Source organism: Sphingomonas sp. DG1-23 (genome assembly GCF_030730875.1).
Taxonomy (GTDB): Bacteria; Pseudomonadota; Alphaproteobacteria; order Sphingomonadales; family Sphingomonadaceae; genus Sphingomonas.
In genome coordinates, this window is the sequence record NZ_JAVAMA010000007.1 from 54521 (window position 1) to 272623 (window position 218103).

A 218103-nucleotide genomic window follows, 5' to 3' on the forward strand; every position below is an offset into this window, starting at 1 on the left:
TGCCGCAGAGCGTCGGGATGCGACCATCGTCCATCCGCATCATGAGTCCGGCGTTGGTCGACGTGATGTCGACGACCCGGCCGGAGATATAGCCGGTATAGGGGTCGCTGGCCTGTGCGGCGGGCGCGGCGAGGACGGCGAGCAGTGCCGGTGCCAAGACGCGAAATGCCTTCATGATACAGCCCCTGTAGTGACGAAGACCGCGGCAAAGCCGCCGAGGAACAGGCCCAGGGCGAACAGCATCATCCCGGCGATGCGCAGCGCGTAGCCGGTTGCCGGCGCGTCGGGCAGGCGCAAGGCGGCGCGGGTCAGCGACGGGCGGACCAGCGTCGCCAGTCCGAGCGCTCCCGCGGCGCCGGCCAGCCCGGCCATCAAGGCGAGGCTGCGCGTCATTCGTGGTCGATCACCCGGCCGCGCGGCTCGCGGATCACCCGGTCGCGATAGACGACTTTCCGCCCGCGATTGGCGCCGACCCCGAACACCACGATGCCGAGGAAATAGCCGAAATCATACCAGCCGCCATTATTGGGCACGGCATAGACCGCGACGTCGGGCATCACGAGGCTGAGGAACCACGCCACCGGGAAGATGAAGCCGTGCCACAGCCCGAGCAGGAAGCCCGGCGCCTGCGGGCTCACGCCGCTGCTCACTTGCGTCGCGCAGGCGGCGAGCAGCATCAGCGCGGCGAGGGCGGCACTGTTACGCAAGCGGATCATTTCCAGTCTCCTGCATCGTTCGCGGCTCTGGTGCGTTGCCGAGCCGAACCAAACCAAGGAGCGACCCCATGACCGACACCAGTGCGATCAAGGAACATATGGAAGTGATCGGCGCCGACGGCGTCCATGTCGGCACCGTCGACCATGTCGAGGGCGAGCGGATCAAGCTGACCAAGAAGGATTCGGGCGCCGAGATCGAGGGCGCCGAGGGCGCGCATGCCGGGCACCACCACTATATCTCGCTCGGGCTGGTCGCCGGGGTCGAGGGCGATCAGGTCCGGCTGAGCGCCAATGCCGACGTGGCGGTGAGCTTCGAGGAAGAGGAAGCGGGCTGAATTCACTTCCCCTCTCCCTGCGGGAGAGGGGCAAGCCGCGTAGCGGCGCGGGGTGAGGGCGAGCGGGATGAATATGCCTTGCAATCACCCTCGCCCTTCCCACCCGGCTTCGCCGGGCGGGCCCCTTCCCTCTCCCGGAGGGAGAGGGAGACATGGGCGATCACGCCTTCGATATTTCCCCGCACATCATGGTTCGAGAACCGGAGCACGCGATAGCCTTCGCTTTCGAGGACGCGCGTGCGGGCGTCGTCATATCGTTCCGCCTCCGCATGCGTATCGCCATCGACTTCGATCACCAGAGCTTCCGAAAAACAGAGAATGTCGGCGTAGAACGGGCCGACCGGGGCTTGATGCCGCCATTTGAGCGTTGGAAAGGCTTCACGCAGCGCCCGTAGCAGGCGGCGTTCGGGCGGGGATGCGTCGCGGCGGAGCTGTTGCGCGCAAGAGACCGTTCCCGACGGCCGATTCCGATAGAGGCGCATCACCATCGCCCTCACCCTTCCGCCGCTGCGCGGCTCCCTCCCTCTCCCAGAGGGAGAGGGACCTTACCTCACTGGCACGCCAGACATTCGTCATAGTCCGTGCTCTCGCCGAGGTTGAACTGCGGCTTTTCGAGGGTGTTGTCGGCCTCGACGCCGCCCGCGAAGCCGGCGCGCTGGACCGACTTCGAGCGGAGATAGTAAAGCGACTTGATGCCGAGCTCCCATGCGCGGAAGTGGAGCATCAGCAGGTCCCATTTCTCGACATCGGCCGGGATGAACAGGTTCAGCGACTGGGCCTGATCGATGTACGGCGCGCGATCGCCGGCGAGCTCGAGCAGCCAGCGCTGGTCGATCTCGAAGCTGGTCTTGTAGCAGTCCTTCTCTTCCTGGCTGAGGAAGTCGAGATGCTGGACGCTGCCGCCATTCTCGAGGATCGAATTCCACACCGCGTCGGAATTCTTCGACTTCTCCCTGAGCAGTTTCTCGAGATAGGGATTCTTGACCGAGAAGCTGCCCGACAGGGTCTTGTGGGTGTAGATGTTGGCCGGAATCGGCTCGATGCACGCCGAGGTGCCGCCGCAGATGATGCTGATCGACGCGGTCGGCGCGATCGCCATCTTGCAGCTGAACCGCTCCATCACCCCCATGTCGGCGGCGTCGGGGCACGGGCCGCGCTCGACCGCGAGCTGCATCGAGGCCTCGTCGACCTGGCTCCTGATCTGCTTGAACATGCGCAGGTTCCACGATTTGGCCATCGCGCCTTCGAAGGCGATGCCGCGCGCCTGGAGGAAGGAGTGGAAGCCCATCACGCCGAGCCCGACGCTGCGCTCGCGGCTGGCCGAATACGCGGCCTTTTCCATGCCTGGCTCGGCGCGCTCGATATAATCGGTCAGGACATTGTCGAGGAAGCGCATCACGTCCTCGACGAGACCCTTCTCGTCCTTCCACTGGTCCCACGTCTCGAGGTTGAGCGACGACAGGCAGCAGACCGCGGTGCGATCGTTGCCGAGATGGTCCTTGCCGGTGGGCAGGGTGATCTCGCTGCACAGGTTCGAGGTCGACACCTTGAGCCCGAGATCGCGGTGATGCTTGGGCATGTTCGAGTTCACGTGATCGCTGAACACGATGTACGGCTCGCCGGTGGCGAGGCGGTTCTCGACCAGCTTCTGGAACAAGGCGCGGGCATCGACCTTGCCGCGCTCGGACTGGTCCTTGGGGCTGCGCAGGATCCATTCGGCACCGTCGCGGACGGCGTGCATGAACGCGTCGGGGATGAGCACGCCGTGATGGAGGTTCAATGCCTTGCGGTTGAAGTCGCCCGAGGGTTTGCGGATCTCGAGGAACTCCTCGATCTCGGGATGCGAGATGTCGAGATAGCAGGCGGCCGAGCCGCGGCGCAGCGAGCCCTGCGAGATGGCGAGGGTGAGCGAATCCATCACCCGGACGAAGGGGATGATGCCCGAAGTCTTGCCGTTGAGGCCGACCGGCTCGCCGATTCCGCGGACATTGCCCCAATAGGTGCCGATGCCGCCGCCGCGCGAGGCGAGCCAGACATTCTCGTTCCATGTGTCGACGATGCCGTTGAGGCTGTCGGGCACCGAATTGAGGAAGCAGGAGATCGGCAGGCCGCGGCCAGTTCCCCCGTTCGACAGGACCGGGGTGGCGGGCATGAACCACAGCTTCGAAATGTAATCGTAGATGCGCTGGGCGTGCGCGGCATCGTCCGAATAGGCCGAGGCGACGCGGACGAACAGGTCCTGATAAGTCTCGCCGGGGAGCAGATAACGGTCGCGCAGGGTCTCCTTGCCGAACTCGGTGAGCAGCGCGTCGCGCGAATGATCGACCTCGAGCGTGTAGAGCTGCGGCGCGACCGCGCGGGTGTCCTGGTCCTTGCGCGGCTTCGCCCTGGTCTCGGCGGGGATGGCTTCGGCGATATCGTTCACGCTGTTTTCCGTGTCCCTGAATTCCATGGCATCCGACCCTTTTCTCGACTCTGCACGCGCCTCCTTCCAGGAGGCGGGAGTGCGACTCGGGGCGGCTCGGCGATGGTAGTCATCGTCGTGGCGCAGCGCGAGAACAAAAAATGAACTCGGCGCCGGCCGCCGGGCACGACAGAGCCCGTTCCGTATATGGGTATACGGTTGGGTCTCTACCAGTGCTTGAGCATGCCCCTCAGCGTTACCACTACAGATTGTGCCAAAGCGAGTCCCGGCACAAGGGGTTAAATCACGCTTTAACCAAACGATTCGTCGCTAAAATGACTCGGCTCGCAGACGCTCGCGAAGTGCTGCGGTGCCGCGACGCATGGTCAATCCTCGCGTCCGCCAAAGGCAAGAGAACACAGCACGAACTGCAAAAATTTTCTCGGGGAGGAATCGGTGGACACTATGGGTGGTGTTCGGCGAGGGCGCGACGAGCGAGTGATCGAGGGCGATCGCAACCACGGCCGTCACCCCGGCCTTGTGCCGGGGGCCACCGCGCCGCCAGCCACTGTCGCAGCGGCTCGAGCCCCATCTCACTGCAAGGCTTGTCCAGATCCCGCCGCGCCAAGGCGGTCCACCGGCCGCGGCCGGCGCGTCGCGATGCGTGCACAACCTCGTTTTTCTGCACCACGGACCCCGGAACAAGTCCGGGGTGACGATGAGGGGGCGAGCGATGGCCGGGGTCCGGTGCAGCTAGCCTGAACCGCGCTCCGCCCCCGCCAGCTCGCGATACGCCGCCTGCAGCCGGTCGGCGACCGAGGGGCCGGGCGGGGGCGTGGCGCCGAGATGGGTGGCGCGGAGCTCGGCCATGAAGCGCTCCCACATTTCCGGGCCGCCCTCCTCGAGCAACCGGTTGCGGATCGCGAGCTCGGGGGTGACCGGCAGATGCTTGCGGCCCCAGGCGCCCATCGTCACCAGCAAGGGCAGCAGCTGGATCGCCTTTTCGGTGAGGCTGTAGAGCGTCTTCTGCTTGTGGCTGGGATCATCGGCGCGGCTGATCAGCCCCGCCGCCTCGAGCCGCTTCATCCGATCGGCGAGGATGTTCGAGGCGATCCCTTCCGTGGATTCGCGCAGCAGCACGCGGAAATGGCGGCGATTGCCGAACATCATGTCGCGGACGATCACGAGGCTCCAGCGATCGCCGAGCACCTCCAGCGCGAGATTGATCGGGCACCCCGAACGCGGCTCGTCCATGACGCTCTCCCAAAAACCGCTTGCAAGTTAGGATCAGTTTGCGTAGTTCGCAACTGGTTGCATAACGCAAGCAGTCAGGAGAAGGGAAATGACGACGGTTCGGGTGAGCGCATTCAGCATTTCGACCGATGGGTTCGGTGCCGGTGTGGAGCAGGGGCTCGACAACCCGCTCGGGCGGCGCGGCGAGGAACTGCATCATTGGGCGTTCGGGACGCGCACCTTCCGCGGAATGTTCGGCGAGGAAGGCGGATCGGACGGCGTCGACGAAAGCTATGCGGCGCGGAGCATGGCCGGACTGGGCGCGTGGATCATGGGGCGCAACATGTTCGGGCCGGTGCGCGGCGCATGGCCGGACGATAGCTGGAAGGGCTGGTGGGGCGACAACCCGCCGTATCACGTGCCGGTGTTCGTGCTGACCCACCACGCCCGGCCGCCGATCGAAATGGAAGGCGGCACGGTGTTCCACTTCGTCACCGACGGGATCGAGAGCGCGCTCGCACAGGCGCGCGCCGCGGCGGGCGAGCGCGACATCCGCATCGGCGGCGGGGTGGCGACGATCCGCGAATATCTGGCCGCGCAATTGCTCGACACGCTGCACCTGGCGGTGGCGCCGGTGCTGCTCGGGCAGGGCGAAGCGCTGTTCCACGGGCTCGACCTGAATGCGCTCGGCTATCATGTCGCCGAGCAGGTGGCCGGCGAGAATGCAGTGCATCTGACGATCGCGCGTCGCGCCTGAGGGGCGGGGGGATCGTTCCCCCCGCTGCCGCTTTATGTCGCTATGGCAACGGGCGGCACATCCGAAGACGCGTGGCAGCCCGCGCCGCACGAACGCTCGCCGATGCCCGGATCGCCGCCGACGCCGTGGCATCCGCCGGCGCGGCGCGTCGCCTATGCCGCGGTCGGCGCATTGGTGGTGATGGCGGGGGCGCTGGGCAACGGCATCGTCACGGCCAATCTGCTCAATCTGCAGGGCGCGCTGGGGCTATACCAGGCTGAGATCCAGTGGCTGCCGACGGTCTATGTGATGACCAATGTCTGCGCCAACATGCTGCTGATCAAATTCCGCCAGCAATTCGGCATCAGGCTGTTCGCGCAGATCTTCCTGATCGGGTTCGTGCTCACCACCGGGGCGCATCTGTTCGTCCACAGCTTCTGGTCGGCGGTCGCGGTGCGCGCGTTCAGCGGGATCGCGGCGGCTGCGCTGAGCACGGTGGGGCTGCTCTATTTCATCCAGGCGGTGCCCGCGAAGCACCGGCTCAAGGGGCTGGTCGCGGCGATCTCGCTGCCCCAGCTCGCGGTGCCGCTGGCGCGGCTGTTCCCCAGCGAGGCGTTCGAGCCCGACCGCTGGCAGACCCTGTATCTGTTCGAGCTGGGGCTCGCTTTGCTCTGCCTCGCCGGGGTGCGGCTGCTCGCGCTGCCGCCGGTCGAGCGGCTCAAGGTGTTCGAGCCGATGGATTTCGTGAGCTTCCCGTTGTTTGCGGGAGGCATGGCGTTGTTGTGCGCGGTGCTCGGCATGGGCCGGACCTTGTGGTGGTTCGAGGCATGGTGGATCGCGCCGGCGCTGATCGCGGCGCTGGTGCTGATCCCGATCGCAGTGGTCATCGAGCATTACCGCGCCAATCCCTTGCTCAACACACGCTGGCTGGGGAGCGGCGACATTCTTCGCTTCGCGCTGGTCGCGATCCTCGTGCGAGTCGTGCTTTCCGAACAGAGCATCGGCGCGAGCGGGCTGCTCACCGTCGTCGGCATGGGGCCGGACCAGCTGCGCGGGCTCTATCTGGTGGTGCTGCTCGCGACCGCGGCAGGCGGACTGGTCAGCGCGCTGACCATCGACCCGACCTTTCTCGGCCGGCCGATCCTGATCGCGCTGGCGCTGATCGCCTTGGGGGCGTGGCTCGATTCCGCCTCGACCAACCTCACCCGGCCGCACGACATGTATTGGAGCCAGGCGCTGCTCGGCTTCGCCGGCGCGCTGTTCATCGGCCCGGCGATGCTGGTCGGGCTGACCCGCGCGCTGCAGCAGGGGCCGACCCATTTCGTCAGCTTCTCGGCCTTGTTCGGGATCACCCAGAATCTCGGCGGGCTGTTCGGATCGGCGATGCTCGGCACCTTTCAGGTGGTGCGCGAGCGCGCGCACAGCGCCGAGATCACTGCGGGGCTCAGCCTCGCCGACCCTTTGGTCGCGCAGCGCGTGGAGCAGAATGCCGGCGCCTATGGCCGGGTGCTGAGCGATCCCGCGCTGCGCCACGCCGAGGGCGCGGCGATATTGGCGCAACAGGCGAGCCGCGAAGCCAATATCCTCGCTTATAACGACGTCTTCCTGCTGATCGCGGCGATCGCCCTCGGCACGATCGTCTGGGCGTCGTTCCACATTTTCCGCGTGCGCCGCGAGAATCTCGCGTGCATCGCGGCAGCGGCAGGAGCAGCGAATGGCCGATCGTAACCCGCCGCCGGCCGAGGCAGCGCCGGCAGCGCCAGCCTCTCCCGCCACGACCGAAGGCGCGGACCCGCCGTCCGCGCCCGAGGCACAGCGCTGGAATCCGCCGCGGCCGAAGCCGGCCGCGTTGGTGGTGCTGGCGCTGATCCTCGTCGCCGGACTGGTCGCGATCCTCGCGGCGTGGCGGATCTGGCCGTTCGCGGGGACGACCCAGTCGACCGAGAACGCCTATGTCCGCGGGCAGGTGACGATCGTCAGCCCGCAAGTGAGCGGCTATGTCACGCAGGTGCCGGTGCAGGACTTCGCCGCGGTGAAGGCGGGCGACGTGCTCGCACGGATCGACGACCGGATCTATCGCCAGCGCGTCGCGCAGGCGCGGGCGAATGTCGCCAATGCGCAGGCGTCGCTGGCGAACAATCCGCAACAGGCGGCTGCGCGTGCGGCGACCTTCGGGTCGCAACAGGCGGGGGTCGACGCCGCGCGGGCGCAACTGATCCGCGCGCAGGCGGACAATGCCCGGATCGAGGAACTGGCACGGCAGGGCTTCGTCGCCAATCGCGAGCGCGACGCCAGCCGCGCGGCGCTGCGTCAGGCGCAGGCCGATCTGCGTCAGGCCGAGGCGGCGCGGACGGTGGCGCAGGAGGATGTCCGCAGCGTCGCGGTCGGCCGGGGCGGGCTGCAGGCGAGCGTCGAGGGCGCCGCGGCGGCGCTGCGGCTGGCGGAGATCGACCTCGCCAACACCGTGATCCGCGCGCCGGTGGCCGGGGAACTGGGCGAGATCGGGGTACGGCAGGGGCAATATGTCACGGCCGGCACGCAATTGATGGCGCTGGTGCCGCATCAATTCTGGGTGATCGCCAATTTCAAGGAAGCGCAGACCGCGAAGATCCGCCCCGGCGCGGTCGCGCGGTTCAAGGTCGATGCGCTGGGCGGCGCGCGGCTGACCGGACGCGTCGAGCAATTGGCGCCGGCCGCGGGATCCGAGTTCGCAGTGATCCGGCCCGACAATGCCAGCGGCAATTTCGTCAAGGTGCCGCAACGGATCGCGGTGCGGATCCGGATCGATCCGGACCAGGAGATGGCGGCGCGGCTGCGCCCGGGGATGTCGGTCGAGGCCGAGGTCGAGCTGGCAGAGTAGGCAGGCCGCCTTCCGCACCCTATGTCACCCCGGGCTTGTGCCGGGGTCCACCGCGCCGCGCCGGCTGCCTTCCGTTGACGGTTCTTCGATTGCCGCCCGGTGGACCCCGGAACAAGTCCGGGGTGACGATGAAGGGGGCCTTGAGCCTGTCGCCTCAGCCACTTAGGCTGATGCCTCCAAGCTGGGGGATGCGAATGAAGACGGGGTTGTTGGCGGCGCTGGCGCTGGCGGCGGGCGTTCCGGCATCGGCGCAGGAGATCGTGATCCGCGAGCTGCCTTCGGCGGTGGCGGCGTTCGAGGAGAAGTCGATCGACGATCTGCAGGCGATGATGGCGCGCGGCGAGCGGTCCAGCGCGCAGATCACCGAGCTCTATATCGAGCGGATCAGGATGCTCGACCAGAGCGGTCCGACCCTGCGTTCGGTGATCGCCGTCAGTCCGAATGCGCTCGAACAGGCGCGGGCAAGCGACGCGCGGCGCAAGGCGGGCAAGCTCCGCGGACCGCTCGACGGCGTGCCGGTGCTGATCAAGGACAATATCGACACGAAGGAATTGCCCACCACCGCAGGCAGCCTCGCGCTCGCGGAGAACCGCACCGGCCGCGATGCCCCAATGGTCGCGCTGCTGCGCGCGCAGGGCGCGGTGATCCTCGGCAAGACCAATCTCAGCGAATGGGCGAACATCCGTTCGAACAATTCGATGAGCGGGTGGAGCGCGGTCGGCGGGCTGGTGAAGAACCCCTATGCGCTCGATCGCACCGCGTGCGGCTCGTCGAGCGGATCGGGCGCGGCAGTGGCGGCGAGCCTCGCGGCGGTTGCGGTGGGGACCGAGACCGACGGGTCGGTGGTGTGCCCCGCGGCGATGAACGGGCTGGTCGGATTGAAGCCGACGCTCGGGCTGGTCAGCCGCACTTATGTCGTGCCGATCAGCCATAGCCAGGACACGCCGGGGCCGATGGCGCGGACGGTCAAGGATGCGGCGATCCTGTTCTCGGCGATGGTCGGCAGCGATCCGCAGGATGCGGCGACCAAAAGCGCCGACAAATATCGCAAGGATTATGCCGCGGGATTGTCGGCGGACGCGCTGCGCGGGATGCGGCTCGGCTATTGGAAGCCCGAGATGGACCGCGAGCTCGCCGCGCGGTTCGACAAGGCGCTCGACCAGCTGCGCGCTGCCGGGGCGATCCTCGTCGAAGTGAAGATGCCCGAATTGAAGGGTCTCGGGGAGGCCGAGGGCGAAGTGCTGTACACCGAGCTCAAGGACGATCTCGCCGCCTATCTCGCGACCACGCCGGCAGCGGTGAAGGTGCGCACGCTGGCGGACGTGATCGCGTTCAACGAGGCGCACAAGGATGCGGAGATGCCGTTCTTCGGGCAGGAGAGCTTCGTCCGGGCCGAGAAGACGCGCGGCGTCAAGGACCCCGAATATCTCGGCGCGCGCGCGCGATCGGCGCGGCTCGCGGGGCCCGAGGGGATCGATGCGATGCTCAGGGCGGCGAATGCGCAGATCCTCGTCACTCCGACCTATGGCACGCCGTGGCTCAGCGATCCCGCGCACGGCGACCAGTATACCGGCCCGTCGGCGAGCCAATTGCCCGCAATCTCGGGCTATCCGCATCTGACCGTGCCGATGGGGCTGGTCGAGGGCGGGCTGCCGGCCGGCCTGTCGTTCATCGGCACGGCGTATGCCGACGAATTGCTGCTCAAGGCGGGCTATGGCTGGGAGCAGGCGACGCAGGCGCGGGTGCCGCCGCGCTATCTGCCGAGCGCGCCCGCCGAGCTGGGGCCGCGCAAGCCCTGATTACTTGCCGTCGAGCTCGAGCAATTCCTCGCGGACATGGATCGCGCCGAGCGACATGCGGACCTCGATCAGGAAATAGATCAGGCAGGTCATCAGCAGCAGCATCGAGATGACGAAGGCGACCGCGACGATCGCGCCGACATGCAGCCCGAACAGCCGCGAGACGAACATCAAGGCCACCACGAAGCAGGTGGCGAGCGCGCTGGAGACGCACAGGAAGATCGCATTGTTGATCACCGAGATGCGCTTGTCGATCAGCCGCAGCTCCCAGACATGGCGATCGTGCTCGGGCCCGGTCGAGCGCGGATGGATCTCCTCGAGGTTGCGCGCACGATCGACGATGCGGGCGAGACGGGCGACCATCACGTTGAGGATCGCGCCGATGCCGGCGAGCAGGAACACCGGCGCGATCGCGCTCTGGATCGTGTCGGCGACGGTGGAAAGATAGGGTCCTGCCATCATCGGCCCTGTATGCCGGGCTCGCGCGCCGACGGGAAGCCGCTTACGGACTTCTACCGGTTGGTAACCGATCGGGGCGTAGGAAAGCGGGATGACCAAGCCGATGCCGCTCGATGAATTCACGCGCCTGCCGCCGATGCTGTCGGTCGAATGCGTCGACGGGCTCGCGGCGGGGATCGATCAGGTCGCGGCGCACGCGGCGCCGTCGCACCGTTTCCTGCGCTACGGCTGGTTCGCCGCGGCGCTGCAGGCCTATGGCGGCGCGGCGCGGACCCTGACCGTCGCCCGCGAAGGCGAACCCGCGGCGGCATTGCCGGTCACGCGCACGGGGCCGGGCTGGCTGGGGCTGGCGAGCGTGCCGGGCTGCTATTGGCCGTTCCGCAGCTTTCCGGTGTGCGGCGATGCGGGGGTCGAGGTCGGCGAGGCGTTGCTGGCGCGACTGTCGCGCGAAGCCAATGCGCTGCGGATCGGCCCGGTCTATGACGGCGATCCGGGGCTCGAACTGCTCCGCCAGGCCGCGGCGGCGAGGGGCTGGGCGGTGCTCGACCGCTTCGTCGCCGACAGCTTCCTGCTCGACATCGCGGCGCTGCAGGGCGAGGGGACCTGGCCGCGCAATTCGACGCTGCGGAAGAACCGTTTTCATGAGAAGCATCTCGGCGGGCATGGCGAACTCGACTGGGGTTTCGTCTCGGGCTCGGACTGGGACGAGGCGAGCTTCGACGCCCTTGCCGAGATCGAGCGCAAGAGCTGGATCGCGGCGCGGACCGATGGCTCGGATGCCAAATTCACCCGCGAGGGCCATGGCGGCTTCTGGCGCGCGGCTGCCGCCGATCCGGTGGTCGCCGACATGATGTGGGCGGCGGTGCTGCGGGTCGACGGCGCGCCCGCGGCCTTTTCGTTCGATCTGAACGCCGGTGCGCTGAAATATGCGATCGCCAACAGCTACCACCCGGTTTTCGCCAAGCATTCGCCGGGGAAGCTGCTTTACTATCGCAACCTCGTCCGCGGGATCGAGGACGGCATCCGGACCGTGGATTGGGGCGCCGGCGACAGCGGCTACAAGCAAGTGATCGGCGCCGCGCGCGGCCCGGCGATCCGCGACTGGCTGTTCGTGCGGCCGGGACTGCCGGCGCTTGCCGGGAGGATGCTGCGCGGGGTTTGGCGGCGGAGTGGGCATCAGCAATCGTCCGTCACCCCGGCCGAAGGGCCGGGGTCCACTGGGCCGCACACTACAGACTAGAGGCGCTATGGTTTCGCCAGGCCGCGCGGTGGACCCCGGAACAACTCCGGGGTGACGACGTGTGGCGTCAGGCGGCGAAGGCTTCCGCATCCAGCGCGTACAGCATCTCGGCCTTCGCCATCGCCGCGGCCTTGAGCCCCATTGCTTCGGGGACGATCTGCTCGACATAGAAGCGCGCCGCGGCGGCCTTCATCTTGCGGAAGGCTGGATCGCCTTCGGAGCGCGCGGCGACCCGGCCGCTCTCCTCCATCAGCCAGCCGCACACCGCGACCGAGAGCATCGTCAGGAAGGGATAGCTCGCGGCGAGGCGGTCGTCGGCTTCCGACGAAAGCAGATGGCGGCCGACTTCGTCGCACGCGTCGATCAGCCGGATCAGCTCGCCGTGCTCGGCGTCGCCGCGCATCTCGGCCAGCAGGCCGAACAAGGTGCCGCCATTGTCCATGCCCAGCTTGCGGCCGACGAGATCCATGGCCTGGATGCCGTTGGTGCCTTCGTAGATCGGAGTGATGCGGGCGTCGCGGAAATGCTGGGCGGCGCCGGTCTCCTCGATATAGCCCATCCCGCCATGGACCTGCACGCCGAGGCTGGCGACTTCGTTGCCGAGATCGGTGCCGTGCGCCTTGGCGAGCGGGGTGAGCAATTCGACCCGGGCCTGTGCGGCCGTGTCCCCCGCGCGGGCGCGGTCGAGCTGGCCGAACGCGTAATAGACCAATGCGCGCGCCGCCTGGGTCTGCGCCTTCATGCGGAGCAGCATGCGGCGGACGTCGGGATGCTCGACGATCGCGGCGGGGGCGCCGGCGCGGACGCCCTGGACGCGTTCGCGGGCATAGGCCACGGCGCGCTGCGTGGCGCGCTCGGCGACCTGCACGCCCTGCAGGCCGACATTCAATCGGGCATTGTTCATCATCGTGAACATCGCGCGGATTCCGCCCATCTCGCCGCCGATCAGCTCGCCGATGCAATCGTCGTGATCGCCGAACGAGAGTACGCAGGTCGGCGAGGCATGGAGCCCCATTTTGTGCTCGATCGAGACCACGCGGACGTCGTTGAACGCTCCCGGATTGCCCTCGGCGTCGAGGCGGTATTTGGGGACGAGGAACAGCGACAGGCCCTTGGTGCCTGCCGGGGCATCGGGAGTGCGGGCGAGGACGAGATGGACGATATTGTCGGCCATGTCGTGATCGCCGAACGAGATGAAGATCTTGGTGCCCTTGATCCGGTACGTCCCGTCGCCGACCGGCTCGGCCTTCGACTTGAGCGCGCCGACATCGCTGCCCGCCTGCGGCTCGGTGAGGTTCATCGTCCCCGTCCATTCGCCGGTGGCCAGTTTCGGCAGGTACAGCGCCTGCTGCTCCGGGGTGCCGTGATGCGCCAGCGCCTCGATCGCGCCGACGGTGAGGATCGGGGCGAGCGCGAAGCCCATGTTCGCAGTGCCGAGCGTCTCGAGCACGGCGATCGACAGGCTGACCGGCAGGCCCTGGCCGCCGAATTCGGCCGGCGAGCCGATCGTGCCCCAGCCGCCCTCGACATAGGCCTTGTACGCTTCGGCGAAGCCGGCGGGCATCGTCACGCCCTGCTCGCTCCATTTGGGGCCGTCGGTGTCGCCGAGGCGATCGAGCGGCGCCCATTCGCCCGCGGCGAACTGGCCGGCGCCGTCGAGCACGGCGTCGGTCATTTCGGCGGCCTCGGGACTGATCTCGGCGAGGCGGACGATGGATTCGAGAACGAAGCGCTGCTCGGCAGTGGCGGGGGTGAACATGATGCCTCTCTTGTCGTCTTGTTTGCCGCGCTATAGCGCCCGTCCGGTGAGCCCGACAAATCCCCGAATCTTACCCTACGGCATGGCTGCGATCGCCGAGGCGGCGGCGCTGATTCGCGGCGGCGGATGCGTCGCGGTGCCGACCGAAACGGTCTATGGTCTCGCCGCCAACGCCTGCGATTCGCGCGCGGTGGCGGGGATTTACGAAGCCAAGGGGCGGCCGAGCTTCAATCCGCTGATCGTCCATGTGCCCGATCTCGGGGCGGCCGAGATCATCGCGCTGTTCGACGATGCGGCGCGGGCGCTGGCCCAGCGCTTCTGGCCCGGGCCGCTGACTCTGGTGCTGCCGGTGCGGCCTGAGGCGCGGATCGCGTCTCTGGTCACCGCGGGGCTCGATACGATTGCGATCCGCGTGCCCGATCACCGCGCGATGCAAGCCCTGCTCGACGCGAGCGGGGTGCCGCTGGCGGCGCCTTCGGCCAATGCCAGCGGGGGAATCTCGCCGACCCGGGCCGAGCATGTCGCGAAGAGCCTCGCGGGGCGGATCCCGCTGGTGATCGACGATGGGCCGACGAGTGCGGGGATCGAGTCGACGATCGTCATGGGGAACGTAATCTTGCGGCCGGGGCCTTTGAGTCGAGCGGACTTGTTCCCCTGCGAAGGCAGGGTCCCAGAGTTACCGAGCGTATCGTCCGGCGACTCTGGACCCCTGCCGGCGCAGGGGAACAAGGGGATCGCAGCGCCCGGCCAGCTCGACAGCCATTATGCGCCGGCCAAGCCGCTGCGGCTGGGCGCGACCGTGCGGCGCGAAGGCGAGTGGCTGATCGGCTTCGGCGCGGTGCCGGGGGACGATACGCTGTCGCTGCGCGGCGATCTGGTCGAGGCGGCGGCGAATCTGTTCGATGCGCTGCACCGGGGGGATGCGTCCGAGGCGGATGCGATCGCGGTGGCGCCGGTGCCCGAGAGCGGGATCGGGTTGGCGATCAACGACCGGCTGCGAAGGGCGGCGTTTCCGAAATAGTGAAATCCTCCCTCGCGAAGCGGGGGAGGGGGACCAGCGAAGCTGGTGGAGGGGGGCTCTCCACGAGCGACGCGCTTGCGGCCTGGCCCCTTCCGTCGCGCTGCGCGCGCCACCTCCCCCGCTTCGCGAGGGAGGATTTTTCTGGAGGCTACGCCGCCGCGCCTTCCCTGGTCCTTGCCGCGAAGCTCTTGCGCAACTTGCGCAGCTTGGGCGGGATCACCGCGAGGCAATAGGGGTTCCGCTGGCCTTCCCCCTGCCAATATTCCTGATGATAATCCTCGGCCGGATACCATTCGGTCAGCGGCTCGATCGTGGTGACGATCGGCGCGGGCCAGTCGGCGCTCGCCCGCTCGATCGCGGCCTTGGCTTCGGCTTCCTGCGCTTCCGAATGCGGGAAGATCGCCGAGCGATATTGGGTGCCGACGTCATTGCCCTGGCGGTTGAGCTGGGTGGGGTCGTGGGTGGCGAGGAAGATGTCGAGCAGATCGCCGTAGCGGATCTGATCGGCATCGAAGGTCACCCGGATCGCCTCGGCATGGCCGGTGTCGCCGCCGCACACCTGCTTGTAGGTCGGATTGGCGACGGTGCCGCCGATATAGCCGCTCTCGACCTTGGTCACGCCGATCACGTCGTTGAACACCGCCTCGGTGCACCAGAAGCATCCGCCGGCGAGCGTCGCGGTTTCGACTGTCATTTCATTCTCCTTGTCGCGCTCAAGATAGGTGGGGGTTGGCGCAGCGCAATCGCCCCTCTAGGCGAGGCGCGGCAAAGGGAGATCGTGATGCGCGACGGGTGTGTGCTGGTGACGGGCGGCGCGGGCTATATCGGCAGCCATGCGGTGCTGGCATTGCTCGACGCGGGCTGGAAGGTCGTGGTGGTCGACAACCTCGTCACCGGGTTCGACTGGGCAGTCGACAAGCGCGCGAAACTGGTCGTCGCCAATATCGACGACGAGGAGATCGTCCGTCGGACGATGCGCGACGAAGGCGTGATCGCGGTGATGCACTTCGCCGGATCGGTGGTGGTGCCGGAGTCGGTGTCCGACCCGCTCAAATATTATCGCAACAACACCGTCGCGAGCCGTTCGCTGCTCGAGAGCGCGGTCGTCTCCGGCGTGAAGCACTTCATCTTCTCGTCGACCGCGGCGACCTACGGCATTCCCGAGCAGGTGCCGGTCTCCGAAGACAGCCCCAAGGCGCCGATCAATCCTTATGGCATGTCCAAATTGATGACCGAGTTCATGCTCCGCGACGTCGCGGCGGCGCATCCGATCAATTATTGCGCATTGCGTTACTTCAACGTCGCCGGCGCCGACCCGCAGGGCCGCAGCGGGCAATCGACCGCCGGCGCGACGCATCTGATCAAGATCGCCGCCGAGGCCGCGACCGGCAAGCGCGACGCGGTCTCGGTGTTCGGCACCGATTTCGCCACCGAGGACGGCACCGGCGTGCGCGACTATATCCATGTCACCGATCTCGCCGCGGCGCATGTCGACGCGCTCGATCTGCTGATCGCGCGCCCCGGGGATAGCCACACGATGAACGCCGGCTATGGCCGCGGCTTCTCGGTGCTGCAGGTGCTCGATGCGGTCGACCGGGTGACCAACCGGAGGATCGAGCGCAAGCTGGAAGGGCGCCGCGCGGGCGACCCGGATGCGTTGGTCGCCGACAACAGCAAGATCCTCGGCACCTTGCCGTGGCGGCCGAAGCACGACGATCTCGAGGGGATCGTCAAGGACGCGCTGGCTTGGGAACGCAAGCTCGCCGAGCGCGAGGGCTGACGGAGCGGTTCGTCACCCCGGCCTTGTGCCGGGGTCTACTGTGCCTCAACGGAGAAACTAGAGGCTTCTTGATCTTCCCGCATCCTTCCGGTGGACCCCGGCACAAGGCCGGGGTGACGGGTGCGTAGCTAGCGCGTCCGAAACAGCTTCAGCTCCACGCCCCACCACAAAAGCGCCCAGCAGCTGCCAAAGGCCCAGCCGGCGAGGACGTCGCTGGGCCAGTGGACGCCAAGATAGATGCGGCTCGCCCCGATCGCGCCGACCAGCAGCATCGCCACCGCCAGCACGAAGCCGCGCATCCGCCAGCCGCGGACCAGAGGAAAGAGCAAGGTCGCGAGGGTGAGATAGACGATCGCGCTGTTGGCGGCATGGCCGCTCGGGAAGCTGTGCGAGGCTTCCTCCATCAGCCGCCCGACCAGATCGGGGCGCGACCGCGCGACCAGCGCCTTGACCAGCGTCACGGCAAGCGAGCCCAGGATCGTCGCGGCGAGCACGAGCACGGTCGAACGCCAGCGCCGCTGGAGCGCGAGAAAGCAGGCAGTGATCGCGACGACCATGGTCAACACCGTGGTGCTGCCGAGCGCAGTCACGTCGCGCACTGCCGCGGGCAGCCAATGCGGGCCGAGCGGCTGTTCGGGACGCCCGGGCACGCGCATCGCCAGCATGATCGCGCGGTCGATCTCGGCGGTATCGCCGTCCAGCACCTCGTGGCCGAACCAGACGAGGCCGAGAAGCAACACCGCCACCGCAGCGAGCGCGACGATCGGCCAGGGGATGCGACGCGAGACCGCGGCCTCGGGTTTCAGCGCGACGACGGGATCGGGGGGCGGAGTCTCCATCCGCCCCCTAATGCCGCATCGCGCCTAGAGTTGCACCCTGAGCGTCGCGCGGAGATCGCGCCCGGCGAGCGGGGCGTAATCCTTGAGCACGCTGGTGTGGCGCCGCGCCTCGACGTCGAAGATATTGTTCGCGGACAGCATCAGGCTGGTGTTCGAGCCCGCGCCGAACGGCTTCCACGCGATCGAGGCATTGACGAGGGTGAAGCCGCTGGTCGGCGTCTCGAAATCGGTGACGCGATCCTGTTCGAAGCTGTGCTCGACTTCGACCCGGCCGGTCAGCGCATCCGACTGCGCCTCGAGCCCGCCCATCACGCGCAGCGGCGGAATCCGCGGGACCGGGCCCTGATCGACCAGTTCGGCATGGACATAATCGGCGAGCGCATCGGCATTGACCGCGAAGCCGCCGAGCCGGGCGAGCCGCGCCGAGCCCTGGACCTCGAAGCCGTAATAGCGCGCATCGGCCTGGTTGTACTGGAACACCGGCAGATCGTCCTCGATCGCGCCGGTGGGGGAGTCGTAGATATAGTCGGTGAACCAGTTGTAATAGGCAGCCGCCGACAGGCTCCAGCCGTCGCCGCTGCCCTTGAGCGTGCCTTCGAGCCCCCACGCCTTTTCGGTGGTGAAATCGGGATTGCCGATCTCGAAGGCCTGGGTGCCGGCGTGCGGGCCGTTGGCGAACAATTCCTCCTGCGTCGGCGCGCGCTCGCTGCGCGAGGCGTTGACGCCGAGGCGGAGATGGTCGGCGAGCGCGTAGCTGGCGCCGAGCGAGGCCGAGACGCTGTCGAAGCCACGGTCGAGGCGCGGATTGCCGATGTCTTCGTCGGCCTGCGCGCGCAGGCTGTTATGTTCGTAGCGCAACGCCGCTTCGGCCTTGAGCTTGCCGAAATCGAGCGATTGCAGCGTGAACAGGCCGTATTGGTTGCTCTCGGTGCGCGGCAGGAACTTCTCCTCGCCGACGATGCGGGTGTTGCGAGTCGAGAATTGGCCGCCGGTCACGCCTTCCCATTCGCCATGCGTTTCCTGGACCAGTTCGACCCGGCCTTCGAAGCCCTGGCTGTAGAAGGTCGTGCCGATCTCGCCGGTATCCTCGATCTCGTCGTGCCGATAGTCGGCGGCGGCGAGGCGCATGCGGATCTGGTGGATACCCGCGGTCTCGGTGAGCACGTCGCCGCGCACGTCGAAGCGAGTCTGTTTGGCGTGGAGCCGGACACCCTCGGCATGGCCGTGATCATGCTCCTCCTCGTCGCCATGATCATGGTCGTGCTCTTCGACCGCATAGCGGATCGGCACGCCATAAAGGCTGTCGTAGCGCGCCACCGAGAAGCCGAGGCTGCCGCGCTCGTCGACGATGGCCGCGCCGCCCGCAATGTCCCAGGTGCGCGCAGCGGTGTTGGGGATCTTGCCCTTGAGGCCGGCGAGTTCCTGGATCTCGGCTTCGTCGCTCGCCGCGGCCTGCGCACGCAAGGCCGGAGTCAGCACATAGCCGCCGCTGCGCAGGTCGCCGGTTTTCGACCAGCTGCCATCGGCATGAACGACGAGCTTGCCCGCTACCGGCACGTCGACTGCGCCAGAGACCGAACGTTCGTCCGACGCGCTGCCATAAGTGGCGATGCCGTCGGCGTGGAGCGGGCTCTCGGGCAGGCGGCGCGGGATGCGGCTGTCGATGACGTTGACCACGCCGCCGATCGACGAGGGGCTGAACAGCAGGGCCGAAGGGCCGCGCAGCACTTCGATGCGGTCGGCGGTGAGCGGGTTGATGATCGCCGCATGATCGGCCGAGGTGTTCGACACGTCGATGCTGCCGATCCCGTCGATCAGCAGCCGCGCGCGATCTCCGGTGAAGCCGCGTAGCACCGGGCGCGAGGCATTGGGGCCGAACGACGTCGCCGAGACGCCGGGCTGCGAGGCGAGCGTCTCGCCGATCGTCGGGCGCATCTCGCGGGTCAGCTCCTCGGCGGCGAGCACCGCAGTGCCGCCGAGCACATCCGCGGTGGCGCGGGCGCGGGTGCCGGTGACGACGATTTCCTGATTGGGCTGGTCGTGCTCCTGCGGGTCGGCGGCGGGCGCATCGGGGCCGGAAAGGTCGGGCGACGCTCTCTCTTCGGCGTGCGCCGGCAGGGCGGTCAGCGAGACGGTGGCAAGCAACAGGGTACGCAGCATGAAAGAATCCCGAAACTATAGGACGTGCTGCGCTGCGGTAGCGGCGATGATATAAGGTATCAAGACTCTTTGGCGCGCGATACGGCCGGACGTTCGCGTTCCGATCCTCCCCCACTGCAGCGGGGGAGGATCGTTCGGTCAGAAGCGGAAGGTGGCCCAGCTGCCGAGATAGTGCGAATCGGCAAAACCGAGCTGGTCGAGGACGGCGCCGCCGTCGAAATATTCATAGCGCGCGATCAGCGAGAGCCGCGGGGTGATCTTCCAGCTCGCCTGGAGGTGGATCGTGTCGCCGACATGGCTGCCGGCGAGCAGCTGGCTGCCGGCATAGGCGGTGCCGCTGCCGCGATAGATCGCGTCGGTTTCGGTGGCGCGCCAGCTGCGCTGATATTCGGCGGTGAGGTCGAGCGTCTTGGCCGGCGAGATGGTGAGGTTCGGCGACACCTGGAACAGGTTGGTGGCGCCGAGCGCGCCCTGATAGCTATAGGCGGTCGTGCCCGCGGTGACGGTCTTGCTGGCATGCAGCGCGCCGGTGCCATAGGAACCGCCGCCGCTGCCATAATCGAAATGCACGCCGATCTTGGGTGCCAGGCCCTTGGCGCCGAGCTGCCAGGTCTGCGCGGCGAAGACGTTCCACGCGCTGATGTCGCGGCCGTTGAAGTCGCCGCCCTGATGCGCGATCGTCCAGTCGATCGTCAGATCGTCATAGCTGCCCCACAGGCGCGCGCCGTAATAGCGGCGGACCTCGCGGGCGGTGACGCTGCCCCAGCGCTGCCGCGCGTTGCGCTCGCGCCAGACGAACGGGTCGAGGAAGAGCTTGCGCGTCTTGCTGTTGGCCAGCACCACGCCGGCGGTCACGCCCGAAAAGCGGGTATCGTGATCGGTGACGTCGTCGCCCAGACCTTCCATGCCCAGTTTGACCTGCTCGAAATCGAACAGATCGACGCGCATGTTGCTGATCTGGCCCCAGGCCCGCAAACCGTCGAGCGGCGTGCGGATGGTATTGTTGTCCTTCTGCGAAACCAGCCCCGAGGGACCATCGGTGAATTCCTGACGGCCATAGCGCGCGCCGAGCGTCACCTCGCCGATCGTGCCGCCGATCTCGCCGAAGAATTGCTGGGCGAACAATGCATCGCGGAACTTGGGCGTCGGCGCGCCGTAATTATGACCCGAAAGCCCGCCATGCGCGAGCTCGCCATAGAAGCGCACCGGCCCGATATGGAGATCGGCGCCGCCGACGAGGCGAAGCTTGTCCTCGCGGCGATATTCGCCCTGGGCAAGGCCGGGATGCGAGTAATAATCGGCGCGCACGCGCACTTCGCCCGAAAGCGTGAGGTAGATGTCGCCCTCGTCGTCGATCGGGATGTACTTGAGCCGGTCGAGCGGATCGTTGCGCTTCTTCGGGTCGCGCATCAGCCGCCAGTCCTCGGCCCAGCGCGACAGATTATAGCCGCCGAGCTTGACGGCATGGCCGTCGGCCTGACGCGGATAGGCGCGGGTCGCGGGGTTGGCGGGCGCGCGCTCGGCAGTCGCCTCGCTCGGCGGAGTCGAGGGCTGGGCAGGCGGCACGTCCTGCTTCTTCGCGAGATCCGACGGGCCGTTATAGGCGGCGACGACGAGAAGCTCGTCGTTGCGCGCCGTTAGATCGGTCGAGATCGGCGTCAGGACCTGGGCGGCGGCGGGGGCGGCGGCAAGCGCCAGCAGCGAGGTGCCGAAAGCAAGGCGAGTGAGGGGACGGAGCATCGATATTTCCAGCTGTGACAAAGGGAGCCGTGCACGCCGCGTGCGGCGTATCCGGGCTTTCGCGTGAGATGAGAGCGCTCCGTCCCTGGCGGCGCGCGGCGGAAAGAGCCGGGCCGGCTAGAAGCTGGCCCATTCGGGTTCGACGCGGTTGCTCGCTGCGAAACCCGGGGTTGCCCGTTGCACCGGCGGATTCGCCTTCGCGGCGGCGGGGCGTTTGACGGCGGTGGTTCCAACGTTGAAGCGCGCCGACTGGCGGGTGAGCGCAGTGACTTCGCCGGCGAGATTGCGCGCCGCCGCGGAGGTCTGCTCGACCATCGCCGCATTCTGCTGGGTCGACTGGTCCATGACGTTTACCGCGGTGGCGATCTCGCCGATCGTCTGGGACTGGGCACGATTGTCGTTGGCCATGGTCTCGACGAACTCGTGGACCTGCTCGACGCTGCCGGTGATCTCGGCGAGCGCGGCATCGACCTTGAGCACGGCATCGACCGCCGAACGGATCTCGCTCTGGGTGGTCGAGAGCTGCTCGCGGGCGCGCTTGGCCTCTTCCTCGGCGCGCATCGCCAGCGCCGAGACGAGATCGGCGACGACCGCGAAGCCGCGACCCGCCTCGCCGGCGCGACCGGCTTCGACCGCGGCGTTCATCGCAAGGACGCGGGTCTGGAAAGCGATCTTGTCGAGACCCTCGATGACGTCGTCGATGCCCTGGGCGCTGCCCGAGACGCGATCCATCGCCGAAGTGGCTTCCTCGGCAGTGGCGCGGCCCGAGCCGACGATCCCGATCGCCTGCTGCGCGCGATCGACGGTGCGATCGGCGACTTCGGCGCTCGACTTCAGCCGGGCGTTCATCTGCGACAGCGCAGCCGAGGTCTGCTCGAGGCTGGCGGCATTGCTCTCGGTGCGGCGCGCGAGGTCATCGGACGCGGCGGCGATCTCGCTCGATCCGCTTTCGATGCTGTGCGACGCGTCGGCGAGCGCCGCGATCAGGTCGCGCAGATTGCTCAGCGCGGTGTTGAAATTGCCGCTCAGCGCCTGGTAGGTGGCGGGGACGTTGCCCGAGATGGTGCCGGTCAGATCGCCTTCCGAAAGCGCTTCGAGCTTCTCGGACAGCAGCGAAACGATCGCATGCTGATCGGCGTCGGCCTGTGCCTTGGCGGCTTCGGCCGCGGCCTTGGCGAGCGCGTTGTCGCGGAAGATCTGGAGCGCGCCGGCCATGTTGCCGATCTCGTCGCGGCGCGCGGCGCCGGGGATTTCGGCGTTGGTATCGCCGTCGGCGAGGCTGCGCATCCGTACGGTGATCTGGCCGAGCGGCACGGTGATCGAGCGGCTGATCACGAGGATCAGGGCGGCGAGGCCGAGCAGGACGAACACCACGACCACGCCGAGCCGCAGCGTCGCTTCGTTGACCGCGGCGCGGATCTCCGAATTGAACACGCCGGTCGCGACGACCCAGCCCCATGGCTTGAAGCCGTGGACATAGGAGATCTTGGGCTTCGAGCCGTTGCCGTCGGGCATCTTGTAATTGTACGCGACGAAGCCCTCGCCCTCGGCGTTCACCCGGGCGATCATCTCGCGATAATGCTGCTTGCCGTCGGCGTCGGTGTCGTTGGCGACGTTCTTGCCTTCCTTCTCCGGCTTGACCGGATGGAGGATCATGTTGTGATCGGTATCGAGGACGAAGAAATAGTCGTCCTTGCCGAAGCGCATCGAACGGATCGCGTCCTTGGCGGCGGTCTGGGCCTGCTCGCGGGTCATCCGGCCCGCCTGCTCCTCGGCCTGGAAGCGCACGAGCTGGCTATAGGCGACGTCGAGGGTCTGCCTGGTGCGATCGTTGAAGCTCTGGGTGAGCGCCGCGTCGAGGCGGCCGACCGACAAGGCCAGAACGAGCAACAGCCCCAGAAGCGAGGCGGCACCGATCGTCAAAATGCGCTTGCCGATATTCATGCGCGCAAGGAACGCCATCACTCTATCTCCAGACCTTCATCCAGAGATTATAGAGGGTTCCGCGGTGCGGCCCCGGCGCTTAGGGGATTTCCCTTACGGAGAGATGGCGATGCCGCGCGCGCCGCGCCGGGCAGGCTGACATTGACCGTCGCCGGCTTGCCGCCGGTGCGCGCGGGGCGCGGTATCGCTCTCGGGCAGCGAGCTCGAGACGATCGTGCCCCGGCGCCCGAGCGATTGCAGCCGGCCCTGCGCGACCAGTTCCTCATAGGCGGTGACGATGGTCTTGCGGTTGACTGCGAGCGCCTCGGCGAGATCGCGCGTTCCTGGCGGTAAGGTGCCGGGCGGTAGCCGTCCGCGCTGGATCTCGTGGATCATCGCATGGACGATCTGATGTAGAGCGGCGTATCGCTCTCCGGCTCGAGCCGCTGCGCCAGCACCACTTTCCACGGCCCCAGCATTGGCCCTTCCAATGACCTCTCCGGCGCCCGCCGACGGAGCCAGCGTGCACGTGGAGGGGTCGCGGCGCCAACCCACGCCGAACCCGACCTCAGCGTCAGGGTCGAACCCGGCAGCCGGCTGGAACGCGCACCGGGCTGCACCGTGCCATCGCGCCTTGGGGCAGAGTCACCACGAAGCCGGCGCGCAGCGGATCGGGGGCGCCCGGATAATAATCGGTGCTCACCGCCTGCGCGCCGCTGGCGAACGCCGCGCGCGCCTTGGCGAAATCGCGGGTGCGCGCCTCGACGGTATTGGCGTCGGTGCGGGTGCGCACGACGATCCCCTCGCCGACCCATTTGCGGATCTTGTCGCCGTCGACCAGCGGGTCCTGGACGATCTGGATCGCCGCTTCGGGCTGATCGTCGGGATACCAGCCGAACATCGCCCGCCCGGCGAGCGACGGATGTCCGGCGCGATACAGATCCGACACCGCGGCGCGCACGTCGAGCAGGATGTAGATGCGGCCGCGCGCCGCCGACAGTGCCGGCCAGCCGCGGCTGCGCACCGCGTCGCGCAGGATCGGGGCGGTCCCGCGCACCTCGTCTGGCGCGATGAGGCGCCTGCCCGGCAGCACCGAGCGGATCTCGCCGTCGAGCGCGTCGAGCAGCGCCGCGTCGTCGAGCGGCAAAGGTGCGGTGATCCCCGGGCGGCCCGAAGGCGTGTCGGCGGCGTTGATCGTGATCATGATCGGCAGATGATCGGGATGCGCGCGCGACCAGAGATCGACTTCGCGCAGACAGCCGACCAAGGTCGCACAGGTGCTCAGATAGTCGACATCGGGGATATGGAAGACCTTGAACCCCGGCTTCAGCATCGCCGCGCGATCGAAACCAGTATGCTCGCCTGCCGCCTTGGCCCAGGCCTCGCCCTTCGGGTCGGCGTAGCGGCCGCCTTGCGGATCGGCGAAGATGTCGAGCTCGAGCTGGCGGACGCCTGCGTCGAGCTGCTTCGCCAGCGACACATGATAGTAATCGAGCCCGTCGGCGAGCTTCGGCTCCATCGCGCGGAGCCTGGTCATCACCGCCGTGGGGATGCGCGCCTTGAAGCTGTTGTGCGACCCGACGGTCTGGACGTCGTTCATCGCCTGCGGGGTCGCCGCCGCGCCGGCAAGCGCCAGCGCAGCGACGGAAAGGAGCCCCTTGAGCATCAGAATTCGGTCCTTACGCCGAACAGGATGGTCCGGCCCCAATAATGGATCTCGCCGTAACGCAGCGTATCGTCGTTATAGCTGTATTGCTTCGCGCCGGCGATGTTGATCGCCTCGAGGCTCAGCGTGGTCTTGTCAGTCACGCGGAACGAGAGGTTGCCGTCGAGCGAGCCGAACGCGTCGACATAGCTCGGCGTCTGGGTGGTGCTGCCCGTGCCCGACAGATATTTGTCGCGCCACACATAGGATAGCCGCGCCGAGACCGGGCCGTAATCGTAGAAGCCGACGAGGTTGAAGCTGTTCTTCGACAGACCGATCAGCTGGTCCTCGATCGTCCGTGCGCCCGCGGTATACTCCGCTTGCACCGAAGTGTGGGTGTACGACGCCTGGATGCCGAGCCCGTCCAACGGCCTCGGCAGGAAGGTGAACACCTGGTTGTACGCTGCCTCGGCGCCATAGACCTTGGCGTCTCCGCCATTGACCTGGGTGCTCAGCAGGATCGTGCCGCGGCCGGGGATCTCGACATTGATGTTCTGCGCAGTGATGTATTTGTCCATCGCCTTGTAGAACAAAGCCGCGGTCAGCGAGCCCTTGCGGTTGAAATACCATTCGAGCGAACCGTCGAACTGGGTGGCGAGGAACGGTACCAGCTCGGGATTGCCGCCGCTCCCGGTTGGCGCGTCGGTCGACACGCTGATCTGCGGTGCGCTCTGGGTGACGTTGGGCCGGGTGAGCACGCGGCTGGCGGCGAGGCGGGCGACGAGGGTCGGGCTCAGCTCGGCGCGCAGATTGAAGCTCGGCAGCCAATTGTTGAAGGTCTTGGGAAAGCTCGCCGGAGTCGGCGCGGTGCCGATCGTCAGCGTACCGCTGGCTACCTGATCGGTGTGGACATACCGCACGCCCACATTGCCGGTGATGCTCGCCCCCAGCGCATAGTCGGCGCGGAGATAGGCGCTCGCGGTCTTCTCGGTCACTACATAGGAAGCCCGCAGATCGCCTGGGGCGAGCGGCGCGTTCTTCACTGCGTCGGTGAACAATTTGTCGTAGAATACGCTGGTGATCGGCACGATCCAGTTGCGCGGCGCATTGCCCGAGACGCCGTCGAGGAAGTCGTCGAACGGGATCGCCTCATAGCCGTTGGGCGCGAAGGCGTTCAGCGGCACCTGGCCCGGATTGACCGTGAAATCGCGACGCCAATAATCGCGCTTGCGCCAGTGATATTCGCCCCCGGCGGCGATCTTGCTCAGCAAGCCATCCATCGAATGGCCGACGTCGAGCCGGGCGTACCAGTCCCAGTCCTTGCTGTTCTTGGGCGCGATGTTGAACGGATAGAGGACGAAGTTTGCCGGGTTGGTCGGATCGACCGGGGTGGTGAAGGTCGGGATGACCTTGTAGCCGCCCGAGGCGTCATAGGTCAGCGGCGCGAAGAACTGGATGCGGCTGCGCACCGTGCCTTCGGCATAGCTCGGATGGAAGCTGTGCGCGTAGGACCAGTTGACGTTGGCCGTCACGTCCCAGCCTTCGGGCTTCCAGCTCTGCTTGAGCCCGACGCTGAGCAGATCGTGGCGGTTGAGGCTGTACTCGCGCGTGCCCATGAAGCGCACGTCGTTGATCGTCGCGGCGACGACGGTGTCGCCGTCGAGCTTGACCGAGCCGGGGACGATCACCGGGCGGTGGCCGGCGACGCTGGTATCGTCGGGATAGATGTCGAGGCCATATTCGTCATAGGCGACGTCGAGCCGGGTCCCCAGCACGTCGAGCGTGGTTTCAAGCTCGTCCGAGGGACGCCATTGCGCCGAGATGATGCCCGACATGCGCTCGCGGCTCTCGGTCTCGATCGTCGGGCGCGTGCGGGTCGGCGTGTATTTGCCGGCACCGAGCGTCGGGGCGAAGACGCTCGCGATGTTCCAGCCGGTATTGTACCAGCGATCGTTGCGGACTTCCTTGGCCCAATATTGCGCGCCGGCGAGCAGGCCGAAGGTGCCGTCCGCACTCGCATAGCTGGTCAGCGCCGTGGCGTTCGGCTTCACCTTGCCGGTCATCGTCGTCCAGGTGCCGCGCAGGTTGAGCGTGGTCCTGGTGCCGACGTCGAGCGGGCGGAAGGTCTTGACGTCGATATTGCCGCCCAGCGCGCCCTCGGTCATGTCCGCGGTCGGGGTCTTGACCACGTCGATCTGCGAGACGAACTCGGCGGGCAGCATCTCGAAGCGGAACTGGCGACCGGCGGCGCCGCCATTCTCGATCAGATCGTTGATCGCGACGCTGCGGCCGTTGAGCATCGTGCTCTGGAATTGCGGCCCGAGTCCGCGCACGCTGACATAGAGACCTTCGCCGCGCGGCCGGGTGATCGCCACGCCGGTGACGAGCTGGAGCGCCTCGGCGACGTTCTGGGTGGGGAATTTGCCGATATCGGTCGAGTTGATCGAGTCGACGCCGTACGCCGCCTGCCGCTTGGTCTCGGTCGCCGCGGCGAGGCTGCTTGCATACGAACCGGTGACGACGATGTCCTCATTGCCGTCGGCCTGTGCGTCCGCCGGGGCCTCGGCAGTCTGTGCAAAGGCGGGCTGGACCAGCGCCAAAGCGATCACGGTAAGCGGCAGCGCTGCCCGAAGCAGGCGCGAACGATGCGACATTTTGGTTTCTCCCCCTGGCCCTGATGGCCGGTTCGGGGCGCGAATAGGCCCGCGCTATTGCGGCTTCGCGGCGCGATCGTTGCGTCACCGTTTCATCTTTCGGGCGGTTCGATGACTGCACGGATGCGCATTCCTCAGACCACAGGAGGCGGCAAGGCCGTTGCCAATATGATTTTAATATTATAATACGAATAAAAATACCATCGTCCTGGGAGGGATCTGAATGACGCAGAAGAAGATTTTGCTCGTCGGAGTGGCAGCTGCCGCATTGTCGTGGACGGCTGGGGCATATGCTCAGGAGGCCGCGCCCGCCCCCGCCGCGGCAGCACCCGGCGAAGGTGCGCAGGGCGAGCAGGAGATCGTCGTCACCGGCATCCGCGCCAGCCTCCAGTCGGCGCAGGCGCGCAAGCAGAATGCCGCCCAGATCGTCGACTCGATCGTCGCCGAGGACATCGGCAAGCTGCCCGACGTCAACGTCACCGAGGCGCTCCAGCGTATCTCGGGCGTACAAGTGGCGCGCGATCGCGGCGAGGGCGGCTCGGTCGCGATTCGCGGGCTTTCGCAGGTGCTCGTCACGCTCAACGCGCGCGAGATCTTCACCGCCGGCGGCGGACGCAGCTTCAATCTGCAGGACTATCCGGCCGAATTGCTCGCCGGGCTCGACGTCTACAAGTCGCCCAGCGCCAATCTGATCGAAGGCGGGATCGGCGGCACGATCGACCTGCGCACACGCAAGCCGCTCGATTTCGACGGCTTCTTCGCCAGCGCGAGCGTGCTCGGCCGTTATTCGGACCTGATCGAGAAGGTCAAGCCGATGGTCTCGGGTCTCGTCAGCACGCGCTGGAATGCTGGCGACGGCGAGATGGGGCTGCTGCTCAGCGGCGCCTACCAGGAACGCGCCTATCGCAGCGACGTCGACGGCGTCGGCAATCCGCAGCCACGCAATTCGACCACTTTCCTGCCCTGCACGGCGACGGGGGCGACGGCGTGCACCCCCGCCGGGACCATTTCGCTGCCCAACGGCACCTATGAGCCACTGATCGCCGGCAACCGCACCCGGCTCGGTCTCGACGGGACTTTCCAGTGGCGGGTCAACCCCGAGCTCGAATTCTATGCCCAGGCGAGCTATCAGCGGTTCAAGGACCGGGCCGATCAATGGGGCCTCAACAAGAATATCGGCACCGCCGTGCCGACCCAGGTCACCCTGTTCGACGGGACCGGCGACGTCGCCACCGCGACCTTCCAGAATCTGCTAGTCCAGAGCTTCGCCGCGGCGCGCGACGTGATCGACAAGAACCAGCAATATGCGATCGGCGGTTCGTACAAGGGCGAAGGCGTCAAGCTATCGGCCGAAGTCACCTATCAGAAGTCGACCAACGACCTTTATTACACCGACCTCAGCCTGCGCACGACCGTCCCCACCGCGCAGTTCGACATCGGTGGCGACTATCCGGTGTTCGCGCTGTCGGGCAGCGACCTCACCAATGTCGCCAACTACCAGATCGGCGCCGCGACGCGGAACGAGAACCATTATGAGGGCGATCAATATGCCGCCCGCCTCGACGCCGAATTCGATATCGAGAGCGCATTCCTGTCGGGGTTCAACATCGGAGGCCGCTGGGCGCGCCGCTCGATCGACTTCCAGCCGATCCGCTTCTTCAACAGCACCCGGCAGGGGCAGGCGGCGTCGCAGACTGCGGGCCTGTTCAGCCCCGCGCGCTATTGGGGAGAGGGTTTCTACAAGCAGGATAGCCTCGCCACCGATTTCCTGACGGTGGACCTCGGCCAGCTGCGCGACCGCTTCGACGGGATGCTGACCGATCTCGGCATCACCGGGCGTCCCGCGGTCACGCCGCTCGGCATCTACGACATGAGCGAGGAAACCGGCGCCGGCTACATCATGGGCGAATTCCGCACCGAAGGCGCGATCACGCTCGACGGCAATGTCGGGCTGCGGCTCGTCCAGACCAATCTCAACGTCAACGGCAACCAGCCGGTCTATACCCAGAACCCCGGTGGCGCGTTCGTCCAGACGGGGATCGCGCCGATCAACCTCGACAACGAATATCTGAGCGTGCTGCCGAGCGCGAACGTGCGGATCGGCATCGCCGACGGGCTCCAGCTGCGGCTGGCGGCGGCGAAGACGCTGACCCGCCCCGATTTCAGCCAGCTGGCGCCGTCATTGACTCTGGTACCCGGCCAGCAGGCAGGCAGCAGCGGCAATCCCGGACTCCGCCCGCTGCGCGCGGACCAGCTCGACGCCTCGCTCGAATATTATGCCAGCCCGACCACCAACGTCTATGTCGCGGGCTTCTACCGCAAGGTGAAGGATTTCATCCTGACCCGGGCGACGCCCAATGTGGAGATCGGCGGGATCATCTACACGCTGACCCGTCCGACCAATCTCGAACAGGGCACGATCAAGGGGCTCGAGGCGGGCGGACAGACCTTCTTCGATTTCCTGCCCGCGCCGTTCGACGGCTTCGGGGTGCAGGCGAACTACACCTTCGTCGACAGCGACACGCCGAGCGCCATCGCCGGCTACCGCACCCCGCTGCCGCAGCTGTCGAAGCACAGCTTCAACGTGGTGGGGTTGTACGAGAAAGGCGGGTTCTCGGCGCGGATCGCCTATAACCACCGGTCGAAGTTCCTCACCGGCGTGTTCGCGGCGGGCACCTTCCCGGTGATGCCGACCTACCGCAAGGGCTATGGCTGGCTCGACGCGTCGATCAACTACGATCTGACCGACCAGATCACTCTGACGCTCGAAGGATCGAACCTCCAGCGCACGCCCGAGGAGATCTATTACGATGTCGAGACGCGGCCGGGGAACCAGTCGATCGACGACCGTCAATTGCTGTTCGGCATCCGCTTCAAGCTGTGAGCCTGCGGGAGCAGCCGATGCCGCGTGAGGTTTCGCGTCGTTCGCTGCTCGCCGGCGCGGGCGCGCTGGCGGGCTCCGGCCTGCTCGCCGGCTGCGCTCCGTCGCGACCGGGAGGGGCGGGCGCTCCAACGGATCTCGCGCCGTTTCGTACCCCTTACAAATTCGGCAAATTGGTGCTGGCGGCGAGCGGTGAGACGGGGGCGTTCGACGAGCGCGCGGTCGATCAGCCTTTCGTCTTCGCGCATGCCGGCAAGTTCTTCATGACCTTCGTAGGCTATGACGGCAAAGGCTATCAGACCGGCCTCGCCGAATCCGACGACCTGGTGACGTGGAAACGCGTGGCGCAGATCCTGTCGCGCGACCCCGCCGATCCGGTGACGCGCTGGAACATCGCGACTTCGTCGCTGCTGCGCGAGAACGACCTGCAATCACCGGGGCGGCTGCGCAAGGTCGACGGGCGCTATGTTTGCGCCTGGCATGCCTATCCCAACGCCGGATATGAGGAAGGTCCCGCGGTGATCGGGCTCGCGTGGAGCGACGATCTGATCCATTGGGAGCGCAGCGCGCCGATCCTGCGTCCCGATGCCGATGCCGCATGGGAAGCCGGCGGGCTCTACAAGCCGTGGCTGATGAAGCACGGGGACCTTTATTATCTATTCTACAACGCCAAGACCGGATCGGTGCCGTGGAAGGAGCAGACCGGGCTCGCGATTTCGCGCGACCTCAGGACCTGGACCCGCCATCCGGCCAATCCGCTGCTGCGCAACGGGCCGCCGGGCTCGCCCGATCACCGTTTCGCGAGCGATCCGGTGGTGCTCCGCCACGGCGAGCGCTGGGCGATGTATTATTTCGGTCTCGCGCAGGACGGCAAGGCGCGCGAGTTGCTCGCGCTCGGCGACAGCCCTGGCGATTTCACCAAGATCGGCGAGGTGATGGTCGATGTCGGGGCACCGGGCGCGGTGGACAGCGTCTATGCCCATAAGCCGGCGATCCTTCACCACGCCGGCGACCTCTATCATTATTATTGCGCGGTGAGTGGGGCGTGGCCGAACGAGACCCGGGGGATCGCAGTGGCGCGATCACGGGCCTGGGGTCAGGCGATACCCTAGCCGGAGAAGAGAGCATCCTCCAGTTCATCGCCTCGCGCACGATATCTTGCCGACCACCCCCGCCGCGGTATGCGCCATGCGGGCATAGCCCTGATCGTTGGGATGAAGATGATCGCCGATCTGGCTGTCGAGCCGCATCACCTTCGGCTTTCCCGGTTCCTGCATCGCAATGTCGAAATCGACGAGGCCGGCGAACTGCGAGCGGTTCGCCCGGATCCAGCGATTGACCGTCGCCCGTTTCACCTCGCCCTCGGCATCGGCATAGGCGGCGCCTTCATAGGGCAGCAGCGTGCCGACGATCAGCTTGACCTGCCGCGCATGCGCACGCGCGAGCAACTGGCGATAGGCGGCGATGATCTGATCGGCAGTTACCGCCTGATCGCGCTTCGCCGGATCGCTGATCTTGCCGATGTCGTTGATGCCTTCGAGCAGCAACACATGAGTGACGCCCGGCACTGCGAGCGCATCGCGATCGAACCGCGCGAGCGCGTTGGGGCCGCGGCCGTCATGGAGCAGCCGGTTGCCGCTGATCCCGGCATTGACCACCGACCAGCAATGGCTCGAAGGTCGCGCAGCGAGCAGCCGGGCGAGCTGATCGGGATAGCTCATCTGCTCGCCCGGCGACGCACCCGCGCCTTCGGTGATCGAATCGCCGAAGGCGACCAGCACGCGGCGCGGGCTGCCCGACACTTCGACTGCGGAGACCAGCCCGGGCGCGCGGGCGCGAAGGGGGGAGGCGAGTTGGGCGCGGGCGGTCTGGTCTCCCGTAACGACGTCGACCATCTGCGCATGCGCCGGCGGCGCGGCCTCGCCGGGATAATAGATGCTGACCGCCAGCCGCTCGCCGGCGCGGACGGGCAAGTCGAGCGGGTCGGTGTAGAAGGGCGCGTTCGCGGGAATGGTGGCGGACTTGCTTCCGGCGAAGGCGAGTGCGCGGACGCTGCCCGGTACCACGGCCCCGCCGGCGTCGAGCCGGGCGACGCTCGCCGCGCCGATGCGAAGCACCGTATCGGAGAGCTCGTTGGAAAGGCGCAGTCGGAGCCTGCCTCCCGAACTTGCAACGCCGACGATCTGGCGCACGGTCTCGTCCTTGAACGGCCGGCCGAGTGCGTCGCGGATCCTGGGTTCGTACGCGATCGGCGGCGCGCTCCACGCCCCGAACCATGTCGGCGCGACTTGTGCGGCGGCGGAGCTCGCCAGCAGGAACAGGGCCGCAGCCGATCGAAGTTTGCGCATCGTCTTCTCCAAGGTCAGCGCAATTTGATCAAAGCGACGCCGTGCGCCGACAGCGTTCCGCCCGCCAGATCGCCGGTGACCAGCGAAGCGCCCGCGGGCAAAGCGATCGGATGCGGTTCGGCGCCGTGGTTGATCAGGATGAGCAGCCGCTTGCCCGCGCCGCTGCGTTCGCCGACTTCGATGTCGGGGTGCAGGTCTGCGAGCACGGGGCGGATGCCTGCGCCGTCGAGCAATTGCGTAGCAATGGTGGCGAGCAGGCCGTCGTCGAGCCAGCCGCCGATATAGGTGATCCGGCCTTTGCCCACGCGGCGCGTGACGGCGGCGGGCTTGCCGTCGAGCCAGCCATGGGGGTCGGAATACGTCGCCAGCACCTCGACGTCCTTTGCGACCGGCCGGATCGCTTCGGCCCAGATGTTGGCCTTGCCCGCGCCATAGCTGCCCTGCACGCCGACCGGCGCGTCGAGGGCGTAATATTGCTCGACTTCGGCGCCCAGCAGATCGGCGAGCGGACCGGGCTGGCGCTTCGGCCAGAGGGCGTTGGCGTCGTCCTTCATCCCCGATCGCGGGCCGAGCACGAGATGCCCGCCGGCTCGGACATAAGCGACGAGGCGTTCGGCCTGCGGCGGGGTCAGGACGTGGAGGCTCGGCGCGACGACCAGCCGGTATTTGCCGAGTTCGGCATCGGGGGCGATGACGTGGATGCCCTGGGTGCGGGTGCGCAGCGGGCGGTAGAGGCTCAGGAATTGCCGGACCGGATCGAAATCCTTGTGATGGCGCTGGATGTCGATCGCCCAGCGACTGTCATAGGAAAACAGCATCGCGATCTGGGCGGCGGGTTCGGTATCGGCGAGCAAGGGCGCCGCCTGCGCGAATTCCTTGCCGGTGCGGGCCACTTCGCCGAACACCGGGACCGGGGTGCCGTCGGCACCGAGCAGCGCGCCGTGATAGGTCTCCTGCCCGTTCCGCGCAGGGCGCCATTGCCAATAGAGCAACGCATCGGCGCCGTGGCCGACTGCCTGCCACGCCATTTCGCGGACCTGTCCCGGATCGAGCGCGCGATTGACCGGAACCCAGTCGACCCGACCGGGCTGGGTCTCCATCAGCCAGAAATTGCGCTGCTTGTAGCCGCGGACGAGATCGTGATTGGCGCCGTTGGCCACCCAATCGGGGCGGCCGTCGGGGATGTAATTGTCCCACGACGCCATATCGACGACGCGGTGGAGCGCGAAATGGTCGAAACCGGCATTCCAGAACATCGTGTTGGTGGTGACGAACTGGCGTGGATCGGCGTGGGCGCGGATCGCCGCCGCCTGCGCCGCGACATAATCGGTCCAGGTCGCGGTGGTGAAATGCTTGAAGTCGAGCAACAGGCCGGGATTGTGCTGCCCGGTGGCGCGCAGCGGGACCTGATCGAAATTATTGTAATGCTGGCTCCAATATTGGGTCGCCCAGCGCCGGTTGAGTTCGTCGATCGTGCCGTAGCGCTGCTCGAGAAAATGGTGCCACGCGGCGACGGACTCGGGGTCCCATGACGGCGGGCCGATCTCGTTGTCGATCTGCCAACCGACGATCGCGGGGTTCTTTCCGTAGCGCGTCGCCATCTCGGCTGCGATGCGTGTGGCGAACTGGCGGTAGCGCGCGCTGGCGAAGGAGAAATGCCGTCGGCCGCCATGGCCGGCGCGCTTGCCGTCTTCGTCGACGCGCAGCGTGTCGGGATATTTCTGGGTGAGCCAGGCCGGCGGCGCTGCGCTGGGCGTGCCGAGCACGACCATCATGCCGTTGCGCACCGCGGCATCGATCGCACGATCGAGCCAGCCGAAGTCGAAGCGGCCCTCCTCGGGCTCCATCGTGCTCCAAGCGAATTCGGCCAGCCGCACCGTGTTGAACCCGGCGCTCCTCATCAGCTGAAGATCGGTTTGCCACCGCGCTTCGGGCCATTGCTCGGGATACCAGGCGACCCCGAAGGCGAGCGCGGGACGGTTTTCGAACTGGGTGGCCCGGGCGTGCCAGACGCGCGATTGGGCATGCGCCGGGGCGATCGCGGCGACAATCACGCCGAGCGCAGCCGCAAGCGTCGTCAAACTTCTCCGCAACCCGCCTCTCCTCTTGATTAGTATTATGATATGAGGGAAACGGTCGGCATAGCAAGCGCCGGCGACACTCCGCGATCGACCGGTTTATAGTGCGGACCGCGGGACGAGGGATGGGATGATGCAAGGTTTGGCCGACACGGTGCTCTCACGCCGCGCAGTGATTCATTGCGCCGCCTGCGCGACCGCGGGCGGCACGCTGGGCGCGGTGCCGATGGCGTGGGCGGCTGATCCCGCGGTGCTGCGCGGCAAGGAAGCGGTGCACGAATTTCCCTATGGCGCGGTGCGGCTCACCGGCGGGCGGATCAAGCAGCAATATGATCACATTCACGCCCATTATCTCGCGCTCGACAATGATCGCGTGCTCAAGGTCTTCCGCGAGAATGCCGGACTGCCGGCGCCGGGCCCGAACATGGGCGGCTGGTACGATCAGGACGGCTTCGTTCCCGGGCTGACGCTCGGTCAATATATTTCGGGCCTCGCGCGCCTCGGCGCCGCCACCGGCGACAAGGCCGCGCATGCCAAGGTCGCCGCGTTGGTCGACGGCTTCGGCAAGGCGTTCGTCAAGGCGGGCAATCCCTATGCCGGCCCCAAGGCGCAGGCGCAGTGGGCTGCCTATGTCATGGACAAATACGTCGTCGGGATGATCGACGCGTACCGGCTGAGCGGCGTCGAGCAGGCGAAGACCCTCCTCCCGATCATCATCGAGAAGTGCCGACCCTATATCTCGCCGGTCTCGCGCGACCGGATCGGCAAGGTCAATCCACCGTACGACGAGACGTACATCATGTCGGAGAACCTCTTCCACGTCGCCGACATCACCGGCGACGACAAATATCGCCGGATGGCGATCCATTATCTGCTCGACAAGGAATGGTTCGATCCGCTCGCGGCGGGGCAGGACGTGCTGCCCGAGAAGCATGCGTACAGCCACACGATCGCGTTGAGCTCGGGCGCGCAGGCCTATCTCCATCTCGGGGACGCCAAGTATCGCAAGGCACTCGAGAATGCGTGGAAGTTCATGGAGCCGCAGCGCTTCGCCAGCGGCGGCTGGGGCCCCGAGGAGCAGTTCGTCCATTTGCATCAGGGCAAGCTCGCGGCGAGCCTCAAGAGCTCGAAGGCGCATTTCGAAACGCCGTGCGGCGCCTTCGCCGACCTCAAGCTCGCGCGCTATCTGATCCGCTTCACCGGCGAGCCGCTTTATGGCGACGGTCTCGAGCGCACGCTGTACAACACCATGCTCGCGGTGCGTACCGCGGACAGCGACGGCGGCTATCCTTATTATTCGGACTACGGATCGCAGGGCGAGAAGCGCTATTATCACCAGAAATGGCCGTGTTGCTCGGGCACGCTGGTCCAGGGCGTCGCCGACTATGTGCTCAATCTCTATTTCCACGACGACGACGCACTGCTCGTCAATCTGTACGCGCCATCCGAAGTGACCTGGGATCGCCCCGGCGGCGCGGTCGAAGTGGTGCAGGAAACCAACTACCCCGAGACCGACAAGGTCCGCCTGATCGTGCGCAAGCCCGGCAATGGCCGCTTCGCGATGAAGCTGCGCATCCCCGCGTGGAGCAAGGGCGCGACGGTCTCGGTCAACGGCAAGTCGCAGCCTGCCACGGCCGGCCAGCTTGCCCTGATCGATCGCAACTGGAAGGCGGGCGACACGATCGAGCTCAACCTGCCCCAGCCGCTGCGCACGCTGGCGATCGACGATCAGAACCCTAACCTGCAGGCGCTGATGCGCGGTGCGGTGATGTATGTCGGGATCAATCCGTGGGACGGCATCGACGAGCAGGTCGTCGCTTTGCCCGGGGCGCTCGAGCCCATGCCCGGCCAGGCCGAGGCCTATCGTGCGCGGATCGATGGCCGCGACCTCGTCTTCGTGCCGTATCACAATGTCGATACCGAACGCACCGCCACCTATTTCAAGACGTCGTGATGGCCAGCACAGACCGCGTCTACGCGACCTATTGGATCGAGACTGCCTTTCCGCTGGAGCAAGCGGCGACGACGATGGCCGGCGAGCAATCGACCGGCACCTTCGTCCGCGTGCCCGGCGAGACCGATGAACTTCGCGAGGCGCATGCCGCGCGGGTCGAGGACCTGGTCGAGCTGGGCGAGGTGGCGGCGCCGTCGCTCCCCGGCTCGGGCCTGCCCAAGAGCGGCGATGCGCGCCGCCGCGCCGCGCGCGTGATCTTGTCATGGCCGATCGCCAATTTCGGTCCGTCATTGCCCAATCTGCTTGCCGCGGTGGCGGGCAATCTTTCCGAGCTCAAGGCCTTTTCGGGGTTGAAGCTGCTCGATCTCAAGCTGCCGCCGGTCTTCCTCGAACGCTATCAGGGGCCGCAATTCGGCGTTGCCGGCACGCGCCGGCTGGCCGGCGTGTACGACCGCCCGATCATCGGTACCATCATCAAGCCCAGCGTCGGTCTCTCCCCGGAAGCGACTGCCGAACAGGTGCGCGTGCTGGTCGAGGCCGGCGTCGATTTCATCAAGGACGACGAGCTGCAGTCCGACGGGCCGCATTGCCCGTTCGATGCGCGGGTCTCGGCGGTGATGCAGGTAATCCGCGACCATGCCGAGCGCACCGGCAAAAAGGTGATGTTCGCCGCCAATCTGACCGGCGACATGGACGAGATGCGCGCGCGCCACGATCATGTCCTCGCCGAAGGCGGCACGTGCATCATGGCGAGCATGAACTCGATCGGCTTGCCCGCGATGAAGATGCTGCGTGCGCATTCCCAATTGCCGATACACGGCCACCGCAACGGCTGGGGCATGCTCGGCCGCTCGCCGGCCACGGGCATGAGCTTCCTCGCCTATCAGAAGCTCTGGCGGCTGGCGGGGATCGACCACACTCATGTCAACGGCATCGACAACAAGTTCTGCGAGGAGAATGACAGCGTCATCGCCTCGGCGCGCGAATGCCTGACGCCGATGTTCGACGCGCCGCATCCCGGATGCGAGATCATGCCGGTCTTCTCCTCGGGCCAGTCGGCGCGGCAGGCGGCGCCCACTTTTGCGGCGCTGGGCAGCGCCGATCTGATGTTCGCCGCGGGCGGCGGGATCATGGCGCATCCAGGCGGCCCCGCAGCGGGCGTCCGGGCGCTGCGCCAGGCTTGGGATGCCGCGGTGGCCGGGGTGCCGATCGCCGAGGCGGCGCGAGACGCACCCGAGCTGGAGGCGGCGCTGGCGGCGTTCGGCGGGTGAGCCTGCTCTACGCCTTTTACGGCGACGACTTCACCGGCTCGACCGACGTGCTCGAGCAGCTCGCCGAAGGCGGGGTGCCGGCGGTTCTGTTTCTCCGCGCACCCGATGCGGTGCTGCGCGCGCGCTTTCCCGATGTCCGCGCGGTCGGCCTGGCCGGCGACAGTCGCAGCCGCTCGCCCGACTGGATGGATGCGCACCTGCCCGCCGCGTACGGTGCTTTGCGCGAGGCCGCGGTCGTTCATTACAAGACCTGCTCGACCTTCGACAGCAGCCCCACGATCGGCTCGATCGGTCGAGCGCTCGACATCGGCATGGCCGCGTTCGGCGGCCCCGCGGCGATCGTGGTCGCGGCACCGCATCTGGGACGCTATCTCGCCTTCGGCAATCTGTTCGCCGCGGCGGGGGCGGAGATCTTTCGTATCGACCGACACCCGACCATGGCGCGCCATCCGGTGACGCCGATGCACGAAGCGGATCTGATCCGCCACCTCGCCGCGCAGACCGGTGCCCGCATCACGCTGGTCCCGCTCGACCGGGTGCAGGCGAAGCAGGCGGGAACGGCGTTCGATGCAGCGCGGGACAGCGACGCGATATTGTTCGACGGCGTCGCCATGGACGATCTCGCCGAAACCGGCGCGGTGCTCCTGTCGCGCGGCGTGCGCCTTGCGGTCGGCAGTTCGGGCGTGACGCGGGCGCTGGTGCTGGCGTGGCGTGCGGCGGGTTTGATCGAGGGCGCAGCGGAAACCGCGCGTGCCGATGCAGTCGAGCGGCTGCTGGTGGTGAGCGGGAGCTGCTCGCCGGCCACTGCGCGCCAGATCGTGCGTGGCGTCGCGGAGGGTTATCGTCCGGTGCGTGCCGACGTCGCGGCGCTGCTGCGCGGCGAGAGCGGCGAGGAAGCGCGGTTGGCGGACGAGGCCATTGCGGCGCTGAGTGCCGGCGGGCGCTGCGTGATCCATACGGCCGAGGGCCCGATCGGCGAGGTGCCTGCCGCGGGCGACCGGCTCGGCGCGGCGCTCGGCCGGATCTCCGGCAAGGCGATCCGCGAAGCCGGCGTGCGCCGTGTATTGTTTGCCGGGGGGGACACTTCGAGCCACGGGGTCGCCGAACTCGGCATCGACGCATTGACCTGGGCCGCGCCGATCGAGCGCGGCGCACCTCTGGTCCGCGCCCACGCGGCGGACGCTGCGATCGACGGGCTCGAATTGGTGCTCAAGGGCGGCCAGATGGGCGGCGAGGGCTTTTTCGAGACGGTTCGCCGCGGTACCCCCGCCTAGATCAGGCCGCTGGCGCGAGGTCCGGCGTGGCCTTGTGGTCGAAGCCCTTGGTGCAGTCGATCACCGCGAAGATCCCCGCCGCGATCAGCACCATCGCCGCGACGCCCTGCAGCGGCAGGCTGTAATCGCCCGTCCCTGCGACGATATAGCCGATCGCCACGGTGCAGACGAAGCCGCCGAGATTGCCCGCGGTGTTCATCACGCCGCTCGCGGTGCCGCCGTAGCGCCCGCCGATCGCCATGCACATCGCCCATGCCGCGGGCAGCATCAGGTCCATCACGGCGAAGGCGGTGCTGGCGAGCAGGACGATCGCGAGCTTGCCGGTGGCGAGGCTCATCGCGACGAGCAGGCCGGCGGTGGCGGCGAGGCAAAGGCCGGTGATCAGACTATAGGCGCGGCGGATGCCGATGCGCTGCGCCAGCCGGTCGCACAGAATCCCGCCGACGAGGTTCGCGACGACGCCGAGCAGGAAGGGCAGCGAGCCGTACAGGCCCATCTCGGCGATGGTGAAGCCTGCGCCCTTGACCATCCAGGTCGGGAACCAGTTGAAGAAGAACCAGCTGCCGAACGCATAGAAGCAATAAGCCAGCGCGATCAGCCAGAGCTGGGGCAAAGCGAGCAATTTGCGCCACGGCGTGCCGAGATGGCCGCTTTCGTCGCTGCCGATCTCGGCGACTTCCTCGGGCGTGATGCCGGGTTGGTCGGCAGGCCGGTCGCGATACCAGCCTCGCCATGCCAATGCCCAGCCGAAGCCGATAAGGCCGAGCACGACGAATACTGCGCGCCAGCCCAATTGTGCCTGCAGCGGCACCAGCAGCAAGGGGGCTAGCGCGCCGCCGAACCGGCTCGCCGCCCAGATCACGCCCTGGCCGCGGGCGCGTTCGCGTGCCGGCAGCCAGCGATAGAGCACGCCGGACATGTTGGGATAGGCGCCCGCCGCGCCGAGCCCGAACAGGAAGCGCGCGCCGGTGAGCTGCCAGAAATTGCGGCACAAGGCCGTGACGGCGGTGAAGAACGACCACCAGATCGTGATCCGGGTGAGTTCCTTGCGATAGCCATGGCTGTCGCCCATCGCGCCCGAGGGGATCTCGAACACCGCATAGGCGATCACATAGGCGCCGAGCACCCAGCCCCATTGATCGGGGGTGATGGCGAGGTCCTTCTGGATCGACGGGCCGGTGACGGCGATCGCCATCCGATCGAGAAAGGTGATGACCGACAGTGCCGCGAGCAGCCCGACCACGGCATGGCGTTTCCTCACTTGGCCAGCCCGGCGAGCAGGTCGCGCGCGCGCTCGACGCCGAGCTCGGGACTCGAGAATACCGGCGCGGGGACGGCGCCCTCGGGCAGGGTCGCCAGCACCCGCGCCATCGATGCCTGGGCGAGGACGATCGCGTCCATGCCCTGCATCGCTTCGGTGAGGGCTTGTCCGACGATGCGGTCGTGCGTGGCGCCATCGCCGGCCATCACCGCTTCGAACGCGCCCGCGCAGAGATGCTCGACGATCTCGACGGGCTTGCCCTGCTCGGCTGCGACCCGGCGGACGAGATCGGCGGTGGGATCGAGCGTGGTCGAGAGCGTCGCCAGCACGCCGATCCGGACGCCGGTGGCCACGGCCTTTTCCGCCATGGGCCGGTCGACTCGCAGCACCGGCTGATCGTGAAGCTGCGCCGCGATGTCGACGGCGGGGCCGATCGACGAACAGGTCACCAGAGTCGCATCGGCGCCGGCGTCGAAGGTCGAGCCGACCAGGGCGACCAGCCGCCGCATCGTCGCCTTTTCGAGCATTCCGGCGGCGATGGTGTTCTTGATCAGGCTCTCATCGACGAAATGCAGCACGCGCACCCCCGGCAGGAGGCGCGCGGTCAGTTCGTTGAACATCGGGCTCAGCGTCGGCGAGGTGTGGAGCAAGGCGAGCGTCGGCATGGTGCTGTCCTGAATCAGAGCGTGAACCGGTATTCGCCCGCGCCGACCTCGAAATGGAGATCGCGGCCGTCGCGGCGGAGGTTGCGGATGTGCGGATGGGCTTCGAGCGAATGTGGGCCCTCGTGCCAGTCGGCGCGATCGGGCAGCGTCACTTCGGCGACGGCGTTCGCGGGCACGGCGAGCGCGAGACTGGTCATTCCGGTTTCGTCGCCGTGGACCGCGGTGGCGATCGTGCCGACGCACGATTCGTAGCGCGCCTCGACGCGGCCGATCGCCGGCAGCCAGTGCGGTCGCACCGCGATGCGGCTGAAGCCCGGCGCGGCGGGGGCAATACCGGCGAGGCGCCGGTAGAAGAAGCCGACCACCGCGCCGAAGGCATAATGGTTGTAGCTGTTCATCGCGAGATCGCCGACGTCGCCGTTCCAGCGCTCCCACATCGTCGTCGCGCCGGTCGCCGGCATATAGCCCCAGCTCGGATAGCCCGTCTGGAGCAGCAGCCCGGCGACTTCCCGCCAATGGCCGGCATCGGCGAGCACGTCGAGCAGATAGGGCGTGCCGAGAAAGCCGGTGGAGAGCTTCATCCCGCGGCGGCGGATGTCCGCGGCGAGCACCTGCGCAGCGGCGGCGCGGCGATCTTCGGGCACCAGTCCCATATGGAGCGCGAGCACCTGGCTGGTCTGGCTGCCATTGCCGGCGGTACCGTCGGTAGCGACGAATTCGGCGGCGAAGGCTTGACCGATCCGGGTGCGCAGCGCGCGGTATTGCGCGGCTGCCGCGCTGCGGCCGGTCGCTTCGGCCATGTCGGCCATCAGTTCGGCGCACCAGGCCCAATACGCTGTGGCGCACAATATCCGTGGAGTCGTCTCGTCATCGGGCTTGATCGCGTCGACCGACAGCCAGTCGCCGAGATCGAGTCCGCGATCGGCGCGCCAGACATGATCGGGATTGTGGCGCGCGACATAGGCCATCCACGCCTCCATCATCGCCCAATTCTCATCGATCACCGCAGTGTCGCCGTAGCGCTGCCAGAGCTGCCAGGGGAGGATGATGCCGGCCTCGCTCCATCCGGCGGTGACCACGTCGGGAAAGGAGAGCGGCTGGGGCACGACGATCGGCAAGGCGCCGTCGGTCTGCTGCGCCGCGCGGACCTCGCCGAGGAAGCGGCGGATGAAGGGATCGACCTCCATGTTGAACGCCGCCGCGTCGAGAAACACCTGGATGTCGCCGGTCCAGCCCATCCGCTCGTCGCGCTGGGGGCAATCGGTGGGCACGGCGAAGAAGTTCGAGCGCTGGCTCCACAGGGCGTTCTGCCAGATCCGCTGGAGCAAGGGCGCATCGGGGAAGCGAATCGTGCCGGTCTCGCGGCAGGCGCTGTGGAGGATCACGCCTTCGACATCGTCCGGTGTCGGCACGCCGGGAAAGCCCTCGATCTCGATGTAGCGGAAGCCGTGATAGGTGAAATGCGGCTCGAAGCTTTCGACCGCGCCGGTGCCGGCAAGGATGAAGCGATCGGTGGCGCGCGCGAGGCGGAGATTGGCGAGGTCGGCGGTGCCGTCGGGCGCGAGCAGCTCGGCGAAGCGCATAGTGATCGTGGTGCCGCGGGGGCCGGTCGCGCGGATGCGCGCCCAGCCCGAGAAATTCTGGCCGAAGTCGAAGACATGGCGGCCCGGAACCGGTTCGGTGACCGTGATCGCGCGCAGCCTGCCGCGCGGCGCGATCGCCGGAGAGGTCTGCGCGATCAGCCGTGCCGGTGGGGCTTCGCCGGCCTTTGCCTCGGCCCAACCCGAAGCGTCGAAGCCGGGCAAGTCCCAGCCGGGCGTCTCGGCGCGCGCGTCGAAGGTCTCGCCGTCATAGATTTCCGACGTGAGGATCGGCGAGGGAGCGATGCGCCAGTCGGTGCCGGTCGTCACCCATTCGAAGGTCCCGTCGGCATAATCGAGGCGGAGCTGGGCGCGGAAGCGGCGCGGCGCGGGACCGAAGCCATAGCGCTCGATCCGCCAGCCGAACGGACTGGCATACCAGCCGTCGCCGACGATCGCGGCGAGCGCGTTCGCGCCGGGCGCGACCAGGTCGGTCACGTCGTAGGTCTGGTAGAGGATGTGCGCATGGGCGACGCTCATCTCGGGCGCGAGCACGGCATCGGAAACGCGCGTGCCGTTGATCCGGGCTTCGTAAGCACCGAGGGCGGTGGCGTAGAGCCGCGCCGCGATCACCGGTCCGCGGGTCTCGAAATCGGTGCGCAGCTGGATCGCCGGCTCGCTCGGACGCGGATCGTTGTGGACGTTGGCGCCGCTGGTGACCGCCTGTGCCCAGCCGCCGGCGCCGAAGCCCGGCTCGGCCCAGCCCGCGGGCGGCGAGGGCATGACGCGCCATGCCGGGCCGCTGACCAGGCGCGCGACGCTGCCGTCGGCGCGGTGCAGCCGGATCAACGCCGCGAAGGCGCCGCCGTCGACCGGGAAGAAGCCGCTGGTCTCCGCCTCGACCAAGGCGCAGACGCTGTTGCGGCCGGGACGGATCTCGCCCTCATAGGGGCTGAGCGTGCCCCAGAAGGGGAGATGGGTGTCCCAGTCGAACGGCCAAGGCAATTCCGCGGGCACGCCGTTGATCCAGACCCCGCGGAGATGGTCCTTGCCGGCGAGCAGTATCTCGGCGCGTTCGAAGTCCTCCGGGGCGTCGAAATCGAGGCGGAAGGCGTGCGGGCGGGCGTCGAGCGGAGTGTCGCTCCAGATCCATGCGAGGCCCGCCTTGCGGTCGGCCTCGGCTAGCGGCTCTTCGGCCTCGATCCATGCGCCGCGCCAGTCTGCGGGAGTCGGCAGGCCGGTCTCGAACCACGCCGGCGCCGAGCGCGCGACGGTGCCGTCGCCGTCGGTGATCTCTACCGTCCACCAGACGCGCTGCATCGATGCGAGCGGTGGACCGTTCCAGGCCACGTCGAAGCTCGCGGCCGAAGCGACGGTGCCGCTGTCCCAGAGCAGCGTGTCTGGCTGCTCGGGGTTCGCGAAAGCGCGGATCCGATAGCTGGCCTGGACCGCGCCGCGTTCTGCCGCTTCGATCCGCCATGACAGGCGCGGATGCATGGCTTCGGTGCCGAGCAGGTCGACGGTGTGTTCGGCGCGCAGATCTACGACACGCGGCATCGGGTCGCTCACGGCGCGATGGCCGGTTCGGGGAAGGTCGTCGCGGCGTCGTCGAGGACGAGCACCCAGTCATTGCCCGGCGCCGTGTCGCCGGGCGGATCGAAGCGCCGCTCGCCGCGATTGGCGAAAATCCCGATTTTGGCGACGCTGCCGTCGCGCGGCGAATACCAGGAGGCGGTGACCCGCGCGCCCGAGATCGCGCCGAGGCGCATCGTGAAGGGGCGGCCGGTATAGGCATAAGCGAAGGCGTAGCGCTTGCCGCGGCTCGCCAGCACGCGTTCGTAGCGCACGCCATTGTCGCGGATCAGCGCCTGATCGGGCACGCGCTCGAGCATCGGCCGCGATTCGATCAGCCGGCGCAAGTGCCGCATCTGGTTCGCGCCCGGCGCCGCGAGCGCAGTAGACCACAGCCGCCCGGCCTCGAAGCTCGGCTTGTCGCGATCCGGCACGAACATCTGCATGACGTTGTTCTCGCCATAGGTATGCCCGAACGCCCCCGCCATCACCGCCCACCATGCGTAGCGGCGCGCATCGGCGGCCGCCCATTTCGGCTGATTGGGTTCGTGCAGTCCGTAGGGGATGTTTTCGTAGGAAGGCTCGCCGTCGATCGCCGGCTTGGCAGGCAGCCGCGCCCAATCCTCGGCGATGAACCGCCAATTATCCTCGGCGCGCGCGCTGGGGCCCTCCTGGGCATAGGATCGGTGCCCCGACTGAACCATGTTGAAATCGAGCCACGGCGCGGTGTGGAACTGCCATGACGAGGCGGTCCGCCCGATCGGGTGGAAGGTCATCAGATGCCCGGGATCATGGCGCTTGATCGTCGCGCCGAGGCTTTCCCAGACGGTGCTGCGCATCTCCGCGCGCGTGTCGCCGCCGTTGAGCCAGACGATGTTGGAATGGTCGCGATAGCGCTCGGCAAGGAAGCGGCCATAAAGCGGGGCGTTGCGGTCGTTGAGCGCACCTTCGTCGGCCAGCGATCCCCAGGCCGGCACCAGTGCGAGATAGAGGCCGAGCGCCTCGGCGCGCGCGACCAACCAGTCGAGATGGTCCCAATAATCATATTCCCCCGGCCGCGCCGGATCCTTGCCCGGAGTCACCCGCGGCCGGCCCGGGTCGCCTTCGATCAGCGCCGGCGCGTCGTAGCGATTGGTCATCTGCGGCGTGTGCAGCACCATCACCTGGATCAGATTGAAGCCCTGCCGCTTGCGCGTCGTCAGATACTGTTCGGTTTCCTCGCGGGTGAGGCGGCCGAGCAGCAGCCAGCCGGTATCGCCCATCCAGAAGAACGGGCGGCCGCCGGCCTCGAGATAATGGCCGTTCGCCGCGACCTTCAGCGGGGCGGGGGCCTGCGCGCACGCCGGCGTTGCGCTCGCCGCCAGCAACGCGGCGATGATGGTCAAGCCGACTCGCATTTTCAGAACACCCTCTCGCCGCCCCGCATTTCAGGCAGATTTATTAGATATAATAATACTAATCGCGTCAACCGGACGTGAACAGCGCCTCGCGCGCGAGCTTGAGTGCCGCCACCGCGTCGTGTCGGTCCTGCGCCGCCTGCATCGCGTCGAAATCGAGCTTGTCGAGCCCGCGCTCGATCGTCTTGAGGAAGCCGATCGCCGAATTGGCCGCACCGACGCTGTCCTCGCGGAACGGGAATTGGTCGAGCTGCCACACGCCTTCCCACTTGTTCTTGCGCAGCGTGTAGAAGAATTCGAACAATTCGATCGGGTGAACCGAGCCGGCGATCATGTCGTCGTCCCAGCCGCGCAGATTGTCGTTGACGTCCATCCCGAACAGCCGGCCGTGATCGATCGCCAGCTGCGCCGCGTCGGCGGGGGATTCGCCGCCGAACAGCGAATGGCCGAAATCGAGCAGGATCCCGACATTGGGCAGCCCGATCTTCTCGATCCCGAGCAGGGTCCGTGCGACGCTGTCATAGCTCATGTGCACTCGCGGCTCGCGCGGCTTGTATTCGATGACGAATTTGAGGTCGGGATTCTGGCTCGCCAGCTCGCCTACGCCGTCCATGCTGCGCTGCCAGAGCTTCTTGTGATCGACCTGGAAGGGATAGTCCCAGCCGTCCTGGCCCGGCCATAGCTTGACGTAGTCGGCGCCGAAGCGCCGCACGACATTGGCGGCGTCGTTGACCAGTTCGTTGGCGAGCCGGCGGATGCCCGCGTCGGGATTGGTGAATGCCCCTTGCGCGAATTGCCTCGTGTAGATTTCAGGCGTGATCCCGATCACCGAGAGCTTGTTGCGCTCGAGCGCCGCCGCGACCGTGTCGAGCGAGAGGCTGGAATCGGCGAAGGGATAATTGATGTCGACCACCGACAGGTCGTCGACCTGCCCGGCGAGGTCGATCATCTCGATCAGCGTGCGCGGCGGGCCATAGCCGTCGGTGGCGTAGCGATCGACATAGGTCGCGAAGTGCCAGATGCCGGCGCCGTATTTCTGCTCGCTCACGGTCTGTTCCTCATCCTGTGTTCGTTGGGATTTTTGCCGCTCAGGCGACGATCACCTTGACGCCCGCAGCCTCGATCGCGGCGCGATCCTCGTCGCGAATGCCCGAATCGGTGACGAGCGTGTGGACGAGGTCGAGCCCGCCCAGAGCCGAGAAGGAGCGCGCGCCGATCTTGCTCGAATCGGCGGCGAGGATCACCGTCTCCGCCGCCGCGATCATCGCGCGCTTGACGGCGATGTCGGACAGTGCGGGGTAAGTGAGCCCCGCGTCGAGATCGATCGCCGCGGTCGCCAGAAACAGCTTCCGGACGAACAGCCCGCGAAAATAGTCGGCCGAGCGCTCGCCGCTGAGCGACAGGGTCGGCGCCTTGAAATGCCCGCCGCTCATATGGACGTCGAAGCCCGGCTCGGCCCCCAGCATCAATGCGATGTTGAGCGCGTTGGTGATCACCGTCATGTCGCGGTGACCGAGGATGTTGGCGGCGATCTCGGTGGTGGTCGAACCCGAATCGAGAATGATCGTCTCGCCGTCGCTCACCAAAGCCGCGGCGGCGCGGCCGATCTTTCGCTTGGCGTCCATATTGTCGAGATGCTGGAGCGCCATCGCGCGGACCTGCTGGCGCACCGATTTGAGGAAAGCACCGCCATGCTCTCGGATGACATGGCCGTCGGTCTCCAGCTTCTCCAGGTCCTGGCGCACAGTGACTTCCGAGACCGAAAAGGCCTGCGCAAGGTCGCGCACCCGGGCGCTGCCCTCCTCGCGCAGCCATTCGAGGATCTTGCCGCGCCGGGCTTCGCCCAGCTCGCGCGAGCGGGCGGTCATCGCGCGCCGCCTGCGCCGTTCCGCACGGCATCTTTGAGCAGAACGGGCGCCTTCGCCATCGAAACCTCTCCGGGCCACGCGTCGCGACGTGGCGTTGGCCCCTGCCTAACTTGATGTTTCGGTTTTGGTCAAGTTCTAAGGGTGTTTGGCTACAAACGAAGAAATTCGAAAGCAAACCTGTTGCGATCGATTGGTGCCGGCGCTATTCCCTCCTGCCAGGAGAGGAGTTGCATGGAGAATCTCGAAGGGCTTCGGTCCGGCGACCAAGGTGGGTCACGTACGCTGGAATCGCGTGCGGCGCGCGTTCGTGCGCGCGCCAACTGGATGCGTCGCCGGCTGCTCAAGATGATCGTCGACGCCGGCCAGGGGCATCCCGGCGGCGATCTTTCGGCGACCGATGTTGTCGCGTCGCTCTATTTCGATATTCTTCGAATCGATCCGGCTAACCCGCGTGCGCCTGATCGCGACCGCTTCGTGATGAGCAAGGGGCATTGCACCGGCGCGCTTTATTCCGCGCTGGCCGGTGCCGGCTTCTTCGCCGAAGCCGAGCTCGATACCTATCTCCAGCCCAGTTCGCGGCTCAACGGCCATCCCAACCGCAACTATCTGCCCGGCGTCGAGACCAATACCGGGCCTCTCGGGCACGGACTGCCGGTGGCGACGGGGATCGCGGTGGCGGGACAGATCGACGGCGCGGACTATCGCGTGTTCGCGCTCACCGGCGACGGCGAGTTGCAGGAAGGCAGCATGTGGGAGGCGGCGATGTTCGCCGGTCATCGCGGGCTTGGCAACCTCACCGTGATCGTCGACCGCAACCGGCTGCAGCAGGGCGCGCGGACCGAAGACACCAATGCGCTCGAGCCGCTGGCCGACAAATGGCGCGCGTTCGGCTGGGAGGTGGCGGGGGTTGACGGACACGATCCCGCGGCCTTGCTCGCGGCGCTCGACGATGCCTGCCTGCCGCGCAGCAAGCCGCGCTGCATCATCGCCAGCACGATCAAGGGCAAGGGCGTCAGCTTCATGGAGGATCAGGCGGGGTGGCATCACGGCGTGCCCAATGCCGGCCAATATGCCCAGGCGCTCGCCGAACTCGACGCGGAGATGAATCGATGAGCGCACCCGAAGCCACCGGTGCGCTCCGCGATTGCCGCGACGCCTATGTCCGCGCAGTCGAGGAACTCGCGGCCGAGGATTCGCGGATCGTGGCGGTGGTCAATGATTCGGTCGGCTCGTCCAAGCTCGGCAAGTTTCGCGAACGCTTTCCGAACCGGCTGATCAATGTCGGCATCGCCGAGCAGAACATGGTGAGCGTCGGCGCGGGGCTCGCCAATGGCGGCAAAATCCCCTTCGTCAGCGGCGCGGGCTGCTTCCTCACTGCGCGGGCGATGGAGCAGATCAAGGTCGATTGCGGCTACAGCCAGGCCAATGTGAAGCTGTGCGGCATCTCAAGCGGCGTCGCCTATGGCGAACTCGGCGCGACGCACCACAGCATCGAAGACGTGGCGTGGCTGCGCGCGATCGACAAATTGACTGTGATCGTCCCTTCGGATTCATGGGAGACCGCGGCGGCGATCAAGGCGGCGGCGGCGCATGACGGGCCGGTCTATGTCCGGATCAGCCGGATGCCGGTGCCCGACATCGAGCGCACCGACATGGAATTCCGGATCGGCCGCGCGGAAGTGCTGCGGCAGGGCGGTGATCTGGCGATCATCGCCAACGGCACGCTCGTCCACCGCGCGCTCGCGGCGGCGGAAGCGGTGGCCGCCGAAGGGATTTCGGCCCGCGTCGTCAATATGTCGACGGTATCGCCGATCGACGTGGAAGCGATCGTCGCGGCCGCGGCGACCGGCGCGATCGTCACGGCCGAGGAAGGGCTGGCGCATGGCGGGCTCGGCGGCGCGGTCGCCGAATATTGCGCCGAGCATGCGCCGGTGCGGATGCGGAAGCTCGGCTTTCCAGGCTTTCTGCCCACCGGGTCGGCCAGCTGGCTGATGGAACAGTTCGGGCTCACTGCCGACGGCATCGCCGCCGCCGCGCGCGAACTGATCGCAGTGCGGAACGCCTGATGTCGGGCCCGGTCATCCTCGCGATCGATCAAGGGACGACCAATACCAAGGCGCTGCTCGTCGCCGGCGACGGATCGGTGCTGCATGCGCGGTCGCGCGCGATGCGAGTCGATTATCCGCAGCCCGGCTGGGCCTCGCAATCGGCGTCGGACATCTGGGAAGCGGTCGCGGCTTTGATCGCCGAGCTGGTCGCCGCGGCGCCGGAGGTGACGATCGCCGCGCTGGCAATCTCGAACCAGCGCGAGACGATCGTATTGTGGGATGCCGAGACCGGCCGGCCGATCGCGCCCGCGGTGATCTGGCAATGCCAGCGCTCGGCCGAACGCTGCGCCGCATTGCGCGCCGCCGGGCACGGACCGGAGATCGCCGCACGCAGCGGGCTCGGGCTCGATCCGCTATTCCCCGCCGCAAAGATCGCGTGGCTGCTCGATGCGGTGCCCGATGCGCGCGAGCGCGCGGCGCGAGGCGAGCTGCGCTGCGGCACGATCGACAGCTGGCTGTTGTGGAATCTCACCGGCGGCGCTGTCCACGCCACCGATCACAGCAATGCCTCGCGCACCCAGCTGTTCAATCTCGATACTCTGGATTGGGATCCCGAACTCGCGCGGCTGTTCGACGTGCCGCTGGAACTCCTGCCGCGGATCCTGCCGTCGAACAGCCATTTCGGCACCGTCGCGCCGGGACTCACGGCTTTGCCCGAGGGCACGCCGGTCCACGCCATGCTCGGCGACAGCCATGCGGCATTGTTCGGACATGGCGTGGATCGCCCCGGCCGAGTCAAGGCGACGATCGGCACCGGCAGCTCGCTGATGACCGCGACCGACGCCCGGGTGCGATCGACGCATGGGCTGTCGAGCACGATTGCGTGGAGCCGGGGCGGACAGGTTCAGCATGCGCTGGAGGGCAATATCTCGGTCTCGGGGCATGCCGCGGCATTCGCGACGGCGTTGCTCGGCCTCGCCGATGAGGACGCGCTGACCCGGCTGGCCGCCAGCGTCGACCATAGCGACGGGATCGTGTTCGTCCCCGCGCTCGCCGGGCTCGGCGCACCGCATTGGTGCGCCGAGGCGCGCGGCACGATCTCGGGCATGTCGCTGTCTACGCGCCCCGCGCATGTCGCGCGCGCCGCGCTCGAGGCGATCGCGTTGCAGATCGGCGACGTCCTGAATGCGATCGAGGCCGATCTGGGCGTGCGCTTGCCCGAGCTGTCGATCGACGGAGGTGCCGCGCGCAACCCGCTGCTGGTGCAATTGCTCGCCGATCTTCTCGACCGCGACATCGCACGCCCGCGCATCACCGAGGCGAGCGCGCTCGGTGCGGCGCGGCTTGCCGCCGAAGCGCTCGGTAGCGGCGATTCCGCCCCGCTGGCGGTCGACCATTTTGTCCCGGCGCTCGACCCGGAACGGCGCGAAGCGATCCGCGCCCGCTGGCGCGCCGCCATCGCAGGCGTGACGGCAGGATCGTCCCAAACATCGCTGGAGTGAACAGAGCTCGCATGAGCGAACGCGGCGCCGAATACGCGAAGACGTGGGCAACGCGTTCGAAAACCTGAAAAAATATAAGGTGGGGAGTAGGATAAATGAAAGTGTCGCAAGGCAGGAATGCCAGCAAGTCGCTACGGCCGCTGTTCATGGCCGGAGCCAGCATATTGACGCTCTTCGCACCGGCGACGGTGCACGCGCAGGATGCTGCCGAGCCCGTGCAAGTGACCGCGGCGGGGCAGGACGCCGACGAAGTCCAGAATGAGGCGATCGTCGTCACCGGCAGCCGCATCAAGAGCCCGACGCTCACCTCGCCCTCACCGCTCCAGGCGGTGACTGCCGAGGATATCGAGCGGACGGGCCGCCTCGACATCCAGGAAATCCTCCAGACCAACCCGTCCTTCGGCGTGCCTGGCCAGTCGCGCAACACGTCGAACTACGGCGCGGTCAGCGCCGGCTTGTCGACGGTCAATCTGCGCAACCTCGGCGCCAATCGCACCTTGGTATTGATCGACGGCCGCCGCGTCGTCGCCGGCGTGCCCGGCTCGGCGCAGGTCGACCTGTCGATGATCCCGAGCTCGTTCATCGAGCGTGTCGACGTGCTGACCGGCGGCGCCTCGGCAGTCTACGGCTCGGATGCCGTCGCCGGTGTGGTCAACTTCATCTACCGCAAGAATTTCGAAGGCGTGCAGCTCAATGCCCAGACGGGCATCTCCGGGCAGGGCGACGACAATCAATATTCGGCGAACCTCACCGCCGGCGGCAATTTCGCCGACGGGCGCGGCAATGTCATCGCCTATGCCGGCTGGTCGAAGCAGGGCGCGGTCTCGTCCGCCAGCCGCGCGCGCAGCCGCTCCGACCAGACCAGCATCGGCGCGCTCCAGCGCAGCAACAATCGCACCGACGCGAACCTCACCGCCGCACAGAACCTGTTCAAGGCGCAGCGCAACTTCTCCACCGTGGTCCCGGCCAGCACCTTCAATGCGGGGACCGGCAATTATATCGTCGACTCGACCGGCACGGTCCGCCCGTTCAGCAGCGCCACCGACGGCTTCGACCGGACGCCTTTCGACAATATCTCGGTGCCGATCGAGCGCCGCAACTTCGCCGCGCGGGCGAACTATGAAGTGAGCGAAGGGATCAACTTCTTCGCCGAGGGCAGCTATGCCAACACCACCTCGAAGGGCCTGCTCGAGCCTTCGCCGCTGGTGCCGACCGGTGCGCTGGGTCTCTTCCGTCAGGGCAATGGCCGCTACAATATCGAGCAGCTTGTCACCAATCCGGCCAATGCCGCGCAGTCGCAGATCGTGCGCAATCCTTTGGTGCCGCTCGGCCTCTACAATGTCGCGACCGACACCAATGGCGACGGCTTCCGCGACGTCGCGGTGTCGCGCCGCCTCGCCGAGTTCGGCCAGCGCTTCGCGATCTTCGATCGCACCACCTTGCGCATGGTCGTCGGCGCCGAGGGCAAGCTCGGCGACAAATGGAATTGGGACGTCTCGTACAATTGGGGCAAGACCACTGCCGACAGCCGGCTGACCGGACTGATCAACCAGGATCGCGCGGTCCAGGCGCTCAACGTCATCCAGGACGTCTACGACGCCAACGGCAACGGCAACACCGTCGAAGCGATCTGCGCCAGCGCCGAGGCGCGCGCGCAGGGCTGCGTGCCGTGGAACGTCTATGGTGCAGGCAATGCTTCGGCGGCGTCGATCGCCTGGCTGGGGGTCGATTCGACTCGCAACGCGGTGCAGACGCTCGACGTCGCCGCCGCCAACCTTTCCGGGTCGCTGTTCGATCTGCCGGCCGGCGCGGTGCAGGTCGCGCTGGGCGCCGAATATCGCAAGGAATCGAGCAGCGAGATCTTCGATCCGCTCTCGATCGCCGCGCGCAACGCCTATGTCCAGCAGACCAACACGTCGGGGCATTTCGACGTCAAGGAGCTGTTCGGCGAAGTCGTCGTGCCGTTGATCCACGACACGCCGTTCATCCACAGCCTGACGGTCCGGGGCGCCGGGCGCATGTCGGACTATTCCACCGTCGGCACCTTCTATGCGTACAATGCCGGCGTCGAATGGGCGCCGATCCCCGACATCCGCTTCCGTGGAGTCTATGCCCACGCGGTCCGCGCGCCCAATATCGGCGAGCTGTTCGCGGCGCCGGCGATCAGCATCTCGTCGGTCAACGATCCGTGCGCCGGCGTGACCGCGACGAGCACCGGCACGACCAGCACGACATGCCGCGCCGATGCCGGCGTCGCGGCGAACATCGCCGCCAACGGCGTGTTCACGCTCAACCAGTCCGATCTTCAGGGCGTCGGCGGGCTCAATGTCAGCAATCCGGACATTCAGGAGGAATCGGCGCGGACCTGGACGCTCGGCGCGGTGATCAATCCGATCTCGATCCACGCCCTGCGCAATCTCACGCTCACCGTCGACTATTACAATATCAAGCTGAACGACGCGATCGCGCGCACCAGCCGCGATTTCATCCTCCAGCAATGCTATCTCAACAACGATCCGGACTTCTGCGCATTGGTCTCGCGGCGCGCCATCGCGTCGGGGCCGTACAGCGCGGGTTCGATCCAGTTGGTCAATTCGCAGCTGATCAACAGCGGCGGCGCCTCGACCGAGGGCGTCGACACCACCCTTTCGTACCGCTTGCCGGTGGCGGGCGGGACCGCGAACTTCGCTGCGAGCTGGAGCCATCTGATCCGCCAGGGCAGCGTGCCCCTCGCGGGCGCGGCGTTCGATCGTTCGGACGGCGAGATCAACACCCCGAAGGACCGCGCGAGCTTCTCGGTCGGGTTCGACACCGAGACGTTCGGGATCAACTTCAACGGTCAGTATATCGGCGCGTCCTATCTCGACGACCAATATCGTGCCCGCTTCCTGCTTGCCGACGGTTCGCTGCCCGACAAGAAGTATTTCCGCGTCGACTCAGCTTTCTATGCGGACATGCAATTGCGGTTCAACGTCGACAAGGGGTTCGAATTCTTCGCCGGCGTCAACAACCTGCTGAACACCCAGCCGCCCCCCGTGATCACCGGCCTGACCGGCAGCGTCACCGGCACCGAGACCGCGGCGGGCACCTATGATCCGATCGGCCGGCGTTTCTATACCGGTTTCCGTCTGAAGCTCTGACCCGTTACCTGCGTCGGGGCGTCGCGTCCCGACGCAATAATATTATCAAGTCGAACAAGGAGAGAGCCAGGTGGCGACGATCGCGGACCCAGCCGAGCGCAACGACTGGAAGAACACGATTCTGGCCGGGCTCGCCAATTACATCGACGCCGGGTCGATCGTCGCGGGCGCGGGCGCGCTGGCACTATGGATGGAAGCGTATCGGATGAGCCCCGGGCTCGTCGGACTGATCGCTGCGCTCGGCCCCAATGCGATTTCCGCCGGATTGGGCGCGCTGATCGGCGGACGCCTGTGCGATCTGTTCGGCCGCAAGCGCATCTACCAATACGACATGCTGTTCTACGCGTTCGGGATGCTGTGGCTCGTCTTCGCCGTGAACGTGTGGATGATCGTGGTCGGCTTCTTCCTCGTCGGCCTCGCGGTCGGCGCGGACATCCCCGCCTCCTGGTCGCTGATCGCCGAGAACGCCCCCAAGGGCGGGCGCGGCAAGCATAGCGGCGTCGCGCAATTGCTCTGGTATCTCGGCCCCGTCGTCGTGCTGCTGATGCTGCTCGTGCTCACCCCGCTCGGACTGCTCGGCGCGCGGATCGTGTTCGGGCATCTCGCGGTGCTGGCGATCCTCCTCACCTTCCTGCGTTCGAACATGCACGAATCGGAGCGCTGGCTGGAGGCGCAGGACAGAGCCGAGGCGCCAGCAGCGCCCAAGGGCCGCTGGCGCGATCTGTTCACCCGCCAGCATTTCGGCGCGATGGCGTTCCTCACCGGCATGTATCTGTTCTGGAACCTGTGGGCGGGAACCAACGGCTTCTTCTTCCCCTATATCCTGCGCACCGTCGGCGACCAGAGCCAGACCACGGCGGTGGCGGTCCAGACGCTGAGCTTCGCGATCGGCATGTTCTCGATCGCCTTCGTGTTCATGCGCATCTCGGATCGGGTGAACCAGCGGCTGTTGTTCCTCGTCTCGGCGATCATCCAGGTCGTCGGCATGGCGCTGCTCGCATTGTTCCCGCTTACGTTGCCGCTGGCGATCGTCCACGTCTTCCTGATGGCGTTCGGCCAGGGATTCGGCGCGCAATGCTTCTTCCAGCTGTGGAGCGCGGAGATGTTTCCGACCCTGCTGCGCAGCACTGCGCAGGGGGTGATGTTCGCGGTGGTCCGCATCACGCTCGGCTTCTGGAGCTTCTTCGTGCCGATCCTCACCGCCACCGGTTTCAGCACCCTGGCGTGGATCCTCACCGGCTTCCTGTTCCTCAGCGGGCTGATCGGGTTCGTCTGGGCGCCGCGCAACGAAGGCAAGTCGCTCGACGAGCTCGAAGACGCGCTGCACGCCCGCGCCTGAAGGAGAAAGCGCTTTGACCGTCTCACGCCGCACGATCCTGCAAGGCGCGATCGCCGCGGGCGCCGCCGCCACCGCCCGACCGGCCTTCGCCGCGCCGCCCGCCCACGTCGAGCGCTGGGACGTCTACGAGATCGTTCTGGAGGGCCCGTCGCAGGGCAATCCGTTCGACGACGTCCGCATCGCCGCGCGTTTCGAATGCGATGGCCGGCAGGTCCGCATCCCCGGCTTCTACGACGGCGAGGGCGTCTATCGCATTCGCTTCAGTCCGCCCGAACTCGGCCGGTGGCGCTGGCGCAGCGAAAGCAATGTCGCGGCGCTCGACGGGCGCGCCGGCGGCTTCCTGGCGACCCCGCCGACGCGCGGCAATCGCGGCCCGGTGCGCGTCAGCCGCGATGGCTATCATTTCGTCTACGCCGACGGCACGCCGTTCCGCCAGATCGGCACGACCTGCTATTCCTGGGCGCTCCAGTCCGACGCAAAATGTGCCGAGACCCTCGCGACCTTGCGCGCGGCACCGTTCAACAAGATGCGGATGTGCGTGTTCCCTAACGTGCCTTCGGTGGCGACCGATCCGTTCGTCCGCACCGGCACCGCCTTGCGCGACTGGGATCCGACCCGGTTTAACCCGGCATTCTTCCGGCGCTACGAAGACCGCATCCGCCGGCTTGGCGAACTCGGCATCGAGGCCGACATCATCCTCTATCAGCCTTATGACGAGAAGCGCGGCTATTCGGACATGCAGCGCGCCGATGACGAGCGCTATTTGCGCTACGTCGCCGCGCGCTTCGGCGCGTTCCGCAACGTCTGGTGGGCGATGGCCAACGAATATGATGCGGTGAAATCGAAGACCGTCGCCGATTGGGATCATCTGTTCGAAGTGTTGCAGGCCGCCGATCCGCACGACCGGCTCCGCTCGATCCACCAGATCAACAGCTATTACGACCATCGCAAGCCGTGGATCACCCATGCCAGCATCCAGAACGGCGCCGCGGTGCTCGACGATCTCCGCGCCGAGCTGCATCGCGCCTTCGCGCAGAAGCCGGTGATCTTCGACGAGGTCTGCTACGAGGGAAATTCGGACAAGCGCTGGGGCAATCTCAAGGGCGAGGAGATGGTCGAGCGCTTCTGGTGGGGCACGATCGGCGGCACCTATGTCGGGCATAGCGAGACCACCGAGCCGAGTGGCAACCCCGATTTCTCGTGGCTGGGGCAGGGCGGCAAGCTCGCCGGCAGCAGCGCGCCGCGGCTCGCTTTCCTGCGCAAGATCCTCGAGGACGGGCCGGTGCCGGGCATCGAGCCGATCCAGCCATGGTGGAACTATCATCTCGGCGGCAAGCAGAACGAATATTATCTGCACTATTTCGGTGCGGCGCTGCCCACCGAATGGCCGGTGATCCTGCCGGGTCGCGGCGAGGAGGCGCTGCGCAGCTATCGTGCCGACATCATCGATACGTGGAACATGACCGTCACCCCGGTCGAAGGCGTGTTCCGCATGGCGCGCCGCAACGAATATGACGTGCAGGATCCGCAGCGCCCGACGATCGCATTGCCGGGCAAACCGTGGATCGCGGTGCGGCTGCTCAAGGTCTGATCGCCGCACCCGCCAGGGTCAGCCGAGCGTGATCCGCAGCGCATAGGGCATGCTGCCGCCCGGATCCCGCGGCAGCGTGATCCGCAGCCCCTTGGCGCCCTGCTCCCATTGCACCGCGCCGGAATGGCCGAGCAGCTCGACGTTGCGGATCGCGCGGTCGAGATAGGGGGTGCCGGTATAGAGCGTCTTGATCAGCACCGCGCCGTCGGCTGGCCGTTCGAGGCCCATCGCATAGAGCTTGCCGGCCTTGGTGGTGAAGCGGATGTCCGCCGCGGTCCATTTCTTGTTGGGCGCTTCCTTCTTCTCGCCGGCGACGGTCGTGGTCGGGCCCTCGCCGAAATATTTCCACGGCCGGGTGTCGTAGATCGCCTCGCCATTGATCTTTAGCCATGCGCCGATCCCGATCAGCGTGCGTTGCGCGCCTTCGGGGATGGTACCGTCGGCGCGCGGACCCACGTTGAGCAGCAGGTTGCCGTTCTTCGACACCACGTCGATCAAATCGCCGATCAGCGATTTCGGCGTGCGGAATTCGTCGTCCTGAATATAGCCCCAGCTCCTGACCGAGACCGAGGTGTCGGTCTGCCACGGCACCAGCCGCAGCGCGTCGAGCTTGCCGCGCTCGACATCGTAGACGGCCGATCCGGCGGCGAAATGCTCGCCTTTGTAGGTGATCGCCGGGCCATAGCCGCCGCGCTTGCCTTCATTGTAATAATAGGACGCCATCGTGCGCAGATAGGGCTCGAAGCCGGGCGCCATCGTCCACCAGTCGAGATAGACCATCTCGGGCTGATATTTGTCGATGATCTCGGTCGTCCGTGCCAGCCAGTCGTCGAGGAATTCCTTGCTCGGCGGGTTCCAGTTTTCGAGATGGCTCGGGTCGGGCTCGGCCTCGGGCGAGTCCGCGGGCAGATTGCGCGGCGCGGCGGGGCCGTAGAGCCCGGCATAGCGCGGATCGCCCACGTCGCCGCCATTGGCGCGTCCGACATTGTACCACCAATAATGCTCGGCGCGGTGCGACGAGAGGCCGAAATGCATGCCGCGCGCGCGCGCCGCTTTCATGATCTCGCCGGCCACGTCGCGCTTCGGGCCCATCCTCGCCGCCGACCAGTCGGTCATCGCGCTGTCGTACATCGCGAAGCCGTCGCAATGCTCGGCGACAGGAACGACGTAGCGCGCGCCGGCTTGTTCGAACAAGGCGATCCACTGCGCGGGATCGAACTTCTCGGCCTTGAACAGCGGGATGAAGTCCTTGTAGCCGAACTTCGCCTGATCGCCCCAGACGTTGCGATGATAGGTGTAGAGCGGGCTCGACGGCAGATACATGTTCCGCGAATACCATTCGGTCTGGAAGCCCGGCACCGCATAGGGGCCCCAGTGGATGAAGATCCCGAACTTGGCGTTCCGAAACCATTCCGGGACCTTGTAATCGGTCAGCGATTCCCAATCGGGCTTGAACGGTCCGCGCGCGGCGTCGCGCCTGACCTTGGCGAGCTGGCGCTCGACCGGGGCCTGCTTGAAGTCCATCGGATAGTCCTGCGCCGCCGCGGCGGTCGCGCCGCCGAGCGTGCCCGCCAGCAGCAATATCTTCAGGCCCCTCATTTTTCCGCTCCCTGTGTCTTTTTCTGGAAGACCGCGACACCCTCGGGCGCCAGCGTCACTTCGGTTTTGGATCCGCCGGCGAGCACGTCCTGCATCGCGCCGGACAGGCGGACATTGCGGGTCTCGCGGCCATGGTTGATCACGATCAGCACTTCGCGGCCCTCGCCGGTGCGGCGCATCAGCTCGACATCCGGCGGCGCCGCGAACTCGGCGGCCACGCCCGCACCGGCGAGCGCGGTTTCGAGGAAACGCTGCATCGACGCGTCGTCGATCAGCGCGCCGAGATAGGTGATCCGGCCCTTGCCGACCTTGCGGCTGATCGCAGCGGGCTTGCCGTCGAGCCAGCCATTGGCCTTGCCGTAGCGCAATACGATCTCGGCGTCGGGCGCGACGGTGGAGAGCTGCTCGGCCCAGATCCGCGCAGTGCCGCCATCCACCGCGACGGCCTCGTCGAGCGCATAATATTGCTCGACCCGCCCGCCGAGCAGTTCGGCGAGGGGCCCGGGCTGGCGCTGGGTGTGGAGCCGGTTGGCTTCGTCCTTCATTCCCGAGCGCGGGCCGAGGATCAGATGCCCGCCGCCGCGGACATAGTCGTCGAGTTGCTTCGCCAGCGCCTCGGGAATGACGTTCAGGCTAGGCGCGACGACCAATTTGTAGCGATCGAGCGGAGCCGATGCCGCGACGATGTCGACCTGGCCGAGCCGATCCTTGAGCGGCCGGTAATAATCGAGCAGCACTGCGATCTGGTCGTAATCCTTGTGGTGCAGCTGGAAGTCGATCGCCCAGCGGCTGTCATAATCCTGCAGGATCGCCACCGGGCTTTCGGGGGTGGTGCCGGCGATCACCGGCGACGCCTTGGCCATTTCGCGACCGAGCTGGCCGATCTCGTCATAAACCGGCAGCGGCTTGCCGTCGGGGCCGACGATCGATCCGTGCAGCGTCTCCTGCCCGTTGAGCGCGTTGCGCCATTGCCAATAGAGCACCGCGTCCGAACCGTGGCCGATCGCCTGCCACGCCATTGCGCGGGTCTCGCCGGGATAGAGCATGTTGCTGACCGGCGCCCAGTTCACGAAGCCGGGCTGGGTCTCCATCACCCAGAAATTCTGGCGCTTCCAGCCGCGCACCAGATCATGGGTCGCGCCCATGCGATACGGCTGGAGATGCCCGGTGCCGACATAGGCGTCCCACGAGGCGAAATCCAGGTCGCGGTTGATCGCATAGCGATCGAAACGATTGGCCCAGCCGAGCCCGCCGAGATTGGTGGTGATGAACTGCCGCGGCTCAGCCGTGGCGCGGATGACGTCGAGCTGGTTTTTCTGGAAATCGACCCAGGTCTGCGTGATGAAATGCTTGAGGTCGAGCATCCAGCCGGGATTGGCCTTGTCATTGTTGAACGGCACCTGCTCCCAGTCGGAATAGGTTTGCGACCAATATCGCGTGGTCCACGCATCGTTGAGCCGATCGAGCGTGCCGTACTTCGCCTTCAGCCATGCGTGCCATGCCGCGCGCGCGGCGGGATCGTAGCTCTCGTCGGTATATTCGTTGCCGATCTGCCACCCGATGACGTTGGGCTCGCGCCCCAGCGCCCCGGCCATCTTGCCGACGATAAGCCGACTGAACTCGCGATAGCGCGGACTTGAGATCGAGAATTGCCGACGGCCGCCATGCACCGCGCGAACGCCGTTGCCGTCGACGCGCAGGGTGTCGGGATATTTCTTGGTCAGCCATGCGGGCGGGGTGTCGGTCGGGGTGCCGATCACCACCTTGAGCCCGTGCTTCGCGGCGAGGCGGGTCGCGCGGACCAGCCAGCCCATGTCGTATTCGCCTTCGCGCGGCTCCATCCGGCTCCACGCGAATTCGCCGATCCGCACGACATTGGCGCCGTGCCGCGCCATCAGCGCGAGATCTGCGTCCCAGCTGGCCTCGGGCCATTGCTCGGGATACCAGGCCGAACCCAGCCACAGCCGCTCGAACTGGGCCTGCCCGGTAGCCGCAGGGTCAGGCCGTGCCGCCGCAGACGGAATCGCGCAGAGCGGGAGCAATGCCGCCAGCGCCAGCATCCGGCTCATACCATTCATGCTCCTCAATCCCGCGGCACCGGAGTGCCCCTGCTATGGTTGGAAAGGTAACAGGCCTCGACCAGCGCCATGGTCCGCCACGCATCCTCGACCGAGGTGCGGAGGTTGCCGTCCTCGCCCGCGACGTAGCGGTGCAGATTGGCCATCGGCCCGACAAAGGCGTCGGGGAACCAGCCGCCTTCGAGTGCGAGCTGCTCCCACGGCCCGCCTTTGGCCGCGAGCCACAATTCGTCCGGCTCGCCGCGCGGATAATCGAGCAGCAGCCCGAGCTTGGCCATCGCCGCGCCCTTCGTCCCCTCGACCCGGAACGAGGCGTCCTGAAAGCGGCGGCCGAAATTATGATGGTGGTTGATCGACAAGGTCACCCGCAGCGGCTCGCCATAATCGAGGATCGCGCTGGTGCGGGTCTGGGCCAATCGGCTCGACGGATGGCCATAACTGCGCGCGAATACCGAATCGGGGTCGCCCGCGAGCGCGCGGATCGCATCGAGATAATGGATCGAATGCGAGACGATCTCGACCCGAGGATTGGGGATCAGATGCGGAAACAGCTCCCATGGCGTGACGAGGTTGATGTGCACCTCGATCTCGACGAGCGTCCCCAGCGTGCCGCGCGCGATCGCATCGGCGATGGCGAGCATCATCGCCGAATAGCGCAGCTGGAAGTTGACGCTGGCGATCAGTCCGCGCGCGCGGCAAGTGTCGCGGATCGCGGTGGCCTCGGCAAGGTCGAGCCCCATCGGCTTCTGGAGCAGCACCGCCGAGCCGGGCGGCAATGCCTCGAGGATCGCGCGATGCGCTACCGGCGGCGCGGCGACATCGAACACCGCATCCTGCGCCGCGGCCTCTTCGAGCGACGCGTAGACGGCACCGATGCCCCATTCCGCGGCGACTCGCTCTGCCCGCGCGCGATCCACGTCGTACAGTCCCTGCACGTCGAACCCTGCTTTGCGATAGGCCGGCAGATGCGCGTCCTGCACGATGCCGCCCGTGCCGATGATCACGATCGGGCGCGGCTGGGCGGGTAGTGGCCAGCTCTGGCGCAGCGGGGTGTTCATGCTGCGCGCGCCTGCGCTTGCGCGAGCAGTTCTGCGGTCGATCGATCGGTGGTCGTGGCGGCGGTCAGCAGATCGTCGACGACATGCGAGATCGCCGCCAGCCGCGGCGTCCACGCCATTTCGCGGGCGTGGGCGTGGAGCCAGTCGAGGCGATGGTAATAAGGGATGCGGGCATTGACCGCGGGATCGGCCCAGGTCGATTTGCGCACGCCGATCGCGCCGCAGTCGGTGGTCAGCCGGTCCATGCGCGCGCCGGCGCAGTGGCGCAGAAAGTCCCATGCGAGGCCCTTGTTGCGCGATCCCGCGGCGATCGTCAGCACCCAGAACACGTTGAGCGATACGCTCGTGCCGCCCCGCCCGGCGGGCAGCGGCGCGACGTCGATCAGACCGCGCACCGGGCTATCGGGCGCGGTGTCGCCATACGCGGCGAAGCCGAACCAATTGGCCATCAGCGCAACCTTGCCTTCAGCAAACAGCATCCCCGCCTTGACGCTGTCGAGTTCGTGTGCACCCGGCGCGATCGCCGCCCGGTCGGCCGCGAGCATGCGCAGGAAATCGAGCGCGGCGTGCGCGGCGGGGCTCGTCAGATCGAGCATACCCGCGGCATCGAACACCTCGCCGCCGCGCGACCAGATCTGGATGCAGAAATCGTAGAAGCTGTTGTGCCCATCCGGGTACAGCGCGAGCACGGTGCCGTAGCGCCCCGCCTCGGGCGCATGTAGCGCGCGCGCCGCGGCGTGGAATTCCTCCCATGTCGTCGGCACTGCAATCCCTGCCGCTTCCAGCAGGTCGCGGCGATAGATCAGGCATTCGGGCCCGTCATGATAAGGCATGCCCCAAAAGCCGCCGGCGAAGCGCTGGAGACCGGTCAGCGACGGACTCCAGCCCTGCGGGAAATCCGCGATCGGCGCGCGCTCCAGATGTGGCGCGAGATCCTCGATCTGGCCCGCGGCGTGCGCTTCGGCCAGCCAGTCGGTCGCCATGAAGCCGATGTCCCACGCGCCCGCGGCCATGCCGCCGGTGCCGATCAGCGTCTCATGCAGTGGATTGAGGTCCATTGGCACTGCCTCGAGCCGCGCGGAAATGCCTGTGGTCCGCACGAAATCGTCGAACTGCGCCGCGATGGCCTGCTCGAACGGCTCGAATTTGCGTACGGCGACACGCAAGGTGGGAACGGTCATGCCGTCACCGCCGCGGTGCGGCGCCGCGCGCCGCGGGTGCGGCCGCCCACAGTGTAGATCGCCGCGGCGGCGACCACCACCGCGCCTTCGATCAGCCCCTGATAATTGGCGCCGAGGTTGAGCACGTTGAACCCGTTGGTCAGGGTGAACAGGACCAGCGCGCCGATCACCGTCTTCACGACGCTGCCTGCACCGCCGAACAGCGAGGTGCCGCCGAGGATCGCGGCGGCGATCACGGTCAGCTCGGTGCCCTGGAGTGCGGTCGGGTTGATCGCGCCGAGCCGGCTGCCGAACAGCACCCCGGCAAAGCCCGCAGCGCCGCCCGACAGCACGAACGCGCCAATCCGGTAGCCATGGACATTGATGCCCGAGAGCCGCGCTGCCTCGGGGTTGCCGCCCACCGCATAGATGCGTCGGCCGAAGACGGTGAAGCGCAATACGAACCATACTACCGCAGTGAACAGCGCGAGATAGCCGACCGGCGCCGCGAGCGTGAAACTCCGGCCCGCCAGCAGCGCCGTCAGCGCCAGCAAGGCGGCCGCGGCACCCGACAGCATGCTTCGCCGCGCGATCGAAAGCGCAATCAGCCCTGCGGCGATCAGCAATAGAGGCCAGAACGGCGTGAAGCGGCTGCTCTCGAACGCCAGCATCTGCGCGAGCGCTTCGGGCTGCTCGACCATCAGCGAGCGTCCGTCGGTGAGCACCAGCACCAGCCCGCGCACCGCGGTGAGCGTGCCGAGCGTGACGATGAAGGCGTTGATGCCGACCAGTTCGACCACGACGCCATTGAGCAGGCCGATCGCAATTGCGGTCGTCACCGCCGCCAGCGCAGCGGGCACGAAACCGATCTCGCCGGCCAGCCCGACCAATACCGCAGCGGCGAGCGCCGCCACCGATCCGACGCTCAAGTCGAATGCGCCGGTGATCAGTACCACGGTCATCGCGACGCCGATGATCCCGACCAGGGACGCTTGATAGAGGATGTTGCCCAAATTCTGCGGCGCCAGATACGGCGGCAGCCCGCGCGATCCGGCGAGCGCGGCGAGCACTGTGAGCAGGATCAGCAGCGCGTAATAGACGCCGGCCTCGCGCAGCCCGAAGATGCGGCGCCAGTCGGGATCGGTCATGCCTGGGCTCCGGCAGCGAGAGAGAGGTGAGTGCCGCCGGCGAGAAGGATCAATTCCTCTTCCGTGCAGCCGTCCGCGTCGCGTTCGGCAACCACCGCACCATCGCGCATGATGAGGATGCGGTCGCACACCGCGAGCAGTTCCTCGAATTCCGACGAGACGAGAATCGCGGACAGACCCTGATCGGCGAGGCTGCGGATCAGCCGCAAAATGTCGGTGCGCGCGCCGACGTCGATCCCCGCAGTGGGTTCGTCGAGCAGCAGCAGCCGGGTGTGCGGCGTCAGCCATTTGCCGATCACCACTTTCTGGGCGTTGCCCCCCGAAAGCTCGGTGACGCGTGCATCCGCGCCCGGCGCTCGCACCGAAAGAAGCGCGATCCGGTCCTCCGCGAAGGCGCGTTCGCAGGCGCGAGACGGGAACAGGCCAGCGCGCGCGAACTGCCGCAAATGGGGCAGGCTGATATTCTCGGCGATGGTGAATTGCGGGACATAGCCTTGCCGCGCGCGATCCTCGGGAACCAGCGCGATCCCTGCTTCGACGCTGGCCTCGGGCAGACGCTCGACCTGCCGTCCGTCGATGCTGACGCTGCCGGTCGCATGCGGGTCGGCGCCGAAGATCGCGTGGAGGAATTCGGTCCGCCCGGATCCGAGCATTCCGGCGACGCCCACCAGTTCGCCGGCCGTCAGATCGAGCGTTACCGGGGCCAGCACGCCTGGCGAGCCGACATCGCGCAGCGCCACGGTGATGCCGCCGGCCGTGTTTCGTGGCCCGGACTTCTCCAGCGCCTGCACCTCGCGTCCGACGATCGCCTGCGCGATGCTGGCCTCGTTCAGGTCGCGCGTCGGCGCGGAGAGCGCGACCATGCCGTCGCGAAGCACGGTCACTTCGTCGGTCAGCGCGACGATCTCGTCGATGAAATGCGAGACGAACAGCACCGCCTTGCCCTCGCGCGTCAGCCGGCGGATCGTGGCGTAGACGGCCTCACGTTCATGCCCGGCGAGCGAGGCGGTGGGCTCGTCCATGACGACAAGGTCCGCGCCGCCTGCGAGAGCTTGCGCGATCGCGACCATCTGCCGGGCACCGATCGGCAGCGCGCTCACCGGCGTGTCCAGGCCGAAAGGGTCGCCCAAACTCGCCACGAGCGCCGCAATATTTCGCCGCTCGACGGGCAGATGACGGCGCCATCCGCCTCTATCGAGCAGGATGTTCTCGAACGCCGAGAGCGTCGGCACCAACGGGATATGCTGGTAGATCGTCGCGACGCCGGCGGCCTTGGCGGCCTGCGGCGTCTTCCACCGGGCGGCATCGTCCTTCCAGCGGATCGTCCCGCCCGAGGGGGCAAGGGCGCCAGCGAGGATCTTGATCAAGGTCGATTTGCCCGCGCCATTGGCGCCGAGCAGGCCGTGGACGCGACCCGGCACGATCCGCAGGTCGACGCCGCGCAACGCCGCGGTGCCGTTGGGGAAGGTCTTGGCGATGCCTTCGAGCGCGAGGAGCGGCGCAGTCACCATTGCCCGACGCATTGGTCGACATTTGCGCGGGTCACTGCGGGGATCGGATAGGTGGCGAAGCGATTGGCCGGTCGCTTGCCCGACGCGGCGGCGTGAAGCGCCTCGAACGCCAGCGCGCCGAGCGCTTCGGGCTTGAAGCACACCGTGCCGTCGACGGCGCCCGCCTTGATCGACGCGATCGCCAGCTTCGACCCGCCGACCCCGATCAGCCGCGTGCGCGAACCCGCGGCGCGGACGGCACGGGCACAGCCGATCACCATATCGTCGGCTTGGTTGAAGAACAGGTCGATGCCGGCATGCGCCGCGAGGATGTTCTGGCACGCCGCCTCGCCGCCTTCGGAAGTCCAGTTGCCTGGCTGCGAGGCGAGCACGCGATAGCGCACGCCAGCGCGCGCAAGCCCCTGGCGAAAGCCGCGAGCGCGCTGTTCGACTTCGGGAAAGCCGGGTGCGCCCTCGACGATCGCGATCCGTGCCTCGCTGCCCGTGGGCAGCAGCGCTGCGGCGAGCGCCCCCGCCGCTTCGCCCGCCGCGACTTCGTCCTGGCTCGCCAGCGCTACTAGGCCGGGGAACACGTCCTTCGCCTCGCGCTCGCGCGGGTCGCCGACGATGGCGGCGACCGCGGCCACGGGGACGCCGGCGCGTCCGGCGCGGGCGACCCAGCCTTGCGCGACCACCGAATCGAGCGGCATGATCGCCATGCCCGCCACACGCTGCGCGATCAGATCGTCGACGTCGTTGGCCTGTTTCTGCACATCGGCCTGCGCGTCCAGGATCACTGCGCTCGCCCCGGCGCGGTCCGCCGCATCGGCAAAGCCTTTCGCGATCGCCGCGGCGAAGGGGAAGCTGAGTCCCACGCTGGAGAGCCCGTAGCGCGGTGCGCCCGCCGGTGCCGCTGCAGCCGGCCGTGATTCGGTGCGGCGCACCGATTGCCGCACGCCCGCCAGCGAAGCGGTCGCGACGACGGTCACCAGCGCGGCGAGCAGCAAAGGAAGGGGACGCCGGCGCATGTCGCGGGATCAGCCCGCGATCGGCGCGCGGCGCGCGACCAGATAGAGATGCTCGCAGGCGAGTACCGTCTCGTCGTGCTGGTTGCGGATATCGACTGCCTCGACCACCACGCCGTGACCGGTCCGCTTGGGATGGTCGCGCTTGTCGACGATGCGGGTGATCGTCAGGATCGTGTCGCCGATATGGACCGGGCGGATGAATCGCAGCCGATCATAGCCATAGGACATTGCGTGCGGGTTGATCGCGGTCGCGGTCAGGCCGATGCCGAGGCTGAACACGAGGGTGCCGTGGGCGATGCGCTGGCCGAATTCCTGGGTGCTGCACCACGCAGCATCCATATGGTGCGGGAAGAAGTCGCCGGTGTGCCCGGCATGGACGACGAAGTCGGTTTCGGTGATCGTACGCCCGAAGCTGCGGCGCTCCGAGTCCAGCACATAGTCCTCGAAATATTGTTCGACGATCATCGCGGCGCCTCTTCGAATTCAGCCATGATCGCATCGGTATCGGCGCCCAGCCGGGGCGCGGCGCGATCGGAGGTGAGGATCCGGCCGTCGACGCGGATCGGGCAGCGGGTGAGCGCGAGGGCGCTGCCGTCGGGCGCGCGCACCGTCTGCGTCGCCGCCAGTGCCTCGAACGCCGGCTCGACCATCAGCTCGTGCCAGCGCAGCACCGGCGCTGCCCAGATGCCTGCGGGTTCGAGGATGTCGAGCCAGTGCTTTGTGGTCGCGCCCGCCAGATGTGCGCGCAGCACCGCCTTGATGCTGTCGCGGTCGCTGAACCAGTTCTGCCGCGCGAAGGTCAGCAACGGCGGCGAATTGAGCAGCAGTCCGAGCTCGTCGATCGGCGCCATCGCAAGCGCGATGAAGCCGTCAGCGGTGGCATAAATGCCGTAAGGCGCGGCGAGATAGATATTGCCGTTCGCGACGCCCGAGCGATGCGGCATCTTGCCGCCGCTGTTGAGGAACACTGCGAGATGCTCGAACTGGAGATCGATCGCGGTCTCGATCAGGCTGACGTCGACGCGCCCGCCCTGACCGGTGACGCCGCGGCGGACCAGCAGCGCCAATATGCCTTGCGCGAGTTGGGCGCCCGCCATCATGTCGGTGATCGAGAGCCCGGCGGGGACCGGGGGCGAATCGGCATCGCCCGACAGGCAGGCGATTCCCGAAAGCGCCTGCACGAGCAGATCCTGTCCCGGCCGGTCGCGCCATGGGCCGTCGGGGCCATAGCCGCTCACCCCGGCATAAACGAGGCGCGGATTGCGCGCGCGAAGGTCCTCATGGCCGAGGCCGAGCCGCTCCATGATTCCCGGGCGAAAATTGTGGATCAGCACATCGGCGCGCGCGATCAAGGCATGGATGCGGTCGAGATCCGCAGGATCCTTCAAATTCGCGGCGTAGCTCTCCTTGCCGCGGTTGATTGCGTGGAACAGCGCGCTGTCGGCGTCGAAGCGGAGGTCGCCGAGGCAAAGCTGCCGGCTCGCGTCGCCGCCGTCCGGCCGCTCGACCTTGATCACCCGCGCGCCGAGATCGGCGAGGCGCAGCGCGCAGGAGGGGCCGGCGAGGAACTGGCTGAAATCGAGCACCAGCAATCCGGACAGCGGCAGCGCATCGGTCGAAGATGGGCGCGTCCCGCCCTGCACCGCCTCCATATCTGCCTCTCAATTAGTATGCTTATATGATTTATCCTTGCGCACGCTATGGGCACGGCTAAACCAAGTCAACCGGGCAGCGGCGGATCCGGCGGGAAAAGGAGATTGGGGTGCGCGGCATGACGTGGGACCATCCGCGGGGCTATGATCCGCTCGTCGCGGCGTCGGCCGAATGGCGCGCGCGGGGCGGCCCCGAGATCGCGTGGGACCGCCGCTCGCTGCAGGATTTCGAGAGCTATCCGGTCGAGGAGCTCGCACGCCGCTACGATCTGATCGTCATCGATCACCCGCATGTCGGCCAGCTCGCGCAACACGGGTGCATCGCCCCGATCGACACGCTCGTCGTCCCGGCCGAGCTTGCCGACATAGCGGCGCGATCGATCGGCGGTTCGTACGAAAGCTATGCCTGGCAGGGTCGACAATGGGCGCTGCCGATCGATGCTGCGGCGCAGGTCCAGGCGTGGGTGCCCGGCCGCCTGGCCGCGCCGCTGACGCGTTGGTCCGAACTCGCGCCGCTCGTGGCGCAGCGCCGCGTGCTGCTGCCGCTGCGCCCGCCGCACTCGCTGATGGCCCTGTTCACACTGAGCGGGATGTTCGGCGTCGCGCTCGACATTGCCGGCCCCGACCTGTTTCCCGCCGCAGCCGCAGCGCCGCTGGCGGCGCTCGCCGAACTTGCCGACGCGCTCGACCCGGCCTGTTTCGATATGGACCCGATCGCGGTGCTCGAGGCGATGGCCGCACCGGATGCTGCGATCGCGGTTGCCCCGCTGATCTACGGCTATGTCAGCTACGCGGTCCAGGGCTTCCGCCCGACCCGGATCGGCTTCGCGGACTTGCCCGCAGCCGGTCCGGCCGGACCGCGCGGTTCGGTGCTGGGCGGCACCGGTATCGCGGTCTCGGCGCTCGCCGCCGACCCGGAAGCCGCCGCGTGCTTTGCTGTGTGGGTCGCCGGCGCCGAAGTCCAGCAGGGTCTCTACGCCGCGAAGGGCGGCCAGCCCGCGCATGCCTGCGCGTGGGAGGCGGAAGCAGTGAACACCCCCATCGCGGACTTCTGCCGCGCCACCCGCGCCACGCTCGATCGCGCGTGGCTGCGCCCACGCCATCATGGCTATATGGCGTTCCAGGCCATCGCCTCCGAACGACTCAACCACGGCCTGTGCGCGCGCGAGGCCCCTGCCGCGATCCTCGCCGCGCTCAACGCGCTCTATCGGGACAGCCTGTGACCGGGCCTGCGAATCCCGGCCTGCTCTCGGGCTTGCTCGTCGTCGAGATCGCGCAATTCCTCGCCGGCCCGTCGGCGGCCCTACGGCTCGGCGATCTCGGCGCACGGGTGATCAAGGTCGAGCGCAAGGGCGCCGGCGACATCTGCCGCAGTCTCTATCTCAGCGACACTGCGGTCGCCGGCGATTCGACTCTGTTCCACGCGATCAACCGCAACAAGGAAAGCATCGCCGCCGACCTCAAGGATCCGGCAGACCTTGCCTTTGTCGATCGGCTGCTCGCGCGTGCCGACGTGGTGATCCACAATTTCCGTCCCGGGGTTGCGGAGCGGCTCGGGATCGGCGTCGAGGCCCTGCGCGCGCGCCATCCGCGGCTGATCGTCGGTACGATCTCGGGCTATGGCGAGGCCGGACCATGGGCGAGCCTGCCGGGCCAGGATCTCCTCGCCCAGGCGCTGTCGGGCGTGATGTGGCTCAACGGCAGCGCCGGCGACGGCCCGGTCCCGGTCGGCCTTTCGGTCGGCGACATGCTCGCCGGCCACGTCCTTGTCGAAGGCGTGCTGGCCGCCTTGGTCCGCCGCGGGATCACCGGCGAGGGCGCGCATATCGCCACCTCGCTGCTCGAGGCATTGGTCGACTTCCAGTTCGAAGTGCTCACCACCTATCTCAACGACGGCCGGCGCCCGCCGCAGCGTGCCGCAGTCGACAATGCGCACGCCTATCTCGCGGCGCCCTACGGCGTGTACCGCACCGCCGACGGCCATCTCGCGCTCGCGATGACTCCGCTCCCGCGGCTGGCCGCGTTACTCGATTTCGAACTTCCCGGCGGGGACGCCGGTTTCGCCAGTCGCGACGCGGTCAAAGAGTCGATCGCCGCGCGGCTGGCGGAGGGCACCAATGCCCGGTGGATGGAATATCTCCGTGCCGACGACATCTGGTGCGCGCCGGTGCTCGACTGGGAGAGCCTGCTGGTGACCGAAGCGTTCGACCGGCTCGACCTGCTGCAGACGATCGGCCGCCCCGGCGCGCAGCTCGAGACCACCCGATCGCCGTTACGGATCGACGGTACGCGGCCCGCCGCCGCGCGTGGCGCGCCTGCGGTCGGCGAACACGATGCGGCGATCCGCAAGGAATTTGGCGCGGCATGACCGCGATCGAGGAGACGGGAATGCTGCTCTCGACCATGAGGGGCGCGCGGCTGCGCGAAGGCGTGGCACTCGCGGCGCTCGCCCTCGCATCGCCCGCAGGCGCGCAGGAGGCGCCATTGTCGGAAGAAGGCTTTCGCAATCCGCCTGCCGAGGCGCGGCCCAACACGCTTTATTTCTGGATGAACGGCAATGTCTCGCACGAGGGGATCGAGGCCGATCTCCAGTCGATCCGCGACGCGGGGTTGGGCGGGGTGATGGCGTTCGACGGCAGCAACGACATTCCGCAGGGCCCGATCCATTATCTTGGCCGCAAGTGGCTCGATCGGATGGAGCACATGATCCGGCGCGGTGCCGAGCTTGGGCTCAGCATCGGCATGCACAACGCGCCCGGCTGGTCATCGAGCGGCGGCCCGTGGATCGCGCCGGAACAGGCGATGCAGCAGATCGTCTGGACCGAGACGACGACGGACGGCGGCCGCCGCGTCCGGCTCCAGCTCCCGATGCCCTATATCAAGCTGGGCTATTATCGTGACGCCGCGGTCGTCGCGTTCCCCGCCTCCGAGGGCGACGAGAGCTATTTCCGCGATCGCGTCGCGGCGGTGCGCGTTGGCGAGACTCCGGTCGAAGGCATGTTCGACCGCGATCTGCACAGCGCGGTCGAGATCGGCCCCGGCGCGCCGCTGGTGATTGCGATGAAGGCGCCGTTCGCGGCGCAGGCGGTGACGCTTTATGCCGACAAGCATGTTCCCGCCTTCGACGCGATGGTCGAGGCATCGATCGACGGCACGCTTTGGTATCCGATCGGCAAGGTGACCGTCGCGGTCGAGCGCGGGATCGAGGCGCCCGGCTCGCTCAATTTTCCCGCGGTGACCGCGAACTATTTCCGCGTGCGCCCGGCCAAGACGGTCAAGCTGGCCGAAGCCCTGTTCTACGCGACGCCGCGGATCGAGGATTGGGACATCAAGGCCGAGCACACCTATCGCCGCGGCACCCCGGTGAGGATTCCCGTCACCGGTACGCCCGTCGACCATGCGATCGATCCTGCAAAGGTGATCGATCTCACCGCGAAGGTCGACGCCGCGGGCAATCTCGACTGGAACGCGCCCAAGGGGCGCTGGACGATCCTGCGGCTGGGACATACCCCCACCGGCAAGATCAATGTCGCCGCCTCGCAATCTGGAAGCGGGCTCGAGGTCGACAAGTTGAGCGCTGCGGCGCTCGACCATCAATTCGCCAGCAGCACCGCCAAGGTCGTCGCCGCGGCGGGCAAGCATGCCGGCAAGGCCTTCGGCGCGATCGAAGTCGACAGCTACGAAGCCGGAATGCAGAACTGGAGCGCCGGGCTCCCCGAGGCGTTCCGCACGCGCAAGGGCTATGCGCTGCTGCCGTATCTGCCGGCGCTCGCCGGCCGGGTGGTGGGCAGCGCCGATATCTCCGACCGCTTCCTCTTCGATTTCCGGCGGACGCTCGCCGAATTGATGTCGGACAATTATTACGGCCGTCTTCGCCGCCACGTGAACGCTGCCGGCATGCGACTGCTCGTCGAAGGCTATGGCCCGGGTCCGCTCGACGAGCTCGAAGTCAGCGGCAAGGCCGATGTGCCGATGACCGAATTCTGGACGCGCACGCCGTGGACCGACAATCGCGTCGTCAAGATGGTCGCCTCCGCCGCGCACATCTACGGCAAGAAGGTGGTCGCCGCGGAGGCGTTCACCGGCGAGGCCGAGACCAGCCGCTGGATGGACTATCCCTATGCGATGAAGGCGCTGGGCGATCAGATGTTCGTCCAAGGGTTCAACCAGATCTATTTCCACCGCTACGCGCACCAGCCGAACATTCATGCGGTGCCCGGAATGACGATGGGGCCATGGGGCATCAATCTCGATCGCACCAACACCTGGTTCGCGCAGAGCCGCCCGTGGATGGAGTATCTCGCGCGCAGCCAGCATCTGCTGCGGCAGGGCAATTACGCGGCCGACATCCTGTTTTTCGTGACCGAGGAGAGTCCCAACGAGGCCGAATATGTCCGGCCCGACGCCTCGCCCGATTCGAGCCCCTTGCTCGCCAAATATATGAATCCGGCGATCCCGGCGGGATATAATTTCGACCATGTGAATGCCGAGGTGCTGCTTACCCGCGCCAAGGTGGAGGATGGCCGGATCGTTCTCCCCAACGGTGCAGCGTATCGCCTGCTCGTCCTTCCCGACACGCTCGACAGCATGACCCCCGCATTGGCCATGCGACTGCGCGAGATGGTCGAGCAGGGACTCGTGCTGCTCGGCCCCAAGCCACGGCATTCGATGACCCTGGTTGGCGGCGTGAAGGCGGAGGTCGGGTTTCGCGATGCCGTCGATGCGATCTGGGGCGACGCCGCCGCACCGCGCAAGGTCGGCCGCGGCCGCGTTTATGCGAGCGGGACGATCCAGCGAGTGCTCGACGATATCGGCCTGGCCCCCGATGCACGCTGCACCACCGCGAGCCCGGACGGGCAAGTCCGCTGGCTGCACCGCAAGCTCGACGAAGGCGACCTCTATTTCGTCGCCAATCGCCAGCGGCGGCCGGAGCAGGCGACCTGCAGCTTCCGCGTCTCGGGCAAGGCCCCGGAATTATGGGATCCCGAGACCGGCACGGTTCGCAAAGTCGCGGTCTATGCCGATACCGACGGCCGGACGACGCTGCCGATCGATCTCAGTCATGTCGGGTCGACCTTCGTGCTGTTTCGCAACGCCGCCGCGCGGCCGCCGCTCGCCTGGGCGGCGAGAGACGGCGCGCGCTTTGCCGACACCGCCGCTGCCGCGCCGGCGCGCATGGTCGCCCCTTCGGACAGTTTCACCATCTCGGCCTGGGCCAAGCCCGACACCAATTTGCGGGTGATGCCCAGGGAGGCAGTGAAGGGGCGGATAGACGAGACCGGCAAATCGTGGCTTATCCCCGCACGCTCGGGCCGCGACATGCATGGCCCGGATACCGCGGTGGCGGGGCTCGCGGTCGGCCGTAACGGCGCGTTCGTGATCGAGCGAGTCTCGCCCGAGCAAGTGGCTGCGGTGCTGGTCGCGAATATGCCCGTGTCGGGCTGGACCCATTTCGCTCTGGTCTATGACAAGGGCGTACCGAGCCTGTTCATCGACGGCAAATTGGTGCGCACCGGGCAACGCTCGGGTCGGAGAGTCTTTGCCGGGGGTGGCGATCCGCCTTCGGACCTCGGCGTCACTTATTTCTTCGAAGGCAATGAGACCGCACGCGAGACGGTGGCGCGCGCGCTCTCCGCCAGCGAGATCGCTGCGCTCGCCGCGAAAGGCCCGCCCGCACCCGCGCTGGCGGTTCCTCCCGCTGAGCTTTCGGTGACCGGGTCAGGTCTGGCCGCGCGGATATGGCAATCGGGCCGCTACGCTCTCAGCGACGGCACTGCCTTCACTGCCGAGATTGCGGCGCCGCGTACCGTCACCGGGCCTTGGCAAATCGACTTCCAGAAGGATCGCGGTGCGCCCGCCTCGATCACTTTGCCGAAGCTCGAATCGCTCAGTCGCAACGCCGATCCGCGCGTCCGCTATTTCTCGGGCACCGCAATCTATCGCCGCACGATCGAGGTGCCCGCGGCGGCATTGCGGGACGGGCGCCGCGTCTATCTCGATCTCGGTCGGGTCGAGGTGTTGTCGAGCGTCAAGGTCAACGGCACGCCGCTCGGGGTGGCGTGGAAGGAGCCGTACCGTGTCGACATCACCGATGTCGCACGTCCCGGCGCCAACCATGTCGAACTGGCGGTCACGAGTCTCTGGCCCAATCGCCTGATCGGCGACGCCAGGCTCCCCGACCCTGACAAATATGTCCCTGGCGAATGGCCGGTCGGCGATACGGTGGCAGCCGATGGAAGCCGCAAGCCCAGATTCGCCGGCAAGCTCGCCGCGCTTCCCGCTTGGTATCGTGAAGGCAAGCCGATGCCGAAAGGCGAGCGCGTCACCTTCGCGACGTGGAAATTCTTCGATGCGGACGAGCCCTTGCTCGATTCTGGACTGCTCGGGCCGGTGCGGCTGGTGTTCGCCGAAGATCGGGCGTTCGGAAAATGAGCCGGCTCGCGGGTACCGGCATTGCAATAAGTCTCGCGGCGCTCTGCGGCACGGCCAATGCCCAACCGACCACGCCGGCCGCCGGACCGGACTGGGCACCCTTCGTCGTCGATCATTTCGCGCGGACCGATTCGTCCGCCGATGTCCGCTTTCTGCTCGACGGCCCGGCGGGCAAATACGGCCATGTCCGCCCGCGCGACGGGCATCTCTATCTGCCCGACGGCCGGCGCTTTCGCTGCTGGGGCGTCAATCTGACCGGCTGGACGCCGGGCGGCGCGGAAATCCCGCCCAATCGCGAGGCGAAGATCTTTGCGGCACAACTCGCGCGGCTCGGCGTGAACTGCGTCCGCTTCCATTTCCTCGACATGCCCGACCAGTCCCGACTGCGCGAAGAGAAGGGGCCTACCGGCGATCCGGAGCCGGTGACCCACGCTCCGGTCGGCCTGATCGACAGCCGCCGCGACGACACCGCACACTTCAATCCTGAGCAGCTCGATCGGCTCGACTATTTCTTTGCCCAGCTCAAGGCCAACGGCATCTATGCCAATATCAACCTCAATGTCGGCCACACATGGAAGCCGGGAGATGGCGTGCCCGATGCCGAACTGATCGGCGTCGCCAAGGCCTATACCTATTTCGGCCCCGAGTTGATCGCGCGGCAGAAGGACTATGCCCGCCAGCTGCTGGGCCACGTCAATCGCTATACCGGGCTGCGCTATGCCGACGATCCCGCGGTGGTCATCGTCGAGATCCTCAACGAGAATTCGCTGCTCGAATTCTGGATGCGCAACTGGTTTCGTGGCGAATTGGGCGGGAGCGAACCGCGGCGCCAGCTCGATCTCACGCCGCATTATCTCGCGCTGCTGACGCGCGAATATAATGATTGGCTCGGCACGCACCGCTCGGTTTCCGAACTGGCGGCGCTGCGCAAAGAGGCAGGCGTGGCGGCCGACGGCGCGATTCCGCTCACCCGGCCGCAGCAGTTCGATGCCGCCTCGAAACTGCGCTTTTACGGCGAAGCGCAGTTCCTGATGGACCGCGAAGCCGCTTTTTTCCGCGATATGGAGGCTTTCCTGCGCGACGACCTCGGGGTGAAGGCCAATGTCGTCGCCACCGCCGACCACAGCTATTTCATTCCCGGCCAGCCCCTGCTGACGAGCACCGCGCAGCACGACATCATCGACGCGCACGTCTATTGGCAGCATCCCGCGATCTACGGCGCGCGCAACACCCCGATGGTCAATGCGCCGCTCGATTCGATCCTCCAGAAGCTGTCGCGCACCGCGATGGCGGGAAAGCCGTTCACCGTCAGCGAGGTCAACGAGCCGTTCCCGAACGAATATGATGCCGAGCTCATCCCGGTGCTCGCCGCCTATGCGTCGCTGCAGGATTGGGACGGCATCTTCTTCTACACCTTCGAGGCGCAGCTCGAGGGCGAGCGCAAGGGGCTGATCGGCGACCATTTCGACATCGCCCAGCATCCCGCCAAGCTCGCGCAATTGCCGGCGGGAGCGATGATGTTCCTGCGCGGCGACGTCGCGGCGGCGCGCCAGGTCGCGCTGCGCAGCTACTCTGCGGAGCAGATCTACGAACAGATGCGCATGCCGATATCGGCGATGCCGTCGTTCACGCCGGGCTATCCCGACGCGCTGCCGCTCGTGCACAATACGCGGATCAAGTGCCTGAAATGCGTGCCGTCATTGCCGAAACCGGTCGAGGGCCGTTCGGAGATCTTCGCGGACACCGGCGAACTCGCGTGGCGCACCCGCGACGGGCGCGACGGGCTGGTCCGCATCGATACCCCGCGGAGCCAGGCGCTGGTCGGTTTCGTCAAGGCCAATGCGGTCGGCACGCGCAACCTCGCGGCGGACATCGCCAACGACTTCGCCGCACTGACGCTGTCGTCACTCGACGGCAAGCCGGTCGACCGGTCGGATCTGATGCTGCTCACCACCAGCGCCCGCGCCGCCAATACCGGCTCTGAGTGGAATGCGCGGCGTTCGGTCTATTCCAGATGGGGCGAGGCGCCGTCGCTGATCGAGCCGGTGCGTGGCTGGATCCAGCTTCGCGATCTCAAGGGGCCGGTCGAAGTCACGGCGACGGCGCTAGACGGCGCCGCCAGGCCGCTCGCCACGATCAAGGGGCGGCTGATCGAGACCGGCTGGGAACTGCCGATCGGCAACCCCGCCACGACATCCTACCTGATCCGCGTTCACCGCTGACTATCGCCACCAGGCGCGCTTCGAAGTCTGGCCGATGCCGGGATTGAAGCCGTTGGCGGGATCGAGCGCGCGATAGAATTCCGCCAGCGCCGGCTTGGCCTTGTAGAGATGGCCGACATTGTGCTCGGCCGGATATTCGGCGCCGCGCGTATCGAGCAACTGCCACATCGCGCGTTCGATCGCGGCGGGATCCGCGCCCTTCCGGACGACATAGTCGTGGTGGAAGACGTGGCAGAAGAAATGGCCGTAATAGAGCGCGTGCACCACGTCCTCGGCGATCTCCGGGGACAGCGCCTCGACCCAGTTTCGTTCGTTGCGGGGAAGCGCGATGTCGAGCGCGATGATCCCGCCGGTCGCATCGGCGTGGATCGTCCGGTAGCGCACCGCTGCGCCTGCCGCGGCGAAGCGATGCAGGAACGCCTTCTCGCCTTCTTCCGTGGTGCAGGTGAAGAAGTCGCCGTCGGCGGTGGGGAAGATGGTGCCGAAATAGCCCGCAGCCTCTTTGATCCCCGCGCCGGCCATCCGCACGATCAGATGATGCTCGAAGCGGTCGCGGAAGTGCTTCATCCGCCGCGGCAGATGGTCGGGGAAGACGCGGCTCAGCGCCTGCAGGATCCGGTCGCTCGCGTCCCCTGCGATCCCGAGCCGCGCGGCCAACGCGTCCACCTTCGCCTTGACCGCGTAGAGCATGGGGAGGCGGTCGGTACCGAGGATCTGGACGGCGAGGAAGCTGTCCTTGCCGTAGCGTTCGGCGATGTCGAAACAGTCGCGATGCATATATTCGCCGGCGACGGGAAGGTTCTCGAAGCTTCCGAGAATATGCCGACGGATGCGGGTCAGTTCGTCGGGGTCGTTGGTGCCGATATAGAAGACGCGCGTGTCGTCGTCCTTGGGAAAAGTGTCGAGCCGCACCGCGAACAGCGCCAGTTTGCCGGCGCTGCCCGAGCCCTCGAACAGGCATTGCGGATCGGCGTTGAACCGTGCCGGCACTTCGGAATCGATCTCGCGGACGCGGCGCGCATAGTCGCGGTCCGACGCGCGTCGCGTAGGATCCATGTCGATGTCGGCTTCGTCGAAGCTGCCGCGCTCTAGTTGCTCAAGCATCTGCTCGGGAGAACCCTCGAGGTGAATCCCGAGATGATTGACCAGCCGTAGTGCGCCATCCTCGCCGCGCTGCGCGTACAGTGCCAGCTCGGTGAAGGCGGGGCCGCGGCGGATCAGCGCCCCGCCGCTATTGTTGCAGATTCCGCCGATCACCGAAGCGCCGATACAGGAGGAGCCGATCACCGAATGGGGCTCACGGCCGAGCGGCGTCAATGCCGCCTCGAGTTCGAAGAGCGTGGTTCCCGGCAGGCAGACGACCTGACGCCCCGCGTCGATCAAATGCACCCCGGAAACCGCGACCGGGCTGATGATCACGATGTCGCGATCATAATCGTCGCCCGCCGGAGTCGAGCCGCCGGTGAGGCCGGTATTCGCCGCCTGCAGGATGACGATCTTGTCCGCCGCGACGCAGGCCTCGAGCACCCGCCACATCTCCACCAGCGTGCGCGGGCGAACCACGGCGAGCGCGGCGCCCTCGCCGAAGCGATAGCCGGTGCGAAAAGGTCGGGTCTTCGCAGGATCGGTCAGGACCCGGGCTCTGCCGACGATACGGCGGAGGCCAGCGAGGAACTCGGGCCGCGAAAGCAGACTGACAGGGCTTGAAACGCTGGACGGGCTCATGACGAACGATGCCGTTGGAAAGGAATTAGGGGAGCGACCGCCAGGGTCGAAGCGAAACGGCGTCTGGATCCCGGTGTCACGCCGGAACTTGCAGACACTTCCCTTGCCAGCCCAGCCCGGCGCTGATCTCGTGCACCGTCCGGATAACTTCGGGTGCGATCTCCCGCATCCTTTGATCGTCGAGATATTGCACCGGGCTCGCGACGCTGATCGCCGCGACGATCGCGCCGGTGGCGTCGCGAACCGGTGCCGCGACCGACCGGATGCAATCGTCGCTGGTGCTGCGATGCAGCACCACGCCGGCCGTCGCATGGACGTACATCTCTTCGAATGCGACGGGCGCGTCGATTGCCTGATCCGCCTGCGCCAGCGCGAACAGCCGCCGCCAGCTCATCGGCGTGTCGTCGAGCATCAAGGCCTTGCCGAGTCCGGTGTCGGCGAGCGGACGGCGCGCGCCTGGCCGGGTGGCGACTTCGATGCGCTGCCTGCCCATCGCCCTGTGCACATGGAGCGCCATGTCGCCGTGCCGCGCACCGACGAAGACGCAAAGCCCGATGGCGTCGCACAGTGCCTCCGCGCCCGTACGCGCCACGCCGAGTACGTCGGTCTGTTCCTGCGCGAGAAAGCCGAGCTGGACGACCTTGGGGCCGAGCGCCAGCCGTCCATGCGGCAGCTTTTTCAGGAATCCGCGATCGACGAGCGCATAGGTCAATCGCTGCGTGGTGGGAAAGGTGAGGTCCAGCCGATCGGAGACTTCGGCGATGCGCAGCGGCTGGCCGCTAAGCTGGTCGAGAATGTCGAGACCTCGGGTCAGGGTCTGGCTGCCGGGACGCTCGCGGGCGGCACCCGTCGCGGGCTCAGTCATCATGGGTTTCCACGGGCACCTTCATCGGCATGATACCGCCACCTCAATCGGAGAGCGCACGCCAGTGCGCCAAATTCTTGATCACCGCCCGCATGGCGTCGGCGGCCGCCACTTCGTCCCCGGACTCGATCGCGTCGACGATCTTCTCGTGGCTGCGGACGTTGTGGGTGTGCAATTCGGGGTCGTCGATCGGCGAGCTCATCGTGAAGGACGCTACCAGCGCAGTCTCGATCACGGCGGAAATCGAGCGCATCAGCACGTTGCCCGACGCCGCGCCGATCGCCTGGTGAAACGCCAGATCGGCCTCTGCGAATTCGCGGCGCGTCTGGGTCGCGCGATCCATCGCCGCGATTGCGTCGCGAAGCTCGGCGATCGCCGCCGGATCGCGTCGCTTCGCTGCCAGCGCCGCGGCGCGCGGCTCGATCGCGAGCCGGATCTCGGTCAGATCGCCGTGAAAGGCCTCGTCCATTCCCTGCGACATTTTCCACGACAGCACGTCGGCGTCGAACAGGTTCCAGCTGGTCGGCTCGAGCACCTTGGTGCCTACCCGCGTCTTGGAGACGATCAGCCCTTTCGCGGTCAGGGTCTTGAGCACTTCGCGCAAGACCGTCCGCGAGATGCCGAAGCGCTGCAATATCTCGGCTTCGCCCGGGATCTTCGAGCCTGGCGGGTAAACGCCACTGATGATCTCGGCGCCCAGCGCACGCGCAACCTGATCATGGCTGGACAGCGTGCCTTCGCCGAATTTCTGGAAGCTACCCGACGCGCTCATTTGTTTCCCCCTGCCGAACGCGAACGCACTTACGGCGATACGCAGGCAAGGAGTGCTGCGCGCGCGTCAGTCTGTTCGTCCAAGACGCGGCATGTCATTGGCCGGGTCATGCTGGCAGAGGTGAACCCGTCGAACAATTGCCATTTTCCATTTAGAAATGCGGGCATGCCCTTGCCGGGTGCCCGATATAATCCGCAATAGTAATATTTTATACGCTCGTGTCAATCGTAGCGAGCGGGTTCGCGTTCCGGTGGAGCACGCATTCGCTGCTGCGCGCCGGACCGCACCCAGCCTTTGCACCGGCCATTCACAGGAGCTGAAGCCGGAACGCGCGCAACAGACGCGCGAGCTCCGCGCGCTGCGCCGGATCGAGGCCGGCGACCGCTTGATCGGCTTGCGCGAAATGGTGCGCGATCGCGGCGTCGACCAGTTCCACTCCTTGCGCGGTCAGATTTGCCATGAGCGATCGACGATCGGCTTCGTCCGGGCTGCGGCAAATCAGTCCCCGTTGCTCGAGGCGATTGAGGCATGCCGTCATCGCGCCCGACGTGAGCAGCACCGATTTCCTGAGCGCGGTGGGGCTCAGTCGATATGGTTCGCCCGATCGCCGCAACGTGGCCAGCACGTCGAGCTCGGTGTAGCTCAGTCCATGGACGCGCAAATGTTCGCCCGCCCGCGCCTGCATCAGCGCACCCAGATGCAGCAGGCGTCCGATCACTTCCATCGCAGACGTATCCAGGTCCGGCCGTTCGCGCGCCCAGTCCTCGATTAGCTGGTCGACGATATCCCGATTGAATGGCGGACTGGGCATTTATAATCTTCGTATGAAGTATCTTGACATGAAGTCATATCTCCACGAGGCAAGTGGCCGCAAGACTTTTCTCAGGAGTCGCCATGCGATCGTCGATCCGAAAACTGGTGTGTGTGCTGCTGCCGCTGGTCGCGCCGGTCGACGCTTCGGCAGGGCCGGGCCACGATCGGATCGCGATCGAGCAAGGCGCCGTCAAACTCCCGACCGGCGAAACGGTCGCTTATGAGATCGGCACGCTCTATGTGCCGGAAAACCGGAGCAACCCGCAGAGTCGCACGATCGCTGTCGGCTTTGCCCGGATCAAGGCGCCTCACCCCACCGGCGCGCCGCCGATATTCTGGCTGCCGGGCGGCCCCGGCTTGAGCGTACTTGGCGCCTTCACCGACACCGACGCGGTCGCGCGGGGCCGCCTGCGCTCGTGGCTGACTTTCGGCGCGGCCGGCGATCTGGTGGTGATCGAGCAGCGCGGCTACACGAAGCGTGGCGAAATGCTCGAGGAACCGGCGGATGCGTCGCCGCTCGACAAGCCGGCCTCGGTCCGCGCCGATGCCGCCGCAATGCGGGATCTGGCCCGGCGCGCGATCGCGCACAATCCGGGCAAGGATCTGTCCGGCTACACGATCGAGGCATTCGCGGCCGATGTGGACGATCTCCGGCGTGCGCTCGGATATGAGCGGATCAGCTTGTTCGGCGGCAGCTTCGGCTCGCAATGGGCTTTGGCGGTGATGCGTTTCCATCCCGAGAGCGTGGCGCGTGCCGTCCTCTCTTCGGTCGAGCCGCTGAACGAGGGGTTCGATATGCCCTCGCACATATTCGCGGCGCTCCGGCGGATCGCCTATGACGCCGATCGCGATCCCGGCCTCGCTCGCTATCTGCCCGAGGGCGGCATGATGGCGGCGATACATGCCCTGCACCGGCGCTTCGACGCCGTGCCGGTGCGCGTTCGCGTGCGCGACGATGCCGGCCGGCTCCAATCGGTGGTGCTCGGTCGGGAAGATCTGCAGCTCGCGCTACTGTCGCATACGAGTGAGGCCGAGCATTGGCCGGCCTTCATCCTGTCGCTCTATCATGGCCATTACGACCAATGGGCGCGCGAGACCCTGGCAGATCGGCGCGGGGGACCGGTCAAGCTGATCGGTCCGCTCGCCGACAGCAGCCTCGGCGTGACGGCGGAGCGCGAGCATCTGCTGCGGAGCGACCCTGCCCTGGACCTGCTGGGAAGCTGGAATTTCGAGGCCAACCTCGCCTCGGCTTCCGACTGGCCGACCCCCGATATGGGCGACGCGGTCCGGCGCCCGCGCACGACGTCCATCCCGGTCGTCTTCGTCCATGGCGATTGGGACACGTCGACGCCGATCGAGAACACGCTCGGCCTCCTGCCCTATTTTCCCAACGGCCACGCGCTGCTGGTGCATCGTGCCGGACATGACGGCGCTTTCTATCAGTTGCGCGAGAGCCCCGCCGCGAAGCAGGCGCTCTATGACTTTCTCAGAACGGGGGATGCGCGCGGGTTGCCGTCGGAAGCGTCGCTGGAGGCGCCGAGGTTCGAAATGCCCGACTTTGCGCCGCCGGCCAGGGAACATCCCTGAGGAGTCCGGCTTCGGGGAGCGTCTCCCGAAGCCGGCTCATCCTGCGCCTCTCACCATTTGAATCGCAGCGATCCGGTCACCGTGCGCGATGCGCCGAAATAGCAGGAGTTGGAGAAAGGGCAGGCGCTGATGTAGCGCGCGTCGAGCAGGTTCGCGGCGTTCACCGCAACGCTCCAGCCGCGCAGCGCGCCGCCGAGATATGCGAGGTCGTAGCCGACCACGCCGTCGACCAGCGTGAAATCCTCGGTCATGAACCCCTGGAAGGTCGTGACGTTGCTGATCACCGCATAATTGGTCGATCCCGCCGAACCGCTGACATAGCGGACGCCGGCGCCCAAGGTGAGTCCGCCGACCGCGCCTTCGTGCCCGGCTTTGGCGAAATCATAAGCGAGGAAGGTCGACGCCTGCCATTCGGGGGTGCCGAGCTGGCGTGTCCCGGTGGTGCTCGGCGTGCCGCTGTTGGTCGCGGTCGGCGGCACCGAGGGCGCGCCCTGGGTGATGATCGCGTCGGTATAGGCTGCGGCCAGTATGACATCGAGGCCGGGCATCACCTGGCCGCGCCCCTCCAGTTCGACGCCGCGAACGCGTACCTCGCCGATCTGCACCTGCGAATTGGTCGGGATGCCGTTGGTGCCGCCGAGCGGATCGGCGACCGGGACCTTCTGCCGGCGCAAATCGTAGACCGACAGCGTGAACAGCGCATTGATGCCGGCCGGCTGATATTTGAGTCCGGTCTCGATCATCTTGCCGGTGACCGGGTCGAAAGGCGCGCCGAGATAGGTCGTGCCCGTCTGCGGCTCGAACGATTCCGAGTAGCTGACATAAGGCGAGAGCCCGAAGCCCAATTCGTACAGCGCGCCGAGCCGCATCGTGAACGCGGCCTGCGAAAGCCGCGTGACGTTGTTGCTCGCCAGCTTCTTGTTGATCGCGGTCTGATTGTACCAGTCCCAGCGTCCGCTCGCGATCAGTTGGAGCCGGCCGATCGATGCCTGGTCCTGAAGGTAGAGGCCGACCTGATCGCGCTTGGTATAGGTATTGACGAAGTTCGGCGACAGCGCGGTCAGGTCGAGACTCGGCAAGGTGCCGCCATAGACCGGCGCATAGAGATTGAGGTTGGGGATGCTGGTCAGCGGATTACCGGTCTGGCCGGTGTTGAATTGCTGGAAATTCTCGCCGGCGATATACTGATAATCGATCCCCGCCAGCAAATGGTGGTGCAGCGGCCCGGTGGCGAATTTGGCGCTCAGATGGTTGTCGAGCGTGAGCGTGTCGAAATCCTCGTCGGCGCCGCCGCCGCCGCGGATGATCGTGCCATAGTCGCTGTTCCGGTTGATGCCGGTACCGGTCGTCGCATAACCTGCGACATAGAGCTGGCGGTAGCTGAGCGTGTTGTTCTGATAGCGGAAGTTCGAGCGGAAGCTGAGATGCTCGTCGAAATCGTGGCGGAACAGCGCAGTGATCGCCTTTTGCTTGTGATCGTAGCGCTCATAGCCCGGGTCGCCGGTATTGACGTGGAGCGTGAGCCGGCCCGCGGGGCTGGGAAGCACCGTTCCATATGCCGGGACACCCGAATAGCCGCCGCCGCTCGGCGCGTGCTGATAGGCTGCGATGAGCGTGAGGCTGGTATCCGGGCCCGGCGCGAAGGTGACCATCGGGCTGACATGATAGCGTTCGCTCTCCGTGCCCGGGGTGAAGCCGTCATTCTTCTGCCAGCCGCCGACGATGCGGAACAGCAGCGTCCCGTCGGCGGTGAGCGGCTGGTTGACGTCGGCCATTGCGCGCAAGGCGTCGTAATTGCCCGCCTGAAGTTCGACCCGGCCGAACGCCGTCTCCTGCGGCTTCTTGCTCGACAGATTGATCAGGCCTCCGGGCGTCGAATTGCCATAGAGTACCGAAGCGGGGCCCTTGACGATGTCGATCTGGTCGATGCGGTTGAAATCGGTCTGTGGCGTCGAATAGGGCCCGGCGATCAGCCGCATGCCGTCGAGATAGAGGCCGGGCGCGAAGCCGCGGAGCAAGAGTTGATCGTATCGCGTGACGGTGCCGCCGCGCTGGTTCGCCGCGACGCCCGCGACATAGCCCACCGCCTGATTGATCGAGGTGGCATTGCGCAGTGCGAGTTCGCGTTCGTCGATGACGGTGATCGTCTGGGGTATCTCGATCAGCGGGGCGTCGGTCTTGGTTCCCGAGCCCGTTGCGGTCTCTCTCAGCCCGGTGACCACGATCGCGTCCTGGCCGGCACCTGCCTGGACTTCGGGCTCTTCGCGGGGCTCGTCGCGCGAGTGCGCCTGCACGGTCGGCGGGGATGCGACGCTGGCGGCCAGCAACGCAAATTGCGCCGCCGCGATGGCGCGATTGATCCGACCCATGACACTCTTTCCCCTTTATTGCTAACGCTTCGCAATTGCCGTTATATCCCGATCTGGCATTTGGCAATCCGCGGCGCACCGCAGGAGCGATCGGGGGAGGGGGCTGGCGGAACGGCCGCGCGTCGGATCGAAGCGCGATCGCCGCATCCCTTAAGACGACGCATCCCTTAAGACGACGATTCGAATGCATGCGGGCGAAAGCGGGAGGCGGTGCGGATCCCGCCCGACCTGTCAGACTCGGTCGCGATCCCGATGCGTCGTCCCGGGGCTATGCGTTATGATGAGATCGAGTCTTGCTTCGGAAGATTCCAATAAGATACCCGATAGTTACATAGTAATGATTGGTATATGTGAAGAGAATCGATTCACCCCTCTTGCATCGTAATGCCGACTGTGAGACGTTGAATTGATAGGGCCGACTCAAAACATAAAAACTGAAATTCAGTTTAAGATAGAGTTGTCTGGCCGCCGATCACAGGCGCTAGCTAGATAATTAAACTTCGTCGGCGTTGCGCCTTGGCGGAGCGGGCAAGTGTGCCCGCCACTTCCGGGGGGAAGGTCAGCGAACTTATTCAGCATGCTCGAAATGCTAGGATACTGGCTTTTCGGCGCGATCATGCATGGGAGGGATGGATGCCGTCTGCATTGACCTATCCGGGCGTCTATATCGAGGAAGTCCCGAGTAACGTTCGAACGATCGTCGGCGCATCGACGTCGATCGCGGCCTTTGTCGGGCGTGCCCAGCGCGGCCCGGTGAATGTGCCGGTGGTCATCAACAGCTTCGCCGATTTCGAACGCCAGTTCGGCGGGCTTTGGCTCAAGAGCCCACTCAGCTTCGCGGTGCGCGATTTCTATCTCAACGGCGGCAGCCAGGCTGTGATCGTGCGGTTGAACGTGTCCAGCATCGATTCCGCGACGAACGAGGCCAAGACCGCGGGCGATGCCGTGGCGAAAGCTGCGGCTGATGCCGAGGCGGGCGCCGCCGATGCGACAGCAGTCGCCACCGCCGCCAAGACCAAGGCGACCGATGCGGGCAAAGCCGGCAAATACGCCAAATCGGCCGCCGATGCGGTCGCCAAGGCAATCGACGATCAGGCGATCGCGGATACCGCCGACAAGGCGGCCGCGGTCCAGGCCGGTGCCGACGCGGTCGACCCCGCCGTCACCGCGGCGATCGCTCCGGTCGACAAGACCGGCGCTGCCAGGATCGAATTGCCCTCGTCGATCACTTTCGAGGCGGTTTCGCCCGGCAAGTGGGGGAACGAATTGCGCCTGCGCATCCTCAATGCTGCAGGCACCGCGTTCGATCTCGACGTGCGCGACAATGCGACCAAGGTGACCGAAAGCTATCTCGGGCTGACCGTCACCCAGGGGCCGCGCAACGTGACCGATGTGCTCGCGGCGGAATCGCAGCTGGTGCGCACGGTGGGATCGCTGCCGGCGGCGGCGCCGGCGAACAGCGGCGCAGCAGGACCCGGCGTCGATCCGTGGGAGAATGCGGCGTCGCACAGCAAGGTCACCGACGAGGGCGATGACGGTCCGGTACTGACCGACAACGACTTCACCGCAACCGGCGCCGCAGCGGCCAAGACCGGGCTCTATGCGCTGGACAAGACCGAGGCGTTCAACCTGTTGTGCATCCCGCCGCACGAGCTTGGCGGCAGCATCGGCACAGGACTGATCGGCGCGGCGCTCACTTATTGCGAGCAGCGCCGGGCGATGATGCTGATCGATCCCCCTGCCACCTGGAACACCAAGGAGAAGGCGCTGGCGGGCATCGATACCGATGTCGGCGACGCCAAGGCCAATGGCGCGATCTATTTCCCGCGACTCATCCAGCAAAACCCGATGAACCAGAATCGCGAGGAAGCCTTCGTGCCCTGCGGCGCGATCGCCGGCCTCTATGCCCGTATCGATGCGCAACGGGGTGTCTGGAAAGCGCCGGCGGGGCTCGAGGCGACGCTGGTGAATGCCCCCAAGCTTTCCGTGCCGCTGACCGATCCCGAGAATGGCGAGCTCAATCCCAAGGGCATCAATTGCCTGCGGGCGCTGCCGGGGGCCGGACGCGTCGTCTGGGGCGCGCGGACGCGGCAGGGCAATGACCGGCTGGCAAGTCAGTGGAAATATGTGCCGGTGCGGCGCACCGCTCTGTTCATCGAGGAGAGCCTGTATCGCGGCACCCAATGGGTGGTGTTCGAGCCCAATGACGAGCCGTTATGGGCATCGATACGCCTCAATGTCGGCGCGTTCATGCACGGGCTGTTTCGCCAGGGCGCCTTCCAGGGCGCGACGCCGGCCGAGGCCTATTTCGTCAAGTGCGACAAGGACACCACGCCGCAAGCGGACATCGACAAGGGGATCGTCAACATCCTCGTCGGATTCGCGCCGCTCAAGCCCGCTGAGTTCGTCGTGATCAAGCTTTCGCAGATCACGCATCTCGAGATCGCCTGAGGGAGGGGAATATGCCGCAGTTTGCAGTGAATACCACGCGTCACGACCCCTATAAGAACTTCAAGTTCCGGGTCTCATGGGATGGACGCGACGTCGCCGGGATCGCCAAGGTCGGCGCGCTCAAGCGCACTACCGAAGTGGTCGAGCATCGCGAGGGCGGGGATCCGAGCAGTGGACGCAAATCGCCCGGCCGCAACAAGTTCGAGGCGATCACCCTCGAACGCGGAGTCACCCATGACGACGAATTCGAACGCTGGGCCAACCGGATCTGGGACTTCAGTTCGGGGGCGGGGATGGAGGCATCGCTGTCGAATTTCCGCAAGGACATCCTGATCACCCTCTACAACGAGGCCGGGCAGAAAGTGATCGCCTATAAGGTGTTCCGCTGCTGGGTGTCCGAATATCAGGCTCAGGCCGATCTCGACGCCAATGCGAATGCGGTGCTGATCCAGAGCATCAAGCTCGAGAATGAGGGCTGGGAGCGCGACCCTGACGTGGTCGAGCCGTCCGAGCCGACCTATTGAAGCCCGGGGGTTTCGATAGGCCATGGCGCGCGCGCAAACCCGAGCCAGGGCCGAGGAACTCGACGCCCTGATCGATATCTGGGAGCGCGGCGACGATCTGTCGCCGCCGCGGCGCGGGTTGCTGCTGCTCGGTGCGGCACTGCCCGACGCTGCTCCCGCCGAACTGGCCGAATTGTCGATCGGGCGGCGGGACACCGTGCTGCTCGATCTTGGTGACCGGCTGTTCGGCGCACAGATCCTGTGCATCGCGGCGTGCCCGGCATGCGGCGAACGGATTGATGTCGAGTTTCCCAGCGACGGCATCCGCGCAGAAGCCGCGGAGCCGGGCATGCTCGTAGCCGCCGAGGCGGAAGGCACCCGCTTCCGCGCCCGCCTTCCCAACAGCGCCGACCTGATCGCGATCGAGGCGGAGCCGGATCTGGATCGCGCCGAGCGCCGGCTGCTCGCGCGTTGCCTCGTCGATGCGGCTCTTGCCGACCGTCTGTCCGATGCCGCACGCGCGGCGATTGGCGATGCGATGAGCGCGGCGGATTCGCAGGCCGAGATCGTGCTCGATCTGGCGTGTCCGGTCTGCGCGGCGCAGGCGCATGTGCCGTTCGACGTGGTATCCTATCTCTGGGGCCGGCTCGATCATTGGGCGAAGGCGATGCTCGCGGCGGTCGACGCGATCGCGGGCCGCTATGGCTGGAGCGAAGAGGTCGTGCTCGGCCTCTCGTCGCGTCGCCGCCAATCCTATCTCGACCGTATCGCAGGCGTGGCGCGATGAGCCTGCTCGGCCATCTCGTCCGCGCGACGCTGGCACCCGAGCAGGCGGCCAGGCCGGCGCTGCCGCAGCAATTCGCCAATTGGGGCGAGGCGGGGAGCACCGACGACGAGGAATGGGGCGAGGAAGCCGGCACCCCCGAAGCATCTCGGCCGGCACCGCGCCGCGCGCCGGCCCAGGACGATTCTCCTGCCGCGCGCTCGCACTCTTCCCCGGCTGAGCCCCAACCCGAGCCGAACCGCGAAATGCCGCGCCGGGCCGCGCGGCGGGCGCCGGCCGAATCTCCCGAAATCGTGGCGTCGTCCCCACTGCCTGTCCAGCAGAGTCGTGGGACGGAGCCAATGATCGAGACGCAGGCCAAGCGGATGCCCGATCCGATGGCCGAGAAGCTGCCGGCGAGGATGGCGCCTATCCGATCCGCGCTGCCGCAACCCGAGGCACCTGTTGGCGAAGCGCCCTCGCCGCGGCGGCGCGGGCGGCAAACCGGGCCGGTCGAGCTCCCGGCATTCGAACTCGCTCGCGCCGCGCCGCCCGCGCGTGCCGTCGAACCGGCTGCAGCGATGTCCGAGGCCGCCGAGCCGTCCCGAGCGATTGTTCCTGCCATCGTCAGCCCCCCGGTCGATATGCCGTCGCGGCCGGCACGGCACGATGGTCCTGCGCCGGTCGATGCCCGGGCCTCGCCATCGGCGCCCGATCCGCGCCGCGACCCGGTCCGGCTCGAGGAGCCGCGTATCGTCGCGCCGATCGCCCGCGAGACGGCGCCCACCCTGGCGCTGCAATCTGCCGCGCCGCTGGTGGTGCCGGCCGCCGCGCCGTCGCCCGCCGCGACACCGATGCTGGCGACGCCGCAAGTGACTCTGCCGGAGCCCGCTCCCGCACAGCCGCAGCTGCCCGATGTGCATATCAGCATCGGCCGGGTCGAGGTTCGCGCCGCTGCCGCGCCGCCGCGGCCCGCGCAGCGCGAAGCGCCCGCCAGGAGCGAGACGCTCAGCCTCGATGCCTATCTCAGCCGCCGCAATGGCTCGGCGCGATGAGCAACCATCTCGCCATCGCCACCGTCACAGCCGCGCTGGGCCAGATCGCCCAGTCCGCGGCCGCCAGCGCAGTGCCCGGCGTCCAGCTCCGTTTCGGCCGGCCTCCGACGGATGCGCCGGCGCGGCAGGTCAATGTCTTCCTCTATCAGGTCATGCCGCATGCCGGGTTGCGCAACGCCGATCTGGCGATGCGCGGTGCCGATGGCAGTCTGGTCAATCGGCCGCGCGCCGCGCTCAGCCTCCATTACCTGGTCACCTTCTACGGCACCGACAGCGATCTCGAACCCGATCGCATGGCGGCCGCTGTGGCGCGCGATCTGCATGCGCGTCCGCTGCTCACCGATCAGGTGATCGAGGACGCGATCGCGAGCAATGCCGCGATCCTCGGCGATTCCGACCTCGCCGATTCGTTCGAGCGCGTGACCTTCACGCCCAGCGCGGATTCGCTCGAAGAGATGTCGCGATTATGGTCGGTGATGACCCAGACCCCCTATGCGTTGTCGTTGCGCTACGAGGCGTCGGTGGTGCTGATCGACGCGGTCGAGAGTGCCGGACCGGCGCTGCCGGTGCTCAATCGTGGTCCCGAGGATCGTGGCCCCGAGGCGCTGGCGGGCACGGGGCCAGCGATCGAAGGGCTGTGGGTCGGGCTCGCTGCCACCGATGACGGCCCGGTGACTTTCCCGACGTTGCGCGCGGCGCATCTCGGGGCGAAGCTGCGTTTCTCGGGATCCGGGTTCAGCGGCGACGCGGTGCGGCTGGAGTTCCGCAACCTCAAGCGTGCGGTCGGTGCCGATCTGGTGCCGGTAGCGAGCGGGCAAAGCGAGTTGCGCGTGACTCTGCCCGATGGCGCGCCCGATCAGGCCTTGTGGGCGCCCGGCATCTACGGGGTCACTGCCGTGGTGACGCGCGGCGGCCGCGAGATCCGCTCGCCGGTCTGGCCGATGCCGCTCGGCGCGCGCGTGACCGCCATCGCGCCCGATCCGGTAGTTTCGGGCAGCGGCATCGTGACGCTCACCGTCACTTGCCGGCCACGCGTGCTGCCCGAGCAGGTCGCGATATTGCTGCTCTCGGGGCAGGAGATCCCGGCACAGGATCGCGTGGCGCCCGGCGCGACGCTCGATTTCCTCGTCGACAGCGACGCGATCGCCAATGGCGATCTGGTGGTTCTGCGCATCGACGGCGCCGACAGTCAGCCCTTCGTGATCGACCCGGTCAGCGGCCGGCTCGCCTTCGACGACAGCCAGCGGGTCACCGTCATATGAGCGACGAGACCGACGCCTGGCTGGAACGCAACAATGCCTATCTGGCGGCGGCGTTGGCGCATTTGCGCGAATTGCTGCGCGCGGCGATCGGGCCGGCGCCTGCGTCTCCGCAAAGCGCGAGCGGTACCGGACCGACCGAGCCGGCGGGAGTCGGTTCCCCCGGAATGGCCGACTGGCCCGGCCTCAATCTCTTCCGCCGGCGCACACCCGCCAATGCGGTGCCGCAGGTCCTGCTGCTTCCCGCCGCCGAGGGAGTGGATCCGCCGGCAGTGACCCTCGCCGCGGAGCGACTCGCCGAGGCGAGCGCGGGCGATCCTCCGCCCGCGCTGCTGATGCTCGCCAGCCGGCTCGATCTGTCGGATTTCGAGCGTGACATCTTGTTGCTGTGCCTCGCCGCGGAGCTCGACCCCGGCATGCAGGAATCCTTCGCCGCCGCGCAGGGCGGACAGGGTCGTTCGAATCCGAGCTTCGCGCTGGCGATGTCGTTGTTCGACCATGCCGCGTGGGACGCGCTCTCGCCTGAGCGTCCGCTGCGCTATTGGCATCTGATCGAGACCGCCCGGTCGGGCGCGACGCCGCTCACCACCGCGGCGTTGCGCATCGACGAGCGGGTCGCCAATTTCGCCAAGGGGCTCAATCATCTCGACAGCCGCGTGGCGGCCTTGCTTGAGCCGGCGCCCGCCAGCAGTGCCCCCCTCGCGCCGTCGCACCAGCAGCGAGTGGCGGAGATCGAGCGCGTGGCGCGGAGGCCGGTGCCTGCGCGTATCGCGCTGGTCGGTCCCGATCGCGACAGCAAGCAGCGTCTCGCCGCGGCAGCCGCGGCGGCGCTCGGCCTCCCTTGCTACCGGCTGACTGCGGACGCGATCCCCATCGGCGCCGAACTCGACAATTTCCTGCGGCTATGGATGCGCGAATCGCTGCTGCTGCCCTTCGCGCTGCACCTCGACGCGCACGATTTGCCGAGCGCCGCCGAGCAGTCGCTGCGGCGGCTGGTGCGGCGTGCGGGCGGACTGGTGTTCGTGGACCTGCGCGACGGCCTGTCGGGGCTCGATATCGACGCCCGGGTCGATATCGCCAAGCCCGGCGCGGCCGAGCAGCGCGCCGAATGGCTGGCCCAGCTCGACGAGGTGCCCGACAATTCCGAAATCGCGGCGCGGCTTTCGAGCCATTTCGATCTCAACTTCGCCGATATCCGCGCGATCGTGAGCGAGGCGCAGTTGGGCGAGGAGAGCGAGCCGCTCGGCGAGCGGCTCTGGCGGGGTAGCGTTACGCGCGCTCGTCCGTCACTGGCGCAACTCGCGCATCGCATCGAAGTGAAGCCCAGCTGCCGCGATATCGTGCTGCCCGATTCCGAGATGGCATTGCTCGATCAGATCGCGGCGCAGGTACGCGGGCGTTCGACCGTCTATGACGATTGGGGTTTCCGTGACCGGATGAACCGTGGCCTCGGCGTCAGCGCATTGTTCGCGGGCGACAGCGGCACGGGCAAGACGATGGCGGCGGAAACCCTCGCCGACCGGCTCGATCTCGATCTCTACCGCATCGATCTCTCGGCGGTGGTCAGCAAATATATCGGCGAGACCGAGAAGAATCTTCGCGACGTCTTCGACGCGGCGGAAGCGGGCGGGGCGATCCTGTTCTTCGATGAGGCCGACGCATTGTTCGGCAAGCGCAGCGACGTGAAGGACAGCCACGATCGCTACGCCAATATCGAGATCGATTATCTGCTTCAGCGGATGGAAGCATTTGCCGGGCTGGCGATCCTCGCGACGAACATGAAGAGCGCACTCGATCCGGCATTCGTCCGGCGACTGCGCTTCATCGTCAATTTCCCCTATCCCGGCCCGGCCGAGCGGCGTCGCATCTGGGAGCGCGCTTTTCCCCCGGGTGTCCCGATGCGCGCAGTCGATTTCGATCGGCTGGCCCAGCTCGACCTGACCGGGGGAAATATCCACGGCATCGCGATCAATGCCGCCTTCATGGCCGCAGCGGCGGATACCCCGGTGACGATGGATGTGCTGCTCGACGCCTGCCGGATCGAGCTTCGCAAGCTCGATCGCCCGGTCAACGAGGCTGATTTTCGCCGTATCCGCGCAGTGGCGGGGGAAGTGCGATGAGCGTGCGGCTGCACATCGAGCGGCTGGTGGTCGATGCGGGACTGGGCGCCGCGGGAACCGATGGCCAGATATTGCGCGAGTCGATCCAGGCCGAACTGACGCGGCTGCTGACCGAGCAGGGGCCGACCTGGACGAGCGCCGACGCCTGGCGGGTGGAGGCGCCCGGCGTCGCCGCGCAGCGCAGCGCAGAAGCCTTGGGCGCCGAAGTCGCGCGTGCGCTTCACGGGAGTGTGCAGCCATGAGGAGTCGCTTCGCCGATCACCGGGCCGAGGCGCCGGTGCCGCCGATGGTGCATGAGCCGGCGCTGGATGCGCCCGGCCGCGCGCTCGACGGTACGATGCGCAGCTTCATGGAAGGGCGGTTCGCGCGCGACTTCAGCCAGGTGCGCGTGCACACCGGCAGCGCCGCGGGCGCGTCGGCGCGTGCGAAGGACGCGGTTGCCTACACCCATGGCAGCGACATCGTCTTCGCGCCGGGAAGCTATGCCCCGCACACCGCCCGGGGCCGCGATCTGATCGCGCACGAGCTCGCCCATGTCGCGCAGCAGACCCGCCGCGGCGGCGGTTCGGGGGGGGCGGCGCACGAAGCCGAGGCGGACCTTGCGGCGAGCGCGGTGCTGGCAGGGCGGGCGGCCCCTTCGCTCGGCGCAGTCGCGCCGGGCGTGCAGCGCCGCATCCAGTTTCGCGACGTCGGCAAGGGCGAGCAATCGGGTTTCGGTCGGCTGAACGAGATCATCGACAAGCTCAACAACATCTCCACTGCGCTGATCTTCTCGGTCGATGCCGCGGGCATCCTCTCTTATGTCGAGAACCCCTACGGGACCGAAACCGAGTTCGACCGCAAGATGAAGGGGTTCGTCGACAGCGCCACCCTGATCCCACTGCGGCTGACCAATCGCCACGGACTGCTGCGCTCGCAACCGGCCGGGCCGTTCAACTCCCGGGTCGACGCCGACGCCTATGAGTCCGGTTATGTCGATGTCGACGACATGCTGGGCAGCGACGATCTCGGCTTCCAGATCGTGCTCGTCCACTTCCTCACCGAGCGCGCGACGACCAAGGATTATGCCAAGCGGATCGGCAGCACGCTCGACGACACGTCGCAGGAATTCAGGAATGCGCATGCCCGCGGCGTGCAGGGCGAAGTGGACGTGTTGCGCGATTTCTTCGGGGATCCCGGAATCCGTCTGCTCCAGGACGGCGGGGTGGGCACCGTCTTCCGCAGTTATCGCTCGACACGCGGCGACACGATTCGCGCCCGCACCCCTCCGTCGCCAAAGGGAGTGTTCGGCCTCGACATCAATCTGGTCGACGTGCGGCTGCGCGACGGCACGACCATGAGTGCCAACGACTATAAGGCGCTGCTCGAGCGCGAACGCGCCGAGGCGGCGGCGGCGAACGAGGCGGCCGGGAGGCGCCGGCTGCTCGAGCTCAAGGGGTCGCCCCAGGTGGGGCCCGCGCCATGAGCCTGTTTGCGGTGGAACGGCGCGCGACGCCGATGCCCTTCATGGTGCAGCGCCGCTGCCCGGCCTGCGGCGGCAGCGGGAGCGTGACCGGCACGTGCAGCAAATGTGCTGGTGCCGCTTCGCATGACGAGGATGCGGCGGAGCAGCAATGGGCCCCGTCGGATGTGCTGCGCGTTGTCCGATCGGCGGGGCAGCCGCTCGCTCCCGCGACGCGTATTGCGATGGAAGGCGCCTTTCATCGCGATTTCAGCGGCGTGCGTGTTCATAATGGCGGCGACGCGGCGGCCTCGGCCCGGGCGGTGGCGGCACAGGCCTATACCGTCGGCCAGAATATCGTCTTCGGCGAGGGCCGCTACGATCCGGGCTCGGAAGCCGGGCGCCGGCTGATCGCGCACGAACTCGGCCATACGCTGCAGCAGCCGCAAGGCGGCGCGATCCCGGGCCAATTGCCGATCGGTCCCGCGCATTCCGCGTCCGAGCAAGAGGCCGATGCAATGGCGGATGCGGCGATGGCCGGGACCGCGGCGCCGCTCGCCGCTCCGGCCGGCGCGCCGCGGCTTCAGCTGCAGCGCTTTGGCGGTTTCGGCGACGTCCGCATCGCGGAGGGATTGCAGAACGACAAGGACGCCGAAGAAGCGAAACGCAAGGAGAAGTTCGCGCCAGGCAATCTCGCGGGGCGCATCCTCACCGACAGCGATATCGCCGCAGCAGGTAAGGCATCGGGCGCCGCCTCGCCCGGCAGGGTAACCCCCACCTTGTGGAACGCGACCTTCGTTCTCCACGACACCGCGTCGCCCGTCGGCGCGAAGAAGATCGCCGAACATGCCTCGCGCGGCCGTCGTTCGAGCGGGGAGGGTGCGGCGGCTTGGGTGCCGCAGACCGGTGCGGCGACGGTCGCGCACAGCCCGTTATTCGGCACGCGGCGCCCTGCCGCCACGCAGCACGAGCGCGGCGAAGACGTGATGAAGAAGGCGACGCGCGAGTCCGAATATCGCGGCGTCTGGAAAGCCACTGCGAAGGACGTCCGCGAATCGACGCTCGATGACGTGCTCAGTGCGCAGGGCTCGCCGGCGGCGGAGGCGAAGAGCGAGCGCGCGCAGGCGATTTCCGATCTCGATGCAGGCAGCGGGCTCGTCCATTCGGCGGCCGCCTGGGCAGTGGAAGACATCTGCCAGAAGGTCACCGACGCGACTGCGCCCAACCTTGCGATGTCGGCACCGGACGTCCCCAAGCTCGTGGGCGGCTGCCAGCGCTTGTTGCCGCTGTTCAACATGCGCGCGCTGCGCATCGGCACCTCGGTCAATGTCGAGATCGTTCAGGAGCGCGGCTCCGATTGCCGGACCACCGGCACGCTGACTCCGCTCACGCCCTATTCGGCCAGCCAGATGGACAATGTGAAGAATCTCTATCTCAACGCGGCGCTGCAGGCGCGCGCCTTTCCCAGCATCACCACCCATTTCCAGATCGACAAGGCGGCGGGCGATCATTGCGACCCGCGCTGCTTCAATGTCACCGAGCTCTACAAGAACATCCAGACGGCGCTCGGACATCCCGCAGGATGCACCTACGGCATCACCCCGGTCTACGGCACCGGCGGCAGCGACAATGTCTGGTGGAACGATACCGTCTGCGGAGGCGCGCATCCATGACCGGGCTCACTTCCTCGCCACGGCTCATCAAGGGCGCGTTGATCGGCGTCGATCTGTTCAACCCGCTCGCGAGCATCGTCGTGTTCCAGTACAATCCGGACACGATGACCCGCCGGCTCGAGCCGCGCGGCGGCGGCGGAACCGGCGGCGGCGACAAAGGCGAGGCGTTCCGGCTGGCCGGCCCGCCCAAGGAGACGATCACCGTCTCGGTCGAGATCGATGCGTCCGACCAGCTCGAGCAGAATAATCCGCTCGCGATCGCCACCGGCATCACGCCGACGCTCGCCGCGCTGGAGATGCTGGTCTATCCCAAGACCGCTTTGGTCATTGCCAATTCGGTGCTCGGCGCCGCGGGGATCATCGAGATCCTGCCGACCGACGCGCCGATGACCTTGTTCGTCTGGGGTCCCACGCGCGTGCTGCCGGTGAAGGTGGGGGGAATCACCATCACCGAGGAAGCCTATGACACGCTGCTCAACCCGATCCGCGCCAAGGTCGAGCTGACGCTCAATGTGCTCAGCTACAACGATCTGTCGCTCGGCACCGCGGGCAACGCGCTCTTCATGGTCCACCAGGTCACCAAGGAAGTGCTGGCGATGACCAACATCTTCGCGAGCATCCAGAACGTCGGAGCGGGGCTGAAGCTATGAGCGTCACCATCACCAGCTTTCCGGCCAACAGCCGCTATCAGGGTGCCGAGGTGCTCAGATACGTCGCCGAGGACGGATCGGAGGTGGCCTGGCTGGTGCCGCGCGTCGTGCCCGATCCGTCGCGTTTCACTGCGATCGGCACGCATCTCGTCAATGAAGGCGACCGGCTCGACAATATCGCCGCGCAGCGGCTGGGCGATGCCGAGCTGGCGTGGCGCATCGCCGACGCGAACCGCGCGATGCGGCCGGGTGCGCTCACCGAAAAGGTCGGCACGCGGCTGGTGATCACGCTTCCCGAAGCGCTGGGAGGGCCGTCGGTTGCTTGACGCGGGCTATCTCCTGCTGATGATCGGCCCGCTGGCGGCACCCCTGCCGGCGCCGCTGCCGCTGACCGAGGCGGTCAAGTCGATCTCGGTCAATACCGGCGGCACGCGCGGCGGCTTTCAGATCACCTTCCATACGGGCAAGACCTCCCCGCTCAATCTCGCGATGCTGCCGCTCGGCTTCTTCGATCCGATGATCACGCGCGTGGTGATCACCGTGGTCTATCGCGGCATCCCGCAAGTGCTGATGGATGGCGTGGTCACGCGCCACGAGATCGCTCCGAGCAATTCGCCGGGCGAGTCCACGTTGACCCTCACCGGCGAAGATCTGAGCGTGCTGATGGACGTGGTGCAGATGCGTGTGCCCTGGCCGGCGGTGCCCGAAGCGGGGCGCGTCGCGGCGATCCTTGCCAAATATGCCGCCTTCGGAGTCATCCCGATGGTGATCCCGCCGATGGTACCGAGCATCGACAGCCCCACCAGCCGCTTCGATACGCAGGACGCCACCGACCGCGCCTATCTCGATCAGCTGGCGAAGGCGAACTCCTATGTGTTCTTCGTCGAGCCCGGGCCGGCGCCGCTCACCAGCATCGCCTATTTCGGTCCCGATATCCGTATTCCCGTTCCGCAGCCTGCGCTCAACGTCAACATGGATGCCTTTACCAATGTGGAGAGCCTGACCTTCAGCCTCGACGGGCTCGCCAAGAAGCAGACCATCCTGCTCACCTACGACCCCGCTACCGGCAAGATTCCGATCCCGGTGCCGGTGCCCAATCTCAGCATAACCCATCCGCCGCTCGGTCTGCGCCCGACGCCGCCGTCGCAGATCCTGTTCGAAGGGAGCGCGACGCGGCTGACCCCGGACAAGGCGGCCAAGCGCGCGCTCGAGATCATGATGAGCGCGAAGGATGCGATCACCGGCCAGGGTTCGCTCGACGTCGCAGCCTATGGCGGCATCCTGCGTGCGCGGATGCTGGTCGGCGTGCGTGGCGCGGGGATCACCTATGACGGCATGTACTACGTCAACACGGTCTCGCACACGATCTCGCCGGGAAGCTACAAGCAGAGCTTCACCCTCTCGCGCGACGGGCTGATCGCGGCCGGACCGGCGGTGCTGCCATGACCGAGGGGCGCTATTTCGGCAAATATCGCGCGACGGTGGTGATGAACATCGACCCCGAGCGGCGCGGCCGGATCACGATGATGGTCCCCGACGTGCTGGGACCGACGCCGTCGAGCTGGGCGGAGAGCTGCGCGCCGCTCTCTGGTCCCACCGGCCCGCCGATGGGCATGCACATCGTGCCGCCGATCGGCGCCGCCGTATGGGCCGAGTTCGAGCAGGGCGATCTCAACTATCCGATCTGGAGCGGCTGTCGCTGGAGCAGCGCGTCGGATCTGCCCCCCGATGCCAGCCTCGGCCTGCCGGTGTCGCCCAACATCGTGATGCAGACGCTCGGCCAGCATTGCCTGATCATCGGCGATGCGCCGCCGACGCCGGCGACGGGCGGCATCGTGCTGCGCAGCGCCACCAAGGCGATGATCGTGGTCAACGATACCGGCATCTACATCAACAACGGCAAGGGTGCGTCGATCCAGCTCGTGGGGCCGAGCGTGACGATCAACAACGGCGCACTGATGGTGACATGAGGGAGGCTCGACATGCCCGGCATGCTGGTTGAAGCGACCGCAAGCATCATGTGCAGTCATGGCGGCAAGGCGATGCCGACCGCGGTGAACGCGCGCGTCACTTTGGGAGGCGTGCCGAGCATGACGATCGCGACGACGATGACCGTCACGGGCTGCGCCTTCCCGCCGCCGCCTGCCGCCAACGGGCCGTGCGTCACCGGCCAATGGCTCACCGGCACCACGCGGGTGCTGTCGAACGGCCAGCCGCTGATCGTCCAGTCGAGCACGTCGCTTTGCGCACCCACCGGCACGCCGCTGGTGATCACCGTTCCCCAGGCAAGGGTCATGGCCCAATGAACGCGCGCATCGAGATAGACTTTCCCTTCGCGATCGACCCTCGCGGGCGCACCGCGACGACGGATGAGGCGGATCACGTCCGCGACATGATCGAGCAATTGCTGTTCACGCGCCCCGGCGAGCGCGTGAACCGGCCCGATTTCGGCGCGGGCGTAATGCATCAGGTCTTCGCTTTCGCCAGCCCCGAGGCGGCGACCGCGCTCGAGTTCACCACCCGCGCCGCGCTCCAACGCTATCTCGGCGACGTGATCGAGGTGCAGAAGCTCGACGTGACGGCGATCGACGCATCGCTGCAGGTCGAGATCCACTACGTGATCCGCGCCACTGGCGAGCGCCCGGTCCAGACCTTCGTCGTGGGAGGCCCCGCATGAGCAGCGCTCCTTTATACTGCGTGCAGGACGACAAGCGCCGCACGGCGATCCGCAAGGCCGATCTCAACGGCATCGATTCCATCGAGGTCGACTGCGCGCAGACCACGCTGATCTTGACCTTTCTCGGCCGTGCGCCCGACTGGATCCAGCCGGAGAATATCCGGATCGAGGGCGGCAGGCGCGAGCGCGACATCAAGGTGCTCGCGGTCGAAATCGAGCGCGCCGACGACGAGGGGCTCGACGACCGCATGTTCGTGACGGTCGACCGGCCGGGCGATTTCTCGATCTATCGTCTCGTCATCGTCGCGCGCGACGAGAGCGGGCGCCCGATCCCGGGGCCGCCGAGCGATTTCGACATGCGCTATGCCGCGGCCGAGTTCAGCTTCAAGGCGGGATGCCCGCAGGATCAGGATCCTGCCGATTGTCCGCCTTGCCTGCCCGAACCGGTTTCGCCGGTCTCGATCGACTATCTCGCGAAGGACTATCAGAGCTTCCGCCGGCTGATGCTCGACCGGCTCGCGCTCACCATGCCCGAATGGAAAGAGCGGCACGCGCCCGACATCGGCATCACCCTAGTCGAGCTGCTCGCTTATGCCGCCGACGATCTTAGCTATTATCAGGACGCGGTCGCGACTGAGTCCTTCCTCGATAGCGCGCGGCTGCGCGAGTCGGTCCGTCGCCATTGCCGACTGGTCGATTACCGCCTGCATCAGGGGGCTTCCGCGCGCACCTGGGCAGTATTCGAACTGGGCGGTGCCGACGAAATCAAGATCGCGCCGACCGATCTGATGCTCACCACCGCGCTGCCCGGCGAGCACGACGCGATGGTCCGCGAGGCGGACGTCGCGGACATCGCATGGAGCGACTATCTGGTGTTCGAGGCTCCCGCCGAGGTGCCGTCGCTCAAATTCCGCCGCGCGCGCAACCGCATCGAATTCTATGACTGGGGCGGCAGCGAATGCTGCCTGATCAAGGGTGCGACTTCGGCGACCCTGGCCGAGGCCGTCGAACCCGATCAGCCGCCGCAGCCATCCTCCGATGAAGGCGAGGGCGGTAGCGATGGGGAGGGCGGAGGTGGTGCGTTCGACACCAGTCAGCCGGGCGCCCTGCTCCGCGCCGATAATCGGCCGGAGAAGCAACCCGCCGCCGCGTCTCAGGAGGAAACCGTCACTCCCGGCGAACGCCCCGGCGCGCTCGGACTCGCGCCCGGCGACGTGCTCGTCCTTGCGGAGGTGATCGGCCCGCGAACCGGCCAGCCCGGCGACGCCGATCCCACGCGCCGCCACGCGGTCCGGCTCACTGCAGTCGAGGAAAACGTGGATCCGCTCAACGGGCGGCGCATCGTCAATGTCCAATGGTGTGCCGAGGACGCACTGCCTTTCCCCTTCTGTCTCTCCGCGCGCAGCGAGGCGCCGAACTGCGAATGGCTGCCAGGAATCAGCGTGGCATTCGGCAATGTCGTGCCGGTCGACCATGGCCGCAGCATCGAGCAATCGCTGCTGCCGGTGGGGGTCGGCCGGATCGAGGCAGATTGCGACGATCGCTGCACGCCTTCCGAAACGCGCTACATCGCCAAGCGCTACCGCCCGCGGCTCGAATGGCCCGACGTGACCTACATCGCGCCGCCCGCGAGCGCCGAGCAGCTTTGCGGCAGCTGCGGCGGCACCGCGGCATCGGTCACCGGCAAGCCCGACCCGGTTGTCGCGCTTCCCGCGATCCATCTCACCAGCGTGGCTCCTGCAGACGGGGAGCAGCAGGGCTTGAGCGCCGCGCTCGCACAGGTTCGCTACGATGGTGAGCGGGTGACGCTCGAAAAGCATGCGATCGATGAAAAAGCAGTAGCCACGGAAGTGGCCGCGACCTTGTGGCGGCCCCGGCTCGATCTGCTCGATTCGGACCCGCAGGACGCACATTTCGTCGTGGAGATGGCCGAGGACGGCAGCGCGGGACTGCGCTTCGGTGACGGCGTCTGCGGCCGCGCGCCGGTGGCGGGCGAGCGCTTCTTCGCATATTACCGCGTCGGCAACGGCCCCGCCGGCAATGTCGGCGCGGGCGCGCTCAGGCACCTCGTGTTCCGCAATGCCTTTCCTGATGGCGTGACGCTCACCGTCACCAATCCGCTTCCCGCGCAAGGCGGCACTGCGCCCGAACCGATGGCGGACGGCAAGCTTCGCGCGCCGCAGCTCTTCCGCAGCCGGCTCGAGCGCGCCGTCGCCGCCGAGGATTATGCTGCGATCGCGATGCGCGATTTCCCGGCCTTGGTGCAACGCGCCGCCGCGGCGCTGCGCGCAACCGGGGTGCGGAGCGAAGTGCAGGTCGCGATCGATTCCTTCGGCGCTTCGGATCCGCCGCAATCCCTGCTCGATTGCATCGCCGCGCATCTCGAACGCTATCGCCGCATCGGCCATGACGTGCGCGTCGTTCCCGCCCGAAAGGTTCCGATCGATCTCGCGCTGCGCGTCTGCGTCACGCCGGGCCATGTCGCCGAGCAGGTGCTGACCGAACTTCGCGAAGCGCTCGGTCCCCGGCTCGACCGTTCGAACCGTCCCGGCTTCTTCAATCCCGATGCGCTCACCTTCGGCGAGGGGGTGATGACCAGCCGCATCCTTGCCGCCGCGCACCGCGTGCCGGGCGTGGCGCACGCCGAGGTGACCCGGCTCGAACGGCTGTTCGAAGGGCCGGACGGCGAGCTCGAGGCCGGCATTCTGAAGCTCGGTCCGCTCGAGCTGGCGCGGCTCGATCAGGACCGCGACGCGCCCGAGAATGGGCGGCTGTCGCTGACGATGGAGACGGGGAAATGAGCGATTCCGGCTGCTCCTGCCAGAGCTGCACCTCCGGTGCGGGCGCCTGTGGCTGCTGCGAAGGGGTCGAATCGATCACGCCGCGCGCGATCGCCAACCGGCCCGGCCTCGCGCGGCTTTCCGGGCGGATCGGCACCCACGCCGATTTCCTCGAAACCATGCAGGCCCGGCTGGCGACGCATGCGCTTCAGGAAGGGGGGCGCCCGCTCGCCGCGCTGCGTACCCGCGATCCCGCCGACGCCTCGATCGCTCTGCTCGATGCCTTCGCCGTTACCGGTGACGTGCTGACCTTCTATCAGGAGCGCATCGCCAACGAAGGCTATCTGCCTACCGCCACCCAGGATCGTTCGGTGCGCGAGCTGGCGCGGCTGATCGGCTACGAGCCAGGACCGGGCGTGTCGGCGAGCACCTATCTCGCGTTCACGCTCGACAGCGACGCCGAGACGCCGGTCACGATTCCGGCGGGCACCGGCGCCAAGTCGCTCCCCCGCCAGAACGAGCTGCCCCAGATATTCGAGACATCGCGCGATCTTGTTGCGCGTGCGCGCTGGAATCTGCTCGGCGTGCGTACGAGCGAGCCCGAGCGCGGGCAGAATCGCGATGCCGATAATTATACAACGGACATCTATCTTGCCGGCACCGACACCGGACTGAAGCCGGGCGACGCGTTGCTCTTCCAATATGGCCAAGGCACGCCGGAGCCGATGCGGGTGGTCGCTGTTGACGCGGACACCACGGCCAAGCACACTTTTGTTGCCGTCGAGCCTTGGCAACGCATCGCAGCCGCCACCGATCAGGATGCCGTCGAGGTCCTGGTCACCGACGACATGCTGAAGGCGCTGATCGAGCTGCGGGACCAGGCTCCGGGCGGGGCGAACGCCCTGATCGTCGTGAACGGCATCAACCATCTCGAAAGCGTCGCAGCCGGCGACCGGAATGCTGCACGGCTCGAACTCGTCGACGAAATTGCCGTCGCACGAAAAAATCTCGGCACGCTTCCGCATACCAAGGTGCGTGAATGGCTCGACAAGGTGGAGGCGTGTCTGCAGCCGGCGAACCTCGCCGCTGCCAGCTATGACGGGCCGCCGCCGACGGTCCCATTCGCCGGTGCCGCCCAGGCTGCAGACGCGCAGGCATCCGATGACGATGACGTGCCGACGCGTCCCTCGTGGATCGAGAAACTGGCGCTTCCCGCTTCGGTGCCGCCGCGCAGTGCCGAGAAGCTCGCGCTCAGCACCTCCACAAGCTTCGCCAAAGGGTCGGACGCCGCCTACAAGACGTTGAGCGTGGCAGTGCCTGCGGTCGGCGAACAGCTCGGCGCGGCGCTGTCGGGCACGCGCGTGCTCGAAGGCGATCTCAAGGTCTTCGCCTTCCGGGTTCGTTCGGGGCTGTTCGGCCGAACCTTTCCCAAGCGCACCGGCGTCTCGCGCTCGGAGAGCACCACCGAAACCTACGAGATCGGCGAATGGCCGATCGCGTCGCTGATCAACGACGGGCAGGAACTTTTCCTACGGGAAAATGCCGAAATTCTCACGCTCGAATCGCCGCAAGAAGGGATTCTCCCCAATTCCTGGGTGATGGTGGACATGCGCGCAATCGATGCGCCGAAGGACGATGGCGGTGGCAGCGGTCCGATCACCAGCGGCCCCGGCGCCAATGGCGGTTATGAGGAAAGATGGCTGCTCGCCCCCACGCAGCCGCTTCTGCTCGCGCGCGCAGTTTCGGTCGATCCCAAGGTCGCCCGCGCCGATTATGGCGGCATCGGCGACAGCACAGGGATCCGCCTCAGCGAAGCCGACAGATGGTTCAAGGTCCGCCCGGAATATTATTACTATGTCGGCAACCAGGATGTCATCGATCGCGACTTCCAGCTGATACGCCGCACCACCGTCTATGCCCGCCCCGAGCAATTGGCGCTCGCCGCGCGTCCGCTGGTGCAGAATTTCTGCGTCGAACCCGAACCGGGCAAGCCGCTGCCGTGGATCGAGCTCGACGGCACCTATTCGGGGCTCGAGCCGGGCCGCTATGTCGCAGTCAGCGGCGAGCGTGCCGACATCGACGGCGTCGCCGGCGTGGTCGCCAGCGAGATCGCGATGATCGCCGAGGTCGTCCACGGCGTGCGCGGTCCCGATAGCGAGCCGATCACGCCCGGCGACAAGGATGCGGCGCTCGGCGACGCGGTCCACACCTTCCTGCGCTTCGCCAATCCGCTGTCTTATTGCTATGGTCGCGGCGGCGTCACCCTGCAGGCCAATGTGGCGAAGGCGACGCATGGCGAGACGGTGCGCGAGACGCTCGGCAATGGCGACGCCGCCGCGCCCCGCCAACGCTTTCCGCTCAAGCGCTTTCCGCTCACCTACACGCCAGCGCCGAACGCCACCGGGCTCGCCACCAGTCTCGAGGTGTTCGTCGACGACATACGCTGGCGGCCCGAGTCCAACTTCATCGCCACCGGCCGCCACGAGCGCGTCTATACCGTGCGCAACGATGCCGGCGGCAAGGCGACGGTGATCTTCCCCGATGGCCGCGACGGCGCGCGACCGCCCACGGGATCGCAGAATATTCGGGCAGTCTATCGCTCGGGCATCGGCCGGCCGGGCAATCTCGGTGCGGGCCGGATCGACCAACTCGTGGTTCGGCCGCTCGGGGTGAAGGGCGTGGTCAATCCGGTGGCCGCGACCGGCGGCGCCGACGCCGAGCCGCGCGAGCGCACCCGCAAGAATGCGCCGGTCTCGACCATGGCGCTAGATCGCCTCGTCTCGATCCGCGACCATGAGGATTTCGCGCGCAGCTTCGCGGGCATCGCTCTTGCCAGCGCGCAGGTGATGGCCTCGGGCAGCCGCCGTATCGTGCACCTCACGGTCGCGGCGGAGGATGATGCACCGCTCGACCCGAACGGCGCGCTGCTCGAGAATCTGCGCGGCGCGTTCCGCCGGCTCGGCGATCCCGATCTGCCGGTGGCGGTGACGCCGCGCGAACTCAAGCTGCTGATCACTTCGGCCAAGGTCCGGATCGATCCCGACCGCCTATGGGAGCCGGTGGCCCAGGCGATCCGGGCCAGGCTGCTCGATCTCTTCGGCTTCGAGGCGCGCGAGCTGGCGCAGGGCGCTGCGCCGAGCGTGCTGGTCGCCGCGATCCAGTCGGTCCCGGGTGTCGCGTGGGTCGATCTCGACGTGTTCGGCGGCGTGAGCACGATGGGCGGGCCCGCCGGCGCGCGGTTGCCGCGCACACCCGACCAGATCGCGCAGGGCGTGGAAAAGGCCGTCGCGCAGGGCGTGTCGCGTTGGGTGCCCGCCTTGCCGGCGCGCCCAGATCGCCTTGCATCGCAGGCATTGCTCCCCGCCGAGCTGCTGCTGCTCAGCGCCGACGTTCCCGCAAGCCTCGTCCTCAACCAGATCAAATAGGAGCACGCGATGCCGAGCCTCACCGCCGAACGCGATCCCCGCCTCGATCGGCTGTGGGAGCTGCTGCCGACGATCCATCGCCGCCGCGACATGGAGACCAATGGCGGCCTGCGCGCATTGCTCGAAATCATCGCCGAGCAGGCGCTGCTGATCGAGGACGATATCGGCCAGCGCTACGAGGACTGGTTCATCGAGACCTGCGCCGAATGGGCGATCCCCTATATCGGTGCGCTGGTCGGGGTGACCGTTCCCCCGGGCGGCGATCCGCCCTCGCGCCGCACGGTCGCCAACGCCATCGCCAATCGCCGTCGCAAGGGCACGCTGCCTTTGCTCGAACGGCTGGCGAGCGAGATCGGCGGCTGGCCGGCGCGCGCGATCGAATTCGGCGCGGTGAATGCGCAGAGCCAGTCGCTGCGTCTGCCGCAGCATCTGCGCGGCCGCTCGGTCGATCTGCGCGATCCGCCTTCCTTGCTGGCGGACAGCGGCACGTTCGACATGCGCGCGCATTCCGTCGCGCTGGGCGGAGTCGCCGGCGACCGGCGCTCGGCCGATGTCGAGCTGTCGGTCTGGCGATTGCGCGCGTGGCCGGTCACCCGTGCCCCCGCCGCCAGCCTCGAGGATATCGGCCCGAACATCTTCAGCTTCAGCCTGCTCGGCAACGACGCGCCGCTCTTCGTCAACCCTGACGGGGGCGGGGCGGGTGCCGCGGGCCTTCCCGTCAGGATCGATCGCGAGATATTCGCTGCGCCCGAGCGCGATCCCGCGGGCTTCGCCACCGCCGCGCCCGAACTATGGGGCACGCGGACGGTAGACGGGCGCGAGGTCGTTCGTTCGGTCGCGGTGTGGGCACCCGGCTGGCCCACCGCGAAGAGCCCCGGCACCGAGCCGATCCCGCCCGACAAGGTGATCGTCGCCGATCTCGACGACTGGAACTATCTGCCGCCGCGCGATCATGTCGCGATAGATCCGCTGCGCGGCCGTATCGTCTTTCCGCCGCGCCAGTTTCCGCGCAAGCGCGTGACCGTCAGCTATCATTACGGCTTCAGTGCCGCGATCGGCGGCGGCGAATATTATCGCCCGCTCTCCGAACAGGTCGGCGCCACGCGATTTCACAGCTATAGCTGGGTAGGCGCAGATGCCCCTGAGGACGAGACGGGCCTCGTCGAGCGCCTGCGCAATGCGATAGACCAGGCGCTCCAGAGGCGCTTCCACCTCGGCGATCCCGGCGAGTTCGCCGTCGATCTGGCATTGGTCGACGATGTGCTCGAAGTCAGCTTCATCGACGCGGTCACCCGCAAGGAGTTGTGGCGAGGCAGAGCGGCGGACCGCCTTCATGCCGCCACCAGCGATCAGGCGCGGATAGAAGCGATCGCCGACCAGGCAGTTTCAGGCTTCCCGCCACCACCGGTCATCACCCGGGTCACCGGCGCCGCCGAGCTGCGCGCCGCACTGGAGCGCTGGGGACCGATGCTCGACGACGAAGGCGAGTTCGCCGCCCCCGCCGATCAGCCCGAAAGCGAAGTGATCGAGATCACCGACAGCGACATCTATCAGATCCCGATCCGCATCATGCTCGGCAAGGGCCGGACGCTGCAACTACGTGCCGCGCAGGGTGCGCGACCGGTGATCCGGCTGGCCGACTGGCAGGCGGAATCGACCGACTCGATGCAGATCGGCGGCGAGCAAGATTCGCGGCTGATCCTCGACGGATTGTTGATCGCCGGCCGCGGGGTGCAGATCGAGGGTGCGATCACTTCAGTGACGATCCGCCACTCGACCTTGGTGCCGGGCTGGTCGCTGGGACCGGACTGCGACCCCAAGCGCCCGTCGGAGCCGAGCATCATGGTGGTCGACAGCCAGGTGTGTCTCACGATCGCGCACAGCATCGTCGGATCGATCCAGGTCAATAACGACGAAGTCACCACCGATCCGATGAAAATCCGCGTGACCGACAGCGTGGTAGACGCCACCGGCGCCGATTGCGACGCGCCGGAATGCGAAGCGCTGGGCGCGGCGGGGTCGCGGCTCGCCTTCGCCGATGCCTGCTTCGCCCGTTCGACGGTGATCGGCCGGGTGATGACTCACAGTCTGACCGCCGACGACAGCATCTTTCTCGGCCGCATCACCGTGGCGCGGCGCCAGCTCGGCTGGATGCGCTTCTGCCATGTCGCGCCTGCCTCGCGCACCCCGCGCCGCTTCCACTGCCAGCCCGACAAGGCCGAGGCCGAGGCCAAAGCGGAAGCCGTGGCGGCGCGGCTCAGCCCGGCCGAAACCGAGGCGAAGCTCAATTGGACCCGGGCGGCGGTCCGGCCGCGTTTCGACAGCCTGCGCTACGGCAAGCCCGAATATTGCCGGCTCGCCGCGGATTGCCCGGTCGAGATTGGCACGGGCGCGGAGGACGGCTCCGAAATGGGCGTCTTCCATCACCTTCGTACCGCGCGGCGCCTGGCGAGCCTGCGCACCGCCGTCGACGATCACATGCCGGCCGGCCTCACCGCCGCCATCCTCCTTGCCGACTGAAAGGGACTGACATGAAGGGCGATTTCTCGCGCGTCAGCTTCAATCCGCTCCACGGATTCACGCGCGTCAACTGGCAACAGGGCCGGATGCAGCTCGATGCCGATGCCAACGAGCAACAAGCGATCAACCTGCATCTGATCCGCACGCTCGCGGCGGACCTGATCGGTCCGCATGGCGGGCTGCCGGGCAGCTTCAAGATCGAGGAAGACGCGAATCTCTATCGTGGCTTCCGGATCCAGCCGGGCCGCTATTATGTCGACGGCTGGCCCGCGCAGAACATATCCGCAGTCGGCTATCGCGCGTCCAAGGAGCTGCAGCCGCAGCCTTGGTTCCCCGAGCCGCCCGAACTCGAGCTGGGAAAGGAATATCTCGTTTATCTCGAATTGTGGGAACGCCACCTTTCCGCTGGGGAATTCGATCGCGCACGTGATCCGCACGAGGCCGATTCAGTACGCGAAGTCGCGCTCGACGGCCCGGATACGGGGTCGCGCGCCCAGCTCGTCTGGCAGGTCAAGACGCGCGCTACCGACACCTTCGCACCGCCGCCGGAGGGCGTCGAAGACCGCTGGCTCAACTGGCGCGAGCAGATCGAGCCCGCGATGCGCGGCACGCTCAAGGCCAAGGCAGCCGAGGCGCCGGCCGCGGGCGGTCCGCCCTGCGAAGTGTCGCCGCGCGCGCGTTTCCGGGGCGACAGCGATCAGCTCTATCGCGTCGAGATCCGCCGCGGCGGCTATGCCTCCACCAAGGAAGGCGGCGCCACGTTCGTCTGGTCGCGCGAAAATGGCGCGGTGACTTTTCCGGTCGAAACGATCGCAGGGCCCAAGGTTCAGCTCGCCGCAGGTTGGCGTGATGCGCGCTTCGCCATAGCGCCGGGCAACATCGTCGAAGTGGCCGGACCGGTCGAGGCGTTGCAGGAGTCGAGTGCAAAGTTGCTGCGCGTAGTCGATTATGATCCCGACACCGCCACGGTGACGCTCGATGCGACCCCCGAAGTCGATACCGATGATCCGCGCCGGCCGGTGCTGCTGCGCCGTTGGGACCATGGCGAGCTTCGCGGGCCCGGCCAGGACCGCGTCAAGCTGGCCGACGACAATGCGCTGCAGCTGATCGAAGGTCGCTGGCTCACGCTGGAAGAAGGCATCCAGGTGATGTTCGGCGAGGATATGCGCGGCCCCCGCGAAGATGTGCCCCCGCGCATCATCACCAGGGACGAGACCCCGCGGAAGCTCACCGCGAAGGAGGCCGCTGCCGGCGCCGCAGCTGCGGAGGTAGTCACCAGACGCGAGCTCGCCGAGGGCGATGCTTTCGGAAAGGGCAGTGGTCATCTCTACCGTCAGGGCGATTATTGGCAGATTCCGTCCCGCATCGTGCTGTCCGACGTGCTCGGCCCGCGCGATGCCTCGGGCAATCCGCTCCCGCGCCCGCCGCACGGCGTCGAACGCCATTATGCCCCGCTCGCCTTGATCCAGGTCGCGGGCGACGGCTCGGTGTCGGTCGAGGATCTGCGCCGGGAGTTCAAGCCGCTGACCGGCTGATCCGGGCAGCTGGTCCGACGGCGCATCGCCGCAATGGGCCGGGCGTCGCTGCCGTCGAAGGACGGATGGGATATGCTTGCCTCCGACGGAACCATGGAAGGTCACGCCTCTCTTCGTGACTGTCGAAGAGAGGGGCCTTCCAAAAGGCGATCGAGGGGCGACCTATCGGCGCACATTCGGTTGCCGACAGGATGGTCGCCATGGGGCCAGCGCTTCCTCACCATCCAACGCGGGCAATCCGGATACTTTGTCGATGGCTATACGCAGTACCGGCTGAGGATTTCCGAGGATGTGCTACATCGGTGGCGACTGTCGAACTGACAATTGATGAATATCGATCACGTTCCTGTCGATGAGACGAATTTGCGATATTTAGAAGATTGACACGGACGTCACTGGTTACGATGCTCGGGCAATATTGAAGACGGGAGTATCATCAGACACTATTTGTGAAATATGTCTCGACGGTGTCCGGGTGGCCGTGTCGGCAACCGGAGGCATCAGACCACAACAGCTGCCAGATCAGGACAAGTGACGCCGAATCAACGGCGAGCGCAGAGGAATTGCAATCGTTGGAGCGACGAAGCAAGCCGGCCGGCAACGTAGACGATTTGACCTTCGCCGCGCGGCGTAGCCACGCGGTCATGCGGGCGCGAAGAGCGGTCGAGCGATTGTTGAACGGAATCGGCATCCAGGCGCAGCGCACCAGCGCCTGGAGCGTCTGGCAGCTTCGCCTCGTGGATCTCCTTGCGCAGCATCAGGTTCGCACCGTGATCGATGTCGGTGCCAATGACGGCTCCTACGCCGCAGATCTGATCCGATGGGGGTATCGCGGCCGGATATTGTCGTTCGAGCCGTTGCCGGAAGCTTGGCGCAGGCTGCATGACCGTGCGCGGCCGCATGCCGGGAACTGGCTGGTTGCGCCGCCCGTGGCGTTAAGCGATCGATCCGGGGAGGCGGCGTTTCACGAGGCGGGCAACAGCGTTTCCAGCTCTTTGCTGGCCATGACGCCGCACCATGTTGCTGCCGCCCCGGACAGCGCACCGCTCCGGACGATCAAGGTCAAGACCGAGACGCTCGATGCGGCGCTCGAATCCGTTGACGGAGCGCCCTATTTCCTGAAGCTCGACGTGCAGGGCGCAGAGGGCAAGGTTCTGGCGGGGGCGGCCGACACGCTCGATCGCGCGGTTCTGGGTGTTCAGCTGGAGATGAGCCTCGCACCCCTCTACGAATGCCAATCGGACGCCGGCGCGCTCGACGCTTTTCTGCGATCGCGCGGCTTCGAATGCTGGGACCTGATTCCGGTCTTCAGGCATCCGGGCACGCTGAGGCTCCTTCAATATGACGCGATCTACTTCAAGACGCCACGCGGGGCGCGCGCATGTTGAGAGTCCATTCGGGCCAGCATTATACCTATCAATATGCGACGCCCCGGGTCGAAACGGATTTCCGTATGAGCAGGGGGGCGATGCGCGAACTCGGCCGCAGGTCGCCCTTCCTCGCCGGCGCGATCGGTTGCCGGGTGCCCGCTGCCGCTCAATTGGTGCATACCTATAACGGCGTGCCGACCACGTTGAAGCCATTCGTGGTTTCCTGCGAATCCTTTCTTCCGCGCATATGGAACGAAGGTCTTCCCGCGAAGCTGAAGCCGCTGTTTCAACGGATATTGGCGAGCGACCATTGTCGCGCGATCGTCCCCATGAGCGAGCATGCCGCCACGCTGGTTCGGCTGCGCAACGCAGAATCGCCTCATGTCGCGCGCATCGCGGGCAAGGTTGCCGTAATTTATCCCAGCGTTGAAAAGGTGGACGACGGGCGCACCGGACCGGCGCTCGGTTCGGGACCGGTCACCCTCACCTTCGTCGGTCGCCATTTCGGCCGCAAGGGTGGGATAGCGTGCCTTTATCTTTCGGACCGGCTCGAACGCCTCGGGATCCGGCACGAGATGCACATCGTCAGCATCTACGAATCGGGACCGCACATCTGGACCGATACCGGCGAGGAATATTACCGCGCCCAGCTCCGCGAGCCGCGGTCCTCGGTATCTTTTCACAGCCGGTTGTCCTCTACGGACCTCGCCGCGCTGTTGCGGCGCTCGCATTTCGCGCTTCTCCCGACGATCGACGAAACGTTCGGCCTGTCGGTGCTGGATGCGATGGCCCTGGGCTGCGTGCCGCTGGCGACCGGGATTCGGGCGTTGCCGGAACTGGTGCCCAGCCCCGCGCTGCTGTTACGGGTCGAGACCGACGCTCTCGGGCGCTGGCGCCATCTCCCCGCATCGCGCGAGCGGCGCTGCACGGCGGACTATCGGCTGCTGATGGACGACGTCCAGCACAGCCTCGCGGAGCAGGCGGCTGCGACGATTGGCGCGCTTCTCGATACGCCGAACCTCCACGCCGAACTTGCGGAGGCCGGGCTCGCGCGGATCCGCGCCAGGCATCACCCCGTCGGTCAGGCGCAAGTATGGAGCGGCCTCTATCATCGTTGCATCGACATGCTCGCGAACTGAGCCCTTGCCGGCGATGCTCGCAATTCGCGAACTGCCTGGCGGTGCGGATGTCGTTCCGGCTGCGGCACAGCCAGGCGTCGCGGCGCGGGGCGGTCCGCATCTGCCGCGGCCGGGCTGCGTAGGGCCGTCGCATTCTGTGGGAATCGAATGCGATGACGGGCAGCCGGTGTCCCGGATGGCTTCATGGTCCGGCCCAGCAAGATGATCGCGTCCAACCAGCGCGCCGCCGCGCCGCCATCCCCCTTCAAAGGCTGGGTGACTGCATGCATCCCCCATTTTGATTGTCAGGAATATATCGGCCGCGCAGTCGAGAGCTTGCTGAATCAGACCTATCCCTGGGTCAGGATCATCGTGATCAACGATGGCAAGGAGCGTCCGCCATGGGACGCATTGCGCGGGTTCACCGACCGGCGCGTGTTGCGCTTCAATTTGTCGCAGCGCGCGGGCCCTTATTTCGCGCTCGAAGTTGCCCGCCGCGCGTCCCCCGACCCGTTTTTCCTGATTCAGGACGCCGATGATTGGAGCGACGCCGCACGCGTCGAGATCCTCCTGAATGCACTCGATACGCACAAGGCGGACTTCGCCGTGTCCGCTCAGCCGCAATTCATGCAGGACGCTTGCGGCAAGCTGACGCAAACGGGCGTGCGATGGTCGACTTCGAACGATGGGGAATGGGGCGAGATATATGCGATAAACAGAAATATTTCCGAGAATTTTCTCTACAGGGCGCCGCATCACGGACTATTCCGTTCCGATATCCTGCGCCGCATAGGAGGATATTACGGGGGGCATATGATAACTTGGGACACTATTGTGACCAATCTGATCATCATGCTGGGGTCGGTCGCCTGGACGCCGTTGCCCCTGTATAATCGTCTTATTCGCCCTGCTTCCCTGTCCCATGCCGAAAATACCGGTATCGATTCGGAATATCAGAAGAAGGTCCATGGCGGCCTGACACGGCTATACGACCGGATATACGCGGATTTCAGACGTTTCAAACGAGGCAGGATGCCGCTTTCCCGCCTGGAGGAGCGCATAAGATCGCTCAGCGGCGGTTGCGTCCCGGCGGCGCACCGGGCCGCTCTGAGCGAGGAAGCGGCGCGATTGCGAAACCATGTGAAGGAAATGCATCTTTGAGGTGAGGCGCCGGATATCGTTTCTCCAAGGCCAATCGCAACAGTTCGGGGTGGTAATGGGTATGCCAAAGTCGCGATCGGTGATGGCAGCGGCGTTGGGAAGCTATGTCGGCAGAGGCATTTTCATGAAGATGCTGCCGTTCATTTCCGAATACCGGCAGATGGCGTTCTTCGATCGCTACAATGCTTTGGTGCGTCCTGCGGGGGTTGTGCGTGTGGGTCGGACTTTTTTCGGCGCGCGCATCCTGTGCGATCTCGACGACAGTATTGGATGCCGGATATTCTTCTTCGGAGTGTGGGAGCCGAGTGTCTCGCTTGGCATCTCGCGCATGTTGCGGAGAGGGGACACGTTCATCGATGTAGGGGCAAATATCGGCTACGACAGTTTGCTGGCGGCCCATATCGTCGGTTCGACCGGAAAGGTCGTGGCGATCGAGGCCTCTCCCCGGATCGTCCCGTTGCTCGAAGACAATCTGAAGCTGAACCGATTCCGCAATATCCGGGTCGTTGCCGAGGCGGTGTCCGATGCGACACGGCGCATCCAGCTCTACGGAGGGGATGAAGGTAACCTCGGCCGTACCTCGCCATTGCCCCGCAACGGTCTATCCCCGCAGGAAGTGGTCGGGGCGCGTCCGCTCGACCAGATCCTGACGCCGGGGGAGCGGCGCTCCGCTCGCCTGATCAAGATCGACATAGAGGGTGGAGAATTGGCGGTTCTGCAGAGATTTGTCGACACCGTGGACCTGTATCCTCCCGATGTGAGAATCATCGTCGAGATGAGCCCGCAAGATGGAGGCGAGGAACTTGCGAAGGTCTTCTCCCGATTTATCGATCTCGGGTTCATCGCCTATGTCGTCGAGAATTCGTACAGCCTGTACGATTATATGCCGCCGAAGAGCGTATGGCCGCCGGTCAGGACCGAGGTTCTGCCGTCACAGCAATCCGATCTGATATTCACGCGGGAGCCATTGTACTGAATTGCAGAAGGATGCGCTGATCGCCCCCGCGATAGCGCGCTCTGGAACTCAGCCGCGAGATGGCGAGGGTGCTGCATCCCGCGCTTCCGGTCCGCGACGATCGCTTTGCAGAAAGGCGGCGTAGCTGCGGGCGATGCCTTCGCGCAGGCCGGTCTTCGCTTTCCACCCGAGGGTTGCGAGCTTGCTGACGTCCATGCGTTTGTTTTGAGTACCGTCCGGCCGCGTCAGATCGTGCAGGATTTCGCCGCTATGGCCGAGCACGTCCATGATCAGCATGGTCAGCTCGAGGATCGTTTTATCCTCGCCGGTGCCGACATTGACGGGGGCCGCGTCCGAATAGGTCCGACACAGATGGACGCAGGCGTCGGCGCAATCGTCCACGAACAGAAGCTCGCGCCGAGGCGTGCCGGTGCCCCAGACGACCACCGGGGTCCCCGCCAGCTTGGCCTCGTGCACCTTGCGGATCAGCGCGGGGACCGCATGGCTGGAGGCAAGGTCGAAATTGTCCCCCGGGCCGTAGAGATTGGCCGGCATGACCGAAATGAAATCACGGCCATGCTGCTTGCGAAAGGCCTGGACGAGCTTGACGCCGGCGATCTTGGCGACGGCATACCATTCGTTGGTCGGCTCCAGCGGGCCGGTCAGCAGCGCGCTCTCGACGATCGGCTGCGGCGCGAGCTTCGGATAGATGCAACTCGAGCCCAGAAAGACGAGCTTGCGCACATCGGCCGCATGCGCGCCTCCGATGACCGCGGTCTCGATCAGCAGATTGTCGAGCAGGAAGTCGACCGGATAGCGGTCATTGGCCAGAATGCCGCCCACTTTGCCCGCGGCGAGGAATACGACATCGATGCGCGTGTCCCGCATCCAGTCGAGCACCGCGGCCTGATCGCGCAGGTCGAGCGCTTCGCGCGCGACAGTCACCGTGTCGCAATTCTCCTGATCGAGGCGGCGTACCAGCGCGGAGCCCACCATTCCGCGATGGCCCGCAACCCACACCCGCTTGCCCGTCAGATCGAACATTGTTCAGACGCCCTTGCCGATCGGCGCGGTGCGCATGGTTTGCAGATCCGCTTCGACCATCTCGCGCGCCAGCTCGCGCGCGCTGGTCTCGTGCCTCCAGCCCAGTTTCGTATTCGCCTTTGTCGGATCGCCAATCAGCAGGCCGACTTCGGTAGGGCGAAAATAATGCGGGTCGACCTCGACGCGCAGCGTTCCGTCGCGCCGGCAATAACCCTTTTCCTCAATGCCTTGCCCTTCCCAGCGCAGCGGCATTCCGACATCCTCGAACGCCCATTCGGCGAAGGTGCGCACCGATGTCGTCTGGCCGGTCGCCAGCACATAGTCGCCGGGCTCGTCGGCCTGGAGCATCATCCACATGCCGCGCGCATATTCGCGGGCATGGCCCCAGTCGCGCTGCGCGTCGAGATTGCCCAGATAAAGGATTTGCTGCCGCCCCAATGCGATCGCTGCGGCGGCGCGCGTGATCTTGCGGGTCACGAACGTCTCGCCGCGCAGCGGGCTTTCATGATTGAAGAGAATGCCGTTGGACGCATGCATCCCATAGGCCTCGCGGTAATTCACGACGATCCAATGGGCATAGAGCTTGGCGGCCGCATACGGACTGCGCGGATAGAATGGCGTGGTCTCGCGCTGCGGAACCTCCTTGACCAGGCCGTACAGCTCGGACGTCGATGCCTGGTAGAAGCGCGTTTTCCCCGTCAGGCCGAGGATGCGGATCGCTTCGAGCAAGCGCAAGGTACCGACGGCATCGGCATTGGCGGTATATTCGGGCGTCTCGAAACTGACATGAACATGGCTTTGCGCGCCGAGATTATATATCTCGTCCGGCTGCGTTTCCTGGACCAGGCGAATGATGTTCGTCGTGTCCGCCATGTCGCCATAGTGGAGCGACAGTCGCGGATTCTCGATGTGCGGGTCTTCGTATATGTCCTCGATGCGGCTGGTATTGAACGAAGAGGATCGGCGTTTCATGCCATGAACCCGATACCCCTTCTCCAGCAGTAAGCGTGCGAGATATGCGCCGTCCTGGCCGGTAATGCCGGTGATGAGTGCGGTCTTGGCAGGCATCATCGCTCCACTGCTCGGTGCCAGGTCTTTGCGTGCTCCGATCCCGTACAGTTCCGCCACGCCGGCGATATCGGGGAAAGAGTGTGACGATGTTCGGATGGGGTGCGGCGTCGCGGGCTTCGTCTTGCGACAGTCGTCATCTACGCGCTCCCCGTTCTGCGACGATCACTATCGTCGTAGCGATAGTCATGTATACAAGACATATGTGGAGTTGTGCCGACGGATCATGTCTTCGGCAAGTTGTTGTGACGATAGGCGTCCCGTTGGCAGGGCCGGGTAAATCGCTGGCGGTTGAGACATCGCTCGGCAGGCGGCGTCTTCGGAAGAGAGGGCGGGCGATGGTCGCGGAGGTCATTTTCGAACGAGATCGGCCGAGTTCGCCGGTTGCCGTGTTGATGACGCATTACAATTGTGAGGCGTATCTCGCGGCCGCGGTTCGCTCGATACTGGAGCAATCCTGGCGAGATCTCGATCTGCTCGTTCTGGACGACGGTTCGCCGGGCGAGCAATGGCGCGAGGTGCTGGCGGAATTTCGGGCCGATCCGCGGCTGCGATTGTTCGCCAGCGATCGCAATGTCGGCACCTATCGCCTGAAGAGCGCGGTTATCCCCCATCTGAATGCGCGCTACCTCGCGTTTCAGGACAGCGACGACCTCAGCAGCCGCGCGCGCATCGAGCGCCAGCTCGCCGCGCTCGAGCGTCGTCGCCTCGACATTCTCGGCTGTTCCTTTTCGAGAATCGACGAAGCCGGGCATCCGATCGGGGATCGTCACATGCCGTCATCCTGCAATTGGCTCGAAAGGCTGGGCAAGACGCATTTCGTCCATCCACCGAGCTGTATCGTGCGCGGTCGGGTTTTCCGGACGATCGGCGCTTTCGACGGCACGACGCGCATCGGCGCCGACACCGATTTCGTATTGCGGGCGGCGCGGCGATTCCGGATCGGCAACCTGCGCGAACCCTTATATCTCTATCGCGAGCGTCGGAACTCGCTGACCGGGGATAGCGAGACCGGCTATGGTTCTCCCGTGCGGGAGGCTTATGCGGCGGCGATGCGGCAGCGTTGGCGCCGGCAGCGCCGGCAAGGAAGCGCTGCGGATCTTCATCCGGCTGCGATCGATCAGTCATTCACCTTGCGCGAAATCGCGTGAGCATCGGTCCATCGAGCGGCGAAAGCCGGCGTCTCTCCGACGGGGCGAACCCGTACCGATGCTGGCTCGATACGCGAGGCGCGGCAATTGCCGCGGGGGATGGCGCGCATTGGTTCGCCTGCCTTACGCGCGAGACCGAATCGCTGGTCGGCTCCGCTATCGCCAGGCAGGCAGGGCGCGAGGACGAGAACAGGCTGGCGGTGCTGGTCGCGCCCCGCCCCGCGCCGGAGGTGACTGCGCGCAACGACGGGCCCGTCCAGGCCTTTCTGGCGTCGGGTCCCTGGGTGGAGCGATTCCTTTCGGGGAGTGGATTGCCGCCGGAGCGAGGCTGCTATCATGCGCTGGAACTCGCATTGTCCGGCAAGGCCGGAAACGTGCACGTCGATATCGTGCATGATGACGCGCTCCCGGTGTCGTGCGATCCCGCGCTGCGCGACGTTTCGGTGGAAGTCCTCATTCCGCATCGCGGCGAGGATGCCCTTTTGCGGATCTGTGCGGAGGCGATCGCGCGGCAGAGCCATCGCTGCGATGTCCGGCTCTGCTTCGATCAATTGGCGGATCCCGCGATCGTGCGGGAGCTTCGCGCTGGAGCCGGTGCCGCTTGCTTTGCCGTCTCGCCCGCTCCTGCCGGACCCTATGTCATACGCGAACATTTCGGACGTACCAGCAACGCCGATTTTATCGCGTTCCAGGACTCCGACGACATGTCGCTGCCGCAGCGCGTGTCGCGCTTGCTCGACCATGCCGTTGGCGGCGACGCGGATATGGTCGGCTGCCACGAGCTTCGCCTCGACGAGATCGCCGGCAGGGTCGAGGCCATCCGATTCCCGCTCGACGTGAACCGGGCGCTCGACCAGGCGACGGGGCACGCGCAATTCTTTCCGACGACCTTGTTGCGAACGGGGTTCTTCCGCGCGACCGGCGGCTTCTCGACCTCGCGTCGATACGGGGCGGATTACCAGTTCCTCCTGCGCGCGAGCCGCTGCGGGCGGATCGCGAATCTCGATGCGTTTCTGTATGTGCGCCGGCGACGAAACGGATCGCTGACCACGGCGCGCGGAACATCGCTTCGTTCGCCGCGCCGCAGACTGCTCAACTGGCGCTGGAAGGCTGCTTTCGCAGCGGTTCAGGCGGGCCGTCTCGAGCTCGGGCAGTCCTCGCTGCGTGCGACGCGCGCTTCGCGGGAATATGTATTCACCGATCTTAGAACCGGAATCCGGGAATCGGCTTGTTTATAGTGGGAACCTGCGGCGCGGAAAGTCTCGGACACGAGATGCGGCGGACGATTCAATCCGGTCAAGAATCAGAAACAATCGATTTGATGCGGATTCTGTAGAATAGGTGCCGTCCGCAGGACACGCTAGGAATAGTCGTTTCGACGCTTCCAAAATATCGCTTTTAGTGGCTTGACCAATTGCCAGAACCCAGAATAGGTTCGAGTACCGTTGCGCATATGGCGCATTACCAAGTCCCCCACGGCGAAGGGATTAGTGTCATGCTGAACGAGTGCCTCACTGGCGCGACGGTGTCTGCTGACTATAGCGCACCGGACGCGACTCAGCCTCAGCCTCGAACTTCGGTATTCTTCGCAGTCGCACCCGTTTGGGATCTGAGCTTTCAGAGCATAGGTATTCCCGCGTTGATCGCATGGTGCCGCGAGGCCGGATACGTGACCGAATCGTGCGATCTGAATATTGCCTTCAATCGTCAGTTCGGCGGTAACGAGCTGGATGCCGACCGGATTCAGGCGGCTTACGAGGCGATCACCTCGGATCCCGTTTTTCGGGACAGCTATCTTTTGAGGTCCGCGACCGAGAAGGTGCGCCTGCCGCTGCCGTTCGGTTTCGCGGAAATCGTCTGCAACAATTATTCGCGGCTTCCGGATTTCCTCGAGGACGAACGGTTCAATCCGTTCATCGCCTTCGCGCGCGCGAATTCCTTTATCGACCGCATCGCCGCAGCGCCGGCGGATCGCCCGCTCCTGGTCGGCATGGGCTGGGACGGCGAGAACCAGGTCATCGCCACGTTGACGATCGCACGCGAGATCAAGCGGCGCCGTCCCGACGCGCTGGTCATGATCGGCGGGCCTTGGGCGACTGCCATGTCGGACGTCCTGCGTCTCGAAGCCGTGCTGCTGCGCGACATCGACTTCATTCTTCCCAAAAAGGCCGAAGCGCCTCTCACGGAGTTGCTGCAGGTCCTCGATCGGGAGGGCGGCGGTCGGCCGAAGGGGTTGATCCCCGGAGTGATGATCAACGAAGGCGGTGCGTTCAGCCCGTATTTCCCGAACTCGACCCCCGTCAAAGCGGAGAATCTGCCGCGGCCCGCGCTGTTCCCGCTGACGGACTACCGGCGCGAGAATGTGCTTCCCTATGAAAGCGAGAGGGGCTGTTATTGGGGCAAGTGCAAGTTCTGTCATCACATCCTGACCTATACGCACGGCCATAACTCCAAGCCGATCGCCAAGGTGATCGACGACTTGAAGGCTTATGCGGAGGAATTCGATTACGAAGTCGCGGCGTTCGTCGATGCGGCCATGCCGCCCAAGCGCGTGCGCGAGATCGCAGAGACGTTCCTCGCCGAGGACATGAACCTGCGATGGGCGGGATTCTGTCGCGCCGAGCGGTCCTTCACGCCGGAAATCTTCGAGGTGGCGCGCCGTTCGGGCCTCGACGTGCTGAGCTTCGGGGTCGAGCATGCCAGCAAGAAGGTGCTGGACTTCATCGGCAAACCGCAAAATCCGGCAGAGATGCGACGGGTGCTTCAGGACTGCGCGGAGGCGGGTATATACACGACCGCCGGCGTGATGAATGGTTTGCCGTCCGAGACGTATGAGGATCTGGACGAGCTTCTCGACTTCCTCGATACCATCAAAGACTTCGTGTATTTGCATCCCCACATGTTCAAGTTCGAACGGGGATCGGAATTCTTCCGAAACGCCGAACGTTATGGCTTGAAAGTGCTCGAGAACCATCCGGAAAGCCGGCTGGCGATCTATCACGATTTTGAAGACGCCAATGGCGGCGAGACCCGGCAGTTCATCAAAGAGACCAATCTGAATCAGAATTGGTGGCGCGAGAACATGCGCCGGACGCTGGACTGGAAGAGCAAGAAGACCAAGGGCTTCTGCAAAGCGGTGGAATTCATTGTCGACCATTGAGCCTTGCGGCGGCGGGGCGCCGGTGCGGGTGGATGTGTCGCTTTGCGATCTCTGCGATGGCTGCAACGCGATCTGCCCGACCAGCGCCATTCGGGTGCGTGCCGACAGCTGGTCGCTGATCGAGGATGCCTGCATCAGCTGTGGCTTCTGCGTCACCTTCTGTCCCGTCGAGGCACTGGCCATGGGCGTGAAAAAAGCGGGGTTCGCGGGCTGATGCCGTCCGTGGCGTGGGATGTCGTCGTGGTCGGCGCCGGACCGGCGGGCGCTTCGGCTGCACGCGAAATTGCCGCGGCGGGATGGCGCACCCTGCTCATCGAGCGGCATCCGACGCTCGATCGGCCGGTTCGGTGCGGCGAATTGCTGCGAACCTCCTCGCTCGCGGCGGCAGTCGATCCTGACGGAGCCTGGACGGTGAAGCGGTTTTCCGCCTACGCTATCTGCGGACCGATGGGTGCCGCCGCGGTGTTCGAAGGGGAAGATTTCGGCCGGATGATCGATCGCCGGCTGTTCGACGTGCATCTCGTGCGCCTCGCCGAGGCTGCCGGCGCTGAAATCCTTCTGGGTGCCGAACTGGTTGGCCTGAAACGGCATGCGTCCTTCTTCGAGCTCGAGATCGATGGCGGTCGCGCGCTGAAACTGTCGGCGCGCTACGTGATTGCTGCCGACGGCGTTGCGTCGCGCACGGCGCGTTGGCTGGGACTGCGCTCCGCCGGCAGTCTGAGGGGCATCGCCGCGGCGGCGTTCGGGACGCTCACCGCTTCGGGGCTGGACGATATGCTGCCGGCGTTGCGTTTCGGGGCCGATATCGCCCCGGGCGGCTATGCCTGGATGTTCCCGCTTGGCGAAGGTCGCGCCAATATCGGCGTGGGGATGGAAGCCAGGGCCGGCGGGCCGGGTGCCATGGCCGCGCTTCGCGCTTATGCGGGGCAATGGCGCGGCGCGGCGCTCGACGACATGCGCGCCGGCGCGTTGCCCATCACGCGGCCATTGCCGGCAGCGCATGTGGAAGGCGCGCTCGTCGTCGGGGACGCGGCGCGGCATGTGAACCCGCTCACCGGCGCAGGTATCGGCAATGCGGTGCGCTCGGGAACGCTCGCCGGCAAGGTCCTTGCCGATGCGGCCGGACGCGGGGACAGGTCCGCGCAGTCGCTCGGCAAATTCGATCAATTATGGCGCAGCGAGAACCGCGACTTCCACATGCGGTCCCTCGCGATACGCCGGTATCTGAACGGTATTTCGGACGATGACCTCGATGCTGCGATCCGCCGATTGCCCGCCCGGAACGCGCATCTCTCGGTCGCTCAGGATCTGGGTATGATGACGAGGGGCGCAGCATGACCTATGTTTCGGACCTGCTTCTGCAAATTGTCGACGCCGCCGACACCCGGCGGCGGGTGCGGGACGAATGCCTGCGCCTGCTCGAGCCGCTGGAGCCGATCGAACAAGCGCAGTTGCGCCCGCTGCTCGGTTACTATGGCGGCAAATGCATGGGATATCCTGCCATCTGGGCGGTCTCGCGGGCATTGGGTCTCGATACGGAACGTGAGGCGTGGCTGATCGCGCAGGTCCGCGCGACCTTGTTCATCAACATCACCACTTCGATCGTCGACGACCTGTTCGATCAGGACGAGAGTGCCCAGGTCGAGCATCTCGGGGTGCTCTATCTCCTGATTTTCGAGGCCATGCTGACCGCGCAATGGTCGCCGGATTTCGCAGCGCCAGCACGCACTGCGTTCGTGCGGGCATGGCGCAACGTCACGCAGCGGGTTGAGGTTCACGACGCGAAGGCCATTCGCGTGCGCGGCCAGCGCATTGGCGCATTCTTCGCGCTGACCGCGGAAGCGTGCGCAGCCGCGCTCGACCTGCCGGCGGAGCGTACGCGCATTCTCGTCGATCTGATCGAGAGTTTCGGCAATCTCTGCGGCCATATCGACGATGTGCTCGACGTCGCCACCGACCTTGCCCGTGGCGAGACCGCCAACGCGGTGCTGCTGGCGCTCGGCGGTGATCAAGGCGGGGATCCCGCGCTGATGGAAGCTCGGCTGGCTTCGCCCGGCGGCCGTCAGACCACCGAACGTTTCCTCGCGGACGAGTTCGAAGCGGTCGCGCGGGCGGCGGAGGCGGCCGGTTGCGCGGAACTCGCGAAGAGCCTGCGCGGTGCCGGAACGAAGGTGTTCGAATTCCTCCCGCTCGACTGGAACGCCATGGCGCCGGGACAGATGTCGCAGCCGGTGGCGATCTGATGCTGGATACCGCCCGTCCAATGCGCCTCGCGCCAGCGGCGAGCGAGGGTTCGGTGCTCGCGGTCGCGCGGCAGATGAGATTCGCGCTGGACGATATGTATTGCGGGCCGGCGACCGCGGAAGGGCGCGTTCGAGGCGCACTCGCGGACATTGGCGTCGCGGCGGACGTCATCGTGTTCGGGCAATATGCGGCAAGGGCCGCCTTCGTGTCGTTCGACGGCACGAACATGCTGGTCTCCTCCGGCGACGCTTCGGTCGCGGATCAGATCGAGGCGATCGTCGGCGCGGGAGAAGTCCACTGGATCGCGGATGGCGTATGGAATCTTTCCGATCGGGCGAGGGCGGCTGCCATCGCCGCACCGCGACTGCTCCTGGTAAATCCGAGTTTCAGCGGGTTCGACCATATTGCCTCCCCGGTGCTGGGACTGGGGTTGCTGGTCAGCTTTCTGCGCAAGCATCTGCTCGCGCGCGTCGAGCTGCTCGACTTCAAACTGGGCGCCTCGCGCGAGGACCTCATTGCGTCGCTGGATCGCTTCGATCCCCAGATCGTCGGAATCTCGATCGACTTCGACGAAGTCGAGAATGCGATCGAATTGCTCGAGCTGTGCCAGGCCCCTGGCCGCCTGTTGCTTGCCGGCAATTATCTCGCGCGACTCAACGCCGAGAGGTTGATCGGCCGTTTTCCCGAACTGATCGTCGCTGCCGGCGAGGGCGAAAACACGATGATCGACGCCGTTCGTCTGCAGCGCGGCGAGATCGCCCGGGCGCAGATCTCGGGCGCGATATGGCGCGATCCCACGCAGCCGGGCTTGCGCCGCAATCCGGTCGCGCTGGCCTCGCTGGACGATTCGGTCCTGCCCGCGCCCGACAGCGTCGAGCGGCTGCGCACCGGGCGGGTGGCGTTCGGACTCGAGCTGAGCCGGGGCTGTTCCTACAACGCCTGCACTTTCTGCCCGCGCGATCACAAGACCCGCAAGTGGCGGGCGGCTTCGGTTCCCGCCTCGATCGAAGCGATCGCCCATTGGGTGTCCGCCCTCGACGTCACCGAAGCCCAGGCGCGAAGCATCTACTTCGTCGACGAAGAGTTCATCGGCTATTCGTCCGAGATCGACGTCACCGAACGGCTCGCCGATTTCGCCCATGCCTTTGCCGCGCGCGCGCTGGACGTGCGTTGGGAAATCAACACGCGTGTCGATCAGATCGTCGATCCCGATCGGGATTTCGACTGGCATGCGCGCCGCTGGGAAGCATTGGCGGCGGCGCGCGACGCGGGGCTCGGCCGGATTCTCATCGGAGTGGAATCGGGTTCCGACAGCGTTCTGACCCGTTTCGTGAAAGGGCAGACGGCGGAGCAGGCGATCGAATCGATGCGCGTTCTTTCGCTTCTCCGCATCGATAGCCGGGTGACGTTCATCACCTATGATCAGATGATGAGCCCGGACGAACTCGGCGAGAATTTTCTGTTCCTCGGGCGGCGGGACGCATTGCTGTCAAAGCCCGGCGCACCCGTCTCGGCAGTCGATCTGCAGGCCGCTGTCGAGAATGGCGCGGGTTTTCCGAGCATCGGGCGCGTGTTCGAAAAGGTCACCTATCTCCACAATGAGATGAAGCCGCTGCCGGACAGTCATTTCATCCGTCAGATCGCGCGCGCGCGCGCCGCGGAGAACTGGACGAGCACATACCGGTTTCCAGCGATCGCGATCGCCGCCGGTCACGGTGCTCGCTGGATGAACGTCGCGAACCATCTCACGATGTTGTTGTTGCGTCTGGCGCAGGACAGGATCGACGGGCGCCAGCGCTTGCGCCTCATGGGGCGTATCCATCACGGGTCCTATGCCGTGCTCGGCGGCGCCGCCGTCGCCGTGGGCGCGCAGAACCCGGCGGTGCGTGCGGCCGCCGGCGCCGAGCTGGCGGAGTTCGGCATCGCGCTTCCGTCCACGATCGCCGACATGCCGGACCGCATGCGTAGCCTGCTCGAAATTTTGCTGGCCGATGTCGCGAACACTTTGGGCGAGGTGATCGATGCCGATGCGCGCGACACGCTTCGGCAAGAGCTGGACTGACGATGTGCGGTATCGCAGGCTATGCTGATCCAGCGATCGGCCCCGGCGAGGCGCTCGCCAGGCTGACGCCCGCGCTCGAACGCCTGCGTGCACGGGGGCCCGAGGGCCGGGCCAGCGTCTGGAACGCGGGCGTGGCGCTCGGCCACACGATGCTCAGCTTTCTGGATGCCGAACATGGCGCCCAACCGATGGAGACGCCCGACCGTTCGGCAGCGCTGACCTTCAACGGAGAGATTTATAACGCGCGCGAACTGGCAGCGGATCTTGCGCGGCGTGGCGTTACGCTGACGGGGCATTGTGACGCCGAGGTCGTGCTGCATTTGCTGCGGCTCGACGGTTTCGCGGCGCTGGCGCGGCTCGACGGGATGTTCGCGCTCGCTTTCCACGATCGCAGTGCGGGAACGCTCCTCCTGGCGCGCGATCGTTTTGGGGAGAAGCCGCTTTTCTGGGCGTGCCTGCCGGGAGGTGGACTGGCATTCTCCTCCCAGCTCGACGCGCTGGCGGTGCTGGCCCCGGCCGGCGTGGATCCGCACGCGCTGGTCGGATTCCTTCGATACAATGCGGTAGGCTGGCCCCACGCGATGCTCAAAGGCGCGCGCAAGGTTGCGCCCGGCACTGCCATTGCGTTTTCGGGAGGCGTGGCGCGCGAGTGCCGATATTGGGCGCCCGCCATCCATGGTGACGATGAACCGGAAGACGCGGGCGATCTGACCGCCTTGTTCGTCGAGCGCGTAAGGCGATGCCTGACCACCAGCGACGTTCCGCTCGGCCTTTTCCTGAGCGGCGGGCTCGACTCCGCGCTGGTCGCGGCAGCCGCATGTCGCGCGGATCTCCAGCCGCCCGCCTGGACGCTCGGTTTCGAGGAAGCCAGCTATGACGAGAGCGACGCTGCCGCCGAAACCGCACGCTCGCTGGGACTGCAGCACCACATCGTACGCGTTGGATTGGCCGATCTCGCCGCTGCCGCCACCCGATTGCTGGATGCAGTAGACGAGCCGATCGGCGACCCGTCGCTCTTGCCGACGAGTCTGCTCGTCGAAGCGGCCTGCCAACAGGTCAAGGGCGCTTTGGGCGGCGACGGCGCCGACGATCTTTTCTTCGGCTATCCATTCTACAGCACTCTGGCGCTGTATCGCCTGGCCGATCGCCTCGACGAGCGGATGCTGCGAGGGTTGCTCGCACTGATCCCGGCGGGCACGCGCAACATGCATCCCGCCCTCATTCTGCGGCAATTGACCCGTGGTGTCGGCGTGGCGCCGCATATGCGGTTTGCCGAGGTCTATGGTGCCTTCGATGCCGAGGAACTCCCCGCGGTCCTCGCTCCGGAACTTCATGAACAGCTTGGCGATGCCGAAGAGCCGATGGTGTGGCCGGGCGCGCGATACGACCCTGCCGATCAGATCGCGCAGACCCATTTGGGCATGCTTCGCCATTTCCTGACCGACGTGATCCTGACGAAGATCGACCGGGCAGGGATGGGGCTGGGCTTCGAAATCCGCTCGCCCTTCCTCGGCGCCGACATTGCCGCTGCGGCCTTCGGAATGCCCCGCCGCGCGAAGTACAGCCGTGGAAAGGGAAAACTGGCGCTGCGGCGGCTCGCATCCGATCTGCTCCCGCCCGCGGTGCGCGAGCGGCGCAAGCGCGGATTCCGCATGCCCCTCGCCGCGATGCTGCGCGGTCCGTTTCGCGAGGAAGCCCGCGCCAGCCTGCTTGACGCGCCCGCGTCTTGTCGGCTGTTCCGGTCGTCCGCTTGCGAGCGTCTGCTCGACGAACATCACCGGGGCCGCGTCGACCATCAGAAAAAGCTCTGGGCGATGATCAGCGCCCAGCGCTGGGCAAATCGGATACCTGCCTGATGGCCGGGCATCGCATCCATATCCTTTCCGCCGGCACCTGGGGCGAGATGGGCAATCAGCTGGCCGCCCGGGCGCTGGCATCGGTCGTCGAGCAAGCCGGCCATGACATCGTCGGTTGCGGACCGATCGAAGAAATCGCTCCGCTCTTCGCCACGATCGGCGCCCGCATCCGGGCGCTCACCTTCGAAGCCGCCGGTCCGCAGGATCGCGCGAGGCGCTATCTTTCCCTCATGAACGAGCTCGCCGCGGAGGTCTTCACGCCCGGATTCGAGCTGACCGGCGGAAATCCGGTTCTGGCGCCCACGATCGAGGCGGTGGCCGAAGCGATCGGGGCTTCCGGGGCAGACGTCGTGATCGGAACCAAGGGTGCGATAACGCGGATCGCGGTCGCTGCGGCGAGAAAGCTGGATCGACCGATCGCCGTGGTGAACCATCTTACCAATCACGGACTGCTTCGGCTGCCGATCCATCGTGCGACCACCGCGCACGCGCATATGGTGCAAATCGAGGAAGCGCGGCAGGAAGTCATGGCCCATTGCGACTGCGGGCCCGAACGCGTCTTCGTGCTGGGTGCGATCACCGCCGCCGAGAATCTGGCCGCGATGTTGACGGGCGGGCGCGGCGAAGCCGGTGGTCCTGCTGGCCGCGGCGCGACCATGAAGCCGGTGCAGCTGGTGATCCTGAGCAATCGCGGCGGCCCCCCGTTTCTCGAGATCGCGTCCCTGCTGGCCGCGTCGCCGTTGGCGGCCCGGGCCGATGTGGTTTTCATCGACGCGGCGGATCCGGCCGCGGTGGATGCCTTCAATGCTCTCGCGGCACGCCACCGGCTGGGCTGGCGGGGGTTCGGGCGGCTGTCGCAGGCGGAATATCTGGCGGAACTGGCCCGGCTCGACTTTGCCCAGGTCCCTTTGCTGGTTTCGAAGCCCGGCCCGAATACGGTGATGGAGGCGCTGCGCATCGGCGTTCCCTGCCTCTTGCTGGACAGTGGATTGCCGATGGAAGCCTGGGTGCTCGATTATGTTCGAGACAAGGGTTTCGGCAGCGGCGCCGATCATCCCGCGGCGCTGGTCTCCGAGCTGTCGGCAATCGTCGCCGGGGAGCGGATTCCCGATTGGCGGGACCGCATCGATGCGTTGCGCCGAACGCTCTTCCGACCGGAATTGAGCGTGGCTGCAGCGGCGGCGGCGATCTCATCGGCGCACCGGATCGTGCATTCCGCGGAGGTCGCCCTTGCATCGCAATGACCGTCCATCGGCTGTTGTCGCCGCAATGGCGGCAAATTCGGGCCCGCGTCCCGCATGTCTTCTGTTCAGGGGGAACCGCTCGTGCGTATCGCGCTGATCCGTAATCACGATGTCTGCGCCAATACGCGCCAGCATCCGTTGCTGCAGTCGCGTGCGGGCACCCTGCCGCATCTCGGACTGGCCTATATTCACGGCGCGCTCGCCGAAGCCGGCTTCGACGTGCTCACGATCGACGCACAGGTCGAGCAGCTCGCCGACGAGGACCTTCGCGTCCGCCTCGAGGCGTTCCGTCCCGATCTGGTCGGAGTTACCACCACGACACCCGGCTTCCCCGGCGCGAAACAGGCTTGTGACATCGCGCACGCACTGGGCGCCAAGGTAATCCTCGGCGGGCCGCATACCGAAGCGATCGTGGCCGAGAATCTGTTGCACGACAGCATCGATTATGTCGGCGTGGGCGAGGGGGTCACCACCATGGTCGAGCTGTGCCGGCGCATGGCCAGCGGCACGCCGGTAGAGGGAACGCCGGGCCTGGTCGGGCGCGGCTTCGCGTCGCCGGCCGCGGTCATGCTGCCCTTGCAGGAGCTCGGCTGGCCGCAACGCGATTCCCCTCCCATCGGCAGTTTCCGTTCGCTGGTGGCCAAGCACCCCTTCACGACGATGATCTCGAGCCGCGGGTGCCCGTTTCAGTGCAGCTTCTGCTTCAAGCAGGCGGTCGACAAGAAATCCTATTTCCGCGAGGCGGAGGATATCGTCGACGAGATGGAGCACCTCGTCCGCCGGTGGGGCGTGCGCGAGATCATGTTCTACGACGATGTGTTCACGATGAAGCGCAAGCGCGTCTACCAGATCTGCGAGGAAATCGGCCGAAGAGGGCTACGCGTCCGCTGGGAGGCCCCGACCCGCGTGGATATCGTCGATCCCGAGATGTTGCGCGTGATGGCGCGCGCGGGCTGCGTGCGGCTTCGCTACGGTATCGAATCCGGTAGCGAGCGCATCCTTTCGCATATGGGCAAGCTCACCGATCTCCCGCGGATCCGCAATACCGTCCGCGCCACGCGCCGGGCCGGAATCCAGACCTTCGGATATTTCATCGTCGGCTATCTCGACGAAACGGAGGAAGAATTCGAGGACACGGTGCAGCTCGCGATCGAAAGTGGTCTCGACTACGCATCCTTTTACGCCGCTACGCCGCTTCCCGGCACGCGCTTGTTCCGGGAGGCGGCCGCGCGCGGGCTGGTCTCGCCCGATTATTGGCGGGATTATGTCGCGGGACGCGTGACCGAGCGCGTACCCTATCTCGTGCCCGACGCGGAGCTACGCGCGCGCACGGCATATCGGCGCTTCTATCTGCGGCCGCGGCGCATGGGCGTGGTGCTCAAATCCATGTCGGGGCGCGGAATGTTCATGAAGGTCTCCTCGGGGCTGCTGTCGCTCGGGCGAAGCCAGTCCAATGTCGAGAGGGACATGTGACGACTCCCGCGGTTCGCACCGCATTGCAACGTCTCGTCGCTTCCGGCTGGCCGCAGCCGGGTGCGCCGGCTGCCGCGCCATTATGGGTGGGTGCACGCCCGCCGGCATCGCGGGGCGCCATCCTCGCGATATTGCCGACGATGCTCTCTCGCTTCGACGATCCCGGCGCCCGCCTGTTGCGGCGCGAAGTCGTGGCGCAACTGGCAGCGGTCGCCGCCGAGCGGCCGGCATGGCTCGTGATAGGCCTTCAGCACGACAGCGACGACGAGCAGGGGATCCGCTTGCGGCTCGAGGCCGAGCTGGAGGCCCTTCGCTGTCCGCAAGTCGGGATATCCGCCTTCTCGCTGCGTTGCTGGGGCAAGCTCTATTCGACCAATGTCGCGATCGCGGAGGCGGAGCGCATCGGCGCCGATGGCCTGCTGCTCCTCGATGACGACATCACCCTGGCGCCGGACTGCCTCGCGCGGCTCGTCCGGCAATTCGGCCAGATGCCCTATCCCTGCGCCGTCGGTGCAGTGAAGCGCGGCCGCCCTTATGACAGCCGGGCCGCGCGCCTGTTGTTCCGGATGAAGTCGCTGACCCGCCCGGCGATGAACTATCCGCATGCATGCTGCGCGCTCGTGTCGCTGGAGGTGGTGCGCGGCGGACTGTCGCCGCATCACCATTCGGACGACGGCCAGATCTGCTTTCGGCTCCTGCGGCCCGGTACGCCCGAACCGCTCGCGGCGCTTCGGTTGATCGAAGGCGCGGAATGCCAGCATGTCGTCGGATCGGGGTGGCGGGGAACCCTGCGGCGGTTGAACCGCATGCTGCACCATCACGCGATCTGCATGGCCGACGCGCCGTACGACAGCGCGCGTTTCTACTTCCGGCACATGCTCTTCCACGGGCTCTGGCCCCTGGCGCCCTTCGACTCGAGCCATGGCATTCCGCGCGGCATGGGGAAGCTGGCGATCAAGGGGATCTACTTCCTGTGGTTCTCGGTGGTCGTCGGCCGGCTCGCACTCTTCGGCGCGGTCCGCCAGTCGATAGGCGAGGTCGCATGGGGCAGCGCCGGCAGCACGGCGGTTAGCGACAAATGAGAATTCTGGCGCTCCACACGCTCGGTCACGATGCCGGCCTCGCCTGGTTCGAGCACGGCAGGCTGGTCTATTCGATGGAGGCGGAGCGCGAGACGCGTCGGCGCTTCGAACCGTATTGCGACGCTGCGCTCGACGCGCTCGAACGCGATACCGGTCTCACGCCGGCCGATGCCGATCTGATCGCCGTCTCCACCAACATACGCAATTCGCTGGTCGGTATCCCCGACCTGGCCGAAGTGTATCGACGCATTCAGCAAGGCGCGCTGGCGGTGGAAACCACCTGCGAGGTGCGTGGCAGTGCCAGGCCCTGCCTCGTGGTGGCGCACGAGGCCAGTCACGCGGCCCTCGCCGCGCATTGGTTGCCGGGCGGCGACCCGGCACTGATATTGGTGAACGAAGGCCGCGGTACCTTCTCGCGCAACGCGCTGTTCTATGCCGCGGGCGGCAGGATGGAGCTTCGCCGGCACGATCTGCTTCCCTGGTATGCGACCGGTTTCGGCTGGTCGGCTCTGGGCGAGCTGATGGGCTTCGGTTCGGCACCAGGCGCCGCGGGCACGTTGATGGCGATGGGCGGCTATGGCGCGCCCGACGAAACGGTGATGGACGCGCTTCGCGCGGTTCCCGATTCGGTGCTTTCCGCGCCGCTGGGCGAGCAGCGGGAGATCGGCGCGGCGCTGGCGCAGCGTCTCGGTGGTCTCGATGCATTTGCGGCAAAGGCGCGCGTGGTGGCGTCGCTGCAGAAGCTCTTCACCGATACGATCGTATCCGTCGTCACCGACGCCCTGGCTGGGGAAACGGGCGCGCGGCTCGCTTTGGGCGGTGGATGTGCGCTCAACATTCCGACCAATACCGAATTACGGCAACGATTGGCCGCCGACGTCGCGGTCCCCCCGGCGTGCAACGATGCCGGACAGGCGTTGGGCGCCGGCATCTACGCCTCGCGATTCCATTTCGGCGAGGGCGCCGCGCCGATCGACGTCTATTCCAACGGCATCGCCGAACCGGAAGCGGCCATCGTGGCGACCGCGGAGCGCCGCGGCTGGCAGGTCCGGCCCTATGATCGCGACCGCGCGGCCGACGACCTTGCCGCGGGCGGGATAATCGCCTGGATCGATGGCGCTGCCGAGATCGGACCGCGCGCGCTCGGAGCGCGCTCGCTGCTGGGCAGCGCAAATCACCAGGGCATGCGGAAACGGATGAGCGAAGGCGTCAAGGCGCGGCACTGGTTTCGTCCGCTCGCGCCGGTGGTCCGGGAGGAGACCTTCGAACGATTGTTTCCGGGACAGGCCAGCTCGCCGCATATGCTGCACAGCTACCGGGCCGCCGCGCTCGACGCGCCCGAAGCGCTGCACGTCGACGGGTCGGCACGCATCCAGACCTTGTCGCGACATGCCCGGCCCGAGCTGTGGCACCTGCTCGAACGATACGAGGGCATCGGGGGCGGCAATTGCCTGATCAATACGTCGCTGAACGGTCCCGGACGTCCGATCGCGCAGCGACTGGATCACGCGCTGGACGATCTGGAAGCCAGCGAAGTCGCGCTGGTCGTCTGCAACGGCCTCGCGCTGAGCCGATAGCGGGCGGAGCGCTATGCCGCCGGTCGGCATCGCGGTCCTAGGTTTTTGGCAGGAAGCGGACCATGACCCGTTGCCCTATCAGCAAGGGCCCTTCCGGCGCCGAGACGACGACTTCGAGCACGCGCTCGTCATTGCGTTCATAGGGATCGTCGGACTGAAGCGTTCGCGCGCCGAACACCGCGCCGAGCCGGAGGACGCGGCCGGGATAGACCTTGGACGAATCGGATTCCGGAACGATCTCCACGGGTTGCCCGACGCGTATCGCCGCGACGGTGGCCGCGCTGATCTGGGCGCGAACGATATGCGGCGCATCGGGCTGGAGCTCGAACATCGTGGAGACGTTGAGGGTCGAGGCGCCGCTGCCCGGATTGGCGTAGCGGCGAACGATCAGCCCCGACGAAGGGGCCCGGATATTGGTGAGTTCGAGGCTGTTCATCGCTTCCTGCTGCCGACTTCGCGCGGCTGCCGCGGCGGCCTCTTGTGCGAGCAGGTCCGCATGCGTCACCGCCAGCAGGTCTCGCGCCTGGTCCAGCCGCTGTTTCGGCACGAAGCCGCGATCGGCCAATGGACGGAGCCGCGCCAGTTCGCGCTCCGCCGAAGCGCGCTTCACCCGGAGCGAAGCGGCTGCCGCCGCTTCTTCGTCCGCGGCGGCCTGCGCGCTGCGGACGCGCAGTTGCGCTTCGGTATCGTCCTGGCGCGCCAACACCTGCCCTTTGGTGACGCGGTCCCCTTCCTGGACGAGGACGGTCTGCACGATCCCGGGCACGCGTGCCGCGATCGATATGATCCCCCCTTCCACATCGACCTTGCCGTTGCTGATCGCGGCGAACCGTTTGGGCGATGTCGCAGGGGCCGGCTGGGCATCGCTCGCGCTATGCAGCGAACGGTAGAGCAGCAATGCCAGAACAATCGCGGCAATTCCGAGCCAGACCCTGATCGGACGGAGCAACTGCAGCATGCTAGTCTTCTCGCTTCTGGAGATGCGGTGTCAAAGGCGCGTCGGGAGCTTGAATCCGCCCGTCCTCCATGCGCACGAGGCGATGGGCGTAGCTTTCCAGTCGCTGGTCGTGCGTGACGCAGATAATCGCGGCGCCACGCTGCCCGGCCGCTTGTTCTAGCAGGCGAATGACCGCTTCGCCATTTTCGCGATCGAGGGCCGAGGTAGGCTCGTCGGCGAACAGCAGCATCGGATCCTTGGCGATCGCGCGGGCGATCGCCACGCGTTGCTGCTCGCCGCCGGACAGTTCGGACGGTTTCTGATTGACCCTCGCGCCCAGCCCGACGCTGTCGAGGGCGGCCTCGGCACGGGTACGCGCCGCCGATGCGCTCATCCCGGTGCAGCGCAATACGATTGCGACCTGTTGCCACGCGGCGAGCGCCGGCGACAGGTTGAACCCCTGGAAGACGAAGCCGCAATTGCGCAGGCGAAATCGGTCGCATTGCGCCGTCGAGAGCGAGCCGAGTTCGATGCCGAGAGCCTGCACGCTGCCTGAATCCGGCAGGAGCAAACCGGAAAGGATCGCCAGCAAGGTCGATTTCCCCGAACCGGACGGACCCGTCAGCATGGTTATCTCGCCGCGTCTCGCGGTGAAGTCGACCGATGTCAGCACCTGCGATCGGGCCCGGCCCTTTCCCAGGCTCTTGCTGATCGCGTGTCCCGCCAACGCGATGTCGGATCGGGCCGGTGGCACCGCCGGCGGGGAGCGGGTGGCGAGCGAGCGGCGGAGCCGGTCCGGGAGCAGGTTGCGCAACGCCGGGTTCCAGCCGTTACCGCAACAGATCCATCGGCTGCGCCTGCTTCAGCACGCGAAGCGCCGAAAGCCCCGCGAGCATGGCGACGCCCAGCAGCATCGCCATCACGATTATCGCGGCCTGCCACGAGAAGTCGAAGGGTACGGCGTAGCTGTCGGCCGCCCATGCCAGCAAGTGAACGCAGACGATCATGGCGACGCAGGAAATACCGAGCATCCAGAGGGCAAGTTCGAATACGATCTGGCGAAGCGCGGACATCGGAACGCCCAGTGCGCGCAATGCCGCGAACGGGCGGATTTCGGAAAGCAATGCGCTGCGCATCGATTGCGAGGTGACCCCGAGCCCGATTCCGAGACCGAGCAAGGCCGAGAAGCCGAGGGTCAGACCGATCACCTGCTTGGTCATGAAGCTGCGGCGGTTGATATGCGCGAGTTGCTCGCGGGGGTAAGCGTGGAAGCTGCCCTGGGCGATTTCGTTGAGTTCCGCGCTGGTCCGTTCGGCGCTGGCGGGATCATGAAGACCGATCAGCAACGTGCCCACATAATGTGCGGGGGCATTCAGATCGAGCAGTCGCAAGGTGTCGCGCGACACGAATGCGACCGGCCGAAGCACCGAAGGATAGGTCGAGACCGTGCCGGCGAGTTCGACCAGGCGGCCGTTCAAGGTGAGGCGATCCCCCGTCTGGATGCCCATCCGCGACAGTAAAGATCGGTCGATCACGACCGTTCTGGGCTGCAGGAGCGCCGAGCGGGCGCTCTCCGGGAAATCGCCGGGAAGGGTGAGCGAGTTCGATTCCAGATCGATCCCGACGACATAGACCTGCTCCTGCGCGCGGCTCGCGCTGCCCGCGACCGTTGCCATCAATGTCGACTTGCCGTCGAGATCCTGCACCTGCCGGACGTTCGGGTGCATGAAGAGCAACGGCAGGTTTCGATCGGGCTGGACGCCGCCGGCGAAGCTTCGGTCTCCTGCCGGAAGCGCAATCAGATCCGCTCTCGAGCGATCGACGATCGCCGTTGTCGCGCCGCCAATCCCGGACATCAGCGAAATCTGGCCGAGAATCAGAATGCCCGACAAGGATAGCGCAAATATCGCGCCTAAATACCGCCGGGATTCATGTAGCAGGATCGAGAGCGCAATAGTCATTTCCGCGGTTCGATCAATTATCCTGCTCCGGGGTAATTGTAGTCAGATCGGTCGTGCCGCGTCTTCTCACGATTAGTGCATGACATAACCGGCGTCGGGTAGGGGGTCAAGCAAACCCGGGCCAAGTTGCGCGAAGAGCGCGAGCCGCCGATATAGGGCCGCACTCGCCCGGTCGCTCGTTTCTGCGTGCGATCACGGTCAGTTCTCGGCCATGGCGACGCCGTTGACCAGCGTGTGGATCTTCCCTTGTGCAAGCCTGTACACGCGATCCGCGGCAGCGATCGTGTCGGGTCGATGCGCGATCATGATGCGGGTTATGCCGAGATTCGAGATCGCACGGTTCACGTCGCGTTCGGTTTGCAGGTCGAGATGGCTCGTCCCCTCGTCGAGCAACAGGATACGCGGCCGGCGGTACAGGGCGCGCGCGAGCAACAGGCGCTGGCGCTGGCCGCCCGATAGCGCCGTCCCCCAGTCGGAGACCGGGGTGTCGTAGGCCTCGGGCTTCGCCATGATTTCCGCGTCCAGGCCTGCGGTCCGGGCGCAGTGGCGTATCCAGTCGAGTTCGGAGTCTGCGTCGAAGAAGGTGATATTCTCCGCGAAGCTGCCCGCGACGAGCGTGTCTTCCTGCATCACCACGCCAAGCTGCGATCGCACTGCCGCGAGATCCCAGTCCGCTACGGGAACACCGTCCAGCAAAAGGGTGCCGGAGGATGGCTGAAGCAGAGTCACCATGAGCTTGAGCAACGTCGTCTTTCCTGCTCCGGAGGCGCCCGTGATCGCCACGAAGTCGCCCGCGGCGATGGTCAGGCTGGCGCGATCGAGAAGGAGGTGACGATTGCCGGGATAAGCGAAGCTCACATCGCGCAACTCGATTTCGCCGCGAAGCTCGCGGTTCAGGGCGACATCCTTGGCCAGGCATTCGCGATCGTGCAGGGCGATGTCGCTGATCCGCTCGAGCTGCACGTCGAGCATCTTGTAGCGCGTGCTTGCCTGAAGCAGCCGCATCGAGGCCGCGACGAAGTTCATCTTGTATATGATGAATGCGAACAGCATTCCGATCGTCATCTGGCCGCCGATCACCAGCAGCGCGCCGACATAGATGGTCAGCGTGGTCTCCAGCCCGCTGATCCCGTTCTCGACCATAGAGAGCGAGGCCTTCAGTCGGGCGAATGCCAGGCGCTTGCCGAGCGTCTCCTGAAAGCGGTCGCGCCACAGCGCTTCCCGCTTCGCCTCATGGGCCATCAGCTTGATGGCCTGGATCGAGCGCGCCGTCTCGACGAAGTGCGATCTCTCATTCGCGGTCGCGCGCCACATTTCGTCTTCGTACGCGGTGAGGGAAGGCGCCGAGCGCACCCGGACCCACGCCATGAGGCCGAAGGCCGCCAGCGTCAGGAGGGTCATCAACGGACTGTAGAAGAACATCACCGCAAGCGTGAGGACTCCCATGACCCCGTCCACGAAGGCGGCAATCAGTTCGTGCGTGAAAAGGTCTTTGAGCTCGGAAGAGGAATCGAAGCGTGCGGTCATCTCGCCGATGGGACGCTCTTCGAACCAGCGCATCGGCAGGCGGATGAAATGCCGGAAGAGCTTGCCGACGATGCGCTCGTGAATCGCTTGAGTCAGCTGGATCAACACGATGGCGCGCAGCCAGTCGATGCCGGTGCGGAGCAATGCGACGATCCCGAATCCCACGGCGAGAAGCGCGAGCAGTTCGGCGTCGTTGCGAGGCACGGCACGATCGAGCGACAGGCGCATATAATAGGGACTGGCAAGCACGAAGACCTGCAACAGGCAGGACAGGAATATGCCTTGTGCGATCTGCGCGACGAGCTTGTCGCCGGAGAGGATGGCGGCGCCCAGCTTCCTTCGGGCGGCCGAGCGCAGCTTGGCTTTGGCGTGGGCGTGCGAGCGCTGCGTCGACACGAGTTTCAGAAAATACCCGCCATATAGCGCTTTCGCGTCGTCGAGGCGCAGCGAGAGCTGTCCGTGCTCCGGGTCTCGTATCGCGCATCGGCCCCGCGCCACGCTGTCGAGCACTACGAACCGGCCTCGCCCCCATTGCAGGATCACCGGGAGCCCGGATCCGGCAAGGCTTTCGAGATCCTCGGCGTGCCAATTGCCCTGAAGACCCCAGTCATGTGCCCGGGTGACGAGTCCCTCGCGCTGGTCGTCGTCCCTGGTCTGATGCTCCGTGGCCGGGGGCGCCTCGGGCAGGCCATAGTGCCGGGCAATCATTGCGATGCAGGCGGCCTCGTCGGTAACGGTGGTGCTTCGGCGCACGACCGGCGGCGGCCGGCGACCCAAACGCCAGTTCGGTACCCTTGGCCGGGGCCGGATCCCCGCCTTGTTCATCCCGTCCCGCGGCTGGCGGAACCGGAGCTGCCCGCATCGTCCCTCCGGCATCGACGCGACAAGTCGTGGGCGGAGTTTGCGGCGGCATTGCTTCGCATGCGGACTCCCGTTTAATGGCTGCGCATTGTGCCGAGTGGACCTCATCTTGTGGAGAGTGACAATAGTATATTCGATGATGTAGCATCGTGCCGATGAGAGCTCGAAATCGCGTAGGCAGTTGGTCGAGCATCCGCGGCACGCCGCCTATCCGAAAGATCGGGCGGGCATTGAAGCAGAAACTCCGCAAGCGAAAACCGACCGTTTTGTTCTGCACCACCAATGGAGCGGGCATGGGGCATCTCACCCGCGCTCTGTCGGTCGCAAAATCCCTCGAAATCATCGACGACAGTCGGGACATCGTGTTCCTGATAAGCACCCCCGATCTATCCATCACCCGCGCTGCCGGTTTCACGACCTATTACGTGCCCTATTTCGCCGATATACAGGGCGATATCGGGTGGGAGAACTGGAACGACTTCGTCAGATTGACCGCGCAGAGCATCTTTCGGAACCACGCGGTGGAGCTCGTCGTCTTCGACGGTTACGTGCCCTTTTTCGGGCTGATAGATGCGCTCGACAGAGTGCGCGACATCGCGCGTATCTGGATCCGGCGGGGAATGGAGAAACCGGAATCGACCCAGCTGCCCGACGAAATCGAGGCGGCATTCGATTATCTGCTGCGCCCGCAGGAGGCCGGCGCCGCGCCGGTTGCTTTCGACGGCAAGTCGATATCGGTGGATCCGATCATTTCCTTCGATCCGCAATCCTTGTGCGATCGGGCGGCCGCGCGCGAGAAGCTGGGAATTCCGGCCGAGGCCGTCGCGGTTTACGTCCAGCTCGGCAGCGGCGCGAAGGTGAGCATCGAAAATGTTCTGAGGGACGTCATTTCGGCGCTCGCGGAACTTTCGCAAATTTATGTCGTCCTCGGAATGTCGCCTTTGGGCCGCGACGCGGCGCCGGCCTTGCCGCGCGGCAAGGTTCTGCGCAGCTATCCGAATTTCCCGCATCTGAACGCGTTCGATTTCGCCATTTCCGCGGCCGGGTACAACGCGGTCCACGAGTTTCTGGCATGCGGTCTGCCGGCGATCCTCATTCCCAGGGAGTCGCCGCAGGATACCGAAGACCAGCTCGCGCGCGCCTTGTCGGTGGAGCAGGCGTCGGCCGGGCTGGTCATGCGCTACGACGGCGGCGGCGCCGCTTTCCAGACCGGCTTGCGGGATGCGATCCGAACCATGTTGCTGGATGAGGTTCGCGCGCGAATGTCCGAAGCCGCGCATCGGCTGCTGCCCTCGACCGGAGCGCACGCGGCCGCTGCCTTTGTCGCCAAGGTGCGATCGCCGGACCCCGAAAGAAATGCGCGGGCTTTGGCATCCCCTCCTTCGACGGCGCATATCCCGTCACTGGACGAGTTGCGCAGGATCGCCCGGACCGACGAACCCGAGCTGACGCTCGTCGGCAAGCTGGTGGGGCGCGGCTCGACCGCGATCGACGTGGGCGGCGATATCGGCCTTTACGCCTTGAGCCTCAGCGACGCCGGAGCGCGGGTGCTCGTGTTCGAATGTCGCCCGGACGCGGTGCGGCAGCTTCGCTTTCTTTTCGAGGGTCGCGACGTCGAAATCATCCCGACAGCGGCGAGCGACCGAAATGGCGCCGCGAGCCTCTTCGTTCCAGCGGGCGAGGGACGAATGCTCGGCTCGCGAGCCTCACTGGTGGAGACGGCGAACAACGGGGCCGCGCAAATACGCCACCCTGTGATGCTCCAGCGTATCGACGCGCTCACGCTGGAACATGTCGACCTGATCAAGATCGATGTGGAAGGGCATGAGCTGGAAGTGCTCCGCGGAGCCTCGGCGCTGATCGCGCGATGTCGCCCGGTCCTGCTCGTCGAGATCGAGGATCGGCATCATCCGGGCCGATCCGGAGAGATTTTCCAGACGCTCGAGCGATGCGGCTACCGAGGCTGGTATCTGCATCGCGGAACGCTCAGAAGCGCCGAGAATTTCGACTTCGCACATCTTCAGCAACCCGGACTTGCCAAGACGGCCGGCGGGCAACGCCACCCCGACTACATCAACAATTTCTTCTTTCTGCCCGCCGAACGGGAAGCTGAATTGCTTTCGAGATTGGGCGTATCGCGTGGCGTGGATTGAGCCGATGGAGGTCGGATGTGTTGATCCCGTCAAGCTCCTCTATTGGCCGCGCTACACCAATCCGTATCAGCAGCTCTTCTATTCTGCGGCGCCAGAGGAGCTGGGGGCGGAGCACGGGCCGATCGAGGCCGCCTTGGCGGCGATCTCGGCAGATCCTTCGAAAGCGGTCTGCTTTCACCTGCATTGGTTGAACCAGATCATCAGGGGCAACAGCAGCGAACTTCAGGCGCGCCGTGGAGTTTCCGATTTCCTGCGCCGGCTGGGCGCGTTCAAACGCGGCGGCGGGGTGTTCGCCTGGACGGTGCACAACCTCGCCTCTCACGACAGTCCGCATCCGGCGCTCGATCAAATGCTCGGCGCGCTGGTCGGCAAGGCGGCCGATATCGTGCTGTTGCACAGCGAATCCGCCGCTGCGGAGGTGCGACGCGTGTTCCCCGCCGTCGTCGGCAAGGAACTGATGATCCGGCACGGCAATTATATCGGAACCTATCCCAACGAGATCACGCGTGCCGAGGCCCGACAGCGGCTCTCGATCGCGCAGGATGCACGGGTGCTTCTGTGCCTTGGGGCAATCCGTCCCTACAAGGGCATAGAGCAAATGATCGCGGTGCTGCCGAACGCGGCGCGCGGCGGACCACCGGTTCACCTGGTCGTTGCCGGGCGCCCGAGCGGCATGGAGGTATCCGGGATCGAGGCGGCCGCGTTGCGCTCTCATGTCCGGCTGACGCTCGAGCCGCAGGAGATTGCGCCGGAGGAGATGCAAGTCTTCCTCAATGCAGCCGACTGGATGGCGCTCCCGTATCGTCAGATCCTGACCTCGGGATCGGCGCTTCTCGGGCTTTCGTTCGGGGTGCCGGTGATTGCGCCGCGCAGGGGCACGCTGGTGGACCTGATCGAGGAAGGGCGGGATGGCTTGCTGTTCGATCCCTGCGAACCGGCGGGACTGGAACAGGCGCTGCGGACGGCTCTGTGCATGCCAGCCGCCATGCGCGAGGCGATGGCCCGCCGCGCGCTGAAGACGGCGCGGGCCCAGAGCTGGGCGAACGGGCAAGGCGAGTTCGTCGACCGGATCCGGCGGGTGCATGCCTTCCGCAATGCCGGCCTCGCCCAAGCTCGAGATAGTTGAGGACAAGCGGATGTTCAGCCGTCAATTTCTGCTTGCGCCTCGCGCGATGGACGTGCCCCCGGGTTGGAAGCGCACCGGGATCGGCGGCTTCATCCTGCACAGCGCGCCGGATCTGCCGTTGATCGCTTTGGCACATGCCGAGGGCGAGGGTCTGATACTCGGCTGGCCGATTCACCAAGGTCGTCTGTTGTGCGATGGCGAGACGGCGGCGGTAAGCGAAAGCGCATGCGCGCCGCTGTTCACCGGCATTTCCGGCCGCTTCCTGATTCTCGAGGTTCGAGGTGGCGTTCTCCGCGCCTATCCCGATCCCTGCGGCCTTCTTCCGGCGGTCTATTGTCCGTCGCAAAGAGTGTTCGCGTCGAGCTCCGGACTCATCCCGTCGATCGAAGATTGCGGCGACGACGTCGAATTGCAGGCCGCTTTCGACATTCCCGCCAAGAGCAACTGGTATCCCTTCGGGCTCACCGGCCGGAGAAACGTCCGCCGGTTGCTCCCCAACCATGTTCTGGACCTCGAGACGTTCGTGGCCGGACGCTATTGGCCGGACACGGATTTGCATGCGCTACGCGACGGGAGCGAAACCGGCCCGATGGTGGCGGAGATTGCCCGCTTGCTGCGCGAGAATGTCGGAGCGGTGGCAGCGCAGGACCAGGTGATGTGCAACCTCACGGCGGGCCGCGATTCGCGGATGATGCTGGCGGCCGCGCGGGATCATGTGGACGATATTACGTTTTCGACTTTCAGGTTTCCCGATCGGACCGGGGCCGGGGATACCGAGATGGCGAGCCGCATCGCCGCGCGCTTCGGTTTACGTCACAGCATACTCGATTGTCTCGATCCGATCGAGGCCGACCTCGCCGACTGGCTGCGCGATACCGGCACCTGCGTCGCCGGACGCACGCTCCAGCTCGCGACCACTTCGAAGCACGTCGCCCGGATGGCGCGGTTCAGTCTCACCGGCCTCGCGGGAGAACTCGGGCGATCGGTCGACTGGCGCAAGGCGGATGCCGGCGAAACAAGCTTGTCGACCGACATGTTGCTCAAACGACTTGGCGTGGACGTGCAGCGCCTTCCGCCCTCCGTGGAAGCGGCGGGGGACGTGTGGCGCGCTGCGCTCGGCCCCGTCCCCTTGTCGCTCCAGCTGGACATCGCACTGGTCGATCTGTGGCTCGGCTCCTGCTCGGGACCTTCCTTCTATGGCCATTGTCACGGCGGCATCAGCATCAGTCCGTTCAACGATCGGCGGATCATCGATCTGATGCTGAGACTGCCCCATCGCTACCGAATCGAGCAAAGACTGACGATCGACCTGCTCGATCTCATGTGGCCGGAGCTGAACCTGTTCCCGTTCAACCCCGCGACATCGGGCCGCAGGGCACGGTGGCGCGATCGTTTCAGGGCGGCATATAAGCGTCTGAAAAACGCGATCCCACGCAAATTCGACAAGACGATTCTTGCAGGAAGAAAGTTGTAGGCGTCTGATGGCGAGATCTTTGCAGATGTGGTCCCTTCGCTCGTCTGGTAGCGATTGTCTGGTGTCGATCCGTTGCAGCTTTGTTTTGAGCGGCTCCGGCGCGCGTCGCGGCCTGGGTCCCGTCCGGCGGATGGCGGCATGATGGTCGCCCTCGAGGCCCGCCAACTCACGAAACGCTATCCGGGCGGGGTGAGCGCCCTCCAGCAATTCGATCTCGAGGTGCCCCGGGGCGGCGTTTTCGGGCTGCTCGGGCCGAATGGGGCCGGCAAGAGCACGTTTCTGCGCATCGTCATGGATCTGGTGCGGCCGACTTCCGGCAGCATCGGCCTTTTCGGGCGTGAACGCACCTCGGCTGCGTTGCGGCGCGTCGGGGCGTTTATCGAAGGCGCGCGCTTCCCGCCTTTCTTCACCGCGCGCGAGGTCCTCGCATGGGTTGCTCTCAATACAGGCCATCCTGCTGGCGGCGAGGCGGAGCTGTTGCAGCGGGTCGGCCTTTCCAACGCCATGGATCGCCGCGTCGACGGCTTCTCGCTGGGCATGAAGCAACGACTGGGCATCGCGACCACCATGATCGGAAATCCGGATCTGATCATCCTCGACGAGCCGACCAACGGCCTCGACCCAGCCGGCATCCTCGACATCCGACGGCTGGTTCGGGAGTTGGCGGAAGTCGATGGCACGACGGTGCTGCTTTCGAGCCATCTGCTGGATGAAGTGGAGCGGACTTGCGACCGCGTCGCGATTGTCGATGGAGGCAGGCTGATCGTTCAGGGGGCGATAAGCGACGTCGTCGGCGGCGAGACACGGCTTCGGGTCCGCGCGGAGCCGGCCCATATTGCGCTGTCGATCATCGGGGCGTCCGGACGCGTCGAGGGGGACGTCATCGTCGTCGCCATTGCCGAAGCGGATGCGCCCCACCTGATCGCGGCGCTGTGCGCGGCGAACGTCGCGGTGTTCGAAGCGACATGGCAGCGTCAAACGCTCGAAAGCGTGTTCCTGAACCGGGTTGGCGGCTAGATGCTGGGCGCCGCGATTCGAAGCGAATGGTATCGGACGACCCGCAATCGGAATCTGCTGTTCTGGGCCTATGGCGTCATTCCTCTCGTATATTTCGCCCTTGCAGCGACCTTCGACATCTCGATGGTGCTTCAGAACGGATCGCCGAAGGATTCGGATAACCTGAGAATGATTGCGCGCGTCCTCAATGTCGCGGGCAATCCTGTGGCGCATTTGTTTTTCGCCATTGGCGCAGCGAGCATCGTTGCCGACGATTACCGTTGGGAGACGTGGCGTTTGATCGTGCCGCGTAATGGGCGCCGGTCGCTGATCGCCGGGAAATTCCTGACCTATCTGATGCTGGTCGGCCTCGCTCTGGTGCTCACGGTAATCGGCGATCGATTCGTCGCGGTCGCGGCCGGCATCGTGCGGGGGCAGGTCGATTGGCCGTCCGCGCAGGCGGTCGGGCAGGCGAGCGCGGTCTTCTTCGCCGCCTGGTTCGAACTGGGAGTGTTGGGCGCGGCGGTCATGTTTCTTGCGATATTGACGCGATCGCTGCTGGGCGCCGTCATCCCCGCTTTCCTGTTGTCCCTGACGGCGGCGATGGGGCTCGATTATCTGGTACCCAGGCGTGACGCGCCCTGGGCGTTGCTGGCCCCGGGGCGCGCCGGCGAGGTGGTCCGGGAGTGGATTTTGCCGCCCTCCGGGGTGCCGATGATCCGGACGGAAACCGCGGCGCTGGCTGCTATCTCGTTGTTTCTCTGGGCGGTATCTGCATTGACGCTCGCCATCCTCGCATTCGGCAGACAGGATTTGTCGAATGAATAGAAACGTCTGGTGGGGCTTTGGATCCGGATATTGGTGTCAGGGCGTTTCGTTAGGGCAGGCGTCTGGCCGATGAGGCGAGCTGGTCATAATGATTGTCGACATAGTGCCGTAGCCAGGGCGCCATTTGTTCGGGATGTCCTTCCCTGAAATCCCGCAGCTCCTGCAGATTGAGGAAGCTGATCTCGTCGATCTCCGCCGGGTTCGGCGACGGCCGCTGATCGAGCCGCCCGAAATAGATATAGGCGAGCTCATTCTCTTCCATCGTGGGGCTCACCCTGGTTCGGTAGCGTACGCGAAACTGATATTTCAGCCGCGCCGTGATGCCCAATTCCTCTTGCAGGCGGCGATTGGCCGCGACGCCCGTGGCTTCTCCGGGCCGCGGGTGGCCGCAGCATGCGTTCGCCCATAGGCCACCAGAGTGGTATTTTCCTGCCTGCCGTCGCTGCAACAGCAATCTGCCGTCCTGATCGAGGAGAAAGATCGAAAAGGCGCGATGAAGAAGTCCTTCGATGTGCACGCTGCGCTTATCTGTCGACCCTATAGCCCGGTTGCATTCTCGGATGAGTATCAACTGTTCGGAAAGACTGGTGTCGTCGTGAATCATAATCATCCAATCCCGTCGACATTCTCGATAGCGATAGACCGTTGTCTCGAATGATGGTGAGACAGGCCACACGGAAGGGACTTCGCTTGATGTAGCATAGTTGCATATTGCCTTGTTGCACAAGGTGGATAGCGACCAGGCGAAACCAAAGCGGGATCGCGGCGACGTCAGCGAGGCGGATACTGTATGAGGCAGCGAAATTTGCTGATTGACATGTCAATATCATGAGCTGGCATGTTGCGACGACTTATATATAGTCAGATCGCGGATCCGCATTCGATATAAGGGCCAGGCAGGATGTATGAGAAAACACCGTGCATTGTGAATGTCAGCGAATCGCGCGTCGATCGAGTGGAGCGCCTGATAGGGCTGCTGCGGAGGTATAGCTTTGTCGGTCTGGTGGCGATGATAACTACCAGATTTGAAATTGGATCCGATGAAGACGGCAATGTAACCATAGGTCTGTTCGCGGTCGTTCCGGATCGAAAAACCCGGGAGATGCAGGAATTCTCCAGCCATTGGTCTTTATCGGCGCAATGGTTCGATCAAGCGAGCGACTTTGAAATCAGGACGTCGCTCGAGAAGGAATTTCAGCGACTCTGGTATCATGAATATGAAGAGAGCGTGTGCTTCGATGGCCAGCTCGTGCGCGATCCGCATTCCTGGGCCGATATAGAAAAATACCATGCCGAGCTGCTGCAGCTGGAGGAGCAGCGCAAGGTAGGGCTAGACCAGGTGCGTTGACCGCGCGTTCAGGAAGAGGTCCCGCGTAGGCCGGTTTCGGTGCGGCAACGAATGTGCGGGCGTTTTGCCAGCGGGCGCCGCCGCAGGACATCGGCCTCTCGGTCCATTGTCGACGCCGTCGCACTTGGCTGATGACGGCGGTCGTCGGATCGCTGTCGGGCGAGGTCGCCGACATCGAGCGCGCCGCCACTCTCCGAGGGCGTTCCAGCGGTCTTTTCGACCTGATCGGCCGAAGGCCGTAGATAATGTGTCCGGTGAGACACACATGTCGCAATAATGCGTCCGATGATGTTTGGGCGTTATTCGGGCCTTGATGGCGTGCTTTCTGTCCTGCAGCATATGGTTCTCCAATGCGCCCTTCCGTTTTTTTGTAAGAGGGAACATGATGAACCGATCGTTCGTGACCGCGCGCGCGAGTGTTCTTGCCCTTGCCGTTTCGGCCTTGGTGCTGCCGCTCAGTGTCCACGCCCAGGCCGCTCCCGAAGACACCCCGCAAGAGGCCACTGCCGACAGCAGCGGAGATATCGTGGTGACGGGATCGCGCATCCGGCGAGATCCGCTCGACAATCCTTCGCCGGTGGTCACCGTCGACGAAGCGTCGATCGCGAAGACCGGCCTTTCGTCGATCGTCGACGTGCTGCAGCGCATCCCGGCATCGTCGGGCGGCCTCAACTCGAAGTTCAACAATTCGGGCAATTTCGGCAATCCGCCCGATGGCGGCGGCGTCGGGGCAGGGTCGGCGGCGATCGACCTGCGCTATCTTGGCGCGAAACGCACGCTCGTGTTGGTGGACGGCCTGCGTTACGTCAACGGCGCCAGCGCCAGCGGAATCCCCGGCACGGTCGACCTCAATTCAATCCCCGATGTGATGATCCAGCGCGTCGAGGTGCTGCAATCGGCGGCGTCGGCGCTCTACGGATCGGACGCCATTGGCGGCGTGGTCAACATCATCACGCGCTCGAACCAGCAGGGTTTCCGCGCCAGCGCCCAATATGGCCAATATCTGGGCGACAATGACGGCGACACCCAGAACTACCAGTTGAGCTGGGGCGGCGGCAACGATCAGGTCCATCTCGATATCGGCGGCTTCTATACGAAGCAGGACCCGGTGCGCGCGCGCGATCGGGCGATCTCGCAATTCCCCAATCCCGGCCAGACCAGCTGCACCGATCCGGTGGGCGGCTGTTCGGGCGCGGCAGTCAATGGGCGCATCCTGTTCAACCCCGGCAATCCTTCGCTGCCCGCGGGCGGCGCGATTACCGTGCGCAATCCGCCGCTGAACGGGCGCGGGGTCTATGATCCGACTCTGGTCGGCGGGGACTTCCGCGCCTTCACCACGGCGGATCGCTTCAACTTCGCGCCGTTCAATTATTTCCTGACGCCGAACGAACGCTATGGCGGCTTCATGAACGCCCGGGCGGAGTTTTCCGAGGCGTTCAACGTGCGGCTCAAGGCGAGCTGGGCGCATCGCAATTCGCAGAATCAGGCGGCGTTCCTGCCGCTGAACGTCGGCCCGGATTCGGGCAACGGCAATCTGCTCGACACGATCTCGATCGACGTCACCAATCCGTACAATCCTTTCGGCATCACGCTGAATTCGGGCACCAACGGACAGCCGGCGACCTATTCGCTGGTCGGGCGCCGGCTGGTCGAGGCCGGGCAGCGCACCTACAACCAGGAAGTCGACACGCTCAGCGTCACCGGGACGATCGACGGCAAGTTCCATCTGTTCGGCCGCCCCTGGTATTATGACGCGAACGCGGTCTTCGGCTTCAACGATGCGCATCAGCTGTTCACCGGAAATCTGAACGCCGCGCGGCTGGCGCAGGCGCTCGGGCCGGTCAGCCAGTGCACCGGGGCGTGCGTGCCGTTCAACATCTTCGGCGGGCTGGGCTCGATCACTCCGCAGATGCTGGCCTTCGTCGCGTTCGACGAGAAGTCGCGCAGCAGTCAGGAATTGCAGGACTATACGTTCAACGTATCGGGCGAGTTGTTCGACCTGCCCGGCGGGCCGGTCGGCATCGCGTTCGGCTACGAACATCGCTATCAGGAGGGCAGCTTCACCCCCGATCCGGTGATTCAGGCCGGGCTGGGCGCGGACATTCCGGCTCAGGCCGCGCGCGGATCGTTCGACGTGGACGAAGTCTATGGCGAATTGCGCTTGCCGCTGATCCGCGACGTGCCGTTCCTGCGATTGGTCGAGCTCAACGGCGCGGTGCGCTATTCGGACAATTCGACCTATGGCGGCAACACCACCTTGTCGGGCGGCGCGCTGTGGAAGCCGGTCGAGGACCTGCTGCTGCGCGGTCAATATGCCGAAAGCTTCCGCGCCGCATCGATCGGCGAGTTGTTCGGTGCCCAGTCGCGGTTCGATCAGACGCTCAACGATCCTTGCACCAGCGCGGCGGGCGGGTTGTTCCAGACCAACGCCACGGTCCGCGCCAATTGCATCGCGAACGGCGTCCCCGCCAATGGCAGCTATGTCGAGCCGCAGGGCGGACAGATCAGCGTGCTCACCGGCGGCAACGCCGCGCTGGCGCCCGAGACGGCGGAGACCTGGGTGTTCGGCGCGGTCTACAGCCCGGCATGGGCGCGGGCCGGCATGTTCAGCGCGCTGAGCCTCGAGGTGAATTATTACGACATCAGGGTCGACGGCGCGATCGCATCGATCCCGGCGGAGGTGCTGCTCGATCGCTGCGCCCAGACCGGCGACGCCTTGTCCTGCGCGGCGGTGGAGCGCACGCCCGCCGGCTTCATCTCCGCAGTCAACGGCGTCTTGCTCAACACCGGCGGCGTCCGGACCCGCGGCGTCGACGCGACGCTCAACCTGCGCACCCGCGACACCGGGGCCGGCACCTTCGGGCTATCGGTGAGCGGCAATTATCTGCTCAAATATGAGGAGACGGTGCCGGCAACGAGCGGATCGACCACTACCGACTATACCGGCACCGAGCGGGGCAGCCCCGACCAGGCCTATCCGCACTTCAAGGGGCAGGCGACTCTCGACTGGGACATCGGGCCGGTCGCACTGGCCATCACCGGGCGCTATATCGATAACGTCGTGGAAAATCAGGGCGGCAACCGGCTGGACAGCCGCCTGTACGGCGACGTCCAGTTCAGCTTCCGGCCGAGCTGGATGGGCGAGCGGTTCGGGCTCACCCTGGGCGTCAACAACGTCTTCGACAGCGACCCGCCGCCGTGCATCTCGTGCAGCCTGAACAATTACGATCCGACCACCTACGACATTCCGGGGCGGTTCGGTTATGTGCGACTGAGCTACGGCTTCTGACGGACGCGTGAGCGCGGGCGGAAGGGGCACGACATTTGCGTCCGCACGTGCAATGCCATGTCCGGCGGCCGGGGGATTCATTCCCCGGCCGCCGCGACACAGGCTTCCACAGGCAATTGGCGGGACCGTAGATGCAATCAGCTAGGTTTTGCGTGCGCGTGTCTCGCCGCGTCATGGCTTCGTTTACATGCCTCGCCTCCACGCTCCTGATCGCCTCCGCGAGCGCGCAAGAGCCGCCGCGGCTGGTATCGAAGGACGGTCGGCACGCGCTGATCGTCGATGGCGCCCCGTTCCTCATGCTCGGCGCGCAGGCCAATAATTCGAGCAACTATCCCGATATGCTGCCGCAGGTCTGGCCGGCGATCGAGCGCATGCATGCCAATACGCTCGAGATGCCGATCGCCTGGGAGCAGATCGAACCCGTCGAAGGCAGGTTCGACTTTGCCTTCGTCGATGCTCTGGTCGAACAGGCGCGCGCGCGACAGGTCCGCCTCGTCCTCCTGTGGTTCGCCAGCTGGAAGAACACCGGCAACAGCTATGCGCCCGAATGGGTGAAACGCGACACCGTGCGTTTCCCGCGGATGCGGAAGCCCGACGGGACCACGCACTACGCGTTGAGCCCGCATGGCCGGAACACCCTCGAGGCGGACAAAAATGCCTTCGTCGCGTTGATGCGGCATCTTCGCACGATCGACCGCGACCATAGGGTGATCATGGTCCAGCCGGAGAATGAGGCGGGCAGCTATAGCCTCGCGCGTGACCATGCGCCGGATGCCGACCGGCTGTTCAAGGGCCCGGTGCCCACTGAGCTGGTCCGCGCCCTCAAGCGTGAGCCGGGCAGCTGGACGCAATTATTCGGCAAGCGCGCCGAGCAGTATTTCCAGACCTGGCATCTGGCGCGCTATATCGATGAGATCGCCGCGGCCGGAAAGGCGATCAAGCCGCTGCCGATGTATGTGAACGCCGCGCTTGGCGATGCTTTCAGCGACGAGAGCGGCAATGTCGGGCCATCGGGCGGGCCGAACTGGAACGTCATCCCGATCTGGAAGGCGGCCGCCCCGCATATCGACCTCGTCGCTCCCGATATCTACACGCGCGACCCGCTCGCGGTGACGAGCTACCTCGATAAATATGCGCGTCCTGACAATGCCTTGATGGTGCCGGAGATCGGCAATGCCCGGGACTATGCGCGGTTCCTGTGGCCGGCGCTGGGTCGCGGTGCGATCGGTTTCGCGCCGTTCGGCATGGATGATACCGGCTTCTTCAACTATCCGCTGGGCGCGAAGGCCTTCGACGCGGAAACTTTCGAGGCATTCGCGGCGCCCTATCGCTTTCTTGCGCCCATCGCGCGCGACTGGGCGAGGATCGCATTCGAGAAGCCGGTCTGGGGCACCGCAAAGGGGGCGAAGGAGCAGGCGACGGTGATGGGCCGCTGGCGCATCGGCGCGGAATATGGCCTCTGGCAGATGGGCGAGCCGGGTTGGTCGAGCTGGACCAAGGTCGATCCGCATCCTTTGGCGGAGGCGCCCGTCGGCGGCATGGTCGTCGCGCAGCTCGAACCCGACACCTTCCTGATCACCGGGACCGACGTTCGGGTGCGTCTGTCGCTGGCGAACGGCAAGGCGGGCGAACAGGCACAGCTCATCAGCGCCGAGGAAGGCAGTTTCCGAAACGGGAAATGGCAGATGGCCCGCCGCTGGAATGGCGACCAGATCGATTACGGATTCAACTTCACCGGCAAACCCGTGCTGCTCAAGGTCGAGATGGGGACCTATCCGTAGCGGCAGTGCCTCGCGCGGTGATATTCCGGGAAGGCCCGGCAGGGTTAGGAAGTTGAGGATCTTCATCAATTCCTGGCCAGCAGGATCGCGCCTGCGTACCGGGATCGAACAGGCACTTCCGAATGCCGAGCCTGTGGCGAACCGAAAAACACCTGTGATCTCGCGCCGATGGCCTTGCGGCTGGACTGTTTTCGTGCGCGACGGCCAGGGGCGCATCGGAAAGCGATTGCGGGGCCACCTCATATGGCAGCCCCGCCGGCCGGACTTCCGCGTGAGCGCGATCACACCCTGGTCGCTGCCTCCCCCGACGCGAGTTCGGATGCGAAGGTGCGATAGGAGTGCAACGGGCGATCCAGGATGCTGGTCAGGCGGTCGACATCGCCAGCCTCAGGAACCATGCCGTCGCTGACATAGCGCTCCGCCATCAAGCGCATCTCATAAGCCGTCCATTTCGGCATGAAGTTGGCCATATTCTGCTCGAACGCGCTCGGATCGTCGTCGCCATAGGCGACCGGGCGGCCGAGGACGTCGGACCAGATCGCGGCCACATCCGAACCGGTCAGCGTGTCGGGGCCGACAAGGTTGATGGTCTCGATCGGCAATTTCCCCGGGGCGTCCGCACGCCGCACGAGCTCGATCGCCGCGACCTCCGCGATGTCGCGCGCGTCGACCATGGCGATGCCCTTGCTCCCGATCGGCATGGGATAGACGCCGTGGTCGAAAATCACGTCCTTGATCATGTGCTCATTGTCCATGAAGTAGGACGGACGCAGGATCGTGGCGCTGAAGCCCATCTGCTCGATCATCCGCTCCGCGCCGGATTTCACTGCGAAATGCGGAACGTTCACGAAGCGATCGGCGTGGATCACCGATAGATAGACGACGCGATCGACGCCCGCCTCGCGCGCGATATTGAGGGTGATGAGCGCTTGGGTGAATTCGTCGCCGGTGACGGCATTGAGCAGGAAGAACGCGTCCACGCCGATGAACGCGGCGCGAAGCGCATCGATGTCCAGCAGGTCGCCCTGCGCGAGCTCGACGCCGGCCGGGAACCTGGCTTTCGACGGATCGCGGGTGAGGATGCGCACCGAAGCTCCGCGCTTGACGAGTTGTTCGACGACATTGCGGCCAACGCGGCCGGTCGCGCCGATGACGAGAATGGTCATGATGAATCTCCGAGCTGTCATGATTGACGCTCCCGAAATTACTGATCCACAAATGAGCTAATAGACGTTATATTTGAACACATCGTCTCACTGGTGGAACGTATGGACCTTCTCGCGCTCGCTGATTTCAACCTCGTCGCCAGGCATGGCGGGTTCGGGCGCGCCGCGCGTGCCGCCGGTCGGCCCAAAGCGACTCTCTCCCGGCGAGTATCGGAATTGGAGGCCGCCTTGGGGATCCGCCTGTTCGAGCGCGGGGCACGCGATCTCAAGCTCACCGAGGAGGGGCGGGCGCTCCATCAGCGGACCGGCGCGCTGCTCGTCGAACTCAACGAGACGGCGGCGGCGATAGCGGCGGGCGGCGACGCGCCGCGCGGCCGGCTACGGATCAGCGCCCCCTTGCTGTTCTCGCAAGCCGCGATGGGGAAGCTGGCCGCGGGATTCGCGCTGGAATATCCCCAGGTTCGACTGGAGGTCACCGCGGACGATCGTGAGGTCGACATGGTCGAGGAAGGCTATGATCTGGTCATACGGGTGAATCCGCGCGTGGACGAAAGCCTTGTCGGCCGGGCGTTCCTCCGCGATCGGCTGGTTGTCGTGGCGCATCCCGGCCGGTGCCGGCTGGCAGACGGCTCCGCCGTGCCGGTCGTGGTGCGGGGCGGCGGCGATCCGCCGGTCGCCTGGCGCATGACGACGCGCGATGGCCCGATAACGCTCGCGATCGATCCGGTCCTTTCGGTTTCCTCGATGATGATGGTCCGCGACGCGGTCAGGCTGGATGTCGGAGCGGGTCGGCTGCCACTGTCCCTCGTGGGCGATGACCTGTCTGCCGGTCGCTTGTCGCGTTGGGGTGATGCGGAGGGGCCGGACATCGCGCTATGGGCGCTCTATCCGTCGCGTCGTCTGCTGAGCGCCCGGGTTTCCGCATTCCTGACCTATCTTCAGAAGCGTTTCCCCGGTGGCTCGCCTGACGAATTGGCCGCCTTCATCGATTAGCGACGTCGTCTACCGAGAGCATGAGCCAATGGCCCGTGATCCGCGACGACGGGCACGTGAGGAAGCCGGAGCGCCGGTCACCCCATCGCGGCGGTGACCAGCGGCCGTCGGGCGGCGCGCCATGCCGGTACCGCGCCGCCCAGCACCCCGACGATCAACGCCAGGGTCACGGCCTGGACGATGTCGTTCGCAGTAAGATCGAACTTGAACATCACCTGGGTGAGGTTGCCGCCGATCGTGCTCGCGCTGCGACCTTGCAGGAACAGGCCAGCCATAGCCACTCCGAGCCCCGCGCCGAGCAGCACGAGCAACACCGCTTCCGTCATTGTGCTCACGAAGATCGACGGCCCGCGAAAGCCGAGGATGCGCAGAGTCGCGATCTCGGTCGAGCGTGTCGATATCGAAGTGAACATCGTGTTGAGCGCGCCGGCGAGCGCGCCGACCGCCATCGCGATGCCGAGCGGCCAGCCGACGAACAGGATGAGCTTGCCCATGTTTCTCGCCTGCGCCGCGAAATAGTCGCGCTCGGAACGGGCCACGAGTTTCAGGCTGGGATCGGCGGCGAGGTAGCGCTGGAGCTTGGCGAGCGCGGAAGCGTCGTTCAGCCTTGCGCGCACCGATTGCGCCGCGGCGCTCGATCCGAAGAATTGGCCGACCAGTTTCCGGTCGGCCCAGACCTCCGATTCCATCGCCGACCCACCGGCGTCGAACACGCCGACGACACGCCACGCCATGCCGGCGAGACGCACATTGGCGCCGGGCTTGAGGTCGCGGTAGCGCCCCGCGAGTGCACTGCCGACAACGAGTTCGTTGCGGCCCGGGGTGAACATGCGGCCGCTCGCAAGGTGTGCCAGCGGACGGACCGCCAGTCCCTGCGGTCCCATGCCGCGCAAGGTAACGCTCGATTCGGCGCCGCCGTTCTCGACTGCACTGATCGTCGCGAAACTCTCGGCCGAGAGCAACGGTCCGTTCTTGCCGAGGGCGATCCCCGGCGCGTTGTCGAGCCGGGCGAGCCGCGCAGTATCGATCGCGCTGTTGAATTCGGACACCGATCCCTCGGCGAGGATGATCGCGCTCCGCTCCGATCCCGTGCCGGCGAGGGTGGCGCGGAAGCCCGAAGCCATGGCGAGAAAGCCGAGCAGCACCAGCGTGGCAAGCGCGATGCTCAGCACCGTCGCGGACGACATGCGCGCACGCGACGGCAATCCGAGCAAGGCGATGCGCGCCACTGCGGCGATCTGTTTGACGCTGCCCGTCATCACTTCCTCCCCAATGCTTCGACGATGTTGACGCGGCTTGCCTTGAGCACCGGCAGGATGCCGGTCAGCAGGATCAGCAGCGCCGCGAGCCCGGCAGACATGGCGAGCGTGGACGTACCCATAGCCATGCCGGGGAGCACGTCCTTCAGCGCGGTGCCGATCGCCGAGACGATCAGCGCTGCCACGCTCATGCCCGCGATCGCGCCCGCTGCCGTGATCAGTGCGACTTCACCCGCGAAGATCCGCGCAACACGCAGCCGCGAGAAACCGAGCGTCTTGAGCACTCCGATCTCGCTTGTGCGCTCGCCGACCATGAAGATCAGCGTGTTGCCGACCACGCAGAGGATGACGACAAACGCCGCGCCGACGATCAGCCGGACGATCAGCATCACATCGCCGATCTGCGACAGGAAGGCACGGCCAAGCGCAGCCTCGCTCTGCGTGCGTGTCGCAGCCGCCGAATTGGTGTATCCGGCGTCGATCGCGCGAGCCATCGCGTCGTTGGCGGCGAGATTACGGCCCTGCACCAGAACCCAGTTGATGCGGTCGCGCCCGGTGAGGAGCGCTTCGTTGTAATAGGCGAAGTGCCCGGCCAAGCCGAGTTCGCTGCCGCCCGGCTGGGCAGCGGTGTAGATGCCGGCAACGGTGAAGCGCCAGGCGCGTGTCCCGTCTTCGCGCAGATCGTTGAAACTCTGCAGCGTGACCTGATCGCCGCGCTTCCAGCCATAGCGTTCGGCCAATGCGCGGCCGACCAGAAGGCCGTCGCGCGTGACGAGGAAGCGGGCGCGGTCCGCATCGGCGACATTCACCATGTCCCTGGACAGACCGAGATAGGCCTCGGGCTCCACCATCACTGCCGACACGATGTCCTTGGGTTGACGCCAATAGATCAGCGCCATGCGCACCGGACTCGAACTGGCGACATTGGCATGGCGGGCGACGTCGCGAGCATAGGCGATCGGCAGCGTCTGTTGGAAACCGTTGCGGTTGACCACCATCATCCGCTCGTGCGCGCCCGGCTGATCTTCGAGCCTGAATGCGGTCGCGACGGCGCTCAGCACCCCGAAGATCAGGAAGGCGACGGCGATGCATCCCACCATCAGCAGCATGCGGACCGGATTGCGCAGCGCGTTGCGCCGGACGAGCGTCGCCTCCCTCATGCCGCGATCGCTTCGTTGACGAAGCGTCCTTTCTCGAGATGAAGGGTGAGATCGGCCGCCCGCGCGGCGACGGGGTCGTGGGTGACCATCACGATGGTCTTGCCGAGTTCGTCGGCGAGCAACCGGAGGATTCCGAGCACCGTGTCGGCGCTCGGCCGATCGAGATCGCCGGTAGGTTCGTCGGCGAGGATCAGCGTGGGATCGGCGACCAGCGCCCGGGCGATCGCGACGCGCTGCTGCTGTCCGCCCGAAAGCTCGCGCGGGCGATGCCGGGCGCGGTCGGCGAGCCCGACCACGTCGAGCGCCGTATCGACGCGGCGGCGGCGCTCCTTTGCGCCCATCCGGTGGAGCAGCAGCGGCAGTTCTACATTCTGCGCCGCCGTCAGCATCGGCATCAGATTGTAGAATTGGAAGATGAAGCCGAGCGTCTGCGCGCGCCATCGGGTCAGGCCCGAGTCGCTGTAACTGTCGATCCGCTCGCCATCCACGGCGAGCATGCCGCTGTCCGGACGATCGATGCCGGCGAGCATGTTGAGCAAGGTGGTCTTGCCCGATCCCGACGGCCCCATCAGGGCGACGAAACGCCCCCGCTCGATCGACAGCGACATCTTGTCGAAGATCGGCACTTCGGTGTTGCCGCGGCGATAGCGCTTCGACAGATCGACGATGTCGATGAGCGTGTCGGCGGCGGGAACGCGCTGCATGAAGTTCATGACGGGTCTCCTTTGGGAAGGAACGCCGCTTTGGCGGCCATTTGCGGAAGGATGCGCGGATCGCGGCGCACGAAAGCGATGTTGACGCGCACGGTGGCACGGTTGCGGTCCGCCGAGGGGACGATCGCGGCGACCGCTGCCTCGAACCGCTCGCCGGGAAGCGCGTCGAAGGTCAGCGCCACGCGCTGGCCCGAGCGGATGCCGCTGATATAGGCTTCGTTGACATCGGCCTCGACTTGCAGGCTGGCCATGTCGACCAGGGTCACCACCCCGGTGCGCGTAAAGCCGCCGCCCGCCGAGATCGGCGAAACGAGTTCGCCGACTTCGGCATTCTTCTCGATTACCACTCCGGCAAAGGGTGCGCGGATCGCGTAGCGATCGAGCATGACATGGGCCGCGCGCACCGCCGCAGTCGCGCCGCTCGATGCGGCTTCGGCGGCGGCAATGCGCGCGCCGAGCATGCCGCTCTCGGCCTGGCTTTCCTCGAGCGCCGCCATGGTGGTGAAGCCACGCTGGCTGAGCGCCTGGCGACGTGCCAGCGTAGCGACGGCCTGGCGATGCTGGTGACGCAGGGCAGCGACCGTCTCGCGTGCTTCGGCTTGCGCGGCGATTGCCCGGTCGAGCGCCGCGCGCGCATCCGAATCGTCGACGCGGGCGATGATCTGGCCGGCCTGGACATGGTCGCCCTCGGCGACGAGCACCTGACGTAGTTGCCCGGTAACTTGCGAGCCGACGGTACCACCGCGCTGTGGCACGACGAAACCGGCGGCGACCAGGCTCGCCGCGGGCGCCTCCGCGATCGGACTCGCCGGCGGGACGGGCGCTGCGGCGACGGGCTCAGGCTTGCCGCCGGCGCTCCCGAGCAGCGACGCCGTCGCGACGCTGCCGACCGCGAGGCTCGCCATCCCGGTAAGCAGCAGCGGCAGCAAGGAGCGGCGGCCGCCATCGCGGTCGGTGCGGACCGCGGGCGCCGCCCTGGGGATGGCCCTGGTCGGCTCGCGATCGAGCCTGAGCTCGCGCAGTCGGTCGGCGACGGTCGCGGTCATCGGTCGTTCTCCGTCTTGCGCTCGCAACGCGCGCATGCGGCCGCCCAGACCAGCCCGGCACCGAGCGCGACCAGCAGATGCGGTGCCGTCGCAGCCAATCCGGCATTCCCGAGTGCACTGCCGCCGGTGCCGGCGAAATAGTCGAACGGCGCGGCACAGAGCAGGATTGTCGCGGCGACCAGGCTCGCCGCCATGCCGGCCGATGCGCACCCACCTGGCAGCGGCAGCCTGCGCAGCACGTAAAGCAGGAGCAGGAACAGTGCGCCGAACCCGATCTTGGCATGGGGAGGCACTTTGTCGGCGACCGCGAACACCGCCATGGCAGCGCCGCGCAGGTCGGTCTCGCTGCCGACCTGCAGCCATCGCACCACGGCGGAGCCATAAGTGAACGATGCCCAGCCGATCATCCATCCGATCAGCGTGCATTTGTGCGCCGCCAGCCCCGAAATTGTCGAGGCCGGAGCTTGGGGTGTGAAGGGCGCGGTCATGCGAACTTCTCCTGGAGGAACTGGCGGTGGACGAGGCGGCGGTAGAAGCCGGCGCCGGACAGCAGGGCCTCGGGCGCGCCGCACTCGGCCAATTCGCCTCGATCGAGCGCGACGATCTGGTCCATCGACTCGAGCCCGGTCATGCGGTGCGTGACGAGGATACAGGTGCGCCCGCGCATCAATGCGTCGAGACCCTGCAGGACGAGGTGCGCGTTTTCCTCGTCGAGGCTCGACGTGGCCTCGTCGAGGAGCAGGATCTCGGGATCGCGCAGGAACATCCGGGCGATGGCGAGACGTTGGCGCTCGCCACCCGACAATCGGGCGCCGCGCTCGCCAATTTGCGTGTCGAGCCCCTCGGGCAGCGCCGCCACGAACCCGTCCGACCGCGACAATGCGAGCGCGCTCGCGATCGCTTCGTCGCCGACCGGCCGGTCGATCCCGTAGAGGAGATTGTCGCGAACATTGCCCGAGAGCATCGCCGAGGTCTGCGCGACATAGCCGATCCGCGCGCGCCACTCGCGCAGCGGGATCGCAGTGATGTTCTCATCGCCGTGGCGGATGCTGCCCTGATCGGGCGTATAAAAGCGTTCGACCAGCGCCAGCAACGTCGACTTGCCCGAGCCGCTGGGGCCGATAATGGCAGTGCGGCTGCCGGGCGCGAAGACCAGGCCATCGAGCGACAACGCCAGGCGATCGCCATAGCTGAAGCGGACCTGGTCGAAGGCCAGCGCCTTCGGCATGCGGCCGACGGGAGCGCGGGGGGTTGCCGGTGCCGACCATTCGGGCGCGAGGCGCAGCACTTCGGCGAGCCGAGTCGAGGCGCCGCGCGCGACCGAAAGCTGCGAGAAGAAGCTGGTGAGCTGCGCCAGCGGCCCGACCACGGTGAAGATGTAGAGCAGGAAGGCGGTGAGCGTGCCCGACGACAGGCTCCCTGCCGCGACGCGCATTCCGCCATAAGCGAGTATGGTCACCAGCGAGATCGTCACCGCCAGCGTCATCACCGGGCTCAGCCCAGCCTCGATCCGGGCGGAGCGGCAACCGAGCGCGAACAGCGCGAAAATGCCGGCATCGGCGCGGCGGCGCTCACGCTCCTCGGCGTCGAACGTCTTGACCATCCGCATTTCGGCGAAGACCTGAGTCAGGCGCCCGCTCAGCCGGGCAGTCTCGTCCTGGGTGCGATAGGCCACCGCGGCCATCGTCAGCATCACGGGCAGCATCGCGAGGAAGGCCGCGCCGATCACGCCGAACAATATGCCGGCGAGCGCGGCGTCCATCGAGAACAGCACCAGTGCCGCGCCGGTGAGCAGCAATATTGCCGATGCGGCGTTGAGGCTCTCGCGCGAGATGAGCTGGGCGACGGCCTTGGTGTCGTTGATCACGCGGCTGGTCACTTCGCCGCTGGCCAGCCCATCCAGATAGGTGACCGGCGCCGCCACGAGCCGCTCGACCGCCGCGCTGCGCAGCCGGGCGCCGAACGAAAGCCCCGCCCGGCTGGTGAGATAGCGCGCGACGGCCGCGGCGACCGCGGCGGCGAGCAAGACGAGGACCAGCTGGACGACCGCCGGCTGGCCGAACAGCCCGCCGGATGTCGAGAGCGCGGCCGAGCCGTCGACGATCGTCCGGGTGAGCAGGGGAAAGCCGAGCGTGCCGCCCACCTCCACCAAGGTCAGCAGCGCCGCGACGGCGAGCGCCGCGCGATCGATGCGGACATGGCCCAATACCGAGAACAGGCCGGCATAGGATGCAGGCCCCGCCCCGGGGCCTGCGGCGTCGGTGGGCGCCGCGCGGGTCACGCGCGCAGGCTCTCGAGGCGGGCGAGCTTGTGCCGGGACCAGCCCGCGACCAGCGCACTGTCGCTGCGCGTGCCCTGCTCGAACACTTCCTTCGTGCCTTCCAGATCCGGTCTGGTCGCGGCCATTGCCTTGAGCGCCGCGAAGCGCACGCGCTCCGAGAGATGCGACCGCGCCGTCTCGGCGAGATAGTCCTGGGCGTTCCCGCCGCCGACCTGGGCGATCATCGGCATCAGCGAGCACATCGACATGCGGTTGATCATGCTGCCGACGAAGTTGCGCTCGACGTCGAAGCCGTATTGGTCGACCACGCTGCCGCGCACCGTCAGCTCCATGATGTTGAGGCTGATCGACATGCTCTCGGGCGGCAGCTGGTCGTGAATGTCGTAGCAGGCGCGGTAGAGCATGACCTTGCCCTCGCTCAACGAGCTCTGCTCGACGAACTTCAGGTCGACCGGCTCGCCGGGGTAACCAGCGGTGCTCTCGTAATCATAGGTATAATAGTTGCTGCTGTAGCCCGGGCCGAAATGGCCGACGGTCAGAAAGTTGAACGAGTGATCGTGCGGGTGGTGGTAGAAGAACTGCTCGGGTCCGCTGGCGCGCAGGATGTGATCGTTGTTAGACGGCCAGAAATTTGCGCGCAGGAAGAAGGTCTGCTGGCGCTTTGTGGGCGCGTACAGCATGATGACCTGCGGCCCGTAATTGTTTGAGCCGTTGCCGATCCCGGTACGCTTCTTGAGCTCCTCGAGCGCCATGTCGCCGAGGAAGGTGCGATTGTTGCTCAATCGCTTGAGCATCGGTGCCGCCGCGATCATCTGATCGTGATCCGACGTGTCGATATTCTCGTCGTGCAAATATTCGATGATTGCGCCGAGCTCGATCGCGTCGGTCTGCGGAGAGTCGATAACGAGGGGCATGGTGGCGTCTCCTATCGGTGCGTAAGGGTCATTCGGCCGCGATGGCCGGCATTTCGTCGCTGAGCATTTCGATCGTGCGCTGCGCGGCGCGGCGCACCGCTGCTTGCGGATCCCGGTCGCGCATCCGTTCGAGATGCGGCCAGGCGCGCTCGAGGTTGAGGCCCAGAAATTCGCGCATCGTATGCCAGCGGACATAATGCGACGGATGCTCGAGCAGCCGCTCCAGCTGCTCGCAGCTGTCCTGGCGGCCGAACAGGCGCATCGCGGTGGCGAGCATCTGCAGGCGCGTCGGCTCCTGCGCCGGCGAGCTGGCGCCGACCATCCGGCGCGTATCGAAGTCGAACTCGAGTGCCATGGGCATCCCGCCGCGGTACATCTGGATCTGCAACACCAGCGCGTGCGACCCCGCCTTGGCGGAATATTCGAAGGATTCATTGGCTTTGAAGTGGAGCGCGTCGCCCGCTTTGCAGTCGAACCGATCGCCCTCCTCGAAACGCAGGTCGAGCGTGTGGAGGTCGTCATCGTCGCCGAAGGTCGGGATCTTCCACGACTGCAGCGGAAATTCATGCGAGCGGAAGAATTTGAGATAGGTCTCCTGCCCGCCGAAGGTCAGCGTGCGCCGCTCGCCGTAGCGCTGCTTGGCGAGATCGATCTCGAAGCCGTCGAGCGCCAGCAGCATCGCCGTGAACTGGTCGGTGGAAGCCAGCACCATGCCGCCGAAGAACTCGCCGCCGATCGGCTGAAACGACGAGCCATAGAAGGGGTTGCGGTCGGCGCAGCGTTGCTCCTCGGTGACGATTGCCTGGATGCGATCTTCGGTGAAGAAGACGTCGCACAGGCGGAACACTTCCGCCGGCGTCATTTCCTCGTTCGCCGAGAGAATACGCTTGAGGTCGCCAAAGCCGAGATCGTCATTATAGTAGCTGACGCTGCGTTTGTTGTCTTCCAGCAGGCCGGGACGGAACTCGGGGGCCGTCACTACCGCCATGATATCCTTGAGATTCTTCATGTCGTTTCCCTCATGCCGATCGGAACGGTTCACCCGATCCCGTCAGGTGTTTGCGGGCGCGGCGAAGCTGCCGCGCCCGCAAGCGGTTAGTCTGCGACTGCGTCGTTGGTGACTGCGATCACGACGCCGATCACGATGCCGGCAATGACCTGGCCGGCGACGACCGGCGTGTGACGGGCCGAGCCGGGAGCCCCGACTTCGAGGTCGAGGGCGGGCAGGTTGTTGGTGTCGGACATGGAATTTCCCCTTTTTGAGCGTGTCAGAGCTGATCGGTGTCGGCGAAGAAGATCGCGCCGATAATCGAGGCAATACCGGCAGTGAGGCTGCAAATGACGGCCTCGCCACGCTGCTCGACGAGCATGCCTACTTCGAAATCGAGAGATGGCAAATTATGAACTTGATGATTGCTCATGTTTAGTCTCCAGATATTGAGCTCTTGGCTCATTCTACTGTTGAGTTGTCAACTGTTGCTGACAAAGTGAATTTGTCACCACAGAATTAAGCGGTCAATCCATTGAGGATGTTGTTAGGCTCAACTTGAGACCAGTTCCGCAAGGTGCCGGCGCGCCGCGCGGACGTGCGTGCCACTTCGAGGAAGTAGCGCTCCAGCGCCGCGCGCGATTCGGGGCTCAGCTCCACCCAGGTGCGGCGGCCGTCGCACGTGTCGGGCGCGCTGCTGAGCGCACCTGTCTCGATCAGATTGCCGACCCAACGCACCCCGGTGCTGCGCGGTACGCCTGCGGCCAGCGCGAGGTCCGAGATCGAGACCCGCACGCCCTTTCGCTCGGAAAGGTACAGGTCGAGCAGCATGTCCCACACCGGATCGGCCATGTGGAAGCCGGCGAGCAGCCGGCGTTGCAAGCCACGCGAGCGCGCGATATCCGCCGCGACGCGGCCGCACCATTCGTCTTCGGATGCTTCGTTCTCGGCGACGCCCCAGGTAACCGTCGTCTGGAACGGTGCATTGGTGGGCAGAGTGATATGCACGAGCATGGCAATACCTCCTCAGTGAAAGGACCGCTGGATCCACGGGCGTCCGCGCTCGACCGCGGCGCATTGTCGCGCGGCCATCCGGGCGATGAACGGGTTGGCGTCGCGTGCTCCGCGCTCGAACACCGCAAGCCGGTCCTCGAGGCTGGCCTGAGCCGAGGCGAGCGCCGTGATCGCGCTGAACTGGATCCGGTCGCTCGGATGATGCGCGGCAAAGGATTCGACGAGATTGCGGCCGTCGCCCCCGCCCAATTGCGCGCACAGCGCCAGCAGCGGCTCGACGGCGCTGCGAGTCAGATGCGCCGCGACGGTCTTGCCTTCGACGTCGAAGCGATACTGGTCGCGGAAACTCAGATGCGGCGCGCGCTCCATGATGTTGAGCGAGACCGAGAGTTCGTCTGCGGGCAGCTGGGCATGAACGTCGCGATGCGCGCGGTAGAGCATGATCTTGCCCTGCTCGAGCCGTGATCGCTCGACAAAGCGCAGGTCGACTTCGTCGCCGATGGCGCCGGCGAAATTGTCATAGTCATATTCGTAATAATCGCTCCAATAGCCGGGGCCCATGTAGCCGGCGGTCAGGAACGAGAAATTATGGTCGTGGGGCACATGGTAGAAAAATGCTTCGTGGCCGTTTTCCTGGAGTAACCGATCATCCTCAGATGGCCAGAAATTGGCGCGGATGAAGAAGTCTCGCGCCTGATGCAGGATCACCACCTGTGGCCCATAGACGTTCCGCGCGCTCTGATCGCGGCAGCGCTGCTTGAGTTCGTCGACGAGCATGTCGGCGAGGAAGTCGCGATTGTTGGCGAGCGCCTTGAGACCATCGCCGAACGACGCGAAGCAATCCTCGTCGCGTGCGTCGAAACGGCCGCTTTCCAGTGTTTCGACCAGATCGCCGAGCTCGGCGCGATGCGGTGTCGCGGTTTCGATCACGCGTGGCATGCGCCGGCCTCCGCCTCGATCATGCCGAGCGCGTTTCGCGCCGCTGCGCGCAGATCGGGATGCGGGTCCCGCTCGGCCATCGTGCGGAGGCGCGCACGCGCACGGCCCTCGTTCAGGCGGAACAGTTCGGTGGTCGCGTGCCAACGCAGGAAAAAGCTGTCGTCATGGGTGAAGGGCTCGACCACGGCGTCGTCCTCGCTGCGTCCCAGCGAGGCGAGGAAGCTGAGCAACATCTGGCTGCGCGAGGCAGTGTCGCTGGTGCTGCAGGCCGCAACGGCGGTGAGATCCTCCGAATCATATTCCACGAGCAGCGGCGCACGATCGAGCAGGATCTCCGCCTGCAGCACGACGATGTCACCGATCGCATGCTCTATGACATAGCTCTGGGTCCGGCCGTCGAGCGTCAGGATCTCGCCATCTTCCAGTGCGCGATACCCGGCCGGGCGACATTTCGGGCTGTCGTCCAGGCTGAAATTGCCCGATACCTGCGGTGCGTCCCACATGCGCAGCACTGCACCGCCGGCGCGCAGGAACTTCTGCACCGATACGGTGCCGGTGAAGGTGATCGCCGCAGGCCCGCGGCGCTGCATCTTCTTCGCGGCGAGTGCATCCACCGGCAGGCTGTTCAGCGCGATGTTGACATGACGATGCGCGAATATCGCGACGCCGTGTTGGAAGCCGTTGCCGGTCGGTGCGAGCGGGGGCTCGAAATAGGCGTCGCGAAGCGCGTCTTGCGCCATCGCGGCGATCCAGCCATCGATCCAGCCGGTGTCGGCAAAAGCGGCCTCCACCAATGCGCGAACGCTGTCGGCGGTCGGATCGGCGAGCGTATCGAGTGCCTGATGCAGCGCCGCCAGCGCCGGCTGCAGGCGCCAGTGATGCGTCGGCAGGCTGGTCGGCAGCGCGTCGCCACGGGCCTGCTCCGCCTTGATGAAATATCGCCGAAGTTCTTGTCTGGAAATCATACATCCTCCAGCGCCAGGCACGATTCCGCGCTCGCCGCACCTCACGGATGCAGCGGGATCGATGCTGGCTTGTCCGCAGACGTCTAGTTCGAGCGCGGATGGACGGGCCGTGGCGGGTTCGCCACGGCGCCTGGCCGATCGCCGCTATCCCCCGATGATATAGGTCCCGACGATCACGCCGATGCAGACCGGCCCCCCGACCTCCTGACGCGTGACGTGCCCGCAAACTCCAACCGGGGTGCGCAGGGTGAAGGCGGACGCGTGTACGCTGCTGATCTTCTTCATCGATATTCCCCCCAAAGACGGCCGGCGGAACCGGCCAGTGCCTTCCAAATCGCGGCCCTGGCGCACAGCTCTCCGCTTCGCCGATCGCGTGATGTCGCGATCGGCGGATCGGTGTCCGTCTGGGCTTTTCGACGAGAACGGCTGTTCGATGCCGTCAATCAATTAGTCTCGCGGCAACGGAAAACCTGTCGCACTTTTTTGAAATTATTTTTCGAAGAGGGAACTTCCCGGCGCCCGCCTTCAGATTCGGAGCATCAACCGGTCCATTTCGCTCTCGCGCCGATGGTCGGCCAGCACTTCCGAAAGCTGCCGGATTACCGCGCGCTGGCGGCGGAGCCGCACGAACAGGAACGCGATGGTCGCGGCGATCACCGCCATCCCGAGCAATGCCGACCAGCTGAGCAAGGCTTGCGACAGATGCGGACCGAGCGGACGCCCCTCGCGCTGGCTCAGCACTGCGAACATCATTCCCAGCAAGGTCGCCGGCCCGAACAGCGTCAGGTCGAACAGAGTGCGGCGGACGCGCGCGCGGTATCTCCGTATCTGGCCCTCGAGGAAGGTCTCCCGGTCGCGCTGGTCGGCACCCCATTCCACGCGGCGCAGCCGATAACGGGTCCGTGCGGACCACAGAAGCAGCAGCAGGATCATCACGCCGGCGGCGAGCGAGCCGAGCGTGAATTTGCGCCAGATCCCGAACACGACGAAGACGGTCAAGCAAGCCGCGATCAGCAACTCCGCCCGCTCGATCCAGCGGGCACGCCGCAGCACGCGCTCCGACAGCGCCGACACCTCTTCCGCTGCATGCCGTACGCTGCCACGCCACAATTCGGAGAGGTCGTCGAACTCACCGGCCATGCGGTGCCCCCATTTGCTCGACCAGCGCCGATTTTGCCCGCTGGCAGCGGAGCATCGCGGCATTGGCGGTGATCCCCAATGTCTCGCCGATCTCTATGAATGAGAAACCTTCCAGCATCAGCGTCGCCGTCTCCCGCTGGGCCACGCTCAACTGCCGCATCGCCGCCAGCAATCGCGACCGCCGATCCGCGACGATCGCCGCTTCGTCGGGCTGCAGGTCGGCGGTGGGAAGCTCTTCGCCCAATTCTTCCGTAACAGGATTCCGCGCGCGGCGCGAGACGTGCGTCACTGCGCGCTTCTGCGCGATGCTGGCGATATAGGTCTTGAGCGAGGATTGGCCGCGAAAGGACGGTAGTGCGCGCCACACGGCAAGGACGATCTCCTGCTTGAGATCCTCGCGTTGGCTCGGATCGGCTTCATAGGCGAGTGCTATGCGCGAAAGCAGCCCGGAATGGGTGCGTATGACGTCATCGAAGCCCACATCGCTCAAGACGTTTACTCGCCCCCGGACAACCAGCCACTATCAGCGACTTAAACCGATCCGATGCGACAGGAAAGCATTGTCGTGGCGACTTGCCAGCGCATCCCGCGCACTTTGGCGGATCATGCCGGATCGCCAGCCCGCATGGCCCGCATCCGAGCGGCAGCCATCGCCTTCGTAGCGTCTGAAAGCTGACATTCCTCAGAGTGCGTCGTTTGACCGGGCCATGGGGAGGGTGCGGCCAGTCAGGGACACGCCCCCTATAGCCGCGAAGAAGGAGTTGGCGGTCACGACATGGTAGCTGCTTGCGATGACGGCGCGGGCTAGTTGACTGCCAACCTCGCCCGCACCGATGGATACCGGTGGTCGTCACGGCAGCCTCAGGCGCCGAACGCGCCGTCGATCGTGGGCATCGCACCGGTGACGAAGCCCGCTTCCGATCCCGCCAACCACGCGACCATCGCCGCGACCTCCTCGCCCCGTCGCCGAAGTGCTAACTGCCGTGCTGGAGGAAGCGGCCCGCCGGTATGCAGCCGATCCCGACGCCGCCGGCTGCCTCGTGCTGGAAGGAACCCGCTGCAATGATCCGGAAGCGCGGGAGGCAGCGCGCGCCTTCAATGTCGCGGCAGAGGGCGTGATCCGCGACTATGTCGCCGCGCGCCATCCCGAGGCGGCGGAGCGGATGGCCGACTTCGTCAGCACGACTATGTCCGGCCTCTCGGCCAAAACCCGTAACGGCCACGGCCTGGATCGACTACTTGCTTCCAGCCGTCTCGCCGGCCTGGCCCTTGCGCAGGCCCTTTCCGTCTGAACGGCCATTGCTTGCGGGTCGGCTTGCCGCACGAGATTGCCGGCTGCGGCGAGTTGCGACGGCGCTCGAGGATGTTCTTCTGCCGCCCCGGTGCGTTTGTGATGCGGCTCATGGAAGAGGCCGGGCCGGGCGGACGGATCGCCGCCGCGTCGATGACAGCCGCGGCACCCAAAATGGCAAGGCCGGCCTGTGGGACGAAGGAGGAAATCACATTCGAGTGGTGGGTCCGATGTCCGTCATGGACAGAGGCCGAAGTGGCTGATTTCCGCCATTCCAAGCCGATTGCGCGGGGCCGATGCCCCCTAAGATATCCCCACTTATATTTTTTCATGCATCGCACGGCGCATCCGGCCAAGCGAAGTCGCTCGTTCAAATATTCTCGAAGCGTCGGATAGTGGGTTATGGCAGATATTGGGTAAGACTCGACATTAGTTTGAGACTGTACGACGATGATGGCCGTCAAAGGGGAGGGGTTCCATGAAAATCCTCGCGCTGGCGGCGCTTCTTGTCTTGGGACCGGCAAGTGCCAATCCCTGCATGGCTTTCGGCGGACAGGGTGGATGCTGCAAAATATGCACAAAAGGGAAAGCATGCGGCAACAGCTGCATCGCGCGACACCTTAATTGTCATCAGCCGCCGGGGTGCGCGTGCAACGGGTGACGCCAGGCGGGGCGAATCTCCGCACCGTACCATCGGATGGCAAGACCTGCTGGTTCGGCCAGTTCGTCGAACGCGAGTTTGCGGACGAGCTTGAGCAGGAGTTGCTTCAGGCCGCTGCGCTCCATCGTTCATGGAAGTCATATCGCACATCGCGGGACCTGAACCCGGACGACATCGAGCAGCTTCGGCGCCACTGGTACGGCTATCCGCCGGTCAGAATCGGCGATCGAGCAGGCCGGGCGATGCTTGACGGCACGGCGTGCGTGTGGGCTGGTTGGACGATCTACTCTCTGCTCATGAATGTGTTCCTCGGGGGCGCAGCGGCATGGCACGCAATGGCTGGTGGCTAGGGCGGCCTCTCGACGCTCTGTCCCCAATGGTCCGGAATACTGAAGAGGCGCTGCAGTATTTGCGGCCACTGTTCGCCGGTAAAGACCGCGAGCTTCTCGTAGCCTTGTGCCTCGGTGGCAATCTGCGGGTCCGGCGCTGCATTCGCGTGCCCGGCAACGAAGTCTCGTGCCCCGCGCCGGTCCGGCGCATTCTCAATGGGGCGATGCAGGTCCGTGCCCCGTCGTTGTTGCTCGCCCACAACCATCCCTCTGAAGATCACCGTCCTAGCGAGGCGGACCAAGTGATGACGCGACAGATCTCTCGGGCATGTCGCGATATTGGAATCCGTCTCGTAGATCACATCATCATCGGTGGGGAGCGCTACTCAAGCTTTCGTCAGCTCGGCATAATGTAGAATCGTTGCAGCCGGTGGGGTTCGCCCCAATCCGCTTCGCCGATTTGACGGTTCACGCACCAAAATTGGAGAACCGGATGCGAGTCGAGCGGATTGACAGCGATGGTCCTTCGCGTGCTAGCAAAAATAATCTGCGTGGGGGAAAATGCTTGCGAAATATGAGGGGCTTTGTCGCGACGGTCGTGCTGACGATGATCTGCGGTGCAGATGCGATGGCGCAGGAGGTCACGACCTATACCTACGACTCGCTGGGCAGGCTCTCGCAGACTGCCATATCGGGCGGGCCGAAGAGTGGCACTTCTACGAGCACATGCTTCGATGCGGCCGGAAACCGTCGGGCATATGCTGTTGGCGCCGCCGGTATCTCGGCGTGCGCAATGCAGGGTTCAAGCGTGCGGACGACGGATGCCGACAGATCAATCCCGGAAACCATGGTGGATGTAACCGAGCGACCTGTGGTCGAGTGAGCCAGCGGACGGCTGAAGCCGGTCTCGCGATCTATTATCAACTTTCATCATCGAGAGAAAATATGCGTCTTCCGTGTCCCGGGAGTTCAGCCGCGCCGAACGCATTGGCGGGCAAAACCGCGTTCCTGTTGGGTCTTGTCGTTCCTGGCTTCCTAGCCGGCTCGGCTATGGCTCAGATCACCCCGCCACCCCCGCTGAGTACGTCAAGTCCCGGTGGCGTGAATTACCGGACCGGCGCCTATTCCTATAGCGACGTGGATCTTTCCATCGGGGGAAGTGGCGAGCAGGGGCTGAGCCTTACGCGGACTTACAACAGTGCGATCGAGGTGCCGTCGGACATCTATATGGGCGCACGCGGCTGGACCCATAGCCTGCAGGGCTATGTCAGCGCGGCTCGTATCCCTATCGGTCCCGGCGAGGAGCCGCCGCTGCCCGGGCGGGAATCCTATGTGTATACCGTTACCATCGGTGGTCGATCTGCTACGTTCCAAGGCGGCAGCCGCTATGTTCCGAACAAGACCACAACGGGCGGGCCCGTAGGCGACTATTACGCCACCAGCAATTCGAACACCACGCTGGTGTTCAACGGCACTACCGGAGCCGGCTACTACACCTTCACCGACTCGGACGGAACCATCGTCAATTTCAGGGCGGGCGCCGGCGGATACATCTCCAACCTGACGATGCCGAACGGCACGCGCTGGGATTGGACCTATGGCGGCGATGCACGCATCAAAAGCGTCATAAGCAATCGTGGCTGGGCCATCCTGTTTGATGGATACACCAGTGCTTGCGCCGTAAACATGGCCAGCGTCTACATCACCGCGACTTCGACGTGTCCGGCAAATGCGCAGACGGTGAGCTATACGTACACGGCCGGGAGCTACAATAGCAGCGCGAAGCTGTTGGTATCGGCGACCAAGGCCGGAGAGGCAACGACCTATACCTATACTGGTGCCGATCATCTGGGATGCATGAAGTTACCGGGTCAATCGGTATGCGCAATCCAGAACATCTATTTCGCCTGCCCGAATGATCCAGCGAACTCCTATCCGGTCCAGCCTTCAGTGCGTGCCAAGGACCCGGTCGTGTCGCAAACCGACGCTGGTGGAAGAACAACAAGCTATGCCTACGCAACCAACATGCAGGCAGTATCCAATAACAACCTCTATGTTTGCGGTAGCCACAATGGCGATCCGGACTATTGGACGGGGTTGAGTTCTAATACGCATTTGTCGACCAATTACGGTACCTCGAGGGATGTGCTCGTAAGTCCTGGGAGTAACGACGCAACAATATTCGACGAGATCGGCCGAACTTTCCGGATCGGGCAGAGCAGCTTTGGCCTCGATTCCGTAACCTACCCGGAGGGAAACGAAGTCCTGACCCTCCGCGACCTGCAAGGAAAGGCGCTCACGCAGAAATTGATCCCCAAGCCCGGCTCGGGGCTCGGCGTGCAGGAAGGGGTGATCAGCTATCCCACTAGCTGCCCCAACCCCAAGGTCTGTGGCAAGCCAGACTATGTGGTCGATCCCAATGGAAATCGGACAGACTTTACATATGATCCCAACCATGGTGGCGTGCTGACCGCGACCGGGCCTGCAGTGAACGGAATACGGCCCCAGACTCGCTATAGCTATGCCCAGCGCCACGCCTGGATCAGAAACAACGCCGGAGGGTTCGCACAGGCTACGACGCCGGTCTGGCTTCTGGTCGAGGAGCGTCGTTGCCGCACTACGGCTGCGGCCGGCAATGGATGTACCGGCGGCGCTGCGGACGAGGTGGTGACCAGCTACGACTATGGGCCGAGCACGGGCGCCGCCGGCAACAACCTCCTGCTCAGGGGCACTGTCGTGACCACGCAGGACGCCGGCAGTCAGCGCAGGTGTTTCGGATATGACGACCAAGGCAACCAAATCTGGGAAGCCAGTCCTCGTGCTGGTCTCGCGGGGTGCTATTGATGCGCAGTCAACCGAGAAAGTGGGCGCGGCGTCTTCTCGGCGCGGCATTGACTGTCTGGAGCGTGACTTTCGTGGCCACCGCGAGCTTTGCTCAGGGACAGGCCTCACCCTTTACGACGGCGACACGCTACGATGGCGCACGACGTGTGGTGGCGACGATCGCGCCCGATCCCGATGGCGCGGGCCCGCTCAAGCATGCGGCGGTGCGCAATCACTATGACGTAGCCGGCCGGTTGGTCAGGGTGGAAAAAGGCGAACTGGCGAACTGGCAATCCGAGGCCATCGATCCGCTGAACTGGACCGAGCTCGATTTCAAGGTCTTCAGCCAAGTCGACACGACCTACGATGTGATGAATCACAAGGTCGTCGAACGAACCTCGGCTCTGGGCGTGACCTATGCGGTGACGCAATATAGCTATGATGCTGCGGGCCGACTGGAGTGCATCGCGGTGCGAATGAATCCGGCTGCGTTCACCGCGCTGCCGGCGAGCGCCTGTACGCTCGGCACGAGCGGGAGCGAGGGCCCCGACCGGGTCACGAAGAACGTTTACGATGCGGCCGGGCAGCTGTTGCAGGTGCGCAGGGGCGTCGGAACCTCGCTCGAGCAGGCATATGCGACCTACACCTATACGCCGAACGGAAAGCAGGAATCCGTCATCGACGCCAATGGCAACCGGGCAGGCTACCTCTACGATGGGCATGATCGTCAGAACCAGTGGCGCTTCCCCTCGAAGACCTCCCCATCGGCTTACAACTCAGCGACGCCGACAACCGCGGTTGCAACGGCAGGTGTGGTCGCCACCAATGATCGTGAGGAATATGGCTATGACGCCAACGGCAACCGCATCAGCCTGAGGAGGCGCGACGGGCGCCTCTTCACCTACGGGTACGATGCGCTCAACCGCATGACCTCGAAGATCGTCCCGGATGCCTGCGTGACCGGCTATGTCTGCACGAGCGTTCCTGCCTCGGCGACACGCGATGTTTATTATACCTACGATCTTCGCGGTCTACAGACTGCGGCGCGCTTCGACTCCCTGGCCGGCGCAGATGCCGTCGAAAGCGTCTACGACGGCTTTGGCAGGCTGCGGACCAGCATCACCCGCATGGGCGGCGTCAGCCGGTCCCTAACCTATCAATTCGACGCCAACGGTAACCGCACCCGGATCACGCATCCGGATGGCAATGCCTTCGACTATGATTTTGACGGGCTCGACCGGCTGGTGGCAGTTCGCCAGAATGGGGCTTACCCTGCGGTGGTGCAGATGAGTTGGGACGCACAGGGACGGGCAGCCAGTCAATCGCGGGGGGCGGTAGCTACCAGCTATGGCTATGATGCGATATCGCGCCCAAACACTTTCAGCCACGATCTTGCCGGATCGGCTTTCGACGTCACGACGACGCTCGCCTACAATCCGGCCAGCCAGATCGTGAGCCGATCGCGGTCCCCTCTATATGCCTATGGCGGCCATATACCGGTCAATCGAGCCTATGCGGCGAACGGGCTGAACCAGTATACGAGCGCCGGCCCGGCCAGCTTCGCCTATGACGCAAACGGCAACCTCACGTCGGACGGCAGCTACACATTCGCGTACGACGCTGAAAATCGGCTTGTCGCGTCCTCCAGCGGTGCCACCCTGGTCTACGATCCGCTGGGGCGTCTGTATCAGACCTCTGGCGGGAGTGCGGGCGTCACGCAATTCGTATACGATGGCGATCAGTTAACCATTGAATACAACGCATCTGGCGCAATCTGGCGACGATATGTGCACGGTTTGGGCGAGGATGATCCGCTGCTTTGGTACCATGATTCGCACCTTAACGATCGGCGTAGTTTCCAAGTGGACCATCAGGGGTCGGTTATCTCTGTGGCCGACAAGTCAGGGAACTCTCTCGCCGTTTATAAATACGATGAATATGGCATTCCAGAACAAAGTGGATACTATAGTCGCTTCCAGTATACTGGGCAGGCTTGGATTCCTGAGCTAGGAATGTATTATTATAAAGCTCGCATCTATTCGCCGACGTTGGGGCGCTTCCTACAGACCGATCCCATTGGGTATCAGGATCAAATCAACCTCTACGCCTATGTCTCAAACGATCCGGTGAATAAGCGCGACCCCACGGGCAACATGGGCGATCCCGGCGATCCGTTCGATAGCGAGTCAGAGGCGGCCGCTGATGCTATTCGGTATATCAATCCGCGTTCGATTTCAGAGAATAAAGAGTATGGCGGATATGTGTATATGAAAGGTGGAAAGTATTACGCCTCCAACCCTGTATCGAATGGAAAAGGTGATTCTGTTAAATTTACCGCACCTAAAAGCCTGAAATCCGATTATCATACTCACGGGGACTATTCTAAGCCTGACGCATCGGGGGCGCCTGTTAGGACAAGCAAGGCTAATGATGGATATAATAGCGACCATTTCTCGAAAGGATCGGGGGCCGATACAGGGATTGCCAGTTCACTCGTGAAGGCAACTGGAGACCCCAATTATGCGAGGTACCTAGGCACGCCAAGCGGAAAAATATTAGTATATATTCGCGGGAAGGAAAGTGAAGTTATCCCTCCAGCTCCAAAGATTACCCCGGTCATAGATTTCGATAAATTGGACAAATAAAAATGCTTTTAATCGCTCTACTGGCCCTGTCGCCGCAGGATGATGCCGTGCAGGTGGCGCGCGCTGACATCAGTATATCGGAATTGAAAATCCTCGATGACGCGTGGTTCCGATTTAAAAAAATTAAACCAAATATTGATTACAGATGCATGAGAATAAATCTGCGATATGGAAGTGATTTTGAGGTGGAAATATATCCGCAGGATGCATTGGTGGAGGGCGAAAATACTATTGAGTTTAATGCTTCCAAATGCCCTCCGGGCGGGGTTTTTAAATATAATAAATCTGGCATTTATCAGGGCTTGGTTTTGGCTAGATAGCGGTGCGATGGCTAGGTGTGTGCGGCAATCTGCTCAATGAATATCTAGGGTATCGATCGCCCCCACCTGCGCCCCATCGCGCAGGCCAAGCGCGTCGGTGAGGCCGACGCGGGTGTCGGTGTAGATGATCGCGCTCTCGTCTTGGCGCCGCTGGCGGCGACCGACACTACCCTCTTGGGGTTCGAGGATGTGGCTTCAACGCGACGTATTCCGCCGGCGCGCGGCCTTCGATCGTGTCCTCGATAGTCCTTTGTGCCGCCTGCTCGGTAGCCACCGTGTTCCGCGCTCGCCCGAGCATCTGCTGAGCCAGCGCTTCGGCCTCGCTGTCGACGCGCTGCAGGAAGCGATCGGTGAGCAACTTCACCAGCCGATCCGCGCCCACGGCGCAGAAGGCGGATAGCAGCGCTCGCGCCTCGGCGTCCCAGCCGATGCGCGTGGCTAGCCAATAGGCGATCAGGGCCACCAGCGGCAGTAGCAGCAAGTCCGCGAAGACGAGCCATGCGCGAACCTTCACGCCCTTCTTGATCAACAGCGCGTACTTGGCCGCAAAGCCGACAGTCACGCCGATCCATACCCAACCATATTTGGCGAGCATCGTCTCCAGAACGGGGCTCACCGGCGCGCTCGAGCAGCGTGACCTTCAACCATCTGCGGTCCCCGAGTTCGCATCCTGATGGGCCAGCCATTCGTCGTCCGAGATCCGGACAGCCTCGCTGGGAATGGTGCAATCGGGGTTGGGCTCGAACACGACCTCGGCGCTCGGGAAGGTGGCCAAATCTCCGCTGTCGCGCGCTACGATGACGGGCCGCAGCTTCGGCCCATGCACCGCTTCGTGATAGAAGCCGATCGCCGCGCCGTCCTCGTCGAAGACCGCGTAGTAGGACAGGTCCTGGTGTAGATCCTCGACAAGGCCGGGCTTGGGCGCTTCGATGCCCAGATCGGCGAGGACGGCGCGCGCCTCGGCCAGGAAGGCGTCATTGTCCACTGGCTTCCCACCTCACAAATGCGCCAGCCGCACCGATTGCGATGGCCGAATAGTTCAGGTTGATCGACTTGATCGTGTACTGCGTGTTCGGGTTGGTGCCGGGATACATGTGCGCCAGACCGATCTGGTTCGCGCCAGCGTCGGCCGCGCGCTGCGGCTTGTACTGGATGGCAGTCGACGTGAAGGCGACGGGCAGCGTCTGATCGGCGATCACGCCGCCAGACGTCGTCGCCGTCCCCCACTGTTCGATCTTGCCGCTCCCCCATTTTCGCCAGCCCGTGGTCGCGTTCCCACCCGACGACACGATCATCCCGTCCCATGACGTGCAGAAGCCCGCTCCGGAGCCGTTCGTCACCGCCCCCGAAACACGCGGACCGGTCCACTGGCTCGTCTGCGAGTTTGCATCGACGGTGATGCTGTCGGTCTGGGGGGACACGAACTGACAGCGCCGCAGCCACGTCAGGTTACAGACCCCGGCGAGGATGCCGAAATATTGCCAGTCGTCGTTGTAGGTGTCGGAGGTGCCCGCGCTTTGGAGCACGACATTGGCCGTGCTGGTGCCTGAGGTCGACGAGAAGGTGCCGGCGCATAGCCAGTGGTTGACCCCGACCATGGCCCATGTCGCGACAGCCGCTCCGAAATACTCTCCACCGTGCACGAAGACGCCGCGGTAGGAAGGGCCGGTTGGATCGGTGTTGGTCAGCCCGTTAATATAGACCGCGTAGTTGCAGCTCGTGCCCATCGAGACGTAGACGTCGATCAGGTAGGTCCGACCGTCGGCCGGCGCCGCTCGCGTCAGTATCGCCGAGATTGCCGAGCCGCCTCCTCCGACGCCGGAGATTCCCCGAAACGTGAGCTTGCTGAGAGTGAAGCCGTTGTCGTTGAACGCGAAGACACCACGAGCCGCATTCGCCTCCGCGTAGCGCTTGACGAAGATCGTCCCTTGCGCCCCACGCGACCCGAGGAGGGTGACCTGAAAATTCCATTCCGGGATCTGCGCGCCGAGCGTGTAGATCTTGGAACCAAAGATGATCGTGTGCGGCTTGTCGATGTTGGCGACATTGATCATCGCGGTCAGCTGGGTATGCGCCAGCACCTCCGTACCGCCGCCATTGCCGTTGCCGGCAGCGGGATCGTTCGGGATGTTGAACCAGTCGGCGAACCACTGCCCCGGAATGGGCGTCTGGCGCACCCAGCACCCGACGGTCGGGCCGAAGCCCGGCAGCGTGGACTGGACGTAGATCCCCTGTTGCGTATCGGCAGTGACCCGCGAGGCGTAGTTACCGGTCCTCCATACGAAGGATCCGGTGAGGCCGCCCTCCGTGAGCGTGGCAGGTTGTCCGTCTGTCGGCCCCGAGACGAGACTGAGGAGCGCCCGGGTCTTCACCACGATCGGATTTGCCCCGGAGAGACCGACATCGAGGGGGCCGGCGGTCAAGTCGCCTGACACGGCGTCCCACAGCGCAAGCCCCCTGCGGTCGGCGCGTTTCGGGAGCGTAAAGCCGACTTCGTCGAACGGAGTCTGCACCGCTCGGCCCACGCGAGAGAGAAGATGGAGATCGCGAACCGCGGCCCGATCGAGCTGCGTATTCATCGCCTTGGGCGTGAAGGGCACCTCGCCGCCCGGGAAGCTCGCCTGCTGCTGGAACGAAGGGGCCGAGACAATGTAGATTTCCCCTGACCCCGTCGCAGGTGGGATGGTGAAGGTGACCGTGCCGCCTTCATTCGCGTCGAGAGCTACGTCGTAGAGCGCCGGGCTCACCAGCTGCTCAGGCGCGACACCTCCTCGATAAACGCTGATCTCGGTCACGGTCATCGCCTTGAAGGCGAACCCGAACGTCGTCGTAGCCCCGTTCGGCGAATAAGGCCCGGCAATGGTGGTTTCTACGGTGACGGTCATGTCGGCTCCGATCCCGGAGCGATTTAGCGGCTTTGTCGGTACGCCCGCGGGCGGATGCACAGGGCTTGCGCAGGACGAAACACACATGCGACGATGCGCAGATGTCCTCCGTGATAAATGGCATCGCCGCGCTTGCTGCCACTCTCGTTTCTGGTCTTCTCACCCTTGGCGTGTTCGGCATCGCTATCTGGCTCGGGATGAGAATCAGGGGGCGGACGAACAGACAGTGGGCAGGTTGGGCGGCTGGCTTGCCTGTTGGCGCGCTTTTACTGGCGGGTGCCGTGCCAGTCTATGATGCCCTCGAAACCGTGAAGTGCCGTCCCTACAAGGACTATCAGGCTTGCCTCAACGGCGAGGGCGAGGTCGAAGATGAGGAGTGGCGAGCGCGTTAAGATGTCGGGCGAATGACCGTTAGCGCCCGACTCGCCGACATTGTAGATCGCGTTGCGAATGGGATAGGCGATACCGGTTGGGTGCGCCGTTTCAGGCCGTATATCCAGAAGAAGCGCTAGCGCCGGTCTCTCTTGTCAACACTTGTCGGCTACCGTGACTGAAGCCGGCGCAGTAGAGTGCGCTTCAGCGCCGATCGCGAGCGGGCATGTTGGGATTCGCTGCGGATCAAACCGCTGCCCAGACTTCCAAATTGCTAACAGGACCACCGCAAGCCTTCGCGCGAGTGCTACTCTTGCCTTTGACGGACCAGCGCGCTCTTTCAATGCTAACGCCCACCGCCTCAGCGTATTGTCTTGCTTGGAGAGCTGCATCAGAACTTTTGCCGCAGATACCAAGTGACTGCGGGTCATCTGATTGCCACGCTTGCTGATATGCCCCATGCGCGACGACTGACCGGATTGATTCAGCTTAGGCGCCAAGCCAAGATATGGACCGACATCTTCATTTCGAATGAAGCGACTGGGTTCGTCGATCGCCGTATAGAATGATAGAGCACTGATGCACCCGACACCAGGCACAGTCATTAGCCGACTGCACACTTCGTCATCCCGAGCAACGCGCGCGAGTCGCCGCGTAATTGTTTCCAGAGTTCGCCGTACCATTACGACAACTTCAAGCGTGGGAAGCAAAACCTCGCCCAGATCAACCCCCGTTGCACGGAGCCGCTCAATCTCCGCGATAACAGTCTTTTCCAGATGCGCGCCCGACCACGCGCGAGTGATATTGCCGCCATTGGAGCGCAGAATCCCTCGCATCGCGCTCTCGGTGGCTATCCTCTGCTGCATCAAGCGCTGGCGAAGTACGAGCTCTGAGCGAAGCCTCTGCGATCGCTCGCTTTTGACGAACACTTCGGGCACCGCTTGCCAGCCGAGCCTTAGTACGTCGGCGATGCCGCGCGCATCATTTCGATCCGACTTGTTTTGGCGCAACTCCAGAAATGCGTGGACATGGCGCGTCTCGAGAACGCGCACGTCATATCCGGCTTGTCGAAGGCCGCGGGTCAAGTGGATCGCAGTCCCCCCGGCCTCAATGCCGACGAGTAATCCCTTCTTGGTTTTCGGAAGGGCTTCCTCGATGGCGGAAGCCGACGCATGCGCGCTCCCCTCCCGCAGGATGCTACCAGCAGCGTCGAGGATGCAAATAGCGACAACATCTGCACCGGCGTCGATGCCAACCCAGCTTGCCCGTCTTGTCACCTCGGTCCTCCGCAATAAGCGGGAGGTCGTCCCATGACACTGTTCAGGGTCCTTGCCCTTCGTGGCACTTCCGGGCTCAGGCCTCCCGGCGGTCAAACTCACCCGTTACCAACGGGAAAGTTCCCGGTTGCGATGCACGACCATTCCAGGGTCAGAGCCCTTCACCGCCTTCGCGCATTTAACCTCCGGACCGCCCTATGGAGTGTAGCGGAGCTACGATAGGGCCGCAATGTCCGCTTTCCACCCGCTTGTGGTCATTGAATTTATGAGCCGGCGCTACCGTGAGGGCTCTACGTAGGGCGAGTCACCATTCATCAGCTGAATGGCCTCGCGAAAGCCGAGGAAGCTGTTGAACGGAATCAGGCTCGTAGCAGCGCGCCGACGGTTGGCGGCGACCGTCTCGCCCCGAAGCTTCTGGACGCCGCCTTGCCCCGCAGCGAACGCGTCCTCGAATACGAGGCCGAAGCTCGGACCCAGCACGGCGCCGGCAGGACCGCGCGTCGAGAAGCGCTGGCTCTCGCCGCGCATGGGTGCATCGGGGACGAAGGCGCGGCCACCCAACTCGAGCAGGTTCTTCGTCAGGTTGAACGGCGAGCCTGTTGCCGACTGCGCCAGCTTCTCGCCCGTATTGTTCAGGTCGAACCAGAACGAGAAGATCCCCGAGCGGTCGAGTCCCTCGCCGACGACATAGCCGGGGTTGCGTGCCTTCTCCTGAAACCGGTCGAACGACTCTCGCCCGCCGCGCCACGCCGCCAGCCAGGCGCTGAGCATGCCAATGGTCGTCATGGCGATCGTGCCCATGACGAACCGCGCCTTGCTCTCCTGCAGGCCCGCCAGCAGCACGCGGGAATGTGCCGCGACCATGAAGCTTCGGAACTGGAATATCGCACGTCCGAGCGGCGTACGAGCAAAGAGCGGGACGTCGCCGACGCCGGGGCTGACGATGATGCGGTCGACTTCCTTGCCGACTGCAGCGCGGAAGGCTCGCACCGCGTCCGGATCGTCCCACGCTTCCGTATTGGCGACGTGGACGCCATCGATCTGCTCGCCATGCGCCGCGTATTGCGCCTTGATCGCCGCAGCCGTGTCGGGATCGATGCCGAGGAAGGCGAGCTGGCGGGTACCGAAGCGGCCGCCGAGGATGCTATTCTGCGTCATGATCGACGTGACGCTCTGCATCGTGTCGTTCCAGAGGTTCATGCCCGACCATTTGCTGCCGACGCGCGTCATGTTGGCCATGAACCGCTCGATCGGCGTGCCGCGCTCCATGGGGTCGGCGATGCCGGTGAGCGTCGTGATCCGGTGCGCCAGCGCGCGCTCTACGACCGTGCCGGCGAGCTTCGCCTCGTGGACCGACATTCCCGCCGCCTTCGCATTGCGGATCAGCGGCGCGACGCCGTCCCCCATGAAGCTGCGCAGGCCCATGACCATTGCTGGCCGATACAGGTCCGAGAAGCTGGAGATGACGACGCCGCCCATGTGACGGACGAAATTGTAGTGGCCGATCGCACGCAGGGTGCGTGCCCAGCCGCTCGCGTTCTCGTTCGCCTTGTAGGTGCCGCGGATCAGGTCGCGCAGCGCTTTGAGGTCGCGCTGGTCCGCTTTCTGGCGCCTGTTCAGCGCAACGAGCTGGTTCTCGTCGGTGACGCCGTCGCGAAGCTTGCGATAGTCCTGCGCGATCCGCTGCAGCGGGCCGTCCAGGCGGGGATCGCCGAAGCGCCGGGTCAATTCGATGTCTGCGGCCAGCGTGCGCGAATAGCGGTGCATGACATCGATGACGTCATCCTCGAGCACGCCCTGCTTCTGGAGCATCCAGTCGGGAATCGGCAGCGTGCGCTCTCGCACCGGCCCGCGCTTGATCGGGGTCATGTATTCCGGCGCGACGCTGGTGCTGGCGCCGAAGTCTCGCCCCGTCAGCTTGTCATAGACATCGTCGATGATCTCCTTCGCCATCTCCTTGAAGCGCGGCATCACGCCGGGGTCGAAGGGATCGATGTTCTCGCCAAGCTTGCGGATTTCCCACTGCTCGCGGAAGGCATAGGCAGCCTCGGCGCTCTTCTCCTTCAGTTTCGCAATACGGGTGCGGCGTGCGGCTGCGGTGTCCGGCGTGTCGCTCAGCCGCTTGTGTCGGCTACGGAGCGAACGGCTCTTCCGGACATAGGCCTTATACTCGTCGCCGCCCTCGCGTGCCGCCTGCCGCGCTTCGGCGCGCAGCGTCTCCGCCTCGCTCGTCCTGCCGGCCTTCTCGGCCGCGCATGCCCTTGAGCGCAGGTCGTCGATCTGCGCGACGCGCGCGATCTGATCCGGATTGGCGGCGTCCAGCGCATCGGCTTGCGCCTTGAGCGATGCGACGCGATTGCCGCGCTTCCTGGGCGGCAGCGCCAAGTCGTCCAGGATCTCATCGACCGACGCCTGCTTCGCCCGGAATTTCTCGGCCGCCTCGGCATAGGAGGCGCCAATCCGCCGCTCCATGAAATCCGACCACTCGGCCTTGATCTCGGGCTCCTTCGCGATCAGCACCTTCGTGCGGTACTGGCGCGGGAAATAGCTCTGCGCGAACGAAACGTCGTCGCCGTCCTCGTAGAGCTTCACCGCCTTGCCCTCGGCGAAGAAGGGTTCGACCACCGCCGAGCGCCATGCCTTTGCCGCCTGACTGACGAAGTCGTTCTCGCCCTCGTCGCCGTTGCGCATCGCGCGCCCGACTGCCGCAGCGAACTCGTCCTGAGACATGTTGATGCCGGCCTTGCGCATCTCCGAGAAGATCGCGCGGGATTGGTTCACGCCGGTCGCCATGCGCGAATCCGCGGTCATCTTCGCCAGCCGCTCGACGGCGGGGCCAAGCGTCACCCCTTCGGCATGGCCAACCTGATAGAGCGTGTTCTCGGCAAGGCCCTGCGCCACCTCACGGACGACGGCGCTCGGACTCTGGTTCAGGCGCAGGTTCGGGTTGAGGAAGCTCGTTGCCTTGGCGATCCCGCCGGCCGCAGTGCCATCGACACTCAGCTCGCCAAGAGCGAAGGAGCGGACCGGCGCAGCGCTGAGCCCGCCGCCACCCTCTGTCGGCAACAAGGCGTCATAGCCGCGAAGCGCCGTGGCACGATCGCCGCGTGACAGGGCAGCCGATACGGCACCGCCCAGCAGCCCGCCGAGAATGATTGCGCCGCCAATGTTGACCGCACTCTCGCCTGCGGTGCGAAGCTCCTGCGTCGCCTGCAGCCCGGCCTCCTGAATGGAAGTGCTGAGCCCCGCGGCGATCGATGAGCGCAGCGCCACGTCGAGAACACGATAGGCCCCTTGCGCACCCTTGATGATGCCACCGCCTACGGGAATGAGCACCGTCGGATCGAGGACCGCAGCGCCGAAGTTTGCGAGGGTGGCGGTCCAGCCGCCCGCTTCCAGTGTCCGGCGATCATCCGTCTCTCGGTCCAGCTGCGCCTTGACCGCTGCGGTGTAGCGCGGATTGTTCGAGGTGGTGAAATACTCCCAGCGATCCTCGTACTCGGTCCCCTTGATGTCGTCCCACGCACTGTAGCTGGAACCGAGCACATTGGGCTTGTCCCAGAAGTTGCCGACGAGCGTGGCGAACGATCCGATGAGATTGTTCTGGCGGAAGGCTGCACCGAAGATCGCGCCGGTATCGGGCACGGGCAGCGATTGCGCCGTCGGCAATTCGCCGGTGCCCAGTGCCAGTATCGAGGTGGGATCGCGCTCAACGATCGGCACGCGTCACCATGCGCCGGGGTTGGATGGCAGGGCGAGCGGCGGTGCGCGGCGTGCCTCTGCCCGGCCTCGCGCAATCTGCGCGCGGTCGCGCATGAAGGCTCTCATCCGCTTTTCTGATTCCGCCTTTGTCGCCGCGGCCATGTCGGCCGCCCAGAGACCGGGCACCACGTTGACGACGCTCTGCCCGTCCTGCTGGTGCGAGTAGAGGATGCGATAGCGCGCGGTGCGACCGTTGCGGATGTCCTCGTCCGTGATGCCGGGAATGGGCACCAGGCGAACATCCTTCGTCTCGACGCCCGTCTCGGTTTTCACCGCGTCGCGCGCATCGGTGTAGAGATACTCGTGACTGCCACCGATCGCGGGATAGGCAAGCTCGGCTGCATATTTCCGCAGCTTGCCGAAGCGGGACGGCGCGTAGATCTTGCGCATCTGCGCCGTCGCCATGGCCTGCGAGGTGGACAGGTCGTGGCCGGATCGCAGGTTCTCGATGGTCAGCTCGGCATAGGTGGTGTTGGCCTCCATCGCCTCTTCGCGGCTGTTGAACACCCCGCCGAGCGCACGGGCGGCATCGTCGGCGCCGTTCTTGCGCAGGTTCTTGCGATAGGTATCTAGTTCGGCCTGACCGAACTTCACCTTCGTCCGGAACTCGGGCGTGTTCTCCTGCGCCACCCGTGCCGCCGCCTGCTGAGGCGGCATGCCGAGATCGTAAACATAGTGATTGAAGGCCAATGCAGCCTTCTCGATGTCGGAGGATCCCTCCACGCCCGCAAAGGCATTCGGGTTCCGGCGCAGCATATTGCCGGCGATGTTCGCCGCGGCACGAACTTCCTGCGCATTGGTGGAGACCAGACCCCCGCGCAGCGCCACCGCGCCGGACTTTGCGAGGATACCAGTCTGCTCCCAGACACCGAACGCCGCGAGCGCGCTCCCGCCCTTCGCCTTTACCGCCGCTTCCACCGCGTCGCGCTGGCGTGGATCGAACTGGTTCCAGCCGCCGCCTTGCCCGATCATCGCGTTGTAGGCGCTCAGGTCCGCAGTCGCGCGCTCGCGCTCCTTCCGGTTCGCATCCGCCGTCGACATGAACGATACCCGGTCCTGCGGTGACAAGGCGCTGCGAACATCGGTCGGCAGCTGGTCCATGCTGGTGAAGTTGTCGGGGCCGAGCTTCGCGATCTGGTCGAGGGCCCCACGGCGCGCCTGTTCTTCGACACGCGCCTGCAGTTGCTCGTCGCGCGATACGCGGCGCTCGACTTCCGCCTTGAAGCGGTCGCGCTGCTCCGGGGTCAGGCTCGCATCCCTGTCGATCGCGCCAAGCAGCGCGTTGAGGTCGTGCCGACGCGGGGAGTTCTCGGCTTCCTGCGTGCCTCCGACGGCCTGCTTGCCAACCAGCGTCTGCGGATCGACCGCCTTGCCGTCCTTCCAGACTTCCCAGTGGACATGGGGCCCGGTCGAGCGGCCCGTCATGCCCACTGCGCCGATCACGGTATCGGGACCGACCTTGTCGCCATCCTTCACGCGCACGGCGCCGAGGTGCATATACTTCGACACCGACCCGTCGCCATGCGTCACCGTGACGATATTGCCGCCCTTTGCCGACTTGCTGACCTTCGCGGTGCCGGGGGCAGTCGAATAGACCGCCGTGCCCATCGGGGCAGGAATATCGACGCCGTGGTGTCCGCCGTAGTCACGCGCGGCGTTAAACTGCCCACCCTTGACCGGTGGCCTCCCGGCGCCGTGGACCGGATCGGCGTAGGAGAATGGCGCGCGGGTGTCTCCGGCCGTGCCACGCCCCATCAGGTCGTTGACGTAGCTGTCGGTCTCGCGTCGCTCGAGCGGGTCCTTCAGCGCCGAGCGCAGGCGGCCCTCGTCGTCCGCAGACAACTCATCCGCATGCGCGTCGACATAGGCCAGAGCGTCATCGACCTTGTCCGCCGTCAACATCGCCGCGGCGATGCGCGAGTGGATCGCGCTGGTGTAGCGGAATACCTGCGCCTCGGTCTCGGCGGGGTCTACGCCGTCGGTCCGGTTCTGCCGGACGATCTCGGCGATTCCGGTCTCGATGTTGCGCTGGCGCAGATCGGGGTCGGTAGTGGCCAACGCTTCCTCGGCCGACATCTGCGAGCGCGCCGCCGATGCGGTGCGCTTCGCTTCGTCTGTCTCGCGGCGCACGTGAGCATCGATCTCGCCGAGCAGGCCGGTCGCACGCGCATCCAGCGTTTCGCCGAGCATCCGGCGCATGATCGGAGTGGTGGCACGTTCGCGGTACGCTTCACCCAGCTTCTGCAGGTCGCCTTCCAGCTGGGGCCGGATCGCGGCGGCATTGAGCCCCTTGCGCGACAGCATCTCGTTGCGCAGCGCCTGCGCTTCCTTGACCCATTCGATTTCGAGGGTTTTGGCGCCGGCATCGGCAATTTGCTCTTCCAGTTGCTGCTGCGTCGTGGCGTAGTCGGAGAGCGCGCCGCCGAGCTGCTGCATCCCGCGCGCCGCGCCGCCGAACGCGCCGCCGTCGTTGTCGAATGCGCGCAGGCGCTGGTTCGGCAGCGGATTGCGCTGGACCATGCCGGGTCGGGTGACGGGAACCTGCGCCATCAGCTGCGCCTCGCGAACTTGATCTTCTGATATTGCTGCGCGCCGCCGAGTAGGGTCGATGCAACCCCGAACACGCCCTGCGTGATCGCGCTCGATGCGGCCTGCCTGCTGGCGGTGGCATTGCTGCGGTAGTTGGCGGCGTTGATCTCGTAGCCACGCGCCTCGCGGATCGCATTCTCGCGAAGGTTCTGGACGTCCTCGGCCTGAAACGTGACGGTGTCGCCGCGGACGAGCCCCGCGGTGCCATAGTCCACGTCGATGCCGCTGGCTGCCATGGCGGCTCGCTGCGCGCCTTGTACCTGTGCCGCCTGGCGCTGGTAGTTCTGCGCCTCTACCTTGCCGCGGTCGATCGCGTCCCGCGCCGCCAGATCCTCCATCTGCGCATTGCGCGTGGCGACACGCGCCGCATAGCGGGACTGCGCAGCGGAAGATGCCGCCTGCATTCCGGTGCTGACGGGCGAGACGGCTGTCGATGCCAAGGCCAGCCCTACGGCTGCTGGGACGCACATCAGGCTTCCCTCCAGAAGTCCACGAACGGAAGCCCGCCGATCATCGCCACCTCGTCCCCAATCTCGAAGCCCCATTGCCCGAGCAGCCGGATCGCGCGGGTGTTTCCGGTCCAGACCTGATTTTCCAGACGGCGGAACCGCGCGTGCATCGCTGCAATAATCGGAGGACCAAGCGTCAGGAGCGGCCTTGCACAGGCAAACACCGCATCGGTGCCGAGCAGCCAGGGACGGGCCACGCTCTCGATCGCGTTGACCGGCGTGAGCCCAAGCATAGCCACCGGCCGCTCGTCGAAAGCGGTGAAGGCCAGTACCGACGCCTGCAATCCGAAGCGCAGCGCCTGCCTGGGCGTTCGACCGAAGGCGCCGCATTCCAGCGTGTCCGCCTCCCGCATATTCCTTGCGATGCGGCCGACATGGGCAGGCGATGCGGGCCGCAGATCGATCACGTCTCGGAGACTACGGGATCAAGATAGACCGCGGTGACCGTGAGCGGCAGCGGCTCCGCGGAGCGGATGAACAGCGTTGCCTCTCCCGCGGTTACGGGCTCGGTGCTGGCAGAGGCGGTGCCGGTGAACAGCGCAGTCGGCGAGCCCAGCGGCTCGTTGGTCCGCGCCTTCATCGCGTACATCTTCGACAGGCGCCTGCCGGTCTCGACGCCGCCCAGCCGGGTATCGGTCACCTGCACGACGATATCGCCGAGCATCTGTCGCTTGTCGCGAGACCAGCCTTGCTGCGTCTGGAACACGAGCGGCAGCGTCTCAATCAGCGCCTCATAGGGCAGGCCGATCGTGACGACGCGCTCGACGTCCTGCCCGACATCGACCCAGCCATTCGCATCAACCGTGAGCCCGCGGATCACGAAACCGTCCGCCAGCGCATCGACGGTAGCACCGGCAAGGTGCGGCACCTGAAACCGCGAGGTCGGGGTCTCGGGTTGATAGGTCAGCGCGCAATCGAGGAAGCAGCTATTCTCGGCCTGATCCCATTCGGCACTCGCCATGCGCTCGACGAAGCGACGCTCTACGCCGCCGATCGTCCGCAGCACCAGAAGGTAGAGACGTGTCTCGCCGCCCTCCTTGATCGCGCAGACATCTTCGACGGTGCCGTCGGTCTCGCACAGCGTCCAGCCCCAGACCTGTTGCTCGCGCTGCCATGTGAAGGTCGGCATCTTGCCGTCGCTGCGCGCGACCCAGAGCACGGACAACGGGTTGCGGGCGTAGGCCCAACCGTCGATCTGGTAGCTGCGGAACAGCCCCGGGGAGAAGATCGTTACGTCATTGGCCTGATAGCCGTCGATCTCGAAGGCGAAGCCGGCGGTATGAATCTCGCCACCACCCTCGGGCGCGTAGAAGGCGACGTTGTTGACGACGATCGGCTTCAGACGGCTGACATTGTCCTCGTTCTCGGGCAGCGCACGCGGAGGCGGGTTCGCGGCGAGATAGTCGGTGTTCGAGCCCTTGATCGTGAAGATGCCGTTGCTGGTAAGCGCGAGCAGGTCCTTCAGGGGGACGAACGAGTTCACCGCGTTCACCTTCTGCGACAGGATGCGGAAGACGATCGAGTCGTCCTCGCGCACAGGTCGCGCCGCATCCATGTTCTCGAAGTCCGCGGAGCGCGATGAATAGACGCCGTTCGGCACTGCGCGCGTCCGGGCCCAGATCAGGCGCTGCTCGAAGAAGGTCACGGAGGAAGGGTTGTTGCCATCCTCGAACGGATTGAAGGCCTGTGGCGGCGCATCGGTCAGGTCCGGGCCGATGTTGTCGTCGGTGAAGGTCGTGCTCTCGGTCTCGCCGATGAACCCGTACATCTGTTCGTTATAGGCCTTGTAGACCCGATAGCGCGAGGCACCCGTCGGCGCTGCCCATGTCAGGACGTTCTTGTTGCGCTTCAGCGTGAGATCGTTGGTAGCGCTGTCCGCCGTCGACGCGCGGCTCTCCTGCCCGGTATCGTCGTTGATGGCGGTGACCACATAGCTCGCCGGCTGCGGAAAATAGGCATTGCCGCTGTTGGCCGTGTCGGTGTTGGCAACCGTGGCGGTGACGTTCAGGCCCGTCGGCTCGGCGATCGTCGGGCCGATGGGCACCGTCACGAACTCCCATGACGTGTGGCTGCTGCGAACCAGCTTGGTCGGGTCATGGTCGATATGCGCCAGATAGACGATGTCGAACGCCTGCGCGTAGTCGAGATCCGCCAGCTCGACGGCGTTGTAGGGCGATCCCACCTTGTAGATGCGTGCCACGCTCATAGGTAGCTGATCGGCTCCCGTGCCTTGATGTTATGGGAGAGGATGCCGTTCGAGATGTACGAGCGCGCCGTGCCCACGCTGATCGCGACGACTTCGGCTACGCCGTCACGCTCGCCGACGGTCTCGATCTTCACCCATTCCTCGCCGTTCCAGAACCGGTGCCCCTTCGATGCGCGCAGGACCTGGTCGCCGATCTCGGCGCGCCAGACCGCGCGCACCACGCGCTGCACCGCCGTGACCGGGAAATCGCCCCATTCGAGCGTCGTCGCATGCCGGGTGCGGACCATGTCGCCGACGACGAGCCGTCGTGCCGACTTCTCGACGCCGTCTGCCATCAAGATCATCGTGTCGGAGGTGACGCAGTAGCCCCCGCCACCGACGGGCGGGTCTTCGGGTGGATCAACCGGCGGCGGAACGACGGGCGGAGTGGGCTCGGGATCGGGCTCTTCGACGCGGATGATGCCGCCGTCGTCGCCCGCGAAGGCGCTGAACCCGGTGCCATCCACGTTCACCGAAAACTGGTCCTCGTCGATGACGGTGACGGTGAGCACACGCCCGTTGAGCTCGGTCATTCCTTCGACGTCGCGAAAGAAAACCTCGTCGCCATCGGCATAGCCGTGGAAACTGGCAGTGATCAGGACCGGGTTGGTCTGCGTCGCGCCTTCGACGGTGAGCGCCTCCTCGAGCACCATGCCGCCCAGTGCGGCGAGCCGCATGTTTCCCTGTCCCATCACGAGCGCATAGGACGCCTCATAGGCGCCTTCGAAGGGCAGCAGTCGCTTGGCGCCGTCCTTCACCTCGTAGACCATGCGCGTGCCCGGACGCTTCGTCAGGCCGCCATATTTGAGGATGAGGACGTTCTTCCCCTCGCGAACGCCTGCGCTGTACGGCGCGATGTCGTGACGGCCCCAAAGCTCCTTCGACAGGACGCCCTTGGAGAAGTTGAACTGGCCGGCGCGCGGGCCCGTCATCAGATCAGGCCTAGGCGGGCGAGTTGCACCTCGGGGACGAAGTCGCGCGGCGATTCGCGGTCGCGGTTCATGTCGTCGGCCTTGGCGCGCTCGCGGGCAATTTCGGCCATGCGGATCAACTCGAGCTGGCGCGCGCGGTCCTTCTTGACCGGCATGACGATGCGGCATGCGAGTTCCAGCGCCAGCGCACGCGCGAATTTCGGGGTGAAGGTGGCTTCGGAGGGCTCGGTCGTGGTGTGATCGAGGATCGCGCCTTCCTGATTGGTGTAGAGCCTGCCGCCCTCGATGCGGAACGGGACGATCGCCTCGAAGCCGCGCATCGCGCCGTACCAGCTGAAAGTCCGCGAGGTCGACACGTCGGCGGCGGAGAACGGCAGAACGTGGCTGGGGCGGGCGACATTGGCGGGAAGGGAATAGGCGTAGTCCCATTCCTGCTCCCGGTCGTTGGTTACGACCGCCAGCGTGGTCCGGACATTCGCGAAGTCGTAGGCGTGGTCGTCCAGCAGCAGTTCGAGCGAGGGTTGATACTGGTCTCGGCACGCTTCAGCCGCGATGCTCACTTCCTCGATCGTGTCGATGCGGGCGTCGGGAAGCTCGCCGACAGCCATGTTCCAGATCTGGAGGCGGGAAAGGGCCATGCACGTCGGTTAGCGCTGCGGCATCCCGCGATGCGCGGGGATGCACAGGTTCCGCCCATATACCCGGTCGAGGTGCAGGGTCAGTTGAGCGCGGCTACACAGAAAAGGGCGGACCCGAAGGCCCGCCCTCTCTTGCCCGCCGCGACGAACTCAGACGTCGTTGCGCTTGGCCTCGATCGCTTCGCGGATCTCGTCATTGGTGGCACCTTCCGGCACCTCCACGCTTTCCGCGTCGGCGATGGCGAGCAGTTGCTCCTTGTTCTTGCCGGTCAGTGCCGCCGGACGCTGCGGCCTTGAGCCGCCGGGCTGGCCGTCGCCGTCATGGTCGAACGCCGAGCCCACGACTTCCTCCACCGCTGCCGGCGCATCGACCGGGGCAGGGCGGATGAAGGTGTTGTTGTGCTCGACGGTACCCGGGGGCAGCGTCTGGGGACGCAGGCCGTTGCCCGGGGCAACCGGCGCCATCGCTGCCGGTTGCGTGCCGGTGTTGGTGTCGGTCGGATCGGCGACGTTGTCCCCGTACCTCGGCTCACCCGCGTCGGCCTCTTCGGCTTCCCGGTGGGCGAGCGCGGCGCGCAGCTGCTCGAGCGTCATCTGCCCGATCGGGGTGGACGCGGCGGCCAGAACCTCGCCCTTCGCATCCACGTCCACGATCTCGCCGGGATAAACCAGACGCCCGCCGATGAACGACTTCTTTTCGACAACCTTTTCCATTGCGTGTCTCCCTTAGAAGCCGTGGCTCTCGGACACCGGGCGCGAAGCCTGCGGGGTCTCGCTGCCGATGACGAAGCCCGCCGTGATCGCGCCGGCACCATAGGCGCCGGTCGCCGAGGTGTAGCGGAAGCCGGCATAGGGCTGGGTGAACTCGGGCAAAGGAATGTCGAGCAGGCGCTTGCCCGCCGAGACATTCACGTTGGACGAGCCGTTGGCGATGGCGCCGGAGGTGCCCAGCGACGTCACGTTGGTCGAGAGCGCGGCATTGTCCGCCTGGATCAGCTCGACCGTGAGCGCCGTGCCGGTGCCGCCGGTGAACGAAGTCTCCACCTGCGCGACCGCACGCAGGTTGCGCGACCGGCTCTGACCGCCAAGCCCGCTGACGAGAATGCTGTCGGTGGACACCAGCGGCGTCGAGGTGACGGTCTGCTTTTCCGAGGCAAGCAGTTCCTTGTCGGTGTTCATGTTCCTGTCTCCTTAGACGACGCGGGCTTCGTCGACGTTCAGGGCGTCGAGCGAGCGGATGGGGGTGCCGTCGAACACGGTCACCTTGCGGCCTCCGATGGTGTCGAAGCCGAGCATGGAGCGACCCGTGCGGCTGTCGCTCAGCGCCTGCATGCGAAGCATCGCGCCGATCGGGCGCGGCGTGTAGACCGCCGCATTGCCGCCGAGCGCCTGAATGCGCTCGATCGCCTGCACCAGCAGCATCTCCAGATCGGCACCCGTCGACCGGTTGGCCTTGAGGTCCGAGAAGTCGATGTTCGCGATGCGGACAGCGTGCCGGTGGTCCTTGACGGCGAGGCCGCAGTCCCACTGGAAGAAGTCCGAATAGGCGAGGTACTGGTTGCCGCTCTCGTCGGGCACGAGGTCGCCGATCGGATAGCCGTCGGGACCTTCGCGCAGGTTGGTCGTCGCATCCATGTGGAGTAGGCCGGCCTTGGTGCCCTTGGGATAGATGCCCGTGATGGTCTCGGGGCCCCAGTTGACGACCCAGATCGAACGGTTGTCCGAGCCCGAGCCGCCGGCATCGATGATGTAGTCCTGCGTCGGCCCGCTCAGGCTGTTGTAGCGCGGCGACAGACCGGTGAACTCCTTCGATTCGTAGAAGGAGTTGCCGTAGAACAGGGTCTCCACGAACTCGTCGTTCATCGAATCGAAGAACGGCTTGGCGAAGCTCATGCGCGCCTTGGCCGGATTGCCGCCGAGGATCGCGAGGCTGCGGTCCATCTGCGACGTCGCGGCCAGCTGCGCTGCTGCCTCGTCGAACGAACCGACGGTGCCCTTCGATCGCGGCACGCCCTGATTGTAGCGCCGCCATGCGACGCCGGGCTTGCCGGTGCGTACCCACGTGCGGTCGCCGGTGAGAAGGTTGCCCTCGTTCCAGCTGACATCATCGAGGACGGGATTGTCCTTGGTGAGGATTTCAGCGACCTGGCCCTGCGCTTCGCCCGCCTCGCCGTACGTGGTGGTGACGTCGATAAGCGTGGCCAATGCTCCGTTACGTGCTGCCATGTCTTACCCTTTCGGTTGAAATGCATCCCCGTAGAGCTTCTGCTCCGGGGTCTTCGGGATCACGGCAGCATCGCCGCGTTCGAAGCTTCCTTCCGCCAGATCGCGGCCGACACCGGCCACGAAGCGGATCAGGTCGGGGTGGTTGCCGAGCCCGCTCTCATCGAGCAGCTGGCGCAGTCCCTCGCCCTTCTTGAGGCCGTAGTGATCGAAGGCGCGAGCCGCGGCGGTCAGCGTCGCGTCCTTGTTCGCGCCGCCGATTTCGGGATCCGCCTCGAACTGCGACACCCATTCGCGGCGCTGGTTGGCGGCGTTCTGCTGGATGCCGTCATTGGCCTTGGCGATGATACGCTCTGCGAACTTCGCCGCGGCAGGCATCAGCTTCTGCGCCTGCTCGTTCGACAGTTTCAGGTCGCGGAAGACCGGATCGGCCTCGGCAAGGCTCTCCGCATCGAGCGTGAAGCCCTCGGGCGCGGTCAGATCATATTTCTCAGGCGGTCCCGGATCAGCGCCTTGTTCATCGCCCGCTCCGCCTTCGCCCTTGTCCGTCGCGCCTTTCTGCCCTTCACCGCCTTCGCCAGCGCCTCCGAGAAGGGAAGCATCGTCATCCCCTGCGCCCACCGCGTCGCCATCGCCCTGATCTCCGGCCGCGTTGCCATTGTCGGCGTCGCCAGCGGCAGTGCCGGCGCCGGCATCGTGCCCGTCGGGCGAGCGCATGAAGCGGCCATGGGCACGCTCCAGCGGCGTCATCCGCAAGCGGTCAGCGAACAGGGGATTCGTCCTAGGGATCTGCATCGGTGGTCTCCTTGGGGGTGGCTTCGCTGAGGATGGCGACGAGCACATGCTCGATGGTGCCGTGCGGCAGTCCGACTGCCGCTTCGCGAAGGATGTCCAACCCCAGAGACCTGCGCCCTTCACGAGAGAGAAGGGATTGTTCGGCTCCGGCAGTTGGTATCCAGATACCTGCGTGATTGGCGATGCGCAACAGAAATCTGCGGAATGGCGCAGATGCCATCAGCATCCTCATGTCGAGTTCGTGCTGGGTCGCGCGGCTCATCCGACGAGCCTTTCGAGTAGCGAGCCCGAGCCCGTGTCAGCCTCGGACATCAGCCGGGCGGCGTCGGCACCGTCCTTCGCCGCCGGCATCATCGCGGCCATCTGCTCGGCCTGCTGCTGCTGTGCGCGTTGCTGGCGGATCGCATCGCGCATCTTGGGGTCGCGCAGGCCCGTCGCGGGAGCACCGCTGCGCTCCCAATAGTCCTTCACGATCGCGTCGGTATCGAGGTTGTCGGCGGCTTCCGGGAAGGAGGCCGCGAGATTGCCGACGAACGATACGGCGCGTTCGGTCTGGCCGATGCCGAGCATGCGCTGCGCCTGTGTCAGCACCGACACGAAGTCGGTCTTCAACTCCTGGCCCTGCAACTCCTCGGGCGGCTCGGGCAGGAGGTGGAGCAGGTCGCCGCGGGCTGCGAGGATGCCGCCGACGCGATCATTCGCGGGCTCGAGCAATTCGCCGTTGGCGCGATCGGTCACGGGCCCGAGCTGGGTCAGCTGTTCCTCGTGCCGACGCGCGAGTTCCTCGATATTGCGCGGCTGCACACCTTCCATGGTCGAGATCGCCATGAACAGGTCGACATAGGCCATGCGGTCCACGGCCTGCTGACGGCGGACCAGCTTGGCCTCCACTGCCTGCACGGCCTGATAGCCGATCTCGTAGACCGGCTTGATGCCGACGCTCATGTCCGCGGCGGCTACGGTAGTGTGGTTGCCGGGGAGCATGCCGACGCGATCGATCGTGGGCGGGCCCCATGTCGGCGGCTTGACCAGCATGTCCTCGGCCTCGCCGCTGCGCTTGCCGGAAAGCTGGAGCGCGCGAAGATCGGGGAGGGCGACCTTGCCGCGTCCGGTGCCCCAGATGTCGCCGCTGACGGTCTCCCAGCGCGGCGCCATGAACGGCTGGTCGCGATAGCCCTCGATGCTCAGGAACTTCTTCTTGCTCTCCTCGGTCTCCAGCCATTTGACCGAGCGGAAAGGCATGCCGATGCGGCCGATCTTGCCCGGCACATAAGCGGGGTTCGGCTCGATGACCTGCCGGATGACGAAGTTGTCGTCGTAGCTGCCCTTGTCCCACGCATCCTTGATCCGCGACGGCACGCGATCCCAATGCAGTGTGCGGCTGTCGAAGCGATCGGCGACGAAGTTCTCGACGATCTGGCGGGTATCGAACCCGAAGCTGCGTGCGAGCGAGTCCGGGCGGAGATCCTGCCCGACCGCGATGCCGTATTCTCCGACGGTCAGCGGATGACAGACGAACTTTGGCGAGGTCGCATCGTGCTGCTGGATGACGACGGCGCCGGTCCCGAATCCGCTCATCTCGCGATAGCAGGACAGCATCGCCTCGTAGAAGTTCGAGGCACCGAGAGCGGAGTTCACGAGCTGGTCGTAGGCGTCGAGCCAGACCTGCACCGGATGGTAGTCCATCAGGTCCTCGTCTTCGAGCTGCGACTTGCGCCATGGGCGAGAGCGCGAGGACAGGCCCGAGAGCATCCCGTTGGCGAGGATGTCGAACGACCGGATCGCGTGCCCGTCGTGGAGGCGCGTGTTGGCGGTGGCGTTACGCTGCTTGCGCTTGTGGCATTCGACCAGCTGCCGCGAACGCTGCGGCATGCACAGGCCGGCGATCTCGTACCATTCCGCCGCGAGATCGCTCGGCGGCATCATGGTCTTGTACCGCCGCTCGACGTGCTCGCGCAACTTGTCGTCTTCGGTTTGCCGGACGGTCAGGGTGCCGCCTGTCGCCACTCAGACGCCCGTGATGTTGGTGGTGGGGGCAGCGCCGGCCTGAGGCGCGAACATCGCAGCAGCGTATCCGCGGCGCCTGCGGTCGCGGTCTGCCATTCGCAGCGTGGGGTCAGTCGCCGGCTGTTTCGCCGGCTGTCGCTCCGGGATCGGGGCGGGGTCGGGCATCTTCGGAGCGCCAAGGCACATGCGGGTCACCTGCTGGTTGCAGGTGCGTGCCTAGGACGGCTGGGAAGCCCCGTGCGGCGCGATGCACAGGGTCAGCGGAACTCGGCGTAGCGATCCTGCTCCGGTGCCCTGTAGCGATGGCCGGAGGCCTGCCTTGCGCAGGCCTCCGCAAGCTGCTGCAACACGACCTCGCCATGCTCGCGATACTCGGCAACGGGCACGCAGACGCATCCGTCCCGTCCGTCGACAATGCGGAAGTCGGCGCAGACCACGGGCACGCCCGCATCGACGGTCTCGCGGATATTGGTGACGCGCGGCATCAGTGAAGCTCCGAGAAGCGATCATAGTGGTTGTGGGTGTCGACATAGCTCGCAGGATCGCGCGACGCTGGCACGCGCGGTGCGACGGGTTCGGCGAAGGTGCAGCCCAGCGCGTCAAGATTGTCCGGCGAGGGTAGGCCGCGGGCCTTCATGTGCGCCTTCTTCTCCAGCAGGATCGATGTCTCGCCATCGCTGTAGCTGTATTCGGGCCCGGTCAGGTCGTCCTCGATCTCCTGCTCGTCGGGAATGACGCCGCCACGCTTCAGCCAGGCGCGCACGCTCACCGCCATCTCGGAACGCTTGTTGGCAGTCTTGACGTGGACGCCGTTCTCCCACTCCACCGAGCGTCCGGGCCCGCCGAAATTGACCTCGAACACCGGGATCTTGCCCTTGAGTAGCTGGCGGAGACGATCGACCACCGCGCCGCCGATGTTGCCGACGTCCACGAAGATCGCATCCGGCTTCCAGCGCTCAGCCTCGAGTGCGATGTCGCCGGCCACTGTCATGCTGTCCATGTGGTGCCAGCGCTTCCACGGAATGGACCGGGCATCGCGGCCCTTGCGGATCGCGAGCACCGAACTGTCGTCCCCGAAGCGCGCGCAGTCGACGCCGAAGATGATCGGATCGCTGGGTAGCCCGGGCGGAACGGCGCGGGTGCGGGCCTCCTGCGCCAGATCAGTGCCGATGAACTGCATGGACGAAGCCGACGGGAACATGCCGCGGACGCGCACCTTCACGATGTCGCTGTTCTCGCCGTAGGTCGCGACCAGCTCGTTGAGATAGACCTTGTTGGTGCCCTCGACCGTGCGGGAATCGATCTGCTTCGTCTTCCAGAGGTGGCGATGCTTGCCGAACGCCTCGCGGAAGCGGCCGGTGTTCTTCGTCGGGTTGCCGAACGCGAGCCACAGGATTTCGGTATCCTCGTCGGTCAGCGCGCCCTGTGCGACTTCCCAGACCTTGTCGGAGATGCCCGAGGCCTCGTCGAAGATCAGGATGATGCGCTTGCCCATGTTGTGCAGGCCGGCGAATGCCTCGGTGTTGTTCTCGGACCATGTCACCGCATCGGCGCGCCACGACTTGTCGTGTCCCGCCTGCGTGGAGATCAGTGCCGTGGCGGTGGGGCGGAACCAGTCCCGCGTGATGGCGAGGTTGTTCCACTTCGTCACCTCGGGCCACGTCTTATTGAGTATCTGCGTTTCGGTGTTCGCGGTGAGCACGATGCGCGTGTCGTCGCAGGTATCGAGCCCCCACTTCGTCACCATCGACACCAGCGCCGATTTGCCGATGCCGTGACCCGACGCGCGGCCGAGACGGCAGGGCTGGTGCCGGGTCAGCGGATTGGACAGGTGCTCGCCGATCTGGATCAGCGCCTCCCGCTGCCATTCACGCGGCCCGTTCGCTTTCGCCAGCGTGCCCGGTTCACCCCACGGGAAGGCGTACAGCGCGTAGTGGAGCGGGTCGTGCGTGAAGCCGGCGATGTCCTCCGCCAGCATGACGCGGGGATCAGGTTTCGTCGCCACCCGCCACCTTCGCGCGGCGCGCTGCGATGATGTCCGCCAGGTCGAGCCTGTTGCCGTCAGCGTCGGCATGCTTGAGCTGCATCGCGTCGCCGTACCGCTTGGGGTCCCACTTCGCGAGAAGCTTCAGGCGCGTCTCGACCCGCAGCTTGGAGCGCTGGACGTGCTCATGGTTGAGCGCCTCGTACTCGCTGCCGTCCTCACGCTCGCGGGTCTCCCAGTCGTTGGTGCCGTCGTCCGCGATCTCCAGTGCTTCCTCGGCGATGGCATCAAAGCCTTTCGCGCGCGCACCTGCGATGCGTCCGGCAAAGGCTGCGTCTTGCTCCATCCAGTCATAGACCGTCGACTTGCCTACACCGTGGATGCGACAAAGCTGTCGGAGGGGCACGCCATCGGCGATGCCCTCGACAAGCGCGTTTTCCAGATCTGCGGTTCGCAGCGTCACGCCACCCCCGCCTTCACCAGCAGCCGATTGGCCCGCAGCCGGAAATCGCGATCCTCCCGCCACTGCGTATCGGCGTTGCGGAACGTGCGGATCACGGCGGAGTGATCGCGGTTCATCGCCCGGCCGATGCGCGGGAACGGAACGGCGAGATGCCGCCTCGCCACCACGATCACCAGCCTGCGCATGTCCATCGTCTCCTCGTCCATTCTCGGCCCGCGGATCATCGAGATTACCTCGGCATCGTGCTCGGCCACCGTGAAGATCAGCCGGCACACTGCCAGAGGCGCGTCGGCATCGCGGGCGAGATGCACAGGGCTGAGGTAGCGCTCGGCCGGGATGATGGGCTCGATCAGCATCGCGAGTCCGCCGTCTTCGACACCGCCGGCATGGCCGCCACGATCGCCGGTTCAACCCGAGCACCCTCGGCCCGGCCTGCCTGAAACTCGGTGCTTTCCACTCGTTTCTCCAAGGATTTCCCGCACCTCCCGCACCTCCCGCACCTTCCCGCAGTGGCGGGTTCGGCGGTCGCTCGCGCGCGCGGAATGGAAATAACTAACCTAGGTTCTTCTATACCACGGGAGGAATAACCCCTCCCCTTCAGGGAGGGGATTATTCCCGCGTACGTGTGGGCGTGTGCCCCCGCGCGAGGAGGCCCGCCCGGGACACCTTTTCCCGTACTCCCCGCACTTCCCCGCACCTTGTGGTGCGGGAGTGCGGGAGAGGTGCGGGATCTCAGTCGAGAGTGGCCCATCGACCCACCTCCACATGCTCGCGATCCTCGTGATTCCTGTCCTTGATCATCACGGACCGCAGCGCTCCGGAAGCGAGCCACGTATCGAGCCGCTTCTTGATCACCGACCTGTCCATGGGGTCGTCGACATTCATGTCGAGGACGTACGCGACGATCTTGCCTGCCCAGCCCTTCGAAGAAGAGTGCTTCCGGGTTTCAGCGAGATCCGCGCTCTCGATTGCCTTCTGGATATTGTACAGCTGGCGTGCGGTGGCCCCGCCGAATGCGTTGGGTGCTTGCCACCTTTGAAGCGCGCCTATGCTGTCCTCGGGACCGGTATCGTCACCGTTTCCGAGGCCGACGCTCACGAACTCGTACCAGTCCTGCGCCGCGGCCGGCGGCGCCTTGTTGTTCTTGTCGTCGTAGACGGAGACGTAGCGCTTCCGGTCGCATTCCCGGACGCACAGCTCCTGGGCCACCTCTTTGGACATCTTCTGGAGCACGAGGACCGATCGGACGGCGTTGATCATCGACACTGCTCCGCGAGCGTCGAACGCCGTTGCTTCCGATCCATTCGGTTTGCGGACGTGGTGCGCGAGGCTCACCGCGCAGTCGGCGCGGTGGGCGACCTGCACCCATTCCTTGCTGACGGCGTCGATCGCGCCGTTGTTGTTCTCGTCGACCGAGTGACACGATACGAATGGGTCGACGTCGAGATAGTCGATACGGCGCGCGACGAGCGCCTCGATGGTCGCCTCCACGATCGGGCGCTGGATGATGAAGCCGCCGCGCTCGCCTTCGACGGCCACCTTGAGCTTGGCCATCGCGCCGGTGTCGATGCCGTCCATGAACAGGCGGTCACCGAGATCCGCGGGCGACAGGTTCCAGAGCTTCATGAAGGCGTGGACCGTCTTCTCGATCTCCTCGCGCTCGTCCTCGAGGTTCACCAGCCAGACGCGGTGCGGGCCGTTCCAGACGCGGTGGCCGAAGAAATCCTTGCCGGTGACCATGCAAAGCGCGCGGCCGACCTTGAGCGTCGTCTTTCCGCCGGCTCCGACGCCGATGACCGCAGAGGCCTGCTTGCGCCGGAGCTCGAACCCGTAGAGGAACTGGCGCCGCGGGATGGTCGCAGGGTCGCGCCACGTGAACGGCAACGGATCGAACTGGATCGGGGCGCCGGCCGTGCGCTCGTCCTCGAACGGGGCGCTCTCGGGCCACATGTGGCGCGCGCCGGCTATGGCCGCGCGCACCGCCGCGCCTCCATCCTCGCGCTCGACGTCCTCGAAGTCCCGCGCCACGATCATGCTGCCTTCCGGGGCGGGAGGGCGAGGCGCGCGCCTATCTCGATCGCGGCTGCGGTCGCCGCCTCTATACCGACATTCTTGCGAACGTGGGGGTTGTCGACCAACTCGGGGTCGTCGTCCGCGCAGACGATATATTCTAAGTCGGGACGCAGGTAGTTCCACATCCGCGCCACGGTGAGAAGGTTGCCCGACGAGAAGGTGACCAGCGAGGGATGACCGCCGTTCCGGGTCACCGCCGACATCGTCGAATAGCCCTCGCCGATGCAGAGCGTCCGGGTCAGCTGGTCAGCAGCGATGAGGCAGAACAGGCCATCGGTGCGGCCCCCGCGAAGGAATCGCTTCCTGCCATCAGGCCAGATCCGCTGGACGTTCCAGAGGCGTCCCTCGACGTCGTACATCGGGATCAGCAGTTGCTCGCCAAGTTGGCGGAGCGGGGCGGGATCGAGACGCTTGCGCTCGATGTAGCCGTGATCGGCCTGCGCGGGTCCGGCTGTCTTCCACATCTCGGCTGCGTCGTGCGCGGCTTCGGCCTGCGACCGGTCGCGTTCCTCCAGCCGCCTGGCCTTGGCTGCCGTCCATTCGCGCTGCAGGGCCTCGCGCTCTTCGGCGGTCAGCGTGCGATCGGAATCGACGCGCCACTTCCGCGAGATACCGAGGCGGTAGTTGCCGAATGCACCTGCGGGCCGGTCATCGAGATAGAGGATCGCCCAGCCGTTCTGGCGGCCCTTGCCGTCGCCGTCGCAGCGGAAGCGGATAAGTTCGCCTGACGCGAGGCGCTGCGCGATGGGTTCGACGGGCTTCACGCCCTCGAGCTCCATGGCGTGGATGAAGTCGGAGATCGGCTCCACCGAGATCATGGCTGCCCTCGTTCGCTGGCGATCATCTCGAGCCAGACGGCGGTGAGCGCGTGCACACGCCGGATCAGCGACTCATGTGGGACAAGCTCATGCGCCTCGGTCAGCGCATCGGCCTCGATCTCGATGACCGCGGGCAGAAGAGAGGCGAGGGTGAGGGCGGCTCTCTCGTCGCTCGAGCAGAAGGCGCCGGCATCGGCCCATTTGCCGCCGGCTAGGGCGAGCAGGGGATCTGCGAACCGGCCGCCCCATTCGTGGCACCCGGCGAGGAAGGTCGGCAGATCGATCGCCGCGGCGGTGTTCGCATAGGCCGCCGCGCGGTCCTCGGACTTGCCGAGGACCCGGCCGATATCGCCCCATGTCGCGCCGTCCTCGATGCGGATCGCGGTGAGGATCGCATTCTGCGCCTCGACCGCGCCTGACGCGGTCAATGTGCGCCTGCGTCCGTGGAAGTGCGGCGCGTTCACAGCGTAACTCCGGCACGACAAAGAGTAGGGCAAGGGAGGTGGGGCGGGCGATTGATAACTAGGTGGGCGGCGCCGCGTCGGTGCACGCGCCGGGACCGCTCACCTTGAATGCGAGCTCCAACGGACGGTTGCCCAGAGCGCGTATCTGACCTTGCGAGGGCGCTAATAGGGGCTGCCATTATGCAGCTTTCGCTGCGTCGGGAGATGTAATGACGAGTTCACTGGGTGCGGTGGCGCCCCCGGTTGCCCGCGAAATCTTAATGGCGAGGGGAAGCGACGGTTGACGTTGCCGGTACACAATCTTGCGGATCGTGTTCTCTGCCTCCCCGATTCGCGTCGCGAATTCGAGGACAGACTCAGGTTGGGCCCGGAGATAATCTATAAGCCTCATTCGCTCGATATGCCCTATCAGGGCATGTTGAGCAACGGGGAAATATGCCCAACTGGTCCTCTACCGCGTCATGCCCTCTGCGGGCACAAGCGGGGGATGGTCGGCAACTCCATCGCCTTTCACCGCAAGCGACGCGGGATGTCTCAAACACAATTGGCTGAACGTATCGGCACTACGCTGAACATGCTGGGCAAACTCGAACGCGGTGACCGTACTCTCGACACCAACTGGCTGGAGAAAATTGGGAGGGCCTTGGCCATTGAGCCGCGCGACTTGATCGGGCTACCACCGAGTGAAGGTCGCGCGGTGCTCAAGAACGCGGCGTATGAGGTCGCTGCCGAACAGGCGGAGACGCGTTCCATCGGCAGTGGTGAGGTCGTTGAGATCGCGCGCCTAGATCTGTCGCTGCCGATGGGCCCAGGCGCCACAGTCGACGACTTCATCGAAAGCGAACCGCTCAAGTTCGATCTGGGCTATGTCCGCAGCTTTACCCGTACGCCGCCACATCGCCTCCGCCTGGCCGGCGGGGCAGGGGACAGCATGTTCCCAACCCTTGTCCCTAACGATCTGGTCTGGATCGACACGACGCAGAACCAGTTGCTCCACGCCGATCGGATATATGCGGCGTCAATCAACGGCGGGGCTGCGATCAAGCGGCTGCGGCCCATCGCCGGCGGCCGGCGCATGCTCGTGATCTCCGACAACAAGATGGTTGAGCCGTACGAGGTTGATGCGGACGAAGTCGTGATCTGGGGCCGGGTTATTCGGTTTGCGAGGGATATTTGAGCTCGCGGCGCGACACGGCGTCTTGCGGAGTGTGCTAAAGCGACGCGGCGTAGTATAGGATGGTAGCGGTGATGCAGGGTTTTCTCGGGCCCACCCCACAGACGGATGAGGATTGGCAAGCTAAGATTTACGAGGCCTTGGACCTCTTTAGTCCGGGTGCGCCGATCGACGAGGCGGGGCTCCTTGCCGGTCGCAAGAGCCAGATCGATAAGCTATTGGACGCCGTGCTTCAGCGAGGCCAGCACGCGATCCTTTACGGGGAGCGCGGAGTAGGAAAGTCCTCTCTAGCCAACGTTTTCGCTACGAAGCTCTTCGGCCCGACGCGCTATATACAAATCATCCACGTTAACTGCCATCCTCAGGACGACTTCGACGCTATCTGGCGCAAAGTGTTCCGCAGACTAGAGGCCGAAGATGCATCGATCACCGATCGCTACGAACGCCAGATAATGCCGGATGACGTAGTTATAGAGATGTCAAAATTCGCTTTGGTCTCTACTCCGATCATTATTTTGGACGAGTTCGACAAGATTGACGACAACAATGCACGTGTTGCCGTCGCCAATACAATCAAGAATTTATCTGACAGATCGGTCAAGGCGACAATTATATTAGTAGGCGTGGCTGATTCGGCTGAGCGCTTGGTGGCGGATCATGAGTCGGTCACACGCTGCCTTCGGCATGTCCCTATGCACCGCATGTTCTCGTCTGAACTCCGTGAGATTATCGAGACCCGTCTCGCGCAATTAGGGATGGCCATTCAGCCCGACGCCCTAGCACTGATTGTCGCGATGTCTCGCGGGCTCCCCCATTACGCTCACCTTGTTGGCCAGCAATCCGCTAGAGTCGCTTTGGAGAAGAAAAAACTTGTTGTTGATCTCAGCCACATCGATGAAGCAATGCCCGGTAGCGTAGGGCAGATAGATCAGATTATCCGTCGCCAATACCACCAAGCTACAATAAGTCCGCGCAAAGGGAACATCTATAAAGAAGTGCTACTCGCAGCAGCTCTTTCTCCGATTGATGATCTTGGTTATTTTGCTCCGGCGGACTTACAATCGCCATTAGCAGAGATCCTAGGTGTGCCGGAAACGAAGGTGTCGTTATTCGGCCAACATCTAAAAAACCTGTGCGAGGGAGACCACGGCAGAATTTTAGAGCAAGTTGGGGTGGCTCGAAAATATCGATACCGATTTAGTGAACCCATGATGCAGCCATTTATAGTCATGAACGCCTTGGCCGGCGGCACCATAAGCCGTGAGCGCATCACGGCGTTGTCAGTAAGTCACTACGAGCCGCGGTTCTCTAGCGAGTATTGATGCCTCTGCCGGACCAGAGTCTCGCGGTCGTCGGGGCCGACTATCCCAACAAGCAGGGACCGGGCCGCCGCTTCGAGCTGAACATCTGCCGTCCCGGCGAGCCAATAGAGTTGCGGCCTGAGCCCAAGAACCCAAAGGACGAAAATGCCGTCGCTGTGTACAGCGCGCGCGGTGTCCAACTCGGCTATCTGACAGCCGAACGCGCGCCTTGGATTGGTGGGATGCTTAAGCAGGGCAGGGAGGTACGCGCCATCTTCCAGCGGCAAACCGGCTTCGGCGCGTGGATCCGCATCGCATTCGACGGCGAGGCTCCGGTGCTACCGCAGCCTAAGACGGAGAACTGGGAGTCCGATTTCTGCGTAGATCCGGACCCTGGGATCTGGGGTGCATAGATAATGCCCTAAGTGGGCACTGTCATTTATTGACATATGCCCCTATAGGGCATAATGCTTCATGTCCGCATTCCGCGGCAGGAGGTAAGCCCATGGCTACCAATATCGCATTCGTTGACGAAGGCTGCACCGACGCTCCGGCCAGCAAAACGCCGGCTTCCCCTACGAAAATCTGGATCTGCGTAGCGGGCAAGGAGGCGCCTGACTGGATTGTAGAACGCATGACGACCGGCGAGGTCGCTCCAAACGGCAGTTTCGAGATCGAAGCGTCGGACGGGTGGCTAATTGTGGAGCCGGGCTTTGCTGTCTTCGAGGCGGCCGAGCGCGTGTTCGCGTGCCCGCCGCGCCAAGTGCAGGAGAAGCTCGCCGCGGCCGCCGGAGAAACCAATCCCGTAGTTTCCGAGCTCATCGAGAAGACCAGGGCGATGCGCGAGCAGCGGAACGGTCGCCGCGGCGACAGAAACGCTCCCCTGGCCAAGGCGGCGGGCGAAAAGGCCCTCAAGCTCAAGCCGATGATCGGCTCGCCTCCGTCTCCACAGTTTGCCTTGGTGGAGCATCTGCAGGTCGACGACACCTATCAACGCTCGATCGAGGGCGGCGCATCACAAAAGCTCATCGTCAAGATCGCAGAGAACTGGGACTGGAGGCTTTGCTTGCCTCTGATCGTGTCGCGCCGACAAGGTCGACTCTATGTAATCGATGGCCAGCATCGACTCGAGGCAGCGAGGCTACGAGGCGACATTCGCGACATTCCGGTGGTGGTCTTCGACTTCGACGATCCCCGCGGCGAAGCGGAACTATTCGTTGCCGCTAACCGAAGCCGGCGGGCAATGAGTAAGCTGGACGATTTCCACGCCGCGATCGTCGCCGGTGACGCGAAGGCCAGTGCGATCAATGAGGTCGTGGTGGAAGCCGGCCTGGTCGTCGGCCGGATTGCGGCTTGGCAGTACTGGAAGCCGGGGGAGGTGGTCTTCGTCACCGCCATCCAACGCACCCTGCACACGATGGGCAAGGCGACCGTTGCGCGTTCGCTCAAGATGATCGCCCGAGCTTTCGACGGTCTGGTGCTCGTCGGCGTGGGCTCTGTCTTCGAAGCGCTCTGCACTCTGATCCGCGAACGGGATCAGTCGGACAGTCCTATCGACGATGTCCTGATGGAGGCCGTTCTCGCTGAGGTCGGCATCCCCGGTTGGAAGGAAGCGATCGATGGCTCCGAAAGCGGTCAGGAGCGCATGGAGCGCATGCTGCGCGCGATGGCGGAAGCCTATGCGGAAGCGGAGGCACAGTGATGCTTCACCAGCACACCTCGTTCTTCGGTCAAACGGAGAAAATGCTGGCCTGGGCGTTGCACGCGGCTGGCCAGACCGATCGGCAAATCGCCGACGCGAACCGCACCTCGGTCAATAACATCATGGCGTGGCGGAATGAGGAGGGCCTGCCCGAGAACCTGTCTCCCGAGGCGAGGGCGCGCGCCGAGGAAGACCAATACTCCCCACCGGTTCGGCGCGATACCCCCTCGCGCGCCCAACTAGTCGCGGCACGTGCTGCTTCCAACCCCCGGGCAGCAGCGCCGCGGCTGACAACCCCGGCCGAAGCTCAAGCGGCGTTTGTCGCTCCGGTCCAGCCGGAAGGCGATAATGCGCTGGAGATCGGCCTGCACATGGATGCCAAGGTCTTCGTCGACCTCGAGGAGTTGCTTACCACGCGTCTGCTCATTCAGGGCAATAGCGGCAGCGGCAAGACGCACCTGCTCCGACGGCTCCTCGAGGAATGCGCGGGTATAGTTCAGCAGGTCATCATCGATCCCGAGGGCGACTTTGCCAGCTTCGGTGATGCGTTCGGACACACGATCCTAGACGCCAACACTCTGACGACTGCGCGACTAGCGACGATCGCTGGCAAGGTCCGCCAGCATCGCGGCTCCGTAGTGTTGACGCTCGAAGGAATGGAGATCGAACCGCAGATGCAGGCGCTGACCGCCTTCCTCAACGCGCTGTTCGAGGAAGGTCCCCAGCATTGGCATCCAGCAATTGTCGCTGTCGACGAGGCGCATCTGTTCGCTCCCGCCGGAGACAACGGCGAGGATCGGGAAACGCGCAAGCAGAGCCAGCAGGCGATGGCGAACCTGATGTGCCGTGGTCGCAAGCGCGGCCTCGCCGGTATCATCGCGACTCAACGTCTATCGAAGCTGCATAAGAACGTGGCGGCGGAGGCCAGCAATTACCTGCTAGGTCGCACCTTCCTTGACATCGACATTCAACGGGCAGCGGAACTGCTCGGTCTTCGTGGGTCGGATGCCGAGCAAGTGCGCAGCCTCGTCCGGGGCGAGTTCCTTGGCCTTGGCCCCGCGATCGCGCGACGGATGCTCAAAGTGAAGGTCGGTAGCGTCATGACGCAGGGCAAGGCGGGGCCGCCCAAGGGCATCACCCCGCTCCCATCGATCGGGGCTGCTGAAATGCAGAGTCTGATGCTCGCCGATGATGATGCCGAGCTCGAGACCATCACAGGTCCGGTGCTGAGGGTCGTGAAATGACACGTCAGGCTGCAGCAGCAAGCAATAAGCGATGCACGCCGGAGCTGCTCGCAATGATTGTCGAGCTTCTTCCAACCGTGGGAAGTCTGCGCGACTTGTGCGCTCTGACCGGGCTCAGACTCGACACCGTTCGGCGTGAGACCGCTCCATTCTTGGCGATCATGAAGCTCAACGGGACGCATCCAAAATGCGGATGCGGGAAGGATCGGTTCCACCCGTACGGCTGCGCCGATAGCTACGCGAAGAGTTGGCCTAGCGACTGCCTGCCGGGTCACACGCGGGAGGAAACTGTCGTCCTCCTCGAGCGCCGCAGGATCGCAATCGAAATGCTGGTCGCTGGCGATCGGCTGGTCGATGTCGATTGCGCTCTCGGCATGTCGAAAGGGGGCGCCAAGAATTACCTGCGCTTTCTCACTCCCGAACAACACCTCGAACGAGAGCGCCGGATCTGCGCGACTGCCAGCACTACCAACATCGAACTCAGGAAAGCAGCATGATCAGAACAGAATCCGCCCAAGGGCCATTTCGGATCAGTAAGGCCGGCCCCGCCCGGCCCCGGCGTGAACACTCTACTTTCGAGGCAGCGGAAGCCGAAGCCCGTCGGCTCTCTCAGGTGAACCCAAGCGACACTTTCATCATCGCGCGAGAAGTGGCGCGCGTTTACCCATGCAATGCTCGCAGTCGGCGCACCTGATGACCTGCTCGACCTGCATTCACTTCCTCAGCCGGGGCGTCACCGACGCCTCGGCTGACCCGAGGCACCCGCGTCGGGAACCGGGCGAGGGCACATGCCGCCGCTACCCGCCACGCCTGCAAAGCGTGACGTGGAGCGAGCACGGCGTCGATGCCTTCTCCGCCTTCCCAACTGTCCACCAGAACCAAGCCTGCGGCGAGTTCAGCGCCGCGCTGTCGCTGTAGGAGATCGACCCATGATGGGTGTCTACGACTTCTCGCGCGGATGGGTGCCATTCAGCGCAATCGCCCGCGCCACCATTCGCCCGGGAAAGCACGGTGGCGAGGCAATGGACCTAAGGCTCCACGACGGCACCAGGCTCGAAGAATTTGGACCGGCGCGGGAGGGCTTCGAGCGCCTGCCAGTTCAGCTCGTGCCTGCCGAACCCGGCTGGCAGCTATGCCGGATCTGGTTCGGAGAAGGGGATGAGGGCCCGGGCGTCGGCTTCTCGCCAATTATCGCGTGGGCGCAGTGCGTCGACGGCGAGATGCGGCCGGTCACACCTTGCGGTGTCAACGACGGGGGCGACGACCCAGAGCGCGGCATCTACGTTCGAACGCCGGACGGTCGAATTGAGCCGGCTTCATCCTGGGGAGACGGCCGCCTCTTCGAACATGCCGGCGAGTTCCTCGAACATTATGTCGCGGAGCGGGAAGCCCAGCTTCGGGAGGCGTCGGCCAATGCCTGACCCAGCTCACACCTGCGCCACCTGCGTCTGGTGGAAGCGTGCCGCGCCGAAGTTGGCGAACGCGCTCCGAGATCCATCGGCATCGCAGCGGGTCGGCACCTGCCACCTCAACCCGCCCGTCGTCGTGCAGGGCAATTCCGCCTTTCCGGTGACGTTGTTTCCTGAGACGCATGAGTCGCGCTTCTGCGGGTATTGGTGCGATCTTGAGGCTGGAGGGCCTGACGGCGGCGAGCGGACCGTGGTTCCGTTCACGCCGCGAGAGGCGGCATGATCCGGCGATACGACCTGAGGCCCGATGCAGTGCCTCGGTCAGGACGGCGGAGCGATGTCGTGCGTCTGCGCGTACTCGGCCGCGGCCTGACGAACGAAGCGGTTGAGATACCCGGTGTCGCTCACCGCCTTCCAGTGGATGCTGTCAGGGGTGCCCCGGACCGGCTGGATGAGGAAGAAGCCGACATCGCTGGTCTCGCCGGAGCGAATGGCGAGATTTTTTGCCCTGTTCCGAATGAGGCTTTCCAGCCGCATGTAGGATACGATGCGTCGCTTCGGATTGAGCCAATCATCCGCCGCGGCGTCAATCTCCTTGGTATCGGGGATGTCGTCGGGGGTGTTCTCCTCGAGCATTTTCTGGTTCATTCGCATCAGCGCGGGGAGGATCTGACCTGTAGAGAATGGGTCGAGTTCGGCGACATCCTCGTTGAAGCCGGGAACCTCGGTCCGCATCATCAGCGCGCGCCCTGCAGCGATGGCTACCGAGTACGCTGTGAGAAGGCGGCCCATCGCGGGGGCAACGCTCTGGGCCGACGGGATATGGAGGTTCGACGCGTCCTTCAGGATATTGATGGTCGCCACCATCTCGGTGACGAACGCCCGGAGGCGAAGCCCGCCATCCGCCGGGAGCAGCGCTTCGGGCGACTGGATGATTTCGGTCAGGTACGCGATCAGGCTGCCGATCTGGAGGTTCTCGATACCCAGGCGGACATCGGTGATGCCCTTGGCACTGAGGCTTTCAGCGTAAGCTTCCGCGACGAGCTGAAGCATCGATCCAACTTCCCCGACATCGGGGCTGTCGGTGAAACCGATGGTCACCTTCAGAACGTCCTGCGATCCGCCGGCTACGGCCAACTATGCCTCCCCCGCCAAATACCTCCTGATATCATGATGTGGTCGCCTTTGATGGTAAAGGTGAGATCGGATAATTTCGAACTTGATTGGCGAGCGGACGTCGACCATTTGACATCACGGTGTGTCAGTCTTCTCGAAGTCGCCCAGCACCTTGCCATCCGTGGTCGGCCAAAGGTTGCGGTACTTGAGTGGCGTTTCCGTAAGGGAGAAGATTTTCTCGAGCGTCGGTCGAAGTTTTTTCGCTTCCTCGGGAGCCTGACCGGCATCGGCTTGTACGGCATGCAGCGATGCGTCGAGTTTCTCGGTGAGGTTCGGAAGCCAATAGGTCATGAGACTAAGCAAGCGTTGTGCTTGCGCGTCACGAACGGGGGTGGTGCCTCGGATCGTGTCGAATGTGTGTATCGCCTGCTTCAACGTCAGGATTCCGGCATCGAGATGCTCGACTGGCGCGTTGGCCGCGAAGCGGGCGGTCGAGCCCACGGAATAGATCGCGTCGGCAAGCAAAAGCCGATCATTTCTCCTCGATCGCCGGTCGAGAAATATGGTTCCTCCCACCGCGAGGCCAGTGCCGAGCGCGCCCCCGAAGAATCCAAGCAGGTCGCCCGGATCCTGGATGCCGCGGGTGACCAGCCATATGCACGTGCCGCATACCGCAAGCGTCGATCCCAAGATCGAGGCAGCTATCGTGTCCTCTCTGGACAGCATGATTTCCCCCGTCGCGCCCTCCTGGCCCGTGAGGCGATACCTGACGAACAAATAGGATGTCTGCAATGCTCGCTCTGATGGCGGCGCTTTCGCTTGCCCCAAGCCAACCCTTCACCTGCACTGTCACCCGGGTCCACGACGGCGACGGTCCGATCTGGTGCGCCGAGGGTCCGAAGGTCCGCATCGCAGGCGTCCAGGCGCCGGACTTTGAGAGCGCCGAGCCGTGCCGCCAGAAAAGCGCCGGCTACGTTTGCAACGATGTCCGCGCCCGTGCCAGTCAGCGTGTCGTGTCCGGTCTCGCCCTGCACCGCCGCCTCCGCTGCACGCCGCTTGAGCCGAGCTATCAGCGCGTCGTTGCTCGATGCTCGTTGCCTGACGGACGCGATCTCTCCTGCGCGACGATCGCTGCCGGCGCAGCGACTCGCTGGGATCGATACTGGCGCCGCTATCGGATGGGAGAATGCCGGTGACCGAGACCGAAAGCTTCGTTCGGCTTCCGCTGGTGGTGAAGCGCACCGGCCTGTCGCGCGCGACGATCTATCGAAAGATGGCGCGAGGGGAGTTCCCGAAAAGCCAGCGGATTAGCGCAAACGCGATAGCTTGGTACGAGAGCGACCTGCAGCGGTGGCTAAGGTCGCCGATGTGTTGGGAGGGGGCGGCGTGAGAGGACTCCCGTTGTCCCGATCAATTGATTAGACTGTTTCGGGAGCAGTTTGCGAGGAGCAAACGATGGCTTGGTACGCAGTGAGCTATGATCTTCGGAAGGAAGATCGCTCTGAAGCACGGAGTCGAGTTGGTGGCGCTTTATGCACCGCCATGGACCGGTGTATTCCACTGCATTCATTCTGGATTGCCCAGGCCCCGCTAACTTCCCTAGCGGTGATCACCGTCGCACAAAGCAATGCTACATAACGAACGAGGCGGCTCTCGCCGCCTCCTTCCCACTCAAACCTGAGTGCCGCCATCACCTTTGATCATGTTGATCACTCCTCGCTACTCGCCTTGGCTATCACCAGGGGTAAGGTTGTCAATTCCGTATTTTCCGCCCCATTCTCCGTATGGGGCTTCTTTTTCCACCATATAAGAACTCCTTGGTGTGGCAAAAGATACCCAGGAATCTTAAAGATTTTCGCCGTTGGGTGCCTCAAATCCGACGGAATATGCTCAAGCATCTGACGATGGACTGAACGGGCAAATGTGACACGGCGCGCGTCTCCAGCGCGATCGAACACGGTGATGCGGACCCCGTCTGCCGGATAGAGGGTCTGAAGCAGTTCGGAATCCTCGACCTCCTTCGCCATCACGTAAGTGGCCGAAAAGGTGCAAGATTCGCCGCGGTTTAGTGACACCTCACCTGCAGCGTAACGCACCGCCGTGTTTTCGTTGGCGCGCATGGCGACGCGGAAGTTCGCCTCCGCGTTAACTAGATCCAGAACGACGGATTCGCCGCCCTTGCGAACATCGATGCTTGTGACTTTGACACGGTCCTTGAGCTTCGGATGCACCGGATTGGGAAGGGCCAGCGCAACCGGCCAGCATATTGTATCGGTGCTGACATTCCGCATCGTGAATTCCATAATGGCTTCCACAAGAACGCAATCCAGCTCATCACCCCCGGCGGGACAGAATTTGTCGTCCATAAGCGTATAGGTAACGGTAAAACCTTGCCGCATCAGGGAGCTATTCAGAACTAAGTTATTAGCTTCGTCCAACAATTCCTTAGGGAGGTCACGTCGAAGGACTGCCTGGAACACGTTTTTTGTGACTCGCTCGATACGTGCGTCCCAAGTGGCTTCCGCCTCCTGACTGAGTTGCGCTTCAAAAAGCGACCACACGACGAGCGAGACGATCAGGGCGAAGCCAACCTCGTGCGTGCCTACATGCATTAACCCGGTAGGGAACACGTACTTCGATAAAAGCAGAAGAAGCGAAGCCGCGAGCACAAGCAGAATGATGCGAGTCAGATAGCCCTTTTTCATATATTCCCATCCCCTTGGTGATGCATGGCATCGTGCCTTTGATTCTGCAAGATAAGGGTTTGGGGAGGGTGTGAGGCGTTTGAACGCCAAATCGAACGCAGGCCAAACTGCGGAGAAACGGACGTAATGTCCGCGACGCAGCATTCGCCCTAAAGCCGCAAATTGCAGAGTTATTTTAAAAGCGATGCTTGCTCTTTTTTCGAACGCTTGACTCAAATTAAAATTGAGCGCGAAATTATTTGGCTCGCGGGGGAAATGCGAGTCGCTCTGGGGGAGCATGACATGCTGAGGGCTACTTTGGTCGCCGCTTTGCTTTGCGCGGTGCCTACTACTGCTTTTGCTGGTGACAAGCTCGTCGTGCAGCCGGTTCAGGTCGGGCCGGAGCAGGTTCGCTACAACCGCGGTGACGCGATGGTCACCTTGGACACGCCAACCGGCTCTGTGCAGATTCAGCCCTTGCCATTCGACCATGGTGGCATGGCCTTCGGTATCGCAGTTTTCAACGCAGGAGCTGGGGCGACGAACTTCGACATCTCCAACGTGACCATCACCGTCGATGGCGCGCCGGTGCAGATCTACTCGCGGCATGACCTCGAGAAGAAGGCGAAGAACAGGGCGATGTGGAAAGGCATCCTCGTAGGCCTTGCCGGGGGTCTCTCGGCCGTTGCGGCAGCAAACCAGCGCGACACCTATACCGCGACGACCTACGGTCGCTACGGGACCTATCGCACCGTGATCGACACGCCGAGCTCGGCAGGCCAGGTGCAGGCCGCCGCCATTACTGCAGGCACGGCCTACGGTCTCGTGACGATACGGAATCAACTCGATCAGACCTTGGCGATGCTGGGCGAGCAGACCGTCCAGCTCACCACCATCGATCCTGGCGACAGCTATGCTGGCCGCCTGGTGCTCGCGAAAGTGAAATTCAACAAGAAGGCGGTGCCGGTGGTTCGGATGAATGTGAACCTTGGTGGAGTAGACTACCCATTTGGCTTTCGTGTCGTGAGAAACGGAACGCCGGCGCCTGTATTCGTGCCTGTCGCAGCTCCGGCAGTTCCTGCTGCAGAGCCCACCGCTTCGGTGGCAACACCGGGTCCGGTACTCGTTGCAGATCGGCCCTGAGAAAAGGGCAATGACCGGGGCTGGTAATCAGGGTGTAGGGCCTGCCCGTGCATCCTTTAGCTTTCGCTTGGACATCCGATGCCGGACCCCGGTCGACGCCGATAGGCGGGGAAGCCGAGCTTCCCCGCCTAAATGGCTGATCCATAATGGTTGCTGAATGACTCCGTTTTAACGCACGGACCGCGACGACACCTCCACCACGGTATCCTCGTCGGACACGTTCTGGATATAGAGCGTGAACGTGCCCGAGGAGTCGGCGTCGATGAAGGCTTCCGTCCACGCGGTGGAGTCGGTGTCCTCGTGGAGCGTCCGACCGACGGGGCTGATCAGGCGATAGTCCACATCGGCGTCGCTCTTGAAGCCTTCCGCGTGGACGAAGAAATCCCCCGCTGCGGAGATGCGATAGGCAAGCGTGCTGTGCGCGGGGACCTTGACGAGATCCCCCGCGATTGCGGGAGTGGCCACGGCGGCGAAGGCAACGGTGGCGAGAGCGAGTGCGATCTTCTTCATGGCATAGTTCCTACACTAGGGGTTGCTAGGCAAATTAGCTTCCGTGGACTTGGCCGTTACCAGCGGCCCTGTTCACTCACTTGGTTTGCCATGCATTAACTGTCAAAAAGCTGAACGGTTCACCGCTCCAAAAAAACATTTCGTCGCAATTTGTCGCAAAAGGCGGCCTCAACCCAAGTCCCGATGAAGGGCGGTCCCTGTATTCAACAAGTTAGGAGGGAACGTTTAGTACGATGACCTCGAAAATTATTTTTTTGATCGCCAAAAAACATCAATCCACGAAGTGCCACGCAGCTGCGAAGGTAAATAACCAATCGATCGAGCGTGCTGCGCCAAGACGTGGGGCGCGCCGACTAACAGGCTCGATCGTCCCAAGCGACCAACTCATTCGCCGGCACCAACCCTTTCATCGTCTCGTCCGCCCACCAGCGCGCCAGCTCCCAGCGTCGCGGCATATGCCGGGCGCGGTTGTACGCCATCTCTGCGGCCGAGATGCCGCGTGGCTTGTGGGAAAGCATCGCGTCGATGACTGCGCGGTCGCCCTCGCGATCGAGCAGTGTCGCGCGCTCGTTCATGATCGTCGAGAAGCTGGTCCGCCATCCGTGCGGCACGTGGCGGTCGCGATAGCCGCATTCGTTGTAGCGATAGCCGAGGGTGTTCGCGCTCATTGGCTTGTGGGTCGAGCGGACGCTGTGGAACAGGTAGGGGAAGCGGCCTGATAGCCGGCGCACGGCGCGGAGAACGTCGACTGCCTGCGGCACTAGCGGCACGATGTGCTCGAATGCGTCGTCCGCCTTGTTGTCCTGCTCAAGCTTCATGCGCTCGGCACGGATGCGCCAGGCGGGCTCCTCTGCGTCGCCGGCACCGCTCGGATCGTTCCAGTCTATCCCCTCGAACTCTTCCCAGCGCGCAGTAGGGATCAGGCCGGGCCTGACGAAGGTGAGCCCGAGCAGCCGCGAAGCAAGCTTGGTGAGGTCGCATCCAGTCGAGGCATCGACTGTCGCGTGCAACTCGCGGATCTCCTCGATGCTGCCGAGCCCGGGCTGGCTGCCGCCAACGGGTGTCGGCAGCATCGCCTTGAGCAGATGCTGGCCTGCAGGGTCGGCGAAGCACAGGCCTTCCGCCATGCCGTAGCCGAAGACGGCCGAGATATGCTGTCGGATGCGCTTGGCGCTGTCGATCGCGCCACGCTTCTCGATCTTGCGGAGCAATGCCAGGACGGTCGGGCCATCGATGTCGACAAGCGGAAGAGCCCCGATCTCAGGGTAGACGTCGCGCTTCAGGGCCTGCGCGATCTTGGTGGCGTTCACTCTTGCCCAGCGGCCGAGCTGGGCGGCGTACCATCGCTCAGCCACGACCTTGAACGTCGCGCCGGCAGCTGAATGTGCAGCCGCTTTCCGCTTCCGCTCCTCGATCAGCGGATCCTTGTGCTCTCGGAGCAACTTCTTCGCGTCGTCGCGCCTGTCGCGGGCGTCCTTGAGCGTGACGTCGGGATAGAGCCCCATCACCAGCCGCTTTTCCCTGCCGGCAAAGCGGTACTTGAGCCGCCACGACTTGGCGCCCTTGGTGGTCACGAAAAGGTAGAGGCCGCCCGAGTCGGAGAGCTTGTAATCCTTCTCTCCCGGCGCGGCTTTTTTGCACTGAATGTCCGTCAGCGGCATCGATGCCCCCATCTGAATTTTCGGTGCCCCCGGCAGCGTCCCCACGCGATTTGAGATGGCGGGTGGCCGGCTGAGACGCCTTGATTCGAGGGCTTGGAGGAGCTTCCGCGGCTCTGGCAACCCGTTGAGACGGGGCGATATGCGGAGAGATGAGAGGTTGGTGGGTCCGATGGGATTCGAACCCATGACCTCTCGATTAAAAGTCGCTTGCTCTACCGACTGAGCTACGGACCCACGCTGCCGCCCCCTAGGCGCGGCTGCCCGGCGGGTCAACCGGAGGATGGGAACCCTTTGCGCTCCGAATGCCTTGTCGGGCGAGGAGGAAGCGCATGTGCGGATAGCGACCTATAATGTGAATGGCGTCAATGGCCGACTGCCGGTGCTGCTGCGCTGGCTCGCCGAGAGCGCCCCCGACGTGGTATGCCTGCAGGAACTCAAGGCGCCGGACGAGAAATTTCCCGGAAAGGCGATTCGCGACGCCGGCTATGGCGCGATCTGGCATGGCCAGAAGAGCTGGAACGGCGTGGCGATCCTCGCCAAGGGTTGCGATCCGGTCGAGACCCGGCGCGGGCTCCCCGGCGATCCCGACGACAGCCACAGCCGCTATATCGAGGCGGCGGTGAACGGCGTACTGGTTGGCGGGCTCTATTTGCCCAACGGCAATCCGCGGCCGGGACCGAAATTCGACTATAAGTTGCGCTGGTTCGATCGGCTGATCGCGCACGCCGCGACACTGATCGGCATGGATGTGCCGGTGGTGATCGCGGGCGACTATAACGTGATGCCCACCGATCGCGACGTCTACAAGCCCGAGCGCTGGCGCGACGACGCCCTGTTCGCGCCCGAGGTGAAGGCGGCGTATTTCAGGATGCTCGATCAGGGCTGGACCGATGCGCTGCGCACCATGCATCCCGACGAGACGATCTACACCTTCTGGGACTATTTCCGGAACGCGTATGGCCGCAATGCCGGACTGCGGATCGATCACCTGCTGCTCAACGCGCCTGCCGCGAAGAAGCTCGAGGCGGCAGAGGTCGACGCGCATGTCCGCGGCTGGGAGAAGACCAGCGACCACGCGCCGGTGTGGGTCGAGCTGGGGTGAGCCGTCCGGTGGCGCTAGACGGCCGCTATTTCGTCGTGCGTGGTCGGCTGTGGCGGAGGTAGATCATGATTTATCGCAGCCGCATCGCCGGATGGCATGGCATCGAGCGTGGTCGCGCATGCTGCCGTCAAACGGGCGCCTGCCTCGACGTCTGCGACCATGTTGTCGGCGAAGCAATCATCAAAACGATTTGAGAATCTTGAAGTTTACCTTCGGGCTCTCGTCGTTGGTGTCGTAGCGCGGGCCGCTCAGCGGCACCGCGAGTTCGAGATTTGCACCGAACGTTCGAGTCAGATCGGCACGAACGCCGCCGCCTGCGGACGCCAGTGCGCCGCCGCCGAAGCCACCGTCGTGATTGGTGACCTTGCCGCCGTCCACGAAGACGTAGAGCTGCGCGCGCCGCGCGGCGCCGAACGGATTTTGCCAGAGATAGCGGAACTCGGCCATTCCCATCACGCCTTGATCGCCGCTGCGCTCGAACCAGTCATAGCCGCGCAGGAAGCCGGTGCCGCCGAGCCCGACCTCCTCGGCGACCAGCAGGGGTTGCGACGACAATTGGCTCAGCATCGCGAGCCGGATGCTCAGATCGCCGCCGAGATCGGTCGACCAGTCGGTCCATGCGCTGAGGCTGGTGAAGCTGCCATCGGCGTCGCGGCGGGAGGCGAGGGGATCGCCCGCCTGCGTCGCGCCGAGGACGTCGAGCCCTTGCGACAATGTCGTGCTGACCCGCAGCCGCCCGCCCGCGAGATCGGTGTAGCCGTAGAGCGTGCCGCGCGCAGCCACCACGCGATCGTCGCGCACCTGCCGGCCGTTGCGCCACTGAAGCAGGTTGCGGATGCCGAGTTCGCCCTCGAACCACAGGCTCGCGTTGCGGCGGCGCCAGAGCGGCTGCAGCAAGGTGGCGCCGACATACCAGCTGCGGCTGCGGATCCCGAGCGGATTGAGATAGGCGCCCGGATCGGCGACCGAACCGCTGGCGCTCACTGCCAGCTCGGTGCCGTCCCGGCTGATCCGCTTCTCGTAGCGCACCCGGGCGAATCGCAGTTCGCCCGGTTCGAACGCAGTGCCCGACCAGGTGAGCGACATGGAGTCGTCCGACGCGAACAGGGCGTTGAAGTCGACCTGCAGCGACAACTGCTCCGGCCCGAGCGGCCTTGTGCCTTCATTGGTGAGCGTCGCCCGGCCGGCGACGCGGTTGCGCGTCACCTTGACGAGGAGAATGCCCTTGCCCTGCTCGCGCAGGAAACGGCTGCTGTGGATGCGCACGCCGTCGATGTCGCCGGCGATGAGCAGACGGCGTTCGAGCTCGCCGATCCGCACCGGCGCGCCGTTCGTCAGCGGCGCGAGCGCGGCGCGTACCGCGGGCTGCTCGTCGCCGTCGAAGCGGATCTCATCGACGCGTCCTTCCTCGACGTCGATGGTCAGCACGCCGTTCTGAAGCTGCTGTGCGCCGATCCAGGCCGAGGCGAAAACCAGCCCGCGCGATCGCGCGCGCTCGGCGATCGCGTTGGCGAGCGCGGCGAGTTCGACGGGGGACAGGCTCCGGCCGACGCGCGTGGCGAGAATATCGGCGAAATCGCCGGGCGCGAGGTTCTGCAAGCCGCGCAGCACGATCGCGCCGACAAGAATGGCGCGAGTCGACTCCGTGACGGTCGCGGGGGCCTCGACATCGACCCGCACGCCGGGGCGGGGGCGCGCATTTTCCTCGGGCGCGCGGTCTTCCCTCGCCACCGGCGGCTGCACGCGATCGAGCGCATCCTGCCCGTAAGCCGCGGCTCCGAACGGTAGCGTAACGAATAGGGGAAGTGCGGGCAGAGCCGCGCGTGCCATATACAATCGAGGGTCCTTCACGACCCGCATAGCGGAGGACCCGTTACGAATTTCTCAAGAGATCAAGGTGTTAACCAGCAGCGGCAACCCGGGCTTAAACGTCTTCCGAATATAGGCGAGCCTGTAGAAAAGGGCCCCGACCATGAACCGCTTTGCCAAATTTGCCGTGTGCGCGTTGCTGATCTCCGTCAGTCCCGCCGCGATGGCGCAGAGCGCTGGCTGGACCGTCAGCGAGGCTGCCGGAAACGTCACTGTCCAGGACAGCAGCGGCAATCGCCAGGCGCGCCGCGGCACGGTAATCGCTGAGGGAGCGACCTTGTCCACCGGGCCGGGCGGGCGCGCCGTCGTGGTACGCGGCAAGGATTTCATGACGGTCAATGCGAATAGCCGTGTTCGCATTCCGGCCGCGGTCGCGGAGAAGCGCGGCATGTTCGACGTGTTGCAGGAATGGGGCAACGCGCTCTTCCAGATCGAGAAGAAGCCGAACCCACATTTCGGTGTCCGCACGCCCTATCTTGCCGCGGTGGTGAAGGGCACGACCTTCTCGATCACAGTGACCGAGCAGGGCACCTCGCTGCAGGTGGTCGAAGGCGCGGTCGAAACCTCGACCAGCGACGGCGGCGCTCGCGAATTGATCCGGCCGGGGGTGGTCGCGATAGTCTCCGCGGGCGATCGGTATCGTCTCACCGTCCAGGGGCAGGACACCCGGACAATCGATTCCCCGCAACGCGGCGCCCCCGACGCGCCTGCCCCGACGCCGGAAACGCCGGCGGCGCCCGCGCCGGGCCAGACCGGAGCTGCGGACGATGGCACGACCGCGCCGGCACCTGTGGACCTTGTCCGACCGTCCGAGGTGGCTGAGGTGCAGATGATCGACACTCCGATCTCGGCCAGCGCGGCCGATCTCGGCAAGGTCACCGATGGTCTGGTGGGCGGCTCGACCGGCGTGCAGCTGGCGGCCGTCGAGGCCGCTGCGGTCCGTATGCCCGCTGCCGAGGTTCGCGGCGGCGAAGCCGGCGATAAGGGCAATGGTTCGGGCGCCGGCAACGCGGCCGGGAACGGCAACGACAATTCCGGCAGTGGCAACAGCAATGCCGGCGGGACCGGCAACGACAATTCGGGCAGCGGCAAGGGCAATGCCGGCGGCGGCAACAGCAACGCCGGTGGCAACGGCAATGCCGGCGGCGGCAACAACAATGCCGGCGGCAACGGGAACGGCAATGCCGGCGGGACCGGCAACGACAATTCGGGCAGCGGCAACAGCAACGCTGGCGGCAACGGGAACGGCAATGCCGGCGGGACCGGCAATGACAATTCAGGCGGCGGCAACAGCAACGCCGGTGGCAACGGGAACGGCAATGCCGGCGGGACCGGCAACGACAATTCGGGCAGCGGCAACAGCAACGCCGGTGGCAACGGCAATGGCAATGCCGGCGGGACCGGCAACGACAATTCGGGCAGCGGCAACAGCAACGCCGGCGGCAACGGGAACGGCAACGCGGGCGGGAACGGGAACGGCAATTCGGGCGGCGGCAACAGTAATGCCGGCGGCAACGGAAACGGCAATGCCAGCGGGACCGGCAACGACAATTCGGGCAGCGGCAACAGCAACGCCGGCGGCAACGGGAACGGCAACGCGGGCGGGACCGGCAACGACAATTCGGGCAGCGGCAACAGTAATGCCGGCGGCAACGGAAACGGCAATGCCGGCGGGACCGGCAACGACAATTCGGGCAGCGGCAACAGCAACGCCGGCGGCAACGGGAATGGCAACGC

General features: G+C 65.5%; 181 protein-coding genes and 1 tRNA gene (1 of these 182 running past the window's edge). 89 read left to right on the forward strand and 93 right to left on the reverse strand.

The genetic code is table 11. The features are described from left to right. The 3 genes in view from Q9Q95_RS12585 to Q9Q95_RS12595 are tightly spaced (each overlapping or abutting the next) and all read right to left on the reverse strand, a layout consistent with a single transcriptional unit that may run on beyond the window. Positions 1-175: the 5' portion of a hypothetical protein gene (locus Q9Q95_RS12585; RefSeq protein WP_306097474.1), read on the reverse strand. Its footprint begins 161 nt before the window's first position; the window shows 175 of its 336 coding nt (coding positions 1-175); the start codon lies at positions 173-175; its stop codon lies off the left edge, out of view. Next, a complete protein-coding gene (locus tag Q9Q95_RS12590) occupies positions 172-393 on the reverse strand; it encodes a hypothetical protein (protein ID WP_306097475.1) in 222 nt (73 codons plus the stop codon). The genes Q9Q95_RS12585 and Q9Q95_RS12590 overlap by 4 nt, the downstream gene beginning before the upstream one ends. Then, complete coding sequence (locus Q9Q95_RS12595) at positions 390-716, reverse strand: hypothetical protein (protein WP_306097476.1); 327 nt, start codon at positions 714-716, stop codon at positions 390-392. Before Q9Q95_RS12595 ends, Q9Q95_RS12590 begins: the two co-directional genes overlap by 4 nt. Positions 717-784: 68 nt before the next feature. Here Q9Q95_RS12595 and Q9Q95_RS12600 point away from each other — a divergent pair, with 68 nt between their 5' ends. Further along, positions 785-1051, forward strand: a complete 267-nt coding sequence (locus tag Q9Q95_RS12600) for a DUF2171 domain-containing protein (RefSeq protein WP_306097477.1) — start codon at positions 785-787, stop codon at positions 1049-1051. Between the two features lie 2 nt (positions 1052-1053). Here the strand turns inward: Q9Q95_RS12600 and Q9Q95_RS12605 are convergent, their stop codons facing one another. The 3 genes from Q9Q95_RS12605 to Q9Q95_RS12615 all read right to left on the reverse strand — a co-directional run bounded on the left by Q9Q95_RS12605 (position 1054) and on the right by Q9Q95_RS12615 (position 4709). Further along, on the reverse strand, positions 1054-1539 hold the full coding sequence (locus tag Q9Q95_RS12605) for an endonuclease domain-containing protein (RefSeq protein ID WP_371876752.1): 486 nt from the start codon (positions 1537-1539) through the stop codon (positions 1054-1056). A 62-nt stretch (positions 1540-1601) separates the two neighbouring features. After that, a complete protein-coding gene (locus Q9Q95_RS12610; protein WP_306097478.1) occupies positions 1602-3503 on the reverse strand; it encodes a ribonucleoside-diphosphate reductase subunit alpha in 1902 nt (633 codons plus the stop codon). Between the two features lie 705 nt (positions 3504-4208). After that, positions 4209-4709 (reverse strand): helix-turn-helix domain-containing protein, encoded by a 501-nt coding sequence (locus tag Q9Q95_RS12615; protein WP_306097479.1) that lies wholly within the window; start codon positions 4707-4709, stop codon positions 4209-4211. An 88-nt stretch (positions 4710-4797) separates the two neighbouring features. Here Q9Q95_RS12615 and Q9Q95_RS12620 point away from each other — a divergent pair, with 88 nt between their 5' ends. From Q9Q95_RS12620 to Q9Q95_RS12635, 4 genes are all read left to right on the forward strand, one after another. Further along, the gene (locus Q9Q95_RS12620; protein ID WP_306097480.1) at positions 4798-5445 is read left to right on the forward strand and encodes a dihydrofolate reductase family protein; all 648 of its coding nucleotides are present in this window, start codon (positions 4798-4800) and stop codon (positions 5443-5445) included. Positions 5446-5547: 102 nt separating this feature from the next. Further along, positions 5548-7152, forward strand: coding sequence for an MFS transporter (locus tag Q9Q95_RS12625; protein WP_306097481.1), 1605 nt, complete (start codon positions 5548-5550; stop codon positions 7150-7152). Next, positions 7139-8284 (forward strand): HlyD family secretion protein, encoded by a 1146-nt coding sequence (locus tag Q9Q95_RS12630; protein WP_306097482.1) that lies wholly within the window; start codon positions 7139-7141, stop codon positions 8282-8284. The genes Q9Q95_RS12625 and Q9Q95_RS12630 overlap by 14 nt, the downstream gene beginning before the upstream one ends. A 188-nt stretch (positions 8285-8472) precedes the next feature. After that, the gene (locus Q9Q95_RS12635) at positions 8473-10083 is read left to right on the forward strand and encodes an amidase (RefSeq protein WP_371876753.1); all 1611 of its coding nucleotides are present in this window, start codon (positions 8473-8475) and stop codon (positions 10081-10083) included. Here Q9Q95_RS12635 and Q9Q95_RS12640 read toward each other — a convergent pair whose 3' ends face one another. Further along, the gene (locus tag Q9Q95_RS12640; RefSeq protein ID WP_306097657.1) at positions 10084-10542 is read right to left on the reverse strand and encodes a DUF2721 domain-containing protein; all 459 of its coding nucleotides are present in this window, start codon (positions 10540-10542) and stop codon (positions 10084-10086) included. 91 nt (positions 10543-10633) lie between these two features. Here Q9Q95_RS12640 and Q9Q95_RS12645 point away from each other — a divergent pair, with 91 nt between their 5' ends. Further along, positions 10634-11782 (forward strand): GNAT family N-acetyltransferase, encoded by a 1149-nt coding sequence (locus tag Q9Q95_RS12645; RefSeq protein WP_306097484.1) that lies wholly within the window; start codon positions 10634-10636, stop codon positions 11780-11782. 67 nt (positions 11783-11849) lie between these two features. On the opposite strand, the gene Q9Q95_RS12650 is transcribed toward Q9Q95_RS12645, so the two are convergent. Next, positions 11850-13541 carry an acyl-CoA dehydrogenase gene (locus Q9Q95_RS12650; RefSeq protein WP_306097485.1) on the reverse strand — a complete coding sequence of 564 codons (1692 nt, stop codon included), beginning with the start codon at positions 13539-13541 and terminating at the stop codon, positions 11850-11852. Positions 13542-13623: 82 nt separating this feature from the next. Between Q9Q95_RS12650 and Q9Q95_RS12655 the strand changes: the two genes are divergently transcribed. Beyond that, positions 13624-14562: an L-threonylcarbamoyladenylate synthase gene (locus tag Q9Q95_RS12655; RefSeq protein WP_306097486.1), complete on the forward strand. Its 939-nt coding sequence runs from the start codon at positions 13624-13626 to the stop codon at positions 14560-14562. Between the two features lie 148 nt (positions 14563-14710). Here the strand turns inward: Q9Q95_RS12655 and msrA are convergent, their stop codons facing one another. Beyond that, positions 14711-15256: a peptide-methionine (S)-S-oxide reductase MsrA gene (msrA, locus tag Q9Q95_RS12660; protein WP_306097487.1), complete on the reverse strand. Its 546-nt coding sequence runs from the start codon at positions 15254-15256 to the stop codon at positions 14711-14713. Positions 15257-15343: 87 nt separating this feature from the next. Between msrA and galE the strand changes: the two genes are divergently transcribed. Continuing rightward, positions 15344-16342, forward strand: coding sequence for a UDP-glucose 4-epimerase GalE (gene galE, locus Q9Q95_RS12665; protein ID WP_306097488.1), 999 nt, complete (start codon positions 15344-15346; stop codon positions 16340-16342). Positions 16343-16470: 128 nt separating this feature from the next. Here galE and Q9Q95_RS12670 read toward each other — a convergent pair whose 3' ends face one another. The 7 genes from Q9Q95_RS12670 to Q9Q95_RS12700 form a co-directional block, all read right to left on the reverse strand. Further along, a complete protein-coding gene (locus Q9Q95_RS12670; RefSeq protein ID WP_306097489.1) occupies positions 16471-17181 on the reverse strand; it encodes a phosphatase PAP2 family protein in 711 nt (236 codons plus the stop codon). Positions 17182-17205: 24 nt separating this feature from the next. Further along, a complete protein-coding gene (locus Q9Q95_RS12675; RefSeq protein WP_306097490.1) occupies positions 17206-19341 on the reverse strand; it encodes a TonB-dependent receptor in 2136 nt (711 codons plus the stop codon). A 138-nt stretch (positions 19342-19479) separates the two neighbouring features. Then, positions 19480-21081, reverse strand: coding sequence for an alginate export family protein (locus Q9Q95_RS12680; protein ID WP_306097491.1), 1602 nt, complete (start codon positions 21079-21081; stop codon positions 19480-19482). A gap of 117 nt (positions 21082-21198) precedes the next feature. Beyond that, positions 21199-23043, reverse strand: coding sequence for a cache domain-containing protein (locus Q9Q95_RS12685; protein ID WP_306097492.1), 1845 nt, complete (start codon positions 23041-23043; stop codon positions 21199-21201). Positions 23044-23118: 75 nt separating this feature from the next. Next, on the reverse strand, positions 23119-23400 hold the full coding sequence (locus Q9Q95_RS12690; protein WP_306097493.1) for a GntR family transcriptional regulator: 282 nt from the start codon (positions 23398-23400) through the stop codon (positions 23119-23121). A gap of 178 nt (positions 23401-23578) precedes the next feature. Then, the gene (locus Q9Q95_RS12695; protein WP_306097494.1) at positions 23579-24670 is read right to left on the reverse strand and encodes a Ca2+-dependent phosphoinositide-specific phospholipase C; all 1092 of its coding nucleotides are present in this window, start codon (positions 24668-24670) and stop codon (positions 23579-23581) included. Beyond that, positions 24670-27303, reverse strand: coding sequence for a TonB-dependent receptor (locus tag Q9Q95_RS12700; protein WP_306097495.1), 2634 nt, complete (start codon positions 27301-27303; stop codon positions 24670-24672). The genes Q9Q95_RS12695 and Q9Q95_RS12700 overlap by 1 nt, the downstream gene beginning before the upstream one ends. 223 nt (positions 27304-27526) lie before the next feature. On the opposite strand from Q9Q95_RS12700, the gene Q9Q95_RS12705 reads away from it, so the two are divergent. Continuing rightward, positions 27527-30187 carry a TonB-dependent receptor gene (locus Q9Q95_RS12705; protein ID WP_306097496.1) on the forward strand — a complete coding sequence of 887 codons (2661 nt, stop codon included), beginning with the start codon at positions 27527-27529 and terminating at the stop codon, positions 30185-30187. A gap of 17 nt (positions 30188-30204) precedes the next feature. After that, entirely contained in the window at positions 30205-31296 is a 1092-nt protein-coding gene (locus Q9Q95_RS12710; RefSeq protein ID WP_306097497.1) for a hypothetical protein, read from the forward strand. Positions 31297-31320: 24 nt separating this feature from the next. Here Q9Q95_RS12710 and Q9Q95_RS12715 read toward each other — a convergent pair whose 3' ends face one another. Together Q9Q95_RS12715 and Q9Q95_RS12720 are read right to left on the reverse strand one after the other, a co-directional pair. Further along, positions 31321-32532, reverse strand: a complete 1212-nt coding sequence (locus tag Q9Q95_RS12715) for an SGNH/GDSL hydrolase family protein (protein WP_306097498.1) — start codon at positions 32530-32532, stop codon at positions 31321-31323. 14 nt (positions 32533-32546) lie between these two features. Next, the gene (locus tag Q9Q95_RS12720) at positions 32547-34625 is read right to left on the reverse strand and encodes a beta-galactosidase (protein WP_306097499.1); all 2079 of its coding nucleotides are present in this window, start codon (positions 34623-34625) and stop codon (positions 32547-32549) included. Between the two features lie 115 nt (positions 34626-34740). Here Q9Q95_RS12720 and Q9Q95_RS12725 point away from each other — a divergent pair, with 115 nt between their 5' ends. From Q9Q95_RS12725 to Q9Q95_RS12735, 3 genes are read left to right on the forward strand one after another with little or no spacing between them, the layout of a single operon-like run. Continuing rightward, positions 34741-36564 (forward strand): beta-L-arabinofuranosidase domain-containing protein, encoded by a 1824-nt coding sequence (locus tag Q9Q95_RS12725; protein ID WP_306097500.1) that lies wholly within the window; start codon positions 34741-34743, stop codon positions 36562-36564. Continuing rightward, entirely contained in the window at positions 36564-37835 is a 1272-nt protein-coding gene (locus tag Q9Q95_RS12730; RefSeq protein WP_306097501.1) for a ribulose-bisphosphate carboxylase large subunit family protein, read from the forward strand. Before Q9Q95_RS12725 ends, Q9Q95_RS12730 begins: the two co-directional genes overlap by 1 nt. After that, positions 37832-39109: a four-carbon acid sugar kinase family protein gene (locus Q9Q95_RS12735; protein ID WP_306097502.1), complete on the forward strand. Its 1278-nt coding sequence runs from the start codon at positions 37832-37834 to the stop codon at positions 39107-39109. The genes Q9Q95_RS12730 and Q9Q95_RS12735 overlap by 4 nt, the downstream gene beginning before the upstream one ends. A gap of 1 nt (position 39110) precedes the next feature. On the opposite strand, the gene Q9Q95_RS12740 is transcribed toward Q9Q95_RS12735, so the two are convergent. From Q9Q95_RS12740 to Q9Q95_RS12765, 6 genes are all read right to left on the reverse strand, one after another. Beyond that, complete coding sequence (locus Q9Q95_RS12740; RefSeq protein ID WP_306097503.1) at positions 39111-40370, reverse strand: MFS transporter; 1260 nt, start codon at positions 40368-40370, stop codon at positions 39111-39113. After that, positions 40367-41035 (reverse strand): aspartate/glutamate racemase family protein, encoded by a 669-nt coding sequence (locus Q9Q95_RS12745; RefSeq protein ID WP_306097504.1) that lies wholly within the window; start codon positions 41033-41035, stop codon positions 40367-40369. Before Q9Q95_RS12745 ends, Q9Q95_RS12740 begins: the two co-directional genes overlap by 4 nt. Before the next feature lie 14 nt (positions 41036-41049). Beyond that, positions 41050-44172, reverse strand: a complete 3123-nt coding sequence (locus tag Q9Q95_RS12750) for an alpha-L-rhamnosidase (protein WP_306097505.1) — start codon at positions 44170-44172, stop codon at positions 41050-41052. Positions 44173-44180: 8 nt separating this feature from the next. Beyond that, positions 44181-45572, reverse strand: coding sequence for a glycoside hydrolase family 140 protein (locus tag Q9Q95_RS12755; protein ID WP_306097506.1), 1392 nt, complete (start codon positions 45570-45572; stop codon positions 44181-44183). A 79-nt stretch (positions 45573-45651) separates the two neighbouring features. Beyond that, complete coding sequence (locus Q9Q95_RS12760) at positions 45652-46632, reverse strand: sugar phosphate isomerase/epimerase (RefSeq protein WP_306097507.1); 981 nt, start codon at positions 46630-46632, stop codon at positions 45652-45654. Between the two features lie 40 nt (positions 46633-46672). Continuing rightward, positions 46673-47452: a DeoR/GlpR family DNA-binding transcription regulator gene (locus Q9Q95_RS12765; RefSeq protein WP_306097508.1), complete on the reverse strand. Its 780-nt coding sequence runs from the start codon at positions 47450-47452 to the stop codon at positions 46673-46675. Between the two features lie 231 nt (positions 47453-47683). On the opposite strand from Q9Q95_RS12765, the gene Q9Q95_RS12770 reads away from it, so the two are divergent. From Q9Q95_RS12770 to Q9Q95_RS12795, 6 genes are all read left to right on the forward strand, one after another. Continuing rightward, on the forward strand, positions 47684-48565 hold the full coding sequence (locus Q9Q95_RS12770) for a transketolase (RefSeq protein WP_306097509.1): 882 nt from the start codon (positions 47684-47686) through the stop codon (positions 48563-48565). Beyond that, entirely contained in the window at positions 48562-49518 is a 957-nt protein-coding gene (locus Q9Q95_RS12775) for a transketolase family protein (RefSeq protein ID WP_306097510.1), read from the forward strand. Before Q9Q95_RS12770 ends, Q9Q95_RS12775 begins: the two co-directional genes overlap by 4 nt. Next, on the forward strand, positions 49518-51002 hold the full coding sequence (locus tag Q9Q95_RS12780; protein WP_306097511.1) for an FGGY family carbohydrate kinase: 1485 nt from the start codon (positions 49518-49520) through the stop codon (positions 51000-51002). The genes Q9Q95_RS12775 and Q9Q95_RS12780 overlap by 1 nt, the downstream gene beginning before the upstream one ends. A 95-nt stretch (positions 51003-51097) precedes the next feature. Then, positions 51098-54142 carry a TonB-dependent receptor domain-containing protein gene (locus tag Q9Q95_RS12785; protein ID WP_306097512.1) on the forward strand — a complete coding sequence of 1015 codons (3045 nt, stop codon included), beginning with the start codon at positions 51098-51100 and terminating at the stop codon, positions 54140-54142. Between the two features lie 70 nt (positions 54143-54212). After that, complete coding sequence (locus Q9Q95_RS12790; RefSeq protein ID WP_306097513.1) at positions 54213-55481, forward strand: MFS transporter; 1269 nt, start codon at positions 54213-54215, stop codon at positions 55479-55481. A 13-nt stretch (positions 55482-55494) separates the two neighbouring features. Beyond that, positions 55495-57072 carry a DUF5060 domain-containing protein gene (locus Q9Q95_RS12795; protein WP_306097514.1) on the forward strand — a complete coding sequence of 526 codons (1578 nt, stop codon included), beginning with the start codon at positions 55495-55497 and terminating at the stop codon, positions 57070-57072. 18 nt (positions 57073-57090) lie between these two features. Here the strand turns inward: Q9Q95_RS12795 and Q9Q95_RS12800 are convergent, their stop codons facing one another. From Q9Q95_RS12800 to Q9Q95_RS12840, 9 genes are read right to left on the reverse strand one after another with little or no spacing between them, the layout of a single operon-like run. Next, a complete protein-coding gene (locus Q9Q95_RS12800) occupies positions 57091-58671 on the reverse strand; it encodes an alpha-L-fucosidase (RefSeq protein ID WP_306097515.1) in 1581 nt (526 codons plus the stop codon). After that, a complete protein-coding gene (locus Q9Q95_RS12805; RefSeq protein ID WP_306097516.1) occupies positions 58668-60740 on the reverse strand; it encodes a beta-galactosidase in 2073 nt (690 codons plus the stop codon). Before Q9Q95_RS12805 ends, Q9Q95_RS12800 begins: the two co-directional genes overlap by 4 nt. Positions 60741-60754: 14 nt before the next feature. Next, on the reverse strand, positions 60755-61807 hold the full coding sequence (locus Q9Q95_RS12810; protein WP_306097517.1) for a Gfo/Idh/MocA family protein: 1053 nt from the start codon (positions 61805-61807) through the stop codon (positions 60755-60757). Beyond that, positions 61804-62988 (reverse strand): extracellular solute-binding protein, encoded by a 1185-nt coding sequence (locus tag Q9Q95_RS12815; protein WP_306097518.1) that lies wholly within the window; start codon positions 62986-62988, stop codon positions 61804-61806. Before Q9Q95_RS12815 ends, Q9Q95_RS12810 begins: the two co-directional genes overlap by 4 nt. Continuing rightward, positions 62985-64115, reverse strand: coding sequence for an ABC transporter permease (locus tag Q9Q95_RS12820; protein ID WP_306097519.1), 1131 nt, complete (start codon positions 64113-64115; stop codon positions 62985-62987). The genes Q9Q95_RS12815 and Q9Q95_RS12820 overlap by 4 nt, the downstream gene beginning before the upstream one ends. Then, a complete protein-coding gene (locus Q9Q95_RS12825) occupies positions 64112-65626 on the reverse strand; it encodes a sugar ABC transporter ATP-binding protein (RefSeq protein ID WP_306097520.1) in 1515 nt (504 codons plus the stop codon). Before Q9Q95_RS12825 ends, Q9Q95_RS12820 begins: the two co-directional genes overlap by 4 nt. Then, a complete protein-coding gene (locus Q9Q95_RS12830; RefSeq protein WP_306097521.1) occupies positions 65620-66633 on the reverse strand; it encodes a sugar ABC transporter substrate-binding protein in 1014 nt (337 codons plus the stop codon). Before Q9Q95_RS12830 ends, Q9Q95_RS12825 begins: the two co-directional genes overlap by 7 nt. A gap of 9 nt (positions 66634-66642) precedes the next feature. After that, a complete protein-coding gene (locus Q9Q95_RS12835; protein WP_306097522.1) occupies positions 66643-67098 on the reverse strand; it encodes a MaoC/PaaZ C-terminal domain-containing protein in 456 nt (151 codons plus the stop codon). Further along, complete coding sequence (locus Q9Q95_RS12840; RefSeq protein WP_306097523.1) at positions 67095-68285, reverse strand: CaiB/BaiF CoA-transferase family protein; 1191 nt, start codon at positions 68283-68285, stop codon at positions 67095-67097. The genes Q9Q95_RS12835 and Q9Q95_RS12840 overlap by 4 nt, the downstream gene beginning before the upstream one ends. Positions 68286-68404: 119 nt before the next feature. Between Q9Q95_RS12840 and Q9Q95_RS12845 the strand changes: the two genes are divergently transcribed. Genes Q9Q95_RS12845 through Q9Q95_RS12860 form a run of 4 tightly spaced genes read left to right on the forward strand, consistent with a single transcriptional unit; the run spans position 68405 to position 76939 of the window. After that, positions 68405-69508, forward strand: a complete 1104-nt coding sequence (locus Q9Q95_RS12845) for an extracellular solute-binding protein (protein WP_306097658.1) — start codon at positions 68405-68407, stop codon at positions 69506-69508. Next, entirely contained in the window at positions 69505-70653 is a 1149-nt protein-coding gene (locus Q9Q95_RS12850; RefSeq protein ID WP_306097524.1) for a CaiB/BaiF CoA-transferase family protein, read from the forward strand. Before Q9Q95_RS12845 ends, Q9Q95_RS12850 begins: the two co-directional genes overlap by 4 nt. Beyond that, positions 70650-74717, forward strand: coding sequence for a glycosyl hydrolase (locus Q9Q95_RS12855; RefSeq protein WP_306097525.1), 4068 nt, complete (start codon positions 70650-70652; stop codon positions 74715-74717). The genes Q9Q95_RS12850 and Q9Q95_RS12855 overlap by 4 nt, the downstream gene beginning before the upstream one ends. Further along, positions 74714-76939 carry a hypothetical protein gene (locus Q9Q95_RS12860; protein WP_306097526.1) on the forward strand — a complete coding sequence of 742 codons (2226 nt, stop codon included), beginning with the start codon at positions 74714-74716 and terminating at the stop codon, positions 76937-76939. Before Q9Q95_RS12855 ends, Q9Q95_RS12860 begins: the two co-directional genes overlap by 4 nt. Here the strand turns inward: Q9Q95_RS12860 and dld are convergent, their stop codons facing one another. The 4 genes from dld to Q9Q95_RS12880 form a co-directional block, all read right to left on the reverse strand. Further along, the gene (gene dld, locus Q9Q95_RS12865) at positions 76940-78664 is read right to left on the reverse strand and encodes a D-lactate dehydrogenase (RefSeq protein WP_306097527.1); all 1725 of its coding nucleotides are present in this window, start codon (positions 78662-78664) and stop codon (positions 76940-76942) included. Positions 78665-78740: 76 nt separating this feature from the next. Beyond that, the gene (locus tag Q9Q95_RS12870) at positions 78741-79532 is read right to left on the reverse strand and encodes an IclR family transcriptional regulator (RefSeq protein WP_306097528.1); all 792 of its coding nucleotides are present in this window, start codon (positions 79530-79532) and stop codon (positions 78741-78743) included. A 40-nt stretch (positions 79533-79572) separates the two neighbouring features. After that, on the reverse strand, positions 79573-80301 hold the full coding sequence (locus tag Q9Q95_RS12875) for a FadR/GntR family transcriptional regulator (protein ID WP_306097529.1): 729 nt from the start codon (positions 80299-80301) through the stop codon (positions 79573-79575). A gap of 307 nt (positions 80302-80608) precedes the next feature. Then, positions 80609-81112: a MarR family winged helix-turn-helix transcriptional regulator gene (locus Q9Q95_RS12880; protein WP_306097530.1), complete on the reverse strand. Its 504-nt coding sequence runs from the start codon at positions 81110-81112 to the stop codon at positions 80609-80611. 83 nt (positions 81113-81195) lie between these two features. On the opposite strand from Q9Q95_RS12880, the gene Q9Q95_RS12885 reads away from it, so the two are divergent. Then, complete coding sequence (locus tag Q9Q95_RS12885; protein ID WP_306097531.1) at positions 81196-82701, forward strand: alpha/beta hydrolase; 1506 nt, start codon at positions 81196-81198, stop codon at positions 82699-82701. Positions 82702-82751: 50 nt separating this feature from the next. Here the strand turns inward: Q9Q95_RS12885 and Q9Q95_RS12890 are convergent, their stop codons facing one another. Further along, entirely contained in the window at positions 82752-85070 is a 2319-nt protein-coding gene (locus tag Q9Q95_RS12890; RefSeq protein ID WP_306097532.1) for a TonB-dependent siderophore receptor, read from the reverse strand. A gap of 633 nt (positions 85071-85703) precedes the next feature. On the opposite strand from Q9Q95_RS12890, the gene Q9Q95_RS12895 reads away from it, so the two are divergent. The 23 genes from Q9Q95_RS12895 (at position 85704) to Q9Q95_RS13005 (ending at position 114547) form a co-directional block, all read left to right on the forward strand. Beyond that, positions 85704-87521 (forward strand): phage tail sheath C-terminal domain-containing protein, encoded by a 1818-nt coding sequence (locus Q9Q95_RS12895; protein WP_306097533.1) that lies wholly within the window; start codon positions 85704-85706, stop codon positions 87519-87521. Positions 87522-87532: 11 nt separating this feature from the next. Then, positions 87533-88045, forward strand: a complete 513-nt coding sequence (locus Q9Q95_RS12900) for a phage tail protein (protein WP_306097534.1) — start codon at positions 87533-87535, stop codon at positions 88043-88045. A 22-nt stretch (positions 88046-88067) separates the two neighbouring features. Continuing rightward, positions 88068-88811, forward strand: coding sequence for a hypothetical protein (locus Q9Q95_RS12905; protein WP_306097535.1), 744 nt, complete (start codon positions 88068-88070; stop codon positions 88809-88811). Then, positions 88808-89842 carry a hypothetical protein gene (locus Q9Q95_RS12910; RefSeq protein WP_306097536.1) on the forward strand — a complete coding sequence of 345 codons (1035 nt, stop codon included), beginning with the start codon at positions 88808-88810 and terminating at the stop codon, positions 89840-89842. The genes Q9Q95_RS12905 and Q9Q95_RS12910 overlap by 4 nt, the downstream gene beginning before the upstream one ends. After that, positions 89839-91104, forward strand: coding sequence for a DUF4255 domain-containing protein (locus tag Q9Q95_RS12915; protein ID WP_306097537.1), 1266 nt, complete (start codon positions 89839-89841; stop codon positions 91102-91104). Before Q9Q95_RS12910 ends, Q9Q95_RS12915 begins: the two co-directional genes overlap by 4 nt. Next, positions 91101-93221 carry an ATP-binding protein gene (locus Q9Q95_RS12920; protein WP_306097538.1) on the forward strand — a complete coding sequence of 707 codons (2121 nt, stop codon included), beginning with the start codon at positions 91101-91103 and terminating at the stop codon, positions 93219-93221. Before Q9Q95_RS12915 ends, Q9Q95_RS12920 begins: the two co-directional genes overlap by 4 nt. Next, a complete protein-coding gene (locus Q9Q95_RS12925) occupies positions 93218-93463 on the forward strand; it encodes a hypothetical protein (protein ID WP_306097539.1) in 246 nt (81 codons plus the stop codon). The genes Q9Q95_RS12920 and Q9Q95_RS12925 overlap by 4 nt, the downstream gene beginning before the upstream one ends. Then, complete coding sequence (locus tag Q9Q95_RS12930; RefSeq protein ID WP_306097540.1) at positions 93460-94686, forward strand: DUF4157 domain-containing protein; 1227 nt, start codon at positions 93460-93462, stop codon at positions 94684-94686. Before Q9Q95_RS12925 ends, Q9Q95_RS12930 begins: the two co-directional genes overlap by 4 nt. Next, positions 94683-96335 (forward strand): DUF4157 domain-containing protein, encoded by a 1653-nt coding sequence (locus Q9Q95_RS12935; RefSeq protein WP_306097541.1) that lies wholly within the window; start codon positions 94683-94685, stop codon positions 96333-96335. The genes Q9Q95_RS12930 and Q9Q95_RS12935 overlap by 4 nt, the downstream gene beginning before the upstream one ends. After that, positions 96332-96985 (forward strand): hypothetical protein, encoded by a 654-nt coding sequence (locus Q9Q95_RS12940; protein ID WP_306097542.1) that lies wholly within the window; start codon positions 96332-96334, stop codon positions 96983-96985. Before Q9Q95_RS12935 ends, Q9Q95_RS12940 begins: the two co-directional genes overlap by 4 nt. Beyond that, complete coding sequence (locus Q9Q95_RS12945; protein WP_306097543.1) at positions 96982-97311, forward strand: hypothetical protein; 330 nt, start codon at positions 96982-96984, stop codon at positions 97309-97311. Before Q9Q95_RS12940 ends, Q9Q95_RS12945 begins: the two co-directional genes overlap by 4 nt. Beyond that, positions 97304-98431, forward strand: coding sequence for a hypothetical protein (locus Q9Q95_RS12950; protein ID WP_306097544.1), 1128 nt, complete (start codon positions 97304-97306; stop codon positions 98429-98431). The genes Q9Q95_RS12945 and Q9Q95_RS12950 overlap by 8 nt, the downstream gene beginning before the upstream one ends. After that, positions 98428-98955 carry a phage baseplate assembly protein V gene (locus tag Q9Q95_RS12955; protein ID WP_306097545.1) on the forward strand — a complete coding sequence of 176 codons (528 nt, stop codon included), beginning with the start codon at positions 98428-98430 and terminating at the stop codon, positions 98953-98955. The genes Q9Q95_RS12950 and Q9Q95_RS12955 overlap by 4 nt, the downstream gene beginning before the upstream one ends. Positions 98956-99027: 72 nt before the next feature. Next, the gene (locus Q9Q95_RS21220) at positions 99028-99291 is read left to right on the forward strand and encodes a hypothetical protein (RefSeq protein WP_371876760.1); all 264 of its coding nucleotides are present in this window, start codon (positions 99028-99030) and stop codon (positions 99289-99291) included. Next, a complete protein-coding gene (locus Q9Q95_RS12965; protein ID WP_306097547.1) occupies positions 99288-99662 on the forward strand; it encodes a GPW/gp25 family protein in 375 nt (124 codons plus the stop codon). Before Q9Q95_RS21220 ends, Q9Q95_RS12965 begins: the two co-directional genes overlap by 4 nt. Continuing rightward, positions 99659-102463 (forward strand): putative baseplate assembly protein, encoded by a 2805-nt coding sequence (locus Q9Q95_RS12970; protein ID WP_306097548.1) that lies wholly within the window; start codon positions 99659-99661, stop codon positions 102461-102463. The genes Q9Q95_RS12965 and Q9Q95_RS12970 overlap by 4 nt, the downstream gene beginning before the upstream one ends. Then, positions 102460-105867 carry a putative baseplate assembly protein gene (locus tag Q9Q95_RS12975; protein ID WP_306097549.1) on the forward strand — a complete coding sequence of 1136 codons (3408 nt, stop codon included), beginning with the start codon at positions 102460-102462 and terminating at the stop codon, positions 105865-105867. Before Q9Q95_RS12970 ends, Q9Q95_RS12975 begins: the two co-directional genes overlap by 4 nt. 9 nt (positions 105868-105876) lie before the next feature. Beyond that, positions 105877-108387, forward strand: a complete 2511-nt coding sequence (locus tag Q9Q95_RS12980; RefSeq protein ID WP_306097550.1) for a DUF4136 domain-containing protein — start codon at positions 105877-105879, stop codon at positions 108385-108387. Between the two features lie 11 nt (positions 108388-108398). Beyond that, entirely contained in the window at positions 108399-109922 is a 1524-nt protein-coding gene (locus tag Q9Q95_RS12985; protein ID WP_306097551.1) for a DUF6519 domain-containing protein, read from the forward strand. A 611-nt stretch (positions 109923-110533) separates the two neighbouring features. After that, positions 110534-111310 (forward strand): FkbM family methyltransferase, encoded by a 777-nt coding sequence (locus Q9Q95_RS12990; RefSeq protein WP_306097552.1) that lies wholly within the window; start codon positions 110534-110536, stop codon positions 111308-111310. After that, positions 111304-112431, forward strand: a complete 1128-nt coding sequence (locus tag Q9Q95_RS12995; RefSeq protein ID WP_306097553.1) for a glycosyltransferase family 4 protein — start codon at positions 111304-111306, stop codon at positions 112429-112431. The genes Q9Q95_RS12990 and Q9Q95_RS12995 overlap by 7 nt, the downstream gene beginning before the upstream one ends. Positions 112432-112614: 183 nt before the next feature. Then, entirely contained in the window at positions 112615-113571 is a 957-nt protein-coding gene (locus Q9Q95_RS13000) for a glycosyltransferase family A protein (RefSeq protein WP_306097554.1), read from the forward strand. A gap of 124 nt (positions 113572-113695) precedes the next feature. Beyond that, positions 113696-114547, forward strand: a complete 852-nt coding sequence (locus Q9Q95_RS13005) for an FkbM family methyltransferase (protein WP_306097555.1) — start codon at positions 113696-113698, stop codon at positions 114545-114547. A gap of 48 nt (positions 114548-114595) precedes the next feature. On the opposite strand, the gene Q9Q95_RS13010 is transcribed toward Q9Q95_RS13005, so the two are convergent. Together Q9Q95_RS13010 and gmd are read right to left on the reverse strand one after the other, a co-directional pair. Continuing rightward, complete coding sequence (locus Q9Q95_RS13010; RefSeq protein ID WP_306097556.1) at positions 114596-115570, reverse strand: GDP-L-fucose synthase; 975 nt, start codon at positions 115568-115570, stop codon at positions 114596-114598. Positions 115571-115573: 3 nt separating this feature from the next. Further along, positions 115574-116641 (reverse strand): GDP-mannose 4,6-dehydratase, encoded by a 1068-nt coding sequence (gmd, locus tag Q9Q95_RS13015; protein ID WP_306097557.1) that lies wholly within the window; start codon positions 116639-116641, stop codon positions 115574-115576. 86 nt (positions 116642-116727) lie between these two features. Here gmd and Q9Q95_RS13020 point away from each other — a divergent pair, with 86 nt between their 5' ends. The 12 genes from Q9Q95_RS13020 (at position 116728) to Q9Q95_RS13075 (ending at position 132487) form a co-directional block, all read left to right on the forward strand. Continuing rightward, positions 116728-117789 carry a glycosyltransferase gene (locus Q9Q95_RS13020; protein WP_306097558.1) on the forward strand — a complete coding sequence of 354 codons (1062 nt, stop codon included), beginning with the start codon at positions 116728-116730 and terminating at the stop codon, positions 117787-117789. Beyond that, a complete protein-coding gene (locus Q9Q95_RS13025; RefSeq protein WP_306097559.1) occupies positions 117786-119027 on the forward strand; it encodes a glycosyltransferase family 2 protein in 1242 nt (413 codons plus the stop codon). Before Q9Q95_RS13020 ends, Q9Q95_RS13025 begins: the two co-directional genes overlap by 4 nt. A gap of 257 nt (positions 119028-119284) precedes the next feature. Further along, entirely contained in the window at positions 119285-120949 is a 1665-nt protein-coding gene (locus Q9Q95_RS13030) for a radical SAM protein (protein WP_306097560.1), read from the forward strand. Then, positions 120936-121163, forward strand: coding sequence for a 4Fe-4S binding protein (locus Q9Q95_RS13035; protein ID WP_306097561.1), 228 nt, complete (start codon positions 120936-120938; stop codon positions 121161-121163). Before Q9Q95_RS13030 ends, Q9Q95_RS13035 begins: the two co-directional genes overlap by 14 nt. Further along, positions 121163-122287, forward strand: coding sequence for a geranylgeranyl reductase family protein (locus tag Q9Q95_RS13040; RefSeq protein WP_306097562.1), 1125 nt, complete (start codon positions 121163-121165; stop codon positions 122285-122287). The genes Q9Q95_RS13035 and Q9Q95_RS13040 overlap by 1 nt, the downstream gene beginning before the upstream one ends. After that, positions 122284-123192, forward strand: coding sequence for a hypothetical protein (locus Q9Q95_RS13045; RefSeq protein WP_306097563.1), 909 nt, complete (start codon positions 122284-122286; stop codon positions 123190-123192). Before Q9Q95_RS13040 ends, Q9Q95_RS13045 begins: the two co-directional genes overlap by 4 nt. 20 nt (positions 123193-123212) lie before the next feature. Beyond that, entirely contained in the window at positions 123213-125255 is a 2043-nt protein-coding gene (locus Q9Q95_RS13050) for a radical SAM protein (protein ID WP_306097564.1), read from the forward strand. Positions 125256-125257: 2 nt separating this feature from the next. Beyond that, entirely contained in the window at positions 125258-127111 is a 1854-nt protein-coding gene (asnB, locus tag Q9Q95_RS13055) for an asparagine synthase (glutamine-hydrolyzing) (protein ID WP_306097565.1), read from the forward strand. Next, on the forward strand, positions 127111-128355 hold the full coding sequence (locus Q9Q95_RS13060) for a hypothetical protein (RefSeq protein ID WP_306097566.1): 1245 nt from the start codon (positions 127111-127113) through the stop codon (positions 128353-128355). The genes asnB and Q9Q95_RS13060 overlap by 1 nt, the downstream gene beginning before the upstream one ends. Positions 128356-128436: 81 nt before the next feature. Continuing rightward, a complete protein-coding gene (locus tag Q9Q95_RS13065) occupies positions 128437-129828 on the forward strand; it encodes a B12-binding domain-containing radical SAM protein (RefSeq protein WP_306097567.1) in 1392 nt (463 codons plus the stop codon). Then, positions 129825-130910, forward strand: a complete 1086-nt coding sequence (locus Q9Q95_RS13070) for a hypothetical protein (protein ID WP_306097568.1) — start codon at positions 129825-129827, stop codon at positions 130908-130910. Before Q9Q95_RS13065 ends, Q9Q95_RS13070 begins: the two co-directional genes overlap by 4 nt. Beyond that, positions 130907-132487 carry a carbamoyltransferase C-terminal domain-containing protein gene (locus Q9Q95_RS13075; protein WP_306097569.1) on the forward strand — a complete coding sequence of 527 codons (1581 nt, stop codon included), beginning with the start codon at positions 130907-130909 and terminating at the stop codon, positions 132485-132487. Before Q9Q95_RS13070 ends, Q9Q95_RS13075 begins: the two co-directional genes overlap by 4 nt. Positions 132488-132524: 37 nt before the next feature. Here the strand turns inward: Q9Q95_RS13075 and Q9Q95_RS13080 are convergent, their stop codons facing one another. From Q9Q95_RS13080 to Q9Q95_RS13095, 4 genes are all read right to left on the reverse strand, one after another. After that, positions 132525-133445, reverse strand: a complete 921-nt coding sequence (locus Q9Q95_RS13080) for an HlyD family secretion protein (RefSeq protein WP_306097570.1) — start codon at positions 133443-133445, stop codon at positions 132525-132527. 1 nt (position 133446) lies between these two features. Then, positions 133447-134238: an ABC transporter ATP-binding protein gene (locus Q9Q95_RS13085; RefSeq protein WP_306097571.1), complete on the reverse strand. Its 792-nt coding sequence runs from the start codon at positions 134236-134238 to the stop codon at positions 133447-133449. Between the two features lie 16 nt (positions 134239-134254). Beyond that, on the reverse strand, positions 134255-135385 hold the full coding sequence (locus Q9Q95_RS13090) for an ABC transporter permease (protein ID WP_371876754.1): 1131 nt from the start codon (positions 135383-135385) through the stop codon (positions 134255-134257). Between the two features lie 198 nt (positions 135386-135583). Continuing rightward, on the reverse strand, positions 135584-137737 hold the full coding sequence (locus Q9Q95_RS13095; protein WP_306097573.1) for a peptidase domain-containing ABC transporter: 2154 nt from the start codon (positions 137735-137737) through the stop codon (positions 135584-135586). Between the two features lie 266 nt (positions 137738-138003). Between Q9Q95_RS13095 and Q9Q95_RS13100 the strand changes: the two genes are divergently transcribed. The 5 genes from Q9Q95_RS13100 (at position 138004) to Q9Q95_RS13120 (ending at position 144350) form a co-directional block, all read left to right on the forward strand. Continuing rightward, complete coding sequence (locus tag Q9Q95_RS13100) at positions 138004-139926, forward strand: FkbM family methyltransferase (RefSeq protein ID WP_306097574.1); 1923 nt, start codon at positions 138004-138006, stop codon at positions 139924-139926. After that, positions 139913-141052 carry a glycosyltransferase gene (locus Q9Q95_RS13105; protein ID WP_306097575.1) on the forward strand — a complete coding sequence of 380 codons (1140 nt, stop codon included), beginning with the start codon at positions 139913-139915 and terminating at the stop codon, positions 141050-141052. The genes Q9Q95_RS13100 and Q9Q95_RS13105 overlap by 14 nt, the downstream gene beginning before the upstream one ends. Then, positions 141009-142526 (forward strand): hypothetical protein, encoded by a 1518-nt coding sequence (locus Q9Q95_RS13110; protein WP_306097576.1) that lies wholly within the window; start codon positions 141009-141011, stop codon positions 142524-142526. The genes Q9Q95_RS13105 and Q9Q95_RS13110 overlap by 44 nt, the downstream gene beginning before the upstream one ends. Before the next feature lie 138 nt (positions 142527-142664). After that, positions 142665-143543 (forward strand): ABC transporter ATP-binding protein, encoded by an 879-nt coding sequence (locus Q9Q95_RS13115; protein WP_306097577.1) that lies wholly within the window; start codon positions 142665-142667, stop codon positions 143541-143543. After that, positions 143544-144350: a hypothetical protein gene (locus tag Q9Q95_RS13120; protein ID WP_306097578.1), complete on the forward strand. Its 807-nt coding sequence runs from the start codon at positions 143544-143546 to the stop codon at positions 144348-144350. A 49-nt stretch (positions 144351-144399) separates the two neighbouring features. Here Q9Q95_RS13120 and idi read toward each other — a convergent pair whose 3' ends face one another. Continuing rightward, entirely contained in the window at positions 144400-144954 is a 555-nt protein-coding gene (idi, locus tag Q9Q95_RS13125; protein WP_306097579.1) for an isopentenyl-diphosphate Delta-isomerase, read from the reverse strand. Between the two features lie 297 nt (positions 144955-145251). Here idi and Q9Q95_RS13130 point away from each other — a divergent pair, with 297 nt between their 5' ends. The 3 genes from Q9Q95_RS13130 to Q9Q95_RS13140 all read left to right on the forward strand — a co-directional run bounded on the left by Q9Q95_RS13130 (position 145252) and on the right by Q9Q95_RS13140 (position 150768). After that, positions 145252-145698: a hypothetical protein gene (locus tag Q9Q95_RS13130; RefSeq protein ID WP_306097580.1), complete on the forward strand. Its 447-nt coding sequence runs from the start codon at positions 145252-145254 to the stop codon at positions 145696-145698. A 382-nt stretch (positions 145699-146080) separates the two neighbouring features. Then, entirely contained in the window at positions 146081-148987 is a 2907-nt protein-coding gene (locus Q9Q95_RS13135; RefSeq protein WP_306097581.1) for a TonB-dependent receptor domain-containing protein, read from the forward strand. Between the two features lie 173 nt (positions 148988-149160). Beyond that, a complete protein-coding gene (locus Q9Q95_RS13140; RefSeq protein WP_306097582.1) occupies positions 149161-150768 on the forward strand; it encodes a DUF5597 domain-containing protein in 1608 nt (535 codons plus the stop codon). Between the two features lie 281 nt (positions 150769-151049). Here Q9Q95_RS13140 and Q9Q95_RS13145 read toward each other — a convergent pair whose 3' ends face one another. Beyond that, positions 151050-151934: an SDR family oxidoreductase gene (locus Q9Q95_RS13145; protein WP_306097583.1), complete on the reverse strand. Its 885-nt coding sequence runs from the start codon at positions 151932-151934 to the stop codon at positions 151050-151052. A gap of 102 nt (positions 151935-152036) precedes the next feature. On the opposite strand from Q9Q95_RS13145, the gene Q9Q95_RS13150 reads away from it, so the two are divergent. Then, on the forward strand, positions 152037-152927 hold the full coding sequence (locus Q9Q95_RS13150) for a LysR family transcriptional regulator (protein WP_306097584.1): 891 nt from the start codon (positions 152037-152039) through the stop codon (positions 152925-152927). Positions 152928-153004: 77 nt separating this feature from the next. On the opposite strand, the gene Q9Q95_RS13155 is transcribed toward Q9Q95_RS13150, so the two are convergent. From Q9Q95_RS13155 to Q9Q95_RS13230, 16 genes are all read right to left on the reverse strand, one after another. Continuing rightward, a complete protein-coding gene (locus Q9Q95_RS13155; RefSeq protein WP_306097585.1) occupies positions 153005-154186 on the reverse strand; it encodes an ABC transporter permease in 1182 nt (393 codons plus the stop codon). Beyond that, a complete protein-coding gene (locus Q9Q95_RS13160) occupies positions 154186-155346 on the reverse strand; it encodes an ABC transporter permease (protein WP_306097586.1) in 1161 nt (386 codons plus the stop codon). The genes Q9Q95_RS13155 and Q9Q95_RS13160 overlap by 1 nt, the downstream gene beginning before the upstream one ends. Further along, on the reverse strand, positions 155343-156059 hold the full coding sequence (locus tag Q9Q95_RS13165) for an ABC transporter ATP-binding protein (protein WP_306097587.1): 717 nt from the start codon (positions 156057-156059) through the stop codon (positions 155343-155345). The genes Q9Q95_RS13160 and Q9Q95_RS13165 overlap by 4 nt, the downstream gene beginning before the upstream one ends. Continuing rightward, on the reverse strand, positions 156056-157105 hold the full coding sequence (locus tag Q9Q95_RS13170; protein ID WP_306097588.1) for an efflux RND transporter periplasmic adaptor subunit: 1050 nt from the start codon (positions 157103-157105) through the stop codon (positions 156056-156058). The genes Q9Q95_RS13165 and Q9Q95_RS13170 overlap by 4 nt, the downstream gene beginning before the upstream one ends. Beyond that, positions 157102-157593: a hypothetical protein gene (locus Q9Q95_RS13175; RefSeq protein WP_306097589.1), complete on the reverse strand. Its 492-nt coding sequence runs from the start codon at positions 157591-157593 to the stop codon at positions 157102-157104. Before Q9Q95_RS13175 ends, Q9Q95_RS13170 begins: the two co-directional genes overlap by 4 nt. Then, positions 157590-159386 carry an ABC transporter ATP-binding protein gene (locus Q9Q95_RS13180; protein ID WP_306097590.1) on the reverse strand — a complete coding sequence of 599 codons (1797 nt, stop codon included), beginning with the start codon at positions 159384-159386 and terminating at the stop codon, positions 157590-157592. The genes Q9Q95_RS13175 and Q9Q95_RS13180 overlap by 4 nt, the downstream gene beginning before the upstream one ends. After that, positions 159383-160300 carry a transposase gene (locus tag Q9Q95_RS13185; protein WP_306097591.1) on the reverse strand — a complete coding sequence of 306 codons (918 nt, stop codon included), beginning with the start codon at positions 160298-160300 and terminating at the stop codon, positions 159383-159385. Before Q9Q95_RS13185 ends, Q9Q95_RS13180 begins: the two co-directional genes overlap by 4 nt. A gap of 28 nt (positions 160301-160328) precedes the next feature. After that, positions 160329-161309: a HEAT repeat domain-containing protein gene (locus tag Q9Q95_RS13190; RefSeq protein WP_306097592.1), complete on the reverse strand. Its 981-nt coding sequence runs from the start codon at positions 161307-161309 to the stop codon at positions 160329-160331. Positions 161310-161395: 86 nt separating this feature from the next. Continuing rightward, entirely contained in the window at positions 161396-161545 is a 150-nt protein-coding gene (locus Q9Q95_RS13195; protein WP_306097593.1) for a hypothetical protein, read from the reverse strand. A 23-nt stretch (positions 161546-161568) separates the two neighbouring features. Further along, positions 161569-161721, reverse strand: coding sequence for a hypothetical protein (locus Q9Q95_RS13200; protein WP_306097594.1), 153 nt, complete (start codon positions 161719-161721; stop codon positions 161569-161571). An 86-nt stretch (positions 161722-161807) separates the two neighbouring features. Continuing rightward, positions 161808-162302 carry a hypothetical protein gene (locus Q9Q95_RS13205; protein ID WP_306097595.1) on the reverse strand — a complete coding sequence of 165 codons (495 nt, stop codon included), beginning with the start codon at positions 162300-162302 and terminating at the stop codon, positions 161808-161810. Positions 162303-162314: 12 nt separating this feature from the next. Then, the gene (locus Q9Q95_RS13210; protein WP_306097596.1) at positions 162315-163241 is read right to left on the reverse strand and encodes a transposase; all 927 of its coding nucleotides are present in this window, start codon (positions 163239-163241) and stop codon (positions 162315-162317) included. Further along, positions 163229-164206: a hypothetical protein gene (locus Q9Q95_RS13215; RefSeq protein WP_306097597.1), complete on the reverse strand. Its 978-nt coding sequence runs from the start codon at positions 164204-164206 to the stop codon at positions 163229-163231. Before Q9Q95_RS13215 ends, Q9Q95_RS13210 begins: the two co-directional genes overlap by 13 nt. A 144-nt stretch (positions 164207-164350) precedes the next feature. Beyond that, positions 164351-164491 (reverse strand): hypothetical protein, encoded by a 141-nt coding sequence (locus tag Q9Q95_RS13220; RefSeq protein WP_306097598.1) that lies wholly within the window; start codon positions 164489-164491, stop codon positions 164351-164353. A 240-nt stretch (positions 164492-164731) separates the two neighbouring features. Next, a complete protein-coding gene (locus Q9Q95_RS13225) occupies positions 164732-165346 on the reverse strand; it encodes a hypothetical protein (protein WP_306097599.1) in 615 nt (204 codons plus the stop codon). Then, positions 165336-165827: an RNA polymerase sigma factor gene (locus tag Q9Q95_RS13230; RefSeq protein WP_306097659.1), complete on the reverse strand. Its 492-nt coding sequence runs from the start codon at positions 165825-165827 to the stop codon at positions 165336-165338. Before Q9Q95_RS13230 ends, Q9Q95_RS13225 begins: the two co-directional genes overlap by 11 nt. A 502-nt stretch (positions 165828-166329) precedes the next feature. Between Q9Q95_RS13230 and Q9Q95_RS13235 the strand changes: the two genes are divergently transcribed. The 7 genes from Q9Q95_RS13235 (at position 166330) to Q9Q95_RS13265 (ending at position 173415) form a co-directional block, all read left to right on the forward strand. Further along, positions 166330-166638 carry a hypothetical protein gene (locus Q9Q95_RS13235; RefSeq protein ID WP_306097600.1) on the forward strand — a complete coding sequence of 103 codons (309 nt, stop codon included), beginning with the start codon at positions 166330-166332 and terminating at the stop codon, positions 166636-166638. Between the two features lie 647 nt (positions 166639-167285). Beyond that, entirely contained in the window at positions 167286-167648 is a 363-nt protein-coding gene (locus Q9Q95_RS13240; RefSeq protein WP_306097601.1) for a hypothetical protein, read from the forward strand. A gap of 26 nt (positions 167649-167674) precedes the next feature. Continuing rightward, positions 167675-168043: a JAB domain-containing protein gene (locus Q9Q95_RS21225; RefSeq protein WP_371876761.1), complete on the forward strand. Its 369-nt coding sequence runs from the start codon at positions 167675-167677 to the stop codon at positions 168041-168043. Between the two features lie 5 nt (positions 168044-168048). After that, positions 168049-168510, forward strand: a complete 462-nt coding sequence (locus Q9Q95_RS13250; RefSeq protein WP_306097603.1) for a hypothetical protein — start codon at positions 168049-168051, stop codon at positions 168508-168510. A 167-nt stretch (positions 168511-168677) separates the two neighbouring features. Further along, positions 168678-170471: a hypothetical protein gene (locus Q9Q95_RS13255; RefSeq protein ID WP_306097604.1), complete on the forward strand. Its 1794-nt coding sequence runs from the start codon at positions 168678-168680 to the stop codon at positions 170469-170471. Beyond that, positions 170471-173095: an RHS repeat-associated core domain-containing protein gene (locus tag Q9Q95_RS13260; RefSeq protein WP_306097605.1), complete on the forward strand. Its 2625-nt coding sequence runs from the start codon at positions 170471-170473 to the stop codon at positions 173093-173095. Before Q9Q95_RS13255 ends, Q9Q95_RS13260 begins: the two co-directional genes overlap by 1 nt. Positions 173096-173097: 2 nt before the next feature. Continuing rightward, positions 173098-173415: a hypothetical protein gene (locus Q9Q95_RS13265; RefSeq protein ID WP_306097606.1), complete on the forward strand. Its 318-nt coding sequence runs from the start codon at positions 173098-173100 to the stop codon at positions 173413-173415. Positions 173416-173581: 166 nt separating this feature from the next. Here the strand turns inward: Q9Q95_RS13265 and Q9Q95_RS13270 are convergent, their stop codons facing one another. From Q9Q95_RS13270 to Q9Q95_RS13385, 24 genes are all read right to left on the reverse strand, one after another. After that, entirely contained in the window at positions 173582-174031 is a 450-nt protein-coding gene (locus Q9Q95_RS13270; protein ID WP_306097607.1) for a hypothetical protein, read from the reverse strand. Between the two features lie 24 nt (positions 174032-174055). Beyond that, entirely contained in the window at positions 174056-174400 is a 345-nt protein-coding gene (locus tag Q9Q95_RS13275) for a hypothetical protein (RefSeq protein ID WP_306097608.1), read from the reverse strand. Then, positions 174390-176300 carry a hypothetical protein gene (locus Q9Q95_RS13280; protein ID WP_306097609.1) on the reverse strand — a complete coding sequence of 637 codons (1911 nt, stop codon included), beginning with the start codon at positions 176298-176300 and terminating at the stop codon, positions 174390-174392. Before Q9Q95_RS13280 ends, Q9Q95_RS13275 begins: the two co-directional genes overlap by 11 nt. Positions 176301-176827: 527 nt before the next feature. Continuing rightward, positions 176828-177949 (reverse strand): IS110 family transposase, encoded by a 1122-nt coding sequence (locus Q9Q95_RS13285; RefSeq protein ID WP_306097610.1) that lies wholly within the window; start codon positions 177947-177949, stop codon positions 176828-176830. 276 nt (positions 177950-178225) lie between these two features. Next, positions 178226-181672: a hypothetical protein gene (locus Q9Q95_RS13290; protein ID WP_306097611.1), complete on the reverse strand. Its 3447-nt coding sequence runs from the start codon at positions 181670-181672 to the stop codon at positions 178226-178228. Between the two features lie 3 nt (positions 181673-181675). Beyond that, a complete protein-coding gene (locus Q9Q95_RS13295) occupies positions 181676-184261 on the reverse strand; it encodes a M23 family metallopeptidase (protein WP_306097612.1) in 2586 nt (861 codons plus the stop codon). Next, on the reverse strand, positions 184261-184740 hold the full coding sequence (locus tag Q9Q95_RS13300; protein WP_306097613.1) for a hypothetical protein: 480 nt from the start codon (positions 184738-184740) through the stop codon (positions 184261-184263). The genes Q9Q95_RS13295 and Q9Q95_RS13300 overlap by 1 nt, the downstream gene beginning before the upstream one ends. Before the next feature lie 29 nt (positions 184741-184769). Further along, positions 184770-185216 (reverse strand): hypothetical protein, encoded by a 447-nt coding sequence (locus Q9Q95_RS13305; protein WP_306097614.1) that lies wholly within the window; start codon positions 185214-185216, stop codon positions 184770-184772. Continuing rightward, complete coding sequence (locus Q9Q95_RS13310) at positions 185213-187015, reverse strand: hypothetical protein (RefSeq protein WP_306097615.1); 1803 nt, start codon at positions 187013-187015, stop codon at positions 185213-185215. Before Q9Q95_RS13310 ends, Q9Q95_RS13305 begins: the two co-directional genes overlap by 4 nt. Beyond that, positions 187012-187986, reverse strand: coding sequence for a ubiquitin-activating E1 FCCH domain-containing protein (locus Q9Q95_RS13315; RefSeq protein WP_306097616.1), 975 nt, complete (start codon positions 187984-187986; stop codon positions 187012-187014). The genes Q9Q95_RS13310 and Q9Q95_RS13315 overlap by 4 nt, the downstream gene beginning before the upstream one ends. Continuing rightward, entirely contained in the window at positions 187986-188624 is a 639-nt protein-coding gene (locus Q9Q95_RS13320) for a hypothetical protein (protein WP_306097617.1), read from the reverse strand. The genes Q9Q95_RS13315 and Q9Q95_RS13320 overlap by 1 nt, the downstream gene beginning before the upstream one ends. Positions 188625-188774: 150 nt before the next feature. Next, entirely contained in the window at positions 188775-189338 is a 564-nt protein-coding gene (locus tag Q9Q95_RS13325) for a hypothetical protein (protein ID WP_306097618.1), read from the reverse strand. 12 nt (positions 189339-189350) lie between these two features. Then, the gene (locus Q9Q95_RS13330; RefSeq protein WP_306097619.1) at positions 189351-189803 is read right to left on the reverse strand and encodes a Bbp16 family capsid cement protein; all 453 of its coding nucleotides are present in this window, start codon (positions 189801-189803) and stop codon (positions 189351-189353) included. 12 nt (positions 189804-189815) lie between these two features. Continuing rightward, positions 189816-190850 carry a major capsid protein gene (locus tag Q9Q95_RS13335; protein ID WP_306097620.1) on the reverse strand — a complete coding sequence of 345 codons (1035 nt, stop codon included), beginning with the start codon at positions 190848-190850 and terminating at the stop codon, positions 189816-189818. Between the two features lie 3 nt (positions 190851-190853). Beyond that, positions 190854-191642 (reverse strand): hypothetical protein, encoded by a 789-nt coding sequence (locus tag Q9Q95_RS13340; protein WP_306097621.1) that lies wholly within the window; start codon positions 191640-191642, stop codon positions 190854-190856. After that, complete coding sequence (locus Q9Q95_RS13345; protein WP_306097622.1) at positions 191629-191904, reverse strand: hypothetical protein; 276 nt, start codon at positions 191902-191904, stop codon at positions 191629-191631. Before Q9Q95_RS13345 ends, Q9Q95_RS13340 begins: the two co-directional genes overlap by 14 nt. Continuing rightward, entirely contained in the window at positions 191901-193649 is a 1749-nt protein-coding gene (locus tag Q9Q95_RS13350; protein ID WP_306097623.1) for a portal protein, read from the reverse strand. The genes Q9Q95_RS13345 and Q9Q95_RS13350 overlap by 4 nt, the downstream gene beginning before the upstream one ends. Positions 193650-193906: 257 nt before the next feature. Next, positions 193907-194134 (reverse strand): hypothetical protein, encoded by a 228-nt coding sequence (locus Q9Q95_RS13355; RefSeq protein WP_306097624.1) that lies wholly within the window; start codon positions 194132-194134, stop codon positions 193907-193909. Beyond that, complete coding sequence (locus tag Q9Q95_RS13360; RefSeq protein ID WP_306097625.1) at positions 194134-195723, reverse strand: terminase; 1590 nt, start codon at positions 195721-195723, stop codon at positions 194134-194136. Before Q9Q95_RS13360 ends, Q9Q95_RS13355 begins: the two co-directional genes overlap by 1 nt. After that, positions 195638-196096 carry a terminase small subunit protein gene (locus Q9Q95_RS13365; protein ID WP_306097626.1) on the reverse strand — a complete coding sequence of 153 codons (459 nt, stop codon included), beginning with the start codon at positions 196094-196096 and terminating at the stop codon, positions 195638-195640. The genes Q9Q95_RS13360 and Q9Q95_RS13365 overlap by 86 nt, the downstream gene beginning before the upstream one ends. Continuing rightward, on the reverse strand, positions 196093-196452 hold the full coding sequence (locus Q9Q95_RS13370) for a helix-turn-helix domain-containing protein (RefSeq protein ID WP_306097627.1): 360 nt from the start codon (positions 196450-196452) through the stop codon (positions 196093-196095). The genes Q9Q95_RS13365 and Q9Q95_RS13370 overlap by 4 nt, the downstream gene beginning before the upstream one ends. 376 nt (positions 196453-196828) lie before the next feature. Beyond that, complete coding sequence (locus Q9Q95_RS13375; RefSeq protein WP_306097628.1) at positions 196829-198130, reverse strand: AAA family ATPase; 1302 nt, start codon at positions 198128-198130, stop codon at positions 196829-196831. Then, positions 198127-198987 carry a hypothetical protein gene (locus tag Q9Q95_RS13380; protein WP_306097629.1) on the reverse strand — a complete coding sequence of 287 codons (861 nt, stop codon included), beginning with the start codon at positions 198985-198987 and terminating at the stop codon, positions 198127-198129. The genes Q9Q95_RS13375 and Q9Q95_RS13380 overlap by 4 nt, the downstream gene beginning before the upstream one ends. Then, a complete protein-coding gene (locus Q9Q95_RS13385) occupies positions 198984-199415 on the reverse strand; it encodes a hypothetical protein (RefSeq protein WP_306097630.1) in 432 nt (143 codons plus the stop codon). Before Q9Q95_RS13385 ends, Q9Q95_RS13380 begins: the two co-directional genes overlap by 4 nt. Before the next feature lie 523 nt (positions 199416-199938). Here Q9Q95_RS13385 and Q9Q95_RS13390 point away from each other — a divergent pair. The 8 genes from Q9Q95_RS13390 to Q9Q95_RS13425 all read left to right on the forward strand — a co-directional run bounded on the left by Q9Q95_RS13390 (position 199939) and on the right by Q9Q95_RS13425 (position 206293). After that, positions 199939-200628, forward strand: a complete 690-nt coding sequence (locus Q9Q95_RS13390; protein ID WP_306097631.1) for a S24 family peptidase — start codon at positions 199939-199941, stop codon at positions 200626-200628. A 71-nt stretch (positions 200629-200699) separates the two neighbouring features. After that, positions 200700-201947, forward strand: coding sequence for an AAA family ATPase (locus Q9Q95_RS13395; RefSeq protein ID WP_306097632.1), 1248 nt, complete (start codon positions 200700-200702; stop codon positions 201945-201947). Next, positions 201947-202339 carry an HIRAN domain-containing protein gene (locus tag Q9Q95_RS13400; protein WP_306097633.1) on the forward strand — a complete coding sequence of 131 codons (393 nt, stop codon included), beginning with the start codon at positions 201947-201949 and terminating at the stop codon, positions 202337-202339. The genes Q9Q95_RS13395 and Q9Q95_RS13400 overlap by 1 nt, the downstream gene beginning before the upstream one ends. 92 nt (positions 202340-202431) lie before the next feature. Beyond that, positions 202432-203628, forward strand: a complete 1197-nt coding sequence (locus tag Q9Q95_RS13405; RefSeq protein WP_306097634.1) for a ParB/RepB/Spo0J family partition protein — start codon at positions 202432-202434, stop codon at positions 203626-203628. Beyond that, on the forward strand, positions 203628-204872 hold the full coding sequence (locus Q9Q95_RS13410) for a helicase HerA domain-containing protein (RefSeq protein ID WP_306097635.1): 1245 nt from the start codon (positions 203628-203630) through the stop codon (positions 204870-204872). The genes Q9Q95_RS13405 and Q9Q95_RS13410 overlap by 1 nt, the downstream gene beginning before the upstream one ends. Then, positions 204869-205369 carry a hypothetical protein gene (locus Q9Q95_RS13415; RefSeq protein WP_306097636.1) on the forward strand — a complete coding sequence of 167 codons (501 nt, stop codon included), beginning with the start codon at positions 204869-204871 and terminating at the stop codon, positions 205367-205369. The genes Q9Q95_RS13410 and Q9Q95_RS13415 overlap by 4 nt, the downstream gene beginning before the upstream one ends. A gap of 196 nt (positions 205370-205565) precedes the next feature. Then, positions 205566-205790, forward strand: coding sequence for a hypothetical protein (locus Q9Q95_RS13420; RefSeq protein WP_306097637.1), 225 nt, complete (start codon positions 205566-205568; stop codon positions 205788-205790). A gap of 11 nt (positions 205791-205801) precedes the next feature. Next, the gene (locus Q9Q95_RS13425; RefSeq protein WP_306097638.1) at positions 205802-206293 is read left to right on the forward strand and encodes a hypothetical protein; all 492 of its coding nucleotides are present in this window, start codon (positions 205802-205804) and stop codon (positions 206291-206293) included. A 309-nt stretch (positions 206294-206602) separates the two neighbouring features. Here Q9Q95_RS13425 and Q9Q95_RS13430 read toward each other — a convergent pair whose 3' ends face one another. Both Q9Q95_RS13430 and Q9Q95_RS13435 read right to left on the reverse strand, forming a co-directional pair. Continuing rightward, on the reverse strand, positions 206603-207418 hold the full coding sequence (locus tag Q9Q95_RS13430; protein ID WP_306097639.1) for a hypothetical protein: 816 nt from the start codon (positions 207416-207418) through the stop codon (positions 206603-206605). Between the two features lie 114 nt (positions 207419-207532). Beyond that, positions 207533-208189 (reverse strand): hypothetical protein, encoded by a 657-nt coding sequence (locus Q9Q95_RS13435; protein ID WP_306097640.1) that lies wholly within the window; start codon positions 208187-208189, stop codon positions 207533-207535. On the opposite strand from Q9Q95_RS13435, the gene Q9Q95_RS13440 reads away from it, so the two are divergent. Then, entirely contained in the window at positions 208189-208593 is a 405-nt protein-coding gene (locus Q9Q95_RS13440; RefSeq protein WP_306097641.1) for a thermonuclease family protein, read from the forward strand. The genes Q9Q95_RS13435 and Q9Q95_RS13440 overlap by 1 nt on opposite strands. After that, positions 208590-208787, forward strand: a complete 198-nt coding sequence (locus Q9Q95_RS13445; protein ID WP_306097642.1) for an AlpA family transcriptional regulator — start codon at positions 208590-208592, stop codon at positions 208785-208787. The genes Q9Q95_RS13440 and Q9Q95_RS13445 overlap by 4 nt, the downstream gene beginning before the upstream one ends. A 319-nt stretch (positions 208788-209106) precedes the next feature. On the opposite strand, the gene Q9Q95_RS13450 is transcribed toward Q9Q95_RS13445, so the two are convergent. Next, on the reverse strand, positions 209107-210102 hold the full coding sequence (locus Q9Q95_RS13450) for a hypothetical protein (protein ID WP_306097643.1): 996 nt from the start codon (positions 210100-210102) through the stop codon (positions 209107-209109). A 162-nt stretch (positions 210103-210264) separates the two neighbouring features. Between Q9Q95_RS13450 and Q9Q95_RS13455 the strand changes: the two genes are divergently transcribed. Next, entirely contained in the window at positions 210265-211224 is a 960-nt protein-coding gene (locus tag Q9Q95_RS13455; protein ID WP_306097644.1) for a hypothetical protein, read from the forward strand. A gap of 168 nt (positions 211225-211392) precedes the next feature. On the opposite strand, the gene Q9Q95_RS13460 is transcribed toward Q9Q95_RS13455, so the two are convergent. From Q9Q95_RS13460 to Q9Q95_RS13470, 3 genes are all read right to left on the reverse strand, one after another. Further along, complete coding sequence (locus Q9Q95_RS13460; protein ID WP_306097645.1) at positions 211393-211734, reverse strand: hypothetical protein; 342 nt, start codon at positions 211732-211734, stop codon at positions 211393-211395. A 353-nt stretch (positions 211735-212087) separates the two neighbouring features. Beyond that, complete coding sequence (locus tag Q9Q95_RS13465; RefSeq protein ID WP_306097646.1) at positions 212088-213395, reverse strand: integrase arm-type DNA-binding domain-containing protein; 1308 nt, start codon at positions 213393-213395, stop codon at positions 212088-212090. A gap of 158 nt (positions 213396-213553) precedes the next feature. Beyond that, positions 213554-213629, reverse strand: a tRNA-Lys gene (locus tag Q9Q95_RS13470). Positions 213630-213726: 97 nt separating this feature from the next. On the opposite strand from Q9Q95_RS13470, the gene xth reads away from it, so the two are divergent. Together xth and Q9Q95_RS13480 are read left to right on the forward strand one after the other, a co-directional pair. After that, a complete protein-coding gene (gene xth / locus Q9Q95_RS13475; protein ID WP_306097647.1) occupies positions 213727-214497 on the forward strand; it encodes an exodeoxyribonuclease III in 771 nt (256 codons plus the stop codon). A 65-nt stretch (positions 214498-214562) separates the two neighbouring features. Further along, positions 214563-214691 carry a hypothetical protein gene (locus tag Q9Q95_RS13480; protein ID WP_306097648.1) on the forward strand — a complete coding sequence of 43 codons (129 nt, stop codon included), beginning with the start codon at positions 214563-214565 and terminating at the stop codon, positions 214689-214691. Here the strand turns inward: Q9Q95_RS13480 and Q9Q95_RS13485 are convergent. Continuing rightward, positions 214678-216327 (reverse strand): ShlB/FhaC/HecB family hemolysin secretion/activation protein, encoded by a 1650-nt coding sequence (locus Q9Q95_RS13485; protein ID WP_306097649.1) that lies wholly within the window; start codon positions 216325-216327, stop codon positions 214678-214680. The genes Q9Q95_RS13480 and Q9Q95_RS13485 overlap by 14 nt on opposite strands. A gap of 142 nt (positions 216328-216469) precedes the next feature. Between Q9Q95_RS13485 and Q9Q95_RS13490 the strand changes: the two genes are divergently transcribed. Then, on the forward strand, positions 216470-218103 hold a 1634-nt coding region (locus tag Q9Q95_RS13490), incomplete at its 3' end, for a FecR family protein (RefSeq protein WP_306097650.1).

Bases quoted from the DNA above. Each gene is read 5' to 3' on its own strand.
- Q9Q95_RS12590 (WP_306097475.1), bottom strand. From the start codon at position 393: ATGACGCGCAGCCTCGCCTTGATGGCCGGGCTGGCCGGCGCCGCGGGA.
- Q9Q95_RS12595 (WP_306097476.1), bottom strand. From the start codon at position 716: ATGATCCGCTTGCGTAACAGTGCCGCCCTCGCCGCGCTGATGCTGCTC.
- Q9Q95_RS12600 (WP_306097477.1), top strand. From the start codon at position 785: ATGACCGACACCAGTGCGATCAAGGAACATATGGAAGTGATCGGCGCC.
- Q9Q95_RS12605 (WP_371876752.1), bottom strand. From the start codon at position 1,539: ATGGTGATGCGCCTCTATCGGAATCGGCCGTCGGGAACGGTCTCTTGC.
- Q9Q95_RS12610 (WP_306097478.1), bottom strand. From the start codon at position 3,503: ATGGAATTCAGGGACACGGAAAACAGCGTGAACGATATCGCCGAAGCC.
- Q9Q95_RS12615 (WP_306097479.1), bottom strand. From the start codon at position 4,709: ATGGACGAGCCGCGTTCGGGGTGCCCGATCAATCTCGCGCTGGAGGTG.
- Q9Q95_RS12620 (WP_306097480.1), top strand. From the start codon at position 4,798: ATGACGACGGTTCGGGTGAGCGCATTCAGCATTTCGACCGATGGGTTC.
- Q9Q95_RS12625 (WP_306097481.1), top strand. From the start codon at position 5,548: ATGCCCGGATCGCCGCCGACGCCGTGGCATCCGCCGGCGCGGCGCGTC.
- Q9Q95_RS12630 (WP_306097482.1), top strand. From the start codon at position 7,139: ATGGCCGATCGTAACCCGCCGCCGGCCGAGGCAGCGCCGGCAGCGCCA.
- Q9Q95_RS12635 (WP_371876753.1), top strand. From the start codon at position 8,473: ATGCGAATGAAGACGGGGTTGTTGGCGGCGCTGGCGCTGGCGGCGGGC.
- Q9Q95_RS12640 (WP_306097657.1), bottom strand. From the start codon at position 10,542: ATGGCAGGACCCTATCTTTCCACCGTCGCCGACACGATCCAGAGCGCG.
- Q9Q95_RS12645 (WP_306097484.1), top strand. From the start codon at position 10,634: ATGACCAAGCCGATGCCGCTCGATGAATTCACGCGCCTGCCGCCGATG.
- Q9Q95_RS12650 (WP_306097485.1), bottom strand. From the start codon at position 13,541: ATGTTCACCCCCGCCACTGCCGAGCAGCGCTTCGTTCTCGAATCCATC.
- Q9Q95_RS12655 (WP_306097486.1), top strand. From the start codon at position 13,624: ATGGCTGCGATCGCCGAGGCGGCGGCGCTGATTCGCGGCGGCGGATGC.
- msrA (WP_306097487.1), bottom strand. From the start codon at position 15,256: ATGACAGTCGAAACCGCGACGCTCGCCGGCGGATGCTTCTGGTGCACC.
- galE (WP_306097488.1), top strand. From the start codon at position 15,344: ATGCGCGACGGGTGTGTGCTGGTGACGGGCGGCGCGGGCTATATCGGC.
- Q9Q95_RS12670 (WP_306097489.1), bottom strand. From the start codon at position 17,181: ATGGAGACTCCGCCCCCCGATCCCGTCGTCGCGCTGAAACCCGAGGCC.
- Q9Q95_RS12675 (WP_306097490.1), bottom strand. From the start codon at position 19,341: ATGCTGCGTACCCTGTTGCTTGCCACCGTCTCGCTGACCGCCCTGCCG.
- Q9Q95_RS12680 (WP_306097491.1), bottom strand. From the start codon at position 21,081: ATGCTCCGTCCCCTCACTCGCCTTGCTTTCGGCACCTCGCTGCTGGCG.
- Q9Q95_RS12685 (WP_306097492.1), bottom strand. From the start codon at position 23,043: ATGGCGTTCCTTGCGCGCATGAATATCGGCAAGCGCATTTTGACGATC.
- Q9Q95_RS12690 (WP_306097493.1), bottom strand. From the start codon at position 23,400: ATGATCCACGAGATCCAGCGCGGACGGCTACCGCCCGGCACCTTACCG.
- Q9Q95_RS12695 (WP_306097494.1), bottom strand. From the start codon at position 24,670: ATGCTCAAGGGGCTCCTTTCCGTCGCTGCGCTGGCGCTTGCCGGCGCG.
- Q9Q95_RS12700 (WP_306097495.1), bottom strand. From the start codon at position 27,303: ATGTCGCATCGTTCGCGCCTGCTTCGGGCAGCGCTGCCGCTTACCGTG.
- Q9Q95_RS12705 (WP_306097496.1), top strand. From the start codon at position 27,527: ATGACGCAGAAGAAGATTTTGCTCGTCGGAGTGGCAGCTGCCGCATTG.
- Q9Q95_RS12710 (WP_306097497.1), top strand. From the start codon at position 30,205: ATGCCGCGTGAGGTTTCGCGTCGTTCGCTGCTCGCCGGCGCGGGCGCG.
- Q9Q95_RS12715 (WP_306097498.1), bottom strand. From the start codon at position 32,532: ATGCGCAAACTTCGATCGGCTGCGGCCCTGTTCCTGCTGGCGAGCTCC.
- Q9Q95_RS12725 (WP_306097500.1), top strand. From the start codon at position 34,741: ATGATGCAAGGTTTGGCCGACACGGTGCTCTCACGCCGCGCAGTGATT.
- Q9Q95_RS12730 (WP_306097501.1), top strand. From the start codon at position 36,564: ATGGCCAGCACAGACCGCGTCTACGCGACCTATTGGATCGAGACTGCC.
- Q9Q95_RS12745 (WP_306097504.1), bottom strand. From the start codon at position 41,035: ATGCCGACGCTCGCCTTGCTCCACACCTCGCCGACGCTGAGCCCGATG.
- Q9Q95_RS12750 (WP_306097505.1), bottom strand. From the start codon at position 44,172: ATGCCGCGTGTCGTAGATCTGCGCGCCGAACACACCGTCGACCTGCTC.
- Q9Q95_RS12765 (WP_306097508.1), bottom strand. From the start codon at position 47,452: ATGACCGCCCGCTCGCGCGAGCTGGGCGAAGCCCGGCGCGGCAAGATC.
- Q9Q95_RS12770 (WP_306097509.1), top strand. From the start codon at position 47,684: ATGGAGAATCTCGAAGGGCTTCGGTCCGGCGACCAAGGTGGGTCACGT.
- Q9Q95_RS12775 (WP_306097510.1), top strand. From the start codon at position 48,562: ATGAGCGCACCCGAAGCCACCGGTGCGCTCCGCGATTGCCGCGACGCC.
- Q9Q95_RS12780 (WP_306097511.1), top strand. From the start codon at position 49,518: ATGTCGGGCCCGGTCATCCTCGCGATCGATCAAGGGACGACCAATACC.
- Q9Q95_RS12785 (WP_306097512.1), top strand. From the start codon at position 51,098: ATGAAAGTGTCGCAAGGCAGGAATGCCAGCAAGTCGCTACGGCCGCTG.
- Q9Q95_RS12800 (WP_306097515.1), bottom strand. From the start codon at position 58,671: ATGAGGGGCCTGAAGATATTGCTGCTGGCGGGCACGCTCGGCGGCGCG.
- Q9Q95_RS12805 (WP_306097516.1), bottom strand. From the start codon at position 60,740: ATGAGCCGGATGCTGGCGCTGGCGGCATTGCTCCCGCTCTGCGCGATT.
- Q9Q95_RS12810 (WP_306097517.1), bottom strand. From the start codon at position 61,807: ATGAACACCCCGCTGCGCCAGAGCTGGCCACTACCCGCCCAGCCGCGC.
- Q9Q95_RS12815 (WP_306097518.1), bottom strand. From the start codon at position 62,988: ATGACCGTTCCCACCTTGCGTGTCGCCGTACGCAAATTCGAGCCGTTC.
- Q9Q95_RS12820 (WP_306097519.1), bottom strand. From the start codon at position 64,115: ATGACCGATCCCGACTGGCGCCGCATCTTCGGGCTGCGCGAGGCCGGC.
- Q9Q95_RS12825 (WP_306097520.1), bottom strand. From the start codon at position 65,626: ATGGTGACTGCGCCGCTCCTCGCGCTCGAAGGCATCGCCAAGACCTTC.
- Q9Q95_RS12830 (WP_306097521.1), bottom strand. From the start codon at position 66,633: ATGCGCCGGCGTCCCCTTCCTTTGCTGCTCGCCGCGCTGGTGACCGTC.
- Q9Q95_RS12835 (WP_306097522.1), bottom strand. From the start codon at position 67,098: ATGATCGTCGAACAATATTTCGAGGACTATGTGCTGGACTCGGAGCGC.
- Q9Q95_RS12840 (WP_306097523.1), bottom strand. From the start codon at position 68,285: ATGGAGGCGGTGCAGGGCGGGACGCGCCCATCTTCGACCGATGCGCTG.
- Q9Q95_RS12845 (WP_306097658.1), top strand. From the start codon at position 68,405: ATGACGTGGGACCATCCGCGGGGCTATGATCCGCTCGTCGCGGCGTCG.
- Q9Q95_RS12855 (WP_306097525.1), top strand. From the start codon at position 70,650: ATGACCGCGATCGAGGAGACGGGAATGCTGCTCTCGACCATGAGGGGC.
- Q9Q95_RS12860 (WP_306097526.1), top strand. From the start codon at position 74,714: ATGAGCCGGCTCGCGGGTACCGGCATTGCAATAAGTCTCGCGGCGCTC.
- dld (WP_306097527.1), bottom strand. From the start codon at position 78,664: ATGAGCCCGTCCAGCGTTTCAAGCCCTGTCAGTCTGCTTTCGCGGCCC.
- Q9Q95_RS12870 (WP_306097528.1), bottom strand. From the start codon at position 79,532: ATGATGACTGAGCCCGCGACGGGTGCCGCCCGCGAGCGTCCCGGCAGC.
- Q9Q95_RS12875 (WP_306097529.1), bottom strand. From the start codon at position 80,301: ATGAGCGCGTCGGGTAGCTTCCAGAAATTCGGCGAAGGCACGCTGTCC.
- Q9Q95_RS12880 (WP_306097530.1), bottom strand. From the start codon at position 81,112: ATGCCCAGTCCGCCATTCAATCGGGATATCGTCGACCAGCTAATCGAG.
- Q9Q95_RS12885 (WP_306097531.1), top strand. From the start codon at position 81,196: ATGCGATCGTCGATCCGAAAACTGGTGTGTGTGCTGCTGCCGCTGGTC.
- Q9Q95_RS12890 (WP_306097532.1), bottom strand. From the start codon at position 85,070: ATGGGTCGGATCAATCGCGCCATCGCGGCGGCGCAATTTGCGTTGCTG.
- Q9Q95_RS12895 (WP_306097533.1), top strand. From the start codon at position 85,704: ATGCCGTCTGCATTGACCTATCCGGGCGTCTATATCGAGGAAGTCCCG.
- Q9Q95_RS12900 (WP_306097534.1), top strand. From the start codon at position 87,533: ATGCCGCAGTTTGCAGTGAATACCACGCGTCACGACCCCTATAAGAAC.
- Q9Q95_RS12905 (WP_306097535.1), top strand. From the start codon at position 88,068: ATGGCGCGCGCGCAAACCCGAGCCAGGGCCGAGGAACTCGACGCCCTG.
- Q9Q95_RS12910 (WP_306097536.1), top strand. From the start codon at position 88,808: ATGAGCCTGCTCGGCCATCTCGTCCGCGCGACGCTGGCACCCGAGCAG.
- Q9Q95_RS12915 (WP_306097537.1), top strand. From the start codon at position 89,839: ATGAGCAACCATCTCGCCATCGCCACCGTCACAGCCGCGCTGGGCCAG.
- Q9Q95_RS12920 (WP_306097538.1), top strand. From the start codon at position 91,101: ATGAGCGACGAGACCGACGCCTGGCTGGAACGCAACAATGCCTATCTG.
- Q9Q95_RS12925 (WP_306097539.1), top strand. From the start codon at position 93,218: ATGAGCGTGCGGCTGCACATCGAGCGGCTGGTGGTCGATGCGGGACTG.
- Q9Q95_RS12930 (WP_306097540.1), top strand. From the start codon at position 93,460: ATGAGGAGTCGCTTCGCCGATCACCGGGCCGAGGCGCCGGTGCCGCCG.
- Q9Q95_RS12935 (WP_306097541.1), top strand. From the start codon at position 94,683: ATGAGCCTGTTTGCGGTGGAACGGCGCGCGACGCCGATGCCCTTCATG.
- Q9Q95_RS12940 (WP_306097542.1), top strand. From the start codon at position 96,332: ATGACCGGGCTCACTTCCTCGCCACGGCTCATCAAGGGCGCGTTGATC.
- Q9Q95_RS12945 (WP_306097543.1), top strand. From the start codon at position 96,982: ATGAGCGTCACCATCACCAGCTTTCCGGCCAACAGCCGCTATCAGGGT.
- Q9Q95_RS12955 (WP_306097545.1), top strand. From the start codon at position 98,428: ATGACCGAGGGGCGCTATTTCGGCAAATATCGCGCGACGGTGGTGATG.
- Q9Q95_RS21220 (WP_371876760.1), top strand. From the start codon at position 99,028: ATGCCGACCGCGGTGAACGCGCGCGTCACTTTGGGAGGCGTGCCGAGC.
- Q9Q95_RS12965 (WP_306097547.1), top strand. From the start codon at position 99,288: ATGAACGCGCGCATCGAGATAGACTTTCCCTTCGCGATCGACCCTCGC.
- Q9Q95_RS12970 (WP_306097548.1), top strand. From the start codon at position 99,659: ATGAGCAGCGCTCCTTTATACTGCGTGCAGGACGACAAGCGCCGCACG.
- Q9Q95_RS12975 (WP_306097549.1), top strand. From the start codon at position 102,460: ATGAGCGATTCCGGCTGCTCCTGCCAGAGCTGCACCTCCGGTGCGGGC.
- Q9Q95_RS12980 (WP_306097550.1), top strand. From the start codon at position 105,877: ATGCCGAGCCTCACCGCCGAACGCGATCCCCGCCTCGATCGGCTGTGG.
- Q9Q95_RS12985 (WP_306097551.1), top strand. From the start codon at position 108,399: ATGAAGGGCGATTTCTCGCGCGTCAGCTTCAATCCGCTCCACGGATTC.
- Q9Q95_RS12995 (WP_306097553.1), top strand. From the start codon at position 111,304: ATGTTGAGAGTCCATTCGGGCCAGCATTATACCTATCAATATGCGACG.
- Q9Q95_RS13000 (WP_306097554.1), top strand. From the start codon at position 112,615: ATGGTCCGGCCCAGCAAGATGATCGCGTCCAACCAGCGCGCCGCCGCG.
- Q9Q95_RS13005 (WP_306097555.1), top strand. From the start codon at position 113,696: ATGAAGATGCTGCCGTTCATTTCCGAATACCGGCAGATGGCGTTCTTC.
- Q9Q95_RS13010 (WP_306097556.1), bottom strand. From the start codon at position 115,570: ATGTTCGATCTGACGGGCAAGCGGGTGTGGGTTGCGGGCCATCGCGGA.
- gmd (WP_306097557.1), bottom strand. From the start codon at position 116,641: ATGATGCCTGCCAAGACCGCACTCATCACCGGCATTACCGGCCAGGAC.
- Q9Q95_RS13020 (WP_306097558.1), top strand. From the start codon at position 116,728: ATGTTCGGATGGGGTGCGGCGTCGCGGGCTTCGTCTTGCGACAGTCGT.
- Q9Q95_RS13030 (WP_306097560.1), top strand. From the start codon at position 119,285: ATGCTGAACGAGTGCCTCACTGGCGCGACGGTGTCTGCTGACTATAGC.
- Q9Q95_RS13040 (WP_306097562.1), top strand. From the start codon at position 121,163: ATGCCGTCCGTGGCGTGGGATGTCGTCGTGGTCGGCGCCGGACCGGCG.
- Q9Q95_RS13045 (WP_306097563.1), top strand. From the start codon at position 122,284: ATGACCTATGTTTCGGACCTGCTTCTGCAAATTGTCGACGCCGCCGAC.
- Q9Q95_RS13050 (WP_306097564.1), top strand. From the start codon at position 123,213: ATGCGCCTCGCGCCAGCGGCGAGCGAGGGTTCGGTGCTCGCGGTCGCG.
- asnB (WP_306097565.1), top strand. From the start codon at position 125,258: ATGTGCGGTATCGCAGGCTATGCTGATCCAGCGATCGGCCCCGGCGAG.
- Q9Q95_RS13060 (WP_306097566.1), top strand. From the start codon at position 127,111: ATGGCCGGGCATCGCATCCATATCCTTTCCGCCGGCACCTGGGGCGAG.
- Q9Q95_RS13075 (WP_306097569.1), top strand. From the start codon at position 130,907: ATGAGAATTCTGGCGCTCCACACGCTCGGTCACGATGCCGGCCTCGCC.
- Q9Q95_RS13080 (WP_306097570.1), bottom strand. From the start codon at position 133,445: ATGCTGCAGTTGCTCCGTCCGATCAGGGTCTGGCTCGGAATTGCCGCG.
- Q9Q95_RS13090 (WP_371876754.1), bottom strand. From the start codon at position 135,385: ATGACTATTGCGCTCTCGATCCTGCTACATGAATCCCGGCGGTATTTA.
- Q9Q95_RS13095 (WP_306097573.1), bottom strand. From the start codon at position 137,737: ATGAACAAGGCGGGGATCCGGCCCCGGCCAAGGGTACCGAACTGGCGT.
- Q9Q95_RS13110 (WP_306097576.1), top strand. From the start codon at position 141,009: ATGCCTTCCGCAATGCCGGCCTCGCCCAAGCTCGAGATAGTTGAGGAC.
- Q9Q95_RS13115 (WP_306097577.1), top strand. From the start codon at position 142,665: ATGATGGTCGCCCTCGAGGCCCGCCAACTCACGAAACGCTATCCGGGC.
- Q9Q95_RS13120 (WP_306097578.1), top strand. From the start codon at position 143,544: ATGCTGGGCGCCGCGATTCGAAGCGAATGGTATCGGACGACCCGCAAT.
- idi (WP_306097579.1), bottom strand. From the start codon at position 144,954: ATGATTCACGACGACACCAGTCTTTCCGAACAGTTGATACTCATCCGA.
- Q9Q95_RS13130 (WP_306097580.1), top strand. From the start codon at position 145,252: ATGTATGAGAAAACACCGTGCATTGTGAATGTCAGCGAATCGCGCGTC.
- Q9Q95_RS13135 (WP_306097581.1), top strand. From the start codon at position 146,081: ATGATGAACCGATCGTTCGTGACCGCGCGCGCGAGTGTTCTTGCCCTT.
- Q9Q95_RS13140 (WP_306097582.1), top strand. From the start codon at position 149,161: ATGGCTTCGTTTACATGCCTCGCCTCCACGCTCCTGATCGCCTCCGCG.
- Q9Q95_RS13145 (WP_306097583.1), bottom strand. From the start codon at position 151,934: ATGACCATTCTCGTCATCGGCGCGACCGGCCGCGTTGGCCGCAATGTC.
- Q9Q95_RS13150 (WP_306097584.1), top strand. From the start codon at position 152,037: ATGGACCTTCTCGCGCTCGCTGATTTCAACCTCGTCGCCAGGCATGGC.
- Q9Q95_RS13155 (WP_306097585.1), bottom strand. From the start codon at position 154,186: ATGACGGGCAGCGTCAAACAGATCGCCGCAGTGGCGCGCATCGCCTTG.
- Q9Q95_RS13160 (WP_306097586.1), bottom strand. From the start codon at position 155,346: ATGAGGGAGGCGACGCTCGTCCGGCGCAACGCGCTGCGCAATCCGGTC.
- Q9Q95_RS13165 (WP_306097587.1), bottom strand. From the start codon at position 156,059: ATGAACTTCATGCAGCGCGTTCCCGCCGCCGACACGCTCATCGACATC.
- Q9Q95_RS13170 (WP_306097588.1), bottom strand. From the start codon at position 157,105: ATGACCGCGACCGTCGCCGACCGACTGCGCGAGCTCAGGCTCGATCGC.
- Q9Q95_RS13175 (WP_306097589.1), bottom strand. From the start codon at position 157,593: ATGACCGCGCCCTTCACACCCCAAGCTCCGGCCTCGACAATTTCGGGG.
- Q9Q95_RS13185 (WP_306097591.1), bottom strand. From the start codon at position 160,300: ATGCCCCTCGTTATCGACTCTCCGCAGACCGACGCGATCGAGCTCGGC.
- Q9Q95_RS13190 (WP_306097592.1), bottom strand. From the start codon at position 161,309: ATGAAGAATCTCAAGGATATCATGGCGGTAGTGACGGCCCCCGAGTTC.
- Q9Q95_RS13195 (WP_306097593.1), bottom strand. From the start codon at position 161,545: ATGTCCGACACCAACAACCTGCCCGCCCTCGACCTCGAAGTCGGGGCT.
- Q9Q95_RS13200 (WP_306097594.1), bottom strand. From the start codon at position 161,721: ATGAGCAATCATCAAGTTCATAATTTGCCATCTCTCGATTTCGAAGTA.
- Q9Q95_RS13205 (WP_306097595.1), bottom strand. From the start codon at position 162,302: ATGCTCGTGCATATCACTCTGCCCACCAATGCACCGTTCCAGACGACG.
- Q9Q95_RS13210 (WP_306097596.1), bottom strand. From the start codon at position 163,241: ATGCCACGCGTGATCGAAACCGCGACACCGCATCGCGCCGAGCTCGGC.
- Q9Q95_RS13215 (WP_306097597.1), bottom strand. From the start codon at position 164,206: ATGATTTCCAGACAAGAACTTCGGCGATATTTCATCAAGGCGGAGCAG.
- Q9Q95_RS13220 (WP_306097598.1), bottom strand. From the start codon at position 164,491: ATGAAGAAGATCAGCAGCGTACACGCGTCCGCCTTCACCCTGCGCACC.
- Q9Q95_RS13225 (WP_306097599.1), bottom strand. From the start codon at position 165,346: ATGGCCGGTGAGTTCGACGACCTCTCCGAATTGTGGCGTGGCAGCGTA.
- Q9Q95_RS21225 (WP_371876761.1), top strand. From the start codon at position 167,675: ATGGTCCGGAATACTGAAGAGGCGCTGCAGTATTTGCGGCCACTGTTC.
- Q9Q95_RS13255 (WP_306097604.1), top strand. From the start codon at position 168,678: ATGGCTCAGATCACCCCGCCACCCCCGCTGAGTACGTCAAGTCCCGGT.
- Q9Q95_RS13260 (WP_306097605.1), top strand. From the start codon at position 170,471: ATGCGCAGTCAACCGAGAAAGTGGGCGCGGCGTCTTCTCGGCGCGGCA.
- Q9Q95_RS13265 (WP_306097606.1), top strand. From the start codon at position 173,098: ATGCTTTTAATCGCTCTACTGGCCCTGTCGCCGCAGGATGATGCCGTG.
- Q9Q95_RS13280 (WP_306097609.1), bottom strand. From the start codon at position 176,300: ATGACCGTCACCGTAGAAACCACCATTGCCGGGCCTTATTCGCCGAAC.
- Q9Q95_RS13295 (WP_306097612.1), bottom strand. From the start codon at position 184,261: ATGGCGCAGGTTCCCGTCACCCGACCCGGCATGGTCCAGCGCAATCCG.
- Q9Q95_RS13310 (WP_306097615.1), bottom strand. From the start codon at position 187,015: ATGAGCGTGGCACGCATCTACAAGGTGGGATCGCCCTACAACGCCGTC.
- Q9Q95_RS13315 (WP_306097616.1), bottom strand. From the start codon at position 187,986: ATGACGGGCCCGCGCGCCGGCCAGTTCAACTTCTCCAAGGGCGTCCTG.
- Q9Q95_RS13320 (WP_306097617.1), bottom strand. From the start codon at position 188,624: ATGGCCCTTTCCCGCCTCCAGATCTGGAACATGGCTGTCGGCGAGCTT.
- Q9Q95_RS13325 (WP_306097618.1), bottom strand. From the start codon at position 189,338: ATGGAAAAGGTTGTCGAAAAGAAGTCGTTCATCGGCGGGCGTCTGGTT.
- Q9Q95_RS13330 (WP_306097619.1), bottom strand. From the start codon at position 189,803: ATGAACACCGACAAGGAACTGCTTGCCTCGGAAAAGCAGACCGTCACC.
- Q9Q95_RS13335 (WP_306097620.1), bottom strand. From the start codon at position 190,850: ATGGCAGCACGTAACGGAGCATTGGCCACGCTTATCGACGTCACCACC.
- Q9Q95_RS13340 (WP_306097621.1), bottom strand. From the start codon at position 191,642: ATGCAGATCCCTAGGACGAATCCCCTGTTCGCTGACCGCTTGCGGATG.
- Q9Q95_RS13345 (WP_306097622.1), bottom strand. From the start codon at position 191,904: ATGAGCCGCGCGACCCAGCACGAACTCGACATGAGGATGCTGATGGCA.
- Q9Q95_RS13355 (WP_306097624.1), bottom strand. From the start codon at position 194,134: ATGCCGCGCGTCACCAATATCCGCGAGACCGTCGATGCGGGCGTGCCC.
- Q9Q95_RS13360 (WP_306097625.1), bottom strand. From the start codon at position 195,723: ATGCCGACGCTGACGGCAACAGGCTCGACCTGGCGGACATCATCGCAG.
- Q9Q95_RS13370 (WP_306097627.1), bottom strand. From the start codon at position 196,452: ATGCTGATCGAGCCCATCATCCCGGCCGAGCGCTACCTCAGCCCTGTG.
- Q9Q95_RS13375 (WP_306097628.1), bottom strand. From the start codon at position 198,130: ATGATCGTGGCGCGGGACTTCGAGGACGTCGAGCGCGAGGATGGAGGC.
- Q9Q95_RS13380 (WP_306097629.1), bottom strand. From the start codon at position 198,987: ATGATCTCGGTGGAGCCGATCTCCGACTTCATCCACGCCATGGAGCTC.
- Q9Q95_RS13390 (WP_306097631.1), top strand. From the start codon at position 199,939: ATGGTCGGCAACTCCATCGCCTTTCACCGCAAGCGACGCGGGATGTCT.
- Q9Q95_RS13395 (WP_306097632.1), top strand. From the start codon at position 200,700: ATGCAGGGTTTTCTCGGGCCCACCCCACAGACGGATGAGGATTGGCAA.
- Q9Q95_RS13400 (WP_306097633.1), top strand. From the start codon at position 201,947: ATGCCTCTGCCGGACCAGAGTCTCGCGGTCGTCGGGGCCGACTATCCC.
- Q9Q95_RS13405 (WP_306097634.1), top strand. From the start codon at position 202,432: ATGGCTACCAATATCGCATTCGTTGACGAAGGCTGCACCGACGCTCCG.
- Q9Q95_RS13410 (WP_306097635.1), top strand. From the start codon at position 203,628: ATGCTTCACCAGCACACCTCGTTCTTCGGTCAAACGGAGAAAATGCTG.
- Q9Q95_RS13415 (WP_306097636.1), top strand. From the start codon at position 204,869: ATGACACGTCAGGCTGCAGCAGCAAGCAATAAGCGATGCACGCCGGAG.
- Q9Q95_RS13420 (WP_306097637.1), top strand. From the start codon at position 205,566: ATGACCTGCTCGACCTGCATTCACTTCCTCAGCCGGGGCGTCACCGAC.
- Q9Q95_RS13425 (WP_306097638.1), top strand. From the start codon at position 205,802: ATGATGGGTGTCTACGACTTCTCGCGCGGATGGGTGCCATTCAGCGCA.
- Q9Q95_RS13440 (WP_306097641.1), top strand. From the start codon at position 208,189: ATGCTCGCTCTGATGGCGGCGCTTTCGCTTGCCCCAAGCCAACCCTTC.
- Q9Q95_RS13450 (WP_306097643.1), bottom strand. From the start codon at position 210,102: ATGAAAAAGGGCTATCTGACTCGCATCATTCTGCTTGTGCTCGCGGCT.
- Q9Q95_RS13460 (WP_306097645.1), bottom strand. From the start codon at position 211,734: ATGAAGAAGATCGCACTCGCTCTCGCCACCGTTGCCTTCGCCGCCGTG.
- Q9Q95_RS13465 (WP_306097646.1), bottom strand. From the start codon at position 213,395: ATGCCGCTGACGGACATTCAGTGCAAAAAAGCCGCGCCGGGAGAGAAG.
- Q9Q95_RS13480 (WP_306097648.1), top strand. From the start codon at position 214,563: ATGATTTATCGCAGCCGCATCGCCGGATGGCATGGCATCGAGCGTGGT.
- Q9Q95_RS13485 (WP_306097649.1), bottom strand. From the start codon at position 216,327: ATGGCACGCGCGGCTCTGCCCGCACTTCCCCTATTCGTTACGCTACCG.